Origin of the sequence: Enterococcus sp. FDAARGOS_375, assembly GCF_002393265.1 — a bacterium.
Lineage (GTDB): Bacteria > Bacillota > Bacilli > Lactobacillales > Enterococcaceae > Enterococcus_D > Enterococcus_D innesii.
In genome coordinates this window covers 1,714,528-1,945,213 of sequence record NZ_CP023515.1, presented here as the reverse complement: position 1 = coordinate 1,945,213, position 230,686 = coordinate 1,714,528, and the positions used below count along the sequence as shown (strand labels likewise).

Annotated in this window: 214 protein-coding genes, 1 riboswitch and 3 other annotated features (2 of these 218 running past the window's edge); of the genes, 40 read left to right on the top strand and 174 right to left on the bottom strand. The window is 44.1% G+C overall.

The window, feature by feature from the left end:
- The 8 genes from sufB to CO692_RS10395 form a co-directional block, all read right to left on the bottom strand.
- On the bottom strand, nt 1-216 hold the 5' end (the start) of the coding sequence (gene sufB, locus CO692_RS10430; protein WP_005232103.1) for a Fe-S cluster assembly protein SufB. Its footprint begins 1,176 nt before the window's first position; 216 of the gene's 1,392 nt are visible here — the first part of the coding sequence; its start codon is at nt 214-216; its stop codon lies off the left edge, out of view.
- A 29-nt stretch (nt 217-245) separates the two neighbouring features.
- On the bottom strand, nt 246-740 hold the full coding sequence (gene sufU / locus CO692_RS10425) for a Fe-S cluster assembly sulfur transfer protein SufU (RefSeq protein WP_096742203.1): 495 nt from the start codon (nt 738-740) through the stop codon (nt 246-248).
- Nucleotides 718-1,962, bottom strand: a complete 1,245-nt coding sequence (locus tag CO692_RS10420; protein WP_096742202.1) for a cysteine desulfurase — start codon at nt 1,960-1,962, stop codon at nt 718-720. Before CO692_RS10420 ends, sufU begins: the two co-directional genes overlap by 23 nt.
- The gene (gene sufD / locus CO692_RS10415; RefSeq protein WP_096742201.1) at nt 1,959-3,263 is read right to left on the bottom strand and encodes a Fe-S cluster assembly protein SufD; all 1,305 of its coding nucleotides are present in this window, start codon (nt 3,261-3,263) and stop codon (nt 1,959-1,961) included. Before sufD ends, CO692_RS10420 begins: the two co-directional genes overlap by 4 nt.
- 13 nt (nt 3,264-3,276) lie before the next feature.
- Entirely contained in the window at nt 3,277-4,050 is a 774-nt protein-coding gene (sufC, locus tag CO692_RS10410; protein WP_005227367.1) for a Fe-S cluster assembly ATPase SufC, read from the bottom strand.
- A 226-nt stretch (nt 4,051-4,276) separates the two neighbouring features.
- Nucleotides 4,277-4,819, bottom strand: a complete 543-nt coding sequence (locus CO692_RS10405) for a GNAT family N-acetyltransferase (RefSeq protein ID WP_010748768.1) — start codon at nt 4,817-4,819, stop codon at nt 4,277-4,279.
- A 109-nt stretch (nt 4,820-4,928) separates the two neighbouring features.
- Nucleotides 4,929-5,414, bottom strand: a complete 486-nt coding sequence (locus tag CO692_RS10400; RefSeq protein ID WP_096742200.1) for a hypothetical protein — start codon at nt 5,412-5,414, stop codon at nt 4,929-4,931.
- Nucleotides 5,415-5,505: 91 nt separating this feature from the next.
- On the bottom strand, nt 5,506-6,273 hold the full coding sequence (locus CO692_RS10395) for an AraC family transcriptional regulator (RefSeq protein ID WP_096742199.1): 768 nt from the start codon (nt 6,271-6,273) through the stop codon (nt 5,506-5,508).
- Nucleotides 6,274-6,374: 101 nt separating this feature from the next.
- Between CO692_RS10395 and CO692_RS10390 the strand changes: the two genes are divergently transcribed.
- Complete coding sequence (locus CO692_RS10390) at nt 6,375-7,907, top strand: alpha-N-arabinofuranosidase (RefSeq protein ID WP_096742198.1); 1,533 nt, start codon at nt 6,375-6,377, stop codon at nt 7,905-7,907.
- 241 nt (nt 7,908-8,148) lie between these two features.
- Here the strand turns inward: CO692_RS10390 and adhE are convergent, their stop codons facing one another.
- The 8 genes from adhE to CO692_RS10350 all read right to left on the bottom strand — a co-directional run bounded on the left by adhE (nt 8,149) and on the right by CO692_RS10350 (nt 17,451).
- On the bottom strand, nt 8,149-10,740 hold the full coding sequence (gene adhE / locus CO692_RS10385) for a bifunctional acetaldehyde-CoA/alcohol dehydrogenase (protein WP_086293927.1): 2,592 nt from the start codon (nt 10,738-10,740) through the stop codon (nt 8,149-8,151).
- A 382-nt stretch (nt 10,741-11,122) separates the two neighbouring features.
- Nucleotides 11,123-11,641, bottom strand: a complete 519-nt coding sequence (locus tag CO692_RS10380; protein ID WP_087664851.1) for a GrdB-related putative oxidoreductase — start codon at nt 11,639-11,641, stop codon at nt 11,123-11,125.
- Nucleotides 11,642-11,658: 17 nt separating this feature from the next.
- The gene (gene celB / locus CO692_RS10375; RefSeq protein ID WP_096742197.1) at nt 11,659-13,014 is read right to left on the bottom strand and encodes a PTS cellobiose transporter subunit IIC; all 1,356 of its coding nucleotides are present in this window, start codon (nt 13,012-13,014) and stop codon (nt 11,659-11,661) included.
- A gap of 68 nt (nt 13,015-13,082) precedes the next feature.
- The gene (locus CO692_RS10370; RefSeq protein WP_005227348.1) at nt 13,083-13,415 is read right to left on the bottom strand and encodes a PTS sugar transporter subunit IIB; all 333 of its coding nucleotides are present in this window, start codon (nt 13,413-13,415) and stop codon (nt 13,083-13,085) included.
- A 39-nt stretch (nt 13,416-13,454) separates the two neighbouring features.
- The gene (locus CO692_RS10365; RefSeq protein WP_086293924.1) at nt 13,455-14,402 is read right to left on the bottom strand and encodes a N(4)-(beta-N-acetylglucosaminyl)-L-asparaginase; all 948 of its coding nucleotides are present in this window, start codon (nt 14,400-14,402) and stop codon (nt 13,455-13,457) included.
- Between the two features lie 124 nt (nt 14,403-14,526).
- Nucleotides 14,527-15,828, bottom strand: coding sequence for a Sapep family Mn(2+)-dependent dipeptidase (locus tag CO692_RS10360; RefSeq protein ID WP_086293923.1), 1,302 nt, complete (start codon nt 15,826-15,828; stop codon nt 14,527-14,529).
- Nucleotides 15,829-15,853: 25 nt separating this feature from the next.
- Nucleotides 15,854-16,582, bottom strand: a complete 729-nt coding sequence (locus tag CO692_RS10355; RefSeq protein WP_086293922.1) for a GntR family transcriptional regulator, LSA1692 subfamily — start codon at nt 16,580-16,582, stop codon at nt 15,854-15,856.
- Nucleotides 16,583-16,608: 26 nt separating this feature from the next.
- On the bottom strand, nt 16,609-17,451 hold the full coding sequence (locus tag CO692_RS10350; RefSeq protein WP_005227341.1) for a YitT family protein: 843 nt from the start codon (nt 17,449-17,451) through the stop codon (nt 16,609-16,611).
- Nucleotides 17,452-17,698: 247 nt separating this feature from the next.
- On the opposite strand from CO692_RS10350, the gene CO692_RS10345 reads away from it, so the two are divergent.
- Nucleotides 17,699-18,130 carry an Hsp20/alpha crystallin family protein gene (locus tag CO692_RS10345; protein WP_060792622.1) on the top strand — a complete coding sequence of 144 codons (432 nt, stop codon included), beginning with the start codon at nt 17,699-17,701 and terminating at the stop codon, nt 18,128-18,130.
- Between the two features lie 131 nt (nt 18,131-18,261).
- Here the strand turns inward: CO692_RS10345 and yajC are convergent, their stop codons facing one another.
- Both yajC and tgt read right to left on the bottom strand, forming a co-directional pair.
- Nucleotides 18,262-18,603 carry a preprotein translocase subunit YajC gene (gene yajC, locus CO692_RS10335; protein ID WP_005232170.1) on the bottom strand — a complete coding sequence of 114 codons (342 nt, stop codon included), beginning with the start codon at nt 18,601-18,603 and terminating at the stop codon, nt 18,262-18,264.
- Between the two features lie 83 nt (nt 18,604-18,686).
- Nucleotides 18,687-19,832: a tRNA guanosine(34) transglycosylase Tgt gene (gene tgt / locus CO692_RS10330; protein ID WP_086293919.1), complete on the bottom strand. Its 1,146-nt coding sequence runs from the start codon at nt 19,830-19,832 to the stop codon at nt 18,687-18,689.
- A gap of 198 nt (nt 19,833-20,030) precedes the next feature.
- On the opposite strand from tgt, the gene CO692_RS10325 reads away from it, so the two are divergent.
- Nucleotides 20,031-20,741, top strand: a complete 711-nt coding sequence (locus CO692_RS10325; protein ID WP_086293918.1) for a DUF975 family protein — start codon at nt 20,031-20,033, stop codon at nt 20,739-20,741.
- A 449-nt stretch (nt 20,742-21,190) separates the two neighbouring features.
- Here the strand turns inward: CO692_RS10325 and queA are convergent, their stop codons facing one another.
- Nucleotides 21,191-22,222, bottom strand: coding sequence for a tRNA preQ1(34) S-adenosylmethionine ribosyltransferase-isomerase QueA (gene queA / locus CO692_RS10320; RefSeq protein ID WP_010748742.1), 1,032 nt, complete (start codon nt 22,220-22,222; stop codon nt 21,191-21,193).
- A gap of 352 nt (nt 22,223-22,574) precedes the next feature.
- On the opposite strand from queA, the gene CO692_RS10315 reads away from it, so the two are divergent.
- From CO692_RS10315 to CO692_RS10300, 4 genes are read left to right on the top strand one after another with little or no spacing between them, the layout of a single operon-like run.
- Nucleotides 22,575-23,750, top strand: coding sequence for a betaine/proline/choline family ABC transporter ATP-binding protein (locus CO692_RS10315; protein ID WP_005227327.1), 1,176 nt, complete (start codon nt 22,575-22,577; stop codon nt 23,748-23,750).
- A 3-nt stretch (nt 23,751-23,753) separates the two neighbouring features.
- Complete coding sequence (locus CO692_RS10310; protein ID WP_016609633.1) at nt 23,754-24,389, top strand: ABC transporter permease; 636 nt, start codon at nt 23,754-23,756, stop codon at nt 24,387-24,389.
- On the top strand, nt 24,389-25,309 hold the full coding sequence (locus CO692_RS10305) for an osmoprotectant ABC transporter substrate-binding protein (protein ID WP_086293917.1): 921 nt from the start codon (nt 24,389-24,391) through the stop codon (nt 25,307-25,309). Before CO692_RS10310 ends, CO692_RS10305 begins: the two co-directional genes overlap by 1 nt.
- Before the next feature lie 4 nt (nt 25,310-25,313).
- Nucleotides 25,314-25,976, top strand: a complete 663-nt coding sequence (locus CO692_RS10300; protein ID WP_005227316.1) for an ABC transporter permease — start codon at nt 25,314-25,316, stop codon at nt 25,974-25,976.
- 131 nt (nt 25,977-26,107) lie between these two features.
- Here CO692_RS10300 and CO692_RS10295 read toward each other — a convergent pair whose 3' ends face one another.
- The 5 genes from CO692_RS10295 to CO692_RS10275 form a co-directional block, all read right to left on the bottom strand.
- A complete protein-coding gene (locus CO692_RS10295) occupies nt 26,108-28,939 on the bottom strand; it encodes an endo-beta-N-acetylglucosaminidase (RefSeq protein ID WP_096742195.1) in 2,832 nt (943 codons plus the stop codon).
- 193 nt (nt 28,940-29,132) lie between these two features.
- Nucleotides 29,133-29,399 (bottom strand): Txe/YoeB family addiction module toxin, encoded by a 267-nt coding sequence (locus tag CO692_RS10290; protein ID WP_002294198.1) that lies wholly within the window; start codon nt 29,397-29,399, stop codon nt 29,133-29,135.
- Nucleotides 29,399-29,662 (bottom strand): type II toxin-antitoxin system Phd/YefM family antitoxin, encoded by a 264-nt coding sequence (locus CO692_RS10285; RefSeq protein ID WP_086293915.1) that lies wholly within the window; start codon nt 29,660-29,662, stop codon nt 29,399-29,401. The genes CO692_RS10290 and CO692_RS10285 overlap by 1 nt, the downstream gene beginning before the upstream one ends.
- Before the next feature lie 153 nt (nt 29,663-29,815).
- The gene (locus CO692_RS10280; RefSeq protein WP_096742194.1) at nt 29,816-31,756 is read right to left on the bottom strand and encodes a glycoside hydrolase family 127 protein; all 1,941 of its coding nucleotides are present in this window, start codon (nt 31,754-31,756) and stop codon (nt 29,816-29,818) included.
- Nucleotides 31,757-31,805: 49 nt separating this feature from the next.
- The gene (locus tag CO692_RS10275) at nt 31,806-32,705 is read right to left on the bottom strand and encodes a helix-turn-helix domain-containing protein (protein ID WP_096742193.1); all 900 of its coding nucleotides are present in this window, start codon (nt 32,703-32,705) and stop codon (nt 31,806-31,808) included.
- A 120-nt stretch (nt 32,706-32,825) separates the two neighbouring features.
- Here CO692_RS10275 and CO692_RS10270 point away from each other — a divergent pair, with 120 nt between their 5' ends.
- Nucleotides 32,826-34,088: a glycoside hydrolase family 27 protein gene (locus tag CO692_RS10270; RefSeq protein ID WP_096742192.1), complete on the top strand. Its 1,263-nt coding sequence runs from the start codon at nt 32,826-32,828 to the stop codon at nt 34,086-34,088.
- A 66-nt stretch (nt 34,089-34,154) separates the two neighbouring features.
- On the opposite strand, the gene CO692_RS10265 is transcribed toward CO692_RS10270, so the two are convergent.
- From CO692_RS10265 to CO692_RS10225, 9 genes are read right to left on the bottom strand one after another with little or no spacing between them, the layout of a single operon-like run.
- Nucleotides 34,155-35,345, bottom strand: a complete 1,191-nt coding sequence (locus tag CO692_RS10265; RefSeq protein WP_192940708.1) for an arabinan endo-1,5-alpha-L-arabinosidase — start codon at nt 35,343-35,345, stop codon at nt 34,155-34,157.
- A gap of 51 nt (nt 35,346-35,396) precedes the next feature.
- Nucleotides 35,397-35,660 carry a DUF6171 family protein gene (locus CO692_RS10260; RefSeq protein ID WP_096742190.1) on the bottom strand — a complete coding sequence of 88 codons (264 nt, stop codon included), beginning with the start codon at nt 35,658-35,660 and terminating at the stop codon, nt 35,397-35,399.
- Between the two features lie 4 nt (nt 35,661-35,664).
- Entirely contained in the window at nt 35,665-37,110 is a 1,446-nt protein-coding gene (locus CO692_RS10255; protein WP_096742189.1) for an alpha-N-arabinofuranosidase, read from the bottom strand.
- On the bottom strand, nt 37,111-38,094 hold the full coding sequence (locus CO692_RS10250) for a family 43 glycosylhydrolase (RefSeq protein WP_096742188.1): 984 nt from the start codon (nt 38,092-38,094) through the stop codon (nt 37,111-37,113).
- Nucleotides 38,095-38,097: 3 nt separating this feature from the next.
- Complete coding sequence (locus tag CO692_RS10245) at nt 38,098-39,525, bottom strand: glycoside hydrolase family 43 protein (RefSeq protein ID WP_096742187.1); 1,428 nt, start codon at nt 39,523-39,525, stop codon at nt 38,098-38,100.
- The gene (locus CO692_RS10240) at nt 39,522-40,130 is read right to left on the bottom strand and encodes a DUF624 domain-containing protein (protein ID WP_096742186.1); all 609 of its coding nucleotides are present in this window, start codon (nt 40,128-40,130) and stop codon (nt 39,522-39,524) included. Before CO692_RS10240 ends, CO692_RS10245 begins: the two co-directional genes overlap by 4 nt.
- Nucleotides 40,131-40,134: 4 nt before the next feature.
- Nucleotides 40,135-40,968 carry a carbohydrate ABC transporter permease gene (locus CO692_RS10235; protein ID WP_096742185.1) on the bottom strand — a complete coding sequence of 278 codons (834 nt, stop codon included), beginning with the start codon at nt 40,966-40,968 and terminating at the stop codon, nt 40,135-40,137.
- 11 nt (nt 40,969-40,979) lie between these two features.
- Nucleotides 40,980-41,894, bottom strand: a complete 915-nt coding sequence (locus CO692_RS10230; protein ID WP_034872060.1) for a carbohydrate ABC transporter permease — start codon at nt 41,892-41,894, stop codon at nt 40,980-40,982.
- Between the two features lie 56 nt (nt 41,895-41,950).
- On the bottom strand, nt 41,951-43,291 hold the full coding sequence (locus CO692_RS10225) for an ABC transporter substrate-binding protein (RefSeq protein WP_186366399.1): 1,341 nt from the start codon (nt 43,289-43,291) through the stop codon (nt 41,951-41,953).
- Nucleotides 43,292-43,666: 375 nt separating this feature from the next.
- Here CO692_RS10225 and CO692_RS10220 point away from each other — a divergent pair, with 375 nt between their 5' ends.
- Nucleotides 43,667-44,557, top strand: a complete 891-nt coding sequence (locus CO692_RS10220) for an ArsR/SmtB family transcription factor (RefSeq protein ID WP_086293906.1) — start codon at nt 43,667-43,669, stop codon at nt 44,555-44,557.
- Nucleotides 44,558-45,006: 449 nt separating this feature from the next.
- Here CO692_RS10220 and CO692_RS10215 read toward each other — a convergent pair whose 3' ends face one another.
- From CO692_RS10215 to CO692_RS10155, 12 genes are all read right to left on the bottom strand, one after another.
- Nucleotides 45,007-45,909, bottom strand: a complete 903-nt coding sequence (locus CO692_RS10215; RefSeq protein WP_192940707.1) for an alpha/beta hydrolase — start codon at nt 45,907-45,909, stop codon at nt 45,007-45,009.
- Nucleotides 45,910-46,188: 279 nt separating this feature from the next.
- Nucleotides 46,189-48,012, bottom strand: a complete 1,824-nt coding sequence (locus tag CO692_RS10210) for an APC family permease (RefSeq protein ID WP_096742182.1) — start codon at nt 48,010-48,012, stop codon at nt 46,189-46,191.
- A 217-nt stretch (nt 48,013-48,229) separates the two neighbouring features.
- On the bottom strand, nt 48,230-50,935 hold the full coding sequence (locus CO692_RS10205; protein WP_096742181.1) for a YhgE/Pip domain-containing protein: 2,706 nt from the start codon (nt 50,933-50,935) through the stop codon (nt 48,230-48,232).
- Nucleotides 50,936-50,950: 15 nt separating this feature from the next.
- A complete protein-coding gene (locus tag CO692_RS10200; RefSeq protein WP_223347157.1) occupies nt 50,951-51,175 on the bottom strand; it encodes a hypothetical protein in 225 nt (74 codons plus the stop codon).
- A gap of 47 nt (nt 51,176-51,222) precedes the next feature.
- Nucleotides 51,223-51,897, bottom strand: a complete 675-nt coding sequence (locus tag CO692_RS10195; protein WP_086293902.1) for an HAD family hydrolase — start codon at nt 51,895-51,897, stop codon at nt 51,223-51,225.
- 46 nt (nt 51,898-51,943) lie between these two features.
- Nucleotides 51,944-52,744: a pyrroline-5-carboxylate reductase gene (proC, locus tag CO692_RS10190; protein WP_086293901.1), complete on the bottom strand. Its 801-nt coding sequence runs from the start codon at nt 52,742-52,744 to the stop codon at nt 51,944-51,946.
- Between the two features lie 62 nt (nt 52,745-52,806).
- On the bottom strand, nt 52,807-53,508 hold the full coding sequence (locus CO692_RS10185) for a GntR family transcriptional regulator (protein WP_005232219.1): 702 nt from the start codon (nt 53,506-53,508) through the stop codon (nt 52,807-52,809).
- A 41-nt stretch (nt 53,509-53,549) separates the two neighbouring features.
- Nucleotides 53,550-55,988 (bottom strand): FtsK/SpoIIIE family DNA translocase, encoded by a 2,439-nt coding sequence (locus CO692_RS10180; protein WP_086293900.1) that lies wholly within the window; start codon nt 55,986-55,988, stop codon nt 53,550-53,552.
- Nucleotides 55,989-56,152: 164 nt separating this feature from the next.
- Nucleotides 56,153-56,956, bottom strand: a complete 804-nt coding sequence (locus tag CO692_RS10175) for an amino acid ABC transporter substrate-binding protein (protein ID WP_086293899.1) — start codon at nt 56,954-56,956, stop codon at nt 56,153-56,155.
- A gap of 13 nt (nt 56,957-56,969) precedes the next feature.
- Nucleotides 56,970-57,602, bottom strand: a complete 633-nt coding sequence (locus tag CO692_RS10170) for an amino acid ABC transporter ATP-binding protein (RefSeq protein WP_005227272.1) — start codon at nt 57,600-57,602, stop codon at nt 56,970-56,972.
- Nucleotides 57,603-57,614: 12 nt separating this feature from the next.
- Nucleotides 57,615-58,259, bottom strand: coding sequence for an amino acid ABC transporter permease (locus CO692_RS10165; RefSeq protein ID WP_010748717.1), 645 nt, complete (start codon nt 58,257-58,259; stop codon nt 57,615-57,617).
- 304 nt (nt 58,260-58,563) lie between these two features.
- Nucleotides 58,564-58,798 (bottom strand) — a binding site (T-box leader).
- 126 nt (nt 58,799-58,924) lie between these two features.
- Nucleotides 58,925-60,079, bottom strand: coding sequence for a cobalamin-independent methionine synthase II family protein (locus CO692_RS10155; RefSeq protein ID WP_185938602.1), 1,155 nt, complete (start codon nt 60,077-60,079; stop codon nt 58,925-58,927).
- A 126-nt stretch (nt 60,080-60,205) separates the two neighbouring features.
- On the opposite strand from CO692_RS10155, the gene CO692_RS10150 reads away from it, so the two are divergent.
- Nucleotides 60,206-61,126, top strand: coding sequence for a LysR family transcriptional regulator (locus CO692_RS10150; RefSeq protein ID WP_005227268.1), 921 nt, complete (start codon nt 60,206-60,208; stop codon nt 61,124-61,126).
- A gap of 120 nt (nt 61,127-61,246) precedes the next feature.
- On the opposite strand, the gene CO692_RS10145 is transcribed toward CO692_RS10150, so the two are convergent.
- From CO692_RS10145 to CO692_RS10125, 5 genes are all read right to left on the bottom strand, one after another.
- Nucleotides 61,247-63,613, bottom strand: coding sequence for a phosphoketolase (locus CO692_RS10145; protein ID WP_096742179.1), 2,367 nt, complete (start codon nt 63,611-63,613; stop codon nt 61,247-61,249).
- A 196-nt stretch (nt 63,614-63,809) separates the two neighbouring features.
- Nucleotides 63,810-65,234: an L-arabinose isomerase gene (gene araA / locus CO692_RS10140; RefSeq protein ID WP_096742178.1), complete on the bottom strand. Its 1,425-nt coding sequence runs from the start codon at nt 65,232-65,234 to the stop codon at nt 63,810-63,812.
- 19 nt (nt 65,235-65,253) lie between these two features.
- Nucleotides 65,254-65,949 (bottom strand): L-ribulose-5-phosphate 4-epimerase, encoded by a 696-nt coding sequence (locus tag CO692_RS10135; RefSeq protein ID WP_096742177.1) that lies wholly within the window; start codon nt 65,947-65,949, stop codon nt 65,254-65,256.
- Nucleotides 65,950-65,968: 19 nt separating this feature from the next.
- Nucleotides 65,969-67,564 (bottom strand): xylulokinase, encoded by a 1,596-nt coding sequence (locus CO692_RS10130; protein WP_086293897.1) that lies wholly within the window; start codon nt 67,562-67,564, stop codon nt 65,969-65,971.
- Nucleotides 67,565-67,568: 4 nt separating this feature from the next.
- Nucleotides 67,569-68,675, bottom strand: a complete 1,107-nt coding sequence (locus tag CO692_RS10125) for a GntR family transcriptional regulator (protein ID WP_086293896.1) — start codon at nt 68,673-68,675, stop codon at nt 67,569-67,571.
- A 148-nt stretch (nt 68,676-68,823) separates the two neighbouring features.
- Between CO692_RS10125 and CO692_RS10120 the strand changes: the two genes are divergently transcribed.
- From CO692_RS10120 to CO692_RS10110, 3 genes are all read left to right on the top strand, one after another.
- Nucleotides 68,824-69,678 (top strand): SHOCT domain-containing protein, encoded by an 855-nt coding sequence (locus CO692_RS10120; protein WP_096742176.1) that lies wholly within the window; start codon nt 68,824-68,826, stop codon nt 69,676-69,678.
- A gap of 331 nt (nt 69,679-70,009) precedes the next feature.
- Entirely contained in the window at nt 70,010-70,714 is a 705-nt protein-coding gene (locus CO692_RS10115) for a helix-turn-helix domain-containing protein (RefSeq protein WP_226818104.1), read from the top strand.
- 107 nt (nt 70,715-70,821) lie between these two features.
- Nucleotides 70,822-71,931, top strand: coding sequence for an ABC transporter ATP-binding protein (locus CO692_RS10110; protein ID WP_077453935.1), 1,110 nt, complete (start codon nt 70,822-70,824; stop codon nt 71,929-71,931).
- Between the two features lie 132 nt (nt 71,932-72,063).
- On the opposite strand, the gene CO692_RS10105 is transcribed toward CO692_RS10110, so the two are convergent.
- The 5 genes from CO692_RS10105 to chvE form a co-directional block, all read right to left on the bottom strand.
- Entirely contained in the window at nt 72,064-73,584 is a 1,521-nt protein-coding gene (locus CO692_RS10105; RefSeq protein ID WP_096742175.1) for an alpha-L-fucosidase, read from the bottom strand.
- Between the two features lie 219 nt (nt 73,585-73,803).
- Entirely contained in the window at nt 73,804-74,139 is a 336-nt protein-coding gene (locus CO692_RS10100; protein WP_096742174.1) for a PTS sugar transporter subunit IIB, read from the bottom strand.
- A 12-nt stretch (nt 74,140-74,151) separates the two neighbouring features.
- Entirely contained in the window at nt 74,152-75,348 is a 1,197-nt protein-coding gene (mmsB, locus tag CO692_RS10095) for a multiple monosaccharide ABC transporter permease (RefSeq protein WP_086293893.1), read from the bottom strand.
- 1 nt (nt 75,349) lies between these two features.
- Entirely contained in the window at nt 75,350-76,879 is a 1,530-nt protein-coding gene (gene mmsA, locus CO692_RS10090; RefSeq protein WP_005231476.1) for a multiple monosaccharide ABC transporter ATP-binding protein, read from the bottom strand.
- 146 nt (nt 76,880-77,025) lie between these two features.
- The gene (gene chvE / locus CO692_RS10085; protein ID WP_096742173.1) at nt 77,026-78,126 is read right to left on the bottom strand and encodes a multiple monosaccharide ABC transporter substrate-binding protein; all 1,101 of its coding nucleotides are present in this window, start codon (nt 78,124-78,126) and stop codon (nt 77,026-77,028) included.
- A 232-nt stretch (nt 78,127-78,358) separates the two neighbouring features.
- Between chvE and CO692_RS10080 the strand changes: the two genes are divergently transcribed.
- The 3 genes from CO692_RS10080 to CO692_RS10070 are packed head-to-tail and all read left to right on the top strand — an operon-like array spanning nt 78,359 to nt 82,353.
- The gene (locus tag CO692_RS10080; protein WP_096742172.1) at nt 78,359-79,363 is read left to right on the top strand and encodes an ABC transporter substrate-binding protein; all 1,005 of its coding nucleotides are present in this window, start codon (nt 78,359-78,361) and stop codon (nt 79,361-79,363) included.
- A gap of 10 nt (nt 79,364-79,373) precedes the next feature.
- Nucleotides 79,374-80,822, top strand: coding sequence for a sensor histidine kinase (locus tag CO692_RS10075; protein WP_096742171.1), 1,449 nt, complete (start codon nt 79,374-79,376; stop codon nt 80,820-80,822).
- Nucleotides 80,800-82,353, top strand: coding sequence for a response regulator (locus CO692_RS10070; RefSeq protein ID WP_081118297.1), 1,554 nt, complete (start codon nt 80,800-80,802; stop codon nt 82,351-82,353). The genes CO692_RS10075 and CO692_RS10070 overlap by 23 nt, the downstream gene beginning before the upstream one ends.
- Before the next feature lie 81 nt (nt 82,354-82,434).
- Here the strand turns inward: CO692_RS10070 and CO692_RS10065 are convergent, their stop codons facing one another.
- Both CO692_RS10065 and CO692_RS10060 read right to left on the bottom strand, forming a co-directional pair.
- Nucleotides 82,435-84,507 (bottom strand): DNA topoisomerase III, encoded by a 2,073-nt coding sequence (locus tag CO692_RS10065; RefSeq protein ID WP_096742170.1) that lies wholly within the window; start codon nt 84,505-84,507, stop codon nt 82,435-82,437.
- The gene (locus tag CO692_RS10060; RefSeq protein WP_005227251.1) at nt 84,440-84,817 is read right to left on the bottom strand and encodes a DUF1033 family protein; all 378 of its coding nucleotides are present in this window, start codon (nt 84,815-84,817) and stop codon (nt 84,440-84,442) included. The genes CO692_RS10065 and CO692_RS10060 overlap by 68 nt, the downstream gene beginning before the upstream one ends.
- Nucleotides 84,818-85,130: 313 nt before the next feature.
- Here CO692_RS10060 and CO692_RS10055 point away from each other — a divergent pair, with 313 nt between their 5' ends.
- Nucleotides 85,131-85,991, top strand: a complete 861-nt coding sequence (locus tag CO692_RS10055; protein WP_096742169.1) for an AAA family ATPase — start codon at nt 85,131-85,133, stop codon at nt 85,989-85,991.
- Between the two features lie 56 nt (nt 85,992-86,047).
- Here CO692_RS10055 and CO692_RS10050 read toward each other — a convergent pair whose 3' ends face one another.
- A complete protein-coding gene (locus tag CO692_RS10050) occupies nt 86,048-86,338 on the bottom strand; it encodes a hypothetical protein (RefSeq protein ID WP_226818102.1) in 291 nt (96 codons plus the stop codon).
- Nucleotides 86,339-86,535: 197 nt separating this feature from the next.
- On the bottom strand, nt 86,536-87,654 hold the full coding sequence (gene mnmA, locus CO692_RS10045; protein ID WP_086293887.1) for a tRNA 2-thiouridine(34) synthase MnmA: 1,119 nt from the start codon (nt 87,652-87,654) through the stop codon (nt 86,536-86,538).
- 368 nt (nt 87,655-88,022) lie between these two features.
- Between mnmA and CO692_RS10040 the strand changes: the two genes are divergently transcribed.
- Nucleotides 88,023-88,736, top strand: a complete 714-nt coding sequence (locus tag CO692_RS10040; protein ID WP_096742168.1) for a C39 family peptidase — start codon at nt 88,023-88,025, stop codon at nt 88,734-88,736.
- An 86-nt stretch (nt 88,737-88,822) separates the two neighbouring features.
- Here CO692_RS10040 and CO692_RS10035 read toward each other — a convergent pair whose 3' ends face one another.
- From CO692_RS10035 to CO692_RS09910, 25 genes are all read right to left on the bottom strand, one after another.
- Nucleotides 88,823-89,341 carry an Asp23/Gls24 family envelope stress response protein gene (locus CO692_RS10035; protein ID WP_096742167.1) on the bottom strand — a complete coding sequence of 173 codons (519 nt, stop codon included), beginning with the start codon at nt 89,339-89,341 and terminating at the stop codon, nt 88,823-88,825.
- 56 nt (nt 89,342-89,397) lie between these two features.
- Nucleotides 89,398-89,592, bottom strand: coding sequence for a DUF2273 domain-containing protein (locus CO692_RS10030; RefSeq protein ID WP_005232259.1), 195 nt, complete (start codon nt 89,590-89,592; stop codon nt 89,398-89,400).
- 11 nt (nt 89,593-89,603) lie between these two features.
- Nucleotides 89,604-90,167: an alkaline shock response membrane anchor protein AmaP gene (gene amaP, locus CO692_RS10025; RefSeq protein ID WP_005232260.1), complete on the bottom strand. Its 564-nt coding sequence runs from the start codon at nt 90,165-90,167 to the stop codon at nt 89,604-89,606.
- 205 nt (nt 90,168-90,372) lie between these two features.
- The gene (locus tag CO692_RS10015; RefSeq protein WP_096742166.1) at nt 90,373-90,978 is read right to left on the bottom strand and encodes a metallophosphoesterase; all 606 of its coding nucleotides are present in this window, start codon (nt 90,976-90,978) and stop codon (nt 90,373-90,375) included.
- 42 nt (nt 90,979-91,020) lie between these two features.
- Entirely contained in the window at nt 91,021-91,866 is an 846-nt protein-coding gene (locus tag CO692_RS10010; RefSeq protein ID WP_096742165.1) for an aldo/keto reductase, read from the bottom strand.
- A 177-nt stretch (nt 91,867-92,043) separates the two neighbouring features.
- Nucleotides 92,044-92,385, bottom strand: a complete 342-nt coding sequence (locus CO692_RS10005) for a DUF1831 domain-containing protein (protein WP_005232263.1) — start codon at nt 92,383-92,385, stop codon at nt 92,044-92,046.
- A gap of 68 nt (nt 92,386-92,453) precedes the next feature.
- On the bottom strand, nt 92,454-93,593 hold the full coding sequence (locus CO692_RS10000) for a cysteine desulfurase family protein (protein ID WP_096742164.1): 1,140 nt from the start codon (nt 93,591-93,593) through the stop codon (nt 92,454-92,456).
- Between the two features lie 199 nt (nt 93,594-93,792).
- Nucleotides 93,793-94,746 (bottom strand): mannose-6-phosphate isomerase, class I, encoded by a 954-nt coding sequence (manA, locus tag CO692_RS09995; protein WP_170920124.1) that lies wholly within the window; start codon nt 94,744-94,746, stop codon nt 93,793-93,795.
- A gap of 45 nt (nt 94,747-94,791) precedes the next feature.
- Nucleotides 94,792-95,808, bottom strand: coding sequence for a serine hydrolase domain-containing protein (locus CO692_RS09990; RefSeq protein WP_096742163.1), 1,017 nt, complete (start codon nt 95,806-95,808; stop codon nt 94,792-94,794).
- Nucleotides 95,809-95,927: 119 nt separating this feature from the next.
- On the bottom strand, nt 95,928-96,629 hold the full coding sequence (locus tag CO692_RS09985) for a YesL family protein (protein WP_096742162.1): 702 nt from the start codon (nt 96,627-96,629) through the stop codon (nt 95,928-95,930).
- A 37-nt stretch (nt 96,630-96,666) separates the two neighbouring features.
- Entirely contained in the window at nt 96,667-98,298 is a 1,632-nt protein-coding gene (locus CO692_RS09980; protein ID WP_096742161.1) for an extracellular solute-binding protein, read from the bottom strand.
- A 62-nt stretch (nt 98,299-98,360) separates the two neighbouring features.
- Nucleotides 98,361-99,254: a carbohydrate ABC transporter permease gene (locus tag CO692_RS09975; protein ID WP_096742160.1), complete on the bottom strand. Its 894-nt coding sequence runs from the start codon at nt 99,252-99,254 to the stop codon at nt 98,361-98,363.
- A gap of 22 nt (nt 99,255-99,276) precedes the next feature.
- Entirely contained in the window at nt 99,277-100,191 is a 915-nt protein-coding gene (locus CO692_RS09970; RefSeq protein WP_096742159.1) for an ABC transporter permease, read from the bottom strand.
- Nucleotides 100,192-100,601: 410 nt separating this feature from the next.
- Complete coding sequence (locus CO692_RS09965; RefSeq protein ID WP_096742158.1) at nt 100,602-101,423, bottom strand: VOC family protein; 822 nt, start codon at nt 101,421-101,423, stop codon at nt 100,602-100,604.
- 175 nt (nt 101,424-101,598) lie between these two features.
- Nucleotides 101,599-102,360: an acetylglutamate kinase gene (gene argB, locus CO692_RS09960; protein WP_081118280.1), complete on the bottom strand. Its 762-nt coding sequence runs from the start codon at nt 102,358-102,360 to the stop codon at nt 101,599-101,601.
- 35 nt (nt 102,361-102,395) lie between these two features.
- Nucleotides 102,396-103,586 carry a bifunctional glutamate N-acetyltransferase/amino-acid acetyltransferase ArgJ gene (argJ, locus tag CO692_RS09955; protein WP_096742157.1) on the bottom strand — a complete coding sequence of 397 codons (1,191 nt, stop codon included), beginning with the start codon at nt 103,584-103,586 and terminating at the stop codon, nt 102,396-102,398.
- A gap of 78 nt (nt 103,587-103,664) precedes the next feature.
- Nucleotides 103,665-104,687 carry an N-acetyl-gamma-glutamyl-phosphate reductase gene (gene argC / locus CO692_RS09950; RefSeq protein WP_096742156.1) on the bottom strand — a complete coding sequence of 341 codons (1,023 nt, stop codon included), beginning with the start codon at nt 104,685-104,687 and terminating at the stop codon, nt 103,665-103,667.
- 146 nt (nt 104,688-104,833) lie between these two features.
- Nucleotides 104,834-105,979, bottom strand: coding sequence for an acetylornithine transaminase (locus CO692_RS09945; protein WP_096742155.1), 1,146 nt, complete (start codon nt 105,977-105,979; stop codon nt 104,834-104,836).
- Nucleotides 105,980-106,182: 203 nt separating this feature from the next.
- Complete coding sequence (locus CO692_RS09940; protein WP_086293873.1) at nt 106,183-108,063, bottom strand: ABC transporter ATP-binding protein; 1,881 nt, start codon at nt 108,061-108,063, stop codon at nt 106,183-106,185.
- The gene (locus CO692_RS09935) at nt 108,060-109,787 is read right to left on the bottom strand and encodes an ABC transporter ATP-binding protein (RefSeq protein WP_096742154.1); all 1,728 of its coding nucleotides are present in this window, start codon (nt 109,785-109,787) and stop codon (nt 108,060-108,062) included. Before CO692_RS09935 ends, CO692_RS09940 begins: the two co-directional genes overlap by 4 nt.
- Nucleotides 109,780-110,448: a TetR/AcrR family transcriptional regulator gene (locus CO692_RS09930; protein WP_077453958.1), complete on the bottom strand. Its 669-nt coding sequence runs from the start codon at nt 110,446-110,448 to the stop codon at nt 109,780-109,782. Before CO692_RS09930 ends, CO692_RS09935 begins: the two co-directional genes overlap by 8 nt.
- A gap of 266 nt (nt 110,449-110,714) precedes the next feature.
- Nucleotides 110,715-111,746 (bottom strand): LPXTG cell wall anchor domain-containing protein, encoded by a 1,032-nt coding sequence (locus CO692_RS09925; RefSeq protein WP_096742153.1) that lies wholly within the window; start codon nt 111,744-111,746, stop codon nt 110,715-110,717.
- A gap of 128 nt (nt 111,747-111,874) precedes the next feature.
- Nucleotides 111,875-113,890: a glucose PTS transporter subunit IIA gene (locus tag CO692_RS09920; RefSeq protein WP_096742152.1), complete on the bottom strand. Its 2,016-nt coding sequence runs from the start codon at nt 113,888-113,890 to the stop codon at nt 111,875-111,877.
- Nucleotides 113,890-114,798, bottom strand: coding sequence for an N-acetylmuramic acid 6-phosphate etherase (gene murQ / locus CO692_RS09915; protein WP_096742151.1), 909 nt, complete (start codon nt 114,796-114,798; stop codon nt 113,890-113,892). The genes CO692_RS09920 and murQ overlap by 1 nt, the downstream gene beginning before the upstream one ends.
- Nucleotides 114,791-115,855, bottom strand: a complete 1,065-nt coding sequence (locus tag CO692_RS09910; RefSeq protein ID WP_192940706.1) for a DUF871 domain-containing protein — start codon at nt 115,853-115,855, stop codon at nt 114,791-114,793. Before CO692_RS09910 ends, murQ begins: the two co-directional genes overlap by 8 nt.
- Before the next feature lie 246 nt (nt 115,856-116,101).
- On the opposite strand from CO692_RS09910, the gene def reads away from it, so the two are divergent.
- Entirely contained in the window at nt 116,102-116,665 is a 564-nt protein-coding gene (gene def, locus CO692_RS09905; RefSeq protein ID WP_005227211.1) for a peptide deformylase, read from the top strand.
- A gap of 78 nt (nt 116,666-116,743) precedes the next feature.
- On the opposite strand, the gene CO692_RS09900 is transcribed toward def, so the two are convergent.
- From CO692_RS09900 to CO692_RS09865, 8 genes are all read right to left on the bottom strand, one after another.
- A complete protein-coding gene (locus CO692_RS09900) occupies nt 116,744-117,952 on the bottom strand; it encodes a M20 family metallopeptidase (RefSeq protein ID WP_081118270.1) in 1,209 nt (402 codons plus the stop codon).
- A gap of 59 nt (nt 117,953-118,011) precedes the next feature.
- Nucleotides 118,012-118,851 (bottom strand): MetQ/NlpA family ABC transporter substrate-binding protein, encoded by an 840-nt coding sequence (locus CO692_RS09895; protein WP_081118269.1) that lies wholly within the window; start codon nt 118,849-118,851, stop codon nt 118,012-118,014.
- Nucleotides 118,852-118,903: 52 nt separating this feature from the next.
- Nucleotides 118,904-119,584, bottom strand: a complete 681-nt coding sequence (locus CO692_RS09890; protein WP_010748680.1) for a methionine ABC transporter permease — start codon at nt 119,582-119,584, stop codon at nt 118,904-118,906.
- Nucleotides 119,585-120,661, bottom strand: a complete 1,077-nt coding sequence (locus CO692_RS09885; RefSeq protein ID WP_096742149.1) for a methionine ABC transporter ATP-binding protein — start codon at nt 120,659-120,661, stop codon at nt 119,585-119,587.
- 67 nt (nt 120,662-120,728) lie between these two features.
- Nucleotides 120,729-120,969, bottom strand: a binding site (T-box leader).
- Between the two features lie 50 nt (nt 120,970-121,019).
- Nucleotides 121,020-121,258: a binding site (T-box leader), on the bottom strand.
- Nucleotides 121,259-121,311: 53 nt separating this feature from the next.
- Nucleotides 121,312-121,830 (bottom strand): cysteine hydrolase family protein, encoded by a 519-nt coding sequence (locus tag CO692_RS09880; protein WP_086293862.1) that lies wholly within the window; start codon nt 121,828-121,830, stop codon nt 121,312-121,314.
- A gap of 11 nt (nt 121,831-121,841) precedes the next feature.
- Nucleotides 121,842-122,366, bottom strand: a complete 525-nt coding sequence (locus tag CO692_RS09875) for a transcription repressor NadR (protein ID WP_081118267.1) — start codon at nt 122,364-122,366, stop codon at nt 121,842-121,844.
- Nucleotides 122,363-123,211: a chorismate mutase gene (locus tag CO692_RS09870; RefSeq protein WP_086293858.1), complete on the bottom strand. Its 849-nt coding sequence runs from the start codon at nt 123,209-123,211 to the stop codon at nt 122,363-122,365. Before CO692_RS09870 ends, CO692_RS09875 begins: the two co-directional genes overlap by 4 nt.
- 13 nt (nt 123,212-123,224) lie before the next feature.
- The gene (locus tag CO692_RS09865) at nt 123,225-123,917 is read right to left on the bottom strand and encodes an NAD-dependent protein deacylase (protein ID WP_086293856.1); all 693 of its coding nucleotides are present in this window, start codon (nt 123,915-123,917) and stop codon (nt 123,225-123,227) included.
- 157 nt (nt 123,918-124,074) lie between these two features.
- Between CO692_RS09865 and CO692_RS09860 the strand changes: the two genes are divergently transcribed.
- Both CO692_RS09860 and CO692_RS09855 read left to right on the top strand, forming a co-directional pair.
- Nucleotides 124,075-124,743 (top strand): response regulator transcription factor, encoded by a 669-nt coding sequence (locus tag CO692_RS09860; protein WP_096742148.1) that lies wholly within the window; start codon nt 124,075-124,077, stop codon nt 124,741-124,743.
- 14 nt (nt 124,744-124,757) lie between these two features.
- Entirely contained in the window at nt 124,758-125,663 is a 906-nt protein-coding gene (locus tag CO692_RS09855) for a sensor histidine kinase (RefSeq protein ID WP_086293852.1), read from the top strand.
- A 73-nt stretch (nt 125,664-125,736) separates the two neighbouring features.
- Here the strand turns inward: CO692_RS09855 and CO692_RS09850 are convergent, their stop codons facing one another.
- On the bottom strand, nt 125,737-126,498 hold the full coding sequence (locus tag CO692_RS09850) for an ABC transporter permease (RefSeq protein ID WP_086293850.1): 762 nt from the start codon (nt 126,496-126,498) through the stop codon (nt 125,737-125,739).
- A 1-nt stretch (nt 126,499) separates the two neighbouring features.
- Nucleotides 126,500-127,417 carry an ABC transporter ATP-binding protein gene (locus CO692_RS09845; RefSeq protein WP_086293848.1) on the bottom strand — a complete coding sequence of 306 codons (918 nt, stop codon included), beginning with the start codon at nt 127,415-127,417 and terminating at the stop codon, nt 126,500-126,502.
- A 315-nt stretch (nt 127,418-127,732) separates the two neighbouring features.
- On the opposite strand from CO692_RS09845, the gene CO692_RS09840 reads away from it, so the two are divergent.
- From CO692_RS09840 to CO692_RS09810, 7 genes are all read left to right on the top strand, one after another.
- Nucleotides 127,733-128,035 (top strand): hypothetical protein, encoded by a 303-nt coding sequence (locus tag CO692_RS09840; protein ID WP_005227198.1) that lies wholly within the window; start codon nt 127,733-127,735, stop codon nt 128,033-128,035.
- A gap of 147 nt (nt 128,036-128,182) precedes the next feature.
- Nucleotides 128,183-128,356, top strand: a riboswitch (Lysine riboswitch).
- Nucleotides 128,357-128,471: 115 nt separating this feature from the next.
- Complete coding sequence (locus tag CO692_RS09830) at nt 128,472-130,061, top strand: ABC transporter permease subunit (RefSeq protein ID WP_096742147.1); 1,590 nt, start codon at nt 128,472-128,474, stop codon at nt 130,059-130,061.
- A gap of 11 nt (nt 130,062-130,072) precedes the next feature.
- Nucleotides 130,073-130,807, top strand: coding sequence for an amino acid ABC transporter ATP-binding protein (locus CO692_RS09825; protein WP_005227196.1), 735 nt, complete (start codon nt 130,073-130,075; stop codon nt 130,805-130,807).
- Between the two features lie 204 nt (nt 130,808-131,011).
- Nucleotides 131,012-132,364: a branched-chain amino acid transport system II carrier protein gene (gene brnQ, locus CO692_RS09820; RefSeq protein ID WP_096742146.1), complete on the top strand. Its 1,353-nt coding sequence runs from the start codon at nt 131,012-131,014 to the stop codon at nt 132,362-132,364.
- A gap of 118 nt (nt 132,365-132,482) precedes the next feature.
- A complete protein-coding gene (locus CO692_RS17930; protein WP_226818099.1) occupies nt 132,483-133,313 on the top strand; it encodes a helix-turn-helix domain-containing protein in 831 nt (276 codons plus the stop codon).
- Between the two features lie 92 nt (nt 133,314-133,405).
- Complete coding sequence (locus CO692_RS17925) at nt 133,406-133,987, top strand: hypothetical protein (RefSeq protein ID WP_226818097.1); 582 nt, start codon at nt 133,406-133,408, stop codon at nt 133,985-133,987.
- Between the two features lie 360 nt (nt 133,988-134,347).
- Nucleotides 134,348-134,707: an iron chaperone gene (locus CO692_RS09810; RefSeq protein ID WP_096742145.1), complete on the top strand. Its 360-nt coding sequence runs from the start codon at nt 134,348-134,350 to the stop codon at nt 134,705-134,707.
- 64 nt (nt 134,708-134,771) lie between these two features.
- On the opposite strand, the gene CO692_RS09805 is transcribed toward CO692_RS09810, so the two are convergent.
- From CO692_RS09805 to CO692_RS09740, 13 genes are all read right to left on the bottom strand, one after another.
- Complete coding sequence (locus CO692_RS09805; RefSeq protein WP_077453983.1) at nt 134,772-135,125, bottom strand: hypothetical protein; 354 nt, start codon at nt 135,123-135,125, stop codon at nt 134,772-134,774.
- 106 nt (nt 135,126-135,231) lie between these two features.
- Nucleotides 135,232-135,690 (bottom strand): low molecular weight protein-tyrosine-phosphatase, encoded by a 459-nt coding sequence (locus CO692_RS09800; protein ID WP_077453984.1) that lies wholly within the window; start codon nt 135,688-135,690, stop codon nt 135,232-135,234.
- 3 nt (nt 135,691-135,693) lie between these two features.
- The gene (locus tag CO692_RS09795) at nt 135,694-136,263 is read right to left on the bottom strand and encodes a TetR/AcrR family transcriptional regulator (protein WP_077453985.1); all 570 of its coding nucleotides are present in this window, start codon (nt 136,261-136,263) and stop codon (nt 135,694-135,696) included.
- 209 nt (nt 136,264-136,472) lie between these two features.
- Nucleotides 136,473-137,933, bottom strand: coding sequence for a helix-turn-helix domain-containing protein (locus CO692_RS09790; protein WP_096742144.1), 1,461 nt, complete (start codon nt 137,931-137,933; stop codon nt 136,473-136,475).
- The gene (locus CO692_RS09785) at nt 137,911-138,402 is read right to left on the bottom strand and encodes a hypothetical protein (protein ID WP_096742143.1); all 492 of its coding nucleotides are present in this window, start codon (nt 138,400-138,402) and stop codon (nt 137,911-137,913) included. The genes CO692_RS09790 and CO692_RS09785 overlap by 23 nt, the downstream gene beginning before the upstream one ends.
- A 43-nt stretch (nt 138,403-138,445) precedes the next feature.
- A complete protein-coding gene (locus CO692_RS09780) occupies nt 138,446-139,240 on the bottom strand; it encodes a class A sortase (protein ID WP_096742866.1) in 795 nt (264 codons plus the stop codon).
- A complete protein-coding gene (locus tag CO692_RS09775; protein WP_096742142.1) occupies nt 139,230-140,312 on the bottom strand; it encodes a DUF916 and DUF3324 domain-containing protein in 1,083 nt (360 codons plus the stop codon). The genes CO692_RS09780 and CO692_RS09775 overlap by 11 nt, the downstream gene beginning before the upstream one ends.
- A 67-nt stretch (nt 140,313-140,379) precedes the next feature.
- Nucleotides 140,380-141,120, bottom strand: a complete 741-nt coding sequence (locus CO692_RS09770) for a WxL domain-containing protein (RefSeq protein WP_096742141.1) — start codon at nt 141,118-141,120, stop codon at nt 140,380-140,382.
- An 11-nt stretch (nt 141,121-141,131) separates the two neighbouring features.
- Complete coding sequence (locus CO692_RS09765; protein ID WP_096742140.1) at nt 141,132-141,932, bottom strand: WxL domain-containing protein; 801 nt, start codon at nt 141,930-141,932, stop codon at nt 141,132-141,134.
- Between the two features lie 37 nt (nt 141,933-141,969).
- Nucleotides 141,970-142,692 carry a WxL domain-containing protein gene (locus tag CO692_RS09760; protein WP_223079608.1) on the bottom strand — a complete coding sequence of 241 codons (723 nt, stop codon included), beginning with the start codon at nt 142,690-142,692 and terminating at the stop codon, nt 141,970-141,972.
- Nucleotides 142,625-142,993, bottom strand: a complete 369-nt coding sequence (locus tag CO692_RS09755; RefSeq protein ID WP_096742139.1) for an LPXTG cell wall anchor domain-containing protein — start codon at nt 142,991-142,993, stop codon at nt 142,625-142,627. The genes CO692_RS09760 and CO692_RS09755 overlap by 68 nt, the downstream gene beginning before the upstream one ends.
- A gap of 14 nt (nt 142,994-143,007) precedes the next feature.
- Nucleotides 143,008-147,891, bottom strand: coding sequence for a hypothetical protein (locus CO692_RS09750; RefSeq protein ID WP_226818095.1), 4,884 nt, complete (start codon nt 147,889-147,891; stop codon nt 143,008-143,010).
- Nucleotides 147,892-148,916: 1,025 nt separating this feature from the next.
- Complete coding sequence (locus CO692_RS09740; RefSeq protein WP_096742137.1) at nt 148,917-149,306, bottom strand: hypothetical protein; 390 nt, start codon at nt 149,304-149,306, stop codon at nt 148,917-148,919.
- Nucleotides 149,307-149,771: 465 nt separating this feature from the next.
- On the opposite strand from CO692_RS09740, the gene CO692_RS09735 reads away from it, so the two are divergent.
- Nucleotides 149,772-150,665 carry a hypothetical protein gene (locus tag CO692_RS09735; RefSeq protein WP_096742136.1) on the top strand — a complete coding sequence of 298 codons (894 nt, stop codon included), beginning with the start codon at nt 149,772-149,774 and terminating at the stop codon, nt 150,663-150,665.
- Between the two features lie 24 nt (nt 150,666-150,689).
- Here the strand turns inward: CO692_RS09735 and CO692_RS09730 are convergent, their stop codons facing one another.
- From CO692_RS09730 to CO692_RS09615, 24 genes are all read right to left on the bottom strand, one after another.
- The gene (locus CO692_RS09730; RefSeq protein WP_008376271.1) at nt 150,690-150,947 is read right to left on the bottom strand and encodes a hypothetical protein; all 258 of its coding nucleotides are present in this window, start codon (nt 150,945-150,947) and stop codon (nt 150,690-150,692) included.
- A 258-nt stretch (nt 150,948-151,205) separates the two neighbouring features.
- Nucleotides 151,206-151,370, bottom strand: a complete 165-nt coding sequence (locus CO692_RS17920; RefSeq protein WP_221887451.1) for a hypothetical protein — start codon at nt 151,368-151,370, stop codon at nt 151,206-151,208.
- A gap of 34 nt (nt 151,371-151,404) precedes the next feature.
- Nucleotides 151,405-152,364: a LacI family DNA-binding transcriptional regulator gene (locus CO692_RS09720; RefSeq protein ID WP_096742134.1), complete on the bottom strand. Its 960-nt coding sequence runs from the start codon at nt 152,362-152,364 to the stop codon at nt 151,405-151,407.
- Nucleotides 152,365-152,377: 13 nt separating this feature from the next.
- A complete protein-coding gene (locus CO692_RS09715) occupies nt 152,378-155,668 on the bottom strand; it encodes a GH36-type glycosyl hydrolase domain-containing protein (RefSeq protein WP_096742133.1) in 3,291 nt (1,096 codons plus the stop codon).
- Between the two features lie 15 nt (nt 155,669-155,683).
- Nucleotides 155,684-157,834: a glycoside hydrolase family 3 N-terminal domain-containing protein gene (locus tag CO692_RS09710; protein ID WP_096742132.1), complete on the bottom strand. Its 2,151-nt coding sequence runs from the start codon at nt 157,832-157,834 to the stop codon at nt 155,684-155,686.
- A 6-nt stretch (nt 157,835-157,840) separates the two neighbouring features.
- Nucleotides 157,841-158,620, bottom strand: a complete 780-nt coding sequence (locus CO692_RS09705; protein ID WP_096742131.1) for an endonuclease/exonuclease/phosphatase family protein — start codon at nt 158,618-158,620, stop codon at nt 157,841-157,843.
- A complete protein-coding gene (locus CO692_RS09700; RefSeq protein WP_016609538.1) occupies nt 158,611-159,531 on the bottom strand; it encodes an acetylxylan esterase in 921 nt (306 codons plus the stop codon). The genes CO692_RS09705 and CO692_RS09700 overlap by 10 nt, the downstream gene beginning before the upstream one ends.
- Nucleotides 159,524-160,126, bottom strand: coding sequence for a DUF624 domain-containing protein (locus CO692_RS09695; RefSeq protein ID WP_096742130.1), 603 nt, complete (start codon nt 160,124-160,126; stop codon nt 159,524-159,526). The genes CO692_RS09700 and CO692_RS09695 overlap by 8 nt, the downstream gene beginning before the upstream one ends.
- Nucleotides 160,127-160,416: 290 nt before the next feature.
- Entirely contained in the window at nt 160,417-162,018 is a 1,602-nt protein-coding gene (locus CO692_RS09690) for a sugar ABC transporter substrate-binding protein (protein ID WP_005227174.1), read from the bottom strand.
- Between the two features lie 14 nt (nt 162,019-162,032).
- Nucleotides 162,033-162,914 (bottom strand): carbohydrate ABC transporter permease, encoded by an 882-nt coding sequence (locus tag CO692_RS09685; protein WP_005227173.1) that lies wholly within the window; start codon nt 162,912-162,914, stop codon nt 162,033-162,035.
- A gap of 11 nt (nt 162,915-162,925) precedes the next feature.
- Nucleotides 162,926-163,837, bottom strand: a complete 912-nt coding sequence (locus tag CO692_RS09680) for an ABC transporter permease (RefSeq protein ID WP_005232388.1) — start codon at nt 163,835-163,837, stop codon at nt 162,926-162,928.
- A gap of 352 nt (nt 163,838-164,189) precedes the next feature.
- Nucleotides 164,190-165,191: a Holliday junction branch migration DNA helicase RuvB gene (ruvB, locus tag CO692_RS09675; RefSeq protein ID WP_096742129.1), complete on the bottom strand. Its 1,002-nt coding sequence runs from the start codon at nt 165,189-165,191 to the stop codon at nt 164,190-164,192.
- Between the two features lie 14 nt (nt 165,192-165,205).
- Nucleotides 165,206-165,796, bottom strand: coding sequence for a Holliday junction branch migration protein RuvA (gene ruvA, locus CO692_RS09670; RefSeq protein ID WP_005232405.1), 591 nt, complete (start codon nt 165,794-165,796; stop codon nt 165,206-165,208).
- Nucleotides 165,797-165,977: 181 nt separating this feature from the next.
- The gene (msrB, locus tag CO692_RS09665; RefSeq protein ID WP_008376288.1) at nt 165,978-166,409 is read right to left on the bottom strand and encodes a peptide-methionine (R)-S-oxide reductase MsrB; all 432 of its coding nucleotides are present in this window, start codon (nt 166,407-166,409) and stop codon (nt 165,978-165,980) included.
- A gap of 88 nt (nt 166,410-166,497) precedes the next feature.
- Nucleotides 166,498-166,896, bottom strand: a complete 399-nt coding sequence (locus CO692_RS09660) for a GFA family protein (protein WP_096742128.1) — start codon at nt 166,894-166,896, stop codon at nt 166,498-166,500.
- A gap of 2 nt (nt 166,897-166,898) precedes the next feature.
- The gene (locus tag CO692_RS09655) at nt 166,899-167,459 is read right to left on the bottom strand and encodes a Maf family protein (RefSeq protein ID WP_077453872.1); all 561 of its coding nucleotides are present in this window, start codon (nt 167,457-167,459) and stop codon (nt 166,899-166,901) included.
- Nucleotides 167,456-169,564 (bottom strand): DNA mismatch repair endonuclease MutL, encoded by a 2,109-nt coding sequence (mutL, locus tag CO692_RS09650; RefSeq protein WP_096742127.1) that lies wholly within the window; start codon nt 169,562-169,564, stop codon nt 167,456-167,458. The genes CO692_RS09655 and mutL overlap by 4 nt, the downstream gene beginning before the upstream one ends.
- Before the next feature lie 15 nt (nt 169,565-169,579).
- Entirely contained in the window at nt 169,580-172,132 is a 2,553-nt protein-coding gene (mutS, locus tag CO692_RS09645; RefSeq protein WP_096742126.1) for a DNA mismatch repair protein MutS, read from the bottom strand.
- Nucleotides 172,116-172,505 (bottom strand): YlbF family regulator, encoded by a 390-nt coding sequence (locus CO692_RS09640; protein WP_005227164.1) that lies wholly within the window; start codon nt 172,503-172,505, stop codon nt 172,116-172,118. Before CO692_RS09640 ends, mutS begins: the two co-directional genes overlap by 17 nt.
- A gap of 7 nt (nt 172,506-172,512) precedes the next feature.
- Nucleotides 172,513-173,310, bottom strand: a complete 798-nt coding sequence (locus CO692_RS09635; RefSeq protein ID WP_005227163.1) for a TIGR00282 family metallophosphoesterase — start codon at nt 173,308-173,310, stop codon at nt 172,513-172,515.
- Between the two features lie 149 nt (nt 173,311-173,459).
- Nucleotides 173,460-174,695, bottom strand: a complete 1,236-nt coding sequence (gene pepT, locus CO692_RS09630; RefSeq protein WP_096742125.1) for a peptidase T — start codon at nt 174,693-174,695, stop codon at nt 173,460-173,462.
- A 37-nt stretch (nt 174,696-174,732) separates the two neighbouring features.
- A complete protein-coding gene (locus tag CO692_RS09625; protein WP_008376307.1) occupies nt 174,733-175,155 on the bottom strand; it encodes a methylglyoxal synthase in 423 nt (140 codons plus the stop codon).
- 118 nt (nt 175,156-175,273) lie between these two features.
- Nucleotides 175,274-176,050 (bottom strand): Cof-type HAD-IIB family hydrolase, encoded by a 777-nt coding sequence (locus CO692_RS09620; protein WP_005227160.1) that lies wholly within the window; start codon nt 176,048-176,050, stop codon nt 175,274-175,276.
- 217 nt (nt 176,051-176,267) lie between these two features.
- Complete coding sequence (locus CO692_RS09615) at nt 176,268-177,065, bottom strand: formate/nitrite transporter family protein (protein ID WP_077453877.1); 798 nt, start codon at nt 177,063-177,065, stop codon at nt 176,268-176,270.
- Between the two features lie 368 nt (nt 177,066-177,433).
- On the opposite strand from CO692_RS09615, the gene rpsD reads away from it, so the two are divergent.
- On the top strand, nt 177,434-178,045 hold the full coding sequence (rpsD, locus tag CO692_RS09610) for a 30S ribosomal protein S4 (RefSeq protein ID WP_005227158.1): 612 nt from the start codon (nt 177,434-177,436) through the stop codon (nt 178,043-178,045).
- A 149-nt stretch (nt 178,046-178,194) separates the two neighbouring features.
- Here rpsD and spx read toward each other — a convergent pair whose 3' ends face one another.
- The 4 genes from spx to CO692_RS09590 all read right to left on the bottom strand — a co-directional run bounded on the left by spx (nt 178,195) and on the right by CO692_RS09590 (nt 182,441).
- Complete coding sequence (gene spx, locus CO692_RS09605; protein ID WP_010748641.1) at nt 178,195-178,644, bottom strand: transcriptional regulator Spx; 450 nt, start codon at nt 178,642-178,644, stop codon at nt 178,195-178,197.
- A gap of 50 nt (nt 178,645-178,694) precedes the next feature.
- On the bottom strand, nt 178,695-179,096 hold the full coding sequence (locus CO692_RS09600; RefSeq protein ID WP_005227156.1) for an Asp23/Gls24 family envelope stress response protein: 402 nt from the start codon (nt 179,094-179,096) through the stop codon (nt 178,695-178,697).
- A 287-nt stretch (nt 179,097-179,383) separates the two neighbouring features.
- Nucleotides 179,384-180,826, bottom strand: a complete 1,443-nt coding sequence (locus CO692_RS09595; RefSeq protein WP_096742124.1) for a peptidoglycan DD-metalloendopeptidase family protein — start codon at nt 180,824-180,826, stop codon at nt 179,384-179,386.
- A gap of 253 nt (nt 180,827-181,079) precedes the next feature.
- The gene (locus CO692_RS09590; RefSeq protein WP_185938620.1) at nt 181,080-182,441 is read right to left on the bottom strand and encodes a citrate/2-methylcitrate synthase; all 1,362 of its coding nucleotides are present in this window, start codon (nt 182,439-182,441) and stop codon (nt 181,080-181,082) included.
- Between the two features lie 234 nt (nt 182,442-182,675).
- Between CO692_RS09590 and acnA the strand changes: the two genes are divergently transcribed.
- From acnA to CO692_RS09570, 4 genes are all read left to right on the top strand, one after another.
- Complete coding sequence (gene acnA / locus CO692_RS09585; RefSeq protein WP_096742123.1) at nt 182,676-185,372, top strand: aconitate hydratase AcnA; 2,697 nt, start codon at nt 182,676-182,678, stop codon at nt 185,370-185,372.
- The gene (gene icd, locus CO692_RS09580; RefSeq protein ID WP_096742122.1) at nt 185,365-186,615 is read left to right on the top strand and encodes an NADP-dependent isocitrate dehydrogenase; all 1,251 of its coding nucleotides are present in this window, start codon (nt 185,365-185,367) and stop codon (nt 186,613-186,615) included. Before acnA ends, icd begins: the two co-directional genes overlap by 8 nt.
- A 104-nt stretch (nt 186,616-186,719) precedes the next feature.
- On the top strand, nt 186,720-187,574 hold the full coding sequence (locus CO692_RS09575) for a helix-turn-helix domain-containing protein (RefSeq protein WP_096742121.1): 855 nt from the start codon (nt 186,720-186,722) through the stop codon (nt 187,572-187,574).
- Nucleotides 187,575-187,680: 106 nt separating this feature from the next.
- Entirely contained in the window at nt 187,681-188,220 is a 540-nt protein-coding gene (locus CO692_RS09570; protein ID WP_086293796.1) for a biotin transporter BioY, read from the top strand.
- Nucleotides 188,221-188,313: 93 nt separating this feature from the next.
- Here the strand turns inward: CO692_RS09570 and CO692_RS09565 are convergent, their stop codons facing one another.
- The 6 genes from CO692_RS09565 to CO692_RS09540 form a co-directional block, all read right to left on the bottom strand.
- Nucleotides 188,314-188,880: a nucleotidyltransferase family protein gene (locus tag CO692_RS09565; RefSeq protein ID WP_096742120.1), complete on the bottom strand. Its 567-nt coding sequence runs from the start codon at nt 188,878-188,880 to the stop codon at nt 188,314-188,316.
- A 30-nt stretch (nt 188,881-188,910) separates the two neighbouring features.
- Nucleotides 188,911-189,660: a 3-oxoacyl-ACP reductase gene (locus CO692_RS09560; RefSeq protein ID WP_096742119.1), complete on the bottom strand. Its 750-nt coding sequence runs from the start codon at nt 189,658-189,660 to the stop codon at nt 188,911-188,913.
- Nucleotides 189,657-189,878 (bottom strand): DUF2829 domain-containing protein, encoded by a 222-nt coding sequence (locus CO692_RS09555; RefSeq protein WP_005227147.1) that lies wholly within the window; start codon nt 189,876-189,878, stop codon nt 189,657-189,659. Before CO692_RS09555 ends, CO692_RS09560 begins: the two co-directional genes overlap by 4 nt.
- A gap of 84 nt (nt 189,879-189,962) precedes the next feature.
- On the bottom strand, nt 189,963-190,856 hold the full coding sequence (locus CO692_RS09550) for a metallophosphoesterase (protein ID WP_096742118.1): 894 nt from the start codon (nt 190,854-190,856) through the stop codon (nt 189,963-189,965).
- Nucleotide 190,857: 1 nt separating this feature from the next.
- On the bottom strand, nt 190,858-191,235 hold the full coding sequence (locus CO692_RS09545; RefSeq protein WP_096742117.1) for an iron-sulfur cluster biosynthesis family protein: 378 nt from the start codon (nt 191,233-191,235) through the stop codon (nt 190,858-190,860).
- A 15-nt stretch (nt 191,236-191,250) separates the two neighbouring features.
- The gene (locus CO692_RS09540) at nt 191,251-191,820 is read right to left on the bottom strand and encodes a GNAT family N-acetyltransferase (RefSeq protein ID WP_005227144.1); all 570 of its coding nucleotides are present in this window, start codon (nt 191,818-191,820) and stop codon (nt 191,251-191,253) included.
- 107 nt (nt 191,821-191,927) lie between these two features.
- On the opposite strand from CO692_RS09540, the gene CO692_RS09535 reads away from it, so the two are divergent.
- Nucleotides 191,928-192,380 (top strand): YueI family protein, encoded by a 453-nt coding sequence (locus CO692_RS09535; RefSeq protein ID WP_096742116.1) that lies wholly within the window; start codon nt 191,928-191,930, stop codon nt 192,378-192,380.
- Between the two features lie 14 nt (nt 192,381-192,394).
- A complete protein-coding gene (locus tag CO692_RS09530; RefSeq protein WP_005227142.1) occupies nt 192,395-192,814 on the top strand; it encodes a hypothetical protein in 420 nt (139 codons plus the stop codon).
- A gap of 70 nt (nt 192,815-192,884) precedes the next feature.
- Here the strand turns inward: CO692_RS09530 and gshAB are convergent, their stop codons facing one another.
- Nucleotides 192,885-195,149 carry a bifunctional glutamate--cysteine ligase GshA/glutathione synthetase GshB gene (gshAB, locus tag CO692_RS09525; protein WP_096742115.1) on the bottom strand — a complete coding sequence of 755 codons (2,265 nt, stop codon included), beginning with the start codon at nt 195,147-195,149 and terminating at the stop codon, nt 192,885-192,887.
- Nucleotides 195,150-195,395: 246 nt separating this feature from the next.
- Here gshAB and CO692_RS09515 point away from each other — a divergent pair, with 246 nt between their 5' ends.
- Nucleotides 195,396-195,764 carry a BlaI/MecI/CopY family transcriptional regulator gene (locus CO692_RS09515; RefSeq protein ID WP_077453891.1) on the top strand — a complete coding sequence of 123 codons (369 nt, stop codon included), beginning with the start codon at nt 195,396-195,398 and terminating at the stop codon, nt 195,762-195,764.
- Between the two features lie 282 nt (nt 195,765-196,046).
- On the opposite strand, the gene ftsY is transcribed toward CO692_RS09515, so the two are convergent.
- The 14 genes from ftsY to CO692_RS09440 all read right to left on the bottom strand — a co-directional run bounded on the left by ftsY (nt 196,047) and on the right by CO692_RS09440 (nt 214,289).
- Nucleotides 196,047-197,339 (bottom strand): signal recognition particle-docking protein FtsY, encoded by a 1,293-nt coding sequence (ftsY, locus tag CO692_RS09510; RefSeq protein ID WP_096742114.1) that lies wholly within the window; start codon nt 197,337-197,339, stop codon nt 196,047-196,049.
- Nucleotide 197,340: 1 nt separating this feature from the next.
- Nucleotides 197,341-198,159: a Cof-type HAD-IIB family hydrolase gene (locus CO692_RS09505; protein WP_005227138.1), complete on the bottom strand. Its 819-nt coding sequence runs from the start codon at nt 198,157-198,159 to the stop codon at nt 197,341-197,343.
- Nucleotides 198,160-198,171: 12 nt separating this feature from the next.
- On the bottom strand, nt 198,172-201,750 hold the full coding sequence (smc, locus tag CO692_RS09500) for a chromosome segregation protein SMC (RefSeq protein ID WP_096742113.1): 3,579 nt from the start codon (nt 201,748-201,750) through the stop codon (nt 198,172-198,174).
- 15 nt (nt 201,751-201,765) lie between these two features.
- The gene (gene rnc / locus CO692_RS09495) at nt 201,766-202,458 is read right to left on the bottom strand and encodes a ribonuclease III (protein ID WP_005227136.1); all 693 of its coding nucleotides are present in this window, start codon (nt 202,456-202,458) and stop codon (nt 201,766-201,768) included.
- Nucleotides 202,459-202,671: 213 nt separating this feature from the next.
- Nucleotides 202,672-204,456 (bottom strand): oligopeptide ABC transporter substrate-binding protein, encoded by a 1,785-nt coding sequence (locus CO692_RS09485; RefSeq protein ID WP_096742111.1) that lies wholly within the window; start codon nt 204,454-204,456, stop codon nt 202,672-202,674.
- Nucleotides 204,457-204,472: 16 nt separating this feature from the next.
- Nucleotides 204,473-205,342, bottom strand: coding sequence for an ABC transporter permease (locus CO692_RS09480; RefSeq protein ID WP_153883525.1), 870 nt, complete (start codon nt 205,340-205,342; stop codon nt 204,473-204,475).
- A 63-nt stretch (nt 205,343-205,405) separates the two neighbouring features.
- Nucleotides 205,406-206,362 carry an oligopeptide ABC transporter permease gene (gene opp4B / locus CO692_RS09475; protein WP_086293775.1) on the bottom strand — a complete coding sequence of 319 codons (957 nt, stop codon included), beginning with the start codon at nt 206,360-206,362 and terminating at the stop codon, nt 205,406-205,408.
- Nucleotides 206,362-207,306, bottom strand: a complete 945-nt coding sequence (locus CO692_RS09470) for an ABC transporter ATP-binding protein (protein ID WP_077453896.1) — start codon at nt 207,304-207,306, stop codon at nt 206,362-206,364. Before CO692_RS09470 ends, opp4B begins: the two co-directional genes overlap by 1 nt.
- On the bottom strand, nt 207,307-208,314 hold the full coding sequence (locus CO692_RS09465; RefSeq protein ID WP_086293773.1) for an ABC transporter ATP-binding protein: 1,008 nt from the start codon (nt 208,312-208,314) through the stop codon (nt 207,307-207,309).
- Nucleotides 208,315-208,637: 323 nt separating this feature from the next.
- Entirely contained in the window at nt 208,638-208,880 is a 243-nt protein-coding gene (gene acpP / locus CO692_RS09460; protein ID WP_005227129.1) for an acyl carrier protein, read from the bottom strand.
- A 110-nt stretch (nt 208,881-208,990) separates the two neighbouring features.
- The gene (gene plsX, locus CO692_RS09455) at nt 208,991-210,010 is read right to left on the bottom strand and encodes a phosphate acyltransferase PlsX (RefSeq protein ID WP_077453897.1); all 1,020 of its coding nucleotides are present in this window, start codon (nt 210,008-210,010) and stop codon (nt 208,991-208,993) included.
- A 45-nt stretch (nt 210,011-210,055) separates the two neighbouring features.
- Nucleotides 210,056-212,086, bottom strand: a complete 2,031-nt coding sequence (recG, locus tag CO692_RS09450; RefSeq protein ID WP_015508817.1) for an ATP-dependent DNA helicase RecG — start codon at nt 212,084-212,086, stop codon at nt 210,056-210,058.
- A gap of 111 nt (nt 212,087-212,197) precedes the next feature.
- On the bottom strand, nt 212,198-213,880 hold the full coding sequence (locus CO692_RS09445) for a DAK2 domain-containing protein (RefSeq protein WP_005227126.1): 1,683 nt from the start codon (nt 213,878-213,880) through the stop codon (nt 212,198-212,200).
- A gap of 46 nt (nt 213,881-213,926) precedes the next feature.
- Entirely contained in the window at nt 213,927-214,289 is a 363-nt protein-coding gene (locus CO692_RS09440; RefSeq protein WP_005227125.1) for an Asp23/Gls24 family envelope stress response protein, read from the bottom strand.
- A gap of 266 nt (nt 214,290-214,555) precedes the next feature.
- Here CO692_RS09440 and rpmB point away from each other — a divergent pair, with 266 nt between their 5' ends.
- A complete protein-coding gene (gene rpmB, locus CO692_RS09430) occupies nt 214,556-214,744 on the top strand; it encodes a 50S ribosomal protein L28 (RefSeq protein WP_003128045.1) in 189 nt (62 codons plus the stop codon).
- A 162-nt stretch (nt 214,745-214,906) separates the two neighbouring features.
- The gene (locus tag CO692_RS09420; protein WP_096742110.1) at nt 214,907-217,555 is read left to right on the top strand and encodes a YfhO family protein; all 2,649 of its coding nucleotides are present in this window, start codon (nt 214,907-214,909) and stop codon (nt 217,553-217,555) included.
- Between the two features lie 208 nt (nt 217,556-217,763).
- Here CO692_RS09420 and CO692_RS09415 read toward each other — a convergent pair whose 3' ends face one another.
- The gene (locus CO692_RS09415; RefSeq protein WP_096742109.1) at nt 217,764-218,750 is read right to left on the bottom strand and encodes an Rgg/GadR/MutR family transcriptional regulator; all 987 of its coding nucleotides are present in this window, start codon (nt 218,748-218,750) and stop codon (nt 217,764-217,766) included.
- A gap of 311 nt (nt 218,751-219,061) precedes the next feature.
- On the opposite strand from CO692_RS09415, the gene CO692_RS09410 reads away from it, so the two are divergent.
- Nucleotides 219,062-220,375: an MFS transporter gene (locus CO692_RS09410; protein ID WP_096742108.1), complete on the top strand. Its 1,314-nt coding sequence runs from the start codon at nt 219,062-219,064 to the stop codon at nt 220,373-220,375.
- A 57-nt stretch (nt 220,376-220,432) separates the two neighbouring features.
- On the opposite strand, the gene truA is transcribed toward CO692_RS09410, so the two are convergent.
- The 17 genes from truA to rplF all read right to left on the bottom strand — a co-directional run.
- Nucleotides 220,433-221,179, bottom strand: coding sequence for a tRNA pseudouridine(38-40) synthase TruA (truA, locus tag CO692_RS09405; protein ID WP_010748617.1), 747 nt, complete (start codon nt 221,177-221,179; stop codon nt 220,433-220,435).
- A 155-nt stretch (nt 221,180-221,334) separates the two neighbouring features.
- A complete protein-coding gene (locus CO692_RS09400; RefSeq protein WP_005227113.1) occupies nt 221,335-222,132 on the bottom strand; it encodes an energy-coupling factor transporter transmembrane component T family protein in 798 nt (265 codons plus the stop codon).
- Nucleotides 222,122-222,988, bottom strand: a complete 867-nt coding sequence (locus CO692_RS09395) for an energy-coupling factor ABC transporter ATP-binding protein (protein WP_096742107.1) — start codon at nt 222,986-222,988, stop codon at nt 222,122-222,124. The genes CO692_RS09400 and CO692_RS09395 overlap by 11 nt, the downstream gene beginning before the upstream one ends.
- Complete coding sequence (locus CO692_RS09390; RefSeq protein WP_096742106.1) at nt 222,964-223,800, bottom strand: energy-coupling factor ABC transporter ATP-binding protein; 837 nt, start codon at nt 223,798-223,800, stop codon at nt 222,964-222,966. Before CO692_RS09390 ends, CO692_RS09395 begins: the two co-directional genes overlap by 25 nt.
- Before the next feature lie 271 nt (nt 223,801-224,071).
- Nucleotides 224,072-224,452 (bottom strand): 50S ribosomal protein L17, encoded by a 381-nt coding sequence (gene rplQ, locus CO692_RS09385; RefSeq protein ID WP_003128038.1) that lies wholly within the window; start codon nt 224,450-224,452, stop codon nt 224,072-224,074.
- Nucleotides 224,453-224,522: 70 nt separating this feature from the next.
- The gene (locus CO692_RS09380) at nt 224,523-225,461 is read right to left on the bottom strand and encodes a DNA-directed RNA polymerase subunit alpha (RefSeq protein ID WP_008376367.1); all 939 of its coding nucleotides are present in this window, start codon (nt 225,459-225,461) and stop codon (nt 224,523-224,525) included.
- A gap of 79 nt (nt 225,462-225,540) precedes the next feature.
- Nucleotides 225,541-225,930 (bottom strand): 30S ribosomal protein S11, encoded by a 390-nt coding sequence (gene rpsK, locus CO692_RS09375; RefSeq protein ID WP_005227104.1) that lies wholly within the window; start codon nt 225,928-225,930, stop codon nt 225,541-225,543.
- A 27-nt stretch (nt 225,931-225,957) separates the two neighbouring features.
- A complete protein-coding gene (gene rpsM, locus CO692_RS09370; protein ID WP_005227102.1) occupies nt 225,958-226,323 on the bottom strand; it encodes a 30S ribosomal protein S13 in 366 nt (121 codons plus the stop codon).
- Between the two features lie 17 nt (nt 226,324-226,340).
- Complete coding sequence (gene rpmJ / locus CO692_RS09365; RefSeq protein ID WP_002288710.1) at nt 226,341-226,457, bottom strand: 50S ribosomal protein L36; 117 nt, start codon at nt 226,455-226,457, stop codon at nt 226,341-226,343.
- Nucleotides 226,458-226,489: 32 nt separating this feature from the next.
- Nucleotides 226,490-226,708: a translation initiation factor IF-1 gene (infA, locus tag CO692_RS09360; protein ID WP_002288695.1), complete on the bottom strand. Its 219-nt coding sequence runs from the start codon at nt 226,706-226,708 to the stop codon at nt 226,490-226,492.
- Nucleotides 226,709-226,896: 188 nt separating this feature from the next.
- Complete coding sequence (locus CO692_RS09355) at nt 226,897-227,541, bottom strand: adenylate kinase (protein ID WP_096742105.1); 645 nt, start codon at nt 227,539-227,541, stop codon at nt 226,897-226,899.
- A gap of 60 nt (nt 227,542-227,601) precedes the next feature.
- Entirely contained in the window at nt 227,602-228,897 is a 1,296-nt protein-coding gene (gene secY / locus CO692_RS09350) for a preprotein translocase subunit SecY (protein WP_005227099.1), read from the bottom strand.
- Nucleotides 228,897-229,337: a 50S ribosomal protein L15 gene (rplO, locus tag CO692_RS09345; protein WP_003128016.1), complete on the bottom strand. Its 441-nt coding sequence runs from the start codon at nt 229,335-229,337 to the stop codon at nt 228,897-228,899. Before rplO ends, secY begins: the two co-directional genes overlap by 1 nt.
- A gap of 40 nt (nt 229,338-229,377) precedes the next feature.
- On the bottom strand, nt 229,378-229,557 hold the full coding sequence (gene rpmD, locus CO692_RS09340; protein ID WP_003128015.1) for a 50S ribosomal protein L30: 180 nt from the start codon (nt 229,555-229,557) through the stop codon (nt 229,378-229,380).
- A 13-nt stretch (nt 229,558-229,570) separates the two neighbouring features.
- On the bottom strand, nt 229,571-230,071 hold the full coding sequence (gene rpsE / locus CO692_RS09335) for a 30S ribosomal protein S5 (RefSeq protein ID WP_003128014.1): 501 nt from the start codon (nt 230,069-230,071) through the stop codon (nt 229,571-229,573).
- A gap of 20 nt (nt 230,072-230,091) precedes the next feature.
- On the bottom strand, nt 230,092-230,448 hold the full coding sequence (gene rplR / locus CO692_RS09330; RefSeq protein ID WP_081118833.1) for a 50S ribosomal protein L18: 357 nt from the start codon (nt 230,446-230,448) through the stop codon (nt 230,092-230,094).
- A 57-nt stretch (nt 230,449-230,505) separates the two neighbouring features.
- A protein-coding gene (gene rplF / locus CO692_RS09325; protein WP_096742104.1) for a 50S ribosomal protein L6 crosses the window boundary here: on the bottom strand, nt 230,506-230,686 show its end. The gene runs 356 nt beyond the window's last position; only the last 181 of its 537 coding nucleotides appear in the window; its start codon lies off the right edge, out of view; the stop codon is at nt 230,506-230,508.

The following is a 230,686-nucleotide window of genomic DNA, read 5'->3' as shown; positions in this document are numbered from 1 at the left end:
ATCGATGTCAGACAGGTCTGGGCCCCAGTTTTGCATGGGCATCTTGTTGAAGGCTTCAAGAGACTTCAAGCGGAACTCAAGCATCCATTCTGGTTCTTGCTTGACCCGTGAGATTTCACGGACGATGTCTTCGGTCAATCCTTCGCCGGTACTAAAAACAGGCTGCACGTCATCGTGGAAGCCAAATTTATATTCTTCTAATTCGGGTACACCCATGGTTCTCACTCCTTTTGTAGTGCGGTTGTCTATTCGCTGGTTTCTTCAGTGTCAGATTCATTGGCGTGGCTGTGACTGACAGATGCTTGTGTACTGTCGGCAGCAATGGCTTTTTCTAATGCTTTCCAAGCTAAAGTCGCACACTTGATGCGTGCAGGAAACTTCGCCACCCCCCCAAGCATGGAAGCATCGCCTAAGCGATCGCTTTGAGGAATGTCATTTCCTTGGACGAGTTCAGAAAAAAAGCCTGATAGCTCACCAGCTTCTGCTAGTGTCTTACCGATAATCGCATCCCCCATCATGGATGCACTGGCGGTACTGATGGAACAGCCTTCGCCAGTAAACGCGATGTCTTTGATGGTGTCTCCTTCGACAGCGAGCTCCAAGTGGATCACGTCGCCACAGGTAGGGTTATTCAATTCGACTTTGTACGTTGAATCATCCAAGGTGCCCCGATGATGTGGGTGGCTGGAATGATCCAGAATGACTTGTCGATACAAATTATCTAATTTCGTTAGTGCCATGTTGGAAAAACTCCTTCGTCAGCTTGATGGCGTCAACCAGTCGATCGGCGTCCTCTCTTGTATTATACAGGTAAAAGCTGGCCCGTGCAGTCGCTGGGACTTGCAAATAGCTCAAGAGGGGTTGGGCACAATGATGACCTGCCCGTACGGCGATGCCTTCCATGTCTAAAGCGGTGGCAACATCATGAGGATGGATGCCTGCTAGATTAAAGGCGATCACTCCCGTGCGTTTTGCTGCTTCTTGGGGACCATAGATGGTCAAACCTTCAATGGCTTGCAGTTTGGGCAAAACGTAGGCAGCTAAATATGCTTCATGGGCGTGGATGTTTTCTAAGCCGATTTCTGTTAAGTAATCCACCGCTGCACCTAAGCCGATCGCGCCGGCAATATTTGGTGTGCCCGCTTCAAATTTCCACGGCAGTTCTTTCCACGTGCTTTCTTGCAGATGGACAAAATCGATCATTTCACCGCCAAATTCGACGGGCTCCATTTGATCCAGCCATTGCCGTTTGCCGTATAAGACACCGATGCCAGTTGGTCCGCACATTTTATGGCCAGAAAAGGCATAGAAATCACAATCCAGTGCTTGGACATCAACTGCCATATGTGGAACAGCCTGAGCACCATCCACCACCATGACGGCTTGGTGCTGATGCGCCAATTTGGTTAGCTCTGCAATCGGATTGATCACGCCTAAAACATTGGAAACGTGCGCGATCGAAACGATGGCGGTTTTGTCTGTGATCTGTTTCTTGGCATCTTCCATGTCCAAGGTGCCTTCTGGTGTCAACTGGATATATTTCAAGGTAGCTTTTTTCCGAGCAGCTAATTGTTGCCAAGGGATGATATTGGAGTGATGTTCCATATAAGAAATCACGATTTCATCGCCTTCATTGACAAAACGGTCGCCGTAGCTGCGGGAGACCCAATTTAAACCAGTGGTCGTCCCTCGAGTAAACAGCACTTCCGCCGTCTCACTCGCATGGATAAAACGGCGAACCTTTTCTCGTGCGCCTTCATAGGAATGGGTCGCCCGTTCTGCGAGGGTATGAACCCCACGATGAACGTTGGCATTGTCTTGATGGTAATAATCGGTGATTGCCTGCAGCACTGCCTCTGGTTTTTGCGTAGTGGCGGCATTGTCGAGGTAGATCAATGGTTCGTCATTTACGAGCTGATCCAAGATGGGAAACGCTTGTTTCACTTTTTGGGCATCGATCATGCGAGCAACTTCCCTTCGATAACGGCAACCAATTCTTGTTGCACTTCTTTGACTGGGATCGCGGTCAAAACGGATCCTAAGAAACCACGAATCACCAAACGTTCCGCTTCTTCTTTGCGCAACCCACGACTCATCAAGTAGTACATTTCTTCTGGATCGACCCGTCCCACACTGGCTGCGTGTCCGGCTGTTACTTCGTGCTCATCGATCAAAAGGATTGGGTTAGCATCGCCACGGGCTTGGTCTGAAAGCATTAGGACACGGCTTTCTTGTTGCGCGTCCGCTCCTTTGGCTCCTTTTAAAATGTGTCCGATACCGTTAAAGGTTAAGACGCCGCGTTCTCTGATAACGCCGTGTTGCAGGATATGACCAATGGAATGCGGTGCTTTATTGGTGACGCGGGTATCGATCCCTTGTGTTTGGCGTCCAGCACTGATTGCGACCGCTTTGACTTCCGAATGCGCGCCTTCGCCTACAAGATCAGAATCAAAGTCTGCCACGACGTCGCCGTCATTCATGACTCCGATCGCCCAATCTACCATCGCATCTCGTAATACGTAGCCGCGACGATTCATATACGTAGTAATGTTGACACCTAACTGATCAATCGCAGAGAATTTGACCTTCGCGCCTGCTTTGGCAATTACTTCCACTACGATATTGCATGACAGTTTTTTCGCTTGGTCGCCTTTGGTTTGGAAACGTTCCAAGTAGCTGAACTCACTGTGTTCATCGGCAACGATCAAAATGTGTTTGAAGAAATGCGCTTGGCTATTGCCATTGTGGTAGAAAATCGCTTCAAGGGGTTCTTCGATCACCACGTTTTTTGGTACATACAAGAACATGCCGCTATTCATAAACGCCGCATGTGCTGCGGTCATTTTGTCTTCGTCCATTGGCACTGCTTTGGTCATATAGTATTGATTAACCAACTCTGGTACTTCTTTCATTGCTGTAAACAAGTCCGTAAAGATCACGCCTTTGTCGATCAACTCTTGCGGTAATTGCTCAAAGATCGTGGTGTCATCGAACTGAACGAGGGTCGGATGGTTATCCATCGCGTCAAAGGCGGGAACTGCGCCTGCCACTTCTTCTTCTGACAAAGCGTACTCACCAGCAAGTGCTTGTTCGTCGATATTGAACAATGGCCAACGCTCGTAACGCACCCGCTCGATTTTTGGAAACGCAAGTTCATCCACTTTCGCAAGGGCTGCTTGGCGTAATTCCAACATCCATTCAGGCTCTTCTTTTAACGCTGAAAAAACGTTGACTTGTTCAAGATAATCCTGTAATTTTGCCATTTACCTTGCCTCCTTACGCTTCTTCTTCTTTGTAGTCGATCCCTAACTCTTTACTGATCCCAGCATAGCCTTCTGCTTCTAGGCGTTTGGCTAAGTCTGCCGAACCGGTCATCACGACACGGCCTTCCATCATGATATGAACCACGTCTGGTGTGATGTAGTTTAACAGACGTTGGTAATGGGTGATGATCAAAGCGCCAAAGCCTTCGCCGCGCATTTCATTGACGCCTTTTGCTACGACTTTCAAGGCATCGATATCTAGACCAGAGTCGATCTCATCCAAAATTGCAAAGGTTGGCTCTAGCATCAACAATTGTAAGATTTCATTTCGTTTCTTTTCTCCACCAGAGAAGCCTTCATTCAGATAGCGTTCCGCCATTTCTTCTGGCATATTCAATAAATCCATTTTTTCATCTAATTTTTTCAAGAAATCCATGACAGAGATTTTGTCGTCTTCGTCACGTTTGGCATTGATCGCTGCCCGCATGAATTCTGCATTGGTGATGCCTGGAATTTCACTTGGGTATTGCATCGCCAAGAACAGACCTAAACGAGCTCGCTCATCCACTTCCATTTCCAAGACGTTTTCGCCGTCGAACAAAATTTCCCCTTCTGTCACTTCATAATTCGGGTTGCCCATGATGGCAGCGGACAAGGTTGATTTCCCTGTACCGTTTGGTCCCATGATGGCATGGATCTCTCCAGTTTTTAACACTAAGTCAACGCCTTTTAAGATCTTTTTATCTTCGATTTGGACGTGTAGATTTTTGATTTCTAAAACTGACATTTCTTTCCCTCCAGTATCTTTTCTTTCTCACTATTTTAGACTAATTGAGAATGAACTTCAAACGCTATTCCCGACTTTTTTAAAATATTTCTAATCTGTATATTGGAATTATTATAAAGTATTACATAGAGATAGTACATGGTTATTGTCTGTAATGCTAGAAATTTTTTTGATTTGTTGTAAAAAAGAAAAAGGAATACGACATTGGCTGCCGCATCCCCTACCTTCACTTCTGCTGTGCCCATTCTTCTCGCAAGATGCCATACTTGATGGAATCATAATAGGTGCCTTCCCAGAAACGGACTTTGCGGATCTGGGCTTCTTTGGTCATCCCTAGCTTTTCTCCTAGTTTCATCATGCGGTGATTGCCCGACCACGTGGTATAACCCACACGCTGGATATGAGGCTGTGATTCAAACAACTCATTGATCCACTGGCGAATTGCTTGGCTGCCAATGCCTTGATTCCAAAGGGAAGCATCATAGATGGCTATCCCGAATTCCAACCACTGCTGCAAGGTATTGTCTTCCCAATAAGCGGTCGCGATCCCTACGATTCTTCCTTGATAGCTGATCGCTTTACGTAACGGGTTGTCGATACAGCTAGCGCCAAACCCCGTTCGAAATTCTTCCCACGTCAACACGGGGTCTTGGAAATACGGTCCGTCCCATTTTTTCCATTCTAAATCTGCCTTAGGCCCATAGCTGATCGACCAAAGTTCAGCAATCATTTCTTCCGTAATCGGTTGAAGTGTGACTGTTTCTGCCATCTTCAAGCCCCCCTTTCTCCTAGAAAAGTCGTCTCCTTAAACGGTTCTTCACGCATTGTGGAGAACCGTTTGAGATACAAGTACACGTATTGTGATCGACGATCAGTGCTTATTTCCCAAAAAGCTTTTGGAGAAACCCTTTTTTCTCAGAGACTTCCTTTGTTTCAGTCACCTGAAGCGGTCCGGTTTCCTTCACAACTTGCTGAAAGCCACGATTGTCTTGCAGCAACAGACCGTTTAGTTCCAGGATCCCAGACAGACTGCCAATCATCCGCCGCACTTCTCCCGCACTTTTACCGAAAAAGCACTGGTCGTCGTTTTCTTCGGCTTCTTCCAAAATGACCAGCAGCTGTTGGATGCTTTGATTTTGTTCACCTAAGACGTACGACAACTGGTCAACTTCCACTGTGGTAGTTGCCGCTGACGGTACTAAATCCGTTACGAGCTTTAAGCTATCTAAATAATCCTTTAAGTCAAAAATGAACGTTTGTGCTGCTTCATTATTCATTAATTGGCTTTGACTCAATTTGCTTTGTAGCGCTTCCAATTCGCTTGAACGCTTAGAAAGTTCGCTTACGATCGTTTCTGTATCCATACGCCACCTCCTAATGACATTGTCCCGTTTTCTCTTGCATCCGTCAAGAATTCGTCGGTCTTTTTTCTGCGTTTTTACCGATCAGACCTGCCTATTGCTCCTGTTGGTACTTTGTCGGTGCACAGCCATAGCGCTTCGCAAAGAGTCGATTAAAATGGTTGATATTTTGGAAACCAGATTGAAACGCCGCCTCTCGAATCGTCAGCGTTTCGTTGCTGCGTAAATAAAAAAACTTTTGAAACCGAGCTTGCAATAAATCTTCTTTGGGCGTGGTATGAAAAAACTGTTGATAGAGCTTATAGAATTGGCTTTTACCGATGGAAAGCTCGCGGCTAAACTGGTAAAAATCCCATTGCTGTTCGCAATTGACTAACATTTTCAACCGCATCGCTTGAAACAGTTGATAGTGTTCGTTTTGTGGTTGCGGGATGCTTTCTTCAAAATTGCGTTCAAGTAAGACCAATAGATTTGTCATATACGCCGCGATCAATTCTTCCGTGTGCCGTTGCGGCAACAAGGATTCATGATTGATCTTTTGGATCAATTTGTTGATTTGTTGAATATTTTTCGGCTGAAACAATTGATTGCAAGGGATCACATAGGTTTCTTCGATCACCTGGTCCGTTTGAAACTCAACAAAGCTATTAAAAAAATCTTCTTTGCCACGATAATCTTGATAGACGGTTGGAGGAAAAAGAATGCAGCTACCTTTTTCACTAGTTTCTTGATGACCATCTTCAAAAGTGAAAACCATTGGAGACAACGTCAACACGAAAAGATAATGCTTTAAGCCAGAGGGGCGATAAATATGATCGGAAACAGCATTGTGCATTTGAAATCCTGAATAGGTTACGTTCAACTTCTCACTCCTTCCTACTTGCCTTTAGTATAAAGAAAACGGACAAAACGTCAATAGAATAAGACAGAATGTAGTGTTTATTTTCATGGACTATCGCTACAATGAAAGAAAAGAAAGGGGTTGCAAAATTGAAGAAAACTACGATGTATTTAGACAAACACTTTATTTTGGCACCAGTCGACGAACGGATCTACGGCTCTTTTGTGGAGCACTTAGGGCGCTGTGTGTACGAAGGGATCTATCAACCAGAAAGTCCTTTTGCCGATGATCAAGGCTTTCGTCAAGATGTCGCTGCCTTGATCAAGCAGTTGAATGTGCCGATCGTCCGTTACCCAGGAGGCAATTTCGTCTCTGGGTATAAATGGGAAGATAGCGTCGGCCCTAAAGAGCAACGGCCAGCAAAAATCGATTTGGCCTGGCGGGTAATCGAAAGCAATCAGTTCGGCTTAAACGAATTTATGGATTGGACCAAGCAAGTCAATACGGCACCGATGATGGCGATCAATCTTGGGACACGAGGAATCGAAGCAGCGAAAAACTTGATCGAATACACCAATTTAAAAGGCGGCAGCTATTATAGTGACCTCCGTCGTGCCCATGGGGTGGCCGATCCTCATGACATCAAACTTTGGTGTCTAGGCAATGAAATGGACGGTCCTTGGCAAGAAGGACATAAGACAGCCGATGAATACGGCCGTCTCGCAGAAGAAGCTGGCAAAGCGATGCGTCTGGTGGACCCAACGATCGAAACCGTCGCTTGTGGTAGTTCTTCTCTCACGATGCCGACCTTTGGCATGTGGGAAGATACAGTATTAAGTCATTGTTACGATCAAGTCGACTACATTTCCATGCACCAATATTATGGCAACCGTAACGGCGATAGCCAAGATTATCTAGCAAGCAATGTCGCAATGGATCAGTTCATCAGTCAAGTCGCAGCAATCTGTGATGCAGTGAAAGCCAAACGCCGAAGCAAGAAGACGATCAATATTTCCTTCGACGAATGGAACGTCTGGTATCACTCAAATGAACAGGATCAAAAAATTGAACCTTGGAGTCAACACCCACCACAATTAGAAGACGTCTATCACTTTGAAGATGCGTTACTCGTCGCAAGCATGATGATCACGATGCTTCATCACGCAGATCGCGTTAAAATCGCCTGCATGGCACAGCTGGTCAACGTGATCGCACCGATCATGACTTCCGATACTGCCGCTTGGAAACAAACGATTTTTTATCCCTATGAAATGATCAGCAACTATGGTCGCGGTCACGTGTTGCATAGCATCCTTCGAGGAGCTGATTTCGATAGCAGCCACGGAAAAGCTTCTTATGTGGATGCCATTGCGATCGAAAACGAAGATGACTATTTAACCTTTTTCTTAGTAAATAAGGATTTGCAGGATGCCAATGAATTCACTTGCGACTTGCGTCAATATAATTCATTGCAAATCGCTACCCATCAAGTCTTGCACCACCCAGACTTGCATGCCGCCAATACCGAAGCAACCCCGAACAACGTTGTGCCCGTCAATGGAAAAACAGCGGAATTGAATGACGGCATTTTGCGTGTCGTCTTGGAAAAACAAAGCTTCCAGATGCTACGCTTGAAGAAAAACGTCAGCAAGTAACGAGCGTATCTGTTTGAGCAAAAAAAGCAGCAGCCTTGGTGACATCCTGAAAAAACGAGACTTTTACGGAGTGGAGAAATCCACTCCTTTTTTATGCCCCCCTGTTCAATTGCTATTTTTCGCATTCTTAACTGATCTGGGCAAAAAGGCGGCAACTGTCGGCTTACTTTTCCAAAAAAAGAGACGACAAAAGAACACCCTGCGGCAGCTAAGATACCGCAGGGTGTTCTTGATTCATTGTTTAGCCGTTATAGGCATCAACGATGATTTGTTTCAATTCAGAGATTAGTGGTTCTTTTGGATTTGCTGTTGTACATTGGTCTTCGTAAGCCAATTCAGCCATGCGATCAACTGTTGTATCTAGTGTTTGTTGAGTGACGCCTTGCGCTTTCAAGCTCATGTCGATACCAACAGATTGTCCTAATTCGTAAACAGCTGTTGCCAATGCTTCAACCAATTCAGCCGTTGTTTTGCCTTTAAGACCTAAGAATTTCGCAATGTCTGCGTAATCTGTATCGGCACGGAAGAAGTCATATTTAGGGAACATTGCATGTTTTTGTGGGTCTTTGGCATTGTAACGGATGATGTGCGGTAAAAGAATCGCATTTGTACGTCCGTGAGGAATACCATATTCACCACCGATTTTGTGAGCTACAGAGTGACAAATACCTAGGAATGCATTGGCGAAGGCCATACCTGCCATTGTTGAGGCATTATGCATTTTTTCGCGAGATTCCATATCAGGCGTTTTCACTGATTTTTCTAAGTAGTCAAAGACTAACTTGATTGCTTGTAAGCTCAATCCACGAGTGTAATCAGATGCCATTACTGACACATAAGATTCGATCGCATGAGTCAAAACGTCCATTCCAGTGTCTGCTGTAACAGAAGCAGGTACTGACATTACGAATTGAGGGTCAACGATTGCAACATCTGGTGTCAATGCGTAATCAGCTAATGGGTACTTCACGTGTGTTTCACTGTCAGTGATAACCGCAAATGGGGTTACTTCAGAACCAGTACCAGACGTTGTTGGGATACAAACGAATTGCGTTTTTTCTGGTTTGTCGATCTTGTATGTCCGTTTACGGATATCTAAGAATTTTTGTTTCGCGCCGAAGAATGAAGTATCTGGGTGCTCATAGAACATCCACATGCCTTTGGCAGCATCCATTGCTGATCCACCACCAAGGGCGATCACTGTATCTGGTTTGAAATCAACCATCATTTTTGTTCCAGCGTAAACGGTGTTTGTTGATGGGTTTGGTTCTACGTCAGAGAAGACTTCGATTTTCACGTCATTTTTACGACGAGCAAGTACTTCACGAACCGTATCGCAATAGCCGAATTGAACCATACCAGGGTCACAAACGATCATGACACGTTCAACGTTTTCCATTTTCTCCAAGTACATTAGAGAGTTCTTTTCAAAGAAGATTTTTGGTGGCAATTTAAACCATTGCATATTATTTCTCCGTTTCGCTACAGTTTTCACGTTGATCAAGTTCACAGCAGAAACATTTCGTGATACAGAGTTTTTCCCGTATGAACCACAACCAAGTGTCAATGATGGAATCATTTCGTTGTAGATATTTCCGATACCACCTTCTGCAGATGGTGTGTTAACTAAGATACGGCAAGCTTTCATGCGTAGGCCGAATGCTAATTGCAAGTCTTCGTTTTCAGTGTGGATCACCGCTGTATGGCCTAGTCCGCCTAAATCAAGCATTGCTTCACATTTTTCGAACGCGTCTTCTGTGTTGTTTGCTTTGATCATTGCTAAAACTGGAGAAAGTTTTTCTCTTGATAGTGGGTAATCAGCACCGACACCGTCAAGTTCAGCGATCAATAATTTTGTTCCTTCTGGTACGTTGATGCCTGCTAATTTCGCGATTTCCATTGCTGAATGTCCAACGATTGCTGGATTTACGGCATATTTTCCTTCGTTCATCACGGCATCTTCAAGTTTTTGTAATTCTTTTGCTTTTACAACATAGACTTGATGTGCTTCAAATTCTGCTTTCACAGAGGCATAGACTTCTTTATCAACGATCACTGCTTGTTCAGAGGCACAGATCATTCCGTTATCAAAAGTTTTTGATACGATCAAGTCATTGACTGCTCGTTTCACTTTCGCTGTTTTTTCGATATATGCAGGTACGTTCCCTGGTCCAACACCTAATGCAGGTTTACCAGTTGAGTATGCTGCTTTGACCATGCCAGCGCCACCAGTTGCTAATACGATCGCAATTCCTGGGTGGTTCATCAATAAGCCAGTCGCTTCGATTGATGGATGTTCGATCCATTGCACACAGTTTTCAGGTGCCCCAGCAGCGATGGCTGCATCACGAACGATACGTGCAGCTTCTGCTGAACATTTTTGTGCAGATGGGTGGAAAGCAAAAACGATCGGGTTACGTGTTTTCAAAGCGATCATTGCTTTAAAGATCGTTGTAGATGTTGGGTTAGTTGTTGGTGTTACCCCACAAACGACACCAACTGGTTCAGCGATTTCGATCAAGCCTTTTTGTTTGTCTTCATTGATCACGCCGACTGTTTTGTCATGTTTGATACTGTTCCAAATATATTCTGAAGCGTACATGTTTTTGATCGCTTTATCTTCATAGATACCACGACCAGTTTCTTCTACTGCCATTTTAGCTAAAGGCATATGTTTGTCTAATGCTGCCATTGCCATTTCATGAACAATGTGGTCCACTTTTTCTTGATCAAAGTTTTCCATTTCCTTTAACGCCACATTTGCCTTCGTTGCTAAATCGTCAATCATTGCTTGTACGTCGATCGTCACTTCTTTTTCCAATGTCTTAGCCATTGTTTGTCCTCCTAGTTTTTAAACAAGTTTTGTTTGTTAACTACTTCACATACAGATCATACAACATCTTTTTTCGTTTGTAAATAGTTTTTGTGATTTTTTTCACAGTTTTATTAAACTCCCTTTAAATTAAGCGTTTTCAAGAACTTTCAAGGAAAAGAAGTGGACAAAAGTTTCGGTTTTTATTAAGAAAAATGTCATGTGTTAAATTGAACAATAGATTAAAAAACTTTTTGTTCACTTTGGAAAAAAATCACTCTTCCTTCTACTATTTTATCTAAGATTGCCGTATACTCCCTCTAGTATTCTATCCCTCCCTCAATGGCTATTAGTGTCTATTGAGGACAAAAAAACGACCAGCCAACGCTGATCGTCTTTCTCTTTAAAACAAATCCTCTTGGTCTACTTCTGTTAGAGGCTTTCCGTGGGCAAGCTGGGAAACAACGTGCGCCATCTTTTTGTAGGAATCATTCAATCCAATCCCGCCTTTTTTCGGCATCTTCAAGATATAGATGTCTTTGGCATAGATTGCCACTGCTGGGTTTTCCTCTGACATCGCTGCAGCCCCTGGAATTCCTTGCGCATTGAATACTTTCGTCAATCCTGCTGCCATTTCGCCAAAATTAGGATAATGCATCGCAGGTCCGCAAAGAACGGCATCGGCATCAAATTTTTTAGCAAACCCCACAAATTTTTTGTTCACTTCTTCTTGATGCTCGTGATAATATTGGTCACCACAATAGAGTGTTGCAACGATTTGTGCGTCTTGCTCTTGAAAAAGTGGATTCAAGGTTCGACCTGGACCAAGGGCAGCTTTTTTGCCGCTTGGCGGCAACTGAGCATTTTCATCACTTCCCATCCCTGCAGTGACATGATTGAGAATCAAAATTATTTTTTTCATGAGCGGCGCCTCTTTTCTTATAGATCATCAAAATCGAAATCGTCAAAATTGATTTCCTCTTCTTCTTGTTCAACGGCATCCGCTTCTTCTTTTAGATATTGATTATCTAAGACTTTGATAAACGGATAATAAATAGCCATTCCTAAGAGGATTAACAAGACTTGTAAAACAGACGCTTGCCAACCACTGACTAAGAAACCAGAAATAATCGGTGGCGTGGTCCAGGGCAGTTGAATTCCATTGGTATAGTTGACTAATCCAAGATCCATACAGAAGTAAGAGATAATAATATTGATCGTTGGCACTAAAGCAAAAGGAATCAGCAGAACTGGATTCAAGACGATCGGTAACCCAAAGATGATTGGTTCATTGATCCCAAAGATACCTGGTATCAACGATAACTGTGATAGTTTTTTGACCCTTTGGCTTTTACAGACTAAGATCATGACTAAAATCAAAGACAATGTCGAACCGCCCCCGCCAAAGGTCGCGAACATGTCTTGAAATTGACCGGTGATAATGTTAGGAATTTCTGCGCCATTCTTGAAAGCATCTAAGTTTTCAATAGATAATGCCCGTAAGATAGGGTTGAAGACAGCGCCGACCACACTGGAACCATTGATCCCAAAGAACCAGAAAAAATGCAAAAATAGGTAGGCTATGATCATGGCACCTAAAGTATTTCCTAAACTTAACAACGGTGTCTGTAAGAACTTAAAGAGGATCTCTTGCAGATTGCCATAAGACGTTAAGTTGGCTAACCAGTTGGCGATCATAAAAACCGTCACGATCACAAAGCTGGGAATCAATGCCTCAAAGGATTTCACCACGGTTGGGGGAACACCGTCAGGCATTTTGATCGTCCACCCTTTGCGTAATAACGCAACGAACATTCTGGTGGAAATCAAGGCAACGACCATCCCTAAGAACAAACCGCTAGAACCCATCCATCGTAATGGCAGGCTGCCAACTTCATAAACGTCCGTAGAGCCTTCTGGTGTGAAAACGGTCGTAAATGGTGTCACGATAAAAAAAGAAACGAGTGAAATAATGGCTGCTTGCATGGCATCAACTTTAAACTGTTTTGCCAAACTATACCCGATCCCACCAACAGCTAAAATCGTCATAATGTCAAAGCTGGCTGTTGCTGGCATATTCAACATCGTTGCCCAGTTGTCTCCCAGCAAACTGCTCATCATCTCGTTCCAATTTGGAATCGGAAAATTGGTCAAGACTAAAAAGAGTGACCCCACGATCAACAACGGTGTGGATAATAAGAAACCATCACGAATTGCAATCAAGTATTTGTTTTCACCGATCGTCTTTGCCATCGGTGTTAACACTTTTTCTAACCAGTTTAAAAATTTCTGCATTTTTCTTCCTCCCATCTGCGTGCTAACTAGCAGATAACACGTAGTCCCCTGTTACTCCAACACTTTTATTACTTTGCTTTGGCTTTTTTGATCAAGCTTAAGGCATCTTTCAATGCTCGTTCGCCATCCATCATGCCGTATGCTTCTGTCGCGATCGTGCCGACTGGAATCCCCATTGGCTCGAAAGTTGCTTTCATTTTGCTATCTAAGTGTCGTACTTGTGGACCTAACAAAATAGCGACGGGTTTTTCTTGTTCGACTTTTTCTTCTGCGTGGATCGCAGGGAATGCTTCGATCGTCAAAGGCATGTTGTGCTTTTTGACGACTTCCATCATTTTATTGACCATGATACTCGTTGACATTCCAGCTTCACAAAACAAATAGATTTTTTTCGTTGCCATATCCATTCCTCCAATGTTTGTTTTTCTCAATCGCGGTTGTTAGACCGGCGCTTTGATTCGTTTTTCATAAGCCTCCAACCATTCTTGCGTGATGGGTTCGATCACGGTTGTCTGCTCAGGACCTGGCGTTGCCATAAAAATAGCAGGCTCTTGCTTGGTGGTTGCGACACTAAAGGTAAATTCTACATTGGTTGCCACGCCCCAGCGCCCCTGTTTATCTAAGGCGATCAGCGAGAAGGCGCCGGCTTTGCCGTAGCGCTTCTTCAATCGCGCTTCAAAGTCGTAAACGGCTTGATCACATGCTTCTTGCGGTGCTAGCCCTGCTCCCATCAAACGGACGATCTCGTAGGAAAGGCAGCCTTTCATCAAGTCTTCCCCTAACCCTGTGGCAGCGGCACCGCCGATTTCACTATCCACATAAAAACCAGATCCAGATAAAGGTGAATCGCCAACACGACCGCTTTTTTTCATAAATAAACCAGAACTAGAGGTTCCTGCTGCCATGCTTTGGTGTTCATCCAGCGCAACTACTCCCACTGTATCGTGGCCGTCATAGGGATTGAGGTTGTTGGCAGCGATCTCTGCTTTGCGCTTTTCCCAAATGGTTTTGGCTCGCGGTGTCAACATCTCTTTGGGCTGGAATCCTTCGGCAAGCGCATAAGCGACCGCTCCTTGGCCGATCCGAAAACTATTGAATTTTTCCTCACTTAGGCGGCGTGCCACGGAAATAGGATTTTCCACATCGACGATCCCAGCGACGGCACCAATTTTGAAGGTATCACCATCCATAAAGGCAGCGTCCATTTCCAACACGCCTTCTTCGTTGGGCAGTCCGCCATACCCCACCGATTTATAAAATGGATAATCTTCCACTGCTTTAATGGCTGTTTCTACTGCATCTTGGCAGGAGCCTTGTTGCTCTAATAGTGCTTTAGCAGCGAGCACGCCATCGTGTGCCATCCGCCATGTAGCAATCATTCCCCACATAAATATCCCTCCATTTTTCATAGCGCTTTCAAGTATATTCTATACGGTATATACTACTATGTCTATACTAAAAAAAGAGTTTCTCAAAAAAAATGGAAAAACTCTTCTTCGTTCGTGTCTTCGCTTATTTTGTCAGTGCTTGTAAGCTGCGCAGATAAATTTCAAGATTCATCCGTAGATCGGCAACCGCCATGTACTCATCTTGGTTATGAGCGATCCCTTTTTGCCCTGGAAAAGACGGACCAAAAGCAAGGATGTTTGGCATCTTGCGGGCATAGGTTGCTCCTGTAGTCGTCACGGGGGTTGGATCATTGCCCGTTACTTGGTGATAGATCGTCGATAGCGTTTGGATTTCGGGGGCATCTTTTGATCGGCAGAACCCCGGAATGCTGCGAAGGATCGTAAGACTTGCCCCTTTTGGCAATGCCTTTTGCACCCCAGCGAGTACTTGTTCCTCCGTTACCGATACCGGATAGCGAAAGGCCACTTCTAACGCTAGTCCACTGGCGGATTTTTGGAGAACCACAGGGGTCAAGATCAACTTTCCTGAATCAGCATCTTCTAGTACCAAATCAATGCCTTCGCCATAGTGCTGCTGGTGAAAACTTTGGGCGATCCACTGCAAAGCTGCTTGCAAGGATGGTGTCGCTGCTAGTTGCGGTGCTGCTTGCTGGGCAAGCTTTGTAATGGCATTGTCCCCTAGCTCAGGGGCATTGCTAGGGGAACGTTTGCCTAGTGCTTCAAAGGACTGACTGCCTACGGTTACCGATAGGTGGTCTGGTACATGATCGCGGAATTGATCGCCAGAAAACGCCGCTAACAGCTGCTGTTCTTGGGCGGGCAATGGAAAATCAAGTTGCACATTGACGACACCTCGTTCGCCGTAAACCACTGGATACTTGCAGTCTGGCGTAAAACCAAAACGCGGTGGCTGCTCAACCGCTAGAAAATGCGGGATATCCGACATGCCGCTTTCTTCATCTGTACCGAAAATGATCCGCAGCGGTAATTGCGGTTGATGACCAAGGTCTTTCAATAATTTCATGGCAAACAAACAGCTGATGATCGGGCCTTTGTTATCTAAGATCCCTCGGCCATAAAAGTTGCCGTCTTTTTCAGTTAGTGCAAAGGGTGGGTAGCTCCAGCCAGAACCTGCCGAGACGACATCCAAGTGTCCTAACACACCGATATAGTCGGTATCCGTTGGTCCCCAATGGGCATAGCCGATCGCATCATCAATGACCGTTGTTTGAAACCCGTATGCTGCGCTTTTTTCCATGACGTATGCTAACACTTCTCGTGGTCCTGTGCCATAAGGCGCATGAGGCGCCGGCTCACCTTTGACGCTTGCAATCTGCATCACCTCGCTCAAAAGTGTGAGAAATTCTGACCAATTGGCTTCAATACTTGCTGTGAGTGGATCCATTGTCTTCACCTCTAAAGGATTGATTTTATTTTTGACGCACTAATGTATTTTTGAAGGTATATTTGTCTGCTCGGTAATAGGATGTATCGTATAAGATCGGTTTGGCTGATGCGGAATAGGTCATCGAATGGACCAAAAGCATCGGTTCCTCTTGAGGCACCTGCAAAAGTTTCGCAATATCGGCAGGACTTTTCACAGCTTCCACCTCTTGATGGGAATAACCAATCTCGATGTTGGCTTCAATGACTTGATACAAAGACGACTCTAATTGAGCTTTCGTGAGTTCTGCGGTGTCTTCTTGCAAATAGCGTTTCAGTACGTAAAGATTTTCCACCGTCATCGGCTCATCATCAAAGTAACGCAAGCGCACCAAATAAACGATCGGTTCCTTGGCGTAATCGCCAAACAGCTGCCCAATCTCTATCGGGAGCTCTTTGACGGTTTCGATATGCAAAACTTCCGTACGGGTCTTTTTCCCTTGGATCTTTGCAGTTTCAGTAAAACTTTGGAGCCCGCCAGAGCCGCTTGGGATCTTGGGCTGTTTCATGACATAGGTTCCTTTGCCTTTTTCTTTCACTAACAAATTCTGGCCAATCAATAGATCGATGGCTTTGCGCACCGTTAAACGGCTGCACTGAAATTCCTCTGCTAAATCATAATCGGAAGGAAGCTTTTGGCTCGTCACGTACGTACCTTCATGAACCCGTTGCGCAATCTGCTGGGCAACTTCTTGAAATACTGCTTGTTTTTTCAACGTCTCTCCTACTTTCTTTCACTTTGCTACCATTCATAAAACGATCGATTGGCACTGACGCCAGAAGAAACACTGACAAACGCTTGTTCATCGATTCCTTGGATCATGCCTTCGACGGTCTTGAGTTCTCTATGGGAAATAACCAGTAATAATAGTTTTTTCTGTTGATGATCAAATCCACCTTCGACATCGTTGATGACCGTGATGCCTCGCTGCAAAGCACATTGCAACGTCGTAATGACGGGTTCTGCTTTTTCTGTAACGACCAGCAGCTGCACACGCCGCTGTTTCAGGTTGACGTAGTCGACCATCCGCCCACTGATGAAGAAGGAAATGGCACTATAAAAAGCATAAGGCCAGCCAAAGATCAGCCCAGCTGCTAGCTGCAAACTGACATTGAAGCCGATAAAGAAACTGCCGATACTTCTACCAGTGGCTTTTTTCACTAAAATTCCTAAAATATCAAGCCCACCCGTTGAAAAATCGTCGTTCAATGTCAAGCCCACCGACACCCCGTGCAGCAATCCGCCGAACACGGCACAGATCACCGGATCGGTCGTTAAAGCAATGACCGGTACCACCTTCATCATAACAGAAGACAGGACGACGGTACAAACCGTCATGATGGTAAATTCTCGATCGATTTTGACCCAAGCAACCGCTAACAATGGCGCATTAAAAAAAAGCACCAAAAGCGGGATCGAAAGCTGCAGGTTCAACTGCTCGTCTAAAAGCTGCGACAACAATTGCGACAAACCAGTGATCCCACTCGCATAAATATTTCCCGGCAGCCAAAAGAGATTTAAAGCAATCGACGACAACAATGCATAGATCAAAGCAACAAGCATTCGTTTTCTATAACGTGCCATGTTTTTCCTCCTCCACTTCGATTTTAGTATATATCATTAAGTATATACTGTCACGCAAAAAAAGCAGGCGAAATGAGGGGAAAAGCAGGAACGAAGCAATGTAAAAAAACGCCAAAATCAAGGAGTAAAACGTTGGTATCAAAGGTTTTTTAAGATTTTTTTAAAGCGAGTAAATCACTTGAAATTCGCTAAAAAATGAATAAAATAAAAAGTGTAAAAACAAAAGAATAAAGAAAGGATGATTCTTATGACACATGAGATTGTGCCACGCCGCTCAGATTCATACAGTATGACACCTTTTGATTTCTTTGAAGATTTTGGCCGCAGTTTTTTTGATGGGTTTAAATCGAACCTGATCAAAACCGATATTCACGAGAATGACAAGGAATTTCTCGTTGAAGCAGAACTGCCTGGCATCCCTAAAGAAAATATTCAAGTAACCTATGAAAATGGGGTTTTAACGATTACGGGACAACACCAGACGGATCATGCGACCGAAGATGAAAAAGGACGTCTGGTTCGCAGCGAGCGCAGCTTGACAAGCGTTCGGCGGCAATACCTGTTAGAAAACGTCAAAGAGGATGAAATCAAAGCCTCTTACGCTGAAGGAATTTTGAAATTGACGTTGCCAAAAGACCAAGGCAAACAAGCGTCAAAGAAACTGATTCCGATCGAGTAACGAAGGCAATCAAAGCACCGCAGCAAAACGAGCGATCTCTGTTTTGCTGCGGTGCTTGTTTTATTTTAGAACCTGTCCGACTACTAAAAAAACGCACCATCACTTCTGAGAAAGCGACGGTGCGTTTGTGCTTATTCTTTGGTTTCGTCTTGGATGCTCGTTGCGTCTTCGACATCAGCTGGTTCGATTTGTGTTTCAACGGATGCAACAGTTCCAGGTTTCACTGTGCGGATCGCTGAACGATCAAACTCTAAGAAAATTCCTTCACAGTCGATGATCACGGTGCTTTTTTCTGTGTTGACTTCAGAAAGAACGCCGTGGAGTCCGCCGATGGTTACGACTTCATCGCCAGCTTTCATATTTTCTAAAAGATTTTTACGCTCTTGCTGTTGTTTCTTTTGTGAACGACTCATAAAGAACCACATTGCCACTAAAGCAACCAGCATAAAGAGCATTGGTAAAGATTGTGCCATTTTTTTCACCTCGATTTATTTTCTTTCCTATAAGATACTTTATCAGAATTCCTCTATTATTCCCACCATTTTAGTAGAGAATGTTAGAAATTCCTCGCATTTTCCTTGTTGAACCCATACTCTTCAATAAAATGCTCACGGAACTCCAACAAGTTGTCATCCATGATGGCTTGACGGACATTTTTCATCAGATTTAATAAGAAGTAGACATTGTGGTAAGACGTCAAACGCATACCAAAGGTTTCATCACATTTGATCAAGTGACGGATGTACGCACGAGAATAGTTTTTACATGTATAGCAATCACACTTCTCGTCAATTGGTCGAAAGTCACGGGCATATTGCGCATTTTTCACGACTAAACGACCTTTTGAAGTCATACAGGTACCGTTTCTTGCGATCCGTGTTGGTAAAACGCAGTCGAACATATCGACACCGCGAATCACGCCATCGATCAAGGAGTCAGCTGCCCCAACGCCCATCAGGTAACGTGGTTTGTTTTCTGGAATGCAAGGAGTTGTAAATTCCAACACGCGATTCATTTCCGCTTTTGGTTCGCCAACTGACAGGCCGCCGATGGAATACCCTGGGAAGTCCATACTGATCAAGTCTTGGGCACTTTGCTTGCGCAAGTCTTCAAATCCTGCACCTTGAATGATCCCAAACAAGCCTTGCCGATCTGGATTGGCATGGGCTTTCAAGCCACGCTCCGCCCAGCGAGACGTCCGTTCCACCGATTTTTTGACGTAGTCATAGCTTTCATCAAATGGCGGACACTCATCAAAACTCATCATGATATCTGACCCTAATTTGTTTTGGATATCAATCGCTTTTTCAGGAGATAAAAACATTTTCGATCCATTCAAATGGTTTTTGAAATGGACACCTTCTTCGACGATGTTGCGCATTTCGGCTAATGAAAAGACTTGGAAGCCACCTGAATCTGTTAAGATCGGTTGATCCCAATTCATAAATTTATGTAAGCCGCCTGCTTCTGCAACAATGTCTTCTCCTGGACGTAACCACAAGTGATAGGTATTGCTTAAAATGACGCCTGCACCCATTTCTTTCAACTCTTCAGGGGCAAGGGTTTTGACCGTTGCTAATGTGCCGACTGGCATGAACATTGGCGTTGGAAAGGTTCCGTGAGGCGTGATCAGTTCGCCTAAACGGGCACCGGTATGCTTTTCTTTCTTTATCAGACGATAACGAATGGCTGGTTCCGTCATTCATTTCCCTACTTTCTCTCTATACTCGATTAACTATGCAACGCTATCTATGATAAGGGTTGCCCTTACATTTTGCAAGGAAGTTTAAAGAAACTAAGAGTATTTTCTCCTAGTCATGCGAAACATCTATTACTTTTTTTTGAAGATTTAGCGAAAGTTTGCTATCATGTTATTTATATTGAAGGGAGGTTTTTTGAAATGAAATCAAATAGAGAACTAAAAGCAGAAGCAAAAGCAATCCTGCGAGGACGCTGGAAAGACAGTGTTTTGATGTGTATTGTACCGACTTTGATCTCGATCGCTATCGCATTCGTCATTATCGTCCTTACTGTTATTCCATTGTATCAAAGCGGTATGTTCAATGATCTTGGTTCTACCGATGCAGTCAATTCCGCTAGCGGCAGTGGTGGCAGTGGCGGCGGCGGTTTGATCAGCGGTCTATTTTCTGCCTTATTCGGTGCTGGGATCTCTTGGACTTTCCTTGATCTTTTACGCGGTAAAAAACAGTCGATCCAACCCTTTTCTGATGTCTTTCGTGGCTTCAGTGGTGCTTTCGTGTTAGGGATCATCGTCATTTATATTTTGTCGACTATCTTCACGACGTTGTGGACATTCCTGTTTATCATTCCTGGGATCATTAAAGCTTATTCTTATTCTCAAGCATATTTTGTCTTTTATGATACCTATGAAGAAACGGGCATGCGGCCAGATTTTCTCAGCTGCATCACAGGTAGCCGTCATTTAATGAGAGGCTACAAAGGTCAACTGTTCATCCTTGATCTGAGCTTCATCGGCTGGCACATTTTGGCCATCATGACTGCAGGAATCGGCTACTTATGGCTGACACCTTACATCAGTGCAACCAAAGCAGCGTTTTATGACAATCTGCCTAAACGAGCACTTGCTTAAAAGATCGGTTCGCCGGTCTTTTTTTTGAGGAAAACGACCTTTTTCTTTTGCAAACGCTTTCGTTTCGTGTTATAGTATACGTGTAAGGAAGGTAGCAACTCTGTTGGTGGTTTTCGTAAATATCGCAAACTCAATCTACTAAAAGTTGTTGAACGTACAAGTTTCACCTAGTACCAAACGTGTAAAGTAACAAGAAGAAAAACGTAACAAGGATCGAACATTTCCATATCGAAAAATGATACGTCTCATTTTGTATCTGAATACACGAAACATGTGTAAGTTTGTAAATGAAAACAAATTTTCGAGAAACATTGCTTTGCATGGACCACAAAAAGCGACCACCACTTATACCTTCCTCTAGTAGTAAGCTGGGCGACAAAAAAGCAGTTCTAAAAGTTGAGAAATTGTTTCAACTTAAAGAGCCGCTTACGTCGCTCAGTTTTTTTTGTTTATTTTAAGAACATCGCATCGCCAAAGCTAAAGAAGCGATACCGCTCATCGATGGCATGTTGGTAGGCAGAAAGTGTTAGGTCGCGTCCTGCAAAGGCACTGACTAACATCACTAAGGTTGATTTTGGTAAATGGAAGTTGGTAGAAAAAGCTTCCACGATTTTAAACTGATAGCCTGGCGTGATAAAAATACTCGTCCACCCACTATCGGCTTTGATTTGCCCATCAAACTTGGTCCCAATGGTTTCTAGTGTACGGATCGAAGTCGTTCCGACTGCAACGATCTTGCCACCATTTGCCCGAACCTCGTTCAATTGCGCAGCAGCTTCTTCTGTCAAACGGTAAAATTCGCTGTGCATCTCATGATCAGCGATATTATCGACACTGACTGGACGAAACGTTCCTAAACCAACGTGCAAAGTCAGATAAACCAGCTTGACGCCTTTTGCGGCGATCTGCTCCAGCAATTCTGGGGTAAAATGCAAGCCGGCAGTTGGTGCGGCAGCTGAGCCGTTTTCTTTGGCATAAACCGTTTGATAGCGGTCTGGGTCTTCTAGCCGTTCTTTGATGTAAGGCGGTAACGGCATTTCGCCAAGTGATTCCAGAATCTCTAAAAAGATTCCTTTGTATTGAAAACGAATGATCCGGCCGCCGTGATCGAGCTCTTCTTCCACCACTGCCTCTAATCGTCCGTCGCCGAAGGTGATCTTCGTGCCGACTTTGGCTCTTTTGGCTGGCTTGATCAAGGTTTCCCACGTATCCCCTTCAATATTATTCAGTAAAAGGATTTCCAGATGGGCACCTGTTTCTTGTTTTTCGCCATAGATACGAGCTGGTAGCACCCGTGTATCATTCATCACCAAGGCATCGCCGGGTGCCAATTCATCAATGATGTTATAGAAGTGCTTGTCCTCAAATTTGCCAGTCTCACGGTCAACCACTAATAAACGGGAACTTGAGCGATCGCTTAATGGCGTTTGGGCGATCAGTTCTTCCGGTAATTCAAAATCAAAATCTTCAGTTGTAAGCATGTTGTTCCTCTCTTTCCCTAAATTCTTCTCTATTCTAGCATGTTTTTATAAAAATTGAAAAAACAGCTTTTAATTCTGCCCTTTCTTAGAAAAAATTAAAGAGACTGCTGCCAAGGCGTTCTACAAAAAAGCACCCCTTTTCCCAATGAAAAATAACGACATATTTTCGCCGTTTCTTTTCCCTATGCATCGCTCCTTAATTTGGACTTGCTTATGGCGCTATTTTCAGTTTTGTCTATACAATTATGAAAAAAATGGGCAGATTATTTGAATAACACGTGACTTTTCGGCATACTTATTACAGATTATAAGCCATTATTCAGATTGCTTAAATAAAAATAGAGGTGACATCATGATTGAGTTTCAGCAGGTATCCAAAATTTACAAAGGTGGTAAAGTCGCTGTTGAAGATGTGAATCTTTCCTTTGAAAAAGGCGAATTCATTTGCTTCATCGGGACAAGTGGTAGCGGAAAGACGACTTGTATGCGGATGATCAACCGTATGACGGATCCTTCTAAAGGAAAAATCTTGATCAATGGAAAAAGCGTTACAGAGATCAACCCAGTGGAATTACGCCGTCAAATCGGCTATGTGATCCAAAGCATCGGTTTAATGCCTCACATGACGATTCGGGAAAACATCACATTGGTTCAAAAATTGTTAAAAGTCAGCCAAGAAGAACGCAACAAAACTGCCGAGCGCATGATCGACTTAGTGGAATTGCCACGAGAAATGCTCGACCGTTACCCCAACGAATTGTCTGGAGGGCAACAGCAACGGATCGGTGTTGTCCGTGCCTTGGCAGCTGACCAAGATGTCATTTTAATGGATGAGCCTTTTGGCGCACTAGACCCAATCACTCGTGACTCCCTACAAGATTTGGTCAAAGACTTGCAAGAACGGCTTGGAAAAACTGTCGTCTTTGTTACCCATGATATGGACGAAGCATTGAAGCTTGCTAGCCGCATCGTGATCATGAGTGAAGGAAAAGTCATTCAATTTGATACACCAGAAAATATTCTGCAACACCCGGCAACACCGTTTGTGGAAGAATTGATCGGTGAAGACCGCTTGTTACAAGCAAAACCTGACACGACGCCAGTCAAAGACGTAATGTTAAATACCCCGATCGCTATCACACCAGAAAAATCCTTACAAGAAGCGATTCACTTGATGCGGGAAAAACGGGTCGATACCTTGCTGGTTACCGACAATAGCAACGTGCTAAAAGGCTACATCGATGTCGAATCCATCGACCGCAACCGTGGTAAAGTTACTAGTGTCGGCGATATTTTGAACAAAGATGTCTTTTTCGTTCGCGAAACCGCCTTGTTGCGGGATACCTTGCAACGTATCTTAAAACGCGGCTTAAAATATGTGCCGGTAGTAGATGCCGACAAACATTTAGTTGGGATTTTGACCCGTGCTTCCTTAGTTGATATCGTTTATGACGTGATTTGGGGCGATGAGCCATCGATCATGGAAGCCATTGAGTCGGCGAAACCTGAAGAAACTGAGGAGGTCTAGCGCATGCAAAGCTTCTTTAATGAATATGGCGGCCAATTGGTCACCAAAAGTCTTGAACATTTGTATATTTCCTTTGCGGCTTTGCTCTTAGGGATTCTTGTTGCCGTACCGATCGGTGTGATCTTGACCCGTTTCCCCAAAGCAGCAACGGTCGTGATCGGCATCACCAGTGCGCTGCAAACCGTGCCTTCTTTGGCACTATTGGCATTGATGATCCCGATTTTAGGTGTCGGAAAAGTCCCTGCTATCGTCGCTCTTTTCATTTATTCCTTGTTGCCGATTTTGCGAAATACCTACATTGGAATGAAAAAAGTCGATTGGAATTACCGCGATGTTGCCAAAGGGATGGGGATGACCAACTTACAGTCGATCATCAGCGTGGAATTACCCCTAGCGATCCCAACGATCATGGCAGGGATCCGCTTATCGGCCGTCTATGTTTTAGCCTGGGCTACCTTGGCTTCTTACATTGGTGCCGGTGGACTTGGTGATTTGATCTTTAGCGGACTAAACAATTACCAACCGCCTTTGATTTTTGCTGGGACGATTCCAGTGACGATCTTTGCTTTATTAGCTGACTGGTTACTGGGTTTGTTAGAAAACAAACTGACACCAGCTGCCTTAAGGGGGGATGCGTAATGAAAAAAACTTCAAAATTAGCGCTGTTGTTTTCCTTAGGTGTCGCTTTACTGTCCGGCTGTTCCTTTCCCGGTTTAGCCTCGACTTCTGATGAGAATACCGTGGCGATCACAGGTGGGATCACTTCCGAAGCCCAAATTCTTGGCGCGGTGGTTGCCGGTATGGTCGAACACTATACGGATAAAAACACAACCGTCATTAACAACTTAGCAACAACGACCATCAATCACCAAGCAATGATGAATGGCGATGCGTCGATCTCAGCTGCCCGCTACACAGGCACTGACTTGACCACGACGTTAGGGTTGGAGCCAGAATCTGATCCGCAAGCCGCCTTTGACAAAGTCAAATCAGAATTTGAGCAACGGTACCAACAGACTTGGTTCCCTTCTTATGGCTTTGATAACACGTATGTCTTTCTTGTCAGGAAAGACACTGCCGAAAAATACGGATTGGAAAAAGTCAGTGACTTGAAAGATGTCGCAGATCAATTGGTCGCAGGGGTCGATACCGCGTGGATCACACGGGTCGGCGATGGGTACGATGGCTTCCAGAAAGCCTATGGATTCTCTTTCCAAAATATCCTACCGATGCAGATCGGTCTTGTCTATGATGCTGTTGATAACGGAAAAATGGATATCGTTTTAGGGTACTCAACCGACGGCCGGATCGGTAGTTACGATCTCGTGATGCTAGAAGATGATCTAAACTTTTTCCCGCCTTATGATGCCGCACCGATCGTCGATGACAAATTATTGGAAGAAACACCTGAAATCGGCGATGCCCTGAACAAATTAGCAGGCAAAATCGATACCGAAAAAATGCAAGAATTGAATTATCAAGTGGATAATGACCTTCTAGAACCAACGGTAGTTGCCGAACGTTTCTTAGAAGAAAATAATTATTTCGAAGGAGAGTGACGAAATGGCAGACATGAATTTATTCCAACAATTTCTTTTCTATTTTCAAGAAAATGGCGGCTATGTTTTTGCCCAGTTCATTCGTCACTTCTTGATTTCAATCTACGGGGTACTTTTTGCCTCGATCGTCGGCATTCCAATCGGGATCTTGATTTCTAAAAAAATGCGTTTGGCAGATTGGGTGATTCGTTTCGCCAATATCATCCAGACGATTCCATCTTTAGCGATGATCTCGATTTTAATGATCGGCATGGGCTTAGGTGTGAATGTCGTGATTTTAACGATTTTCCTTTATTCTTTGTTACCGATCATCAAAAATACCTATACCGGCATGCGCCAAGTCGACCGCAATACGTTAGATGTCGGCAAAGGGATGGGGATGACTAGCTGGCAGCGATTGTATATGATCGAATTGCCATTGTCTGTTTCGGTGATCATGGCAGGGATTCGAAACGCCTTAGTCGTGGCGATCGGTATCACCGCCATTGGCGCTTTCGTTGGTGCTGGTGGACTGGGGGACATCATCATCCGCGGAACCAATGCGACAGATGGAGCATCGATCATCTTAGCCGGTGCTTTACCAACTGCCTTGATGGCAATCATTACGGATCTTGGGCTAAGCTTTATTGAACGCCGCTTAGATCCCGCCAGCCGTACGTCACGCTAAACTTATTGGGAAAAAGCAAAAGCCGTTGTGACCATTTATTGGTCGCAACGGCTTTTTTGGTTCGGTCATTTTTCAGAAAAGCATCGCTTCAGCCGCTTCCCTTTTTAGGGTTAACGCCCTGCTCTTTTTTGCTATTTATCCATTCCGTATACTTCGACTTCATAGATTCGGGCTGCTGAGTCTGCTCCTTGTGTTGGTTTATCAATACTGATTTTTACATATTGCACCTTCTTGACGGCAAACGTATTGGTGCTATTGCCTGCTTCATTTTTCAACGTTCGTGAAACTGGCTCATAGTCTTTGCCGTCTTCACTGACGAGCACCGTATACGCCCGCGTATTCATGTCTGGGCCTTCTCCACCAGCTTCCGCATGGGCGAGGCGTACTTCACTGACCGTTTGTGGTCGACCGAGATCGATCATCAACTCATGAGGCGCATTGCCTGTCGCACACCACTTCGTACTCAAATCACCATCGAGGGCAAAAGCTGGTGCTTCGGCATCATTGACAAACGATGAAGCAGTTGCTTCGGCATCTTTTGAAAGCAGCAGCAACTCTTTCGGCGCATCAGCAGAAATCGTGATCAATCCCGCCATTTCCAGAGGGGTCTCTCCTGCTTCGTTTTTGGCAACAAGCGTGACTTTGTAGGTACCTGGTTCCGAATAGGTCACTTGGGGATTTTCTTCTGTACTGCTGGTGATATCGCCGCCTTCAAACGTCCATTCAAATGCTTCGGCATTCGCAGATGAGGTATTCGTGAAGGTGATCGTTTCCCCCGGTGCCGCTAAGGTTTTAGAGGCTGTAAAGGCTGCTTTTGGCAGCTGATTGTTCGGCCAAGTGATCTCCACCGTATCGGATAGCTTGCCGCGATTGCCATAGCGATCCACTGCCACCACCGCGAACTTGGTTTTCGTCCCTTTTGGTCGTTCAACGGCATTCAAATAGTGGTTGGTTGCTGGCGTAGCTGCTAAGAAAGAGCGTGAGCCGTCATCGTTCAATTGGTAGACCTCATAAACCGCAGCTGTCTTGTCCTTGGCAGCTTCCCACGTTAAACGGACACCCGCATAGTTGCCCTCTTCTTCATCAAAGAGCACATCCTCAACCGTCAATGCTTCGGCAGCGAATTTCTCCGCTTTCTGATCTCCGATCGTTAATTGCCCTAGATTCAACTCATAGACATCACTGGTTTCTTTCGTGGTTATGTCATAACCGATCGCTGTCACTTCCCCTTTGATGTCTTTCAATGAGTAAGTGATCGTCGTCCAGTCTGTTGCGACCTCTTTGTCTCCTTTGATCGTTTGTGTTGAACCATCAGCTAAAGTCACGACCAAATCAAGAGCTGTCGGTACCGTTGCTTTGACAGTCGTCGTCAACTTCGTCTTTTTCGTCACAGGAAATGCTGTCTGATACAATTCCATGTGACTGGTACTGCCTTTTGTCATCTGTCCACGTAGTTTCAGTGCATTTCCGCCATTATAGGCATCCGCATAATTGATTGATACAGCCAAATCATTGTCTTTTCCATGGTCAAAGACCCAACGATAGGTCGGCAAAACAGCTTGCAAACTTCGGTTGTTCCAATTGCGGCTGGACACTTTTTCTCCCTCGATAAAATAGTTGTAGCCATTCCCAAAACTAAAATTCGTCACAAAAGGCAGCTCTGTGATAGCGGTCTGTTCCAGGGCATACGTGGAGATCCCAGGCCACTCTGTCGCTTCTGGCAGCTGGCTTTCCCGAGGATCGCCCGTGTTATTGACCCAAAAAGCATTCTCTTTGCTTTGGAAATCATCCGGCGTACTAGCAGAAGAATAGGTCCAGCTAGGCACATACAGGCCCAATGAGGTATAAGGAACGCCTTTTTCATCCGTAAACAGATCCCAGCGCACAGGCGTTGAATAGCCATTTTCTTGTACATCGATCCCAGCAAAAAGATCGTAAGGATCGACACCGATTTCACGGGCTTTTTCATTGGAGGCCTTCAACAGCTCTTTGTCCGCCAGTTTGTCAGTGGTCCACCAGAAATTCAAGAACATACTATCTGCCAATGGGTTCATCTCTGCATCCACCAAATAGGCTTTGTTCTTATCCGTCAAAGCGTTTTGCCAATCCATTTTCCCATCACTCGTCATGGAATCATACCACATGATCTCTAAATGCTCGTCGGCTTGTTCTTTGAATTGGGCGATCAATTCTTGCATTGCTTTGGCGTGGCTTTCATTTAGTCCTTTACCATCAGCCCCCGATTGTTCGACACCTTCCGCTGCATCATCAAAACTAGTGACCGCCGTATCGGTTTCTTGATTGATGAACCAGCCATCAAAGCCATACGTATTGGCAACTTCGATCATTTTTTCTACGATCGGAAAGTTGCCGTCCTCATCCTTAGCTAAAAACGTATCTAGCCATTCCAGCTTCCCACCATGGGCAGTTTGCGGAAAGAAGATCGTTCCTAAAACCGGCACGCCATTCCTATGAGCAGCATCCGTTACATCAGGACTTGGCGGTACGATGATCCCTTCGCCAGAAGAGCCGCCCCAATAAACCAATTGATCGATGTATTGCCAATAAGAAAAGACATTGGCATCAAAGGTATTGATCCCACGTGGTGCATTGCCGCTCGTACTGCTATTCATAATCGAAAGCGCCACGACTTTGGTTTCTGCCGTTTGCGTGTCATTCATCTTCGGCAACGTCTCTTTAGCTGCCCGCTGCGCTAATGGAACAACGCTGGTATTGTATTTCGCATCTGGATCTTTTTCAAAAGACCATGCCAACAAATCCTCTGGGAACCAATAAGACGACTCCGGTTGATTGTCCATCGCTTTTTCCAACGTACTTTTGGCTGTTTCTTGGTAAACGACTTTTCCAGTTGTCTTCGCCTCACTTTGGGTGCAGCCACCGATTGCCGTTGCCGCTGCCAATACCAACAAAGATGCGCCAACTTTACTGATTTTCCTTGTCACACTTCTTCCTCCTTGTTTTACATAAACCGGCCAACATTCCTACACTAAAACGATAACGCTTTCAAAGACCGGAATATAGGAACAAATTAAAGAAATCATGCAACAAATCCAAGAAGGTTGAGTTTAGAAAAAAAAAGAGCCTCCTTTTTGGGAAGCTCTTGGTCAACTAGCTAAAAAATCAGCTCTTCACACTTCATTCATAATGTGTCCATGCAGAATAAATTTCCACAACTTTATTTTCCTCATCAACTTTGTAAACCACTCGATGTTGCCTATTCAGCCTACGTGAATATCTGCCTTCATGTGTAGGTCTCAGCTTTTCAAAAGACTGCGTGGGCATATATGGATCTTCCTTCAAGGTCTGAATCACTTCTTCAAACTGTTTCTTTAAATTCGATTGTTTGATTTTCCTTAGATCCACTTTCGCAGAGTTTTTAATTGCGACTGTATAGTTACTCATCAAAGAGCTTCCCAATCAATATCATCAATATCCGTAAAGCCACTGTCGTCTTTTTCGCGGTCTCGTACTTTGTCTAGAGTACCTGTTTGCTCAAGAAAAAGGGTTTCTTGAATCGCTCTCCAGTCTTCTAGCCCAATCAACACAGCATTGTTTCCACTACGATCACTAATAATCTCAATTTCAGTATGGTTTTCATTTACATCTTTCAATAACTGATAAAAATTTTTGCGAGCAGTGCTAGGATTCATCGTTGTATTAGCCATTGCCTCTCCTCCTTTTCTTGATATAATTATAGCGTACCTGATTGAGTACGTCAAAAATACAATAATGCACTTATATACAGTGAACTTTTCCCGCTATTTTCACATAGAAAAAAGAGCCTCCTTTTAGGGAAGATCTTTGGCCCTGCTTACTTCTTACACCTTTCCAACGAGCGGCAGCCAAACGCGCATTTCGCCTATGCCCCGATTGCCCCATAAATGGTATGGGATCAGTTGCCACGTACGAGGTATGACCGTTTCCGCTCGTTCTTCGTAAAGGGTTGTTCCCGACCATTCTTCGCTTTGGTAGCCTTTGATCGCCAAACGTAAAGTAGTTGGCAACAACGTATCCTCTTTCGAAAAGGTCGCCTTCAGCGCCTGTGGGTCGATGCGGCAACGCCAGAGTGCTTGACCATTGTCGGCTTCTTCTATGCAATACACGAAGGGGCCACGTTGCAATGCGACTTGATTGATAGCTTGAATAACTTGAGGATTCGCACGCAGGATTTGCAATGGTTGTTCAAAACGGATATTGGCCGTCACGTTTTCGACTGCCTCAAAGATGATTGCCTCGTTCGTCTTCTGCCATTCGTGTTCACTCTCGATTTGAAACTTACTTAGTCCGTTAGGTTTGTGGATGATGAGCGTCTTTGAAATGCCTTGATAGCGAATCGTGAGGTCCTCTGTAAAAGGAAACCCGCCCGTTTGTTCAAACGTAAATTGGTCAGGTTCTTCTAAACGGCTTGCTACAAATAAATTCACGTAAAGCTTCTCTTGATCGTAAGTGTAAACCAAGCGCTGCAGCGAAGCGACCATCCGCGCAAAATTCGGCGGACAACACGCACAACCGAGCCAATCGGGTCGTTGAGCTTTGACGTGGCCTTTGCCAGGATTTTCCTGATCTCGTTGGGGATTGACCTCCAAAGGATTCACGTAGAAAAAGTGTTTGCCGTCAATTGCCGCACCAGAAAGAACGCTATTATACAACGCTCGTTCCATCGTCGCTAAATATTTCGGTTCATTGGTTAGTTTGAACAGCTCAAAAGAAAATTGGACCAATGCAATAGCTGCACAAGTTTCACAATACATCGTATCATTCGGCAAATCATAGGGACCGACAAAGGCTTCCCCGTGAACGGTTGAGCCGACGCCCCCGGTCACATACATTTTCTTATAGGCGATGTCTTCCCAAATCGCTTCGCAAGCATCGATTAATTCTTGATCTTGGGTATGCTGGGCGACTTTTGCCATCCCGCTTGCCATATACAGCATTCGTACCGCATGACCTTTGGCTTCATGCTGCTTTTTAGGTTGATCGTAGGCTTGTAAATAAGTGAGGTCTACCCTTGGCATTTCATCTGATAAGCCATCCGCTTGGTTTTTCAAGATTTCTTTTTCGTAAAAGGCAGGATCTTCCCCACGTACCTCAAGAAAGAAATCTGCTAATGTCAAATAGGTTTGTTTACCAGTGTATTCATACAAACGCACCAGCGCCAATTCGATCTCTTGATGGCCATCAGCACCTTGAATTTTTCCAGGCTCCCGCCCAAAATGCGTGCAAATATTGGCGATATTTTTCTCTGCCACGGTCAGTAATTTATCCTTGCCTGTCGCTTGATCATAAGCGATAGCCGCTTCGACTAAATACCCGGCACAATAAAGTTCATGACTGAAATACAACTGACGGTATTTTAACTTCGGTCGGGTCAATTGAAAGAAGGTATTTAAGTAGCCATCCGCTTCTTGTGCCGCAGCAACTAAGTCAATCACTTCATCTACTGTCTTTTCCAATTGCGGATCGCTAGTATTCAACAAGCTATACCCAGCCGACTCGATCCATTTGTAGACATCACTATCTTGGAAAAACCAGCCAAAATGTTCCCCTTCCATTTGCCCTGCAGCGATGCGAAAATTCGCCAAGGCATGGCTTTTCCCAGCTGGCAAATTGGGATCTTCCCGTTCTGCTTGAACATCTACATCGATTTCATCATTTAGGACTTGGTATTGGTAAGGAATCGTTTCTTTGCGAACAAGCTCTTGGTATCCTTGCCAAAACTCGTCCGTGAGCTGGATCTTGTTTAATGCGAATTCTTTCATTTCGTTCTCCTGTTCTTTTATTTTTTAAGTTTGATTATTCGTTTCATATTTACTTCATTAATAAAAAGGCCGGATCATCTCCTGTGATATGTTGCCCTGCCTCCTCTTTGATCGTTTGCTTATATAAGAGCTGGTAAGCTTTAGGACTCATGCCTTTTTTCTGTTTAAAGGTATTGGTAAAGTGCTGCCTACTGTTAAATCCTGCTTGAGCGGCAATTTCGACGATTGGCAGCTGACTATTGCTTAGTAAAAATGCTGCCTGCTTCAGACGCTCACTAGTGAGAAAATGGTTGACCGTCACTCCCAGTTGCTCATGAAAGAGTTTATGCAAGTAGGCTTTCGTAATCCCCACAGCCGCTGCGATTTGGGAGACTTGAATATCTTCATCAAAATGCTGTTGAATATAGTTGACCGCAGCGTTCACATAACAATTGCCCCGTTTGGTTTCTTTCGTACGTAATGAAAAGGCTAATTCCATCAGCATCCGCTTAAACAAGAGCTCGATCGTAAATTGCCGTTCAGCAGACGGTTGCTCTTGAGTATCATCGATCATTAGCAGCTGCAGCAATGACTTGATCGCTTGTCCAAATTGGCGGACATCGCGACTTTTCGCGTAAGGCTCATTCAATTGTACATTTCCTTTGATGTATGCAAAAACATCACGAACACAAAGGCCGGACGGTGTCTCACTCAGAAGAAATTCAATATTCAGTAAGGTGCAGGAATCTCCTTCAACGAGTAAGGCGTGTTCCACAAACGCGTTTATGAAAACGAAATCATTTCTTTCCAGAACAATTACTTGATTTTCAATCTTTATCTTACACTTCCCTTTGGTCACAAACATGATCTCACACGCTGGGTGTTGATGTGGATCCATGGAAAAACGCTCAAGGGCAACACTATAGTATGCTGTAATCTTCGCATAGTTTGTTTCTTGTGGAAACACCATTGATCAACTCCTTTTTCATTCGTTGACGATTTCTTTCTTTTTTATTTCTAGTTGACAAAACTTTCCCTCTCTTTTTTATTGCTTACTATACTATAAGAAAAACGTACTAGGAGGAAATCGATGTCTTTTTTACATTTTGCACAAACACCCCCAATGGGATGGAATTCTTGGGACTGCTATGGCGCTTCTGTAACCGAGGCAGAAGTGATCGCCCATGCTGATTTTATGGCAGAGCATTTGAAAGCTTACGGTTGGGAGTATGTCGTCGTAGATATTCAATGGAGCGAACCAGAAGCAAAGTCTACAAAGTACAATGATTTTTATCCATTGTGTATGGACGACTATTCTCGCTTGATTCCTGCTGAGAACCGTTTCCCTTCAGCAAAAGATGGCGCTGGTTTCAAAAAACTTGGTGACTATCTGCATCAAAAAGGGCTGAAGTTTGGTATCCATATCATGCGTGGCATTCCACGACAAGCAGTTCATCAAAATACGCCGATCAAAGGAACGGATAAACGGGCACGGGACATTGCTATGAATTCAATCTGCCCTTGGAATACCGATATGTATGGGGTCGATGTTTCATTGCCTGAAGGACAGCTTTATTATGATTCTTTGCTCGAATTATATGCTTCTTGGGGTGTTGACTTTATAAAGGTGGATGATATCGGCGATTCAAAAATTTACGGTGATGCCCATAAAGCAGAAATCAAAGCGATTCGCCGTGCGATCGATCGATCGGGTCGAGAGATCGTCCTTTCTTTGTCTCCCGGACCAGCTGCCCTCAAAAATGGTAGTTTCTTTCAAAATCATGCCAATATGTGGCGCTTGACGGATGACTTTTGGGATCATTGGGACGCCCTTTACGCCATGTTTGACCGAGCAGCAGAGTGGGCACCTTTCGTTCGTCCAGGTAACTGGCCTGACTGTGATATGCTGCCGTTGGGTCATATCGGCATTCGAGCAGTTGATGGAGGTGGTGGTGACAGCTGGACACGTTTTACGGAAGACGAGCAATACTTATTGATGAGTTTATGGACGATCTTCCAATCTCCATTGATGTTTGGTGGTACTTTACCAGACATCGATCCCTTTACCTTACGTTTATTGACGAATACTGAAGTCTTAGAAATGTATCGAAGAATCCATACGAAAAAAGAGTTCTATCGTGATCAAGAGTGGATCATTTGGGAGGCGTTGAGCGACACCGCAGTCTACTATGCCATTTTCAATGTTTCTGATCAAACACAAACCATCCCAAAATCGATCACTGATTTACTACCAATTAAAAGCGGCACTGAGTTATGGCAACAAAAAGAACAAACAATTGCCGATGCTGAGGTTCCTACTCATGGTGTCCGATTATTAAAAGGCAATATTTAGTAAAGCCGGCAGCAGTATACGTTTATAAGCAGCACAATGCAACCTACTCATTGTGCTGCTTGTTTTTTATTCTTCGTACACTTTTCGACCAAGAAATGCTACGCCTTGATCATTGATTCCAGAGAAAAACAACCTTTCTTTTTGGTCGATGTACTCATAATATGGGACAAATTCGTTTTCTCCCCACAAGTAACTTCGTCCTTCTTTTTTTAATGCTGTTATTTCTTGCAATTGAGAAGATATAACTTGAGATTCATGATCAAATTGGATGATTTCCCACTTTCCTAACAGAGTTTCCTGCTCTGGCATTCGTGAAACACTTCCTTGATAGATTGAAGCAGAGATTACTGGCCAGCCTGATTCCAGCCAATAGAGTTTACGTATCTGTAAATGGAATTGGTCACTGAATGGTTTTCTCCGTGCATGATGCACAACGAAGCTTTCTTTATTGGTTTGCGTAAAGATCGAATTATGACCAGGAGCGTATACAACTGGTTCTTCTGAGAACTGATAGCTGCCCAGCAGTTTAGTCCCTACTTCGGTGGGCGTCTTTTCTTGATCCGTCATGGCCGTACCATGCCAGTCCAGATATGGCCCTGTAATTTCTTTTGCTCGGGCGACACGGATATTATACGAATCGTTAAGGGAGTCGAAAGAAACAAACAAATAATAATAATCGGTTTCAGGATGATAATAGATAAATGGGCCTTCAATAGCAGTATCAACTGTTTTCGGACGAAAAGCAATCCGTTGACCATAGCTCTTTTCTTGAAGTTTTCCAGTTTCTTTGTTCAATGGAGCAATATAGATTCCGCCAAAAAAAGAACCATAGACAAACCACTGCTCACCTGAGCGGTCAAAAGCAATATTGGCATCGATCGCGTTATGCTGTGCAAGAGTAGCATTGGTTTTAACAACCTCTCCTTGATCTTCCCAAGGGCCCAAAGGATCTGATGCTGTAGCTAAGCCAATAAAAGAAGTGGTACTGCCGAATGTCGAAGCAGAATAATACATACGGAATTCGTCCTTATAGCGAATAACTTCCGGTGCCCATAGTCCTTGAGCCTTGCTCCATTTTACTGCTGGTTCAGGCATTTCTGACAATGCCTGTTTCTCAAATTGCCAATGGATCAAATCTTTTGAACGACGAATTGGTACACCAGCCGTTTTGGGCTGTTGTGTGTCCGTTGAATATAAATAAAAGGTGTCTTCATGTTCAATAATCGTAGGATCATGAACCCCATTGATCGCTGTCATGTCTTCCCTCATCTCCTAATTGATTTATGCTATTTTATAAAAACAGGACAGCTACTTGACGAGCTGTCCTGTTTGTTCCCACATTCCTGCAGGACAGTTTTTCTTAGCTAAGTTTGCGCGAAACCGATAAAAGCAACCGCATTTGGTACAGGTATGATTCAATCGCAGTGGACAGGTCTCACAAACAGCGATTCTCCTACTGACGATCTCCGGCGAAGCCAAGTCGCTTTCTAAAGAAAGTTGTTCTGCAATCAAGGATTCAATGTCTTCCTGTGCTGCTGCAGCATCTTTCACTTCGCATCCTTTACAAGTCATGGGATCAGACTGTCAATGAGATCGTTAGAACACTCATTGCTGGCACCCGCAAGCTGACTTTGTTCTCTTTGACATCGTAAGCGGTGAAGTCTTGGATCACCACATCTTCAGGATGATCAAAATCATTGTGTGCGTTCATTTTGTCCCCCACGATATAACGAGCTTCTTTCACTTCATTGATCGCTGTTTCCAGGGAGAAGGTTAATTCTTCCGTGCCTTGGGTAGCAAAATTACAAACCGATAGATGGATCGTATCTTCTTTTTTCGAAATCGTATACGTAATGGTATCGCTGCTGGTTCCATGGCTATCAATGGTTTCAGCATCTTGATGGACTTTGTACAAATCAAAGACATGATAGCTTGGGGTTTTCACCATTTGTTCGCCATCTGTCAAAATCATCGCTTGCAGGACATTGACGGTTTGTGCGATATTTGCCATATGCACTCGCTTGGCATGTTTATGGAAAATATTCAAGGTGATCGCTGCGACCATGGCATCACGGATCGTATTTTGTTGGTATAAGAAGCCTGGATTCGTCCCAGGTTCTGCTGAGAACCAAGTGCCCCATTCATCAACAATGATTCCCACACGCTGTTCTGGGTCATACTGGTCCATGATCGCGCTGTGGCGGGTCAATAATTCATCCATGTAGGCTGCTTTTTCACAGGTCACTTGCCACTCTGCCTCATCAAATTCCAAGGCGCTACCTTTTTCTTCCCAGCCTTGCGGATGAACGTAGTAGTGCAAGCTTAGGCCGTCCATCAACCAATGGGCGTTTTTCATCAGCGTTTCTGTCCAATGATAGTCTGCGACATTCGCTCCGCCAGCAACTTTGTAGATTTTTTTGTCACCGTATTGGCGGACATAGGTTTGATAGCGGCGATACAGATCCGCATAGTACTCTGGCCGCATATTGCCGCCGCAGCCCCAGTTTTCGTTTCCTACGCCAAAGAATTTCATTTCCCACGCTTCTTCATGGCCATTTTCTCTGCGAAGATCAGCCATCGGAGAAATGCCATCCATCGTGATGTATTCCACCCATTCCGACATTTCTTGCACCGTTCCGCTGCCGACATTGCCGTTGACATACGCGTCACATTCCAGCTGCTTGATCAATTCAAAAAATTCATGGGTCCCGAAATGATTGTTTTCAGTCACGCCGCCCCAGTGCGTGTTGACCATCGTTTTGCGGTTTTCTTTAGGACCAATCCCGTCTTTCCAATGGTATTCATCGGCGAAGCAGCCGCCTGGCCAACGCAGCACAGGGATTTGAATGTTTTTCAGTGCTTCAACCACATCGATCCGCATCCCATTTTTATTTGGGATCGGCGAATCTTCTCCAACGTATAATCCTTCATAGATACAACGGCCTAAATGCTCTGCAAAATGACCGTAGATATATTTGCTGATCGTTGTTCCTGATTTTGTGTTTTGAATGTTAATCGTCAATCAGTTCACCTTCATCTCTAATTTATTGTTTGCGACCGGCTCGCCAAAAACTGGGAATCCTTTTTCATCCCAAGTGAATGGTTGTGCAACTGCATGTCGATTCGGGTTTGCCAGAGGATCGCCTGCCTGATTTCTTTCTGGTCTTGCATGATAAACTAAAATGTCCTCACCATCTGCCCCTTTTGTAAAAGAGTTATGTCCCGGTCCATATTGAGAATTCCGTTCTGACGTTTGAAAGACTGGCTCTTGGGATTTGTGCCAAGAAAATCCATTCAATAAATCACTATTTTCGTCTGTCCACAATAATCCCATAGCGTAATTTTCATCTGTAGCACTGCCAGAATAAGTGATAAAAATCTTACCATTTCGCTTAAGCACGGCTGGTCCCTCATTCACCATGAAACCAATCTGTTCCCAAGGGTATTCAGGGATCGATAGTAAAAGCTGCTTTCCTTTTAGCGTCCATGGATTTTCCATTTCTGATAGATAAAGATTAGAGTTTCCTGGAATTCTTGGATCTTGTTGCGCCCAAACATAATAAAGTTTCTCCTGATGTTCAAACACAGTTGCATCCAAACTAAAGCTTTCAAATTGCGTGATGACCTGTCCTTTTTCTTCCCATTCCCCTTCAAAAGGGTCACTTGCATTATTTTCGATCACGAACATTCGATGATGATGATTTTCATTTCTGATCTCTTCATTATCACTCGCGGCAAAATAGATATACCACTTATCAGCGATAAAATGAATTTCTGGCGCCCAAATCAATTCACTCATTGGTCCCGACTCATGTGCCTGCCAAACCGTCTTTCTTTCCGCATCTTCCAGTTCATTGAGGCTTTTCGCTCGTCTAAGTTCAATCGACTGATACCCAGGAACTGAACCTGTAAAATAATAGTAACCATCGGAATGTAAATATACCCAAGGGTCTGCTCGTTCATACACGATTGGATTTTGTATTGTCTCTGCATTTGCTTTTGCCATACCTTACTCCTCATTCCTAACAATAAATAATGGTACTCCTGCTTCTGAGGTACCTGTAAATGTCATTACTTGCTTTTGCTGATTTTCATCCCAGCCGGAAAGAAACTTCCCTTTGTAAACAGTGTCATCGATAACCACACTTGAATCTTCTTGACTATTCTTTTCTGCTAGTTTCCATGTTCCAGTGCGATCACCTTCGATCGTGCCATTTTTTTCAACTGTAATTTCCTGTGGTTCTTTCAAATCATCCGTTAAAAACTTGTCAAAGGAAATCAGCGTATAGGCACCCGTAACTTGATTCTTTGTATAGTCAGCAATCGTTTCTTCGCTGTATCTCAATGGAGAAACAACCGGCCAGCCTGCTTCTGTGAAAAACATTTGATGGACTCTCACAGAATGGTATTCTCCGCTATTTGGAAAACGTGTATGGAAAATCAAGTAATATTGATTGGTTTCTTCATCATAATAGGTCGAGTTGTGACCTGGCGAAACATAGCCCACCCCTTCATTGCTCGTATTTTCGGTATATAGGAAGTTCCCCATAATTTTAGTTCCGAAGTCTTGAATACTTGCGTCATCAAAAACCGTTCCAAATTTCCCTTTGACCTCAGCCATTGGATTTCCTTGGCTGTCTTCATAAGGACCATCGGGATTCTTTGACCGCGCGACTCGAAGGTTATATCCACCGTCTGCATCTAGCCCACCAAATGAAGTGAACAAGTAATAGTAGCCATTTTCTTGATTATATTGAATGTATGGTGCTTCGATGCGACTGTGATTTCCGCCCATCAAATGTGTTCCGTAAGAATTGCGATCTTTAGGCAAACCCGTTTCATCATCCATTTCTAGGATAAAAATCCCACCTGAGTATGATCCATAGACCATCCATAATTTTCCTTCATTGTCATAAAAAACATGAGGATCGATCGCATTTGGATGAATCGCTGCATTGTACGCTTCACCAAACTGCGGAGAGGTTCCTGAATAAAGAAAAGATTCGACTTTTTTATAAGGACCTTCAATAGAGTCAGATACCGCCACTCCCATTACGGAGAGCGGTGAAGTTCCTTGACACAAACAATAGTACAAATAGTATTTTCCATTCTTAAACTGTTGGATATCACTAGCCCATAACGTATCTGTCTGTGCGTACTCAAACTCTTCTGCCAATTCTTCTCGAATATTCTCAAATAGTGTATCTTCAGATACTGAATTAGATATCTGCTCCCACTTCATCAAATCCTGAGACTTGGCAAATTGCATATGTGATCCAATAATATAAAATGTATCATCCGCTTTGATCACCGATGGGTCATGGACACTAACATCGGCAAACTCAGGAGGGGACAAGACTTCTTCAACTGCAGAAGCAGTACAGCCAGATAAAAGAACCATTAGAGGAACACACGAGAAAAGAAATTTTTTGATCATGATTTTAACAATCCTTTCTTGCTATAGCCTGACAACAAGCACTTGCTGGCACTGTATAAAAAGATTGAAATTGCGACAAAAAAGAACCAATGATACGCCATGCTAACAATTGAAAATGTGAGAACCATTAAAAGACAAAGAAACGATTCTTTTGGTAACAAGAATGGACTCGTCAATGAAAAAATAGCTTTTTTCCGCCACTTATCTTTACTCAATCGAGTGACTAAGGATAAATTGATCAATACTAAAATCACATAACTAAACAAAAACAAAAGTGGCCATTGGAAAAATGCTCTCATTAGATCACTTTGCTGCACAATCAGCAATTCCAAATAGAGAATGCCTAGAATAAGTGGAAATATAAAGACCCGCCATTTGTATAAGCGAATGGCTGACACATAGTTTTTCCAAAATAAAGTCAATACTTCTATATAAGAGTAATAGCCTGTAAATAGATCCTCTTTATTTAGAATCGTTAAGATAGCAACAGTACTGGGAACAAAGCCGACCACAAAAAAACCAGCTAAAATACCTAGAAGCCACAAAATATTTAGTTCTATCAGAAGTACGAATGCATTTAGCCAGTTCATTGCTTTTAGAAACATCTACTCACCCTTTCATTCCAGAAAGTGCAACTGATTCAATAATTTGCTTTTGGAAAATAATAAATACGATCAAAACCGGAAGTAATGAAACAACAGAAGCTGCCATAATCAACGGATAATCCGTTTGAATAGCATAGGCGGCATTTAGGTTTGCGATCACTACTTGCAATGTTTGTTTTTCTGGACTATTCAAGTAGATCAATGGTGCTAAGTAGTCATTCCAAGCGCCCATAAACCATAAAATAAATTGAGCAGCAACTGCTGGACGAATCAACGGGAAAATCAATTGGATAAAGGTTTGTAAATAGCCCGCCCCATCAATTTTTGCCGCCTCAACGATCGAATCAGGAATATTAGATAAATATTGTCGCAAAAAGAAAATCATCGTGATATTCCCAAACATTCCCGGAATGATCAATGGTAATAACGTATCAACCCAGCCAATTTGGGAGAACATCATAAATTGCGGGATCATCACCGCTGGATAGGGAATCATCAAAGCGGCTAAAAGGATTAGAAATAGCGCATCTTTATGCGGCATCCGTAATTTGGCAAATGAGAAGGCGGCTAAACTGGATGTCAGAGTACCTACAACAGTCACAGAAAGTGAAACGATCACTGTATTTTTAATCCCTGAGAACAAAGTGTCCAGCTCAGTTAAACGTTTGTACGCATCAAATTGTACTGGGTCTGGAATCCATTGAGGTGGCAGCTGGAAGACGCCAGCTCGGTCTTTTAGCGATGTTGAGATCATCCAAAGTAACGGCCCCACCATAATAACTGCTCCAAGGGAGAGAATTAAAATAATGAGTACGTTACTTATTTTCAGTTTTTTCATTCTTTTCCCTCCTAATCTAATTTATAGCTTGAACGATTGTTCATATAGAATTGGAATGCTGTTATCACAAAAACCAATACTGCTAGAATCAACGCCATACTGCTTGCATAACCCATTTGCCAATTTCTGAAAGCTTTTTGCCAGATATACCAAACGACCGTAGCACTGCTATATTGTGGTCCGCCAGTTGGTGTCATAATGTTTATTTCCGTAAAGATTTGTGAGCCGCCGATAATATTCGTAACGACTAAAAAGAAAGTGACTGGTCTAACCATCGGCCAAGTGATATTGCGAAACTTTTGAAAAGAAGAAGCACCATCTAATTCTGCTGCTTCATAAAAGGTTTTTGGTACACTTTGAATCGCTGCCAAGTACAAGAGCATCGAATAGCCCAAGCCCTTCCAAACAGACATAATAATAATTGCCGGTTTGACTGTTGATGGGTTTTGCAACCAGTTAGGGCCGCTGATACCGAAGATATCCAAGACCTGATTGACTAAACCAAAATCACCATTGTAAGCCCATTGCCACAAAATCGAAATGGCTGCTAATGATGAGATAACTGGAATATAATAGATTGTTCGAAAAATCGTCGTTCCTTTAATTCCTCTGCTCAGTGCTGATGCCAGCATAAATGACAAAATCAAACCGATTGGAATCCCTAACATCAAAAAGACAGTATTAAACATCGTCTTATAGAAGTACTCATCTCTAAAAAGCTTCTGAAAGTTCTCAAGACCGATAAAATTCATTTGCCCTAGACCGTTCCAATCTGTAAAGGCAGCATAAACCGAATAGCCCAAAGGTATCAATGAAAACAAAATAAATCCTAAAACTGGAAGTAGAACGAACAAGAAAGCAACTTTGTGCTCTTTTGCATAAAGACTATTTTTATTTTTTGTTTTTTTTATTTCCACTTGTTCCATTACGCGTCCCTCCATAAAAATCTTTGGGGTCACATAGATATGTGACCCCAGTGAGTCTATCTTGCTGTTTCTTGTTGGCGAATCGCTGAGTCTAGTTTTTCTTGCATCTTAGGTTGAACTTCTTTTAAATAATCCGCTGCCGTTTGATCTCCGTCTAACACAGGTTGGATATTGATAAAGAATTCATCGTACCATTCTGCATTGTAGGTTGTTGCCACTGGCAATGCGCGACCATAATCTTGGACGATGTCAATAAATTCTTGTTTATTATTAGGTACACTGTCCGTATCAGAAGCCCATTCTTCAGCCATATCAATCAGGTTAGGAATTTGAATCTGTGCATCTACTAATTGTTGTTGTCCTTCTTCAGATGCACTTAAATACTCAACTAATTTCACTGCTTCTTCTGGATGTTTGGTTTTGCTGGCAACACCAATTCCTAAAGAACCAATATACGTTGCAGATTCGCCTGTAGAGCCTGCTGGCCAAGGCATCAAGTCATACTCAAAATCTAATCCTGCATACGTACTCATATCCCAAGGTCCTACAGGGAAGAAAGCAATCTCCCCATTCATCCATCTTTGATACGTATCCAATGTTTGTGCATCAGAAATTGAAGGGGTGAGTTCATGCACATTTTGCAGATCCGCAAACCATTGCAATGCTTCCGCAAATTCTGGTGTATCGACTGTAACGGTATCTTTGGCTTCGTTGATCCAATCTGCTCCGTTACTCCAAACAAAAGCTTGTAAACTCCAGTTTACGTTAAATCCTGTTGCCCATTGGTCAAGATTTCCATCTCCATCAGAATCCTTCGTCAACTGTTTAGATACTTCAATGAATTCATCCCATGTATAAGGCGTATCTGTATCTGGAAAATCAATACCAGCTTCTTTAAACATGTCTTTGTTATATCCTAAAGCAAATGGTCCAACATCTTTTGGTAATCCATACAAAGCACCGCTACCAACTTTTTCACCATCATACCGATAACTGTTTACCCCATATTCCCAAATGTTTGAAAGATCAAAATCTGAATTCTCAATTTCATCCGTAATATCTAGCAAAACACCATTATCAACGTAAGCCATTAGATTGCTTTGTTCTACATAGAAAACATCGGGCATATTACCGCCTGAGATTGCCGCTTGCAGCTTTGTTGCATATTGATCAGCATCTGTGGCAATAATCTTAACGCTTACATCATTTTCTTCCTCAAATTGTTTAATTGCTGTTTCATAGGCTTTCTTCTCGTCCTCGCCGCCTCGAAACATAAACGTAATTTCTTTACTTCCACTATCATCACCTGAACTATTATTACTGTTTCCGCAGGCCCCTAATACCAAACTACTTAAACCTAGAACTGCTCCCGAAAAAATAACCTTTTTGATGTTCATCTTTTCCATCCTCTCAAGTTTTATAGATATTTGCAGGTACGTTATCACATTTGTTCATTGACATCTCTTAAAAAAGACCTTACTAACTGCTCATAATAATTCCTAACACCTAAGATGTTTCCTATAAAGAAGCCTATAAACAATTCACAAAAACAAAACATAGAAATTGATGTTTGCAAACACTTTCAATTTACAAATAAATCATAACTTGATTTGTAATCGCTGTCAACAATATTTTGATTAATTTACTCAAGATAATATCTATATTAATTAATAAATATATTAATAAATAACGAAATAAACAACGCTATTTACACAAATTAGCAAATATGTTAACATTCAAGTAAATCAAACAGTTTATGCGGAGGTGACACGATGCAATTAGAAATCAATCAAGAAGCATTGCCTGTCTATGAGGCACTTGCCAGTAATGTGCGAATCAAAATCATTCAATTGCTGGCTAAAAACAAGATGAATGTCAAAGAGTTGGCACAAGAGTTAGGCTTAAGTAGTGCCATCGTTACGATGCACATCAAAAAATTAGAGGAAGCCAAAATCATCAAAACAGAGCGTGTGGGGCAAAAAAAGATTTCCAGTTTGAGAGTGGATCATATCGATATCAACTTTCCTGAGAAAATCTTTAATGCCTTTGATACGAAAGAAACGGCGATACCGATCGGTCATTATACAAATTATTCGGTAGAACCAACGTGCGGGCTTGCTACTTCAGCTGATTTTGTGGGAATGGTGGATGAACCGAAATTTTTCATGGATCCCCGACGAATGGATGCCCGCATCTTGTGGTTTACGAAAGGATTTGTCGAATACCAATCGCCAAACTTCTTAGCAAAAGAAGAAAAACTCGAAATGATGGAGATTTCAATGGAGGTTTCGTCTGAATTTCCTTTTTCCAATAACAACTGGCCGTCAGATATCACCTTCAGCTTAAATGGTGTGGAGCTTGGTACATGGACTAGCCCAGGGGATTTTGCAGATATTCGCGGCAAGTATACACCGGATTGGTATCCAGACAATCTCAATCAGTACGGGTTATTGAAGACGATCCGCATCATGGATCACGGAACCTACATGGAAGGTGTTCCTCTTTCCGACATTACGATCAAGGATATACCTGCCTACGAAGATACGTGGCATTTAAAAGTGGAAGTCAAAGAAGATGCCGAGCATGTCGGCGGTTGTACCCTCTTTGGCAAGGGGTTTGGGAATTACGATCAAGATATCAAACTAAAAATGTTTTATAGCTAAAACAACTAATAAGGAATTGTCTATTAGAACGAAGCTGCATATAAAGTCGCTTTTATTTCGTATCCCAAAAATTAGTCTAAAAACTGATTTCCAGTAAGGCCTGTCCTACTGAATAAATAATTCAAGAATTTAAACTATTTAAATTTATTTATTACAGGGTTTTAAATGAAACCGTAACGCATCTATGCAAAGTTGATTTATTCTTGAAAAATAAGTTTTCAAGTTAAACCTTCACCTCAGCAGCTTTATCCATGATCTAAAAATTTCAATCCAGTGGTTAGACAAAGTGCGTTTCTTGAAAGAGTTAGACTCTTTTCAGTATTCAAGTAAACAAAAAAAAGAGTTGATCAGCATGTCTCCTTTTGAAGACACCGATCAAACTCAATCACTCATATTCAAATCTAGCATTGCTTAGATTATTACCTTGTGACTAGTAAACTATCGCTCATCTATTGCGTATATTTTTTTAAGAAAGACACGATGTTTTTTAGTACAGCCTCACAGAAGAAAAGACTGCCGCCGTGATCCGCATTATCTATAGCATAAAATTCAGCTGTTACTTCATACGATTGACAGTGAGCAAATAATTCGACACTTTGTTCAAATGGCACCACTGTATCAAGATTGCCATGCATGATTAGTAAGGGGGCTAATTGTTTATTTTTCTTCAGGTAATAAGGTACAGATGCTTTTTCAGCTTCTTCTTTATGATCTTTTGGTATTTTCCCACCCAGTAATTGACTCTCGGGACTTTCAATATGAGTATGGTCTACGGAAGAAGGGTAATCAGCAATCGTCGTTAAATCTGAAACTCCATATAAATCGATACATCCTCTAATTGGTGGTAAGGGAGTTGTCGAAGAGTCTAACAAAGGTTGATTCCAAGTTGCCCAACACAATAAAGCAGTGTGTCCCCCGCTGGAATCACCTGATAAAAACAAGTTCGTTGTATCTATAGAGTATTCTTCAGCTTTTGTCATTAAAAAACGAATTGCTTGCTTACAATCTTCCACTTGCTTTGGGAAAATCCCCTCAGGAATCGGAGTATACTCGATAATAGCCACAATATAGCCATTTGTTACCACTTCTTTTAAATCTAGCAAATGATTATTTAGATTTTGCTTCATCCATGCAGATCCTTGGATATGAAAAACAAGGGGATATTTCTTCTTTTTGTTTTGCTGTTCGGGAAACATCATGCGGATACGTCTTTTTTTACCATCTTGGGTTTGATAATAGCTGTCTTGTGCTTCGATTTTGCCTCGAATATTTTTAGGATCTCCAGGGATTATTACCATTCCGTCGTTCTTTGCTCGAGACTTATTCACCATACTGTTATTCTTGGAACTCATTTCTTCCTCCATCATTTCGACTTTAACTAATATTGTTTCAAAAATAGCGCTTTCTCGCGCTCTTGTCAATCTCTTTTATTTTCTAAACTCACAAATTTTTCCTTAAACAGATTGAAAAAATTGTTACTAGAAAGCCTACATACAGTTTCTATAACTTTCATATTTATTTCCCGCAATGAAAGAGCGACTTTCGCCCCTCCTCAATCGCTTCTTAGCTCTGCAGCATCAAGGAAAACGAAAAAAGCTGGTTGATCCTACAAAGGATCAATCAGCTTTTCGTTATTTCTTCAAATGGTAACTGTACGTACTTACAATGATGTTCTCACGCCAAGAGAGTCTGAAACGCAAGCGCAGGCTTGTTTGGTTGTGCAAAATATTTTGCCAGCGACGTCTTGGGACAAACTGTGGGATGATGACGGTCGTTGTGTAATTGTGTTTGGCTGCATTGCGGCTGACTAGATCCACATAACGCAAGATGGGGTTTTCAATCGAACGATACGAAGAATGAACGACGGAGAAACGCACGTCTGGGAATTTTTGCTTAAATTCTTGTTCGATCTCTTTTTCTTTCTTCACATCTTCATCCAACGAGACGTGCATCGCCACGACATAATCACCAATCGATTGGGCATAGTTCAATGCGCCGATATTTACTCGGGTAACATTTCCGACGAGAACGATCACGGTATTTCCTTCATAGACATGCAGTGCTTCTTGTTTTTCCAATCGCAGCTGTTCTGCGACTTTTTTATAATGATCATGGATCTTGTAAAAGATATACAAGAGGATCGGCATGATAATGAAGAATGGCCAAATATCGCCTAAGCGATACACGAACAAGATGGCAATGATCGCAAAAGAAATCAAAGCCCCAATGATGTTGGCGACCGATTTAAAGAACCAGCCTTTGCCTTCTTTTTTCCATTTGACGACCATTCCGCTTTGGGATAGTGCAAAAGGAATGAATACCCCGATAGAATACAACGGAATCAAACGCTCGGTCGATCCTTGGAAGATAAACAATAGGACGATGGAACCAGCAGCTAAGGTGATGATCCCGTTTGAGTAGCCGAGACGATCCCCACGGTCTTGATACATGTGTGGCATATATTTGTCTTTGGCTAAGTTATACGCCAACACGGGGAAGGCTGAAAATCCGGTATTTGCGGCAACTGCTAAAATCAGCGCTGTGGCAAATTGCAAAACGTAGTACATAAACCCATGACCAAAAACAGCAGAGCCGATTTGAGATAGGACGGTCACTTCTGCTTCTGGTACGATACCGTACCAATAGTTGATAAAAGTGATACCGACGAAGAAGAACCCTAAGATCGCAGCCATGATCGTCAAGGTCGCAGCTGCATTTTTCGCCCGTGGTTTTTTGAAAAACGGCACAGCGTTACTGATCGCTTCGACCCCTGTCAAAGAAGAGGAACCTGATGAGAAAGCCCGTAAAATCAAGGCCACGGATACCCCAGGTACAACCGCTCCCGGTAGTGCGGTTGCATTTAACGGTTGCGCACCAGTTACGATGTTGTACAAGCCGACCACGATCAAGACTGTGATCACTGCGATAAAGGTGTAGACAGGAATCATTAAGAAGCTAGCTGATTCTCGCAGCCCTCGCAGATTCATCATCATGATCAAGAGTACGATCACGACAGAAATGGCCACTTGATGGCCGAACAACGCTGGCACAGCAGAAGTGATGGCTTCCGCCCCTGCTGAGACGGATACTGCTACTGTCAGCATATAATCGATCAATAGAGAGCCGCCGGCAATCAGGCCCGCATTTTTCCCTAAATTTTCACTACTTACTACATATGCCCCACCGCCGTGAGGGTAAGCATGAATGATCTGGCGGTAAGACAAGGTCAATGAAATCAAAAGAATAATAACAAAAGCAGCGATCGGCAATGAATACCAGATAGCAGCAGCGGAAAGTGCCACTAATACGACAACGATCTGCTCTGTCCCATAAGCAATCGAAGACAAAGCATCAGAAGATAGCAACGCAAGGGCCGCCGTCCGGCTCAGTTTTTGTTCATCATTCTCTGCGGATTTCAATGGACGTCCGACCAACAAACGTTTCAAATACTCCACTTTTTCTACACTCCTTTTCATGAAAAAATCCTTCGTTAAACTTGTAACGATATCCTCACAAATATTGAATTATCAAGACTGTATGCTACTCTTGTAACCGCGAAAAGTCAATGAAAATCAGATGAAAAAACGACCCTTTTTCCCTCTTTTGATTATTAGAAATTTCACGTGATGGCACAAAAGCAGAAAGAACAAATGCTCTTTCTGCTTTAAGATTTTAGTGGAAGAAATGACTTTCTTTGGAAATGTCACTTAGTTTCTTCGTAGAGTTGACTAGATAAGGATACGCGTACGTACCGACGATCCCAAAGACTAGGAACAAAATCGTTAAAATGATCAACTGCGGGATAGCATTTGGCCAATAGATCCCACCGGCTGATTCTCTTAACAGATTGACCGCATGGGTAAATGGCAGTAGCGGATTAATGAATTGGAAGAACTTCCCAGAGACTTGGATTGGGTAGTTTCCTCCCCCACCTGAAATGGAGAGAACCAAAATAATGATGGCGATCCCTTTCCCGAGGTTGCCGAACAGTCCCGCCAGTACGTAGACGATCATCATAAAGGCGAGTCCGACGAGTAATGCGAAGAAGACACTGTACACAGGGTTGTGGACATCGACGCCTAATAAAAACATATTTCCTAGGGTCACGATCAAACTTTGGGCGACTGCCATCGTCAAGAACGTCAGCATTCGTGCCACAAAGGTTTCACGTTGGGTAAAGCGTTTTTTGTCTTTCTTCTCTAAATGATACTCCGTTGTAGCGACACTTGACAACAATAATGCCCCTACCCACAAACACAATGCGGTATAAAATGGTGTGCTAGCTGAACCATTGTTGGCGATTGGGTAGATTTCATTGCTTTTTAATTCCACTGGTTGTTTGAAGAAGTCGGCTTCATCCGTGGCATCAAGTTTCAATAATTTGATGACTTCCCCGAGATCGACTTCATTTTCGCCTGCTCGGATCGCATCAGCGGCTTTGTGGATGCCTGCTTTGATACTTGGCCAATCGTTATTGATTAAATCAACGGCCGCATCCAAGGCTTTTTCAACTTCTGGCAGTTTTTCATCCACCATCGCCATCGTAGAACTGATTTCTGATTTGATGGTTGGCCAATCGTTTTGCAAGAAGTCTACGGCCAACCCTAATTTTTCTTCTACAACTGGCAATTCGTTGTTGTAAAGGTCGGCTCCTTTGTTGATGGCATTGACGATCTCATCCATGTGACCATTCAGCATCGTATTGGCATCGTGCAATTCTTGCTTGATGGCAGGCAATTCTTTTTGGTATTTTTCCAAAATCGTCACGGCATTGCTGACCACTGATTTGGTGGAAGACAGCAACGAGTCAAAATCGATCTCTTGGGCTTTTTTCAAGACATCTTCGGCGGTGGTGATGGTTTTGATTAGTTCAGTTAGAATGTTGTTGATGGTTGCAGTGATTGAATCAACATTGATGCTGTTCATAAGATCAGCAATGTTTTGAGCAGCTGCGGTAACTTGATCGAGATACGCTGTAATTTCATCAACAGACCCATTTTGAACAAGGTTATTCAATTGCGATAAGCGGTCAGATAAAACTCCTAGCGATGTTTTAGCATTGCTTAGTTGCGTAATGATACCTTCTAAATCGGCGTTACTACCGGAATTCTGAATATTGGTTAAAAAGGCAATCAAGGAATCCAAGGCTGCTTGTTGTTGCTGGATGTTCTTTTGAAAGTCAGTGATCGTTGCACTGATCGCTTGACGCTCTTCATCCGTTAGTTCATTGTCAGCGAGTGCTTGACGAATCGTACTTGTCAGCCCAGCAGTGGTGGTTGCCACTTGACTGATCGACTGAATCGTCACCTTCACACTGCTAGAAATACTTGGCAGGGCATCTTGCAACTGTTGCGCCCCATCTTTGGTCGCTGTGGCGAAGCTGGCGGCTTGGTCGCCTAGTTGTTCGATCTGTGGTAACGCTGCTTGAACTTGTTCGATGACTTGCAGTCCTTGTTTGGCGGTATCGATGCCGTCCGTCATGGTGCTGGCAATGTCATCAAAATCATCATCGATCATCTTCAATTGTTTGCCGGCATTTTGGATCTCTGGGATCTTTTCTTGCAAGGTCAAAATGATGCTGGCTTCTTTCTTCAATGTCGGCAGCTTATCGTTTAGGCCAATCAGCTTTTCCCCCATGGCATCCACTTGCGGGATATAATCGGTAAATTCTTCGGCTTTTGCGATCTTTTCTTTGATTTCTGGAAACTTATCGTGCAAGGTGACGATCTCTTTCGTATAACCGTCGATCGTAGCCAAATTGTCATCGGTATCTAAGATCATGGATTTGACTTTGTTGATGCTGACTAAGTTGGAATCAATGTCATAGCCGATTTCATTGAAGACTTTTATTAACGTGGAACTGGCAGTCTCAATAAAGTTTTGTGAGATTTCTTCTTGAAGACTGCTGGCTCCTTTTTCGGTGATTTTTGGTGCGATGGCATTGATTTTTTGGTTACTGTAATACTCGATCGTCGGTTTTTCAATTGTCCCGCTGGTAAAGCTGATCAGATCATCTGAAAAATCAGCTGGCAGATAAATACCGGCGTAATATTTTCCTGATTTGACCCCTTCTACCAAGTCCTCTTTTGAATCCACGAAACGCCAGCCTAACTGTTTGTTATCATGGAGGGTGTCGATGACTTCATCACCGATATCGATATGCTTGCCTTGAAATTCTGCCCCTTTATCCGCACTATACACGGCGATTGGCAATTCACTGGTGTTGCCATATGGATCCCAAAGTGCTTTGATATTGAACCACGCATAAAGCGAGGGCAAGATCATTAAGGCAATGATCAAAAATGCAGAGATTGGATTGCTGAAAATTCGTTTCCAGTCCAGTTTATATAAATAGAAAACATTCTTTAGTTTATTCATTTTTTTCTTCCCCCACTAGTTCTTCGTCGAAGGATAATTTACCATGTTTTTCCCCCGCCGCCAACGGCTACGATCGACCAAGAAAAGTCCTTTTGACAAATGGACGTTTTTGTCAAAATGAAACCCCTTTACTTTTTGTTTTTTTTCGCTTATTGTTAAACTTTCTTTAACTTTACCATGATGGCGAAAAACAAACCACTCATATCCTTTGAACTGTTTTTTTACCGGTCTTTTCTTCACAAAAAAAGCTTCCTTTTTCTGCAACGAAAAGGAAGCTTTTTTAGGTGTTATTTCAGTTGATCCTTTGCCAATAAATCATACACATATTTCAGTGAGGTGGCTTCGCCATATAACTGAAGTCCGGCCTTCTCTTCTGGGGAGTAGACTTGATCAAAACTTTGATCGGGAATCAACACGACATCGATCTCCGCACGTGTCGCAGCTGTTGCTCCCACAAGAGAATCTTCCATGACTAATGCTTTTTCTGCTGCGACTTGCGCTTTTTCTAAAGTCAGCAAGTAAGGTGCTGGATCAGGTTTATGGGCGGAGACATCATCGCCAAAGGTCTGATAGTCAAAGGCCTGCAACAAATCGAAATGCGCCAACAATTCAGAGGCTCTTTTTTTCATCGTCGAGGTGGCTAGTGCCGTTTGGAAGCCTTTCTCCCGAGCCAATGCGATGGTTTCTTTCGCATAGGGTTTGGTTTTGAAGGTGCCATCGGTTATTTGCTGGGCAATATAGACTTCCCGTTCTGCTCGTAATTCCTGCACCCGCTGCTGACCACCTACGAGGTCGGCTAGTTTACTAGCCGTCTGTTGCCAACTTTGACCACGCCAACCAAAAATATCAGCGGCTGTAATCGGAAGCTGATACTTTTTAAATAGAGCCAACCACCCATCAAAATAGACTCTTTCAGTATCGACTAACAATCCATCAAAATCAAAAATCAAAAGTTCTTTCATAAACGCTCCTTCGTTTTGCTAAGATTTTTTCCTCACTCACTGGGGATCAAGACATCTCCCGACTTTTATCAGCAGCTACTTGCACTGCTTTGATGACAGCCGCACGAAAGCCATTTTCCTCTAATGTTTTGACTGCTTGGATCGTTGTGCCTCCAGGCGAGCTGACACGATCCTTTAAAACACCTGGGTGTTCCTTCGTCTCTAGTACCATCTTCGCTGCGCCTAATACCGCTTGAGCAGCAAATTCATACGCCATCGGTCGCGGCATTCCTTCTGCCACTGCTCCATCTGCCAAAGCTTCAATGAACAAATACGTGTAGGCTGGTGAAGAACCACTGACACCAATGACTGCATCGATCATGCTTTCTGGTACTTGCTCGGCTTTCCCAAGGCTTTCAAAAAGCTGTTTGACTTCGTTGGCTTCGGCTTCCGTTACTTGGCCGTTGGGGCTGATAGAAGACATGCCTTCGCCAACAAGTGCGGGGGTATTTGGCATGACCCGCACGATTTTGTGCGCACCGATGATTTCTTCCATTTGCGCGATCGTCACACCCGCGGCAATGGATACTAGTAAATGTTCCTCAGTCAATCCTGCTTTTAAATCAGCAAGCAAGCGGGGAAAGACAAAAGGTTTGACTGCTAAGACGAGGATCTCCCCTTTTTCGGTGACATCTGCTAGATTAGTTGTCCCAGTGATCCCAGTTTCTTTTTCTAATTGTGCCAAAGTCGGCTCGTAGCGATGGTTATAAACCAAGATCTCTGCTGGTTCATACAGCTTTGCTGCAATCAAGCCGTTGATGATGGCTTTTGCCATGTTACCGGCTCCTAAAAAGGCGATTTTTCTCATGTATTTTCACGCTCCACTTCTGATTTTGGTACCACTTTTTGCTAAAAAAGCCTAATCAATGACTAGGCTTCAAACTCGATCATATACGGATGCAAGGCGGTGTTATAGATCCCTTCTGTATATTCTACCACTTCTCCTTGTAGATCATACGAATAACGGGTTCGTTTCAAGGCAGCGACTTCCGGTGTGATCATAAACTTCTGCTGCTCTTCGGTCAATGTCGTCGCCACAAACGCATCTTGAAAGCGATCGATGATCATTCGATGTTCATCCAATAGGCGATACAATGATTTTTCTTCAAAGACCTCAATGGAGGTTCCCTTTAGTTGCTTTGGCAAATGGTACTCATAGTAAATAAAGGGTTGGTGGTCAAAATAGTACATGCGACGTAAACGCATGACTTCTTTGCCCATCAAAGAATACGCAGGGTGTTCCGGCGCAAGTTCGACTAATTCATAGCTGAGGTTTTTCTTTGTGTATTCCTTGCCGGTCTTTTCAAGCAATTGGCTAAACGTCGTGCCTTTTGACAGCTTGTTGTAGGGGCGATTGCTTAAAACCGTCGTCCCACGTCCGCTGCGTTTTTCCACATACTCATCTGCCGCTAACAATTCGATGGCTTTGCGGACAGTGATCTTGCTGACATTGAAGGTAGCTTCCAATTCTGTTTCCGTCGGTAAAAATGAACCAATCGGGTAGCGACCCGACATGATGTCTTCTTTGAGCTTATCGGCAACATCACGGTAAAGAATGTGTTTGCGTTTCATTGCTATCTCGCCTTTCTCTCATTGGATTGGTCTTGTTCTCCTTATTCATCAAAGGTAGGAATGTCTTCTGGTTGCGGCTCGATCAAGACTTTCCGCGGCTTGCTGCCTTCAGAAGGTCCTACGACGCCTTGATCTTCTAATTCATCCACTAACCGAGCTGCTCGGTTATAGCCGATACGAAAACGTCGCTGCAAGAGAGAAACGCTGGCGGTCTGCATTTCCACCACAAGAGCTTTGGCATCTTCGAATAGCTCATCTTGCGGTTGTCCGCTGCTGCCAGCACTCGTTTCTTCCTCAGTGACCATCATTTTTTCTTCATAATTGGCTTCTTGCTGATCTGTCACGAATTCAACCACTCGTTCGACTTCTTGGTCGGAAATAAAGGCCCCTTGGACCCGAATCGGTTTGTTCTCACCCATCGGCAAATACAGCATGTCGCCGCGTCCCAGCAGTTTTTCGGCTCCGTTCCCATCAATGATGGTCCGCGAATCGACACCGCTGGAAACAGCAAACGCCATCCGTGATGGAACATTGGCTTTGATGATCCCTGTAATGACATCCACACTTGGTCGTTGCGTTGCCAGGATCATATGGATACCCGCTGCCCGTGCCATTTGCGCCAAACGAATGATGGCATCTTCGACTTCGTTGCTGGCAACCATCATCAAGTCAGCTAACTCATCGACGATCACCACAATGAATGGCAAGATTGGACGATTTTCGCCATCTTCTAAATTCTTATTGATCACTAAATCGTTGTAGCCAGTAATATTTCGGACCCCAGTTGCCGCAAATTTTTCGTAGCGTTCTTCCATTTCCTTGACCACTTTTTGCAACGCTTGCGCCGCTTTGCGGGGATTGGTCACAACGGGTGTCAAGAGATGGGGAATCCCATTGTAAACATTTAATTCAACCATTTTCGGGTCGATCATCATCAATTTGACTTCATGGGGTTTTGCCCGCATCAAAATACTGGTGATGATGCCGTTGATGGCTACGGACTTCCCGCTCCCAGTCGATCCGGCAATCAAGAGATGGGGCATTTTCGTTAAGTCTGCCGTTTGGACACGACCAGAAATGTCGCGTCCTAAAGGGACTTCTAATAGTTTATCTGGATGATCTGGTTGGGCTTCGATCACTTCTCGGAATGAAACCATGCTGACTGCGCTGTTTGGAACTTCGATCCCAATCAATGATTTCCCTGGGATTGGCGCTTCCATCCGGACATCTTTGGCGGCCAAGGCTAAGGCGATATCATCGGTCAACCCGACGATTTTGCTGACTTTGACCCCTACTGCTGGTTGAACTTCGAATTTGGTTACTGCTGGTCCTAAGCTGGCTTTGACGACTTTTGCGTCAACACCGAAGCTTTGGAAGGTAGTTTCTAACACACCGATATTTTGTTCGATCTTTTTGTACTCGCTGCTTTGATCCGTTGAAGGGATCGAATCGAGTAATTGCGCTGAAGGCAATTCATAATCACGATTTTCAGCTTCTTCCGAAATCTCAAATTCCAATACTTCACCATCGTCATCGAGGATCTCCCCGTCTTCATTGACCTTTTTGCTTGGTCCCGGTTTGTTTCCCGCTGGATGTGGTGCTTGAGCGGCCTCTGGTCCCGCCGCTTGCGGCAATTCCTGGAAGTGATCGATGGGTACAAAGCTTAGCTGCTCTGGTTCAAAATCAGCTGGCGCTTGCATCTGCTGTTCTTTTGCTGATTTTTCGTCTTCTGTCATTGGTCGGACTTGATTTTTTTCTTTGATCTCCGCCATGACTGCTGCTCGCTCGGCTTCTTTTTTGGCTTCTTTCGCCGCTTGTTTCTCTGCTGCTCGTTCCGCTTTGCGGGCTTCTCGTTCGGCTTGCTTTTCTGGAGAGCCTTCTAACAACCGCTGCAGCTTGTCACCAGCTACTTGCAGGTGCTCCACTAACTCGTGGCTGCTCATTTGGCTGAACAAGAACGCCCCGATCAGCATGAGTAAAACAGCGATGATGTAGCTGCCGATCTGGGAAACAAGAAAATAGGTCGCCCCATAAAGCATGGCGCCAATCATTCCGCCCCCGACATTTTGGGTCACTTGGCTGCGCCGGATATCGCCTAACAGCGTCATCCATGTCGTTTGGAAGATATTGGCTTGTTCTCCCACCACATTACTAAAGATTTGCGCATGGAGGATGATCAGTAAACCAAAATACACCAATACACAGCCAATCACTCGCCGAATACTCTTAAATCGAGCATCGGTCGTTTTGATCGCTAACCAGACACCATAAGCGGCTAGGGCAACACTCAAAAATTGGTACGTGTTTCCGCCAACGATCCGAAACCCGTTGGCAATCAAGGTTCCTAAAAAACCTAAATGGAAAAAGCCAAATATCGAAAACAAGACAAAGAGCAGGCCGACGCCGACCAGCATTAATTTCTCTTGCTGTTTTTGTTGTTTTTTTGTTTTGCGTTTCTTTGCGCGTTTTTTTTGCGCCATTTCTATCCCTCTTTTCATCTTTCCCTATTATAACGAAAAAAGAAGGCGAACAAAAGTTTTCCTGTGAGAAATTTTGGTTAGGTGCTAGAATTTACGCGAAAATTTCTTAAATGATGAAAAAAACACCAGCTGCTAAGCAGCCAGTGCCTCTTGTTGACTTGTTTTTAGTTTGGTGTGACGTCTTCGCCAAACCACTTTTCAGAGATTTCAGCAAAGGTACCATTGTCTTGCAATTCTTTCAAACCATCATTGATTTTATCTGCCATGGCTTGATCGTCTTTCCGCACACCTACAGCAAAATCTTCTGCTTCAAAAGGGCTTTCGATTTCGTTGAAGTCAGCGGTTTTGCCTGTTTGAGTCAAATAATATTCTGCGTAGACGCGGTCGATCAAAAGACCGTCGATCCGACCGTTTTCTAGATCGATAAAGGCTTCATTAAAGCTGGCATACAAGGTTGCGTCATTGCCGTCTACGAGATCCTTCAAAACTTCCGGTTGGTTATTGAAGGTCTCATAACCAGAAGAACCTTCTTGGGCACCTAAGACTTTGCCCTCCATATCATCAAAGCTAGTAATGCCGCTTGATTTCGCTGTGACTAAGACTTGTTTGTTTTCCATATAAGTATCTGTAAACAATACTTTTTCTTCACGAGCTGCGGTCTTGGTATACCCGTTCCAGATCATATCGATGGTGCCATTGCTTAGTTCGGTTTCTTTCATGGACCAATCGATTGGTTGAAATTTGACTTTGGTTCCTGTTAGATCCAAAATAGCTGTGGCTAAATCCACATCAAACCCAACGATGTTGCCTTGGTCGTCTTTAAAGCCCATCGGTACGAAGGTATCGTCTAGGCCGACGATCACTTCTTCTTTGTCAGCGGCACTGGTTGTGGTGTCATTGCTGCTGCCGCACGCCCCTAATAAAAATACACTTGCTGCTGCGATTCCCGTCAATAGTAATTTTTTCATTTTGTTCTCCCCCTTATTCTCCTGCTACTTTTAATAATTGATCGCCGATATTTTCGGCAAAAACCAAATCATGGGTCACCACGATCTGGGTCACTCCTTCTTTTTTCAGATCCAAGATCAGCTGTTCGACTTGCTGTCTCAAGCCTGGATCTAAGGCGCTGGTAGGCTCGTCATAGGCCAACACTTTGGGATTCATCGCCATCGCTCGTGCGATAGCCACCCGTTGCCGCTGCCCCCCGGACAATTGGAAGGGGTATTGGGCTAGTAGGTCACTTAACCCTAGTTTTTCTGCCAACTGTTCGGCTTTTGCTGTATACGCGGCCTTGTCTTGTTTTAGCACCATTTTTGGTGCCAAAGTGATGTTTTCAAAAACCGATAAGTGGGGAAACAATTGGAAGTCTTGGAAGACGACACCGACGACTTGTTCTTGTTCCTTTGTGTCGGTGGGATCAAAGGCTTTGCCATCCAGTAAAAAGCTTCCAGAATCGATCGTTTCTAACCCTGCTAGTGTCCGAAGCAAGGTGGTTTTCCCGCCACCGGAAGGACCGACCACCGCTAAGATACTGCCGTCTTCGATCGTCAAGTCTAGCTGATCAATGACTTTTTTAGCGCCAAATGATTTTGATACTTGTTTTAGTTCTAACATACGTGGTTCCTCCTAACGGTAATAGTCCAGTTTGGTCTCGATTTGTTTTAACAATAACGTAAAGACGCCTGTCATCACCAAGTAGATCAAGCCGACCCCAACTAACGGAAGTAAGGTACTGTCTCGCTCCATGGCGATTTTCCCGATTCGCATCACGTCTGACAATCCTAAGATGTAAACGAGGGATGTGTCTTTGACAAGATTGATGACTTCATTGCCGACAGATGGCAGGGTGATCTTGACGACTTGTGGGATGATGATTTTTTGGATCGTTTGGATTGGGGACAAACGCAAGACTTTCGCGGCTTCGTACTGTCCGGCTGGAATCGATTGGATCCCCCCACGGAAAATCTCAGCAAAATAAGCAGCGTAATTGATAATAAAGGCGATCAAGGCTGCTTCAAAGCGGTCAAAGACGATCCCTAAGATCGGCAGACCGTAGAATACGAAGATCAACTGTAGCAATAAAGGCGTTCCTCGCATCAACCAAACGTAGACTTGCACGATCAATTTCAAAATACGCAGGCGACTGGCTAAAACAAAGGCCAACAAGATGCCTAAGGGAATGGACCCGATTAAGGTCAGTGCGAACAATTTAACGGTGATTCCAGTTCCTGAAATCAGTTGGGGCATAACATTGACTAAATACTCAAACATGGTGACTTCCTCCTTGATAGGTTTCAATTTCGATTAGCAGCGACACAGCTTAGCGACGGCTTCTCCGACGCTTATGTGGCGCTGCACGTTGGCTGGTGAGGGCAACTGGCAAATTTCATTTTTCTAAAAAAGAAAAACAAAAAAAGCGCACACTGGCATTTGCCAGAGGACGCTAGATACGTGGTTCCACCTCAATTTGCCTTTCCTTCACAGGAAAAGGCCTCGTGCAGTCTTTGTGATCCTTCCACTTTCGGTTTTCGGTGAGCCGCAAAAAAGAGAAAAAAACGTCCCCTAGCCATTACAGCTAAAGGACGTTATCAACGCGGTTCCACCTTTGTTTATCAGTGCTTCACAGCAACTGAACTCAGAAAGTCATCAATCAATGACTGCTGCTGTAACGGGCAAACCCGGTCTCTCCTACTTTTCTTTCGGAAAAACGACTCCAAGATGTGTTTCACAACCATGCGTTATCTCTTTGCACCAACCAGAGACTCTCTTCAAACAGCAAGCCTTGCTACTCTTCTTTTCGATGTCTATTTCATTAAGTTGTGTCTTACTTTACTCGCTCTTAAAGAAAATGTCAAACATTTTTTCTGAAATTTTCGAAACTTTGTCGCATGCACCGGTTTCGAGGGGAAGATTCAGGGAAAAGAAGACGCAGCTGCTTAACCGAAGTACGCTTCAGCTAAGGCTTGTCCTTGCTTGATTTTTGCCCACTGCTGTTCGGTCGAAAGCTCATTGCCGCAGTCACAAGAGGCAAAGCCGCATTGATGAGAAAGATAAAGCCGCTCCTTAGGAATGATTTGGCTGGCTTTGTCTAATAAAGCGATCACTCGCTCTTCATCGTCTAATGTGGCGGTTTTGCTGGATAATAAGCCTAAGACAACTTCCACTTCTGGACGATCTTTCAGCGCTTCTAAAGCCGAGATATCACCGGCACGGTCATCGTCCCACTCTAGGAAAAAGCGGTCATAATGCTGATCACGCAAGAATTTTTCGGCGATCGCTTTGTAAGTACCGCTGGCTGCCGCGCGGCTTTGGTAATTGCCGCGACAATTGTGGGTCCAGACTTTTAATCCTAATTCGTGGGCGTAATCAGCGACTTCGTTGTTGATCGCCACGAATTCATCTGCTAACGCTTCTAAGCCGTCATTGCCTTGGGTGAAGAAGCTCTTGTCATTGTCTTCGGCGAATAATTCCCATAAACAATCATCGAACTGAACGATCTCACCACCGGCTTCTCGGTATTCCTGCAAGAATTCCTTGTAGGCGTTAAGCAGCCCTTCCCGCAAGGCTTCTTTCGTTGGATACACCTGACCTTCACCAACGAGGTCGTTAAAGACAGTCAGCTCGGTAAAGGCGTGGGCAGCCCCCCAGACGGTGATCTTGACTGGCAGGTCGCCAGCTTGGCGTTTGGTTTCTTTAAACAATGTCAAGTAATGATGGTTTTTGCCAGATAATGGTTCTGTGATTCGGATGCCGATGTCTTTACGCGTTTCAAAATGTCCACCGTCTAAATCTTCAAAGGCATACCCATGATCGGAGATATAGCGCTCAACGCCTTTTAATCCCCAGAGAAAATCCAGGTGCCACATCGAGCGGCCATGTTCGCCATCTGTGATGACTGTAATGCCGTGTTCTTTTTGCGCTGCAATGATGTCAGCGATCGCTTTTGCTTCCGTTTCTTGGTAGCCAGGAAACGCATCATAAAACGGGTAGTGGATATCCTCCCGATGCTCGATTTGATTTTTGTAGTCCAATAAATCTTGTGGTCGTAACAATGACCCCACAAGCTGAAATTTGTCTGTTGCCATATCCATTCCTCCTATACAAAGTTTTCAAAATTGTTAGATTTATTCTAGCAAACATCTTATACTATAGATAATACTTATAAACTTATATATTCCATAGGCAATACCTATAACACAAAAAGGAGGTTGCTTCCCATGCGTATCCAGCAGCTTGAATATTTGGAAAAAATCGTAGAGACCGGCTCTTTCAATGAAGCCGCCAAACAGCTTTTCATCAGTCAGCCCTCCCTCTCTCAAGCCATGAAAGAGTTGGAAAAAGAATATGATCTGCAGCTGTTTTACCGCAGTAAATTAGGGGTGACCTTGACCGATGATGGCCGTTCCTTTCTCAACTATGCTCGAAATGTTTTAGACCAAGTCAATCTCTTGGACGAACGCTTTCGCAAAGACAGCCATCGCAAGCATGTTTTCAGTGTTTCCGCGCAGCACTATGCCTTCGTCGTCCACGCCTTCGTGGAGCTGGTCAAACAGTTAGGGGAAGATGAATTTCAATTCACCTTGCGGGAGACCCAGACACAAAATGTACTGGATGATATCCAGACGTTTAAGAGCGAATTGGGGGTCATTTATCTGAATGATTTCAACACGACGGTCCTCACCCGTTTGATCCACGAAAAAGACCTGCAATTCATTCCTTTATTTGAAGCCAAACCCCACGTCTTCATCGGCCGAGAAAATCCCCTGACTCAGAAAAAAAGCATCACATTAGCTGATTTGGAACCATATACCTATCTGTCGTACGAACAAGGGGAAACCAATTCCTTCTACTTTTCTGAAGAGATCTTAAGCACTTTACAGCGCAAAAAACACATCCGCATCAGCGATCGTGCCACGATTTTCAATTTGATGGTGGGTCTCAATGGCTATACCATCAGCTCTGGGATCATCAGCAGTGAGCTGAATGATGAAAAAATCGTTGCGATTCCTTTGGAAGTCGATGATGCGATGACCCTAGGTTACCTCAAACACAAGAAAATGGAACTGAGTGAGATGGCTTTGGACTATCTCGCCTTGTTGAAACAGCATATCAAAAATTACGGTTTCGATGTCTTTTAAAAAAAATGATCCGCAGACAGTCGGTCGGGCTTCCTTGGTAAGGCGTCCCGACCCTGTTGCGGATCGTTTTGTACTTATTTTGTTCTTAAACTGTCTTACGTTGGCGTTGTGGAGAATAAATCAACGCAATGGTTTCCATTCCCACTCTTCGACTTCAGCGATATCATAGCCGTTTTCTCGAATAAAGTCATGGTGATACGCAACGATGTCTGCCATTTTTTTGGCAAAGTCCGTTGCTTTTTCTCCATAGACCCATTCGGCGGCGTCTTTAGCTAAGTGGAAGCGATCCAATTCAGAAAGGATCCGCATATCAAACGGTGTCGTGATGTCGCCATTTTCTCGGTAGCCATGAATATGAAGCTGTTGGTTGCGACGGCCAAAGAAGATGTCGCGAATCAGTCCTTCATACCCGTGGAAGGCAAACACGATCGGTTTGTCTTTCGTAAAGTAGGCTTCGAATGCTTCATCGCTCAATCCACGAGGATCGACTTCTGGACGACGCAATTTCAATAGATCGACCACATTGATGAAGCGGACTTTCAACTCTGGGAAGGCTTCAATCAGCAAGGAAACAGCAGCTAAAGCTTCCAAATTTGGTTCCGTCCCGGCAGCTGCGATCACAATGTCCGGTTCTTGTCCTTCATCCGTCGATGCCCAGTCGATGATTTTCAAGCCATCTTTGACAAGCACTTTCGCTTCATCCGCCGAATAAAACTGCGGACGTGGGTGTTTCGAAGAGACCACTAGATTGATCTTTTCTTCAGAAGCGAGTGTTTCAGCCATGACAGCCATCAAGCTATTGGCATCGGCTGGCAAGTAGACCCGCACAAAGTCGGCTTTTTTCTCTGCAATATGGGTCATGATCCCTGGATCTTGGTGGGTGTACCCGTTATGGTCTTGTTGGAAGACTGTCGATGAAGCAATCAAATTCAATGAGGGGTATGGGTTGCGCCAGTCAAGATCATGGGCTTTTCGTAACCATTTGAAGTGTTGCGTGATCATAGAATCAACGACTCTTAAGAATGACTCGTAGCTGGCAAAGAAGCCATGACGCCCCGTCAGTACATAGCCTTCCAAGAAGCCTTCTGCTTGATGCTCTGATAATTGCGAATCAATCACACGGCCCACTGAAGACAGCCATTCATCATAATCAGGATGTTTTGGCTCCAACCATTGGCGGTCCGTGACTTCAAACACATGGTTCAACCGATTGGATTTGGCTTCATCTGGGCCAAAAATGCGGAAGTTGTCAGGATTTTCTTTGATGATGTCACGGGCAAATTTTCCGAAGACCATCATATCTTGGGCAGTCGTTTCCCCTGGTGTCTCGATCGCAATGGCATGTGCTTGCCAATCTGGCAAGTGTAGCGGTTGCGGATCGATCCCCCCGTTAGTGATTGGGTTGACAGCCATCCGCTGCTCCCCTTTTGGCGCCAATTCTTGAATCTCAGCTTTGATGCGGCCGTTTTCGTCAAAAAGCTCTTCTGGACGATAAGACTGCAGCCAATCCGTCAAAGCATCCACGTGTTCCATATGTTTCGCATTGACCGGGATCGGCACTTGGTGAGCACGGAAGCCCCCTTCAATCGGCTCGCCATCCCAGACTTTCGGTCCAGTCCAGCCTTTTGGTGTGCGAACGATCAAAACAGGCCAATGAGGCATAGCGGCTTCTTCCGCAGAACCTTTGCGGGCTTCTGCTTGGATCGCGTGGATCTGTTCGATGGCTTGATCCATCTTCTGTGCCAATTGCGGATGAACGGCTTCTGGATCGTCGCCTTCTACGAAATAAGGGGTCCAACCCATGCCTTCAAAATATTTCGTGAGATCTTGATCGCTTTTACGAGCCAAAATCGTTGGATTGGCAATTTTGGCGCCATTCAAATGCAAAATAGGCAAAATTGCGCCATCATTGACTGGGTTGATAAAGGTATTTGAAAACCAGCTGCCCGCTAATGGTCCAGTTTCGGCTTCGCCATCACCGACCACTACTGCTGCAATGACATCGGGATTGTCTAAAATAGCTCCGGTAGCGTGGGCGATGGAATAGCCTAGCTCGCCGCCTTCATGGATCGAACCTGGCGTTTCAGGTGCCGCATGAGAAGCGATCCCACCTGGGAAAGAGAAGGTTTTGAATAGATGTTTCATCCCTGCTTCGTCTTGGGTGGCTTTTGGATAGATCTCGCTGTAGCTGCCGTCTAAATAAGCATTCGCAACCATGACTTGTCCGCCATGGCCTGGTCCTTCGATATAAAACATGTTAAAGTCGTACTTATTGATAACGCGATTGAGATGGGTGTAAATAAAATTTTGTCCGGCGATCGTTCCCCAGTGACCAATTGGATTCACTTTCAAATCCTTTTCTTCGATGGGGCGGCGCAATAAGGGGTTGTCTTTCAAATAGATCTGACCAACGGAAAGGTAGTTGGCTGCTCGCCACCAAGCGTTCATTTTCTGATAATACTCTGGTGTATCGTAGGTTGTCTTCATTGTGCTCCTCCTTTTAGTCCATTGTTCCACTCTTACATAAAAGTCTATGCCCCCTATATTTAAAAGTCAATTTTGCTGATTGCTGGTGATTTCAGGGGTCTGCTTGTCCGCACTTTACAGCCAGAAGGCAAGAAAGCTTAAGAAAAACGCAAAGAAACCGCCGGCATCGCCAACGATTTCTTTTGTGATTAGGTACTTATTTGATCGTTACGTATTCTAATCCTACAAGCTTCGCCCATGTTTCGATCTGGTCAGAATTTAAGACAAGTGAGACAACGGTGTGATGGCCACCGCCTGTTTCGATCCATTGTTTGACGCCATCGTGGAAGTTTGGTTTTGGCGTCCACATTACTCGTGCAACCGGTAGTTTTGGTGCTTCTTCAGTTGGCTCAAAGGCATCGACTTCATTGATCAATAATTTGTAGTGGGTGCCAAAGTCGGCCATCGAAACCACGACACCTTCGCCGCCTTGGCCGTCAAAGACGAGGCGAGCTGGGTCTTCACGATCCCCCATCGACAATGGCGAAACCACGATTTTGGGTTTATTGGCTGCTAATACCGGATCGACTTCCATCATATGGGATTGCAAGATGGCTTCTTTTCCTGGGGTCAGCTCATAGGTGTAGTCTTCCATAAAGCCAGTCGCTTTATTGTGGGCCATGATTTTCATCAAGCGGTCAATAGCGGCTGTTTTCCAGTCCCCTTCACCGGCAAACCCATAGCCTTCTGCCATCAAGCGTTGTACAGCTAAACCAGGCAACTGCTGCATACCATACAGGTCTTCAAAGTTCGTGGTAAATGCCGTATAGCCGCCTGCTTCAAGGAAGCGGCGCAGACCGATTTCTTGTTTGGCTTGGGCTTTGACATGACGTGCCCACTCTTCTTTGTCGTAATCGCCATAATCGAAATCATATAGCTGGCTGTATTCTTCAAAGAGTGCATCGACTTCTTCGTCAGTCACCGCATCGACGACTTGTACCAAATCGCCGATCCCAAAATAATCAACGGTCCAACCAAATTGGATCTGTGCTTCGACTTTATCGCCTTCCGTCACCCCAACGTTACGCATGTTGTCGCCAAAACGAGCGACTTTGATTTGGAAGCTTTCATTGTAGCCGACTGCCACATCCATCCAAGCAGCGATTTCTTTTTGGATGGCTTCATTTTTCCAATAGCCGACAACGATTTTGTTTTGCTTTTTCAAACGGGCATTGATAAATCCATATTCTCGGTCACCATGAGCGGCTTGGTTCAAGTTCATAAAGTCCATATCGATGGTTTCCCATGGAATTTGTTCATTGTATTGAGTGGCAAGGTGTAGCAATGGTTTTTGTAATAATTTCGTGCCGCGAATCCACATTTTTGCTGGTGAGAAGGTGTGCATCCAGGTGATCACCCCAGCGACTTCATCCCGATAGTTGACTTCTTTCATGATTTTCGTAATCGTATCGGCAGTAACAGCGAGTTCTTGTAAAACGACTGGATAAGGCAGCTTTGAGCTGTCATTTAAGCTTTTGACCATTTCTTCTGCATGGCCCCGTACTTCTTGTAATGCTTCTTCTCCATATAAGTGCTGTGATCCTACGACGAACCAAAATTCTTTTTTCCCGATTTCTAACATTCTGCTTGCTCCTTTTTCGTTATTTTTGCCCGTAATAGGCATTTTCTCCATGTTTGCGTAAATAATGTTTGTCTAAGACCCGCTGCGGCAATTCGGGTGCGTAACTGTTCAGCTGGCGCGTGATAAAATTCATCTTGGCGACTTCTTCTAAGACCACTGCGTTCATCACCGCCGCATCCGCCGTTTTGCCCCAGGTAAACGGTCCATGACCGTGAAGCAAGACACCAGGAATTTCTTCTGGCGTGATGCCGCGTTCCTTAAAGGTTTCGACGATCACCTGTCCTGTTTGTGCTTCATAGCCTTCATCGATCTCGGCTTGCGTCAAAAAGCGGGCACAGGGGACTGCTCCATAAAACGTATCGGCATGGGTCGTGCCCATCGCTGGCAGATCGAGTCCTGCCTGAGCCCAGCTCGTCGCCCAAGTAGAATGGGTATGGACGATCCCACCAATTTCTGGAAATGCTTTGTATAAAACGGCATGCGTTGGCGTATCGGAGGAAGGATTTTTCGCTCCTTCCACTACGTTGCCCTCAAAATCACAAACCACCATATCACTGGATTGCATGGTTTCATAGTCAACACCGCTAGGTTTGATGACAAACAACTGCTGTTGGCGATCCACTGCTGACACATTGCCCCAGGTGTATTTGATCAATCCTTGCTTCGGCAATGCCAAATTGGCCTGAAAGACTTCTTCTTTTAATCCTTCTAACACAAAATTCCCTTCTTTCTTTTTAAATCAACGCATCGATTGCCGCTTGCTCGATCGGCAACCCTGCTTGGTAACGTTGGGTAAAGACGGTGAACCCCTGAATGTCGGCTTCTGTCGGGGCTAACGTCACGCCGTGGTCATTTTTAAACACTTGATCTGCTAAGAATGCTGCCAAGGATTGTTCTGGCGTGTGACGGCGAAGGTATGCTGCTAAAAGGGCGATCCCCCAGGCGCCGCCTTCACCAGCCGTTTCCATGACCGTGACTGGGGCTTCCATGACAGCTGCCAAGACACGTTGGGCAACTTCTGGCGTCTTGAAGATCCCACCGTGACCAACGATTCGATCAATGGCGACGTCTTCGGCTTCCAGAATCTTCATCCCGATCTTCATCGCACCAAAGGCACTAAACAGATGTAAGCGCATGAAATTTGCTAAAGTAAAAGAACTCTCTGGCGATCGGACGAAAAGCGGTCGTCCTTCAGGGATCTTAGTGATATTTTCACCAGAATAATAGCCATAAGAAAGCATCCCGCCACAGTCTGAATCCCCTTTCAATGCTTCGTTGAATAAGGTCGCAAACAATTCTTCCGTGGAAAGTTTCATTCCAGCTGCGTCGGCAAATTCGCGGAAAAGTTTGACCCAGGCATTGATCTCCGAGGTGCAGTTATTCGTATGGACCATCCCCACCAAATCACCAGAAGGCGTCGTGACCAAATCGATCTCTGGATACACTTTAGTTAAGGGTTCTTCTAAGACGATCATGGCAAAAGCCGACGTCCCGGCTGAAACATTCCCGCTTCGCTGTGCCACACTATTCGTGGCAACCATGCCAGTGCCCGCATCACCTTCTGGCGGACATAACGGGATGCCAGGTTGCAAGGTACCAGTTGGGTCGAGTTTTTTTGCCCCTTCTGCCGTCAATGTGCCGGCTGGTTCGCCTGCTGTCAACACTTGTGGCAAAAGGTCTTTGATCTGCCAAGGATACCCCTGACTGCTGATTTGTGCATCAAATTGCTGCAGCATATTCGCATCATAGTTTTTTGTCGTACTGTCGATTGGGAACATCCCAGATGCATCGCCGATTCCGATGACTTTTTCCCCTGTCAGCTGCCAATGGACATAGCCGGCTAAGGTAGTGAAAAAAGCGACCTCTGGGACGTGGGCTTCTTGATTCAAAATCGCTTGATACAAGTGCGCGATACTCCACCGCTGTGGGATGTTGTATTGGAACAATGCCGTCAAGGCTTTTTCTGCTTCTTCCGTGATCGCATTGCGCCACGTCCGAAAAGGGACCAACAGCGTGCCTTGCTGATCAAAGGCCATATAGCCGTGCATCATTGCAGAAAAACCGATACTGCCGATCGTCGTCAAAGGCACCTCGAATTGCTGCTGGATGTTGTGCGCTAACTCTTGATAGCTGGCTTGTAGTCCTTGCCAAATCGCCTCTAGTGAGTAGGTCCAAATCCCTTGTTCCAATTGATTTTCCCATTCAAAGCTGCCGGAAGCGATCGTCTGAAACTGCTCATCGATCAAGACAGCTTTGATCCGTGTCGAGCCTAGCTCGATCCCAAGAGACGTGCGCCCGTCAATAATTGCTTGCCTTACTTGTTGCGTCATCTTCTTACTCTCCTTTTTGGTTATTGACTGAACCGCGAACGATCAGCTCCGGTTCAAAATAAAAGCGTTGCGCTTCTGTTGCCTTACCTGTTGTAATCCATTGTGCTGCCAATTCCCCCATCGCTTCTTTCGGGTGAGTCAGTGTGGTGATCGTCGGTGTCGACAAGGTGCTAAGGGGCGAGTCATCGTTGCCCACGATCGAAAAATCAGTAGGAACGTTCTTCCCAACAGCCGTCAATGCTTGAATCAAGCGATGCGCGATCTCATCGTTGTAACAAACGATGCCTGTGACTTGATTATCGGCAGCCGTCAAGCGCTGGATCGCTTGTTCAATAACGGCTTCTTTCGTCTCCGTCGTATACGTCAAGACGTCTTCTGCTGCAAACGTCCGCTTGGCTTGGGTCAACGCTTTGACAAACCCTTTCATCCGATATTTCCCTTGTAAGTCATCGATTTTCGTGATCATCATCAACTGCTGATGCTGTTGCTCTAATAGATAATTGGTTGCTAAAAACCCAGAACGTGTATCGTTGACACAAATATGCGGCAAGTCTAGTTCTTCGTAATAGGCATTGATCATGACGAGAGGAATCCCAGCTTCTTGAAGGGCGACATAATAGGCAAGATTCGGGTTGTACTGGCTGCTCTTCGTTGGTTCAACGATCAACCCGTCTACCCCTTGATCCATCATTTGCTGCAAGCACGCTCTTTCTTGCTCATGATCGTTGTTGGTTGAGCCTAAAAGCAGTGAGTAGCCTTGCTCCCGCAATGTCTGCTCCACGCCGCGCATGATTGAGGGGAAGATATAATCAGACAAATAGGTCATGATGATCCCGATTGTTTTGCGATTTTTATGATTGACAGTCTCAGGTTTTGAAACGTAGGTGCCTGAGCCCCGTTCTTTTCTTAAATAGCCTTCATTGACCAAAACAGCGATCGCTTGGCGCACCGTGTGGCGGCTATAATGAAATTCTTCCTGTAAGGTTGCTTCTGAAGGGATCGCATCGCCTTCTTGATAGGTGCCTAAGCGGATCTTTTCTCTTAAGATATCCGCAAGTTGTTCGTACTTATTCGCCATTTTAATCCCATCTTTCAAAAGTTGTCCGTACATCTAAGATACCAAGAAACCGTTTCCGTGTCAATTGTTGCTATTGCATTTTTCTAAAAAAACCTAACGAAAAGAAGGCAAATGATAAATCCCCCTTATTTTCATCAGAATAAAACGAATCAAAATACTATTTGATGTATAATTGAATAAAATGTCGCTTATTACGTTTAAGGAGGCAAGTGTTTTGACGAGAACACCTAATGAAACCTACGAGGAACCCATTATTTTGTATTCAAAAAAATATCGAGAAAATCGCAGACATGATGCCAGCTGTCGTTGGCTCATTACGAAAAAAGGCGTCTGGATAAACAACACCCATCCAAAAATCCCAGATGAAAAGATTCCCATGGCAAAAATTGCCGATGTGGAATTACATATAGGCAAAGGTCTCTTAGTGGACTACCTCCGACTGTGGGTACCTGGTGATCCTCATCTGCTTTATTTCACCAATCGAATCGATGCCCAAAAAGCCTATGAATTTTTAACGGATCATTTGGCAGCACTTGGTGGGCAATCAGCGAAAAGTTACGTGGATGAAGAGGCTGGAAAAATCAAATTACTTTCCTATCATTATCGTGATGCTTGGATCATTGAAGAAGATACCCTCACGATCCTCGACTACAAAAAGAAAGAAAAGCAGGTTTTGCAGATTCCCCAGATCACCAGTGTCAATCTGAAAGAAGTTGCCGAATCTGGTCTTTGGAAAGGCAATGGCTTCTTGGAACTGTATATTGGCGGCGGAGCGATCAGAGAAACCCATTCTCGCAGAAGGACGGAACCAAACCACTCCCTTTGCTTTGCAAAAAAAGTCCTGCTGATTGCTCGGATCATACAGCGCTATCTCACTAACTTCCCCCGTGAACATGCGATACTGCCCCCGCAACCAACTGTAAACCCGACGGCACAGGTCATTGCTGAACTACGTGAACTAAAAGTATTGGTTGACGAAGGAATTCTGACTGAAGAAGAATTTGCCTTCAAGAAAAAACAACTGTTAGGATTATAGAAGCAATCACTTCGGAGAAAAAAGCCGCCCTCCTGCCATGAGAAGGCAGAGCTTTCGGTGAAGGGCTGTGCTTTTTTCCTGGGAAAATTTTGAACGTTTTTTTTAGAACATGCTATACTAAATGAAGAATACGTAGAGTATCTCAAAGGAGGTCTTTCTCATTTTTTCTTTTGATGACATCAAAGCGCGTTTCCCCCAGGCAACGCTGCATGACAAAGTATCCACAACGAAGGACATCGAATCCATCGCTTTCGGCAAAAAATATATTTGGCTGCCAACTGACCAATTAAGTGACAGTGAAAAACTGCTGATCCAACTGGGAAACGGCTCTTTGCAACCAGAAATCGATAACCGAAACCATCCATGGTATCCGATTTTATTTGAACATCAGCCCGTTCAAGAGCCAGAGTGGATTCGCCTGCTGCAAGTTCATTTCACCCGAACCATCGACTCCTTACAATCCGAATGGCTCACAGAGATCCAGCAAATGCTCCCTAGCGTGGTGGATCTTTTTTTCCTCACCGAAAACCATGCGGTGATCGTAGAAAAACAAGATGGTGCCAATTTGCCCATCGAAGATCTTGACGGCTTATTCGTGGCTTTGGATATGGATTTCGACTGCTATTCTCAGCTATTCGTCGGTCCCTTCCATCACCCACGCCACGACTTCACTACCTTATGGACGAGTGAATCTACCCTGTTCAAAAATGAGTTAAAAACGAAAACTACCAGTAAAAGTATGGATCTGCCCAAAGTGGTCTTCTCTCTTTTTCGCAATGGCTTTTCCGAGTATATTTCCTTGTTCCGTACCTTGTATCTAGATTGGTTTGAAGAAGAGACCGAAACGATCATTCAATCACTGTGGCGCAATCAAGGCAATGCGAGTTCTACTGCCAAAGAACTGTTTATGCATCGGAATTCTCTCCTATATAAGATCGATAAGTTTCAAACACTGACGCGCTTGAATTTAAAAAATATGGATGATCTTTTGCTTTGCTATTTACTGATCGACCAATTCACCCATCAGAGCAATTAAACAACCTGCACAAGAAAACGTTTTTTTCTTGTGCAGGTTTCCGTTGCGCATTCGAAGCGTTTTCATTTATGCTATTCATGTAAACTAAATGGAAAGAGGTAATCCCAATGGTAGAAATGGCCTTAAAAAATATCCACAAAAAATATGACAATAATGATGCATATTCGGTAACTGATTTTAATTTAGATATCGCTGATCGCGAATTCATCGTTTTCGTCGGACCTTCTGGTTGCGGAAAATCCACAACCCTTCGAATGATCGCTGGTTTAGAAGATATTTCTGAAGGCGAATTGAGCATCGGTGGAAAAGTAATGAACGATGTGGCACCAAAAGACCGCGACATCGCGATGGTTTTCCAGAACTACGCATTGTATCCCCATATGACTGTTTTCAACAACATGGCATTTGGTTTGAAATTGCGTAAATACGACAAAGAAGAAATCAAAAAACGGGTAGAAAATGCCGCTGAGATCTTAGGATTAACAGAATACTTAGATCGTAAACCAGCTGCCCTTTCTGGTGGTCAGCGTCAACGGGTTGCCCTAGGCCGTGCCATCGTTCGTGATGCCAAAGTCTTCTTGATGGATGAGCCGTTGTCAAACTTAGATGCGAAATTGCGGGTTGCCATGCGTGCGGAAATCGCAAAATTACACCAACGTTTAGAAACAACGACAATCTATGTAACCCATGACCAAACAGAAGCGATGACCATGGCTGACCGGATCGTTATCATGAAAGATGGCTTCATTCAACAAATCGGTTCACCAAAAGAAGTCTACAACACGCCGAAAAATATTTTCGTTGCCGGCTTTATCGGTTCACCAGCAATGAACTTCTTCAATGTTACGTTGAAAAACGGCATGATCTCTGATGGACAAAGCTTGAACTTACGTATTCCTGAAGGCAAGAACAAGGTTCTTGTGGAAAAAGGTTACGAAGGCAAACAATTAGTCTTTGGTATTCGTCCAGAAGATATCCACAGTGAACAAATCGCATTGGAAGCTTCTCCTGAAGCAACTGTACGTGCTGAAGTGGTCGTATCTGAACTATTAGGTGCAGAAACAATGCTTTATACACGTGTAGGTGCGACTGAATTTATCTCGAAAGTTGATGCCCGCGACTTCCACCGTCCAGGTGAAACAGTTGATTTAGCTTTCAACATCAACAAAGCACACTTCTTCGATAAAGATTCAGAAAATGTCATCACACTTCCTTAATTTGTAGTTACCATGCACTGTTCTCGGATTTGCCCCCTAGGCAGTCGCATTTAACTAATATCCACTTTTATTCCTTATTTGTATCCCCCAAAAACAGACAGTCAGCCGACTGTCTGTTTTTGGGTTGCTTTTTTATTCTTCCTGAGGCACATAACGAGCGGCCATGGTTTGAATGATCGGTGTTTGCCGAACTTGAGTAAAAACGATTTTGACAGCAGACACGCCGACCGCTTCAAAGCTGATGATTTTTTGATAGCCGATCGTCACTATTTCGGTCAGTAACTGTGGTCCTTCTGCCGTTTGCAGAAAAATTTTTGCTTTTTCTACCCGTTGCCCATATTGAATCGCTTCCTTCAGTACAAGTGTATTGATGACGACCGGTTCTGAAAAATGTAGGGTCAGCCATGGCCGTTTGTCTTCCAGGTCCGGTTTCCAATACTGGTCAAACGCTTGAGATAGTTGGAGCTTATCCATTCTGCTGGACACACTGGTTGAAGAGCTCGCAAACGTGCCGGTCCTTTCAGTCGTCACCTCTTTCAATTGTTTAATCGAGTGACCTAATTGCTGCAATGCCTTTTGATCCGTTGGATGGATCATACCATCCGGCATCGGCGGCACATTAAGTAGAAAAGAACTATTGCCCCCAACGCTCTGCTTGTAAAAGGACCAGAGCTCAGCGCCGCTTTTTACTTGCTGGTCTTCTGATGGATGATAAAACCAGCCGGGGCGAATTGATAAGTTGACCTCAGCAGGGTACCAAGCCAATTCAGCAGCTTCTTTAATGCCGTACTTTTTCAGCGCTTGTCGGCTTCCTAAATCCATTTCCATACTGGAGATCGATTGCCGAAACGCTGCGCTATCGACTTTTTGCGAATGACTCGCTGTTTTTTCAGCATCCTTTAATGCTGCTGGCACCACACTCCATTCTTGAAGTCTGGTTTGCCCCGCTTCGTTTCCTACCCAGCGGACATCCGGTCCGCAAATCGCAATCACCGCATTGGGTTGAAGCTCTCGAATCACTTGATAATACCGTTCCCAATCATAGTTTTGGCGTTTTCCATTGGGCCCTTCACCATTGGCGCCATCTAACCATATTTCGAATATATCACCATAATTGGTTAAAAGTTCTGTCAACTGCGCCGTATAAAAATCATCATAGGCTTGCCCCATTCCATAACAAGCTTCATGCTGATCCCAAGGCGATAAATAAATGCCGAATTTCAGGTCTGCTTGACGGCAAGCATCAGAAAGTTCTTTCACTAAATCACCTTGACCATTGCGCCAGGCCGTTGAAGCGACTGTGAAAGCAGTATGCTGGCTTGGCCATAAGCAAAAGCCGTCATGATGTTTGCAGGTCAAAATGATTCCCTGCATACCGCTTTGCTTCATTGTGGAAACCCATTGATGACAGTCTAGCTTTTGCGGGTCAAATACCGTTGGCGACTCATTGCCGAGCCCCCATTCACGATTGGTCATCGTATTGAGACCAAAGTGGATAAAGCCATAAAATTCCAACTGCTGCCACTGTAGTTGTCGTTTACTGGGGCGAATCTGGGTAAGTTCTGCTGGTTCGATAATCTGTTCCTCCATTCTATGAGTTGTTTGCTGCTTTAAGGAAACAGATACAAGATCGATTCTTGACTGTTTCCTCATTGGAAAAGATCCGCCGCCTTTACTGTACTTTCGCCACCTGTCCACTCACTGGCAAACAAAGCTCAAGAACTGACCGAAGCAGCATTCAATCGACGGTTCTTCCCTATCAGGTGATCAAACTACTTTACGATAAAAAGAGTAGTGCTTGCTTGGGGGATTCGCAAGGCACTACTCTAAACAACATATTCAAACGCTAAAAGACATAGCTCTTTTTTGAGCCTAGCGATCGTTTTGTAAGAGGGTCAGGCTGTCTGTAAGGACAGCTTCGCCATCTAACAGCTCGTAATCGTTTTCTTTGATTAATTTATATGGCACCGCTTTGACCATGAGAAAGTCTTTTAATCGATTGACTTCGTACTTCGACTGCGGACCGATCAACAAAGCATCGACTGTTTGTTGCTGCAGGATCTGTTCAGCAATGATGGCTGGTGCCGAATAGATATGCACAGCTAGCCCTTTTTCATCTGCGGCCCGCTGCATATTTTTTACTAAGAGTCCCGTAGTGATGCCGGCGGTACAAATCAATAAAATCGTCTTTTGTGCTTGGTCCTCCATAAACAGGCCCTCCTACGAAATTTTCTTTTTCTTATTGTAGATATCCAACACGACGGCCAGCAGCAAAATCAACCCTTTGATGGCTTGCTGCCAATCGACACCGACTCCTAAGATCGACATCCCATTGTTTAAGACACCCATCACGAGACCACCGACGATCGCCCCCATCACGGTACCAATACCGCCTGAGGTGGAAGCACCGCCGAAATACACTGCGGCCATTGCATCTAATTCCATTGACGTTCCCGCTTGCGGTGTGGCTGCATTCAACCGAGCGGCTAAAACCAAGCCCGCCAAAGCTGCCATCATCCCCATGTTCACGAAGACCCAGAAGGTGATTTTCTTCGTCTTGATCCCAGAAAGTTCGGCTGCTTTTTTGTTGCCGCCGGTTGCATAGATTTGACGACCAGCAACGGTTTTGTTAGTCAAAAAGCCATAAGCAGCCACGATCACCCCTAAGACAATCAAAATGATCGGATACCCTTGATAAGAGGCAAAGATATAGGTAGCGCCGAGAAATACGACCGCAGTAAAGACGGCTTTAAAGGCAAAGGCTGCCATTGATTCCACTTCAAAAAGATTTTTTTTGCGACGCTCACGGGTCCGCCATTGGCCTAAAATCAGGATGCCCGTGATCACTACACCTAAAATCATGGAAAGTAAATGGATCTGACCGCCTGCAATATCTGGCAAATACCCAGTAGAAATTTGTTGGAATGCCTTGGGAAACGGCGCCAAGGATTGACCGCCTAAGACGACTTGGGTCAGTCCTCGAAACATCAGTAAACCAGACAAGGTCACAATAAATGCTGGGATACCGACATACGCGATCCAGAAGCCTTGCCAGGCACCGATCACTGCCCCCATCAGTAAGCAAAGAGGCACTGCCAGCCAAGGACTGATGCCGTTATTGACCATTAAAACGCCTGCAATCGCACCGACAAACGCCATCACAGACCCTACGGATAGATCGACGTGTCCTAACAAGACGACCAAAAGCATACCAGCTGCCAAAACGAGAATATGACTGTTTTGCAACACGAGGTTGGTGATATTCAGCGGCCGCCAGAAAATCCCATCGGTCATGAGCTGAAAGGCCACCAATAATACTGCTAAGATAATGATCATACTGTATTTACTAAAGATTTCCAGTGCCTTTTCTTTCAGCGAATGGCTGCGTTCTTTTTTTAATTTATTGGTTGTTTCCATCTCAAACCCCACTCTCTTCTAATGTCATTAGATTCATCAATCGTTCTTGATCCGCCTCTTCCCGCAGGACCTCGCCAGTGAAGCGTCCTTCGTTCATCGTATAGATTCGGTCACACATGCCTAATAGTTCTGGCAGCTCCGAGGAGATGATGCAAATGGCTTTGCCAGCTGCTGCCATCTCTTCGATGATCGTATAGATTTCGTATTTCGCCCCGACATCGATCCCACGGGTCGGTTCATCTAAAAATAAGATGTCTGGTGTGGTCATCAGCCATTTTGCCAAAACGACTTTTTGCTGATTCCCGCCGCTCAAGCTGCCGACGTTTTGATAGATCGAATTGGTTTTCGTCCGCATTTTTTTGCGGAATTCTTCGGCCATCGTGACTTCTTTTTCTTTATCGATGACCCCTTGGCGGCTGATTTTGGCAAGACTAGCGATGGTGGTATTCTCGCGAATATCCATCAGCAGATTCAAGCCCAGCGCTTTTCGATCTTCCGACACATAGGCTAACCCATTTTTGATGGCGGTTGGCACGTCTTTGACAGAAATCGGTTGGCCGTCTTTATAGACTTCCCCCGAAATCGAACTGCCGTAGGAATGACCGAAGACACTCATGGCAAACTCTGTCCGTCCCGCACCCATCAAACCGGCGATGCCGATGATCTCTCCTTTGCGGATCATCAAGTTCAAATTCTCATTCACCACACGGGTATGGTCGATTGGATGATGGACCGTCCAATTTTTGACTTCAAAAAACGGTTCACCAATAGTGGGGTTCCGCTCTGGGTAGCGATTGGTCAAATCTCGCCCAACCATGCCACGAATGATGCGCTCTTCAGAGATTTCGGCACCACTCAGCGTCTCGATCGTTTGCCCGTCTCGTAAAATCGTGATGCGATCCGCCACATTGACGATTTCGTTCAACTTGTGGGAGATGATGATCGAGGTGATCCCTTGGTTGCGAAACTCTTTGATCAGCTCTAACAGATTGGCACTTTCTTCTTCATTCAACGCCGCGGTTGGTTCATCTAAAATCAACAATCGGACGGATTTTGAAAATGCTTTGGCAATTTCCACCAGCTGTTGATGCCCGACACCGATTTGTGAAACCAGCGTATTCGGGTCTAATTTCAAGCCAACGATCTTTAAGAGGTTGTCTGTTTTCTTTTCGGTTAGATCCCAATCAATGATGCCGTGTTTGGCTTGTTCATTTCCTAGAAAGATATTTTCTTTGATCGACAGGTAAGGACTTAAGGCTAACTCTTGATGAATAATAACGATTCCTTTGTCCTCACTGTCCCGCAAATCTTTGAACTTGCATAACTCCCCTTCATAATAGATCTCTCCGTCATAGCTGCCGTAAGGATAGAGTCCGCTTAAGACATTCATCAGCGTGGACTTGCCGGCGCCATTTTCTCCACACAGTGCGTGGATCTCTCCTCGCTCGATCGAGAGGTTGACGTTATCAAGGGCGCGAACCCCTGAAAACTCTTTGACGATGCCTTTCATCATCAAAATATTATCTGCCATGTTCTTTCACCCTTTTCCTTTTTATGTAAAAGTGAACCGATCCGTTTGTAAGAAAAGCGGAAAGAACGAATACTGGGGATGATTCGTTCTTCCCTACTGCTTTCGGGGAAACTAGCATCTTTTCTCGCTGGATCTGTACTTCTTGCTTAAATGCCTAGCTCTTCTTCTGTATAGTAATCGGTATCGATTAGTTCTTCTTTGTAGTTGTCGCTATCCACAGAAACGGGATTTGACAAATAGGTTGGTACGACTTTGACGCCATTGTCATAGGTTTCCGTATCGTTGACCGGGACTTCCTCGCCATTGGTGATGGCTTCGATCATTTCGATCGTGTTTTTCGCTAACACCCGTGTATCTTTGAAAATCGTTTGGGTTTGTTCACCCGCGATGATTGATTTCACTCCTGCCACCGTCGCATCTTGACCAGTAATCACAGGTAGTGGTTTATCGGAAGAACCATAGCCAACACCTTTAAGCGATGAAATGATTCCTAGGCTGATTGGATCATAAGGTGAAAGAACAGCATCCAATGTTTGATCCGTATAGTTGGCACTCAACAAGTTGTCCATCCGAGCTTGTGCAGTTGAACCATCCCAACGCAAGGTAGCGATTTGGTTGAAGTTGGTTTGACCAGAAGGAACGACTAGCTGTCCGCTGTCAAAGTATTGTTGGAAGACCGAAAGGACCCCATTATAATTGATCAGTGCATTGTTATCATCTGGAGATCCGCCGAATAATTCAATATTAAATGGTCCTTCACCGTCTTTGAGGCCTAATTTGTCTTCAATATAAGACGCTTGCAGCACGCCGACCCCAAAATTATCAAAGGTGGCATAATAATCGACGTATTCCGAGTTCATCAGTAAACGGTCATAGGCGATGACTGTGATGTCTTCGTTATGGGCTTTTTCCAACACGTCCGTCAGTGCCGACCCATCGATCGAGGCGATCACTAAAGTATCAACGCCTTTGGTGATCATGTTCTCAATTTGTGCCACTTGGTTTTCTACTTTGTCTTCTCCATATTGCAGGTCAGTTTTATAGCCAAGCTTCTCTAATTCTTCTACCATATTGTCGCCATCTGCGATCCATCGTTCTGCCGATTTGGTCGGCATCGCAATCCCAACAAATCCTTTGTTTCCGTCACCGTTTGCCCCGCTATCTGATCCATTCCCACAAGCTGCTAACAATCCACCAACCAATAAGGTGGATGCTAGGACGACCAATTTACCAAAAGTACCTTTCATTGTGATCCCTCCATGTCTTTTTCTTACATATTCAGTATAGCCAGTTAAGGAATCGCTTACATTTAGATTTTTTCGAGGTTTCTTGGATTTCTTGAGAAAAAACGGCCCAGTTGCCCCCTTTTCTCTTTGGAATCTTGGATTTTTTAAGATTCCCTTGGTTTTTATTTGATTTGATATTTTGTGTAAAGCGCTTCCGTATTTTTTAGTAGAATAGACTATAGAGGTGAAAAAAATGAGGAATATAAAAATTGGGTTGTTCGTCTGTTTGTTTCTAGCTTGCTTGTCTGGTTGCCAAGCAAACAAAGAAACAACCACTGAAACAGCGGAAGAAAGTATCGTGATCGGTTTTTCTCAATCGGGAACAGAAAGCAGCTGGCGCAAGCGCCACACCGAATCGATTCGCACTGAATTAGAGAAGGAAGGCTATGAAGTGCTCTATCGTAACGGCTATATGAATCAAGAACGTCAGATTCAAGATATCCGCAGTTTTATCGTGTATCAAGTCGATGCCATCGTCTTTACCCCGATTCAGGAAAACAATTGGGAACCGATTTTGGAAGAAGCTGCGCAAGCGGGGATTCCCGTTTTCGTGGTGGATCGTCATGTCAATGTCAGTGACCCCTCCTTGTTTCTGACTCATATCGGGCCAAGCTTCAAAGCCGAGGGCAATCGTGCGGGTCTCTACGTCAGCAATTATTATAAAGAACATCAAAATGAAACGATCAATGTTTTAGAATTGACGGGACTGGATGCTACGTCTCCGACGTATTTGCGCTCAGAAGGGTTCCGAGAAACCATCAAGCGTGATTATGCCCACAACAATGTAACGATCCAAGTCAAAGATGAGCTAAATGGTGACTTCATTCGCCGCAAAGGCAAAGAAGTCATTGAACAATACATCGCAGAAGGCAAAATGGAGCAGATCGATGTCTTGTTCAGTCACAATGACGAGATGACTCTCGGTGCTCTTGAAGCCCTCGAAAAAACCGATATTGAGCCAGGGAAGGATTTAGTGATCGTATCGATCGATGCCCAAAAAGAAATGATCGATAAATTGAAGCAAGGAGTGGTCAATTGTGTCGTTGAGTGCAACCCAGATGCTGGTGTGTTCGTCAAAAATGCCATCTCGCGCTACTTGGCTCGCGGCGCTGATGCCATTCCTCGTGAAATCTATGTCCATGAAACGGTTTTTTCCAGTGACATGGATTTCGATCAGATTCCGCCGAGAAATTATTGAGGGGATGAAGATGAAAACAAAAAGTATCAAGGGCATCTTTCAACAGACGAATAAACTGATGATCCTCGTCGCCTTTATCCCCCTCGTAGTAAGCAGTGTCTTTTACTCGCGGCAGATTTTCATTTACCAAAATACCATCAACAATATTGAAGAAGCCAATCAACTATCGGAAAAAGTCGATGCCATTGTCTTGGAAGAAATGTGGGATTTAGTCTTTGGTCAAAAAACCGTCGCACAAGTCCAAAAAACCAATGTGATCGATGAACTAAGGAGCGATCTGCAACACATCCAAGAAAATACCAGCACTGCCAAAGAGCTCAATATTTTAGCAGTCGCCTTTCGGACGCTCGATTCTTTAGAAACCTATCAGCAACAGTTGATCGATAATATTCTCAAGGATGAGCCGGTGGAAAAAAACCAATACGTCATGATCCAAGTGGATTCGGTGATCGATTTGCTATCCGATATTTTGCAGCAATTCGTCGGGGTAGAGATCAGCTTAGCCAGCCAAACCAATCACGAACTAGTCCAATCCGTGTTGCTGCTGATCCTTTTTCAAGTCGTGTTGCTTTTGATCATCTTTGCGATCATCAATAAAAACCGGCGCTTTGTTCGAGATAATTTGCAATACCCGCTGGATCGGTTGTTAGACCTTTCCAATGAACTATCCCAAGGACATTTGAGCTACCGAGCAGAACTGCCCGAGACCCCAGAGCTGCGGACTCTGACGAGTAGCTTGAATCGAATGGCAGATGACTTGACTCGGCTCTTGGAAGAAAATGCCTTGAAGCAGTATCACTTAGCCCAAAGTGAGGTGCGGGTCTTACAAGCCCAGATCACTCCACATTTCATCTATAATAGTTTAGATGCGATCGTTTCTTTGATCGAAGCTGCCCGTTATGAGCAAGCAACGGAAATGACCTATGCGCTGTCAGATTTTTTCCGCATCTCACTAAGCAAAGGGCAAGACTGGATCCCTTTGGAAAAAGAATTGCGGCATGTGGATGATTACTTGAAGATTTTACAGATCCGTTATGGCAGGATGCTGTCTTACACCATTGAAGATCAAACCGTCAGTCCAGAACTACAGGTCCTGAAAATGGTCCTGCAGCCCCTTGTTGAAAACGCCGTATATCATGGCACCAAGTTTGTCCGCCGTGTCGGTATGATTCGAATCACAGTGTCAGAACTGCCCCACCAGATTCAAATGACCATCAGTGACAACGGCGTTGGGATCGACCCTGACCGTTTGCAGGAGATTCGTCGTAACCTTAAGGAAACCACCGACCCCGACTCTGAGAGCGGCTATGGCCTATATAACGTCTATCGCCGTCTCCAGCTGAACTACGGCAGCGAAGCGCAACTGACGATCCACAGTCAATACCAAGAAGGCACCACGATTACCGTCACAGTACCAAAAAGGGAGGAACCCAACCATGTACAAAGTGTTCATAGTTGAAGATGAACATCTGATTCGCGATAGTTTGCGTCACCAAATCATGACTCTTGCCAAACAATACCCGATCGTTTATAGCGATGAAGCCGCCGATGGCGAATTGGCGCTGGCTTCGATCCTTGATCTGCGTCCGGATATTATTATCAGCGATATCAAAATGCCGTTTATGGATGGTTTGGTCTTTGCGAAAGAAGCCAAAAAATTATTGCCGCAAGTTCGCATTATTTTTGTTAGCGGCTTTGATGATTTTGACTATGCAAAAACGGCACTGCAGCTGCAAGCAGACGATTACTTACTCAAGCCCATCAAAAACGAAGAATTAGAACAAGCCATCAAAACCGTCGTTCAACACTTAGATGAACAACAAACCACTCATCAGCAATTATCCAAAGAAGACGATTTATTCGAAATGGAAATCAAAAAAAATCACTTTCTGAATCACCTCTTTAAACAAAAGATCACGATCTCAGAAGCCTTTTTGCAAGCAGAAGAACTGGGACGGCGCTTTTCAGGCAAACAGTTTTGTGTGCTGTTAGCAAAAACCCCCTTCAATCAAAGTTTTTCTGACTACACTCGCTTTAGCCAGCAGCTGACCAAAGCCTATGAGCAAGATGATGCCGTCTTGTTCTCCAGTGTGTCCAGCCGCTTCATCAAGTTTTTACTTTTTGACCACGACCGAGAACAAGTTTTAGAAAAAGCCTATCAGATCGCTCAAAGCCTCGTTCATGGTTCTGGGGAAGAAGTAGCAGTGGCGATTGGACCGGTAGCAGATCGCTTCTCGGGTATCTCTCTTTCTTATCAGAAAGCTCGTGATATGCTAAAAACCTATGGCAGCATCCGCAAGGAAAAAATCATCAGTTATGAAGACGACATTCGCGAAGGGGAACTATCCCCCACCAATCCCTTCAAAACCGACCTTGCTTCACGGCTGGCAAATGCTGGGAAACAGACGATCCCTGAGCTGATCGCTGAATTGATGGCGCCTCAAGGAACCGTTGAGCGAACGCAAATGTACCGTTTGTTCGTCTTAGTCGAACTGCTAGCATTGTTGAAGAAAAAAGACAGTCATTCACTGCCCCAGATCGTTCAGCACGCCCATGACTTAGATTATCTAGCGGCATTGACCCATGAGCCAGAGAACTATCAAACGACTCTGGCAGAACTGTTGCCATTATTGACTAAACAACCCATCAATCCTGCAATGGCGAAATATCAAAGCGTCATCAATCAAGCCAAAGCCTTTATCAGTGAGCACTTTTCTGATCCCAATATTTCCTTAAATGTAGTTGCTGAAAAAGTTCATTTGAGTCCAGCACATTTTAGCACCATCTTCTCGCAAGCCACTGATTCTACGTTTATCGAATACTTGACCGAGCAACGGTTGACCTTAGCTAAGGAACTGCTGTTAACGACCAATCTGCGGCTATCTGAGATCGCCTTTGATGTTGGCTACAATGACCCAAATTATTTTTCCTTTTTGTTCAAAAAGAAAGAAAAAATCTCACCGAAAGAATACCGTCAAAAAAATGCCTAGATGAGTGAATGGATGGATGCAAAAAAAGAGTGAAGGACAGCAAAATCGTCCTCACTCTTTTTCATTTTCTACCTCATGCAGTTATTTCTTCTCCATAGCAGCTTTTAAAGCAGCTGCTAATGGGCTTTCTTGCGGTTCTTCTTGATTGATTTTGTTCATCAAGCGGCGTTCTTCGTGTTTCGACAGCTTTTTGCTGCGTTCCTTTTTATCCGCCATTTTTTCGGTGGTCCCATCGAATTTACAGCGGAAATAGGCGCCGTTTTTGCCTTCGATGATCTCCATCTTTCGGTGGCATTGCGGGCAGCGTCGGTTTGAAACTTTCGGGTCTTTCCGACGACGGTACTTGCAGGTGCCACTGGAGCAAACATAAATCTTGCCATCACGGGTATTCTTCTCCCGCAAAGGTTCGCCGCATTCGGGACACCGTTTTTGGGTCAATGAGAAATCTTGATACTTGCTTTCGCTTTGCTTGATTTCTTTGACCAGTTGTTTTGTGTCTGCTTCGATTTGTGCGAGGAAGGTTTGGGCAGAATAGGTGCCTTTCGCGATGGCTTCCAGTTCCTTCTCCCATTTTTCCGTCAATTCTGGTGTCACCAAGGATGGATTGACTAAGACTAACAGCTGCTTGCCTTTTGGCGATACTTGCAAGCCGCTTGGGGTCCGCTCCATCAGCTCAGATTTGATCAGCTTTTCAATGATCTCCGCACGGGTTGCCGGCGTACCAAGACTGTGTTTTTCCATTTTGCCTAAAAGAGTTCCTTCATTCAACGGTTTCGGTGGTGTAGTCAACTCTTTCTGGATGGTAAAATCAGGCTTGACGGTGCTGCCTTTTTGCCAAGCTATATCACTGGTTTCTTCTTCGGAAGTCGTTTTCCATCCCACTTCTAACACGGTATTGCGGTTGAACACAAAGGTCTCAGAACCAAAGGTCACGGTCACTTTCTGTTGCTGTTTTTTATGAGGTTTCGCAAAGAGCATTAAGAAACGACTAACGATCATTTGATAGATCCGTTGTTCATCGGTAGTTAATTTTTCATACCGTGCCCGCTGTTCCGTTGGCAATAAGGCATGGTGATCGGTGACTTTTTTATCATTGAAGACAGCTTGCTGCACCACTTGTCCACAATTTTTCAAGTATCCTTTGACTTCTGGGGCAAAATCCGCAACTGCCTGCAGGCGTTCCTTCATGGTTGCCTTCATATCATTGGTCAAATACTTGGAATCCGTCCTTGGATAAGTGACGATCTTGTGGGTTTCATACAAGCTTTGAACAAGCGACAAGGTCTTCTTGGCAGAAAAACCATAACGCTGATTGGCTTCTCGTTGGATCTCGGTCAAATCGTAGGGCAGTGGTGCACTTTCTGTTTTGACCTTTTCTTCGATCGCTGTCACGCGACCATTCTGTTGACTCATCTGTTTGACCAATGCTTCAGCATCGCTGCGTTCTTTTAATTGATAAGGATTTTTTTGCTGCAGGCGAGCCTTGGCATCACCTACGTTTAGGGTAATCACATGATAGGTTTGCGGACGGAAACTCTCGATCTGCATTTCCTGACTGCGCACCAAAGCTAAGGTAGGGGTTTGGACCCGACCCGCACTAAGATTGTCTTGATATTTGACCGTCAATGCCCGCGTGACATTCAACCCTACCAGCCAGTCGGCTTTTGCCCGCGCAAGGGCGGAGTAGTAAAGATTGTCGTAGTGCTTGGCTGACTGCAATTTTGCAAAGCCTTCTTTGATGGCTTTAGGGGTTTGCGAAGAAATCCACAAACGTTTGACTGGTTTGTCAAAACGAACCCACTCCAAAATCCAGCGAGCAACTAGCTCCCCTTCTCTTCCCGCATCAGTAGCGATCACAACTTCCCCGACATCTTTTCTTTGAGCCAATTGTTTGATGGCTTTTAGTTGATGACCGGTTTTTGGCAACGGCTTGATCCCAATGGACTTAGGGATCATCGGTAATGTTTCCATCTGCCATGATGCCCAGTCTTTATTTAGATCTTCAGGCATTTTCAAGCCCAATAAATGACCAAGGGCCCAAGTAACGATCGCCTTGGGTCCTTCGTAATAATTTTTATGTTTTTGCTCACAGCCCAAAACTTTGCTGAGGTCTTTGGCAACGCTTGGCTTTTCCGCTAGAATTAGTTGTTTCATAAAAATCTTTCCTGCTTTCATCGACGACTTGCTGATATTCTTTAAGCAATGCCAGTCCAATATATTGTTGGAGGTAATCGTCGCATTCTTCGCACCAGCGTTCGTCTTCTTCATTCCAAAAAGCCGTCATAAAGTTTGATTTTGCATTTATGTACGAATACTCTTCTCTGATTTCTTGCCATTTTTGTTCATAAAATGACTGCGCCTCGCTGAAAGTTGCAAATGTGAACGCCTCTTGAATATCTGACTGCCATCCCTCAAAAAACCACCACGGTTCATTGTCCCCATACATGACTACTACTTGATACATTCCATTGCTCCTTTCACGATTCCTTCCTCATATTAGTCACTTTTACTTAAACTTGCAAGGAATAAGTTTCAGCATTTAAACATCGCTTAAAGAATTCATTAAACCTTCGTTTTTTTTGTACGTTTTATCAGTTGCTTAAGATTACATCATTTCTATGCCCCTATAGTCTAGCACAGAAGTTTCCTGTTGTGAATATAACAGTAAAAGATTAAAAAAATAGCAAACAAGATTTATTTTAACCTCGCAAAAAAATTTTTATCTGTGATGGATATGCTACAATAATGGCAACCACGAACCTGCTAGGAGGTGCCTCATGTATCTCGAACAAATCACTTTTCCCGATCAAGAAACCGAGTTTGATTTTTTCCTTTCCATCAAACGAACCGTTTATGATTCTTACTACCCTTTTCAGATTCTCAGTGCCCGCCGTTTTCAGCAGATCGATTTTGAACCAATCACGATTTTATATGGCGGCAATGGTTCTGGCAAAACCACTGCATTGAACGTGATTGCCGAAAAGATCCACGCGCAGCGCGTTGCTGCGTATAATCGGTCGAATTTTTTCGAGGACTATCTATCCTACTGTTCTGCTCGTAGCAACGACGAACCGCAAGAAAAAGTGCTATTGACCAGCGATGACGTCTTTGATTACATGCTGGCTATTCGAAATTTGAATCAAGGGATCGATCATCGCCGAGAAGAAGTGTTTCAAGAATACTACCAAGCAAAGTATGCGGACTTTCGTTTCACAGGTTTTGACGACTACCATGAATTGAAGAAAATCAATCTTGCACGATCCAACACACAGTCCAAATTCACCCGCAAGCACTTGATCGACAATGTCCGAGAATATTCCAATGGCGAAAGTGCCTTTCGCTTCTTTCAAGAAAAGATTCGTCCCAACAGCCTTTACTTATTAGATGAACCAGAAAATTCTCTTTCTGCTGAGCGTCAGCTGGAACTGGTGCAGTTACTGGAAGATTTTGTTCGCTATGAACAGTGTCAGTTCATTATTGCTACCCATAGTCCTTTCGTTTTGTCTTTAAAGGAAGCCAAAATCTATGATTTGGATCAAACGCCCGTCGATGTTCGGAAGTGGACGCAGTTAGCTAGTGTCCAGCAGTATTACCATTTTTTTCAAGCACATCAAGCCGAATTTGATGATCAATCATGACCAAAGTAAACCATTTTCCGCCAAAGATTTCTTTTGGTGGCTTTTTTCCGTCGCACTCACACAAAGACCAAAATCAAATTGATCAGCGCAATACAGAAGGCGACCACTCCCGCAATTTTGCCCCACTTGACTTCTGCTTGATTATACTGATCGGAATGCCCCGCAATTTGAGAGGACAAAAAGTAGAACTTTTTAAAAACAAGCAAATCCCCGGCTAAACCCAATAGTACGGCTAAGGCAAGATGGTTGATTTGGCTTGAAATGACCTGAGTCTGATGAAGCATCACCACCCCTACGACACTAACGACAAACCCCCATTTCATGAGATTGGCTTTGGTACGATTCATGCTCCTCCTCCTTTCTTTTAAAAATGCCAATACATCAAAAACATTCATTTTCTGACTAAATTATAGCATATTTTGACTAAATTTTTGAAATAGAAAGCGTTCGCTCCAATCGGATTTTCGAATTGATTTATAAAAAGCCCTAGCTAAGTGCAACTGATTGGTTCAGTGTTCTTAGCTAGGGCTGATTGTGTTAGTGGTTAAACATATTGTAATTCTTTGGCTTCTTTGTAGGCTGCATCGATCAAACCGCCGCCCAAGCATTCCATGCCGTCATAAAAAACGACTGCTTGTCCAGGAGTGATGGCGCGTACTGGTTCGTCAAAAATCACTTCTGCCCGATCTCCCTCTAATAGACGCACGGTTACCGGTACATCTTGTTGACGGTAGCGGAATTTTGCTGTGCATGAAAATTCCGTGCCGCGGTCTTGTTCTGTAGTAAAGTGGATTTGGCTTGCTTCCAAGCGATCTGCATACAATGCGGGGTGATGGAATCCTTGCCCCACATACAAAGTGTTGGTTGCTAAGTCTTTTCCAACTACAAACCATGGTTCTTGAGTGGCACCGCCGCCGCCAATGCCTAAGCCTTGACGTTGTCCGATGGTGTAGTACATCAAGCCATCGTGTTGTCCTTTGACTTCGCCATCTAATGTAACCATATTGCCTTTTTTCGCTGGCAAGTAATTACTCAAAAATTGTTTGAAATTCTTTTCTCCGATAAAACAAACACCAGTGGAATCTTTTTTCTTGGCTGTTGCTAGACCGGCCCGTTCAGCGATCGCTCGTACTTCTGATTTTTCCATGCCGCCTAGTGGGAACATGGTTTTGCTCAATTGTTCTTGTGACAATTGGCTTAAGAAATACGTTTGATCTTTGTTGTTATCCACGCCTCGCAACATATGGGTCACGCCGTTCTCATCAACGGTCACTTGTGCATAATGGCCGGTTGCTACATAATCGGCACCAAGATCCATCGCATAATCCAAAAAGGCTTTGAACTTGATTTCCTTGTTACACATGACATCTGGATTAGGTGTCCGTCCGGCACGGTATTCTGCAAGGAAATATTCAAATACACGGTCCCAATATTCTTTTTCGAAATTCACTGAATAATAAGGAATCCCGATTTGCGCAGCCACTTTGGCTACGTCTTTGTAGTCTTCTGTTGCGGTACAAACACCGTTTTCATCGGTATCATCCCAATTTTTCATAAAGATCCCGACAACATCATACCCTTGTTCTTTCAGCAAAAGTGCTGTTACTGACGAGTCTACCCCGCCACTCATTCCAACCACCACCCGGGTGTTTTCGTTAGACATGATCGTTTCACCATCATTTCAATTATAGATTCTGAAATCATCTACGATTTGAAGGTCGCAACTTTTCAGTAATTTGCATTATACAACAAAACACAAAAAACTTCACTGTTTGCTGTCTTTTCTTAAAAATTCCTTTTTTAGAAAAGACATCTGGAGAGAAGTTACTGTTTGTTATTCCACCTACTCAGCCAAATAGAGGAAGCGCTGCTTTTGTGTCTGTCATCGACAGCTGTCCAAACAGCAACAACTTACTTTTCAAATGATGGTTGTCATAAAATCGTATGAAATTCTTCAGGAAATGCAGAAATGCTGTTATTAGAAAAAGACTATACTTCTCTTAGATACTACTTTACGAGGAGGGGCATTTCATGCGATCGCACACAAGGACATCAAAAACTAGGAGACACGATGGGAAGAAAAAGAAGAGCCTTGCACTGCTGCTTTTTCTCATCGGTGGTGTGTTTGTCATTCATTACGTGATTGATCAGGTCAGGGATGCTGCGTTTGATCAGACAGCGCTTGTCTCAAAACAGTTCACTCGCCAAGCCAATCAAGCGATTCAACAAGCGATGACAGACACGCAGCAAGTGCCGTTGATTGTACAAACCGATCAACGTTGGGGCAATAACCCGTATGGATATGGAGAAGAGCAAAACACCTTTGCGGCAAACGGGTGCGCTATTGCTTCTTTAGCCATGATCGATGCTTTTTGGACGGATCATCCGCCGAATCCTGACAAACTATTAAAGTGGGCTGGCGATCAATATTATCTTCCCAAACAAGGAACCAGTTGGCAAATCTTTCCTCAGTTTGCCGAAGCTTTTGGTTACCAATTTGCCGATTTAGGGGATTCATTTGAGGCTGCCTATGAGAAAATGACACAAGGCATCCCCGTTGTGGTCTCGGTTCAAGCAGGAACCTTTACGACATCCGGACATATCATGGTATTGGCTTTGAACAAAGAAGGAAATATCCAAGTATTCGATCCTAATGATTCCCCCGAAAAAGCCCATTATGAGAAAAGCTATCCTAACGATGTCTTTCAAGCAGAAGGAATCCATTATTGGAGCTTTTGGCTTTGATGTTCTGATCGGCTGAAGCTGCAAAAATACACCTTTTGTGGGACAAAAAAAGACTAGCCGAAGCTAGTCTTTTGCTTATCTTACTATTATTGAACGCGTGGTTCGTTGTTTTCTTGAATACGCGTCGTTGTCCGGTTGAAGGCACCTTTGGCTTTACGTGTTTGTTTTGACGCAAAGTCGCCAGTTGTTTCTGCCGCACTGCTTACTTTGTCTTGAACTGTTTCAGAGTCTTTTTCGAATTGTTCACGTGTTTTGACATCTGCTACATTCACGTTTACTTCGATGACTTCTAAATTCGTCATTTTGTTGACTTGTGTTGAAACAACATCTTTGATTTGGTCGTAGATCGTGGTCATGTCGCTGCCATATTCTGCAACGATATCAAGATCGACTGCCACTTGTTTTTTCCCAACTTCAACGTTGATCCCTGAAGTCACATCATCGGTGTTGACTAATTTACCTGCAATATTTGAGAAGAAACCGCCATCGACTGTTAAGAGTCCGTCTACAGATTCTAATGCAATGCCTACGATTTTTTGAATCACTTTATCTTCGTAAGTTAATTCTCCTTTAACACCTGTTGTTGGTTTTGTTTGGTTTTCCATCGTACATTCCTCCTACTATAATCTTGATATAAATTAAACTAATAATGTTACCAAAGTTAACGGCGCGGTCTTTGAAATTGTTCAAAGAATCCGACTTCTTTGAGATAAAATCCCAGATACGTACCTAGTGCCGTAAACAGCACCAGCAGTATGGTTTTCAAAAAGCCGATCGTTAGAAACAGGATCGCTAGGATCAAACCGAAACCTGCAAAGATAAGCGGGATCTTATAGTGGTAGAACCATTCACTCATACCTGTTCCTCCTAAACTACACGCGGTTGGTCATGGGCTGCTGGCGTTTCTTGCGTATCTTTTAAAACAACTTCCGTTTGGATATTGCTTTCGATACCGAAAAGCTGCTGCAGACTGCTGCTGATCTCACCAACCAAAGCTTCTTGTTTTTGCGGGATGGCTGCTGTTTGTTTCATTTCTCCATCGATTTTTACCGCTACTTTATTCTTGACGATTTTGATTTTTACCGATGGCTGATGGATGAAATCTGCTTGTTTCACCCGCTCGAGCACAAAATGCTCTAAGGCCTTCTTCTGAATCACTAAATCGCCTGTCTTATGGGGAATGATCAAGCGGTCTGAGCGTTTTGGATAAAACAAAACGACAAAGAGTGCGATCACTGTAAAAATAGCAAAGCCAACAGATAACCAAAAGAGCAGCATACTCATGGAAGATCCGACCCAAGGATATTCATCCAAAGGAATCAAGTAAACAGGCAATGAAGCCGCTTGCTGATTGGCGATGATCCCAAAATAAAAGACAAGTAAGAGTAAAAGTAATCCGATGATAAAAATCACTTTAGAAATCTTACGCATTGGCAACCTCCTTTACTGCTTTCTACTTAAAGCATACACATTTCTTAAATATCCATCAAATAATAACTCTTGGAATCGATTATTTTTTACATATAAAGTTTATTTTTATCAAAAAAATTTCCTTAATCAAAGCTTGCTGTCAAAGTCATCACAAAAAAAGCAAGCCACCCGAATCTGTTTGGATGCTTGCTTTTCTTGTTATCTGTTAACGAGCTAGCTTGGCAAGTTCTTGTTGTTTTGCATGATACAGCACCGCCAGTTCATTTTCGGAAACTGGTCGACCGAAGGGACGCGGCTGCGACAGAAACGCCAATTCCGGCGCATCGACTCCTACGTTGAGATTCTCAGCAATTGGAACACTGTGATGATGGATATGCCCATGCAGATTGCGGCTGTTTTTGGTGATCCCCAGCAGCATAGGATAATGGGTCAGTATAAATTGCTGATGAGCAAACTTCAGCAAGACACCGACATCTTCAAACGCATACTTTTCGGCTCCCAAACAACTAGGATCATGCTTGCGCAAGTACGCAAAGAAAGCTCGGGTATCATGATTGCCTTTGATAAAAACGATTTTGCCCTGCAGCTGTGCTAACAGCGCAGCAATTTCTGGAAAGCCCGCTTCGTAATCAGGGTGCATCGCGACATCCCCTAAATGATAGACGACATCTTTATCCGCAACGACCTCATTCCAGCTGGCGATCATCGTTTCATGCATTTGCGTCACTGTCTCAAAGGGGCGTGGGGCAAAGTCATTGACCCCGAGCAAGGCTGCATGAAAATAGTGGGTATCAGACGTAAAAAATTTCATAGTCGCTCCTTACTTTACTGATTTTTTCTGTGATTAGGGTCTTCAAATCATCGCTAACGGCTGCTTTTTCGTTGGCTCCGGAAAGCGTGCATCGATTGTCGCCAATTCGCTTTGGGAAAAAACGATTTTGGTAGCTTCAATGTTCTGCAGCATATGCAGCGAGTCACTGGTTTGGGGGATCGCTAAGACGTGGGGTTGTCGAAGGGTCCATGCCAAAAGCAGCTGAAAAATCGTGCAGCCTTTGGCTTCTGCCAGCTCTTTCAACACTTCATCATTTTTGAAGTGGTGCCCTAGCCGATCGCCTTGAGCAATGGGTGAGTAGGCAATCACCGGAATCTCAGCCTCTGCCTGCCAAGCCAAAAGATCGTATTCGATCCCCCGGGCACCTAAATTATAGAGTACTTGGTTGGCGGCACATTGATCGCCGTTTTCTAACCGCAACAGCTCCTCCATATCTGCCACGTCAAAATTAGAGACGCCCCATGCACGAATCTTTCCAGAGGCTTTGGCAGCTTCTAGTGCGTCAACTGTTTCTGCTAACGGCACATCTCCTCGCCAGTGGAGCAGATACAGATCAAGATAGTCGGTGCCTAAACGCGCTAAACTGCGGTCTAAAGCTTTCGGCAATTCATCTGCGGAGGCATTCCAGGGATAAACTTTTGAAATCAAATAAAGATCCCCTCGTGTAAAGGGCTGGATCGCTTTGCCAACTAGCGTTTCTGCGTTTCCCTCGCCGTACATTTCTGCGGTATCGATGACAGCCGCTCCGGCTTTGATGCCCGCTTGCAGCGCATCGATCTCGGCTTTTTCCTTGGCTGGGTCATCCCCCATATGCCAAGTCCCCATTCCAACGGCTAACACTGATTGCTTGTTTAAGGTTCGTTTCATCTGGATTCCTTCTTTCTCGTCTCAACGTATCCACTTTCTGAGAACGGCTTAGGTTTGTTTTCTTTAGTATAAAAAGAAACCGGCAAAGATACAAAAGAAGTGTATCAATCCCTTGCCTGTTTGGCGGAGTGACACACTTCTTGCCCTTTGAACGGTATAGCTGCTTTTGACAAAAGCTTACGCTTTGACAAACAACCCGCGGCTGATAAAACCATCCATTAAAAAGTAAAATTTTTCTTGCAGCATTTTGTGCTGTTCATCTTTGAAAATATTGACTGCTTTTAATCCATTGGCTGTCGTGATCGACATCTTGAAGGTTTGCAGATCTTTTGCAACAGTGATTTTTAATTTAAAGCCTTCTTTGCTTTGGGGTGTTGCTTCAAGGCCACGAATCAATTGGAAGTTGCCGCCGTTCGTTTCTGTAAAGCCATTGTCCCGCAACGTATATTTTTTTGCTTCAGGAGCAATGCGGTATTGGGTTGCTGCGCCTAAAACGGTTGCTGTTGTTTCAAATGCCATGTTCTTCACCTCTTTAACATCATTTCTTTCATTATAAATAGTTTTCAGCGAGATTGCTAGCTGTTCTCCTACTTTTTCGTTGCTAAGACAGTTTCTGCTAATAGCTGAGCAAATGCTTCGATTTCCGCCAATGTGTTGCCATAGCCAAAGCTGACTCTGACCGATTCCCGGATAGCTGGATGCTCTTTGCCCACCATCGCTTCTAGCACATGGGAGGGTTCCACATTGCCCGCCGTACAAGCGCTGCCTGTGGAGATGGCGGCCCCTTTTAAGTCCAATTTCATCAGCAGCAAGTCACTGCTGACACCTGGGAAACGCAGATTCAAAATATGCGGCAATTTGTGTGCTGGATCACCATTCAACTGAACATCGACGCCTTGTGCTGCTAAGGTATCCATCAGTACATCGGCAAACGTTTGATATTGTTCTGCCGCTGCTTGCTGCGCTTCGGGGGTATGCAAAGAAGCTGCTTTGGCCATTCCCATGATGGCTGCCAAGTTTTCCGTCCCTGCTCGCCGTTTTTCTTCTTGTTCGCCACCATGGAGTAGCGAAGGTAGCGACAAGCCATCTCGTTTATACAAAAAGCCGATCCCTTTTGGTCCGTTGATTTTGTGAGCCGAAATGCTTAGGAGATCAATGCTGTTTTCATTGATTTCAAGCGGGATCTTGCCATAAGCTTGCACGGCATCGGTATGAAAAACGGCGGGATGCTCCCGTAAAAGGACGCCAATTTCTGCAATCGGCAACAAATTGCCCGTTTCATTGTTTGCCGTCATTATGGATACTAAAATCGTATCGGGACGTAAGGCAGCCTCAACTTCACTGACGGCCAATTGCCCCTTTTGATCTACGGGCAAATAGGTCACCTCAAAGCCTAAGCCTTCTAAATAGCGCATACTCTCAATGACCGCCGGATGTTCGATCTGGGTCGTAATGATATGTTTGCCTTGTGCTTGTTTGCTAAGGGCTGTACCGATGATCGCTGTATTGTCGCTTTCGGTACCTCCACTGTTAAAAATGATCTCATGTTCCTTGACCCCTAGCTGCTGAGCGATCGCTTGACGAGCCAATTCTAATTGAGTGTGGGCATCTCGACCATAATGATGAATGCTTGATGGATTGCCAAAAAATGTCTGCATCGTCTCACTCATCACTTTGATTACTTCTGGGTGCAGCGGTGTCGTTGCTGCATGATCTAAGTAAACCATTCTTTTCACCTATCCTTCATTACTGCCATTATAACAAATCTTCCTCAGACGTCTATCGTGAGTGTCCATACGAAAAAACCTGTCAGTCAAAAGCGGAAAAATCGCCAATGATGACAGGCAGCTGAACGCGTTCAGCCTTACGAAAAATCAGGAACGTGTGCTGTTTTGCTTGTGCGAATCACGTCACTTACTGATCGTTTTATTTTTTTCCAGGTTCAGAGGCAATGACAGTCAATTCACCAACCAATTCCCATTTCTTGATCGGGTTTGGCAAAATGCAGCTCGTGCCCATTTTTAGTTCATAGGAATGACCGTCGATCATCAAATGCCCATACCCATCAATCACGGTCATCAAGGTATAATCGGCCTTTTGTGCTAACGATAATTTCCCACGTACTTCCCATTCATACACATTGAAAAATGGCGTTTCAAGATAGGTAACGACTGCTGATTGTCCTTGTTTGACTTCACGGATCGATAATTCTGGCGTCCGTGCAGGAATCGTCGTCACATCGATTGATTGTTGGATATGCAGCTCCCGTGTTTGTCCTTGATCATCAGTACGATCATAGTCGTACACCCGATAAGTCGTATCCGAGCTTTGTTGGGTTTCTAAGATCATGATCCCTTTCCCAATGGCATGGATCGTTCCACTTGGCACGTAGAAGAAATCGCCTTTTTTCACAGGGACTTTTGTTAACAAATCATCCCAACGACCCGCTTCGATCATTTCCGCAAGTTCTTCTTTGGTTTGTGCGTGGTGGCCATAAATGATTTCCGCACCTGGTTCGGCATCAATAATGTACCAGCATTCCGTTTTCCCTAATTCCCCTTCATGGGCTAGCCCATACGTGTCATCAGGATGGACCTGAACGGATAGATCATCTTCCGCATCTAGAATTTTAATTAATAATGGAAAGACTGGTTCGTCTGAATGTCCAAACAGTTCTTGATGGTCTTGCCAAAGATCCGCCAATGTTTTGCCTTTAAACGGACCATTTTCAATGACGCTCACCCCATGAGGATGCGCACTGATCGCCCAATCTTCACCGATTTTGTCACTCGGTAAATCAAAACCAAAAACAGAATGCAGGCGACTGCCGCCCCAAATTTTTTCTTGAAAAACAGGTTTCATAAACAATGGTTCCATAATTGTTCCCCTCTCTAGTTGTTCGTGCATATTATAGCATGAATCCGCTTATTCGGCAGATTCTTTTAAGTAACATTGCAGGATTTCGTCACGATGACCCAAGTAGCTTTCTCGATGATCCACTGGATGGACCCGATTCGATAAGAAAATAAACGCTTTTTTGTTAGGGATATCTACTGCGAGAAACGTGCCTGTATAGCCTGTATGAAATAATTGGTATGGTGCACCCAATAAGTCCCAGCCATAGGTGCGGGGCTTTGTGCTTTCAGGCGTCTGCCTCTGAGCCAGCGCCTGCATCACTTTTTCTGAGAAAAACGACGCCCCTTGCTGCTGACCATTTGCCAGTAACAGTTGAACGAACAGCGTCAAATCATCCACGGTAGAAAACAACCCGGCGTTGCCGGCATGGTTTCCCAGCACTCGTGCTTTTGGGTCATGGGTGATTCCTCTAAGGATACTGCCGTCTGGCTGCTGCTGGGTAGGCACGATCAATGGCAGCTGTGAAGGAGGAAAAGGCGGAAAGCCGCTGTTCTTCATGCCTAAAGGCGTCAAGACTTCTTCTTGAAAAATCTCGGTCACTGGTTTTTGATACAGCTCCTCCAATAAAAAGCCCAGCAAAATCGTACCAGTATCCGTGTAGTTGACCGTTTGACCGATCGTATCACTGCTTTCAAGCTGCAAATACGCCTTACGCAAGGCAGCAGCACCCAACTGGTCTCGATGAGGAATCCACGTGTTGATGGCTGCCGTATGCGTCAGCAAGTGCTTGATCGTTACCCGATCGTCTTTAAACGCTGGCAACCAACGAGTAATCGGCGCCTCCATCTCGATTTTCCCTTGATCCCAAAGTCTTAGCAGGACGGTGGTTGTACAAATGACTTTCGTCAATGAGGCTAAATCAAACAAATGATCTTTCGTCATAGGTTCGGTTTTAGGAAGAAGTGCTGCCTGTCCGAATACATGGGTCTCTTGGGTTTCCCCGGCGATAAAACGCAGCACCGCTCCTGGGAAAACGGTCGGCATTTTTTCTTGTATGAGCTGTACTGTTTCTGGGTACATTGTCATCGTTCCATACTCGCTCCTTTCAGGCTTGTCTTGCTTCTAACTTTAGCACTTTTCGCCAATGAAAAAAACTACCCATTAAGGATAGTTTTCAGATTTTTTTCTAATCAGTATTACATAGATTACTCATCGGCTGGTGCAGCTTTTGCTTGCGCCTTTTGAATAATTCTCAAATAACTATAACAAGCACATTGGCTGCCTAGTCCTCCTACGATCAATCCAGCGAGTAAGGGATGGATCAAGACAATCAGTAAAGCGAGTCCACTCAACATTCCTAGCAACATCAGCGTCTGTAACGGTGCCCAAAAGATGATGAAAAAGCTTTTGATCAACGCAGTCCGCAAGGGTGCCGCCAAATGCACACTGTCGCAGATAAAATACAGTAACCACAGGAGCAAGATGATACTTAAAAACAAATAGCCGACAGCCAATAAGGGGAGCTGAAAGGAATCGATTTGCCGAAAAGAACCTAACAGCAGCAAAGCGAGACTACCGAAAAAGAGGCCTGCGGCAACACTGCGCCGATAATTTTCCCGATAGAGCCGCCAAAAGGTCCCTCCGATGGCCTGTCGTGGTTCTTGATAGTACAACCAGCGCCGAATGACGCCAAATAAAGCAAAGGTCGCTGGCAAAAGAATGCTAGGAAAACTAATGATCAAACCAATCAAAGAGAAAAGAAACTGACGAGGAGAGCTGGGGAAAATCAGCCCCAAAGCTAGCAATAGAACGGGCAGATTGAACAGTAACCAGTAGCCATTCACAAGCAACATACTAGCTATCGCTTGACTGGCACCATACCAACGATACCATCGTTCATTTCCCATCAGTCCGGCTCCTTTCTCTACTCAGCTGATTTATCCTCTAGCGGGCTAAGTTTTGTAGATTTTGCTGCCATTTCGCAGTTTGATAATCCAGCAACTCTTGGTAGCCGGCTGCTTGTGCTTGTTCTTCTGCCTCAGCAAAGATCGCTCGCACTTCTTCATCGCTATCAGCAAAGATCGCTGAAGCATTGGCTTCTTCAAAAATATCATTGATCCGTTGCTGAATAATTCCTTCTGGTGAGTCTGGCATCGGGTTGATCGCCGCAAATTCTGTGTCATCTTTTTGCGTGTCCCAAGTAATGGCATGCTGCCATTTCGTTGCCCAGTTCATTTGATCTTCGGGAAGATTTAATTCAAATTTTGTTTTAGTATTGTCTAAAAAGGCAGAGTTGCCGTTCCATTGGAAACTTGATGTTGCTTGCTCGATTTCTGAAACACCGGCAGCATCTTCTGCGTAGGCATCTGTGAACTTTGTATAACCTTCTTCATCGAAGCCATCCCAATATTGCCCTTCTGGTCCAAACATCAGGATCGACTGACCCAATGGCCCTGTTAACCAATCTAAGAAGGCAAAGACTTTTTCTGGGTCTTCTGCATTTCTAGTAATGACACTGACATTCCACCCTAGCATTTCATAGGAACCTGGGAAGATATTGTCAGGATCCAGTCCTGGTTTAGCAATTGGTTCGATATAGAAATACCCCGCATCTGGGTTTTGCTCTTGCAAGATGTAGTGGGCATCGCGGGCATGATTCGATGGACTGGCAGCAGCATAAACTGCTACACGACCGCTGGTTACTTTTTCTGCCACCATATCTGCATCTTGCGTTAAGGTATCTTGGGTCATTAAGCGCTCACGGTACAATCTTGACGCATATTCAATCGATTCTACGTAGTTTTCATTGGCAAAGATCGAGGTCAAAGCATCGCCTTGAGGAACAGCCCGAATGCGGATATCTGCTGGTGAACGCCCTTCCGCAAAGGCGGAGTACAAGACATTGATCCCTTGTCCGCTGACATCTGTTTCAAATGGAATGACATCAGGAAACTCTGTTTGAACTTCTTTCAAATACTCATAAAGATCATCGGTTGTTTTCAATTCTGGCGCTCCTAAAGCATCATGAATCTCTTTATTGACGACATAACCCGCATTGCCAAAAGGCTCAGAGCTATACCAGTTTGGAAATTGATAAAGCTTACCATCTTCTGAACGCAACATGTTGAGGATTTCTTCGCCTGCCCATTCTTTCAAGTTCGGGTATTTATCCAAGTAATCATCAAACGGTACTAAGGCCCCCGCTTCTCGCAACCGTTCCACATCTGACCCACGATCAAGCCAGATAAAATCAGGCAGATCATCACCGGCGATCATTGTACTTAGCCGCTGTGCCGCATTCCCGCCGCCGTCGATCGCCCGGATATCTACATTGGTCAGTTCTTTGATGGCAGCAGTTGCTGGATCATCTCCCCAACGATCCATCGTATACCAATCATAATTACCAAACATCGTGATTTCCAGCGGTTCACTACCAAGCTCAAATACTTCCGAGCTGTCACGTTCGCTCGGTGCCGCTGCATCACTTTCTCTTGTTCCGGACTCGTTGCCGCAAGCTGCCAGCAAAAGACTCATTGCAGTCACTGACAGTACTCCTTTTAATAGCCTTGCTTTCATTCTTTTATCCCCTTTCAACTCTTACTGCTCTCCCCTTCTATCAAAAGGGGCCACCTGCTATGCTAATCTTTCAATGAACCAATCAAAACACCTTTTACAAAATACTTTTGAACAAACGGATAAACCATTACGATTGGCAAGGTCGCCACCATCATAATTGCCATTGATAAGGATTTTCCGGTAACACCAGTCATATCTGCCAAACGAGCAGCTGAGCCAGAATCGATTTGACTCATTTGCGAACTCACCGTGTTCGAATTCAAGACTCGCTGCAAAAACGTCTGCAAGGGAATCAGATGATCCGAAGTGATGTAGATACTTGGCATAAACCAATCATTCCAGTGTCCAACTGCGGTAAACAGCGAGAGTGTGGCAATAACTGGACCTGATAGTGGCAAAATGATCCGGAAAAACGTCCCCCAATACCCGCAACCATCAATTTTCGCTGAATCTTCCAACCCTTTCGGTAATTGCTGGAAAAACGTTCGGAAGATGATCATATTCCAAACACTGATCAATCCAGGAATGATCATTACCCAAAAAGAATCCATTAATCCTAGTGAACGTACCACTAAGAAGGTTGGGATCAAGCCGCCACTGAAGAACATCGTGAGGATGAAGAAGATCGTAATGTATTTCCGTCCAATCAATTCTCTTTTTGACATCCCATAAGCCGCCATCGCTGTCAGCATGATCGATGAAAATGTCCCGATTACGGTCCGCAAGACACTGACGAAAAAGGCATTCATCAAGCGTTGGTCTTGAAAGACGATTTGATAGTTCTCCAACGTAAATTCTCTTGGCCAAAAAGTGATGCCACCAGTTACCGTATCACGACCAGAATTAAAGGAAATCACTAGCGAATTCCAGAAAGGATAAAACGTTAGAAATGCAAGCGTTATCAAAAATACGTAGATGAACACCATCATCGCTTGGTCGCCCCAATTTTTCCTCATTGCTCATTTCCTCCTCTGCTACTCACCATAGACTGTGACCGACTTTGCGTGCGAAAAAGTTTGCTCCGCTCAAAAGCGTGACACTAATGACTGCTTTGAACAAACCAACAGCTGTTGCATATGAATATTGAGAATTGCTGATCCCTACCCGATACACATAGGTATCAATGACATCCGCCACATTCCTAAGAGCTGGATTGCTCCCCAGTAAAAGCAAATCTTCAAAGCCCGCATTCAACAAGTTGCCGATTTCTAAGATCAAGAAGATCGTAATGATTGGAATGATCGAAGGCAACGTAATCAAAAAAACTTGCTGAAATTTTGTCGCACCATCTAAGGATGCTGCTTCATACAACTGCGGATCGATCCCAGCAATGGCTGCCATATAGACGATCGAGCCAAAGCCAATCGATTTCCAAAGATTTGTCGTAACGATGATCGTCCAGAAATAACGGGGAATCGATAAAAAGTTGATTGGTTCATCGATCAGGTTTAAACTCTCCAAAGCAATATTTAAGCTACCGTTATCCATCGATAAAATCGACATCGTAAACCCTGCCACGATCACCCATGATAAAAAGTGTGGGAGATAAGTAATCGTCTGCACCACACGCTTGAAGGCAACATTCTTGACCTCGTTAAGCATCAATGCCAGCAAAATCGGTGCCGGGAAACAAATGACGATCTTTAACACACTGATCATAATGGTATTGCGTAAGATTTCCCAAAAGCGTGGTTCACTAAAAAAGCGACGAAAATTGTCAAAACCGATCCAAGGGCTTCCTGCCATTCCCTCAAAAATATTGTACTGTTGAAACGCCATCAAAATCCCGTGCATTGGGATATAACTAAAGATGCCTACCAGTAAGATCGCCGGCAGCACCATAAGCTGAAGATCCCATTGAGCAAAATACCGCTGTATCCCCTTTTTTTTCATCACATCTACTCCTTGTCTTCCCGTTACTGCTCACCACCAAAAGAAACCGCATACATTAAAACAACAAACAACCTCTGCGTCCAGAGTCCATCGAATCTCGATTCTTTTTTATTATAAATTAAGAATAACCACAATTCAATATAATGTTTTCTTTTTTTGAATCATAATGGCTATTATATTAAGTTTTAAAACAAGCGCCTAAACTATTAAATAACAAAACAAGAAAATTCAAATAGATTGGACCTGCTCTGCTAATACAGATAAACTACCGTTTTTTCAATGATTGGTCTTCAAATCGATGTAACAGGTTTTTGCACTCTTTCGTGCGAAATAAAAACAAAAGTTTCTTTTTTTGACAAAAAAAAGAAAAAGCAGAGAATCGCCCTCTCTGCTTTTTCTTTCATAACCTATTATTTTTTAACGATAAACCACCATTCGATACCGATCGCATCGTAGGTCGTCAACAATTTCCGTTTTTTGTCGATGAAAAACTCTTGATTCTTCTCAGACAAGTGTTTTTCCAATGTATCGATATCTTCTTGACTGATAGAGATTTTCAAGAAGTCTAAGCCAAGCACCTCATGGCTCGGTAAGTCGATCGTACCACCTTGTGCTTCAGTCAAGCCAACTTGGAAGTCACCATCATTGAGGATAAATTCCTTTGTTTCGGCTTCTTTTGTTTTCAAGCCTAAGCTTTCTTCTAAGAAAAGCTGCTCTTTGGCTAGATCACTGACGTTTAAATACAGCTTGCCAAAATGAGCCTCTTTTGATAAGCCAGCCGCTTTTTCAGGTGCCGCTTTGATCAATTCTGCTTCGTCTTTTGGCAACGCAGTTCCTGCGGGTGCTGTAAATAAGACTTCAATTTTGTTCCCTTCTGGATCAGCTATCAGGAAGCCCAATTGATTCGCTTCATAACGAGCTTCTTCGAAAGCAATCGCTTTTTGTTGGGCATTGCTCGCGATAGTTGCCGCTTCTTCTAGCGAGGATACAGCTAAGACGATGCGCTGCATCTTTTTGATCTCACCGAAATGATCGTTGGCACGTGGGCTTTCTTCCAACCATAAAACTTCTCTATCTAATCCTTTTAGACCAAAAATGGCCAACTCATTTTCTTCTCTTTTCAGCTCAAAGCCAAGTACATCTCGATAAAAGGCAATCGCTTGATCGCGGTCTTTTACCCGAATTGCAACAGTCAGCAACTTCGTACTGCTCCCCAATAAGAAATCTGTCATTGTTTCTCCCCCTACTTACATATGTACTCATTGTACTGATAAAACGAAATTCTAGCAAATGAAATCCCTACCTCTTTTATTCTTTTTTTGGAGAAAACAAGAAGAAAAGCGCAGAAAAGTCAGAATTTTGCAATCTTACGAGGGGAAGACAGGCGTTGGATTGCCGCTAAAGGCTTTAACCGCAAACAGCTGCTGCTGGAGTTGCAGCTAAGATCTGAGTGCCCAAACGGTCGACACGATCCGTGATACAAACAGAGGCGACCCCTGCTTTCAACGCTTTTTCGGCGCTTTTTAGTTTGGGCAACATGCCGCCTGTGACTACTTCTTCGGCGATCAAGCGGGGGATCTCTTCAAAAGAAACAGCGGATAACCACTTGCATTCTTGTTTGATGCCAGGAACATCCGTCAACAAATACAGTTTTTCGGCTTGCAAGCTGGCAGCAACCTGACACGCTACTTCATCGGCATTGATGTTCAGCCATTGACCCTCTGGGGTAATTCCTAGCGGTGCCAAAATCGGAACATGTTTTTTCTCTGTCAAGAGCTGTAGGAAAGCAGCGTTGATTTGTTGAACTTTCCCTACTTGCCCTAATTTCTCCTCATCGATAACTTCTCCTTGAATCAGTTGATCACAGCCAGCATTCAGTCCTACGGCATGGAAGCCGGCTTGCTGGAAAGCAGTCGTAATCAGCGGTTGAACTTGTCCCAGAAGGACCATTCTAGTTACTTCAAGCGTCTGGGGATCGGTCACCCGCAGGCCGTCTTTGATCGTGACTGTCAACGCCATTTTCTCCATCATTTCTGAGATGTAGTGACCGCCGCCATGGACGATGACCACTTTTTTGCCCGCAGCTTGCCAATCTGCTATAGTCTCAAAGAATGACGGGGTTAAATTGTCTGAGGCGACACCGCCGATTTTTACTACGATCGTTTCCATCTACTCGCTCCTTTTTGTCTAGTACCTGATTTGTATTAGGTATGATATAGTGCGTTGATTTTCACATAGTCATACGTCAGATCACAGCCCCAAGCGGTGCCAACACCTGCCCCTTCTTTCAGCTCAACAGCGACTTTGACTTCATTTTCCGCCAACTGTTCTTGCATGATGGTTTCGTCAAAAGCTACCGGTGTCCCTTGGACAAAGACGGGAATGTCGGCTAATGCGATCGATACCGTTGCTGGATCGATGGGTTGCCCACTATAACCCACTGCACATAAGATACGCCCCCAGTTCGGGTCTTTGCCAAAGAGGGCTGTTTTGACCAGCGGCGAACCGACGATGGTTTTGCTGATCATTCGGGCTGCTTCATCCGTCACCGCTCCACTCGTGTGAGCTTCGATCAATTTGCTGGCGCCTTCTCCATCCTTCGCAATTGCTTTGGCTAGTGCGGTCAGAACTGCTTTGAGCATCCCTTTAAACTCCTGATAAGCTGGCGTATCGGCTTCGATCGTTGGATTTTTGGCTAACCCGTTGGCTAAAACTAACACCATATCATTGGTTGATGTATCGCCATCGACCGTGATTTGATTGAAGGTAACGTCGGTCAATTCTTTCAGCAGTGCTTGCAAGAGTGCTGGAGCGATCGCCGCATCCGTCGTAACAAATGCCAGCATCGTGGCCATATTGGGATGGATCATACCAGACCCTTTGGCACAGCCCGCAACAGTCACCGTTTTGTCAGCGATCGTTGATTGGATGACACTGCTTTTTTCAGTCAGATCCGTCGTCAAAATCGCTCTTTGAAATCGGTGGGCATCCCCTTGTCTGTTTAGTTGCTGAATCCCTGCAGTGATTTTTTCCATCGGTAAGCTCTTGCCAATGATCCCGGTGGAGGCTACCGCAAAGGCTTCGGGACTCGTATGTAGCTGGGCTGCTGCCAATTCTGCCATCTCTTGTGCATCTTTTAAACCTTGCTCCCCGGTACAAGCATTGGCATTGCCCGCATTGACGATCACGCCTTGCAAGGTGCCTGCTTGCATTTTTTCCTTTGTAACGAGAATGGGTGCCGCTTGTACTTGATTGGTGGTAAAGACTGCCGCAGCACTGGCTGGCACTTCAGAGACGATCCAACCAAGATCGACTTTCTCTTTCTTCAGACCGCAATGCAGACCGTCGGCAAAAAAACCTTTTGGGGTTGCGATCGTTCCTTCGATTTCTTTCATTTTCTTTCCTCCTACTGCCACCTTTTTGCGGATTGTCCACTGGCTGACACGAGTATCCTCACGTGTCTGTTGGCTATTTTATGGATATAACGGTGCTTGCATAAGACCAGTCGTTTCTGGTATCTTTGCCCATCGATTGAAGTTTTGGATCGCTTGGCCAGCAGCCCCTTTGCCTAAATTATCGATCACTGCGACAACGGTCAACACTTGGGTCAGCGGATTGAAACATATGCCAATGTCACAAAAATTCGTTCCCGTCACTTGCCGCAGCTCGGGCAGCTTTCCTAACGGTTGCACTCGGACAAATGGATGGTCTTGATACGTTTTTACGTACTGCTCACAGATGTCCTCTTGCGAAATCGCGTCTTTGATAGGCGCATAAAGCGTCATAAAGATCCCTCTTTTGACAGGCAGTAAGCTGGTAGAAAATTGGATCGGCGGCATTGCCTGATCCCATTGCTGAAACTGCTGCATGATCTCAGGAATATGCTGATGCTGATTTGGCTTATACATCGTCATGTTATCCGCAGCAGTTGCAAAGTGACTGCTGTCGGTCAATTTCTTACCAGCACCCGACAAGCCCGACTTGCCATCAAAAATCAACGTACCGCTGAATAGTTTTTGCTGAACCAACGGCGCAGCCGCTAAAATGGCAGCAGTCGCATAACAGCCTGGATTGGCGATCAAATTGCCAGGAGTCGTTGCAAACTCAGGCAACGAATAGGTCGCTTGTGCCAACAACTCGGTAGGTGCAGCTTCTTGGTGATACCATTTTTGATAGCTATCCCGATCCTTCAATCGCAGATCACCAGAAAGGTCAATCACTGGAAAGTCATTTGCGACAAAAGTCGCTGCGAGTTCTTTGCTGATTCCAGCAGGAGTCGCAAAAAACACGAGTTGATTTTCCTTTTGGATTTTTTCTGCATCAAAAGGTTCGATCAGCTGCTCTGTCAGTCCAATTAAATGAGGATACAAAACTGATGAATTTTCATGCATAGAATGACTATGCAAGGTGCCCACCTCCAATTGGGGATGCTGCTGGATCAAACGAATCAATTCAATTCCGGTATACCCTGTTACACCAACGATTGCTGCCTTCAAACACGTCACTCCTCAAAAGAATTTACTTAAGATTATAAGAAACTCCCATCGCTCTGTCAATGATTATTTATAAAACTATTCAAAATAAATTCGCTGTTATTCGGTTTTTATAAGAAAAAAAGCCCGAAAAATCTATTTTTATACAATTATGCTAAGATCGCTTGTAAAATCGCCAATGCTGCTTTCGTTTCCTCTTGCGAGATCGTTAAGGGTGGCAGCAAGCGCAAAACCTTGGTACCCGCCTTTAATGCGAGGAGGCCTTGGTTCCGCAGTTGGGTCAACACGGATTGCAAGCTTTCCGAATCGGCTAATTCGATACCGATCATCAGTCCTTTCCCACGTATCGCCTGCACCTTAGATAGTCCTTGCAATCCGTCGAAAAACTGCTGCTGACGCAATTGAACATTGACTTGAATGTCCTCTTCTTGCAACACACTACAAACGGCACTAGCAGCGGCCATCGCTAATTTATTGCCACCAAAGGTCGAACCGTGACTACCGGGTCCAAAAGCCGTTTGCAAGTGGCTTTTGCCTAGCATCGCTCCGACAGGGATCCCGTTACCAAGCCCTTTTGCTACGGTAAAAAGATCAGGTTCAATGCCATATCCTTCAAAAGCAAACAGTGTTCCTGTCCGTCCCATCCCGGTTTGGATCTCATCCACCACTAGCAGTGCTCCCTGCTCCTGACAAAGGGCTGCCACCGCTTGGACCCATGCCACCTCAGCAGGGATCACGCCGCCTTCGCCTTGGATCAATTCTAAAAACACGGCTGCCGTCTGTTCATCTAAAACGGCTTGCAATGCCTCAAGATCATTAAAGGGTACATACACCATCTCTGGTACTAACGGTCCAAACCCATCATGGATACTGCTTTGCCCAGTCAAAGACATCGCGCCAAAAGTCCGACCATGGAAAGATTGTTCAAAACTAATAACCTTACTACGTCCCGTCGCTTTGCGAGCCAGCTTTAAAGCAGCTTCGTTCGCCTCAGCGCCGCTATTACAAAAATAAGCCAGATACGGCTCGTCTGATGCGTTCTTTTGATTTTGGGTCAGCTTTTGGGCAACTTCTTCTTGCAGCTGGCTATCATACAAATTCGGCACATGCCAAATCTGCTCTGCTTGTGCCATCAAAGCAGTTTGCACTTTGGGATGTCCATAACCGAGATTGACGACCCCGATGCCGCTTGTTAAATCTAAATATTGTTTACCTTGAGAATCTACCACATAGCTGCCGCTGCCTTGCTGGATATCGATGGGCAAACGGCTGTAATTAGGAAAAAGATGACTCATTGGTTTCACTCCTTGTCTTGGTTCATTCGAAATTATGTATTAATATACATTCTAATCCAGTTAATTGCAATAAATATTTAAAATAAAGCGGGAAAAATTCATAAAAAAAGAAAACAGTGACAATCACTGCTTTCTTTCAGTCAACCTTTGGCGGTCTGTTTATTATCATTTGGGGAAGAATTTCTTTCATTACAAACAGTGGATCACGCCACTTCTTCTGAAAATTGACTGTTATACAGGTCTGCATAGAAACCGTTTTGTGCCATCAATTCTTCATGGTTTCCAGTCTCAACAATAGACCCGTGATTCATCACGATAATATTGTCAGCATCACGAATCGTAGATAGACGGTGAGCAACCACAAAGCTGGTCCGATTTTCTAACAAACGACCCATTGCTTTTTGGATCAAAATCTCTGTCCGCGTATCGACACTAGAAGTTGCTTCATCCAAAATCAAAACGTCGGGATCCGCTAAGAAGGCGCGGGCGATCGTGATCAGCTGACGTTGACCTTGGGAGATGTTGCTGGCTTCTTCATTCAAGACCGTATCATAGCCTTCTGGCAATTTGCGAACAAAATCATCCACATGGGCAGCTTTCGCCGCAGCGATCACTTGCTCTTTGGTTGCTTTTTCATTTCCATAATGAATGTTGTCATAGATGGAACCAGTAAACAACCACGTATCTTGCAGCACCATCGAGATATTACTACGCAACTCATCACGAGTCAAGTCTCGGGTATCTTTGCCATCGTAACGAATGCTACCGCCAGAAACATCATAAAAACGTTCCAAGAGATTGATCAGCGTGGTTTTCCCAGCGCCGGTAGGTCCTACGATAGCCACCATCTCACCAGCTTTAACATCCAGATTAAAATCGGTCATCAATAATTTGTCTGGGGCATAACCAAATTGAACATGATCGAAACGAACTTTGTATTCACTGTCTTCCACTGGCAATCCAGAAGGCTCATCATTCATTTCTTCTTCATCCAAGACTTCAAAGACCCGTTCGGCAGATGCAACGGTTGATTGGATGGTGTTTAGTAAGCTAGCGATTTGAGTGATTGGTTGAGAGAATTGATTGGTGTATTGCAAGAATGCTTGCACATCCCCTAGCGTCATGTTCCCATTCGCCACTTTGATCCCACCAAGGACAGCCACGAAGACATAGCCTAAGTTTTTAATGAAGTTCATCAAGGGCATAATGATCGCTGAAATAAATTGGGCTTTCCAACCAGCGGAATACAGACGGTCATTTTCTTCTTCAAAAACGACTTGATCGGCGGCTTCATGGTTGAAGGTTTTGACAACGGTATGACCGCCATAAGTTTCTTCGACTTGGTCATTGAGCAATCCTAAACTTTTTTGTTGTGCCGCAAAGAATTTTTGCGATTTTGGTGCGACGATCATCACGACGATCAAGCTTAAAGGAACCGTTGCTAAAGCAACCAAAGTCAGTTGCCAACTGATCGTCAACATCATCCACAAAACCCCGATAAAGGTCACGACACTCGTAATAAATTGGGTCAAGTTTTGTTGCAGGGTACTTGCGATATTATCCATATCATTGATCGCCCGTGACATGATATCCCCATTTGAGTGAGTATCATAGTAAGAGATCGGCAAGCGGTTCATTTTTTCATCTAAGTCACGACGCAGCTCATAAACCGTTCGTTGCGAGACACGAGTCATAATAAACTGTTGTAGAAAGTTGAAGACGGCTGAAATCACATACATGCCGATCGCAATCAAAATGATTTGACCAACTTTCTCAAAATCGATAGGAAATTCTGTCACCTGTTGGCCGGCTTGCATCTGTTGTGCACCGATCATGACACCTTTAAAAATTTCAGTGGTCGCTTCCCCTAAAATTTTCGGTGTTTGGATTTGGAAGATCACGGCTGCGATCGCTAAAACGAAGACGGCAATGATAGCGATAGAGCGTTTCGACATGTACCCGAAAAGCCGTTTGACCGTTCCCCAAAAGTTTTTGGCTTTTGGTCCTTTGGCACCGATGTTACGGCCTGGACCGCCGCCCATTGGTCCGCCACGGTGTTGTGTTGTTGTTTTCTTTTCACTCATGCAAGATCCTCCTCTCTCAATTGTGAAGAAACGATTTCTTGGTAGGTTTCATTGTCTGCCATTAATGATTCATGGGTCCCTTTTCCTACGAGTTTTCCTTCATCCAATACTAAGATCGTATCGGCATCCATGACGGTGCTGACCCGTTGGGCAACCACGACCATAATGCTGTCTTGCATGTCGCGTTTCAGCGCTGCTCGTAAGTTAGCATCGGTTTTGAAGTCCAGTGCGGAGAAGGAATCATCAAAGACATAGACATCTGCTTGTTTCACTAACGCACGAGCGATCGCTAAACGTTGACGTTGTCCACCAGAGAAGTTGCCGCCGCCTTGTTCTACACGGCTATCTAAGCCATCTGCCAGTTCGGAGACAAAATCTTTGGCTTGGGCGATCTCTAAGGCTTGCCAGATTTCTTCATCTGATGCATCGGGTTTTCCGTATTTCATATTTTCACGAATGGTACCGGAAAACAGTACCGCTTTTTGTGGAACAAAGCCCACGACTTCTCGTAGATTGTGCTGGGTGACTTCTGCAATATTAACCCCATTGATTTTGATTGCACCAGATTCCACATCGTACAAACGAGGCAAGAGATTGACTAAGGTCGTTTTCCCTGAGCCCGTCCCACCGATGATGGCAACAAAATCACCAGATTTTGCTTGGAAGTCGATATCTTCCAACGCCAATTTCTCAGCGCCTTGGTATCGATACGCCACATGGTCAAAGGTCAAGGTTGCTTGATCCCCTTGTAAGCTCAATGTCGCTGGTGTTTTTGGATCGAGAATTTCATCTTCTTCATTTAAGACTTCGTTGATCCGGTCAGCCGAAGCTTGGGCTCTTGGCACCATCACGAAGATCATGGACAGCATCATAAAGCTGATCAAAATTTGCATTGCATAGGTCATAAACGCAATCAAGTTCCCGACTTCTAAGGTCATTTCGGCAATATAATGACCGCCAAACCACGTGATGGCAATGTTCGTCCCACTCATGATCAACGTCATCAAAGGCATCATCAAGGCCACGATGGTATTTACTTTAATCGCGGTGTGGGTGTAATCTTTGTTGGCTTCATCAAAGCGATTCGCTTCATAATCCGTCTTATCAAATGCTCGAATAACGCGGACCCCCGTCAAGCCTTCACGAAAGACTAAGTTCAAACGGTCGGTTTTCTTTTGCATACTTTTGAATAAAGGAACGGCAAAATACATAATACCGCCGACCAATACCAGCATGATAGGAATAACGACTAAAAAGATTCGTGTTAATTGGGCATCTTTTTGATAGGCCAAGAAACTCGCCCCAATCAGTGTGATCGGTGCATTGATCATCATACGTAAAAACATTTGCGTCACCATTTGAATTTGGTTGACGTCGTTGGTGGTCCGTGTGATCAATGATGCGGTCCCGAATTTATCGAAAGAACGAGAAGAAAAATTCTCAACTTTTTGGTAAATGTCCGAACGTAGTTTTTGTCCTAATTTTTGTGATTCTCTTGTTGCGAAATACGTATTTCCTAAAGCGGCGATGATACTGATTAATGAAAAGCCGATCATGTAAAAGCCGGTTTTCCAAATGTAATCAATGTCGCCTGTCGCCACCCCATTGTTGATAATATTGGAAGTCAATGTCGGTAGATACAAATCAGAAACGACTTGGATCACCATAAACACCACTGCCATGATGATGGAAATGACGGATACGCGTTTTATCAGCTTAATCATAGGTTTCCCCTCTTTCTTTTTTTGCGCCCTCTCTTAACCAGCGGACTTTACTGTTGAAATCAGCAATCGCTTCGGCAGGATCATAGTCTGGATCAAACGCTGATTGGCGATAGGCTTCGGCAATCGTCGAAAAGACGGTATGCATCAGCAGCTGGATCAGCATTTTCAACTCATGGTCGTCTTTGACTTTCAATAAATCTTTGTCGATCTCTGACAAAAAGATGGCTTGCTGCTTCTGCCGATCGGCTTTGTGTTCTTGATGCATCTTGTGCTGCATCTCGGGCACGACTTTATGGAAGGAACGATAATCCATACTCATAAATAAATTGCGGTAAAAGTTTGCATTTTTGCCTTTAAAAACTTCGGCGATCATCCGTGAAAAGTACCATTCGAACCCCGCAAATAGATCCCCATTTTCATGTTGGATCGATTTCAGCAGGTCTCGCTGACTATTTTTTTTCAACGTATGGAAATAATAGTAGTAAAGATCTTCTTTGTTTTCGAAGTATTGGTAAAAACTCCCCCGAGGAATTTCGGCATCTTTGATGATGTTGGCGATCGAGGCGTCTTTCAAAGGCAGCCTGGAAAATTCTTTTTTCGCCGCATTTAAAATGCGCTTTTGTTTTTCCGGCGGCAAGTGAAAAAATGTATCTGTCGGCATCACAAGCATCTCCTTTCTAATTTAAAATAAATCACAGCTCTCAATATGACACGATGTCATATGACACTGTGTCATTATACACCCTTCGCCAGAGAATGCAAGAATTTAAATTTGACTTTTTTATGAAGGAATCGATTCTGGTCTTTTTATAAAAGGCGTTATTTGAAAAGAAATCATAAATGAAATTTCTGAAAACAAAAAACCTTCGTTTCCCTGATGGAAAACGAAGGTTGCTATTTTTTCATTCTGCCTATTATAAATAACGTTCATTTTTTCTTTCGGCGCCATAAAATCAAGAAAACGATCAGCAGCAGGATGATCCCTGCGATCAATAAGGTATAGCTTGGCGCTTCATTGGTTTTAGGTAATGTTTTTTCGCCATCGGCAGTTGCGGCTGCCTCTTTCGAAGAAGTCGTTGTAGCTGTTTCTTGAGCGGTCGTCGATGTTGCGGTCGCTTCTTCAGTTGTACTCGTTTGCGTGCCTGTAGGCAGATACATAGAATCATTTGCCGCTTGAATGATATAAGAGATCCGTCCTGGAACAAAGGCACCTGGATCGACTTGCATCTCTTGTTCCATCTGATTCAAGTTGGTTAAAATCGAAATCATCCAGTCGTTGGAAACGGCTTGATTCAAATGTAAAAAGACTCCGTCTGCTGGATAGACGACCCGTAAATATTCCTGCAACTGATCCACGACAGGAATCAAGTCAGCAAAACTGGCGTAGCTATTCGCATCAAAAGCCAGTTGTGGCTCAATGGCTTCCCAGGATAACGTCTGATCAACAAACAAGGCACCGATGATTTTTGCCAAGTAAGCAATATCAAAGCCCATCGCATCACTAGAATAACGTAGTGCTAGGCGATTGCCATTGGTCAATTCTTCATCTGTCAACTGGTCCAACTGTTCTTGGGTAAATGCGGTCACACTGCCTTCAGTGATCCCTTGAGTTAAGGCACTACGTAGCGAACTAGGTTCATCAGCTAACGTGTTGATCTCATTGACGTTTTGCGTCCCTGTCTCTGCTTGGATCGAGGCAATAACGGCTTCGGAATCGACTGGCTCTTGATTCTCGTCAGCTGTAGTTTCTGAAGTAGCGGATTGATCCGTTTCTTGGTCTTCCGCTGTACTTTCTTGGGCAGAATTTTGGATCTGCTCACTATCTGTTTGCCCTTCTGATGAAAGCGTCTCGCTAACGGCAACCGGATTGTCACTTCCACTCGTAGCCGTTTCATCTGCATGAACCATCAATGGTGAAAATGCCAGCGTCATTAGTCCGAACCAAATTATTTTTTTCATCGTCATTGCCTCCTCGAATGGGATTTCTCCCTTTGTAACGAAACTGTAACATAAAGGAAAATTTTTCGCAATCTATTTAGTAACTTCTTAAAAAAAACCTCTATCTTTATCCGATAGAGGTTTTAACATTATTTTATCGTTGCCACATGCATGACGGCTTGACCTGCTTTTGTTTCCGCGATCGGTAACAGTTCAACGTTGGCTGCTTGGTCCATATTGGTGATAATCACGAGCATCTCAGTAGCTTTGCCTTTGGCTGTCAACTGCGCCAAATCGACTTGGGCAACTTGGGTGGCTGGTGTCACGGCTTGGCCTTCCTCCACCAGGATCTCAAAAGGTGCTCCTTGCAATTCGACGGTGTCGACCCCCATGTGCAGCAGAATCTCTAGCCCGCTGGCAGTCTTGATCCCCAATGCATGTTTCGTTGGAAAAATCGTCGTGATGGTCCCTGCTGCTGGTGCAAAGATCGCCCCATTGTCTGGCAAGACAAAATACCCGTCGCCCATCATTTTTTGCGAAAATACCGGATCACTTGATGCACTGATCGATTTTGTCGTACCTGTTGCTACCGCGTATAAGGGGGTATCGATCGTTGTTGCTGATGAATTTGCTGCCGTTTCCTTTGCCGCCGTTTCACTCGTTTCTTTTGGTTGCGATTGCACGGAAGTGACGGTTGCAGCTGATTTTGCCTCCTCTGCCTCGCTTTCTTTGACTGCTTCTAAGCGATCTTTCGGAATCCCAAAGAAGTAGGTGGCAACGAAGCCGCCAGCATAGCCTGCTAACAAGCCGAAAATATAGCCCATCCAACGGCCGTTGGCAATCAATGGAATCAAAGCTAACCCTGATGGTCCAATCGCCGTTGCGCCGATATTTGTCAAAGCGCCAATGACCGCACCACCGATCCCACCACCAATACAAGCAGTGATAAATGGTCGACCTAATGGCAATGTCACTCCGTAGATCAATGGTTCGCCGATGCCTAAAATCCCAACTGGCAATGCACCTTTGATCATTTCAGAAAGCTCTTTGTCTTTACGTAGTCGTACCCATAAGGCTAAAGCTGCTCCGACTTGACCGGCACCAGCCATGGCTAAAATCGGTAATAATTGCGTGCTGCCTGTTGCCTCGATCATTTGGATGTGGATCGGGGTCAAAATTTGATGCAAACCAAACATGACCATTGGTAGGAAGGCCGCCCCTAAGACAAACCCAGAAAAAGCCCCGCCCACATTCAAGACCCAAGTGATCGAACCGACTAAGCTGTCAGAGATCAGGCCGGCCAATGGCATGATCAAAAAAATCTCCGTCAAACCGATGATCAACAAACACAACGTCGGGGTCACGATAATATCGATCGCTTCAGGAATCACTCGATGCAGCACTGCCTCTAATTTCGCCAAAAGCCATACAGCGAAGATCACACCGATGATCCCCCCTTGGTTGGCAGCTAACGCTTCGCCAGTGAACAAGTTTTGGATCGGGGCTTCTGGGTTCATACCTGTCAGCAAGATGATCGAACCGATCACTCCACCAAGGGTTGGATTGGCTTTAAAGACCTGCGCAGCATTGACCCCAGTAAAGATCGCTAAATAGGTGAACATCCCATTTCTGAGGACGTTTAAAATCATGACATAATAATTCCAAGTGTCTCCATCTAATCGCCCAGCCGTGATCATGTTGGTCAGAACGGAGGCGATCCCTGCAACGAGTCCTGCACCAACGAAGGCTGGAATCATTGGAACAAAGATATTTGAAATGTCTTTCAGCAGCGACTTCAATGGCGATGATTTTTGTTTGGCTTTTTGGGCTGCTTTCATCTCTGCCGTTTTTTCTGATAACGCCTCTTTGCCTGATTTTTGCTGCGGGATCTCTTGCCCTAAATCAACACCGGCTTTTGCCACCATTGCGTTAGCTACTTTGTTGACTTTCCCTGGTCCGATAATGACTTGCAGCTGCTCGTCATTGACGACCCCCATCACACCAGGAAGCTCTTTTAACCCTTGTTGATCGACCTTGTCGTGATCGCGGACGGTCATTCGTACGCGAGTCATACAGTGATTGACTGTTTCTACGTTGTCCATTCCGCCGGCTTCTTGAAAAATCTTCTCCGCTAACTCTTCTACCGTCAGTGTTTCTTTTGCCATTACTTTTCTCCTCCTAACGCCGTTTTGACAAACCCTTGTGCCGTGGCAAGTTTTGCTTGTGCTTCGTCTTTCGTGCTATCCGTCAACAGCATCACGATCGCCAATTTGACATTCTGATCTGCTTCTTCAAATGCCACGGCGGCTGTTTCATAATCAGCTTCAGTTGCCTGCATGATGATCCGTTTTGAGCGTTCTACCAATTTTTCGTTGGTCGCTTTCACGTCGACCATCAAATTATTGTAGACTTTGCCGATCCCTACCATCGATAACGTCGAGATCATATTCAAAATCAATTTTTGGGCCGTCCCAGATTTTAAACGAGTCGAACCCGTCAGAAACTCTGGGCCACAATCGACTTCAATTGGAAAGCTGGCATGTTGAGAGATCTCCGCATCTTTGTTACAGGCGATCGTAGCCGTTGTGGCACCAAGCTCATTGGCGTAATCAAGAGCCCCAATCACGTAAGGAGTTCTACCACTGGCAGCGATCCCGATCACCATGTCATTTGGGTTCAACTTCAGATCGACAAGGTCTTGTTTCCCTAGCGTTAAGGAGTCTTCTGCTCCTTCGACAGCGACCGTCATCGCTTCTTCGCCACCGGCGATCAGACCAACCACCATCTCAGGTGATACCCCAAAGGTTGGGACACATTCGGCCGCATCCAAGACGCCTAATCGACCACTCGTACCAGCGCCAAGATAAATCAAGCGTCCGCCTTTTTTAAAAGCAGCGATAGTTTGTTCAATGACTTTTTCAATACTAGGAATTTCTTTTTCCACTGCATAGGCAACTTTTTGATCTTCTTGGTTCATTTTTTGGCACGCTTCTAAAATCGTCATTTCATCTAAATTGCTCGTTTCGCTATTGCGTCGTTCAGTCGTTAATTTGTCTAAATTGATTTTATTCATTGGAATCATCTCTTTCTAATTTAAATCGCATCCCTGCTTTGATTTGTTGGATCAAAGGCAGATCGGCTGGTATCACCTGAGCGGCGAGGTTGACTTTTGGGTCTGCTGGCAAAGGACGTTTGCACACCTGGATCTCTCCCATATAGCGCAAGTAATCTTGGTTATCGATCGTCACAGCACCCACTGGCCGCTCTTGACTAAGTTCAGGATTGACTTCTGGAATGGCATTGAAACGGGCATCGGCGCTACGCAAGACATCTCGAGCTTCATCGTAACGATTTTGGTGATTCCCTAGTACGTGTTCAAAGTAAGTCGAACCAAGATCTTTGACCCGCAAAACGATCCTCGCTTCTTGCAGATACGTCGCAAACTGCTGCGCACTTTTTGCAGAAACCATCCCATCACCGATGTAAACAGCATCGACTGAGCCAGTTGCCAATAAGTCGATCGCTGCGGCAAAAGGCGACCAGTTGCGGTGTCTTTCCAGTGTGGGTAATCCTTGAAATAACGGTCCACGTTTCTTGGCATCCCCTGGAACAAAGGCTTGGACGAAAAAGCCTTGTGCTTTCAACCAGCGGTTCTTCTCCTGAAACCAGCCAACATCCAGTCCCGTTTCAGGTCGGGGGTAATAATTGTGCCAAGCTTCCAAACGAGTAAAATCGGCTCCATACGCCTGCAGCTCTCGAATGTCTTTTTCCGTCAATGTACTGGCATTCAAACTGATGGTCATTTCTTTTGAAAAAGCTGCGATTTGCTGATTGTCGATCGCATAATCCATTCGTAAACCAGTGACACCGATCTCCCTTAGTTCCGCCAGATTGTCGATGGAAAAGCCCGCTTCTGCTAATGCGTTTCCAGAAATATCTACCATTAAAGACAGCTGATGGTCTTTTGCGAAACCTCCCAAGTCCGTCAAACGCTGCCGATAAGTACTGCGATCATCTTCTGGTATGTGCATGGAGGTGAAAATCCCTTTAAAGCCTGATGCCATCGCAGTCATCTGCTCAAGTTCTGCTGCCGTCAAGTCTTCGTTCATAAATACAGAAAAGCCGAACATCTCTTTGCCTCCTTGATGGGTCACTTTCGTGATACCGTTTTCTATAAAAGCATTATAACTGATTCTTTTCCCATTCGCAACTATATTTCATAATTAAATAATTAATATAGAAATATCGTTTCATTTAATAAGAAAGCTTTACCGTTTAAACTTTCTTATGCCCTTCTTTCTACACTTATGGTACACTTTATTAGGAACGAAACTTGCTTTCGTCATTTTTACATAGTAGGAGGAATCACATCATCAATGATTACAATGGATGATATTATTCGCGAAGGCAATCCAACCTTGCGTGAAGTAGCAAAAGAAGTACCTTTTCCTTTGAGCGAAGAAGATATCGCACTAGGAAAAGAAATGATGACCTTTTTAGAAAACAGCCAAGACCCAGTCAAGGCAGAAGAACTTGAATTAAGAGGCGGCGTTGGTCTAGCAGCTCCTCAATTAGATATTTCAAAACGAATCACAGCGGTCCTCGTCCCTAGCAGCGACCCAGAAAAAACTGAACCTGATTTTAAAGATGTTCTATACAATCCCAAAATTCTAAGTCATTCCGTGCAAGAAGCTTGTTTGGGTGAAGGCGAAGGCTGTCTGTCCGTGGACCGTGAAGTCCCTGGCTACGTGGTGCGCCATGCCCGGATTACGATCAGCTATTACGACATCAACGGCAAAAAGAAAAAAGTTCGTTTGAAAAACTATCCTGCGATCGTCGTTCAGCATGAGATCGATCATTTGAACGGGGTCATGTTCTACGATCATATCAATCAACAAAATCCTTTTTCATTGAAAGAAGGCATTTTAGTCATCGACTAACTAAAAAGTCTCTACCGACATTTTGCGGCAGAGACTTTTTTTCTATACTATTGACTATCTTCCTTCACGGTTTTGGCATTAATTGCCTTTCGCTAGGCTTTCTTGATGATCGGCTTTGATTTTTTCTAATAACGCTGGCTGCTCAAAAAGGTCTAATGCCGTCAGCGCTAAAAGTTCCGCCGCGATGGCGATCGATTGCAAGCCTTTTTCACTCTTGGCAGCGGCTTTGAATTCTTCCGAATGCCCCGCAATGTAGTCATCTGAAATCGAAACGGTGGGTTGGATCGTCGGGATCACTTGACTGACATTGCCGACATCAGAAGAACCAAGACTTGCTTTTGCTTCCGTATCGATCTCATCGGCAGGTACGCCCGCTTCTTGGGCATGGGCGAAGAAAATCTCATCAAAACTTGGTGTCACGATCACATCATCGACGGAGTTTTGGAACAAGCCGAATTCATAGGTCGCTCCCGTAGCTAAAGCGGCTCCTTTGACGATGTTTTCGACTTTCTCATAGACATCATTCAAGGTTGCTCGATTGGCTGCTCGTAAATAAAAGCGACCGGCTGCATATTCTGGCACGACATTGGCTGCTACGCCGCCATCGGTGATCACACCATGAATATTGACGTCTTTTGGTAAGTGCAGGCGCAACCCATTGATCCCGTTAAAGACTTGCAACAATGCTTCTAACGCGTTGATGCCTTTTTCTGGTGCAGCTGCCGCATGGGAAGCTCGACCATAGAACTTGATATCCACTGGATCATTGGCTAATGACGCTGTCGTTTTGCCATAGCGATGGGCTGGATGGACACAAAGAGCGGCATCGACATCATTGAAGAACCCTTCACGGACAAAACTGCCTTTAGCGGAACCATTTTCCCCACCTTCTTCTCCTGGCGTCCCATAGACTCGAATCTCCCCGCCTAGCTCATCGATGAAAGGTTGCAGGGCACTGGCTGCTAAGACGGAATAAGTCCCGAAGAGATTGTGCCCACAAGCATGACCGATCCCTGGTAACGCATCGTACTCAGCTAAAAAGGCAATCGTTGGGCCCGGTTTTCCACTGACATAGCGGGCATCAAAGCCGGTGCGATGTCCTGCGACATCCTTTTTAACAGCAAAGCCTTCTTTTTCTAATTGGGCGATCAGGGCATCGGCTGAGTAAAACTCATAGTTGCTGACTTCTGGGTGATTATGGATATCTAATGCCAAGGCTTGATAAGCGGCTAAACGCTCTTGGATAAATGGTTTAATCGTTGCTTTTGTAATAGTTGCTGTTGTCATAATCAAATCTCTCCTTTTTTATACATGTTTTTTCAATTTTATATCAAATTACGTGGTACTTATTTTGCCCCAAAGGTTTCCCAAGCAGGAACACTTGATCCTTTTGACGTTTCCTCGATGACTTTTTTCGTATCCTCTGTTTGGTAAGCAGCGACCACTTTTTGGTAAACTTCATTGTCTTCATCTTCTTTACGGGCGGCAATGATGTTGACATAAGGACGGGCCGTTTCATCAACAGGCTCTAAAAAGATCGCATCTTCGGTTGGTACAAATCCTGCATCTACCGCCATGCCGCTATTGATGACCGAAACATCGACATCGGAAAGTGCCCGAGCAGTTTGCGCTGCATCAAGTTCTGAAATTTCTAAGTTCAAACGGTTTTCTGTAATATCCGCGACCGTTGGTGTTTGTCCGGCTGCTTCATCCACTTTGATCAATCCAGCTGATTGTAACAAAAGCAATGCCCGACCACCATTGGTCACATCATTAGGGATCGCAACTTTAGCTCCTTCAGCCAAGTCGTTGACATCCGTCACTTTGTCGGAATAAATACCTAATGGTGCATTGACTGTATTGCCGATCGATACGAGATCAGTACCAAATTCTTCATTATAGTTGTCCAAGAAAAATTGGTGTTGGAATGAATTGAGGTCGATGGAACCATCAGCCAAGGCTGCGTTGGGTTGGTTGTAATCAGAAAATTGGACATATTCTAAATTGATGCCTTCGTCTTTCAAACGATCTTTGACATCATCCCAGACATCGGTGTCTGCACCAATCACCCCTAATTTCACCGTGACTTCTTCTTGATCATTGGCTGCGGCACTGCCATTGTTTCCGCATCCTGTAATAAATAATAATGCTGCCCCTAAGACGATTGATTGTACGAATTTTTTCATTTTTTCTTCCTCCATAGACTTGCTTGTTTTTTTATTTGTACGTAAGTGGTGGTCAGTGTGATACTCGTTTAATGAGTAGGTTGCTGACAAATTGACTGATAAAAACGAATACTAAGATGATCAAGGTCGCCATGATCGTAACATCGGTCTGGAATCGGTTGTACCCGCGGGTGATGGCTAAGTTTCCTAAACCGCCAGCGCCGACTGCTCCTGCCATGGCGGTCAATCCGATCACATTGATCACGGTCAATGCAGAGACCCGAATAATTCCCGCCACGCCTTCTGGCAAATAGACCCGAAAAATGATACCGAAAGGACTGGTGCCCATCGCTTCAGCTGCCTCCACGACACCGGGGTCAACTTCTAGCAAGGCAATCTCGATCTGCCGAGCAAAGAAAGGAATGATCCCAGCAATCAGAGGAACCAATGCTGCTGTTTCGCCGATGGTCGTTCCGACAAGGAATCTGGTAAAGGTTCCTAGTAACGTCAATAAGATAATGAAAGGGATCGAGCGCACTACATTGATGACTTTATCAAGAAATTCAAAGAGCGGTCGATTTTCTAAAATCCCATTCGGTCGAGTCACTACCAAAACGATCCCTAACAAGATGCCTAAGATGCCCGCAATCAAAGAGGTCCAAAAAACCATATACAAGGTTTGGATCGTTGCTGTCACAAATTCATCTTGGATCGCAACAACATTGGGAAAATATCTTTCTAATAAGGCAGCCATCTAAAATCCTCCTTTAATTACATTGTTTAATGGTTCTGCATGATTTTCTTTTAAAATATTGGTGTAAACCCCTTGAGACTTCAAATATTCTAAGGCATGTTTACGCTGTTGGTATTCGCCGGATAAGCTAACGACTAAGCTGCCGATCGGCACTTCTTGCAAGATCTCCACGTTGCCGTAAAGAATATTGGTGGTCACTTTGTAGCGGCTGTACAATTGGGCAATCAGTGGTTCATTGGTTTGATCCCCCACATAGGACAGCTCCACCAGCCATTCGTTCGGTGCCAAGGAAGAAAATTTCGAACTGCCAAGGATCGTTTCTAAGGCTTGGTCGATGTGTGTCGCCGTTCGGATGAAATCTTTGGTCAATGGTTTTTCTGGTTGACTGAAAATCTGAACGCTTGAGCCTTGCTCGATGACTTCGCCGTCTTCCATCACTGCCACTTTGTTGCAGATTTCTTTGACGACCTGCATTTCATGGGTAATGATCACGATAGTCAAACCGAGAGTCCGATTTAATTTTTTCAACAAAGCCAATATCTGTAAGGTCGTTTTCGGATCAAGGGCGCTAGTTGCCTCATCACACAACAAAATCTCTGGATCATTTGCCAAAGCTCTGGCGATGGCGACCCGCTGTTTTTGTCCTCCAGATAGTTGGCTAGGAAACGCTTGGGCTTTTTCTTCCAATCCAACAAGCGCTAGCAGCTCGGTAACTTTTTGATGACGTTCCTGTTTGGACCGTCCCCCATATTTCAAGGAAAAATCCACGTTATCAAAAACATTGCGACTGTCCATCAAGTTGAAGTGCTGAAAGATCATTCCGATCGTTTTCCGTTTTTCTCGCAGAGCTTTCGCCGAAAGCGTGGTCAGCTCCGTGCCATTGACGACGACGCTGCCGCTGCTTGGTCGCTGCAATAAGTTGATTACACGGACGAGTGTACTTTTCCCGGCGCCTGAGTAACCCACGATGCCGTACACGTCCCCTTTGTCGATCTCGATCGATACGTTTTTGACCGCTTGGATCACGGGTTTCTTTGGTTGATTGAATGTTACTGATATGTCTTTTAATGAAATCATCGTCTTCCCCCTAGTTCTTGTCTTTTTCAATAAAAAAGGCATCCTCAAACAAGTCACCTGTGACTTGTTTGAGGACGCCTTTTTGCGTGTTACCACCTCAGTTTAAGCTGCACTCGCATACAGCTCCTTTTCGAGTACGATCATACTCTAGCCAGATAACGGTCGCTACCGTCGTCGCCTTGCAAACTACTGCTCGGAACGAATCACTCCTTGGCCATTTTCTAAAAGTCGTTTGATGCTTCTTTTCAGCTACCGAAGCTCTCTGTTGAAAAAACGTGCTTTTGTACTTACCAATTCTTCGTGTGTGGTGCTATTTGATTTTTGGTATAAAAAAAGTCCTTTTACCAGCATTTGCTAGTAAAAGGACGAATACTCGTGTTACCACCTTTTGTTTAGAAGGTTTCCCTTCCCTCAACCCAACGTCTAGCCGTGCTAGAGATTGGTGCACTTTGTAACGGTAGTGCGCATCCGTGATTGCCTACTTATCGACAATCAATCTTCCAAGGCCATTTTTCATCGCTTCTGACTTGACTCTTTCCACCAACCAGAGTCTCTCTTTAAAGTATCCGCGGTTACTTTCCTTCTCAACAGATTCATTATTCTTGTTGAGTTGTACTTTACTGGAAAATGAACGTCTTGTCAACAAAAAATCACAATTTTTTCATCTGAGGATTTGCCAAGACTTCCGCAAAGCGTCCTTGCCAGATCATTTCATACCAATCAATGATTTCAGCTGCTGATCGTCCTCGGCTTGGATACGTCGTTGTGGCTTGGGCATACACGACGTTTTGATAACCCAGACCATGCGCGAATTTGATCGTGCCATCAAGGCAATATTCCGTCTGAGCACCAGCAAATTCGATACTACGCACTTGGTTTGTCTGTAAGACCGCTTGTAGATCTGTTTGAAAAAAACTATTGGCGTGTTTTTTTCGAATCAAACGATCCGTTGGTTCATAGGCCAATGCTGGGTGCAGTTGCCATGCTTTGCTACCGTAGGGCAACGTCTCCTCTTCATGCTGAACAAAAATAACTGGTTTTTCTTCTTTACGATATCGTTGGATTCGTTGGTTGACGAACAGCAATAATTCCGACAAATGGTCAATTGTTTGGTCATTTGTTTGACAGACCCCATTTTGCAAGTCAATGATCAATAAGACATCTTGCATCACTTCACTCCTCAATTTTGGTAGAGCATGCCTTTTTCTGCTAACTGTTGTTTGGCTTTTTCCAGAGCCGCAGGATCGGTGTAGCGCAACGTATGCAAGTGTACCCCATTGGTTAAATCTGAGAGCAAGCGGGCTTCTGCATGTTTGGTTTTGTTGATGAAATCAGTCACGTCTTGGTCTGTTTGGATCTGCAAATTGCCAGTGATCTCTCCATAGATCTCATGCTCAACGATGACATCGACCACTTCCACACCACAAGCGACAAAGATGCGCAATTCTTCTTCCGTTTGTTCAGGTCGATGCTGCACCGCTAGCTTACTTACATGCCCTGCCTCATCCAACAGCGCTTGCAGACGATAGCCGCGAGCCGTAGCCACAATCGCTTCACCAGCTGCTCGCAATAAGGCAATGTCCCCAACGATGATTTGACGGCTGACTCCGAGGGATTCTGCCAGTTTGCTGGCACTGATCGCTTTGTCCGCTTGCTTCAATGCCGCTAAAATGTTTTCTCGACGTGTTGCTCCATCCATACTCATTCCTCCAATTGATTCTCTTGATAGGTTTTTGAGTGGTTCATAATTGATTGAAACATAGCCAAAATCGTTTCTTCGTAGGCTTGATTAGAAATTGCCTGCCGAATGTTTTCCAGCACTTTCTCTTCACGATTTTCATCTAATACCGGCAGTCGACTGCTTTTCTTCAATTGCACGATTTCGTTGACCGTGCTCATACGTTTTTCCAAAAGATGCGTGAGTTGCCAATCAATGTCATCGATCGCTGCCCGCTGAACAGCCAAAGGATCTTGCTGATTGTTTTCTTCTTCCAAGTCAATCGTCTTGATGACCCGTGCCGGATTTCCCGCCAGCACAACATTGTCTGGGAATGATTTTGTAACGACACTGCCAGCCCCCACCACGACATTGTTGCCTAAGCGGACCCCTGGCAAAATCGTGGCCGCACCACCGATCCATGCGTTATCGCCAATCACGATCGGGGCCCCTAATTCTAAGCCGCTGTTTCGTTTGACCGGATGTAATGGATGCGTCGCCGTAAACAACCGAACATTGGGTGCCAGCATACAGTTGTCGCCAAAGGTAATGGGACAAACATCTAATAGCACACAGTCGTAGTTAGCATAGAAGTTTTTGCCCACAGAAATATTGTAGCCATAATCAAAACGGACATTCGGTTCGATATAGATTCGACCAGTCACAGAGCCGAAAGTTTCTTTTAGTAACTGCTCTTTGATTTTTGTATCAGTTTCTTGGTTGATCAGGTTCATTTGTTCACGGGCATACTTTCGATCTGCCACCAATTCTGGATCTGGGGAAAAGTACAATTCGCCAGCAATCATTTTCTCTTTTTCGGTACGTTGTGTCATATCATAAACTCCTTCATTCAATTTTCTGGAAAAACGTTTCGGCTGCTGCGGTCAACATGCCATATTCATTCGGGATCGCCAATGGTTCCTTATTGATGACCAACACCTGCTGGCTGTAATCGACTAGCCCTGCAAAAGGATAGACTTGCAGCGAAGTCCCCACGACCACCGTCAGGTCGGCTTGAGCAACGGCTTGAATGGCTCCTTCAATGGTTTCATCCGTAAATCCTTCCCCATAAAGCACGATCGCTGGCCGGACCTGACCGCCACATCCTGCATGGTGCCAATCCTGCAAATACGCTTGCCAAGGTACCGGATTGCCGCATTTTCGGCAATAACAGTTGTACAAGGAGCCGTGAAAATCGATTCTTTGGTGACTGCCTGCTTTTTCATGCAAGCCATCGATGTTTTGCGAAACGACCCAGACGGTTTTCTTCGCTTGCAGCTCAGCCATTTTTTGATGAATGATATTAGGCTGTGCTTGGGGATGGTAGAGGTGCTTGACGAACTGATAAAATGTTTCCGGTTCGTTTTCTAAACAGTCATGGCTTAACAAATACTCGGGCTGGGCCACTCCTTGATAGACCCCTTTTAAGGAACGGTAATCAGGAATGCCCGATGGGGTCGAAACACCGGCACCCGTCAAAAAGGTCACCGATGATGCGGCGGTGACCGCTGCGATTGCTTGCTCAATAGATACCTTCATCGTTCTAACTTCCTTTATGGCTTTTCTCTTATTCTAACCGAAAAAGAACCGTTTTTGCGAAAAATCAGCCATTTTCTTTTTTTAAAGCAACTAATGCTTTTTCGTGCGGAATTGCTTATAATAAATGCAATAAATGCAAGGAGACTGGGAAAACCAAATGAAAATTTTGATTATCGAAGACAACAATGAGATCAGCGAAATGTTGGCTACTATTTTAGCAGCTGACTATACCGTCCAGCAAGCCTATTCAGGCACGGAAGGTCTGCTGCTTTTTCAGCAAGATGCTTTCGACTTGATTTTGCTAGATCGAATGCTCCCCGGTAAAGATGGGACACAAGTCTTGCAAGAAATTCGCCAAACCTCCACGGTCCCCGTCATTATCTTGACTGCCTTAGATGAACCAGCCGATGTTTCCACCCTTTTGCTGGCGGGTGCCAATGATTACTTGACCAAACCCTTCAATGTCGAAGAATTAAAAGCCCGCATCATTGTTCAGTTGCGAACAAATAAACAAACCCCTCCAGTTGCCAGCAGCCACTCGTATAAAAACATTCAACTGTTGCCTGACTCGTTTCAGCTGCAACGAGGAGAAGCAACGGTTCAGTTAAAGAAAAAGGAGTTTGAGATTTTTTCCCTGCTCTTAGCCAACCCCAAAAAAGTGTATACGAAAGAAATGCTCTATGAAGCGGTTTGGCAGGAACCTTATTACGGTGAAGAAAACACAATCAATGTCCATATCAGCCATTTACGCAGCAAAATCAAAACACTCGATCCAGATGAAGCGTATATCGATACTGTCTGGGGCATCGGCATCAAGCTAGCTTAAAAAGGAGGAACCCCATGCATCTACTTCAGTTTTTCGCTGCCTTGATCGTTGTTTTATTGATCGGTTACTGGCTATTCTTACTGTATGATCTGAAAAAGTACCACCAGCAATTAGCAAGAATCAGCGAAATCGAAACAAATCAAGAGATCCATTTGCAGACCCGCGTCCCCGCTTTAAAAGCGATCGCTTTGTTAAACAATCAGATACTTAGAAAAAATAAGCAGCAGCACTATCAAATGCTGCAAGAAAACCAGCAGTTGGAACAAGCCATTCAAAATATCTCTCACGACTTGCGCACACCTTTGACGGTCGCCAGCGGCTACACACAACTGCTGCAAGCCGATACGACCCTCACCCCGCAACAACTACAGCTGCTGGATAAAGTCAGCAGCAACCTAGAAAAAGTCGAAAATCATCTGGAACAGTTGTTGACCTATCAACGCCTCAAAGACAACCAACTGGCTTTGACCTTAGAAGAATTCGATCTTTCTCGTTTGTTGGAGGAGGAACTGCTCCAGTTCTATCCTTCTTTTGAGGAAAACCATTTATCACTGACAGTTGCGATCCAACCCAACATCATGATCATTTCGGATAAAAAAAGCTGGCAACGAATTTTCCAAAATGTCCTTGGCAATTTACTGGAACATGGCAGTGAGACCGGAGCGATCCGCTTGAATCAGCAAGGAGAGCGCATCGTTTTCCAACAGGAAAATCAGCTGAGATCACCGATCCAGCACCCAGAAAAATTGACCCACCGCTTTTATACGGAAGACCTTTCACGGCATAAACAGCAAGCTGGACTTGGTCTGTATATCATCGCGGCATTGACTAATGCATTAGACGGCAAGGTCCAATTGGATACAACCGAAGAGACGTTTCGTTTGACTTTGTTTTGGCAGCAGTCCGTTGAATCCTACTAACTAATGGCTATACACAAAAAACACCCAATCGCTCGACCTTCACTAGTCGATACGGTTGGGCGTTTTTCTGCTCTTACAATTCTTGTCTCTTAAACACCAGATGCGCAGCCAAAAGACAAAGCAGCAAACTGATCAGACTCCCAATAAAAATTGGTTGGACTGTTTCCCATGTTTGGAAAGTAGTCATGGTCACCATCTCTAACCCACCTTGAAAGTCCAAGTATTCTAAAAACTTCCAGTTGGGTAAGGAGATTCGGGCAATCGCAAAGGCCATCGGAATAAAAATCGTCGCCAATACGCTGACTGCTGTATTTTTGGTTAAATACAGAACTAGCACTGCAAAAGAGGACGTCGCTAATAAAATCAGTACAAAACTAACGAAATAATACAACAAGTTTTCTATCTGTGAAAGGTCATTATAACCAATCCCCCCAATAACCGTTCCCGCTACAAAGCTCACCACACAAATCGCGACGATCTGTAAGACCAGTACCAACGCATATACCAAGAATTTCCCAAAAAGATAAGCGGGTTTAGAAACACCGACGGTAATGATATTCTTCATGGTCCCTTTCGTGTACTCACTGCCTAAGACCTGCATCACCAATGGCAAGGAGTAATACAGCAACATGGAAGACAGACTGGTCTGGATCGCCAGAAAGCCAGTCATTTCTGTAAGGCCGCCTGATGTTTGGGTACTATCCCCAAGAGTGACCCCCACACTACCATTAGAAACAACGGATAAAATCACCAACAATAAAATAATTCCTTCTGTGATCCAAAAACTTTTACTTCTTGATAAACGATACAAATCGGCTCGAATAAAATTCAACATCTTACTTTCCCCCTTCACTTGTTACTAACTCTTTGAAATACGACTCTAGATTTTCCCCTTCAAAAGAAATCCGATCAATAGCGATCCCTTCATAAACCATCTGACGGACCAGGTCCCGAATCAACACATTCTCTTGATAAATATGAATTTTGTGGTCACTGACAACTTTATATTCGGAAATCAGCTGACTCTCTAGCAAGCGGCTAGCTGTGGCTACATCATCCACTTCTAATTGAATAAACCGTTTCGCCATCAGCTCGAATTCGTGTTTGGTCATCTCTTTGATCAGACGCCCCTCACTAATGACCCCAAAACGTGTAGCCACTAAGTACAACTCTTCTAAAATATGGCTGGAGATCAAAATCGTCATGCCGCGTTCCTGATTCAATCGTAAAAGCAGCTCCCGAAACTCAACGATTGCTACAGGATCCAAGCCATTGATCGGCTCATCTAATATCAGAAAATCCGGTTGGTTCAATAAAGCGATGGCTAAGCCGAGCTTTTGTTTCATTCCTAAAGAAAAATCACGGTATTTCTTGTTGCCGACATTGGTCAAACCAACAAACGACAGTGCCTTACTAACGGCATCAGGTTCCACCACCCCGCTGATTTTGCAATAATAGTTTAGATTTTGTTTAGCGGTCAATTGGTCGTAAGCGACTGGAGTCTCAATCACGTTGCCGACGCGTTTCAGCATCTGGGTGTACGCTTTGCCGCCTTCGACACCAAACAACTGCAGACTGCCACCAGTGGGTTGGATCAACTGAACGATTGCTTTTAATAAGGTCGTCTTCCCAGCACCATTTCTCCCCACCAATCCATAAATGTCTCCTTTCGCGATCGTTAGATCGACATCATGCAGCGCCTGCTGTTTGCCGTAACGTTTGTTTAATCCTTTGATTGTTAGAACATTTTCCATTTTTACTTCCTCCTTGCTTGCTTCTGTGATCATTCTAGCAAGCAGATCTAAATCAGCTATTAACTAATTATTAATTGATTCTTAACTCGTAGTTTTCTGCAAAAAACAGTTTATTTCTATTATACACAGCTGAAAATGAACCGATCCAGAAAAATCGTCTCTTTTCAGCAAACCCACCAATAGCAAATGTAGCAGACGATCTTTTCATTACTGCTTTTGCGCTTTGTTTTTTACCTCACAAAGAAAGAGATTCCTTCATGACAAGGAACAAAAAACGTGGTAAACTAGTCACGAATCAAAGTGAGGTGAAATACATTGGTAGCAGCTATTATTTATTGGGCAATGATCATTATCAGTTTCGGTTGGTTGGCAGTCAGCTTATATTTCTCTATCTTCTATTTAGCACGTAAAGAAAATGGCAATCTATGGGCATTTGGCTTTTTAAATGTCATCACAGCAATCATTCAAGCCATCGTCCTTGTGGTATACCGTACCTTAGGACAAGATTGGGGCGTTACACAATACTCAAGCCTCATCTATCTAGCACTTGGCTTATTGCTTGGTTTGACAGTCATCCAAGCTGTTTTAGGCCGTGAACCAAAAGCGAAAGTCGCTTAAGGGTTCCAATAGACACTCGTAAAAACGATCCGCTTTCTCTTTGATAAAAATAGGGAAATGGTCGTTTTTTTGTTAAAAAGAATTGACATTTGGGTGCTTTTCTTCTAAACTCTGAGAAGAATCAAATTAAATACGAGTACCCTTTAACATTTAGGTAGAGGTCGCGAGGTTCATTAATCCTGCTGAGTGAAGCAACACGTTTACAGCAGAGCTAGGGAACATCGCCGAAACAAGATCGGTTTTGCTTGCATCGATTTTGTTGGGCCGCAAATGAATAATTTGCGGACTGTCTTAGCTTGTCTAAGTTGCGCTATGTTTTGTGAAAGGTTTGTCGACGATGACTTGTCAACAGCCGTTTTCCAATCATGGAGTACGGCTGTTTTTTTGCTTTTTCATCCTTACCTGCTTGTCCAACTCGTGAAAGGAAAGAGAAAAAATGAAAAAAAATAATTGGATCTGGGCGGTCTTCGCCCTCTGTCTAACCCTCATTCAGCTGCCCTTAACTGTGCAAGCGGATGACCAAATACCAGCAGAACAATTCCGTGTCGGCATGGAGGCGGGTTATGCGCCATTTAACTGGACGCAAACCACTGACGCCAATGGTGCCGTGCCAATTTCTGGGGAAGAAGGATCGGCATTTGCCGGCGGTTACGATGTCCAGATCGCCAAACGAATCGCTGAAGGCTTAGGCAAGGAATTAGTGATCGTTAAAACCCAATGGGACGGCCTGCCGCCAGCTTTACAAGCGGGGACTATCGATGCCGTGATAGCCGGAATGTCACCAACTGCCGAACGTCGCGAGCAAATCGATTTTACCGATCCTTACTATGAATCAGATTTGGTGGTAGTGGTTCGTAAAGATGGCGAGTACGCAGATGCCAAAAGTCTCGCTGATCTTGCTGGAGCGAAAATCACTGCTCAACTGAATACTTTCCATTATACCGTCATTGATCAAATCCCTGAGGTCCAAAAAGAACAAGCCATGCGAGACTTCTCCTCCATGCGCGTTGCTTTAGCTTCCGGAATCATTGATGGCTACGTCAGTGAACGACCAGAAGGCGTCACTGCCGTCGGTGCAAATCCTGATTTGAAGATGGTCGAGTTCGATGAAGGGGCCGGTTTTGAAACCAATCCAGAAGACGTCCAAGTAGCAGTTGGGATGCGCAAAGGCGATCCGGATGTTGAAAAAGTCAATGAGATCCTTGCAGGAATCTCTGAAGAAGAACGGGTTTCTCTGATGGATCAAGCAGTCTTGGATCAGCCTGCAGATGCCAGCGGAGAAACGGCGGATCAAGGTCTGATCGCTGATTTCAAAAAAATCATTGATGATTACGGCATGCTCTTTTTGCGAGGTGCTGGCTTGACCTTATTCATCGCGATCCTTTCAACGATCATCGGATTGATCATTGGTCTCTTAGTCGGTATCTTCCGGACATTGCCGCTTTCAGAAAATCCAGTAGGACGTTTCCTCCAACGGATCGTTAATGGCTTACTAACCATCTATATCGAAGTTTTCCGCGGGACCCCAATGATGGTTCAAGCAATGGTTATTTTCTACGGAACCGCTTTGGCTTTTGGCGTCTCAATGAATCGCACGCTGGCAGCCGTGCTGATCGTTTCTATCAATACCGGTGCCTACATGTCTGAGATCGTTCGTGGTGGGATCTTTGCTGTAGATGATGGTCAATTTGAAGCAGCTCAAGCCATCGGTATGACCCATTGGCAAACCATGATCAAAGTCGTGTTGCCGCAAGCGATGCGCAACATTTTACCTGCTACCGGGAATGAGATCATTATCAATATCAAAGATACTGCCGTCTTAAGTGTTATCAGTGTTGCGGACCTCTTTTTCCAAGGTACATCAGCCGCTGGAACGAACTTCCAATACTTCCAAACATTTGCGATCATCGGTGTGATCTACTTAGTCTTGACCATCAGTGCTACCCAGATCTTGCGCTTTGTTGAACGCAAAATGGATGGTCCCAGTGCGTATGTCAAATTAGAAGACATCAACCCGAACGAATAAGGAGGAAGAACATGTCAGCAATCATTGAAATTGACCATTTAAAAAAGAGTTTTGGCGACAACGAAGTTTTAAAAGACATCAGTTTGTCTGTTAATAAAGGAGAAGTTGTCACGATCATCGGTTCTTCTGGTTCAGGAAAATCCACACTTCTTCGCTGCATCAACTTATTAGAAAAACCAACCAGTGGACAAATCATCTACTTAGGTGAAAATGTGCTAGAAAAAGGCTATGACTTGCCGAAATACCGGACACATCTAGGGATGGTTTTCCAATCCTTTAACTTGTTCAACAATATGAATGTATTAGAAAACTGCGTGACTGGACAAGTCACTGTTTTAAAACGCGATCGCAAAGAAGCGGAAGCGACTGCCAAAGAAAATCTGGAGCAAGTCGGTATGGCTCAATATGCCAATGCCAAGCCTTCCCAGCTTTCAGGTGGACAAAAACAACGGGTAGCCATTGCCCGTGCCTTATCGATGAATCCAGATGTCATGTTGTTTGATGAGCCGACTTCTGCATTGGATCCAGAAATGGTCGGTGAAGTGTTGAAGACCATGAATACCTTAGCTCATACTGGCTTGACGATGGTGATTGTTACCCACGAAATGGGCTTTGCCAAAGAAGTATCTGATCGGGTCATCTTTATGGATCAAGGCGTCATTGCCGAGCAAGGAACACCAGAAGATATCTTTATTCATCCAAAAGAGCAGCGCACCAAAGAATTCCTTTCCCGTGTGTTGAATTAATTCTCTGTCTTGAAGCACTTAGTGTTCTTCTTCCGAGCTTTTTATCCTTTTTTCAGTAAGCTTGGAAGAATTCAATGCTAAGTGTTTTTTTATTACGGAAAACAGAATCGTCAGAATTTACCAAAAAATAACAAAAAAACATTGCTATTTGTCGGAAAATTTGTTATTTTTTTAAAAACTAAGGAATTATAGGAGCTTTCACTTATGGAAAAAAAGTTACAGTTTAAGGATTATATGTATGTTGGATCAATGCTTTTCGGTCTGTTCTTTGGTGCCGGAAATCTAATCTTCCCCGTCCACATGGGACAAGAAGCTGGTGCGAATGTCGGCTTAGCCAATCTTGGCTTTTTAGTGACCGGAATCGGCTTGCCATTTTTAGGAGTAATCGCCATTGGGGTATCCCAAAGTAGCGGAGTTTTTGAATTAGCTTCTCGGATCAATCGACGCTATGCAATGATATTTACGATTTTGCTTTACTTAGTGATTGGGCCTTTCTTTGCTCTGCCCCGTTTGGCCACTACTTCTTATGAGATCGGGATCGCTCCCCACGTTTCATCAGATATGCAAACTTGGTTATTGGCCTTGTTTTCTGCCCTATTTTTTGGTGCTGCTTGGTGGTTTTCACGTAAACCAAGCAAAATTCTTGATTATGTCGGGAAGTTTTTAAATCCCTTGTTTCTGGTCTTACTAGGTGTTCTGCTATTTTTCGCCTTTTGGCAACCCCTAGGAACGATCAGCGATGCGCCGATCTATCCTAGCTATCAAAACGATGCCTTCTTCACTGGTTTCACCAATGGTTACAATACCCTTGATGCATTGGCATCCTTAGCATTTGGGATCATCATCGTCTCAACGATTCGCAATATGGGGGTTGAGAAACCTACGACAGTCGCAAAAGACACGATTCTTTCCGGCTCTGTCAGTATCGTGTTGATGGGGATCATCTATACCTTACTTTCTTATATGGGAACCAAAAGTTTAGGCCAGTTTCCCATCAGCGAAAACGGTGGGATCGCTTTGGCACAAATCGCCCACCACTACCTTGGCACCATCGGCAGTCTGTTATTGGCATTGATCGTCATCTCTGCCTGCTTAAAAACCGCCATCGGTTTGATCACGGCCTTTTCTGAGACCTTTGCTGGGTTGTTTCCAAAACAAAGCTACGGTTTCTTTATCGCATTGACAAGTATCTTACCAGCGATCTTCGCCAACGTTGGCTTGACCAATATCATTGAATTCTCCATTCCAGTCTTGATGTTTATCTATCCACTGGCGATCACCTTGATTTTGTTGGCGATCATCAGTCCATTATTTAACCATCGCGCCAGTGTCTATCGAATGACGACGTATTTCACGTTGATCGCTGCAATCATCGACGGCTTAAATGCAAGTCCCGCACTGATTACCAACAACGCTTTCGTGCAAGGAATCTTGTCTTTTGCGTCAGATTATCTGCCCTTCTTCCAAATCGGGATGGGGTGGGTCGTACCAGCGGCGATCGGATTTTTGATCGGTTTGCTATGGTCATGGTTCAAAAAAGATCCTGTTTCGGCCTAAATTAGTTAAAAAGACGAAAATAACCTACCTTTTTTTAAAAGGTAGGCTATTTTTTTGATTAAAAAGACTGACAGTTTCGTAAAAAAAAGATACAATAGAGCCACAAAGGAGGATACCTATGTTTTATGAAGAACTTATGATGGACCCGCAAACATTAATTAAATTTAAAATATTCCGGCGTATGCTAACTCTGCAAAATCCTAGCCACCCAATCGCACAATTGGCAAAGGAAATGGAGTTGAGCTACCAACAAGCTTTTATCGAGTTGACTGAGATCGACCAAGATCTAGCTGAGTTGACTCCGGATCATATGTCGATACTCGGTCGTGGCGGTAAATTACAGCCTCAGAATATCGCGGTAACGATCGATGAATACCGCTTCTATTTATTGAATAAAAGCGTTCCGTTCTTATATGTTCTTTACATGCTGAATGAAGACAATCCAACGATCACGGATTTTTGTGCAAAATACGATGTCAGTCGTTCAACGGTGTCTCGCAAATTTGAACATCTAAAAAAACATTTGAAACAATTCCAGCTTCGCTTTACTTACACTGAATCAAACTTAGTAGGCGATGAGCGTCTTGTGCGGCTCTCCTTATTCAACATTATTTGGTTAGGTACCCGTGGCATTGAATGGCCTTTTGCGATCGCGGAAAGCGAAGCAGAAAAAGTAGTGGATCGTTTCACGGAATACTTCCCAATGACTCACTCTTATCTTGGTCGACTAGAGTTGAAGTATTTTGCTGCCCTGATCCTTTTACGAATCAAAAAAGAAAATTTTGCCAAATACGACAAACGGTACAATTTCTTGATGAAAAATAATCCATACTTCGATTTTGAGCGTTTGACGCAAGTCGTTGATCCTGAAGTTTCAATGACGGACAAACAACTGAAAGGTGAATCTGGCTTTATTTATTTGATGGCTTCTTCTTCCCATTCTATTTAAGTCCGGAAGAAGAAGCCTTACAACAAACGATCCATTTCTTCTCAAACAAACAAAATCCGGTCTATCCGCTTGTGGCAGACCTTTTAGCAGAAATGAAAGCAACATTTTTTGCTTCACAACCTGGCCTGTTAGACGAGCCATTAGTTGTGGGGAATTTGATTAATGTGACCTTCGGCAACTATGTTTTTCGTCAGCCATTTCCTAACATCTATCGCTTGCTGACACCATCGATCAATCGCGGATCTGCTGAAGAACAGTTACAACAAAAAATCGACGATTTCTTGACCAGCTACCGTGAAGAATCAGCAGTAGATTATATCAATGATGAAAATCAAGAGCAGATGGCAACGATGTATACTCATGCCCTCTTGCCATTTTATGATCAAATCCGTTACTCGAATCGTCTACGGGTTGGGGTTGCCTTAGAAGATAATTTCTTAGTTGTTCAAGGTTTAAATCAATTCTTGCATGACTTGACCTTCGTGGCAGCAGAGCCTTATGATCTGAATCAGCAAGAAAATTATGATGTTATCGTTAGTTCCAACCAATTGATGAAAAAGCTTAAACCAGAAAAAATGAGTTATATTTGGGATTATGCGGCAGATGATCGGCAATACATTGATTTGTACCGTACCTTAAAAAATCGTTTTGATGAAAAGAATCTTTCCTTGTAATCAAACCGTTACGGTTTCTTAAGAACTTCCGAAAAGATTTGTCACAGAATATTCATATTTATCTCGTATACTCTATGTATACCAACAAACAACCCTAACTAACACTTTTTCATTTTTAACTCCTTCCCGTCGGCCACCCACCGACGGGTCTTTTTTGGGGTATTTTCTTAGGTAGTAAACTTAAACACTTTCCAATCTTTTCTCCACAAAAAATTCATATTTGGGCAGTATAGTATACATAACCCAACAAACAACCCTAACTAACACTTTTCATTTTTACTCCTTGCCTGTCAGCCACCCACTGACAGGCTCCTTTTTTTCTTACGGAGTTTACCGTATACTAAAGGCAGGAGGTGTCCTATGACAAAAGACATTACGACAGTTGACCAATACATTGCAGCAGCTCCAGCAGAACGACAAGTGATTTTAAAAACTGTCCGCCAAACGATTAAAGCTGTCTTGCCAGAAACGGTTGAAAAAATCAGTTACCAAATGCCCACCTATCATCAGGGAGAAACTATCGTGCATTTTGCCTGCGCCAAACAGCATCTCGGCTTTTATCCTACGCCTTCTGCGATCACGGCCTTCCAAGAGGCTCTACAACCCTACAAGACTAGTAAAGGTGCGGTCCAGTTTCCTTTTGCGCAACCGATCCCTTATGAACTGATCGCTATGATGACTGCTTGGCGACTCGCTGAAGTCAAAAACAAGCACGCATAATTAGCAATTAAAAAAACCGCTATGTCTAATGACCCAGCGGTTTTTTTGCTATGCATAGGCTTGATTACAAGCCGGGTTTTGTATTCAAGGTGCTGACTTTCAGCACATGATTCAGGGGAATAATTCGCAGCTGCTGACGGTCACTTTGTAATTTCAAGACAACTTGTTCTTTTGCTACCGTTTTACCGACGATCCACCCGGTAACGGTTTCAAAACCACCCAATTTCTCTGTCTTTACTTGCAACACCACCAGATGCTTCGCAGCAGCTGCTTCTTGCAGCGTTCGCTGGATCTCTTTCACTTTTTCAGACTGATTCTTCTTGTCAGCATCATCACTGAAAAAGGTATCTAGCAAGGTTGTGGATGTCATCACAATGAGTTTACCCAACTGTTTAATGGGCGATGGTTTCTTTTCCATTGGACATTCCTTTCTGCGCGTTACAGCAGTTTATAAAACCACACATACGTTCGCATTTCATAATCCTATTTTAGCAAATTTTTGATAAAATACAAGCGAACACGTCTTATTTCTCCGAAGAAATACTCTCTAGCCAATAAGGAATTCCTTCTTGTAGCAGTTGGTAGGTCTCTTCAAAATCCCCTGTATAATAAGGATCTGGCACTTCCTCAGTCTCCTTGCCGGGAACGACACTCATATACGAACGGATCTTGGCTGTCGTATTGGCCGGTGCCAGCCCATGCAGGTTTTCAACATTGCTCTCATCCATGCCAATGATCCAATCAAATTTTGTAAAATCTGCCTCTGTGATCTGGCGGGAGATAAGACCTTCGCTTGATAAACCTACTTGACGGAGCTTTTTCTGAGTTCCTGGATGAGCTGAGTGTCCGACTTCCCAAGAGCTAGTCGCTGCCGAATCGATCTGCCAATCCAATTTGCGTTTTGCTATTTCTGCTCTATAAATGGCTTCTGCCATGGGGGAACGGCAGATATTACCTAAACAAACAAATAAAACTTTCGTCATCGCTCACTGCTCCTCTTTTTCATAGATTTGGTGGCCAAAAAATTCTACATCCTTCGCCAAACGAAACAATTGCGTTGCAATCTCTAATGGCGTCTCTGGAAAGTCGTTGTGAATCCAATTTTCCAAAATGCCTCCGCAGCCGTAGGAAAAGAACCGGCTATAAAATAGAATGTCTTGTTTCGTCAATTGCTGCTCTTGATCGACCTCCAAGAACAAGCGCTGAAAAAGCGGTTCTGTGATCTGTAAAAAACCGTTCATTAAGATCTCGCGGTCATAAGCCAGTGATTTGCGGTAAAAGGCCGGCGCTTGTTTCATTGCTTTCAGCATGCGTAAGGCGGCCTCTTCCCAATTATCAAGGGCGACATCTTCAGTCGTCAAAAAAATCAGCGCATCTTGCCGATAGATCCATTGGATCAAGGCTTTCTTATCAGGAAAATGATAGTAAAACGTCTGCCGATTGACCTGCGCTTTTTCGGCGATCTCCTGCACGCTGATCTTATTCACTTCTTTGGTCTCACAAAGGGTGATCAATGTCTGGCCAATCACAGCCTTCGTTTGTTTCCCATCCATCATAGGGCACCTCTTTTTCTTCTCTTTCTATCATACCAAATTTTCTAGCAAAAAAAAATCCTATCAAATGTTCCTTTTTCACAACCAATAAGTGATACATTACAAAGATGACCGATTCATGATTGTTCTTTTGGCAATGTGATTCTCTGCAAAAAAAACGCCTGCCTCCTTGAGAGGACAGACGACGCTTTATTATTAAAACGGCGAGATGCTCATTGTGCCGTTTTGTTTTGAAACTGTTCCCTGCGGATCGCGCTGACTTTTTCTGTGAAATTGGCCCAATCAATAGGTCTAGGAGGGGCCAACCATAAGATATGGTCGATTCCTAAGGCACCATAAAAGGGGAGGTTTGAAAGAATCAAATGCGTATGATCATCTGGGTAACTCTGGAATTGCACATTCAAATCGAGAATTTTTTCGATATTCTTTTGGATCATCTGATTATAAGAATCACCAAAAGAAAAATCAACGCAGACATACAAGGGAACCAAAATCTCTTTTAAAGGAATCGTAGAAACTAATAAAATCAGATATCTGAAAAACAAAAATTCCTTGTTGTTCCATAAGATTGGGCGATTGCGGTTTTCTTCTAAATAATTGCGACAAAAGGCTGCATATTCGGGGTACGTCTCAAGAAAATACGTTACATCCATATATTGGTATTCATAGCGAGAACTAAAGGAAAACGATAAGAGCTGGTAATGGATCGTGGTCGTCTCGGTCTGAAGGAGTGTCAATGTCTCAGCCGTTAATGAGAACTGCTGTTGGACCGATTGAATAAAATCCGTGTTTAATTGCTGAATATAGATTTGTTCTTGATCAATGTAACTGTTATTGTCGATCAACCACCCTTCAACGATCAAAAAGCGTAAAATATCCCGTGCCTCACATTCTAGCACTTCTTGATCTGTGATGGCTAAAATCTCTTGTAACCAGCTTTTCAACTCATCAATAATCACCAAGTGCTTCGGCATGATCAGATCATTTTCTAGCGTATTTTGCATGTAATGCCCTTTATCCATGCGGGACAAAATAATGCCTAAATAGTGTTTCTTGCGAATTCGCATGCGAGCAGACTGTTCGTGATTAAGCCAATTACTCTCATTGAATCGCGCAAAAGACTTTTCTTTTTCGAGGATCTCTTTTGGAAAGGGAGAATGATCCAAATAATATTCCTTCATAAAAAAGAGAAAAATAAATTCTCTGATTTCACTTTCCTCCCCCACCAGCTGAAACTCTTTCGTCACATCAATGTCGTATTCCTTCAAAATCAGTTTAAACTGTTTAAATTCTTTATAGACAGGATTGTGACTCAAATAATGATTGGTGGCAAATTCATATAGCGAAGACAATTGTTCAAAAAAACATTCTTTCAACATAGAAAATTTTAACGCTTGATCCAAATAATAAGTCAATAGCGTATCGGAAGTTGCCAGCCCGGACGCATTGAGTTTAATGACCGTCCCATCGGTCACGATCTCAAATTCCTCATTCAACCCTAGTTCATAAAAATCAAGATTCAATTCTTGAACGGTTTTGTTGATTAGAAATTCCGACATGGTCAATTGATCCATCAAGGTTTCTTTCGTTTCAGAAAGAGCGATGGCGTTTTCCAAATATTGTAACAGGACCAATTTTCGTTTGTCCGCTTTATTCAAAAATGTCACAAACATGCGTTTTCAAGCCTCCATTATTTTTTTGGCCATAAAGAACGTTTCCTGAAAATAAATAGCAGAGACTGGCAAGATACGAAGGTTTATCATCCCCATCGCCATCCGTATTATTTCCTGGGAGTGCTACATCCACTTTTAAACTATCCGATACGAAAACATCTTCTAGCATGACTCGTTGTCCAAAGTGTTTCTGTTTGTCCAAAAAATTACTTTCTGGAGATATGGATTGCTCCTGCTCTTTCTTCGGAACCGTTTCCGGTTCAGGAGCTGGTTGCTCTTCTGGTTCTTTTCTTTCAGCAGGTGGTTCATTCACTTTTTCTGGTACTTCTTCCGGAGGATCTGTCGGAACGATTTCTTCTGAGGGGTCCAGCGGATTATAGATGGTGGCAAAAACGACTTGTTCTGTAACAAGATCGATCAATCCAATAAACATGCAGGCACCAATGACAAAGCCAAATCTGCGTTTCATTTCTTCACCTTCCTTATCATCCGCGCACTTTCTGATGATCTTTCTATGACGCTGAACGTTCCAACAGTTTGTGAACGCTTAGCAGGCATCCACTAATTATAAATAAAATAACAAATAAAAGAAACCAATTTTTTTTAGATTGTTGTTTCCATTGCTTTTCTTGTTTTTCAATCATCTCATCCGATGATTGTGGCGTACTGCTCGACGATTTTTGCGACTGCTGGGCAGTTGTCTGCTCAACAGGAATCGCTGTCAGCACTAAGCGTTCGTCCGTTCGCGTTGGTGTTGGACAAGTGATCAAGGTCAGCCTTGGCCCTTGGTCATCCGCTAAAACCGACAAGTCTGTTTCCTCCACGATTTTTTTATCGATGATGATATACTGTTGATTTTCCTCGAGATAGCTCACTGACACTTCCATCCCCACCTGTGCTTCTAGCAATTGACCAAATAACAAACTTTGTCTACCGAGATGATGCCCTAAAACGACAAAATTGCTATTTTTTAACAAACGCTGAGGAAACATCACGACACCGCCTTTCAGTAGCTGCTGATTGGTTATCCCCACCAATAGCGGCTGCTGGAACTCGACCGCTTCAATTGCAACAAAGCCGTACCCGGTGATCGTTGCTGGCTGTGGCGCTAAGACGTCCTCCAGAGTCGGTATCTGAATGGTTTCTTCTTCTGGAATCGTTGTCGGCAGCTGGGTCGCTATCGTCAATTCGCTTGTGCGTAATTGCCAACTGACGATGCTTTCTTTTAAAAAAGGAAGTGCCAACAAGAGGATACCTGCGATGATCAAGCCATCGATCAAGTATTTCTCAAGGTGCTCACGCTTCATCCGTTTCATTTTTTTTCTTTCGTCGGTACCATAAAAGCAGCAAGAAGGCGAGTAATAACAACAGACCGCCGATCAAGAAGTAAAGCCACGTGTAATCTGTTTCGATCGTCACATCTTTCTGGTTCAGATCACGTGCAACATCGCCAGTCACTGTGAATTCTTTCTCAAAGGTCCACTTATAAAGATAGCTTTCTTCTTCGCCTTCTTCATTTTCAACTTTGTATTGTCCTTCTTCACTTTTCCCACCATAGGCAACGGAAGTCAACACGTAGGTCCCGGCTTCTAAACGTTGCCCTTCTAATGAGATTGGGTACGAGAAGTTGGAATTAGGTGCCATTTGCATCCGGGAAGTATCCGAAGAATACAAAACATCACTATCGCCTTTTTTCTTCACTTCATTAATCAGGCGTAATGAATTCAAGTACGCTGCTTCAGGATTTTGAAGGGTGACATTGATGGTGTTACGAGAATTGACTTGTCCCGGTCCAACATCTAGTAGTTTCAGATCCGGCGCAACTTCTGCTGTATTTTGACGCAATAAAATCGCAACGACATAGGCATACTCGTTCTTGATGGCTAAGCCTTGGTCTTCTTCACTGTCAGCCGTAGCATTTTCCTCTGTCGTTTCTTTTAAGGTCAAGCCACCTGCGATGACTCCTTCAAAGGATTCCGAAGGCATAGTGATCTTTAAAGACAAGGTGATCTGGGATTGTTTCGGGATCGTGATTTCTTTCTCCACTTCAATCAAGTCAGCCATATCATAAGGCAATGTTTCATCTGCTTCGATGTCGTTTTCGCCATATTCCACGACTCCATTTAGGTTTGTGGTAGCTGAAGCGATCACTGGTGCGATGACTACCTCTTGATCGGTATCATTACGCAATTGGACTTCCACAGTTTGGACCGTCCCCGGCGCCATTTTCAAGTCAAAATAAGTCTTTTCTTTATCGATTTGGTTCTCTGGAATCACTGGATTGACGGCAAAGTTAAATTCAGAAGCGGTTCCTATAGTTGGTACGAAAAAGAAAATACTCGCGAATAGGAGCGCCAAAAGCTGGTTGATTTTTTTCATGATGGATGTCCCTTCTTTCTATGTATTCTCCTTGAACCTCGAAAGGGTTCAAGGAGAAAGCTGGTACTTATGGGTTGGTTGGTGTGTCTGTTAGTAACCAAGTAAACGTGGTGTTGTATTGGCTGGCATATTTCGTCGTTGAGCCTGGAACTTCCAACTCAATACTATCCATGGCTGCGGCTAAACTATCGCCCCAACTCATTAGATAGGTTCCTGCTCCTTCACCATCTTGGGCACTCATCACTAAGGATTGGGCACCGTTTGGATTCAATGTGATCGTTGTGCTCACATTTGATGGTTTTGGTGACAATGACGGTGTTACCACAGTTCCCTTTGTCAAACGAATTTGCGCAGCAGTCAATTCTTGGTCTTCCGCTGTTTTGAACTGGCCATTTTGGCGAACATTCAATGTCCAACCGCTCTCTGTTCCCCGATTGTCTGTTACTTGGACGAAGTTGGGGCCTTCTTGATTTTCATTTGCTGAATCCACGTATTTTTGGGTTTCCGCATGATAGACCTCTGTTTTCGAGGTGATTTTTTGTGTGCCAAAGTAAAGGCTTGAAGCAAAATCAATCGATAGCGGTCCGTTGGTTCCCGGATTTGGTCCATCTGGGTCTGTTGGATCAACTGGTTTGATTGGATTTTCTGGATCTGGATCCGTTGGGCTGATTGGATTGGTTGGATCCGTATTTGGTTCAAAGGTGATTTGTCCATTTGAGTTGTATTCTGCACTGTCTGCTGCTTGTGCCAGCACTGGTGCTGCTAGGCATAAGCCTAATACTGAGAGAAATGCTAGTGTCTTTTTCATATCTATACTCCTTATCCTTCCGTTCCTGGTGTATCTGATAATACCCAAGTTAGTGTAGTCGTGTAGCTAACGGCATCTTTTGGTGTGCTGCCGGGTACAGAAAGTGCGACCGCTTTGGTAACATCTGCTTGTACTTCTTGGCCATCTTTATCTATTTCAGTGACCGTTTCAACGCTTCCCCAAGCATTGACCCATGTTCCAGCCCCCGTTTGATTTGCTGCAGTCATCACCACTGATTCAGCACCTGCTGCATCCAATGTGATCGTTGCTTCCGCCACAGGAGCTGTGACACCCACCGCATTGGATCTAACTGTCGGACTTGTTAGGGTGATGACAGAACCTGTCAATTCTTGATTCAACGTTGACTCATTTTTGAACTGCCCATTTTGTTTCACAGACAACCGCCAACCGGCATTACTACCGCGATTATCTGTAACTTGGACATAATTGGCAGTTTTTAATGTAGAAGCTGTGTCATCGTCATTCAAGTATCCTTGTGCTCGTGCATAATAGACTTCGTTTTTATTTGAGATTTTATTGACACCAAAATCTAAGCTAGAGGCATAATCGATCGATAATGGACCATTCGTTCCAGGGTTTGGTCCATCGGGATCGGTTGGATCCACAGGATTGACCGGATTTTCTGGATCTGGATTTTCTGGATTGACTGGGTTCGTCGGATCAGTATTCGGAATAAAATCAACCGCCCCATTTGATGTGTAAGAAGCAGCTTCAGCTGCTGAAACCTCGGTTGCTGCACTCGCTGCTGCCAATACGGCAAGACTTACAAAGACCCACGCTGTTTTTTTCATTAATATATAACACTCCTTTTATTTTAAAGATCGTTTCTTAATTACTACCGATATTATCTGGGACATTTTTTAAATTCCAAGTCAATGTCGTCCGATACTCTTTGGCCAATTTTACAGAACTACCTGGCACGTTTAATTTTACTGCCGTTGATCCTTCGGTGGCATCGTTCCCAAACTTGTAGATCCAAGTCCCCATTCCTTTTCCAACAGGTGCGTTGACCAATGTGACTTCACTATCTGGTACAAAGGTATGACTTGCCGTAACCGTTGGTGCGTATTGCATATCGGTGACCGAAGTTGTAGCGCCAGAGGCGATCGATAATGAAGCGCCTACCAGTTCTTCGTCATCAGCCGTTTTGAATTGTCCATTTTGCACAACGCTCAATGACCAACCTTCTTGTGTTCCTCGTTTATCAGTTACTTGCACATAGTTTGGTCCAGCAGCGCCAGCTGTGAACTCTTGTAGCTGTGCGTAATAATCTTTTGTTTCAGAAGTGATCAGTTGGTTGCCAAATTGAAAACTTGAAGCAAAATCAATCGATAGTGGTCCAGCTGTTCCAGGGTTTGGTCCATCGGGATCGGTTGGATCGACAGGATCAACTGGTTTTTCTGGATCGGTCGGGTCGACTGGATTCGTTGGATTCGGGTCTGCTTCAAAAGTAATTGCCCCATTTGATGTGTATTCAGCGGCATTAACGGCTGTTGGTAACAGTGCAGTGCTCATCAATAGAATGCCTGCCGTCAAGAAAAGTTTTTTCATTTTTTGTTCTCCTTTTGATTAAAATGATTCCTACTGCCAACAAAACGACAAGACCACTGCTTTGATAGCGATTAAAGTGATCTGACCCTGTTGCTGGCAAAATATTGTTGCCTTTTTGATTAACTTGTTTATTCCCTGGTTGTTCTTTTATGGGCTCTTCTGGCTCCTCAACGGGTTCTTCATAGACGCCGAAAAAGGAAGTGACACCATTGCTGTCATAGGCACCTGCTTCGGCTGCTGAAACGAGTTGAGGGAACAATAATAGATAGCCAGTAATAACACCGATCATGATTTTTTTCATTTGTTTTCCTGCCTTTATGGGTTGCCAGGTGCCGAAACCAGCTGCCAGCTCAAGGTTCCTTGATAGTCCCCAACTTTTTGCTGTTCGACTGGAACGGTAAGTTTGATGCCTTCATTTTCACTTTCGCCCCAGTGCTGATTCACGACGTAAGTGCCATTTTCTGTCAATTCCGTTTCCTCGATGATCATTTCCCCACTAGTTATCATCTGTTCTTGACCGTTTTTCACAGAGCGGAAGACATTGGTTAATTGATCTGTTCCATCCGTTAATGGCTGTTGCTCTTTGACCGTCAAGCGCCATGGACTTCGTTCGGATCCTCTCGTATCTTTCACCGCTAGTTCTCCTGTGATCGTTGGCCAATAATCTTGTGTTTCTGTGGCAACTTTCTGTTGTCCAAAATCAAAGGCTGTCGGCACACTGCTTAAAACAAGCTCGCCGGCAACTGCGACATTGACGACTTTTTCTGCCCGTTGACTCCCTGCTTCATAATGGTAAGCCGTTGACACATTTTTCAACAACTCATCTTCCGTTGCTTGTTGGATCGCGGTAAAAGCTTGCGGATCGACAGTCGGTGGTACATTTTCGCGATTATCTGCAAAAATCGTAGTTGCTTGGGTATAGTCTGCCAGAGCTGCTTCATCGGCCAGCGCCGTTGCTTCCGGTAAGGTCAAACGGACATCTTTTGCATAGACGGCAAATTGCCGGTCATCAGAAATGACACTTTCATTTTTGACCACCACCAAATTAACGGTGGTTTCTGCCTGATTCTGATCGTTTTCACCTACCGAGAAAGTGATCGCTTGTTTGCGATAGACCGCTGTTTCTAACGGTTCTTGAATTGCAGCTAAGACCTCTTCTGTCAGCGTGTCCTTAAAGAAAGGACGCCCGCTGGCTTCGAGATATGTCACGGCTTGTTCTTTGGTCAGCGATTGTGCCTCTTGTTCTGTAAGGATCACATTGCGGGCTTGAACTTCCGCCTTATTTGAGTAGCGGACACTGATATCGTAACTATACTCCCCATCAGGACTCGTCCAATCAACTGGTTCTGAATCTGGTTGTTCCGTCAACTGCTGATCCGTGCTATCTAGCTTGCTGGATTTGATTTGACCGGCATATAACCATGAACCGGACGTTTGGGTTTCTGGTGTAAACGTCAATGTTGGCAATTCCGTTACCGTATAAGGAATCAACAAACGCCCTTTTTGCACTTGTGTCCCTGCTTGCTCCGTCCCCCAGGCTTGCAAGGTGAGCGGTGTATTGTTCTCTTTGACTGCCGTTACATTGTGACTAATAGCCCCGATCCCGTTCGCGACTCCCGGTGTTTCAACTTCGTAGTTAATGATCGAACCTGGTATCGCAATACCGTACCCGTTGCCTGCATTGGTGACATCGTTGTCCCCAATGAAGGTTTTCCCAGTCGCTTTTTCGATCCCACTGAAATTGATTGGGGTGATCGCTGCCGCATTAGCAGCAGTTGGATTTATGGTCAACACTTGGTAAGCACTAACCACACCAAACCACGTTCCTTGACTATTAACTCGAGAACCTGCATCATTGGTCGTCGTTTTCAGCCATGTTAAATGATCTTTATCCGTATCTGGTGTTGCGAAATCTGAGAGATTGATTCGCCCCGTTCCCGGCGGCGATTCGATCGTCCCTTCGTCTTCCACCGTTAACTTCGCTCCTGAAATCAAATTCGTTGCGGAAGAAATACCGATACCGGCATTTTTAGAAAGATGGATATCGCCGAACTGATGATAGGTCGTTGCGTGATTGGCAGCAGTGGCTGAACGACCATTTTTGATGTCTCCCCCATTGGCCATTAGCTTGATGCCGTTTGTCACGTTCAATTCGGTAAAGTTGACGATCCCCAGACCCGTCACAGCGATCGGATCAGTTTGGTAAGAAGCTGTCCCATCGACATTTTCACCAAAGCTCATCTTCACTTGATTACTGCTGTTGGCTACGATCGTATTAGTAAAGTTATCTGACGCGTTTCCGCCTGAGATCCCATTGATACTTTTGGCTCCTTGAACCCGCATCTCGACATCTCTCAAAATTCGATTTGAAGAAATGTTTGAATAATTTGTTGTATACAAGTTACCGATACTTGATCCTTCTGCTTGTATATTAATATTGATTTTACCGCTTCTTGTGTTGGCGGCCGTTGAACCACCATCACCATAGATCGTTGCCCCATTCAGCGCATCTGATCCCGGTTTTGTATATATGTTCAATGTAATCGTATTGGAGCTATCGGTCCCAACGATATTCGTACTGTTAAACGGATTACCGCCTGAGATGTTCGTTCCAGAAGGAAGCTTAAATTCCCCTTCATAGTCCCTTAGGTCGATTGTTAATTGGGCATCCCCTAGCAGCGAACCTGCATTCGTGATTCCTCCAGAAAAAGCACTTGGACCTGTCCGAGGTGTTCCAGAAAAATCTCCGCCGTAAATTCGATTATCAGAATTTCCATTGATCGTGTGTCCTGAAAAATATCCATACGAGGCCCCCATTGAGGCATTGATGATACCATCATGAACAGTCACTGAAACGTTCCCAGTAATTTTGGCATCCCCCCAACCGCCGCCACTGAGAAACCAGTCGACTTGGCCGTAATTTACTTCAGCATGTGAATCACCGAATACACGTTTACCGGTATATCCTGCACCTTCCAACGTATCAACGATCCCGCCATTCAAGATGTTTGCTGTGTTTCCCTCGATGATTCCTGAAAAACCACCACCATAGGTCCAACGAGCGACTACATTGTTTAGGACTGTTTTGGTATCCCCATAAATATAAAGGTTGGTTGCTTGCACACCATTGGTACCGCCTCCGCCTACGATATCAAACGTTCCGACACCATTTGCTCGTGAATTCAAGCTATTTGAATAGGCAATACCATCTTTATAAGATCGTCCCCCATAACTGTAGACGAATCCAGGACCACCGACCGTGCGAGAATCATTTAATACGCCGACCTCGACAGTTGTGCTACCGTCAATAAATCCACCATACCCAGCTGCCCGCGTATAGGATAAGTTGTCTCCTCCATAACTGACACAGCCTTCTAGGATTTTCGTCGTAATATCGCCGTATACTTTAAAGCGAGCAGTGGTTTCAGCATAAGCTCGGCGATCTGCCGGTGTCATCGCGTCATACACACTATCGGATCCAGTTTGCAGACTTGTAACACTCACGTCCATTCCTGCTCCGCCATCGACACGATTGAATGACCCTTGATTGTAGTCACCTGCTTTAATCGTATTTTCAATACTCCCAGTAATCGTTCCATTGGTTCGATTGGCACCAATAAAATAGGCTGCTCCTGTAGAATAGGCACTAGTGTCTACGTGGTTCGTAATCGCTGTTTGCTCTCGTGTCTGTCCAATATTTCCTTCTCTGGAACCACCATAATAATTCAATCCTGTGCCGGTCCAACCACCAACTCCTGTGACAGTATTGTTGACTGTTCCACCAATGTTCCCGTATTGAACACCGCCATAATAGGTTCCTAAACGGAAATTGGTGTTCGTTGTTTGAAAGACTGTTGCGACATTACCGGTAACATTAGCTGTATTTGAAGTACTGGTTCCGAGACCGCCCCCATAATAATTAGTCAGGGTGCCATTTAGTCGATTGATGGTAACGTTGGTATTCCCATCAATCGTACCGATATTGGCACCTCCTGCAATCGTACTGATGCCACCCACCGTATTATTTACGACAATCTCTGTATTCCCGGTCAACGTACCACCGCTTTGATTCCCACCATAGATGTTCCAAGTTCCTGAACCTGTCGCATTTAGCGTGATCGTCGGGTTTCCAGTAAGGTCGCCATTGTTGCTTCCCCCATAAATAGCAAGGCCATTGCCGGTGGAACCACCGTTCAAGGAAAGACTATGCCCATTCATGTACATTCTCGTACCCGTATAGTTGAGGTTTCGAATCACTACATCAGAACCGAAGTAGATGTCCGTACCAAAAGGAACGGTTCGACTACCCGAAGTCAACGTTGTTGCATCTGTGATGGGATCATCACTATGTCCTGTGATGATCAAGCGACTGATTTTTCCTTGTAGTGCATAAAAAGTCATGTTTGTATTATCGACTGTGTCTGGAATCGTCTTTGAAGTCAGATTTGTTGGCAAAGTCGTTAAAGCTGAGCCAGAGCCGACATACAAAGCAAATTCTTGGCCATTGCCGTTTTGATACATATCAAACAACGCTTGACGAATCCCTTCAGCACTATTGGTATATTCCGCATATGCTAAACCATCTCCAGCTGGACTTGGTACAGCGATCACTTTCGTTTTATCGGCTTCTGCAATGATCTCTTTGATCGATTGTTCTGCTAACGAGATGTTCGCTGCTCTTGCCTTAACAGTCGGTTTAAAAACAGCAGTTAAGGTTTGATTCTCCGTGAAAATCAATTCAGTCAACGCTTGGCTCGTGTAAACTGTCCCGTCTAACGCCCATCCTTCAAAATCAGTATCATCCTCAAAAACTGGTAGTTCACTTTTTTCTATTGCTTCCCCTATGTTTTTGCTGACCTGAATGCTGGTTTCCCCAGTAGCAAATACATGCTCAGTATCTGTCAAAAAAGTCAATTGTACTTCTTCTACGGCTTCAGATGACTCTTCGGTCTCTGACGAAGATGTCTTCGCAGTTGCTTCTGTAGAATCTGTCGAAGCAGGTTCGCTAGATGCTTGCATTTCCGTTCCGTTCGTCTCTTCCAGACTGTCGATCGATGAAATGACAAAGTCAGCAGAAGACGTACTTTGTTCTTCACTTGTTTTTGTAACACTTTCGGCTTGTGCCACTACCATTGCATATGAAAAACACGGACCTGATGTTAGTAGAAAAACAAGTAAAGATGTTAAAAACCGTTTCACTTTATCCCTCCTATCTTAAAAAATTAACGTATCGCGCAGTGCACGCCATGTGTTACAACTCTTAGTTTAGCGATTTGAAGGAAGAGAATTGTAATTCTTTTTTTCTCCCGTTCAAAATTATGATTATAATTGTTTTTTCATAATTCCAATTTTAGTAACTTCCACATCTTACAGCTATCTGTTACTCATCGATTGAAAAAATCGCAAATTATCAGGATGAATCATCGATTCTTTTCGAAAAACTGCTTTTCTCCTTCATAAATAATACAAAAAACGAGGGATAAATCAACACCAACAATTAAATTAAGATGAGAAAAATAAATAAAAAGATAAAATATTTGACAAAATCCCGTGAAGAAAAAAGCTTTTCTATCTCCCAAAAATGATAAGTTAAAAGAACGCTTCCCATCTTCTCTCTGTAGATAATGATAATGTTATAATCAAAAAATGAATAAAAAACGTTATTTAAAAAAATCAGTACATATAAAATAACAAAATAAAAAATATTATTTTTTTTATAAATCACTGATTTCGATAAAATAATTAAAGTTATTTTTGAAATAACGCAAAAAAGAGACTGTGACAAAAGCCCATAAAAGAAAGCCGCAAGAAAGGCTCTATAATTTATGGGACTGATGAATCAGAATTGATTCTTCAGCCCCATTTTCGTTTTAGATATTAAAAAACATATCGTTCTCTAATATGATTAAATCAGGACAAAATAAACAAACTAAGAGGACGATAAGTGGTATGAATGATTCTATCAAATATGAATACAAAACAAGGAAAGTAATATTCAAAAAAATCTGAGCTAGAATGAGTTTCATCCTGCTCAGATTTATCTTTTTGCATATTAGCCTCTATTGAAAATAGCTATTATTCTCCAATGACTTGTGCGTATACATCGTTGCAAGATGTTGCCTCTCCATTAGCAAATGATACTGAATAGATGATGCCTCGGCTTCATTTGTTGCAGTAAAGTTTGTTGCTCTTATTGTAATTCCATCAAGTTCCTTTTCCATAATCTAATCTGGTGGAATTGACGTATAATTCGCAATAAATAAATCAATTTTTTCACTTAGATCTGATACTTTTGGAGAATCAATTGATGATGTCGTTTCTGATGAATGAGTTTCATTAAGCAAAGAACTGTAAGAAGTTTCTGTTTCACTTGCTATTAGACTTTGTGAGGTTGACTCTTCGGTTTTGTTATACGAATCTTCAAAGGATGTTTTATGTAGTTTTACATTATTCAAAAAACCATCTATAGCCACAAAGTACTCAATTGATTCTTCATCATCATTCAGGAAAAATGTCATATTGTTTTTATACTTAAAGTTTATTAATTCGGGAAAAATAATTTTTAGCTCATCATCAGACACTTCAATATAAAATCCATTTTCAGACTTTTTCACTGTGTAAGGAAAACCAGGTGAATTATAATCATCATTTCCATAATCGATTATTTTTTTCTTTATCTATTCTAAAAGAAAACTCTCATTCCCCTCGTTAGCAGCACCATACCAATCACCATAGAAGTCTTTAGCTGGATCTACAGATAGAAAATAGCCCCCTACAAATCCAATTATAACCAACAAGATAAACCCTAATATTTTTATACTTTTTTCATAAATACCCTATTATGTTCCTTTTTTAATAATACAGAATAACGAATATTATGCATTGAAAATCAAGTTTGTGCCGCAAAGAACGAAGATTTACTTGCATATTATTGTATTCAATTTTGTTCAATTTTACATCCTTTCCTACATATTACAAAATTGTCAAGATATAAATATAACTTAAAAATGTTTTTATATATTATAGTATGGTATATTAAATTTGTTAGTAAAATAATAATTAAAAAGGAGATTAAAACAATGAAGAAGTTTTTAATTAGTGTAGTGTTTAGTATATCAGTTTTAAGTTTTGGTCAAATAAATGGTTATGCAGATGAGAATGGTTTTGAGATAAATGAAACTAATCAATCATTAATTAATGAGGCAATATCCAATGAAGAGTCCAATAGAGATTATATTGATGGTGTAATTAGAATGTTTGAAGATTCTGATAGTGCTGAAGAGTTCAACGCATCTTTAAATGAGAGTTTAACAGTTTTAAATTCCTATGATGCCGAACAAGATGCATTGTTGGAAGAGTATAAAGCGGACGTTGCCGAATCAGTTGATCCTTTTTATGTTGAACCAAAGTCTAAGATAGGTGCTAGATCATCGGTAACTCCTGCAAATCCAGTTTATGCGGCTGCAATTGCTGCATATAATAAAGGTATATCAATGGTTAAGAAAAAAGGTCACAATCAGACTGCTGCTTATATGAAGCACGCCATTATTTCTGCTGAGAATTACTATTGGAATCCAACATGGAAACCTTCGACATATGTTAATAAAAACGATAGCTGGGCAAAGACTGTAGACGGCGAGGAGTTAATGACCGCTTATTATTCTAGACTTAAAAAAGAAGCATTTTCTACAGGTAAAAAATCTGGTTCTTTCTCAGGAAGTTATACATTTCTAAGCGGCCAACTTCACACAGCATTACGTGGAGTTAGTTACACAGTAACTTATAAGAAACAAGCCAATGGAAATTATTGGACTCAAGTAAAGGTTACGGATATATTTGATTTCAAATGGGAGCTAAATGGTTATGATGGCAACTTCGAGGTGGGATTTGGAAACAATTATTGTTACGCAATGCAAAGAGCAGGATTTATCATTCCTTATAAAATCGAAGTGATCCACGAAGTTTCTAGATAGTATAAAAAGAGATGAGCTTTACGCTTATCTCTTTTTGTTTAAGATATATATAATGGATTTTACTAGTGCACCCAAGAAAAGTATCAGGGCTAATACCTTAAAAACTACACCAAGTTCCCAGTTGATTGATCCTTCTCTTAAAAGCTCCTGTTTTTGGGATTTGCTTAGTCCTTCAACGCTTACAGGAATCCAATTTACACTTAAATAGACACCTATAAGTAGCGAAATCATTGAATATATATATAGGATTCTTATTTTTAAACCTTTTAAAAAGTTAATCATCTTAGCACTCCTTTACAAACTATTATATCAGAAAGCTAGCTTTAAATAATTATCGCTAATATAATTTAATAATTTGTGAGTACTTTTTATAAGAGGTTACTTTTGTCCGACCACTTGGTTATGTTAGCTATTTTAATATTCCTAATTTTATCATAGCCAACCTTATTACCACCAACAAATATTTCTAGTTCATCATGCCCCCTAAATATGGCCAACTATATCAGGAAAGTAATTCCCATCTCGATCATGCGCTTCAATTTAGATAGCTACTGATTTGTTCTTGAGTGTTGCCTGATTTAAAGTTTCGGCGATCTCATTAACATCCATCTGGAACTTTTGAATTGGTTTACTTCTTTCAATAGTTCTTTCTCTATCAATTGCTTTGGTATGTTCTGTAAGATAAAATCCTCCCCATTTCACCATTCCTTTTTCAACTATTTTTCCTTTATTGGATCGATTAAATAAATGATCCACCATCCACAAAAGTGGTATAAATATGCTCATCCGCCACTGGTTCCCCTTGGATCGATTGTACGATTTTCTCAGCTGCCACCATGCCCCATCGATGTTTCGAATAGGAGATCGTCGCTAAGCGCGGCTGCACAAAAGCGCCTAGCTCCGTGTTATCAAACCCGATAATGCGAATTTCTTTCCCGATGCGAAAGTCGGTCTCGCGGACATATTTGTAGACCCCGATCGCCATTTCATCATTGAAGGCAAAGATATCAATGGGAAACTGGGGATCATTTGCTAAGAGCTGTTTTGCTGCGCGATAGCCAGAAGGTTCCGTGAAGTCACCAGGAATCACTTCATAAGGAATACCAAAGCGCGTCAATTCTTTCGTACTAGCGTCTAGCCGCTCCCGACTGTCGTAGCCTTTTTCTGGCCCTGCTAAGAGGAAGACTTTTTGGCTTTGTCCAGCGATCAAGCGATCGATCGCCAGCGCCGCCCCTCCTTTATTGTCTAACAAGACTTGATGGATATTTTCATGAGACAAGACACGGTCTAACACGACGATTTGATGTCCTCGTTGGGCGTATTGCTCGATTTCCTTTGCTGGAAACGTCCAATCCAAAATGATGGCACCGTCCACCATCCGCTCAGGAATAAACAAGTGTGATTTCTTGCCGCTGCAGACGATCATTTCATAGCCGAAAAGTTCCAACCCTTTCTTGATGCCATCTAGCAATTCCCCATAAAAACTTCCGGCATAATCGGCGAGATAAACACCGATGATGTTGGTTTGTCTGCGTTTCAGTGTGCGAGCAGCCATGTTCGGAACATAGTTCAATTCGTTTGCGATCGCTTGAATCCGCGCGCGGGTTTCCTCGGTCACTTTTGGACTGCCATTCAATGCATACGAAACGGTGGATATGGAGACACCCGCTTTTTGGGCAATATCTTTGATTCCTACCATGGCTTCTCCTTTCTTAACGATAAATATCGATCGTATTGGTGTGGTTTTCGTTTAGTTTGGCGCAAAGTGCTGCTTTCTTCAGGACAAACGCACCTTGACGGTAGCGATTTTCCGCAAACTCAGTGGATATTTCTTCCCCGTTGATCAATACTTTCGGCGTACTTGCCGAATGATAGACGATTTCGACTGGCCGATCAAAGAGTCGATATGTCAGAGTCAATCCTGCTAACTCCGCTGGCAAGACAGGATCAAGTTCAACATGATCAACAAAGGTACGAATGCCTAGCACATTGCTGATCAACTGATTCATATAGATCCCTGGACCACTAGAATAGATGCGCCAGCCGCCTTTGACGCCGACTGCTGCCTCCTTAAGTTTACCAAAATTTTCTTGGGCTTCAACCCTTGTTTTGAAATCGCCATCAGAACTGCTGAAATACGCATTTGCTTGACGGATCTCCGCGTTTTCGACCCGTTGAGCGATCTGGATTGGATTGATGACCCCAAGCGCTTGCCAAGTCTCTTCTTCGCGACCTAATTTCGCCATCGCTTCGGTAAAGCGGATGTGGGCGTGAACGTACTGCAAACCGATTTCTCGTCCAAAGTTGGCTGCTTGTTCTGCTCGCTTGAAATTGGTGCTGACACCACCCGCATAAGTCGCTGGACGATTCATCAAACGCACCCCATCTGGAAATTGCAAATGCTCCTTGATGATCGCCACATGATGATCGGCTTGTTCGGGAGATAACAGCTCACCGATCATGCTTTGCTGCATCGGCAGCAAGCGGTATTGGATACCGGTTTTCTTGTCAGTCGGATGGACCATCAGTTCCACGTGCTCGCTATCTTCCATATAGACAAATCCTGGCAAAGTGCCATCAGCTAACATGTATTTTTCAAAGTCGTGTTTGATGCCCGCAGACAGTTCTGTTAAATGTTTGGCATACTCTGGGTCAACCGACTGCAACTGGCTGGCTAATTTTTTTAATACTTCGTAGGTCAAGGCAACGGTCCAGCTGCTGGCCATTTGTTTCTTCAACTTACTGTTATTTGGCTGCAAGGTGTCATCCCAATCGCCATCACCATAACAAGACAGGTACGTTCCTTCCAAGAAGTTCGCTTCGATATACGCCACTTCTTTTTTCAAATGATCAAACAAAGAAGCTTTGGTCTTGGTTTTCAAGAAGGTTGCGCGATCCGTATAAGGCAGTTCTTTTTCCAAAATCGCGAAATCTTTAGTTTTTTCGAGATAGTCACTAACGACTTTCATTGGCCAGACGATCACATCTCCGTGGCTCTCATCGGCTTTTTGTTTCTCATAGCGATCAAACATAAACCATTGTGGCCAGTTGCCGTCATCTGCAAATTGATTTTCAAACAAATGCTCGATGATGGACGCCACCATCTCAGGACGATTAAGTGCTAAGAAATACTCAGTCGGTCCTTGGGAAACGTCTCGAGTCCCCCAAGCAGCACCACCGTACTGTTCAAGACCATGAGGAGACAAGTAATGAACAAGCATATTGTGGGTGTACCAACGTGCCAAGTGATTGAAGGATGTAACGTCCGCCTGCGAATGTTTCAATTCAAACTGATTCAACAAATCATCGACAAAGGCCTTATAGGCAGTGTCTTCTTGCTGGCGATCTAATGTTTCGGAAACAAATGGTTCACCAGTCAGTGTGCCTTGGATCACGAAGGAAACCGTCGCCTGTTCTGCAAAGGTCAATACGGTCGTGCTATCGTCGGCTGCCACATTGAAAATCGTTTCATCGGTCAGTTCGAAAAGTTGAGCCGCATGGAGATAATATGTCAATTCTGGATAAGTTTCCGCAATCGGTGAATCCGCTGTTCCTTTGATGGTGAGCAATTGTTGATCTTGCGAAATGGTAGCAGTCGGTGCAGCTTCATCGATCCCCATCACAAATTGATTAGTGATGGCCCAGGTGTAGGCACGACCTTGTTCACTAGTGATGGTCGTTGCAATCGTGCGTCCATTTGCTTTCGTGAAGGTCGTTACTTGAATGACATCATCCGCTGTTTTGTAGTACCACGTTGCCGAATTCAAGCCCATTTCAAAGGCAGATGGCATCGTTAAAATCCGCCATTGATCGCCGTCTTTCAAACAGATCCGCTGACCGGAACGTTTGAAAAGATTCAATGAGTTGCGGCTATTGCTCAACAATTTGTTCATGTTCGTATTGCCTAATACGATTTGGGAGTTAAACATCCCCGTCATGTAAACGGTCGTGCTCAAAATGGGTTGATCGACGATCAGATCTTGTCCGCTCATCAAAATATGTCCATGGGAGCGTTCCATCTGTCCTTCCTTTTCCTTCAACACGACATGGTGATAGTCAGGGGTAAAAAAGGAATACAGCTGCTTATCAACGCTTTCCACTGCTTCTTGCTGAGGAAATCGCTCGTTGATTTCTTCTGTGGTAAATGTCAGCCCTGTGAGCGGTTGACCAAAGTTTTTTCGTGGCTGCGCCGTTGCTTGCAACGAGTCGAAGGACAAGGCTTGATACGTTTCTTTCAACGTTTCAAGTGCAAACTGCGGTTCATTGACTGCCGTCGCTTGATTGGCTTTGACCGCTGCGTAAAAAACGATTTCCGTAGGCGTCTCACTTACCGTCAACCATTGCGTTTGTAGTGCCGTATAGGCAAATTCGTATTGATACACTTCATTGGCTAACGTTTCTTGGCTAAGTGCAGCTGGTTGATTTGTTTCTTTGTAGCTGCGACCGAAAAATTGATAGCCATCCGTCGAGAAGCCTTTTAAGGCTTGGAAGCTGCCCTGTTCCACCAATGGAAATTGACCATTTTGTGGTTGATTTTGACGCGAAGAAAGCACGATGCGATCCTTATCATGGCTAACATGATGGTCGATATATTGCGAAACATAGGCTTCATTGGATTGAACAGCCCCTTTGGCGGCATTACCAAGATCTTGTCCGTAAACCAGTTCCGCTTCCCCAGAACCACTCAATTGAACCCGCCAGAACCAGCAATCTTGTGCCAATTGGAAATCAACTTGGTAATTGATTGACTGATACGTCCCGGTCCAGGTCAGCTGTTTGTCTGAGTAGACAAAGGCACTGTCGGCATTTGAACCGATCAAGGGAATAAAGGACAATTCCCCCGCCTCACGCAGTCGTAGATAGATTTGATTCAAACTGCCATCTAGCGCATTTCCGTTCAACTGATTGATCATCACACCGTGACTTTGGATCTCATATAAATCACCGTTTGGTAAAAACGTCACGGTCGTATTTGCGTTATTCATCACTATTTTTTTCGTCATAGAAACCTTCCTATCTTACCTAACTAATTGCAGGGTTGTTTGTTGGGTGTCTCGGCTGTTCCCACCAATCATGATGTGGAATTCCCCTGGATCACTGCTTGCTTGTTGGTTGCTGTGAACATAGCGCAGCAGTTCTTCCGTGATCTCAAATTGAACGGTTGCTGATTCGCCAGCCTCTAGCCAAATTTTCTTAAAGCCTTTCAGTTCTTTCACTGGGCGAACCACTTCACCGACTAAATCGCGAATGTAGCATTGGACCGTTTCCCAGACCGCTGCTGTTCCTTGGTTCGTAACCGTGATGGAAGCTGTGACCGTTTGATCTTTGGTCATAGTCGGCTGATCCAACGTCACCGCAGAATATACAACTGGGCTATAACTCAAGCCAAACCCAAATGGATATTTGGCATAATTGGAGACATCCAAATATTTTGAGACATATTTTTCATCCGGTGCACTTTCATAAGGACGACCGGTATTGTCAACGTTGTAATACACAGGAACTTGTCCAACGGTTTCTGGGAATGACATACTCAAGCGACCGCTTGGATTGTATTCTCCCCACAGGATCTGAGCAAGTGCGTTTCCGCCTTCGGTTCCAGGGAACCAAGCCTCGACGATCGCTTTGGCTGCATCCACACCTTGCAAATCAAGAGGACGACCGTTATAGAGAGTTACGATCAATTGCTCGTTGTATTCTTTCAAGGTTTCAACCAAGGACAATTGGGCTTGCGGCAAGCGAATGTCGCTGCGGCTGGCAGCTTCGCCGCTCATCCATTCCTGCTCTCCTAGTGCTAGGACCACTTTATCGGCTGCCTTCACTAATTCGATCGCTTCTTGGATCGCCGCTTCAGACGGTGCAAAATAATCAAAGGGCTCTTGACCAATCAACAGATCCGCACCCAAGGCTTGAGCACCCTCCACTAAGGTCACTACTTCTTCTTGTTTCCCTTGCCAAGACCAAGCCCCTAATAGATCACGGGAGTGAGCACCTGGGCCCACAATCGCCACTTTTTCGGTTTTCTGCAACGGCAGGACACCTTCATTTTTCAACAACACCATTGATTTCTTTGCGATATCACTGGCGATCTCTCGGTGTTCTTGAGACAAAACAGTGGCTGCTTCAGCGGCTTCATCAGCGCCGCGGTATGGATTTTCAAATAGCCCCAGCTCATTTTTTAAGGTCAAGATTCTTAGCACCGCTTCATCGACTAAGGCTTCCTCAACGGTGCCTTCTGCGATCAACTCTTTCAAGTTATCGGTGTAGCAAGTCGTCATCATCTCGATATCGACCCCAGCTTTGATGGCTAGTTCAGCGGCATGTTTTTCATCCTCCGCTGCGCCATGAGCGATCACTTCTTTGATTGCTGCCCAGTCAGAGATCACAACGCCTTCAAACCCGAATTCTTCTCGCAAAACATCGCGGAAAAGCCAGCGATTGGCCGTTGCTGGAATGCCGTCTACCGTATTGAAGGAAGTCATCACCAGTTTGGCACCAGCATCAAGGGCTGCTTTATAGCCTGGCAAATAACTTTCTCGCAGTTGACGTTCTGACATATTGACCGTGTTGTAATCGCGACCACCGATAGCCGCACCGTAAGCCGCAAAATGTTTGACGCACGCAGCCACGCGGTTGAAATCCGTTCGCAGATCATCCCCTTGATAGCCTTTGACAAAGGCTTCAGCGAAGCGACTGTTCAAGTAAGGATCTTCCCCTGTCGATTCCATGACACGGCCCCAACGTGGGTCTCTTACTAAGTCCACCATCGGCGAAAAGGTCACATGCAAGCCAGAAACAGCTGCTTCTTTGGCAGATACTTCCGCCATCTTCTCCGCTGCTGCCAAATCCCACGAACTACCTAATCCTAATGGAATCGGGAAAATCGTCCGAAAGCCGTGAATGATGTCCGCCATCAATATCGTCGGGATATTCAAGCGGTTATTGGCGATATACTCTTTTTGGACGCGGATCGCTTCTTTTGCACCAGAAACACCTAGCGTTGTTCCCGCATTGTTGATGTTTTCTTGTGTCAGTCCTAAGTCGCCCATCGGACCTGTTTTCTCTTCTGCTTTATCTGAATAAAAAGCCGCTGCCAGTTGCAGCAACTGATCGATTTTTTCATCTAAGGTCATTTCTGAAAGTAGTTCGGTTAATTTCTGCTGTTCCATTTTTATTCATCCTTTGCTTTCTTCAAATTGGACTTCTGCTTCTAAAGGGAAATGATCGGAGGGAAAACGACGATCACAAGAATCCGTTAGACAGGCGGTTTTGACCACCGTGAAGCCTTTCGTATAGATATAATCAATTTCTTCTAATTCTTGCCATGGTAACGTATAAATAAAATTTTGATAGGAGCCTTTGGGTCCGTGATGCGGCTTTTGCCCATGTTCTTTGGCATTTTGAAAATGCCGCTCTAAGTACCGATGCACCCGCTCCGTTGGCTCCGCATTCAAGTCGCCCATCAGCAATACAGGATAGCGTTCGATCTGATCTGCCAGCTGCTCAAGGATCACTTTCATCCCTTCAAAACGAGCCATTTCTGAAATATTATCTAAATGAGTCGTGATAGCAAGAAACGGCGGATTCTTTTTTTCCTGCAAGACTGCCCAAACACATAAGCGTGAATACGCAGCTTCTGGATGAATACTTGGTTCAGTCGGTGTCAATGACAACCAAAACGAACCTGAATCTAATAACTCGAAAGCCTCTTTTTGATAATACAGCCCGATGCCTTCGCCTAAGCCATCCCCGTCACGTTCAGCCGTGACGGAAGCATACTGCGCTAACTTTGCTAAATCTGCAAATTGGCTGGGACGAGCTTCTTGGATCGCCAGAACATCCCAGTCGTAGTAATCGATCAAGGAGCAGACCGCCTCCGATCGATAGTGCCATTGCCATTCTTGGTCATAGTCGGTATCGACTCGTAGATTGTAGGTTGCTGCTTTCATCTGCATTCATTTCCTTTGAGTAATTTTGTGATTTGCTGCATCTCACGTCGGATTTGTTTCGCTTCGCCGCCGCCATGCCCTTTATTTAAGTAAATACGCAATTCTTTCGGTCCAGGAATCTTTTTATAGGAAACGAAGAAATCTTCCATGGGACAGATGGGATCAGCACTGCCGACCGATGTATAAACAGGACCAGTTATCTGATGAGCAAAATACTTCAAATCAAAATAACTCATGACTTGATAGATCGTTTCCCGCGTTTCTGGAAATTGTTCGATATACTCTTGAATCACCTGGTAACTTCCTGTTTTTTGTTCGATCCGATGGACAAGATTGGAGTGGCTTGGCACATCGGCAAACGTCGCAAAAATCGGGACGTTCGTTAATGCGTTGACCAATAAGGCGATGCCGCCTCCTTGTGAGCCGCCTCTTAAAATAATGCGCTGTGGATCGATTTCCGGTATCTGTTGAAGGACTTCTAGTGTGCGCAAACTATCTGCGACCAATCGCTTCATATAAAAATCTTCTTTTTTCAAGATGCCACGTCCAAAAGGTGCTTCATGCTGCGTGGTTTCATAGGGAACCTGATCTTGCGTGCGTCCCCCTTGCCCGCGATTGTCGATGACAAGACAGCCGCAGCCGATCAATAACCAATGAGCAAATTGGAACGGTTCTTGCACATGATTCATATAGCCTAAAAAATCAATCACGATTGGACAATCTGCCGCTTGTTCTGGCAGCAGCAGATGCCCATAGATCGTTTCATTACCAAGACTTTGAAAAGAAATCGTAAAACAATCGATCCCTTTCAGCAAAGGCGCTTGTTTGGTTCTTTCAAAGGCTAGCGGAAGGGTGTCAAGTTCTTGTTGGACCGAAGCCCAAAAATAGGATCGATCCGTCGCTGTGGATTCAGTCATTTGTCTCTTCCCCCTTCGCTAATACTTTATTGAAAAACAACACTTGGACAAAGGCTGAGCCTGAGATCCCTAAACAAACAAATAAGAATAGGTTCACTTTGCTGCACAATACAAAGACAAGAATGGGGATCACCAATAAAATGATCGCATTCGCCGTACTGCTAAGAACCGCATACGCCGTTTCTTTTGCTGTTTCTTGCAATGATTGGGCAAACAAGCTGTACAAGAGAACGAACACGACGAGATACAGCGCAGCCAAGCTAACGAGGATCACGGCTAAAACGCCAAAGTAAGGTGTAATCATCATCAAGGAATAGATCAACCCAGCAAAGACTGCGACATACGCAATACCAAGACCTTCTAAGAAGAGCCCACGTTTGAGGTTGCTTAAGAATGCTTGCTTGTATCGCTGCCAAATCGGGACATCCCGTTCCTTGTACAATTGATCGATCGTCTGATACAGCGCGATCAATGCTGGTCCTGCGAGAATCAGCGTCATTGCTGGAATCATAAAGAGAAAACTAACAATGATCATATCTGCTAAAAAAGCAAAGACCCGATAGTACCATCCTTCATAAGAAAATAGTCGATTCATTATGATCCTCCAATCAAAACTTGCTGATTTGTGCTGCGGGTGCTACGTAAACTTGTTTCTTGCCTTCTTGTGATATTGGGTCGTTTCTCAACGTACAGTTTTCTGGGTTGCAGGTTGCACGTCTCACTACGTGAGCCAATCGCAGTGATTCTTTGTACGGTCACTACGCTCCCTGCGGTCGCCTAGTACTTTGAAACATCAGATTTTACGCAAAGTGCGCGCAAATCCTGTGTTTCAAAGCAAAGGAGAGGAAAGGTCTTTTTTTGGCTTCCTTTCCTCTCCTATGGGGGTTATTTTAGTCGTTCGCGGTTTTCGGCCATTTTTTCAGTTTTAATGTCTTTGATTGCATCCCAGTTGTTTGAATCTAAGAAGCTTTCAAAGTCGGTTAGTGTGCTGTCAAATGTTCCTTCATCTTTTGAACGAATCAATGAGATGATCGTGCTGTTGATTTTGGTTTTGATGGCTGTGTTTGAACGTGCTTCAGCAGTTCCAGCATCTGGATCCGTATTTTCGATCACAAAGTGTGGATACAATTTGCCTTCGCCCCACTCTTGCATTTGAGTCAACGCATTTTCGGTTTTGACTTTCAGTGCATTGACACGGTCATTGTTAAAGTAGTTGAAACGGCTGATACCATATTTTTTGTTGTAGCCTTCGTTGTCGGTTTGTTCCATTTCTTTGATTTCTGGCAAGTAATCGATTTTGCCTTCATCGTTGTATTCATACGTCACGCCTTCAACGCCGAATTTTGTCAAAATTTGTCCTGGTTCATCGATCAAGTACGTGAAGAGTTGGGTTACCTTTGCTGGATCCGCCGCATCTTTTGTGATGTAGTTGATCAACCAGCCAGAAATTCCTGTTTGGTTCAAGGTTGCTTCACGACCAGACGTGCTGGCAGGGCCATCGATTGCGATGTAGCGTGTGTCAGAGTTTTTCATGAATTCAGTGAAGTTCCCACCTTGTCCGCTCGTTCCTGCGACTAAGATCGTTGCATAGTCCCCTTGTTTTACTTTTTCATCATAGGTTGGACCGTCATCGGTAAAGCTGTCATCACTGATGTTGCCGTCACGATACACTTGATTGAAGGTTTTCAACCATGAGATATATTCTTCATCTAAATTACGGTCGTAGAACGCACCATCTTCATCTTCTAATGGAACACCTAAGAAATCTTGCAATTTATCTAAGAATGGTCCTGCTGTTTCGCCGATCGTTGTGAAGCCCATTGGTGTCAAATCAGGGAATTTCTCGCTGATTTCTTTCATGACTTTCACATAGTTTTCTGGCGTCGAAACATCTGGTTTGCCTAATGCTTCATAGACATCTTCACGGATCACAAAGTTGTCGTTGACGGGAATATTGCCGCTTTCGTAGTCTGCTGCTGTGTTGGAATAGTTTGGATAGCCATAAGTTTTGCCATCATCTAAAGCAAACCATTTGAAGGTATCTTCGGTCACGACATTCATCAAATACGGATCGTATTGTTCCGCTAAATCGTTCAATGAGTATGCCCAGCTATCAGCTTTTGTGGCTGCTTGGCTGGTTTTATCCATCAACGTCACGATATCAGGCATATCACCACTTGAAATCAAAGCGTTTAATTTCGAATCATCCCCTGAAATAAATTCAATATCAATGTTCAAATCTTTTTTGATTTGGGCTGTCGTCACATCTTCACCAAATGGCAAAGCTGTCCAGTCTGAATTGATGTACCATGTGATCTTGGTTGGTTCTTCTTTGGTATCGAGTTTCCATGCTGGTGTCTTTTCATCTAACTCATACCGATCTTTGATAGAAAAATCCGAACTGCTGGCATTGTCTGAGCTGCCGCCACATGCTGCTAAGCTGAGTAATGCTGATGCTGCCAATAAACCGCCTACTACTTTTTTCATGTCTATCCCTCTTTCTATTCTTTTACTGCACCGGCCATCATACCGCCGATAAAGTGTTTTTGAAGCAATGGATATATAATTAAAATTGGCACTGTCGTGATGACGATCGTAGCCAACTGAACCCCACGGGTCGTTGCTTGGACGATAAAGTCGGTACTACCGCTTTCAGTCATCGTACTCAAGTTGGATTGGACGATGATTTCATAAATCTTCATTTGCAGCGGATAGAGATACTCTTTTGTGATATACAGTTTTGTCGTCATAAAATCATTCCATTGGCCAACCCCGTTGAACAAGATGATGGTTGCCAAGGCCGGTTTCGTTAATGGTAAGAAGATTTTATAGAAGATTTGGAATTCACTTGCACCGTCGATCTTCGCCGATTCTTCGAGTGAAGGCGGAATCTCACGGAAAAAGTTCATTAAAATCACGACATCATAATAGCTGAACAAAGCTGGAATAATGTAGACCCAGAAAGAATCCAGTAATCCTAGCGAGCGAATCAGCAAGTACGTTGGAATCATCCCACCACTGAAGTACATGGTGATGACCCCCATCGTTGTATAAATGTTGCGGCCAACCAAGCGTGATTTACTCAATCCGTAAGCCACGATCGCACAAAACAAGGTATGGGTCGCAGCCCCAAGAACCGTTTTTAACACTGAGATCAAGAAGGCACGAGGGATACTTGCGTCGGAAAAAACTTTCCGATAGTTTTCCCAAGTAAAGCCTTTGGGCCATAACACGAGGCCGTTGCCCGCTAATCCAGAACTAGAAGACACGGAGGAAACCAAGATATTCCAAATCGGTACAATGATCATTAACGAGAATAAAATCAAGATCACGGTATTGAAGAAATAAAACCACGTGTTTTCTTTTGCTTTTCTTTTGATCATGTTTTTTCCTCCTATAAGATAACTGAATTGCCGTTGTTCAACTTGCGGGTCACTCGATCCGTGATCACCAATAAGATAACGGAAATGACCGCGATCCCCAAGCCGACAGCAGTTGCATAAGAGAAATCACCTTGCGTCAACCCCATTTTATAAACAAAGGAGTTGATGACTTCTGAACGGTTTTGGTTCTGTGAATTCATCAAAACTAATGTTTGATCTAGGTTTGACCCTAAGATACCGCTCACATTCAGAATCAAGTTTAAGGAGATGATCGGTGTCAGTAAAGGCAATGTGATCGAACGAATTTGTCTTAGCTTGCTGGCACCATCGATTCGTGCGGCTTCATAAAACGTTGGATCGATCCGCGACATCCCTGCCAAGTAAAGAATCGTTCCCCAGCCGACTTCTTTCCATAGATCAGAAAGGACCGCGATCCACCAATATTTGCTTGGATCCAATAGATGATTGACCCCTTTGTCCATCAATCCTACAGACATCAGCACTTGGTTGATAAAGCCGTTCGTTGACAGCCAAGAAATCATCATCCCACCTAGCACGATCCATGAGAAAAAATGGGGAATGTATGAAACCGTTTGAATAAATTTCTTCAAGCGGCCATCTTGCATTTCAAAAATCATAATGGCTAACACAATCGGGATCGCAAAACCTAATCCTAATTTCAATAAGCTGATGGCTAACGTATTTCTAACCGCTTCCCAGAAAAAACTGTCATTCATAATGATACGGAAATTCTCTAACCCGACCCATGGTGCTGATGAAATCGTGTCAATCACCGTATAGTTTTTGAAAGCGATTATAATTCCGTAGATCGGAATATAATTAAATACGATCATAAAGGCCACGCCGGGAAAAACCATCCAGTGAAGCTGCCGTTGACTATAAAACTTTTGCAGTTTACTCATACACAAAATCTCCTTCTTTCTATCCTCGCAACACTACGTATATCTCCACACTTCGGTGAAACGTTTCTACAAAAAGATTATATCCGCTGCCATTCGAAAATGCAAGCCTTTCCAATTATTTTTTTCAACTTTTCTTTTTTCACAAATATTGTTGGGTTCCTCACAAATATAAAAGCTTTTATATCAATGTTTTAAGATGAAATTATTTTCCTAGGAACTTCTAATTAATCAAATTTCACAAATATCACATTTTTCCAACATCGATTACTCCTCAGAAATTATTAAAAATTAAAAAGAAACGTTTCACCAAAAGCACAAAAAAGCAGCAATCAGCAATGATTGCTGCTTCCTTCTATTCGCTTCTTTGCGGATAGCCAAAATGGTCATACGCTAACGGTGTTGCGATCCGCCCACGTGAGGTCCGTTTCAAAAATCCTTTTTGGATCAAAAACGGTTCGTACATATCTTCCACTGTTTCGGTTTCTTCCCCGATATTGACAGCAATCGTACTTAATCCCACCGGGCCGCCGTGATACAATTCGATCATCGTCCGAATCAATTTCTGATCGATATAATCCAAGCCAGCATGATCGACTGCCAAAAGCGCCAATGCCTGATCGGCAACGGTGCGATCGATCAAGCCATCTGCTTGCACTTGCGCATAATCGCGAACTCGTTTAAGCAAACGGTTGGCGATCCGCGGGGTGCCTCGGGACCGACGGGCGATTTCGATCGCTCCTTCTTCCACGATATCCGTTTCAAAGATGGACGCAGTCCGCTGCACGATCTCTTTTAAATCATGGTCTTCATAATATTGCATATGCGAAATGATCCCGAAGCGATCCCGTAGTGGTGCCGAGAGCATCCCCGCCCGCGTCGTTGCGCCGACTAAGGTAAATGGCGGAAGCGGAAAATGAACTGGGTGAGCCGTTGTCCCTTGCCCCACCATGATATCCACATAAAAATCTTCCATTGCCGAGTAAAGCATTTCTTCGGCGACACGAGGCAAGCGATGGATCTCATCGATAAACAGAACATCCCCTGGCTGTAGCTCATTCAAGATCGCAATCAAATCCCCTGGTTTTTCGATCGCAGGACCGCTGGTCGTCTTGATTTGCACCTGCATCTCGTTGGCGATCACCATTGCCATCGTCGTTTTCCCTAAGCCTGGTGGACCATATAAGAGGACATGATCCAACGCTTCTTCTCGATTTTTCGCCGCTTGGATATAAATCGAAAGCTCCTGCTTGACTTTGTCTTGTCCGATATATTGGGCAAGGGTTTGCGGACGCAAGGATTTTTCGATGATCTCTTCTTGTTCAGTGCTTTCTGGCGAAACAATTCGTTCATCCATCGTCTACTTGCTCCTTACTTTTTCATCATCAATCGGAGAGCTTCCCGCAAGTACTCATCCGTTGATTTTGTCGTATTCGCCGCTAATTGTTTTTCGGCTTTCTTGACTTCTTTTTCGCTATAACCCAATGCTTTCAAGGCTTCCATTGCTTCATCTAAAGCAGTCGTTGCCACGCTTAGAGGAACGATCGCTTCTTCTCCCACCAATTCAGCCACTTTGCCTTTCAAGTCTAGGATCATTTGCTGCGCCGTCTTTTTACCGACACCTGGGAACTTAGTCAAATAGTTGACATCCCCATTTTCGACTGCCGTGATCAACCCTGTATGGTCTTCATTGGCCATGATTGCTAACGCACTCTTTGGTCCAATACCTGAGACACTGATCAATTTTAAAAACAACTGCTTGCCTTCGATCGTGGCAAAGCCGTAGAGACTATGAGCATCTTCACGAATCACTTGGTGCAGATAGATTTTTACTTCTTGGTTCAACTTGCCGCTAAATGAATACGGATTGCCAAAAGCGATCTGATAGCCGATGCCATGGGTCTCAACGACGATATACGCCGGAAAGATATCCGTTACTTTTCCTATGATATATTCGTACATGTGCTTTCCTTTCTGTACATATGTTCCCTTTATTGTAGCACAGACGAGAGGGCAAAAAAAGGACTGTGAACGAAGGAAAAGGCTTAGCAGGAAACAAACGGCGGAAAAACCGTTGTTTCAGTCGCATTTTTTCAAACGAGACATGCTGCTGCGTCTTTTTTTCGCACACAGTTCCTAATACTTACTCAACGAGTGATTTGAATTCGCCATAGCCTTTTTCATCCATTTCTGCTAAAGGGATGAACTTCAATGCTGCCGAGTTGATACAATAGCGCAAACCGCCTTTGTCCTGAGGACCGTCTGAAAAAACATGTCCTAAATGAGAGTCAGCTTCTTTGCTGCGGACTTCTACTCGATGCATGCCGTGAGAAAAATCGGCTTTTTCTTGAATATCTTGGCGACTGATCGGCTTCGAAAAGGAGGGCCAGCCACAACCAGCGTCATATTTATCAGTAGAAGCAAACAATGGTTCTCCGTTGACGATATCAACATAGATCCCTTTTTCATAAAAATCATCATACTCGCCAGTAAAGGGGCGTTCGGTTGCATTTTCTTGGGTCACCGCATATTCGATCGGCGACAATTTTTCTTTTAATTCTTTTTTATCTGTCATTTTTTCACCTGCTTTTCCTCTAGACTCATCCTGTATGCTCTATCATGCCTTTTTTCTTAGCGAATGTAAAATGACTTGCTCAAATTATTTAAGGGTTTTGCAGCTTTTCCCAACGAGTCGTTGGTTCCGCAAAATGGTAAAACTGCGGTTGGTCTTTTGTATAGATTTCTTCGGTTAAGACAGCTTCTGGCAAGTTGTCAAATAACCCAGCCGCAAAAAAATAGGTGTGTGTTTCTTTGAGGTAAAAGAACAGACTCGAGCCGCATTGACTGCAAAATCCTCGCTGTGCCCACTCAGAAGAATCGTAACGTCGCAGCCACTTCGCTCCTTGAAGAGTCATCTGGTCCTCAGCGCATGGCGCAAGAGCAACCATCGGTCCGCCGTGAAATTTCTGGCAGAGACTACAATGACAAATCGTGATTTCTTTCGCAACTCCCGTCAAGTTGATCGTGACTTTGCCGCAAAGACAACTACCAGAAACATCCATCCTTATTCCTCCTCCGTAAACTCTTGCAACAACTGATAGACCGTAGCGACAGGAAACCCTACGATTGTATAAAAATCGCCGGTTATCGATGAGACAAATACTTTGGCCGCCCCTTGGATCCCATAGGCGCCCGCTTTGTCTTGGTACTCATCTAAGACAAGATACTTGTCGATCTCTTGATCCGTCAAAGGACGAAACACAACTTCCGTCGAAACCACTGCTTGGCGTTGCTGTTTACCTTTTTGCAAAACGACGGCGGTATGCACCCAATGGGTCCGTCCGCTCATTTTTCGCAACATCGACCGAGCATCTTTACGGTCTACTGGCTTTCCTAAGATTTCTTCATCCACCACGACCGTCGTATCGCTCGCGATCACCAGATCTTCAGGATATGCTTGCGTAATAGCCGCCGCTTTTTCTGCTGCCATCCGTTGGACATAAGGGATCGCCGCTTCGTTCGGTCGGACTGACTCGTCGATATCCGCTGGTATGACCGCAAATTCCGGGACTAACTCCGCTAATAATTCTTTGCGCCGCGGCGACTGTGACGCCAAAATAATCATTCCATGCCACTCCTTGCTCGATGAGGATCTTGAATTCGTTTGAACATCCGCTCCATGTCGCTGTTGGTGAAATGGATCAGCACCGGGCGACCATGGGGACAGTTGAAGGGATTCTCGCATTTCGCTAAGTCTTGCAACAAGATTCGCGCTTGTGCTTCATTCAAATAGTGATTGGCTTTGATGGATCGTTTGCAGCTCATCATGATCGCTGTTGCTTCACGAAACTTTTTGACACTGACACTTCCTGTGGTCAATAACATATCGATCATTTCGCGGATGATGGCTTCTTCTTCACCGCTAGGATACCACGTCGGGTGCGCCCGGACGATGAAACTATTGGTCCCAAAAGATTCCAGATGGATCCCGACTTCTGCCAGCTTGTCACTTTGTTCCTGCAATTGCAGTGCATCGCTGTTGGGATAATCCAAAACGATCGGCACTAACAATTCTTGCAGATCATTGGTCACTTCGCCGATTTTTTCGCGGTAATACTCATATTTGATTCGTTCTTGTGCCGCATGCTGGTCGACGATATATAGACCTGCCTCGCTTTGGGCAAACAAATAGGTCCCATGCATCTGCCCAAAATAATCCAGTTGGGGAAAACGCTCCTTCGCTGGTTCTTCTTCCAGCAACCGTTCGACCGTTTTCAGGTAGTTGCGGTCATCCCCATGCATTTCAGGATGCAGAGTCGCTTGACTTTGCAGATCTTGCGCCGTAAGCTCTGGCGTCTCATCTGGAAGAAAGGCAGGCGCTTCTGGCAGCGGCGCTTTTGTTTCCGTCTGTTCTTCCACAAATGGTTTTCGGACAGGCTTATTTGGCAACGTCTCTTCCAAACTGCGAAAGGTTTCCTCAGTTTCTTCCAACAAGTTTTCGCTAGATTCCTGTGGCATTTCTGGAAGTTTTCCACCTTCCTCCACAGGCTTTTCCACAGAGTTATCCACAGTCTGTTGATAAGTACTGCCCTGCACCTCAAATTTCCCAGTTTCGCGATTATAAGACAACCCAGAAGTCGAATTTCCTGCTGACTCCAGTTCCAAGCCAAGCTGCTGGGCTTTTGGCTGATCGGCAACTTTTTTCTTAAAACGCAGATTGTCAGCCGCGTTAGGAATCAAATTGATTTCCCGCAGCGCCTCATTGATGGCTTTACTGATTAGTTTGGTCAGTTCTTCTTCTTTTGACAAGCGAACTTCTTGCTTAGTCGGATGAACGTTGACATCGACTAATAAGGGGTCCATTTTGATTTCAAGGACAGCTAATGGAAAACGACCGACCATCAATTTTGACCCGTAACCAGCAACGATCGCTTTATTCAAAGCAAAGTTGCGAATATAACGACCATTGATGATCGTGGATAAATAGTTGCGGCTAGCTCGGGTGACTTCTGGCAGTGACACAAAGCCAGTGACTTTAAAGTCGAGGTCCTCAGTATCGATCGCGATCATTTTTTTGGCGGTTTCCACCCCGTAGATCCCGGCGATGGTTTGTTTTAACTGCCCACTTCCAGTGGTGCTCAACATCTTGTTGCCTTCATGAACGAGACGAAAAGCCACTTCTGGATGGCTCAGGGCGATCCGATTGACGATATCGCCGATATTTGCTAGTTCCGTTTGCAGCGTCTTGACATATTTCAAGCGTGCCGGTGTATTGTAAAAGAGGTTTTCCACAGTGATCTTGGTTCCTTGCCGCAAGTTGGCAGGCAAATGCTCTTCAACAGCGCCGCCTTTTAAGCGCACAAAGGAGCCTTGTTGGGCGCCTTTGACTGCCGTTTCAATCGAGAGGATCGAAACCGAAGCGATACTAGGCAAAGCTTCCCCGCGAAACCCGAGGGTACGTATTCGAAACAAGTCATCTCGATTGTGGATTTTACTGGTGGCGTGGCGTTTAAAGGCAGTCAAGACATCCTCTTCTGCAATTCCTTCGCCATTATCGATGACCTGGATTTTACGCAAGCCTGCTTCTTCAATAAAAATATCGATTTGGGTACTGCCGGCATCCACGGCGTTTTCAACTAATTCTTTGACGACAGAAGCTGGTCGCTCAACGACTTCTCCTGCCGCGATTTGGTTCGCCAGACGTTCGGATAACTCTTGGATCTTTCCCATCTGCTGACCTTCTTTCTAAATTCGTTTTTGCAGCTCGTACAATGTATTCAGAGCATCCATCGGGGTCATTTCCAACAGATTCAATTTCTTCAACTGATCGATAACGCCGATTTCTTCCGTAGATACTTCGCTAAACAACGACAACTGCTGACTTTCTTCGACGACTGGTTTTGGCTGTACCGTCGGTTCATGTTCTTCCAGCGCTTTTAAGATCGTGGCTGCGCGCTGTAAGAGTGCACTTGGCAGTCCAGCGATTTTGGCTACATGGATCCCATAGCTTTTATCTGCGGGCCCTTCCATCATCTTATGCAAGAAGACGACTTCTCCTTCTTTTTCAACGGCACCAACATGGACATTGCGCAAGTGTGCCAATTCCTCATCTAAAACCGTCAGCTCATGATAATGGGTGGAGAAAAGCGTTTTGGCATGAACTTCTTTGTGGATATATTCAATGATTGCTTGTGCCAATGCCATCCCATCATAGGTCGCAGTCCCACGCCCTAACTCATCAAACAAAATCAAGCTGTTAGGCGTTGCATGACGCAGCGCTTGGTTGGCTTCCATCATCTCCACCATAAACGTACTTTGACCGGCGATCAGGTCATCGCTGGCACCGATGCGAGTAAAGATCCGATCAAAAATCGGCATCTCTGCAGATTGTGCCGGTACGAAGCAGCCGATCTGCGCCATAATGACTAGCAAGGCAAACTGCCGCATGTACGTACTCTTCCCAGACATATTTGGTCCTGTGATCAACAGGATCTCTGTTTCTTCATCCATCACGATACTATTCGGAATGTACTCTTGGTGACCAAGGACTTTTTCCACTACAGGATGACGGCCGTCGATGATCGATACCGCTCGTTTTTTCGCTACTGTCGGCCGCACGTATTGGTAACGTTCCGAAACCGTGGCGAAACTTTGTAAGACATCGACCGCACTGACGGCTTTGGCTAACTTTTGTAGACGGGTGATACTCTTTTTCACTTCTTCACGAACGTCAAGAAACAGGCGGTATTCCAAATCCACCGATTTCTCTTCGGCTTCTAAAATCAAAGTCTCCAGTTTTTTCAACTCGGGTGAAATAAACCGTTCCGCATTGGCTAACGTTTGCTTGCGCTCGTAGCGAGAGGTATCTAAATTCACTAGATTGGCTTTCGTGATCTCAATGTAATAGCCAAAGACGCGGTTGAACCCAACTTTCAGGTTTTTGACCCCCGTCGCTTGGCGTTCGTTGGCTTCTAATTCCGCCAGCCATTGCTTGCCGTTACGCATCGCCGTACGGTATTCATCTAATTGTTGATGGAACCCGTCTTTGATGATGTTGCCTTCTGTGATCTGCAACGGGGCATCTTCATCGATCGCCGCTTCGATCAGTGCAACCAAATCATCTAAGGGCGTTAATTCCAGCAGCAAGTCATTCCACTCGCCACGGTTGATCCCTTGCAGCAATTGCGCGATCAAAGGCACTTGCTCCAAAGAAGATTTCAACTGCAGCAAATCGCGGCCATTGACATTTCCGAAGGCGACCCGTCCGACTAAGCGTTCCATGTCATAGACTTTCGTCAACGCTTCTTGCAGATCTGCTCGTTCAAAGAAACTGTCCAGTAACGATTGGACCATTTCTTGGCGGGCAGTGATTTTCTTTGGCTGGATCAAGGGACGATCCAACCATTGCTTTAACAAACGGCCACCCATTGCGGTTTTTGTCTCGTCCAACAACCACAAAAGAGTCCCTTGTTTTTTGCCGGTTCGAATCGACTGCGTCAATTCTAAGTTGAATTTGGAATAATGATCCATTTTCAAGGCATGATCCGGCTGATATTCAACGGCTTGCTGAATATGGGCTAAACTGCGTTTTTGGGTGATCGCCAAATAACTTAGCAACTTCCCTGTGACTACTTTTTCTAACTCTTGGGAGAGAGGTTCTGTTAAAAATTGAAATTCAGCATTTTCTTCCAACGTTTCTTGCTTAGAAAACACGACATTCAAGCGATTGGTCAGTGTTGTTCGCAATGATTCAGGGATCTCGCTGCACAAAACGACTTCTTTCGTTTGCAGAGCGGCTGCCTCATTTACGACGGCTTCTTCATCTTCCAATTGCGCTGCTTTTAATTCACCGGTACTTAGATCGACATAGGCAAAGCCAAAACGCTCCCCCTGCTGCAAAACAGCTGTCAAAAAGTTGTTTTCTTTGGCGGATAGGCCTTTACTGTCCATCACCGTTCCCGGCGTGATCAGTTGAACGACTTCGCGTTTGACCATTCCTTTGGTGGTTTTTGGATCTTCCACTTGCTCACAAATCGCTACTTTGTAGCCTTGCTCGATCAAAGTGTCGATGTAATTGCTGGCAGCGTGGTAAGGCACCCCACACATAGGGATCGGTTCCTCCGCATTTTTGTTGCGGCTGGTTAACGTCAGTTCTAAAATTTGTGCTGCCTTGACAGCATCCTCATTAAATAATTCATAGAAATCCCCTAAACGATAGAATAAAAAAGCATCTTGGTACTGAGCCTTGATGCTTAAATACTGTTCCATCATCGGGGTATTTTTAGTTTTTTGAGGCATTGGTTTCATCCTCCTCGATGGCTTTATTCATTTTCTTTTGGATCTCCGTCGTGACATATTGCAGCAATTCATCTGCTTGCAGTAACGCTTGGCGATAAGCAACCACTAAAGGATGCTGCTCGTATTCGTTTGTCAATGACGCATAACGCTGCTCGGCAGCTTTTTTTGCTTCGGGTTTCTCATAATGCTCAAATTGAACGATCTCTTTTTGCGCTTGCTTCAGCGCTTCTTCCAGCTCCAATAGCCCTTGGTTTTGCAAGGCTCGTGCTTGGATTTCTTGAAATTCTTGAACGATCGGATGATCAGACAAGAGCTTTTGCAAAGCAGCCAGCTCTTGGGCAACGTGTGGTTCTTTGACTAATTGCTCTTCCATGCTTCTCCTATTCTGTAAACGGGCGATCTTCACTGATTTGGATCGGACGGATCGATTTTGCTTTACCAGTGGCTTCATCAATCTCAAGCAAGCAAGCCGACAAAATACTGCGGCCTTTTTCAATCACTTCAAATCGTTGCGGCAGTGCCGTCAAAAATTTCTCAATGACTGGTTCGCGTTTCATTCCCAAAATCCCATCATAAGGACCGGTCATACCGACATCTGACAAATAAGCCGTTCCTTGGGGCAAAATCCGCGCATCATTGGTCTGGACATGGGTATGCGTGCCGACGACTGCCGAAACACGGCCATCCAAATACCAGCCCATCGCTTGTTTTTCGCTGGTGGTTTCCCCATGAAAATCCACAAAGATAAACGGTGTACGTTTGCGGGCAATCGCAACCAGTTCATCCATTTTGCGAAACGGATCATCAAGGTCTACCATGAACGAGCGAGCTTGCATATTGATCACCGCCAATTCAATGGTGTTGACTTTCACAAACACCATGCCGACGCCCGGTGTTCCTTCTGGAAAATTGGCTGGACGAATCATTTTCTTCGCATCGCCAATAAATTCAAAAATGTCACGGTTGTCCCATGTATGATTGCCTAATGTCACGACATCGACACCATCTTGCAAAAATTTCTTATAGATTTTACCAGTGATCCCACGACCCGCCGCTGCGTTCTCACCGTTCGCGATCGTCACCTGTGGTCGATACACCTTCTTTAATTTTGGAAGGTACTCCGTGATCGTTTCTCTTCCTAATGAACCAACTACATCTCCAATGAATAATACCCGCACACATTTTTCCTCTTCTCTTTTAGCTTCTTTTCTATTATAAGGGTTTTGGTCCAGAAAAAAAAGGTTCTTTCACTTGCGGTTCTTCCCTGCAGCAAAACAAAAAAACACGCTAGACTCTTTCGCATCAGTCTAGCGTGTTGCCGCGTTCTCTAGGAAACGGTAGTGTCTTCTTTCCCGACATGTTCCACGATCGCCACGATCAAATCACGGGCTTTTTCCATCGCTTCCACGGTAATAAATTCATACTGGCCATGGAAGTTTTCACCGCCGACAAATAAGTTCGGTGTTGGAATGCCTTTATAGGTGATTTTCGAGCCATCGGTCCCGCCACGAAACGGTGCTTCGATCGGCGTCACGCCAATCGCTTGCATCCCTGCTCGGGCAGCTTCGATACTGCGGGGATCTTTCTTGATCAAATCCCCCATATTGTAATATTGATCATACAGCGTATAGGTGATACGTTCTTGCCCATAGGCTGTGTTCAGTTCATCAATGATCCCTACGATGTTGGCTTTTCGCTGTTCAAAAAGCGTATGATCGTGATCACGAATGATATAAGAAACTTCTGCTCGACCAATATGTCCCGTCAAATTGTGCAGCAGGTAGAAGCCTTCATACCCGCGGGTGCGTTCAGGAACTTCCTCTGCTGGTAATGCATCATCGATTTGATGCGCGATTTTCAAGGCGTTGACCAAACGACCATAGGCAGTCCCAGGATGCACACTCGTACCATCGATCGTTATATCGATACGAGCAGCATTAAAGGTTTCATACTCCATATGGCCCACGCGACCACTGTCCATCGTGTAAGCAAATGCTACTGGAAAATCCGCCGCATCAAAGCGATCAGCGCCAGTCCCGATCTCTTCGTCAGGACCAAAAGCGACCCAGACATCGCCACGCTTATGCGCATCCATCGTTTGTAAGATCCGCAGCGCATCAATGATCTCTGCGATACCAGCTTTATCATCTGCCCCCAGCAGGGTCGTTCCATCCGTTGTGATCAACGTTTCGCCGACATAGTCTTTGAGATTCGGAAATTCAGCAGTTGTCATATAAATGGCTTTTTCTTTATTTAAACAAACATCCTTGCCATCGTAATTTTCATGGATCTGCGGCTGAATATTTTCAGCTTCGAAATCTGCCGTATCTACATGGGCAATAAAGCCAATCGCCGTTTTTTCAGGATTACCAGGTAGACGTCCGATCACAAAACTATTCTTTTCGTAGTAAGCAACATCCGCTACCCCCATCTCGATCAACTGATCTTTCAATAAAAGAGCCAACTCAACTTGTCCCGGCGTCGTTGGGATGCTCTGACTCGTCGCGTCCGAGCGAGTATTCATTTTTGCATAGGTCAAAAAATCCTTTAAGATTGCTTTCAATTCTGCACGTCCTTTTTCTTCAATTATTTTGTTCTCCCTATAACGACAAGGGTCGATTGTCCGTTTCGTGGATCACTTGTCGAAAATCAGCAAATCCAGCTGCTAACCCGCGCAGCAAGATTTCTGCCGTTCCCATATTGGTGGCTAAAGGAATCTCGTATACATCCGACAAGCGAATCAATGCCGTTACATCTGGTTCATGGGGTTGTGCGGCTAAAGGATCGCGCAAAAAAATCACCATGTCCAAGTCATCTTGCGAAATCATGGCGCCAATTTGCTGATCTCCTCCCAGCGGTCCTGATTTGTAGCGGTGGACAGGCAACTGGGTTGCTTCTTCAATTCTCTTTCCCGTAGTTCCTGTTGCAAAAAGTTCGTGCTGCGCTAAAATTTCTCGATAGGCAGTCACTAATTTTACCATTACATCCTTTTTTCGATCATGAGCAATCAATGCGATTTTCATTTGCTGCATTCCCCCTTTTTTTCTATTGTACCAATTTATTTTCTTTGCGACCGAGAAAAAACAAAAAAACATAGCACAGATGCCGCAAACCGGCTGTGCTATGTCTAAAGGATTCCTTTTAAATCAGTTGTAATTCTTTTAAGGCTAACCAGATGCCATCTTCATCATTGCTAGCGGTCACCATATCTGCGACTTGTTGGATCTCAGGGACCGCATTGCCCATGGCCACACCGACACCTGCGGCGGTCAGCATCTCACGATCGTTTTGGCCATCACCAAAACAGATCACATCTTCTTGCGCTATCCCTAATTGTTCCGCGACACACAGGATCGTTGCTGCTTTGGAGCCTTCTTTTGGAACGACATCCACACTGTTTTCATGCCAACGCACAAAACGCAGTTTGCTGTATTTCTCGTCAAAGAAATGCTCATACTCTTTTCCGTAAAAAGCCAATGCTTGATAGACTTCTTTTTCTTCGGGAAAATCCATGTCCAACTCAGGAAGTTGGGCACCAAAGGAATGCATCGCTGCTTCCATTTTAGCAATATCCAACGAAGACGCTCGTTTCGCTGTATCCATCCCGACAAATGCCGTGTCAATCCCAAGCTCTTGGGCTTCTGCCACGAAAGCAGCCAATTGCGTTTCATCGAGTAAGTTTTTATATACCTGCTGATGCGAAAGAAAAGCAGCTGCCCCATTACATAAAATGTAATTATCAAAGGACAACGAACGAATAATATCTTGGGCGTGGAAACGACTGCGCCCAGTGGCAACGGTCACGAAATGGCCGGCATCTCGCAGAAGATCAAGGGCTTTTAGCGTACTGTCTAGTGGCTGTTTGTTCGAGTCAAGCAAGGTTCCATCAATATCAAAGGCAAAGAATTTCCGATTCATAAAAGGTTAAGGCTCGCTTTCTATTAAGAAGTAACTAAGATTTTGGTCTTGGTTGCGGTCATTTTTACAAAAAACAGCAAGAAAAACCGTACATACTTATTCTTAACACAAATAGGCGCTGATTTCAACGCTCCGTTAAGGGATGATAGCTTCTTCCTGGAGAAATGTTAGAGAAAAGAAAAAAAGAAGCATCGCTGCTTCTTTTTATAGGTTCTGATTAGTCGACATAGGTCGATTTTGAGTTGTTCAACCATGCGTAACCCAGCCCCATGACCAAGCCACCGCCGATATAGTTGCCGATAAAGGCAAAGACTAAATTATGGATCACACTGCCGACAGTCATACCTGCCAAGTGTCCGCCTGAAGCCCAGAAAGCTAAAGTAAATGCTGGGAAGTTAGCAATAACGTGTTCAAAGCCTAAGAAAGCAAAGATAAAGATGATGAAAATGATGGCCGCTATTTTTCCGGCGTCATCTTTCATCCGCATACTTACTAACACGGCTGTGTTTACTACGATATTGGCAAACATCGCTTCTACTAAAATTTGGATAGTGGATTTTTCTAATTTCGCAGTGATCGAGGTCAGCATAAAGTTATCTGCTGTCAGTCCTTGGAACGGACCTGTCAGCGCAACGATCGAGCCAAAGATCACGCCGCCGATCAAGTTGAATAAGACGCACGTAAACAAAATTTTCAATGCCAAAGGAATACTTAGACGTTTCCGGTAAACCCCAACAGTCATATATAACATATTCGATGTTCCTAATTCTGCGTTCATATAAAGAATCATGACTAAAGACCAGCTAAACATAAATGCATACAAAATTTTTCCTAACCCGTGAACCATCGATTCACCTTTCATAGCGATCGCAAAAGCAATAGCTGTTCCGAGGGTCAAGAATAAACAAGCCATCATCGCACGTACAGCGTAACGCAAATAACTACTCTTGATCAGATCGATTTTCTTTTCTATGGAAGAATCGATCTTCTCAAATAATGGGGATACTGGATTCATTTTTTCTACTCCTTTTATGAATAATTTCACTTCGTTATCATTTGCACAATACTTTCATATTCTAATGACGAAAAGCTGTTTTGTAAAGAGATATTTGAAAATATAAGTAATTAATGAAAAATTTCAAGATTTGTTTTCATCAAATCCAAAGTCAGCTCCATCTTGACTTTTGCCCCTAATTTGTCGTATACTATTCCTTGTGTAAAATAATGCAGCAGGAAAATAACAGCTCGTCACCAGTTCGTTGCCCCTCGGGTGCAATTGCGTAACCGCGGCTGCAAAGGTGAAGATTGAAGAACGAACTGCACGAATGTGAGTTTTTCAACGGATTATTTTACTCCAAACTATTTTATTGGAGGAACTAAATTATGTCTCGTTATACAGGACCATCATGGAAAATTTCTCGTCGTTTAGGAATTTCTTTATCAGAAACTGGAAAAGAATTGGCACGTCGCCCTTACGCTCCAGGTCAACACGGACCAAACAGCCGTGGCAAAAAATCAGAATACGGCATGCAATTAACTGAGAAACAAAAATTGCGTCATATGTATGGTATGAACGAACGTCAATTCCGTACATTGTTTATCAAAGCAAGCAAAATCAAAGAAGGTAAACACGGTGTTAACTTCATGATCTTGTTAGAACAACGCTTAGATAACGTTGTTTACCGTCTAGGTTTAGCAACTACTCGTCGTCAAGCACGTCAATTAGTAAACCACGGTCACGTTTTAGTTGATGGCAAACGCGTTGATATCCCTTCATACCACGTTGAAGTTGGACAAGTCATCAGCGTTCGTGAAAAATCACAAAACATCTCAACAATCAAAGAAGCAGTTGAAGCAACAGCTGGCCGCGCGTCATTTGTAAGCTTTGATAGCGAAAAATTAGAAGGTTCATTAACTCGTTTACCTGAGCGTGATGAATTGTCTGCAGAAGTTGACGAAGCACTAGTCGTTGAATTCTACAACCAAAAACTTTAAGATTTCAACCGACACGATTCCTTTTGGGAATCGTGTTTTTTTGTGGACTCAACGGATTTACGGATCCTCTTAAGAAGACCCTTGAAAAAATACTAAAAAAACCGACAATGATACATCGCTGTATTCATTTGCCGGTTTTGTTCCTATTATTAGATAAAGTTCGCAACAGATTCGCCTTCTTCTTGCTTTTGGCGATAATTAAACATGAGCAGCTCTGTTTGGCGTCGTTTGAAAATGATCTTTCGTAAGTTTCGTGGCACGAATTTACGAATATCTTCTTCATTGTACCCCACTTGGAGCTTGTTCTCATCTAAGATAATTGGTCGTTTCAATAAGTTCGGGTATTTTTCGATCAATGAAAGTAGCTCTTCTAGCTTCAACTCTTCTAAATCAATGTCTAACTTTTGGTACACTTTCGAACGAGTAGATATAATGTCTTCCGTTCCATTTTTCGTTAAAGAAAGAATCTCCATTAGTTCATCACTATTTAATGGATCGCTAAAAATGTTTCTCTCTTTAAATGGTAGTTCATTTTCGGTCAACCATGCACGGGCTTTACGACATGACGTACAGCTGGGTGTTGTATATAGTGATATCATTTGTTCATTCTTCCTTTCTCTTTGATGTACTTCGATTTTTTGTCTGGTGCTCAACCTTCGATTTGATCGATCGTTTCCTGTTTGACGATATCGGCGATTCGAATATTGATCTCTTTGACTTTCAAAGAAGTCAAGCGGCTAATTTCTTCTAAGACCACTTCTTGGACTTGTGCAAAGAGTTTGGGGATATCTTTGCCGTAAGCCACGATTACTTCCAAATCAACTGCAACCTCTTCTTTGCCAACTTCCACATCAATACCAGAAGCGACTTGCGGCTGTTCTTCAAGGTTTTCGGTCATATCTGAAAGAAATCTGCCATTTACACTAATCAAGCCATCAATTGACTGCAAAGCGACACCAACAATTGTTTCAATGACTTTCTCTTCAAAGGACAGTGGACTTGCTTGCGCTGCTTCATTAGACACATTCGTTGTTTGCTGATCGTCAGTCATTTTTCACACTCCTTGGTTAAATAAGAAAGGATACTAGAGACATCGCAAAGTCGCATACACGACCTTGTCTAAAGTGGACATTCCTCTTGGGAATTTTTTTCCCTACCTTTCTAGCATAAATTCTTTTTGTTTTTTTTACAAAGAAAAACACTTGTTTTCGGAATAAATTTATCATGCGAAATAAAATGAATGCGCTAAAAAAATCTCAAAGCATAATTTTCTTGAAATGATTCGTTTTTCTTGACAAAAAAAAAGAAAGCAGCTACACTGCTCTCCTTTTTTCTTTGTTATTTTGACAAGGCATCTAATGGATCAATCAGTTGATGCCGGGCTAAACTAGGTGAAAGACTAACTTCAAAATGCAAGTGAGGACCTGTACTGTTCCCCGTACTTCCCATGGAAGCAATCACTTCGCCTTGTTCCACCGTCTGCCCAACCTCTACTAAATTGCGGTGATTGTGAGCATACAGTGTCGTCAAGCCATTTTGATGTTCGATCGCTACATAATTCCCCCAGGAAGCATGATATTCTGAGCGAATCACCGTTCCTGAAAGACTAGCCATGATCGGGGTTCCTTGAGGTGCTGCAAAGTCGACCCCACGATGGAACCCGCTACCCCGTGGACCAAACATTGATGAGATGACCGGATCACTAACCGGATAAATCATTTTTTCATTACCCGTTGGCAACTCTGCTTTCTCTTTGTCATAACTCGTCAACGCATAAGCTTCGATCAAAGCGTTCATTTTTTCATTGTATTGCGTATCTGATGCATACCGTCCCGTCAAATATTCCGTGGCATCTTCATAGGTTTCGGTTTCTGACTTCCAAGCGCCTTTATAAAAATTCGGATTGTGAGCCAATCCTTCTTTCAACAATTTCGCATAATCTTTTAAAGAAGATTCGATGCTGTCATACTGACGGAAGGTCGAACGGATGGTGTACAAATTGCCGTTTCCATCGTCTTCTTGTGTTGGGAAAGAAACCCCATTTCCTTCATATAGTCCTTTGATCCCAAAAAGATTATAGAACGGCTCCTGACTCAACTGACTTTGCCCACTACCGGATTCTAAGATTGCTTGGGCAATCATCACAGATGCGTAAAGATCTTCTTCTAAGCCGACTTTACGGGCATCCTCACCAATCTCCATAATAAAGTCCCATGTTTCTTTGACTGGGGTGACTTCAAATTTTGACGTGCCACCAGTCTGAGGTGTTGTGATTGTCAATTCAGGTACATTGGGCACTTCCTTGATCTCAGGCGTTGGCTGGCTCGGGTTCGTTTCTGGTTTTGTCGGCTGACTTGGTTCTCCCTCTGGATCTTGTTCCTCCGGTGCCGGTTCCGGAATTGGCGTAGGCTCGGGTTCTGGTGTCGGTTCCGGAGCAGGCTCAGTTGGTTCTGACGGTTCTGGACTTGGCTCTGGTTCCGGTGTTGGTTCCGGACTCGGCTCCGGTTCTGGTGTTGGCTCCGGGCTGGGCTCTGGTTCCGGCGCCGGTGCTGGTTGTGCCGGAACAGCTTCATCATTTTCAGCTGGCGTTCTTGGCACGTCAGACTCTCCGGTCGATGCTTCTGTAGTTGCTCCTCCGTCTTCACTTGACACAGACATCAATGCACTCGTTTGATCAACATTTGATTCACGACTCACAGCAGAAGCCGCAGCAGAAACCGGCAATAGGGTCAACAATTGACTGGAAATGACAGAGATTGCCATCCATTTTTTCATTTTCATTAAATAAGTCATCCTCCTTTGTCACACCTTCTATCATACCTAAAAAGCAACTAATTTTATAATCATTTTTTGCATCTCTGTGTGAAAAAAAGGAAAACACTGATATAGTGACGTTTATAACAATTCTCTTCACCAAATCTAGCATTTTATTCTCTTTTCTTCTATAAAAAATACGCCAAAAACCTGCTTTATTTATGTAAAATGTGCTTTTCCTATGAAAAACAGCAGCGAGCGTCCTCCCTGCTGTTTTGCTCTACCTTGATTCAATATCAATATACTCCCGATCATTTGACACTTCTTTATAGGCGGGGCGCATGATTTTTTGTGCGTTGACCAGCTCTTCGATCCGATGGGCGGACCAACCGACGATCCGTGCAATAGCAAACATTGGTGTATACAGTTCTTCTGGTAGATCCAACATGTTATAAACAAACCCGCTGAAAAAGTCGATATTGGCACTGACGCCTTTGTAGATTTTGCGCTTTTCATTGATGACTTGAGGAGCAATACGTTCCACCATCGTATACAATTGATATTCTTGCCAAGCTTCTGATCCTTTTTCTTGCGCCAGTTTTGCCACATAATTTTTAAAAATCGCTGCACGGGGGTCGTTGTCGCTATATACCGCGTGGCCCATGCCATAAATCAAGCCTTTACGGTCAAACGCCTCTTTATCTAAGACTGCTTCCAAATAGCTGCGGATTGCCTGTTCATCGGTAAGGTCAGCAACGTTGCGCTTCAAATCCCCCATCATTTCCGTCACTTTGATATTGGCGCCACCGTGTTTAGGTCCTTTCAAAGAACCTAGCGCTGCAGCAATCGTTGAATAGGTATCCGTCCCACTGGAGGTAACGACTCGTGTCGTAAAGGTTGAATTATTCCCGCCGCCATGTTCCATATGCAAAACAAGTGCCATATCCAATGTTTGGGCTTCTTGGAAGCTATATTCTTTCGTTGGGCGCAGCATAGTCAAAATCGTTTCAGCTGTACTCAACTCTTCGGTCGGGCGGTGGATATACATACTCTCCCCTTGATTATAATGATTGTAGGCATGATAGCCGTAGATTGCCAAGAGCGGAAAGACACTGATCAGCATCAGACTTTGTTCCAATACATTTTCAATGCTGATGTCATCTGCTTGTGGATCATAACTTGCCAGTGTCAAGATACTGCGAGATAAACTATTCATGATATCAGAAGAAGGTGCTTTCATAATGACGTCACGAACAAAATTGGTCGGCAAAGTACGTTTTTCTGCTAATAGGCAGTGAAACGCCGCAAGATCTGTTTTATTTGGCAGTTCACCAAAAAGTAATAAATATGCAACCTCTTCAAAGCCAAAGCGTTTTTCATTGACGAACCCTGCAACTAACTCATTGATGTCAATTCCGCGATAACGCAGTTCGCCACAAGCCTCGATCGGTTTTCCGGCAATGATTTTTTCTGGATAAATAGTCGAGATTGTCGTTAATCCAGCTAATACACCAGTTCCATTCAAATCCCTCAGTCCACGCTTAACGTCATATTCTGAATAAAGATTCACATCGATCAAATTGTATTTCTCACATCGCGATGCCAGATATGCCATTTTCTCTTTCTTTTCTAATCTTTCCACGGTGATGTTACCTCCAATCTTTCTCCGAACCAGCTACTTTAATGTTATTTAACCGTATACAAACATCGTTAAAATAACCATCCAAAAGAATCGCTGCTTTTTAACAAACTTTCACACATTATAGCATGATGTCGAGAAAATGAAATATTTTTCATAAATTTAATTGATTTTTTAAATTATCAACGTATAATTATTCCTAATAAGTACGATTATCTTCGTAAAAGGAGGATTCTTATGAAGTGGCAAACTCAATTAACCGTCAATGACACGCAATACACGTATATTGACTTAGCGAAAATCACCCAAGACTTAGGGGCTGATTTATCTCGCTTGCCCTACTCCATTCGAGTTTTATTGGAAAGTGTTGCTCGTCATCAAGACGAGGAAATTACAGAGGATTATTTACCATTTTTAGCGAATTGGCAGGCAGAAAGCCCTACTGGCGTCGTGCCATTCAAACCAGAGCGGGTCGTCTTGCAAGACTTTACTGGGGTGCCGGCAGTCGTTGATTTGGCTGCCATGCGGGATGCGATGGTCGCTTTAGGCGGTGCCGCAGAAGACATCAATCCTGAGATCCCCGTCACACTCGTCGTCGACCACTCTGTGCAAGTCGATCAAGCTGGTACGCCTGGGGCGATCGCTTTTAATACGGAGCGGGAATTTGAACGCAACGCAGAACGCTATCAATTCTTGAAATGGGCACAAGGTTCTTTCGATAATTTTGAAGTCGTTCCGCCTGAAACAGGGATCATTCATCAAGTCAACATCGAATCATTGTCTGATGTGATCTTGCAAAAAACACACGAAGACCAACGTCTGCTGTTTCCTGATACATTGCAAGGAACCGATTCTCACACCACGATGATCAATGGTCTGGGGGTTCTCGGTTGGGGGGTTGGCGGTATTGAAGCGGAAGCTGCGATTCTTGGCGAACCTTCTTTCTTTCCAACACCTGAAGTCATCGGGGTGAAATTTATCAACGAGATGCCTGCAGGTACCACCGCTACCGACTTGGCCCTGAAGGTAACCGAAGTGCTGCGGATCGAAAAAGTGGTTGGAAAATTTGTCGAATATTTTGGTCCTGGCTATCGTCATTTAAGTTTAGCTGATCGAGCAACGCTAGCAAACATGGCTCCTGAATATGGTGCGACTTGCGGCTTTTGTCCGATCGATCAAGAGACCTTGAACTACTTAGCAACGACCGGTCGCTCCAGCGAGCTGATCGAACTCGTTGCCACTTACGCCAAAGCCAACCATTTCTTTTATGATGAAACGACCGTGCCGACCTATACTAAGACGATCACCATTGATCTAGCAGAAGTTCAACCGGCATTAGCGGGCCCCAAACGCCCGCAAGATCGGATTTTACTTCCGGCGGTCCGGCAGGATTTTGAGCAATCTGTCACGGCAGCCGTCGGACCCAAGGGCTTTGGACTTTCGGAGGACGAATGGCAAAAAGAAGCCACCGTTGCTTGGCCAGATGCTGCAGCAGACAAATTAGCGACCGGCGATATCGTTTTGGCGGCAATCACTAGCTGTACGAATACTAGCAATCCTTTCGTCATGCTCTCTGCAGGCTTATTGGCCAAAAAGGCCGTTGAAAAAGGTCTGACCGTCCCGCGTACGGTCAAAACCTCCCTTGCACCTGGCTCCCAGATCGTGACCACCTATTTGCAAAACAGTGGTTTATTGCCGTATTTAGAGCAACTCGGCTTTTATTTAGTGGGCTACGGTTGTACTACCTGTATCGGAAATTCCGGTCCTTTAGAAGCGCCGGTTGCTGAAGCAATTGAGGCGGAAAATCTACTGGTGGCGTCGGTTCTGTCAGGCAATCGGAATTTTGAAGGAAGAATCCATCCACAGATCAAAGCCAACTATTTGGCTTCGCCGCCGTTAGTTGTTGCCTATGCGATCGCTGGCAGCATTCGCAAAGATCTGACAAAAGAACCATTAGCTATCGTCAATGACGAGCCGGTGTATTTGTCTGATATTTGGCCAAGCAATGAAGAAGTAAATGCCTATGTTCAAGAATACGTCGGACCAGAAGCGTTTCGTGCTGCCTACGAGCATCTTTTTGATGCCAATGAACGCTGGAATGCGATCGAAACCACCACGAGCGCATGTTATGAATGGGAGGAACAATCCACTTACATCGCTCATCCGCCCTACTTTGAAACATTGACCAAAGAGCTGCCTAAACCAGATGTCTTAGCTGATTTAAAAGTTCTAGCAAAATTGGGTGATTCGGTCACCACTGACCATATTTCTCCTGCTGGCAGCATCAGTATGGATTCTGCAGCTGGAAAATTTTTACAAGAAAAAGAGGTTCCGTATCGTGAATTCAACTCCTTTGGCTCGCGGCGCGGCAATCATCAGATTATGATGCGGGGAACTTTCGGCAACATCCGTCTGCAAAACCAGCTGGTTCCTGGCAGTACTGGCAGTGTCACGCATTATTTTCCAACTGGGGAAACCTTGTCGATATTTGACGCCGCTATGAATTACCAAAAAGCCGGCCAAAGCTGTATCATTTTAGCCGGTAAAGATTATGGCATGGGTTCTTCTCGCGACTGGGCCGCCAAAGGAACACAATTGTTAGGCGTTAAAGTCGTTTTAGCAGAAAGCTTCGAACGGATCCATCGCAGCAATTTGGTCATGATGGGGATCATTCCTCTTGAATATCTGGCTGGTGAAAGTGCCGCCTCGTTTGATTTGGACGGCAGCGAAGCATTCTCGATCGCTTTGCCAGAAGAGCCAGTGGTCAAGCAGCTGATCGAAGTCACTGCGCAACGGACCGACGGAAAGACTGTTTCCTTTATGACCCGCCTGCGCTTTGATGCCCCTGCAGATATTCGCTATTGGAAGCATCAAGGAATTTTGCCAATGGTCATTCGAAAAAAAGCGGAATTAGGAGGAGCTGCCCATGCCTAACCAAACAACCCATCAAGCAACGACGATCACCATTCCTTACATTGCAGGAGACGGCATTGGTGCCGAGATTTGGCAGGCTGCGCAACCTGTGATTGATGCCGCTGTGAATAAAGCCTATGACAATCAGCGCCACATCGAATGGATAGAAGTTTTAGCTGGAGAAGCCGCCTTTGAACAGACGGGGGAATGGCTGCCGCAAGCAACCATCGATACGATCAAGGCCCAGCAATACGCCTTAAAAGGACCGTTGACTACCCCAATTGGCGAGGGCTTTCGCTCCTTGAATGTCACCTTGCGGCAAACGCTAGATCTTTATGCCTGTGTCAGACCTGTTCGCTATTTTGCAGGAGTCCCTTCGCCTTTAAAACAGCCAGAAAAAACCGACATGGTGATCTTTCGAGAAAATACTGAAGATGTTTATGCTGGCATCGAATTTGCCAAAGACGACGACGCAACACAGCGTTTGATCCAGACACTGCAAGCAGACTTTGCCGTCAAGGCGATTCGTTTTCCTAAAACTGCCGCTATTGGCATCAAGCCGATCTCTTTAGAAGGCAGTCAGCGCTTGATCGCTGCTGCCATTGAGTATGCGATCGCTCAAAAGCGGCCCACGGTGACACTGGTGCATAAAGGCAATATCATGAAATTTACAGAAGGCGGATTTAAAAACTGGGGCTATCAGCTTGCAGAGACCACGTATGCCGCCCAGTGTTTTACAATGAATCAATACAACAAAATCAAAGCAGAAAACGGCTCAAAGGCAGCCGAAGCCGCCCTTACCTCGGCAAAAGCGGCTGGGAAAATCGTTGTTAACGACGTGATCGCCGACAACTTTTTACAACAGATCCTTTTGTATCCAGAAAAATTCGACGTCATTGCCACTTGTAATTTGAACGGCGACTACATCTCTGATGCACTGGCTGCACAAGTCGGCGGCATCGGGATTGCCCCCGGCGCCAATATCAACTACGCTACTGGGGCAGCCATCTTTGAAGCTACCCACGGAACAGCACCGGATATCGCAGGACTTGGCAAAGCCAATCCTTGTTCCCTGTTGCTATCGGCGTGCATGCTATTAGAACATTTGAACTGGCCGGAAGCTGCTGCGATACTGACGCAAGCCATTGAACAAGCCTTGCAAAGTCAGCACGTCACTGCCGACTTCGCACAGTTGATGCCCGAAGCAGTCTGTTTAACGACACAAGCGTTTGGTGAACACCTCCTTCAGCTCATCCATTCGTAAACTCAAGCTGTGATTGAGTCGGCATTCGCCTGCTCAATCACAGCTTGATTGCGTTTCCACCTTCTGAGAAACTATACTTAGAGCATGAAAGGGGGAATTCATTTATGAGTGAATTCAACATGAGAAAAATTGGTCAGCAGATCGCTACCAAACGCAAAGAAAAAAATCTGACCCAAAGCAACTTGGCAGACCAGTTACTCGTCAGCTATCAGGCGGTCAGTAATTGGGAGCGGGGCAACTCACTGCCGGACATTGAAAAATTGCCGCAGCTAGCAGCGATTTTAGACTTATCCATCGATGAGCTGTTAGGGAAGCCAGCAGCTGCGGTTCAACATTATCAAGCAGGAACCGCACAGCCAGAAGAAATCGCCGAACTAGCTCCGCTGATCAAACCGCAAGAATTGTCGGCATTGATTCAAGAAGAGCCGTTTCAAGAAACTTCTTTAGACCTAGACTTATTGCCTAGACTAGCACCTCATTTGACCAGCGCCGACTTACAACACCTGTTAAATGGCGCCGAGAATATCCCAGAAGATGTCATGGAAGAACTCTTGCCGTTTTTGAAAAAGCCCCAAATAGAAGAGCTCCTTACAGGCAACCACTATTCCATGGCTTTTTGGGAAGAGGCGGCGCCCTTTTTAACCCCCAACTTTTTGGCGGGAGAAATCAAAGGCTGGCTTGAAACCCCTGACTTTCGCTTTTCTGAGATTGAAGAACTGCTGCCCTTTTTACCTGCACCGTATCTGGATGAGCTCCTGCTGACCGCCCTGGAACAGCCAAACGTTGTCGCTTCAGAGCGCTTATCTTATGATGAAATCGAAGAACTGCTGCCGTTTCTGACAGAAGCAACGATCTGCCGGCTTGTTCAAGCACTGCCCTTCTCAACAGATGAGTTGGAAGAAATCGCCCCTTTCCTCTCCTCAAAGAACTTACTTGTCCTATTAAAAAAAGGACACTAAAAAAACAAGATTCTTCTTTACTTTTGGTAAACCACCGTTTATAATTTCGTTAACCAAATAAATCGTTTTTCAGGTTAACGAAATTATTATGAGAGAGAAGGATTCGATGAAATTATCATTACGTGAACAAATCCATGCCGCTTTATTTGCGATCATTATTGCTGGTCTTTCCCAACTGACGATTCCATTAGGTTTGATCCCATTGACAGGACAAACCTTTGCGATCGGCCTGGCGGTGACTTTCCTTGGCACGCGAACAGGGACAATGGCGATCATCATTTACTTGCTGTTAGGATTGATCGGTTTGCCCGTTTTCGCTGGTTTTTCCAGCGGTATCGGTGTTTTGTTAGGACCAACTGGCGGCTATTTAGTCGGCTTCCTCTTTAACGGATTGCTTACTGGATTGGTCGTAGAAAAAACGGCGTTTCGCTACACAGGAGCAGTGATCGGCAATATTGTCGGTGCGCTGGCAACTTTGTTGTTTGGTACATTATGGCTGAAATGGAGCACGGGCATGGCATGGCCGGCTGCTTTTAACGGTGGTTTTGTTTTGTTTATTATCCCCGGGATCATCAAAGCCGTTGCCGCAGCTTATCTAGGTATCTTTTTAAGAAACCGCTTGGCGCAACCATTGGCTTTGCGTTAATAAAAAAAACACTCGCGTCATATGCAGCGATTCCCATCAGTTAGCTTTTTCGTCTAACTTTTGGAAATCGCCGCATCACGCGAGTGTTCTTTTTTAGTTGTCGATCTCTTCAATCGACAACTGCGGCCAAATTTTCTGCCACTGCTTGATCGCTTGGCGTTGTCGGTAAACCGCAAGGTACTGTTCATTTTGGGCGAAATGCGGTGTTGGCCGCACCCGAAAACTGCAAACATCCTGCCAACCAAAAGGCGCCATCAATTCAAGCTTGCCTTGATTCATTCGTGCCGCCACCGCTGTACAACGCTCTGGAAATTTCGTTAAAGCATCGAAGGTACTTGTATAAGGCGGCTCCTCGGCAAAATTGTGCTGGTGCATCACCGCTTGATTTCGAACCTCCCAAGGAAATTCAGGAAACGAACGGCGCAGTTGCGCTTCGATCGCTGCTGTTTCTTCTAGGCTTACAGTCGGATCATAAAACACGACATCAATATCCGTTAGCGGCACCTCCGCTATTTTTCCACTGAGAAAACCCCATAAATAATTCCGCAGGTACCCAGCACAGAGCCAGCAATCCGGCAGCTGCAGCGCTTCAATGATCGTAAGCAGTTGTCGACATTCACGATTTTTTGCAAGCAAGTGCTGGATCGCTTGTTCCTTCATTGGCGTCCTCCTCTAATGGGTTCAGGCTAGTTATTTCAAGGTCCAACCACCGTCGATGGACACGATCGCCCCCTGCAAGTAACTAGCTTGCGGACTGGCAAGAAAAAGGGTCAGTGCTGCAACTTCTTCTGGTTGCGCCCAACGCTTGACTGGCGTCTCTTCTGCCACCCATTGCGCCATTTTCCCGTCACCCGCAAAATCAGCCGCATTCATCGGCGTTTGAATCGCACCGGGCGCGATGCCCTTCACCGAGATCCCTTGATCTGCAACATCCAATGCCAACTGTTTGGTAAACCCGACGATCGCGTGTTTTGCGGTTGTATAGGCGATCCCGCCCCCACCTGCGACCATTCCAGCGATCGATGCCATATTGATGATCGTTCCGCCGCCATTGGCTTGCATCAGCGGCAAAATTTCTTTCGTTAAATAAAACATGCTGGAGACATTGGTTTGAAATATCTCCTCCCACTCCATTGAGGTCGTCTCAGCGATCGTATGATAGTCGTCAAGCTTTCCTGCTGTATTTAACAAGACCGTGATACCGCCAAAGTGCGTCACACAAGCTTGGACCGCTGCAAGACAATTTTCTTTCACCGCTAAGTCACAACATGTGCCGAAAAAGCGGGGCTGGGCTAAAAGCGAATCAGGAAACGATTGGCAGTCAACCCCAAATACTTGAGCGCCTTCTGCAAGAAACGCCTCTGCTTGCGCTTTGCCGATACCTGAAGCAGCGCCTGTGACAAACACAATCGTTTTGTCATCGATCCACGGTGCTGTCATTCCACGATTTTCCAATCTTCCGCAAGAATGTCGCAAACAGTCGGTGCGAAACTCGAGAATCCCTCATCTGCTGTTTTGATCAAAAAGTAAGGGGTGACTGGTGCATTGTCGTACACTTCGCCTTCAACGAATGTCACATAAAGTTCAAAGCCACCCCAACCTTCGCGAATGATTTTTTTGCCGGCTTTTAATTCTGGTAAGATTTCTTCAAATGTCATGATTTTTCTCCTTTGTGTGTTTCTTTTGTGTTTTAAATTGCGTGGGAATTCAATTACGAAAACAAGCAGGACTCGTTTGCTGCGCTAATACGGCAGCAGTGTGATCGCTTGCGCCAATTCCTCTACAAGATGCGCCGTTTTATAGTCCTCAAATGCCTCATGATGGTTTCGCAGCAGCGTCCGAACTTTCGTTGGCGAATATGCTTCTGCTAAGTGATTTTCCAAAACGAAGCGTTGGGTCAACTGCCATTCATAATAGTAGCCGAAGGGGCGGCAATAGTAGCTGGTTCCCGCAAGTTCTTTTTTCTCAAAGCGTCGATGGGTATGCCCAAAGACGACTGCCCGCACATTGGCGTACTGGTCGATCACTGCGCCAAAATCAGGCGACCCCAAAAACGCATTTAGGTGGTTCCAGCGGGCGTACTTGCCGGTCTGCCGCACAATAAACGCTTCTTGAGGCACAAAATGGGTAGAAAGAAGAATTTCTTGGTCTTGCGGCAAATGGGCCAATGTTTCCGCTAAACGCTCATTGATGGCTTGGCTGATTTCCTTATCCGATCCCTTTCGTTGAATCATGCGGTCATACCAAAACAAATTTTTCAGCCGCAAGATCTCAGCTTCACTGGTCAAATCAGAATATTGGTAGTCATACCAGCCATTGATTCCCAACAGCAGTGTTTTTTCTGATAAGCGATACGTCTGAAAATTAAGAAAGGCGGGATCATCGAAAGCCTCGATCTCTTGTTCCGTCAAGTCCACCATTTCATGATTGCCCCAGTGAAAGGTCGTTGGCACCTGTCGACTTTGAAAAAATGCGACCACGTCTAATAGCCGTTGCTTTTTATTCGCCACATCTCCTGCCAGATGCAGATGGGTCACCTGATTTTGCTGCAAATAATCAGCGATCAGCTGCAGATGGGGATCAAATAATTGGTTGATATCGACGTGCAAGTCGCTAATAACCGCCAGCGTGCCCATCTCAGCGGCCCGCCGTCTGCTTTTCGATCCGTAACAATTGGACATCGTTAGCTAAGATCCCGCTATTTCCCACCAATTGCAACCGTTGATAGGTCGATTCCACCTGCATCCGAGTCTGTTCTTCTAAATACACCTGAGCCCCTTGCTTCAACCAAATCGTGCCTAAGGGTGTCGTTAAAGGGGTGTCGTAGATCGCCAATCCTTCTTCTGGATAGCTTTGCGGCACGATGATCAGGCGAAAATGGATGTCCAAACGGCAGGTGATCTCCGTTGCAGGAAACGGACCAACGCCGTCTTCAAAATCCAAGTAGAGACGATCATCTGGCTGCACATAAGGGGTTATTTTTTCAATTGCTGCTGGCTCAATGTTCAGTTCCATGACGAGAGCCCTCCTTTACATGATACGTTTTTTCCATTCCTCAAGGGTGATGCCACGCGTGACTTCATCGATGATTTCTTCACCCGATTTGCGGGCAGCTGGGATCGTTGCTTCCAATTTCATCCCAATTTTCTCCATGACCCGTCCAGACTTGGGATTTCGGGCATCATGTCGAGCAAAAATTCGAATCAATTCGAGTGTTTCAAAACCGAAATGCAGCAGTGCCATTGCCGCTTCTGGCATAATCCCTTGCCCCCAATAATCGCGACTCAATGTATAACCGAGCTCAGCGATCTCTTTTTCTGATTCTACCCGCAAATCGATGGTCCCGATCATTTTTCCTGAGTCTTTTTCTTCGATCGCAAATTTTCCTAAGGGTGCAGCAACAAAATACTCGGCGATGCGCAGTTTTGTTTCTTCAACCGACCCATGTCTAGCAAAGACGAAGGTCGTCGTTTCTTCATCATTTGCATAGGCAAACATGTCCGCTGCATCCGCCAAGGAAACAGGACGCAAGAGCAGCCTCGGTGTCTCCAACCGCTGATTTTCTGCTAACAATAGCAAATGTCGTTCTTTTGTTGTCATAGGATCCCTACTTTCTGTCAATACTCTCTCACGATCGCACCCCTCTTTTGCTATTTACTGGATATGCTATAATAAGCATAAGTAAACGCTTTGAGGAGGATACTTCAATGTCAGACGAATTAGAAAAACGCCTTGATACAGGAATGTATGGGACGCCTCGCGTCAACCCAGATGAACAGCGCAAGTATTTAGGCACGTTTCGTGAACGGTGTTATCTTAGTATGACAGTAACAGAAATGAAGAAGAAGGACAACCAGAAAACGCTCTTGAACGCCTTACCAGATTATCGAGGAGCGCTCGTGCTGCTTAATGGAAAATTGCCAGAATCGATCCAGACCGATTACATCACTTTACTGACCAAGCAACAGATGGAATTTCGGATCGTCTCCGATGCCCAAGATGCCGGTCCAGACAGTATCGGCTTGCTGATTGCTGGGAAAGAAGCCGTCAATGAAGACGTCATCGATATCGAAAAAAAATTCCCTGCAGCTGCCGCTCCATCGGATAAAGAGCAGGAACAACCAGAGAAAACGTCATTTTGGAAACGTCTTTTCCATTAAAAGGAGGAACTATCATGGAACAATCAACACCGCCCTACCTTTCATTAAAGAAAGAACTGCTTGATGCTTTGGATCTGCATATCGATTTGTTAAAAACGGCACCCACGATCGAATCCAGCCATCTAGATGGCGTATTGTTCATGATGCGCAGCTTGGGTTTTATGCTGGATCGCGCTCCGAAAGTACTCCTGCTGGAGGATAAGAATGAAATGAACTTTATGATGTTTCAATATTATAGCCTCCTGTCGGAACTGAAGTACAATCTGGTTTTAAACTTTCCCTACGCCTCGATTCAAGGCGTACCGTTATTAACCTTGATCCAACGTTTTCCTACCACGTATGAAAAAGAAATGAAACAATGGTGGGAAGCCCGAACGGGTCTCAAGGTGGAAGAAACAAAACAAACGATTGAGATCGCTGCTTTTGAATCCTAATAAAAAAACTGCACACTTTGAAAGGAACTCTCCTTCCAAAGTGTGCAGTTCTTTGCTTTTTGTACTTCCATCAGCTCTCGAAGACTTCAGGGAACAACAGGCGTAAAACAGACATAGTTAAGCGTCGGCCTTTCCCGCTGTATGGATAAACGTGCATATGCATCGCTGGGTTGAAATTGGCTTCAATGATTCCATAAGCCCCCGGTTCATTGGCTGGCTTGGTTTTATCTGGAATAATCAGATCGATTCCGCTGATAGATGCTTGTAATGCGGCTACCGCATCGACTGCTACTTGTTTGTAATCATCGTTGAAGTCATCCGTCACATCGATAGAATCACCGCCAGTACTGATATTCGAGTTTTCTCGCAAATAAACGATCTGCCCCTCTTCGGGTACTGAATCCACTTGATACCCTTGCTCTTTTAACATCAGTTGTTCCAGTTCCCCTAATTGGATCAGTTCTAATGGGGTCCGATGATGGGTGCCGCGCAATGGATCAAGATTTTTCTCTGCGACGAGTTCCGTGATCGTGCGCTTGCCGTCACCCACGACATTGGCAGGGATACGTAGTAAAATCGCATCGACTCGCCCATCGATCACGAAGAACCGATATTCCGTCCCTGACAAAAAAGTCTCAACGAGGATCGAATCATCTTCCGCAAAGGCAATGGCGATCGCCGCTTGATAATCCGCTAAAGAGGCACCTTCTTTGAAAATCGAGATACCGATCCCATAGTTGGTGGTTTTCGGTTTTACCACAAACCCGCTGTGGGCAATCTGAGGATAAAACGCGATCGCTTCTTCTGCCGAAGCGAACTCAGCGCCACTTGGTACATGAAAGCCATTTTCGGCTAAGATTTTTTTAGTGACCGTTTTATTCGCCATGATCAATGGGACGATGTACTGATCCTTACTGGTCATATTGGCATTTTTAACATATTCGATGTGGTCTTTCACGGCTAATTTCAAGAATTGATCCGTTTCATCCAGTACCGTCACTTCGATTCCTTTTTGGATCGCATCGAACAAGAGAATCTGGGTCGACAATTCCATTGCTCGAAAGCCAGCTAATTGATACGGTTTTTCCCAAGCAGCTTGATGATACTTTTGTCCCAGCAATGTTGCTGTCTGCGCTTGACTGGTTGCTTGACTTGCTGAGAAAAGACGTCCCGCGAAGGTTCTTTCTGGTTCAGCCAGTATTTCTGAGAGCTGATCCAAAAATGGTGGATGCGGCAGCTCAAGGGCTTGGGCAAAGTCCATCATTTCAGTAATCAGCGCTTGCGCTTCTTGCTGATAAGTCAAAGGTGCAAGCGGATGTTCTAATGCGACCTGATCATTTCTCTGATTGCCCTCTTCGATCCACGCATCCGCATCGCTGCCTTCTTCTTTTGTACTTAAAAACAATAAGAAGAAATGCAAGAATGCGACTTGCCCTTTGGAAATCCCATAGCGGGCAAAGGGATCGATGTCAATATTTCTTAACTCAATATAACGGATACCCGCTGAGGCTAAATCTGCGACCCGTTTTCCCCCACGTAGACGCACTGGCGCATAAAATTCTTTTTCTTCTGAAAGCTTTCCCGTCTCCACTAATTTGGCAATATCTGCAAGATAGGTCTCTAACGAAGCGTAAGATACCTTGACGTCTTCGTGATTCGTGTACCCATAGCGGCTATTGCGAATACTACGGACTGGTTCTTGCGGTCCGTTTTCTGTCGTAAAATAATTGGCTTCTGAAGCAGGAGTCGCCCCAAAGAAATACGTCAAAAACCAGCGATAGTGCAAATAATTGCGAGTTACTTTCAAATAAAGTGCCGTTTTAAACGTCTGGAAGCTTTCCTTCGTTTCAGACAAAGCATACAGCTGCTGCAAAAAGTCTTCCGCAAATTCGAAATTGAAATGAATCCCACTGACCATTTGCTTGCGGCGACCATATGTTTTGGCTAAATAGCGGCGGTAGAGCACATCTTCAAATTGGTCTAATTTAGCAATGACGATGTCTTCTTCTTTTTCTGGTAAAGCCGGTGGCATACTCAATGGCCAGAGCATTTCTTCTGCTGACATCGAACGATACGCTACATCATGAATAGCCCCTAAAAAACGGAACAATTCATCCACGGAATCAGCGACGGGCGTAATCAGTTCCAGTTGGTTTTCGGAAAAATCCGTTTGGATATACGGATGGAAGCGCCGATTGCCTAATGTTTTAGGATGATCGGTACCTGCAAACGTCCCATCGAGCCGCACCCGCTGCGCTTCACGCTCAATCCCGTAGCGTCCTTTCAATAAATAGGGAAAAAGCTCTTTATGTGATAATAATGTTTTTATTTTCATTCGACTGCCCTCTATGTTCTTCTACTAAATTTTTTCTCAAATGCTATTTCTTTCCATCTATTATAGTGAAAACTGGTGAAAAATGCAGAAATTTGCTCCTCACTTGTAATATCTCTTACTAAAATTACCAAGAATTTATAAAATACTTGAATAAATTTGATATTTACCTTCAAAATAAAGTATACTGCTTATAGAACAGTAAATTATTATGTCCATATTACTCTTTTTTGAAAGGAAGAATAGTGAATGAAGCCACTTAATCTTACCAAACGCGAACGTCAAATCATGAATATCTTTTGGAATTCAGACAAACCTCTTTCTGCAAATGACATTGCTGTCCAACAGCAAGATCTAAGCAAGAATACCATTCAAGCAGTCGTACGTAAACTAAAAAACCACGACTTATTGAAAGTAGCAGATATCGGCTACAGCGGTACTGTTTTGACTCGGTTGTATTCTCCGAATGTGACCCAAGAAGACTTCTTAGCAGCAGAGTTGTCTGATCAATCGTTATTGAATTTGATTACGAACTTTATCGAAACCAATAAAGATATCGATACGTTGAACAACTTAGAAAAAATGATCATCGAGCGCCAAGGGGAGCTAAAAAAATAATTTTTTGTAGCTGAGCTTTTCATTTTATTCTATCTGATACTTCCCAGACTTTAGAAGAACGAAAAATGTTAGCCACTCAAAAAAAATCGTTTTATGCTTTAAGGCAAATTCGTACATCGCTGTATCCGTATTTGACCTAGCTAAACATTGTAACCTTTCCGCCCCAGATTGATCGGCAATAGCTGAACGGCAACTCGTTTGTTATTGCCTTCATTTGAAATAAAAGCAACAATAAAGGAGAGCCATGTGCAGGTATTTTACCTGACACAGGGCTCTTCTTTTTTATTCCTTGATCAAGCCTTTGAATAAGCCGACAACAAATTCATTTGGATCAAATGGCTCTAAATCATTGATGCCTTCTCCAAGTCCCACTAATTTGACTGGCAGCCGTAGCTCGTTACGGATCGCCAAGACGATCCCCCCTTTGGCTGTTCCATCAAGTTTCGTTAAGACGAGACCAGAAACATCCGTCGTTTCCTTAAATTGTTTTGCTTGATTCATGGCGTTTTGACCCGTTGTTGCATCCAACACAAGCAGGACTTCATGAGGGGCCGTTGGGTCCACTCGCTGAATGATCCGTTTGATTTTTTCTAATTCGTTCATCAAATTGACTTTGTTTTGCAAACGACCAGCTGTATCTACTAATAAAACGTCAGCATTTTCTCGTTTTGCGCGCTCCATCGCATCAAACACGACCGCTGCTGGATCGCCTCCGGCATTGCCACGAACGACTTCAACACCAGCCCGTTCACCCCAGACCACTAATTGATCGATGGCACCGGCACGGAAAGTATCCGCTGCAGCCAATAAGACTTTCTTGCCTTCGGCTTTGAATTGGTGGGCTAATTTCCCGATACTGGTGGTTTTTCCAACACCGTTCACGCCAACAAATAAAATGACGGTCAACCACGGCTGCATATTCAATTCGTTGACTTCACCGACACCCGCTTCCCCATACAGGTCAACTAATTTCTCGATGATGACATTTTGGACATCCGCTGTTTTCTTTACATTACGTAGTTTGACTTCTTGTCTCAATGCATCCGCGATCTTCATCGCCGCATCAAAGCCAACATCTGCACCGATCAACGTTTCTTCCACTTCTTCGAAGAAGTCTTCGTCCACCGTACGGAAATTGGCGAACAATTCGTTCATCCGTTGCCCAAAGGTTTTTCGTGATTTCGTCAATCCTTTGGTGTATTTGTCCTGCACACTTTCCGTCTCTGGCGCTGGTTGAAGGATTGGTTCAGAAGCTGGTGCATCCTCTGATGGTGTGTTCTCGGTCACTTCTACTGGAACACTTGGTGCTTCTTCTCCTTTATTCGCTACCGTTGCTTCTTGCTGTGGGGACGCTTCGGCAGTTTCTTGCTCTGCCTTCAAATCACTGGCGTCGGCGGCATCTGTAGGTGCCACTGCTTCGGAAGCTTCTTGTTCAGCAGGTGTTTGTGCTGGCTGGCTTTCTTCTGAAGGCTGATTCTCTGGTGAATCAGCATCAACGACTGGTTTGTCGGCTTCTTGCTCTACTTCTTTGGTTTCTCCAATCAGCGCTTTTTTGATTTTGTCAAAAAATCCCATCTTACGCACCTCCTTTTAAGACATATTCTTCAATCACTGCTGCCACACCGTCTTCTTGGTTTGAAACGGTGACAACGTCAGCCGCTTCTTTAATGATTGGCACGGCATTGGCCATCGCTACGCCAATCCCTGCATAGCGAATCATTGGCAAGTCATTTTCTTCATCACCGATCGCCATCACTTCTTCTTGCTTGATCCCTAAATCTTGCGCCAATAGGCTGATGCCATAGGCTTTGGTGATTCCTTTAGGCATAAATTCCAACAGGTTATTCCGGCTTTTGATGATTTCATATTTCTCGCGGATCTCTGAGGAAATCTCAGGGATCTTAGGATCCAAGACTTCCTGATGGTAGGCGATCACCGCTTTATTATAGAGCATCGATTCATCCAGATCAGCTACGGCAAAAGGACGACAATCCAATAAAGGGTTCAACGAGCCATAAATCGATGGATGCGCTGCTGAAGTCGGTAAACTCAAGACGATCTCTTCTGATACCACGTCTAGTGGCAAATTCAAGTCTTCCGCCACTGAAACCAATTCATGGATATCTGCCAGCTGCATCGCTGCTTTTTCAATGATCTCGCCAGTCTCATTTTTTTGAACCAAACCGCCGTTAAAGGTGATGCTATAGTCGCCGGGTTCTTTCAGCGATAATTCTTCTAAATAGGGACGGATCGCCCGCAATGGACGTCCTGTACAAATGACGATTTTTACGCCTTGTGCTTTGGCACGAGCAAGTACCTCTTTGTTGCGAGGAGTCACTTCTTTTTTGTCATTCAATAACGTTCCGTCTAAATCGATCGCAATCAGTTTAATCATATCATTCCTCCTCTATGCTTGATCTGCTGCAAAACTACCGCCTTCACGCACTTCTTCTAAGCGTACGGACACGGTCTTCGACACTCCAGATTCTTGCATGGTCACACCATACAACACATCTGCTGCCTCCATCGTTCCTTTGCGGTGAGTTACGACGATAAACTGCGTATCATTTTGGAAAGCACTCAAGTAATGACCGAAACGAGAGACATTGGCTTCATCCAATGCTGCTTCCACTTCGTCAAGCACACAAAACGGTACTGGACGAACTTGAATAATGGAAAACAATAACGCAATCGCAGTCAGCGCCCGCTCGCCCCCTGATAGCAAGCTGAGGTTTTGCAATTTCTTGCCCGGCGGTTGGGCTTCGATCTCGATCCCAGTGTTCAATAAATCTTTCGGATCTGTTAAAACTAATTCCGCATGACCGCCGCCAAACATATTAGGAAATACTTGTTTGAATTGCAGACGGATCGCATCGAAGACTTCGCCAAAACGGGTTTTGACTTCTTCATCCATTTCAGACATCGTATCAAACAGCTGTGCTTTAGCCGACAGCAGATCATCTCGCTGACTCGTTAAGAACAAATGCCGTTGATTGACTTGTTCATATTGTTCGATCGCATTTAAATTGACTGGACCAATTTGCTCGATCGCATGTTTTAGTTCCTGAATGTCGACTTTGGCTTGTTCTGCATCCTCGATTTCAGGGAAATCTTGCGCTGCCTTTTCAAAGGTGAGATTGTATTCTTCTTGTAAATACAACAAACGATTATCCATCACCAATTCTGCGCGATTTTTTTCGATCTCAACTTCGGTTTTTTCTGACAGCTTTTCTTTTTGCGTTAAGTTTTCAGCACTCAGGGCTTCGTCTAATGCGCCGATTTCTTGTTGAACGACTTGACGTTGTTCCCGAATCACCGTCAATTCCGCTATTACCTGCTGCTTGGTGGTTGTGAAGGCCTCAATTCGCTGAAGAATGCTTTCTTCTGAAAACTCATGATCGCTGACGTTGCTTGTCAAGGCAGCTAACTGCCGTTCTAAGGATTGTTGACGCGCTTCGTTTTCTTCCAATGCTTGATTCGTAGCGGCAATTTTTTGCTGCAAATGCGCCACTTGTTCTTTTTGAACGGCGAAAGCTGCCTGCAAGCGTGCACTTTCTTGTGCTAAGGTTTGGCGTTTTTCCTCGATCAAGTCTTCTTCAGCATTCATTTGATGAATATCTTGATCGATTTTCGCCAATTGCGCCGCAATATTCTTTTGCTGTTCTTCCAAACTCGTCTTCTTCTCATCGTATTCCTCAAAGAAGGCTTGCACTTCGCGATGTTCAAAATCAAACACTTGCTGCTCTTGCTTCAAGCGGCTCAGGTCATTCTCAAGATTTTGTAAGCGGCTTTGCAGCTCATGCTCCGTCATGCGAGCCTGTTCGCCTTGCGTCCGCAATTCTTCTAGTGCTGCTTGTGCTTCTTTAGTCGCTGCTTCAAAGTGCTGGACTTGCTTTTCTGTTTTTAAAAGCCGCTCATCCAATTGCGCCGCTTGTGCCGTCAATTGTTGTAGCTCATTGTTTTGACTAAACAAACTACCGGCATTTTTCTTCGTTGCGCCACCCGTCATGGAACCACCAGCATTCATGACATCCCCTTCTAAAGAAACGACCCGATAGCTATAGTTCAATGCTCGTGCTAACGCATTAGCACTTTGCAAGTCTTCGGCAATCAAGATACTGCCTAACAAGTTATCCGTAATGGTTTGGACGTGTTCCGGCGACTGGACCAATTCGCTGGCAACGCCGATAAAGCCGGACACTTGCTTGGCTTGATTGCGGGCATAATCTGGCAAATGACGGGCTTTGATAGTCGTCAGCGGTAAGAAAGTGGCACGACCGCCGCGATTTTCTTTCAGATACGTGATGGCTGCCCGTGCATCCCGTTCATTTTCAACGACGACATGCTGTGCAGCGGCGCCTAATGCGGTCTCGATCGCCACGGTATAGTCTTGTGGCACATCGATCAACTCCGCTACTGCGCCAACGATGCCGCTGATCTGCTGTTTGTTTTTCAAAATCAAGCGAACGCCTTGATAAAAGCCGCTATAATTTTCTTGAATGTCTTGCAGACTGCGCTGTTTCGCTCGTACCTGCTGCACTTGACTCATTAACTGATACATTTTCTTTTGTTCTTCATCAAAGCGTTTTTTGTTGGTCTGAGCTTTTTCTTGAAGATGGATGTATTGCTTGCGTTGTTCTTCTAAAATCGCCTTAGCCTGCGTCAGTTGTTCTTCCACGATTTGCGCTTCCGTCGTCTTTTCTTTCAACGACGTATTCATTTGCGTCTGCTTGCTTAACGCTGTTTGATTTTTCGCGGCTTCTTGTTGGTATTGACGCTCCAAGTATTTCAATTCGTTTCCGATCGTTGCCTGCTCCTGCATGGCTTCGACATATTGGCTACGCAACTCTTCAATGATTTCTTTTGCTGAACGTTGGTACTTTTCCTGCTCTTGCTGACACGCCAGCATCGCTGCTTCAACTTCCTGCACACTACGATTCTTTTGTGAAAGCAAGCCGATCAGTTCCGTTTTTTCTTCATTTAAAAGTGTGACCCGTTCTGTGACTTCCTCTAAGGTTTCTTGGTATTCCGCAGAACTTTTTTGCGTATGTTTTGATCGCTCATCCAAGACTTCTTTTTGTCCTTCAGCTTGCTTCAGTCCTTCGGTGACCTCTAAAAGCTGCTGATTCAAACGCTCCAACGTTTCATCAAAAGCAGTACGTTGTTGCCGCAAAGAATGTAGCGACAGTTCCCCTTGATTGATCTTTTCGGAAATCTGCGCCAGTTCTTGGTTAAAGGTACTTAGTTGAGCTTTGGCTGTCTCCCACGCTTCTTTTGCTTTCGTGATCTCTAAGACTGCATAGGCCACATCAACCGTCGTCAATTTTTCTTTTAACGCTAAAAAACGGTTGGCTGCTTCACTTTGGGCTGCCAAAGGCACCAACTGATCTTCTAGTTCATAAATGATATCTTGTAGACGGCTTAAATTGTCTTCCGTTTCAAACAACTTTTGCTCAGCTTTCTTTTTCCGCTGTTTGTATTTCAATACCCCCGCCGCTTCTTCAAAAATCCCACGACGGTCTTCTGGTTTGCTGCTGAAAATTGCTTCTACCTTGCCTTGGGAAATGATCGAAAATGATTCTTTCCCCAACCCAGAGTCCATAAACAACTCTTGGATATCCTTTAAGCGGCAAGCTTGTTTATTTAAGAAAAAGTCGCTTTCGCCGGTTCTTCTCAAGCGGCGAGTCACGCTGATCTCACTGTAATCCATCGGCAAGTAATGATCGCTATTGTCTAAAACGATCGTCACTTCCGCTATATTTAGCGCTCTGCGGGTGTCAGAACCTGCAAAAATAACATCAGGCATTTTGCCACCACGTAGATTTTTGGCAGATTGTTCTCCTAAAACCCAACGAATCGCTTCGGTAATATTGCTCTTGCCGCTGCCATTTGGTCCGACGACTGCAGTCACACGATGTTCGAAATCAATGACTGTGCGGTCGGCAAAGGATTTAAAGCCGGCAATCTCTATTCGTTTTAAATACACTCCGCCAGTCCTCTCTTACTGTTCAAGATCTGCCAAGGCATTCGCCGCGGCGTCCTGTTCTGATAATTTCTTCGATTTTCCTTGTCCTTTTCCGATCAAGGTATCATCGCAATAGACTTCCGTCCAAAAAATCCGTTCATGGGCGGGGCCTGCTTCTTTGATCAAACGATAATTGATGGAAACATCGCCGCCACGCTGCAAGACTTCTTGCAAGCGGGTCTTGTGATCCATCTCATGGGAAAAAGCACCTGCTTTTACTTTTGGAAAAACAACTTTCGTTAAAAAGCCGCTGACACTTTCCAGTCCTTGATCCAAGTATAACGCACCTAAAAAGGCTTCAAATAGATCACAAAGCAAAGAAGGTCGTTTACGACCGCCAGAGTTTTCTTCCCCTTTGCCTAGACGAATGTATTCATCGAATCGGCAATCTTTGGCAAACATGGATAAACTGTCTTCGCGAACGATTGCCGCCCGTAGCTTCGTCAGCTTACCTTCGGGCAGATCTGGCAATTCACGATACAAATACCGTGAAACGATCAACTCTAAGACAGCATCGCCCAAAAACTCTAAACGTTCGTTATCTGACAAGTGCAAGTTGCGGTGCTCATTCACATAAGATGAATGCGTAAACGCTTGTTCAAGCAGATCTACATCATGGAACACAATATCAAACTTTTCTTTTAGTTCTTTCGTTAATTGTGTATTCATTTGTCACATTCCTTCATTAGTTTATCGACACTTCCCTATTATACTGGTTTTTGCCGAATTATGAAATGTTTCCTCCAAATTCTTGGAAAGACTGTAATAAAAATTTATCTACTTAATCTTCTCCTGTATAAAAAAGCCTGTTTTCCTCAGATACCCGCAAAAAAACAGAAAAAAAAGACGTCCCAGAAAGGACGTCTTTTCAACGATCATTGATTAACGAGATTCCGCTGTAACTGAAACTGTTGCCCATGTATTATGGTCTGCATCATATGCCCATGTAAAGTCTTTCACGCGGTTTGAAATTGGTAAAACTTCATTCCGATAAAGTGTTGGGATTACGAATGCTTCATCTGCAGCGTATTCTTGCCATGCATCAAATGCTTCTTTACGTTTTGTTTCGTCAAATGAATCTTTTGAATCGATTGCTTCTAATAGCTTCGTGTTTTCTTCAGATTCAAAACGAGTGTAGTTGAATGCTGAGTTTGGTCCATAAAGGCCAGTTGGAGAAGGATCTGATCCAGTTCCCCATGCACCTTGGTAAACATCAACTTCAGGATCATCATTTTTCAACTTGTCATAGAATGCTTGGAAGTCGATCAAACGACCTGTGGTGTATTGTACATCAAGTCCGATTTCATTCCATTGTTGGATGTAGTAATCTGCTAATGGTTGTGCTGTTTCGCCACCTGACATTGAAGCAAAGTTGATGGTCAATTTCTCACCATTTTTGTCTTCACGCATGCCATCACCATCAACATCTTTGTAGCCAGCATCATCAAGTAATTGATTTGCTTTGTCGATGTTTAAAGTGTAGCCTTCTACTTCGGTGTTGTGCAATGTGCCGAATACTGGTGGGATCAATGTCGTTGCATTTGTACGCAAGCCATTGTAGAAACGACTTCCGACAGCATCATTATCTAATGCATAGCCCATTGCTTGACGCAATGATTTATCCGCCATTTTTGAATCAGGATCGTAATTAACTTTTCCTTCTTCATCATTCCAAGTTCCCAATTTAAAGCCGATATAAGTATAGGCTTGTTCAGGACGACCTAAGATTTGGTAGCCATCTGTATCTTTGTATGTTGGGTACGTATCTGTTGGCATTGACAATGCAATATCATATTGTTTTGCATTCAAAGCTTCTACGATTGAAGAAGTTGGAACAGCTTTAAATGATAATTTATCCATTTTAGGAGCGCCGCCGTAGTAGTACTCATTTGGTACATACTCAACAGATTCTCCCGCAACGATATTTGACATCACGTAAGGACCAAAGACGATTGGATTTTTACGAACAGGATCGCTTGATTCCATATCTTTGACTTCAATTCCTTCAAAGGCGTGTTTTGGTAATGCTGAAGACCAAATACCGCCACCGGCTTGCATCATACCAGGGTGAACTTCTTTGTATTGAATTTTAACGACTTTGTCACTTTCTTTGGTGATACCAGAAATTGTATCAGCTTTGCCATCATGATAATCTTCCATACCAACAATGTTAGTAAAGTTATTATCGTAACGGATACCTGTATAATCTTTATGACCGATTACTTCATAAGAAAAGATCACGTCATCTGCCGTTACATCTTCACCGTCAGACCATTTCAAGTTATCACGCAATGTGATCGTTGCTGTGTTGTTTTCTTCGTCTAATTCAAGATTAGCCGCACCACCATCAACGATTCGGAAATCAGCGTCTGTTAAGAATAAACTTTCATTACTTGGTTGCATAAATTGTGCATCATAGTTATCTTGATAAAATTCTGTTTGGAACAACCCTTGGAATTGCGTATCCATCACTACTGCAACATCCAATGTTCCGCCTTCAATTGCATCCTCGTCATTCTTGACTTCTGTTGGCATTGAGCTGATATCTTCTGTTTCTGTCGCTGAATTACCGCCACCAGAAGAATCGGTTCCGCCGCCGTTGCTGCCACACGCTGCCAATGCTAACACTGACAAAAGAGTGACCATACCAAAAATATTTTTCTTCATCCTGTATCCTCCTTGTTTATCCTAGTCGTTGGCGCGCATCCGCTGAACGCTTAAATGCTTGACCAACGTAATTGATACTCAACATCAAGACTAAAATTAGAATTGATGCGGGTAACCAGATCCACTGTCTGTTGACCAGCACATCACCGCTGCTGGCATACCCGATCAGTGTCCCCAAACTTGGAACATTGGTCGGCAGACCAAAACCTAAGAATGTTAGTGTCGTTTCAATACCGATATTCGCTGCAAAGTTCATTGTTAAGTTGGTGATGATCAATGAGCTAAGGTTCGGCATGATTTCGCGGAACATGATGACAAAGTCATTGGTTCCGAGAGTTTTCGATGCACTAACATAGTCGCGACGGCCTTCTGAAAGGGTCTTACTTCGGAAGAGCCTTGCTTTTCCGACCCAGTAAAAGGCACTCATGACCCATATAAAGGTCCAAACGTTATAACGAGGTACGATCGATACGATAACGATAATGATCAGCATGATCGGTAAAATCATAACGAAGTCAACGATACGCATCAAAATATTATCAATGATACCGCCATAATAACCTGAGATGATCCCTAGTCCGACCCCAACGATCGACGTAATGATCGTGATTGAAAAACCAATCAAGATTGAGTTACGCGCACCGATGATCAATTGTCCCCAAACATCACGGCCACCTTCATCCGCCCCTAAAAGGTAGGTGCCGCCGTTTGGCGAAATCGCGCCAGGTACAGCGTATTTATCAAGGATGCTGACACGCATCACTTGTGATTGATCGATAACTGCCGAGCCGATAAACACGAATAATAAAACTGCGACTAACAAAACTAATGAAAAGATCGCCATTTTATCTTTTAAGAATTCGCGAAAAATCATTTTCAATCCCATAGGCGGGATGCTCTCTTGTTTTAGTACTTTTTCTTTCTTTTCAGACACATTTATCCCCTCCTATTACTGGATTCTGATTCTTGGATCGACAATACTCATGATGATATCTGACAGTAGCGTACCGATCAAGGTCGCTAGTCCTAAGATCAATGTTAGTGAAGTGATCACGGCATAGTCCCGTTGGACGATACTATCGATAAACAGTTTTCCGACACCTGGGTAGGCGAAGATTTTCTCAATGACCACAGAACCTGCGATCAATGACGTGATCTCGTAGCCCATTTGTGATGCGATCGGCAACGATGCATTCCGGAAAACGTGACGTGAGAAGACTTTATTCGTTGGTACCCCTTTTGAACGAGCGGTACGAACGAAATCCAATGATTTCGAATCAATGACTTCACTTCGCAAGTATTGGATCGTCACTGCTGTTCCTAATAATGCAGAAGTGATTGCCGGTAATAGTAGGTGATACAAACGACTCCAAAACTCAGCCATGCCGCTGACCCCCGGTGCAACGGAACCACCCGTTGGGAACCAAGCCAATCGGTAACCGAAGATGAACAATGCGATCAACGCAAAGATAAACAACGGTACGGCGAAACTGAAGAAGTTGTAAACAACGACGACTTTATCAAGCAATGAATTTTGGTAACGTCCTGCCCACATCCCTAAAGGAATGGCAATCACGTAAGTCAAAATGACCGTCAATAAAGATAACCACAATGTATTGCTGATACGTCCTGCTAATAATGTTGAAACAGGCAATTTATAGATAAAGCTTTGTCCAAAGTCCCCTTTTAAGGCATTTCCGATCCAACGGAAATACTGGGTATACCATGGGTCATTCAAACCAGCGGCTTCACGCATCCGCTCAATAACAGCTGGATCTTGGTTTGGATTGATCAAACCAGTAAATGGATCCCCAGGCATTGCTTGTGCGATCAAGAAAATCAAGATACTCAAAATAATGACTTGCGGGATCATCAACAACAAACGACGTAGAATTGTTTTCCACATTATTCAGCACCCCCGTTTTTCAATGCGACTTGGTGCGACTCGGTGATTTTACGCAAGTCATACACTCTGCCAGATTCGTCGTAGTAATCTTTTTGATGGGTCACATATTCCAACTCGACCTTGCGACGGTTTTCTTTGTGAGCATCGCGATTTTTTACGTCGATTTGAGGAATCGCTGATAATAAACGTTTTGTATAGATGTGACGCGGGTCTTGGTAGATGTCTTCCCGTGTCCCGATCTCAACGAAGCGGCCTTTGTACATGATGGCGATATTGTCGCACATGTGTTTTACGACCCCTAAGTCATGAGAGATAAATAAGAAACTTAAGCCAAATTCTTGCTGGATCCGTTTCATAAAGTTCAGTACCTGCGCTTGAACGGATAAGTCAAGGGCTGAAACCGGCTCATCGGCAACGATCAGTTTTGGATTGGATGCTACCGCGCGGGCAACCCCTAACCGCTGACGTTGTCCACCAGAGAACTCGTGAGGATATTTGTATAGGGCATCTTCTGGCATCCCAACGATATCCAACAAACTTTTCACACGTGTTTTCTCTTCTTGATCGCTTAAGCGTTCAAAGTTGCGCAATGGTTCTGCGATAATGTCTACCACGCGTTTTTTAGGATTCAAGCTAGACATTGAATCTTGGAAAATCATTTGGACATCTTTGTTGTAGTTCATTTTTTTGCGGACGGAACGTTTGGTCACGTCTTGCCCATCATAAATGATTTCGCCACTGGTGATTTTTTCTAACCCAACGATGGCTTTACCCGTCGTGGATTTACCAGAACCAGACTCACCAACCAATCCGTAGGTTTTTCCTTTTTCTATGATGAAGTCCACACCGTCAACGGCATACACATGGTCCGTGACACGGTTGAAGAATCCGCTGCGAATAGGATAGTGGACTTTCAGATCTTTGATTGTAATTAATTCTGTCATCTACACTTCTCCTTCTTCGTCTCTAAAATGAAAATGCTTGTAGCATGTGCAACGGACCAAATGATCAGGTGCTACTTCATGCAAGACTGGGTTTGCTTCGTGGTCGCTTTCAGCGATCCAAGGAATCCGTGCGGCAAACCGACAACCGGTCCGAGGCATATTTTTCAAGGAAGGAACCACGCCCTCGATCACATGCAGTTCACTGTCTTGTGAGTTTTCTTGAGGGATCGAGTTAAGCAGTGAGCGGGTGTATGGATGTTTCGGATTGGCAAACAACTCTTCGGCTGTTGCGACTTCCACAAACTGTCCCCCGTACATTACGGCTACTCGGTCGGCCATCTCTGCTACGACACCTAAATCGTGGGTGATCAAAATGATCCCCGTTTGCGTTTCTTCTTGCAAATCTTTTAGTAGATCAAGGATCTGTGCTTGGATCGTCACGTCCAACGCGGTCGTTGGTTCATCGGCAATAATGATTGGTGGTTTACAAGCAATCGCGATCGCAATGATGACCCGCTGACGCATCCCACCTGACAATTCATGAGGGTATTGACGTCCTACTCGCGGTGGATTCGGGATCCCAACTTGTTCTAATAATTCTAATGCCCGTGCTTGGCGCTGTTCGGCATTCATATCTGTATGATAAGACAAGCCTTCTTTGATTTGGTCTTCGATCCGCATCAACGGATTCAGTGCAGACAACGGATCTTGGAAAATCATCCCAATATCATTTCCGCGAATTTTGTTGTATAACGTTTCGTTTAAGTTTGACAAGTTTAAATCTTTATATAAGATTTCTCCAGTGATTTTCGTGTTGTTTGGATCATGTAGCCCCATGATCGTTGTAGCTAACGTACTTTTTCCGCAACCAGATTCTCCTACGATTGCTAAGATCTCATTACGATCCAGTGTAAAAGAAATACCATCTACTGCGTCATAGTAATCGTCTTTGATACGAAAACCTGTGTGAAGGTTTTGAACATCTAGTAATTGATTATCTCTGGACAATCGAATACCCCTCTCTACTTTCTAAGATGTCTTGCGTTTTAATGTAAAAAAAGAAGGAACATGCATTTCATTTCCAAAAGCTTTCTTAACATTGTATAATATATTCTTAATAATTATATAGAAATGCTAACAATAATGCAAGTCCCAGAAAACTTAAAACACTGAATTTTCAGAAAATTTACATTACGCTTCCAACGCCGCTATGTCAGGTTTAACCATCGTTTTTTAGATTGCATTTTTGAAGAAAAGCCGCCCAAATCACGGCGGATCAATTATGAGAAAGAAAGAGCTAAGTCATCTAGGACTTAGCTCTTATGTCTGTCTTAAGCAAGATGGCTTGAAATATAATCAACCGCTCCACCGACTGTTTCGATCTGCTCGGCATCTTCATCAGAAATCTCTGTACCAAATTCATCTTCTAGTTCAAGGACGAATTCCATCACACTGATCGAATCAGCGTTCAAGTCGTCTTTAATGCTCATCGTATCCGTTACGTTCTCTGCGTCAATTTCAAAATGATTGGCGATCACGACCGCAACTTTCTTGAATACTTCATCTCGTGTCAACTGGCTTCACCTCCACGCGTTTGCACAAAACATAGAATGGCTAACAAACATTGTACTGCTTTCTATGCTTTTTGTCTAGATATTTTTGCAATTTCATTACAATGATTGCATTATGATTGCGTTTCGTCTTTTGCAGTCGGCATTTCTTCAAAGTGGGCGACTAATTGGGCCACAACATCTGTTGCTAGCATCGTATGGATCTGCTTGATGGTGTACGCTACCGCTTCTGGTCCTGTCGCCCCATGGGTTTTGATGACTGGTGCTTTCAAACCAAATAATACGGCCCCGCCATGTTTCGCATAATCCATCTCATTTTTTACTTTTCGCAACGCATCCTTCAGTAACAACGCCCCTAATTTCCCTTTGGTACCTGAATCAAGAATCGATTGCTTCAACAACGCCATTAAGTTCAAGGCAGTTCCTTCGATCGATTTCAAAACAGCATTTCCAGTAAAGCCATCTGTCACGACGACGTCAGCTGCACCATCCAATAATTCCCGAGCCTCGACATTACCGATAAAATGGATCGTAGGGTCTTGCGAAAGCAGTTCAAAGGCTTTTTTCGTCAATTCGCTGCCTTTGGTTTCTTCCGTTCCGTTATTTAACAAGCCGACCCTTGGTCGATTGATCCCGCGAACTTTTTGGGCATAAAAGGACCCTAAGACGGCATAGTTTGCCAAATGTTCTGGTTTATTGTCGGCATTAGCGCCTAGATCCAGCATGTCAAAGCCAGCATCTTTGCCGATCACTGGCATTGTGGACATCAATCCGGGACGGTCGATCCCTTTGATCCGACCAACGATGAACAACCCGGCCGCTAATAAAGCACCGGTATTTCCGGCTGAAAAAATCGCATCTGCTTCGCCATTTTTCACTGCTTGTGCCGCTAAGACCATTGAGGCCGTTTTTTTTCGTCTGATTGCTTTAACAGGTTCATCATCACTATTGATTTTTTCATCTGTGTGGATAATAGTGACATTTTTATCATCCGTCATGTATTTTTTGATTTCATTTTCTTTTCCGTAAAGGAGGAATTCAATCTCTGGAAAATCTTTTTTCGCCAGCATAACCCCTTCTACGATCGCTTTTGGGGCGTTGTCTCCGCCCATTGCATCAACAGCAATCCGCATCTCGCTGCCACTCCCTTCATTTTCCCAATCAGTATAGCATATTCTTTAATCAAAAAATTGTTTGTCTGCTTTTTTTGCTGCTAAATAGTTCGCCAATGCCGAAAATTCTGGCAACAGCTGCCAGCCATTTTTTTGCCAAAGCTGGGCAGCTTCGACTTGTGCCACTTCTAGAATATGGGCATCTGCGACCAAATCGGCAGCCGCAAACTCTGGCAAGCCCGATTGTCGATTGCCGAAGACTTCTCCTGGTCCTCGCAACTGCAAATCTTTTTCGCTGACTACAAAGCCGTTGGTGGTTTCTGTCATGATCTTCATTCGCTCGACCCCTGTCTCATTCTTCGGGTTTGCGATCAATATACAGTAAGAAGCATCGGCACCGCGCCCTACCCGTCCACGCAATTGATGAAGCTGGGCTAACCCGAAGCGATCGGCGTCAATGATCAGCATCACTGTCGCATTGGGGACATTGACCCCTACTTCGATGACCGTCGTGGAAACCAAGATCTGCAGTTGATTTTCTTTGAAAGCTTCCATGATGCTGTCTTTTTCTTGATTCTTCATTTTCCCATGCAGCATTCCCACTTGATAAGTAGGAGAAAAGTAACTTTGCAGCTGCTCATAAATCTCCGTGGCATTCTTGACATCCAGCATTTCGGATTCTTCGATCAAAGGACAGATGACATACATCTGATGCCCTTGTGCCAATTCTTTTTGCGCCCACTCTAAGATCGATTCAAACTGCGGTGGCCGGACCCAGCGAGTCTCTACAGGAATCCGTCCTGCCGGCATCTCATCGATCACCGAAACATCCATTTCGCCATAAGCCGTGATCGCTAGCGTACGAGGGATCGGCGTGGCGGTCATAAAGAGTACATCAGGCAGATAGCCTTTTTCCCTTAAGACTTTTCGCTGATTGACCCCGAAACGGTGTTGTTCATCGGTGATGACTAAGCCAAGATGTGCAAAGTCTACCCCTTCTTGGATCAGCGCATGGGTCCCAACGATGATGTCGATCTCCCCAGCTGCTAATTGTTCTAAGATGACCCGCCGTTCTTTTGGTTTGGTCGAGCCTGTTAAAAGAGCGGTGGTCACTTCTAAGGGGTCAAAGAGTTGATTCAAGCTCTCTAGATGCTGTTGGGCCAAAATCTCAGTCGGCACCATCAGCGCGCCTTGAAAGCCAGCCGTCATCGTGGCATAAAGGGCGATCGCCGCCACGACTGTTTTTCCGCTTCCTACATCTCCTTGCAAGAGTCGCTGCATGTGCTGCGGACTTTTCAGGTCATGGCAGATTTCATTGGTCACGCGCTTTTGCGCATTCGTCAATTCAAAGGGCAGTTTACGAGTAAACTCTTTCAAGCGTTGCACATCATAATCGATCGCCAAGCCGTTTTTCTCGGCTTTTTCGCTTTTCTTCAGTCCTTGGATCTGCATTTGGAACAAAAAGAACTCTTCAAAAATCACCCGACGCTTCGCTTGATGACTCTCTTGGGGATCTTTAGGAAAGTGCATCGCAAACATCGCGGATTTCCGATCCAACAAGCGATATTTTTCAATCAATGACAAAGGCAAGATCTCTGTGATCTGATCACCAAAATCAAGGAATGCCTGTTTGATCAGTTCGATCAACACACTTTGACGCACGGCTTTATTGACATGATAAATGGGGGCAAAGTCTTCTGCGCTCTTGCTGCCGAGAATTTTCATCCCCGTCAATCCTTTGCGTTTGGCGTCCCATTTGCCATAGACGGCGATCTCTTCTGAAACCTCTACTTTATCCTTCAAATAAGGCTGATTGAAAAAGGAGACATTAAAGACATCGTGGTCTTGCATCATGCGAAATTGCAACCGACTTTTCTTATAGCCAAAGCGATTGACGACCGGCGGGGAAACGACGATCCCCTTGATCGTTACTTTTTCTTGGTCTTGAATCTCCGCTAATTGCCGTTCTTGAATGTCTTCATAACGAAACGGATAATACTTCAGCAGGTCTTCAATGGTTTCGATCCCTAAACTCGCCAAGTCTTGGGCGCGTTTTTCTCCGACACCCTTTAATACCGTAAGTGGCTGATTCAGCATAGGTACCCTCCTTTTCCAAAGTGATTTTATTTATTGCAGAGATTCCTGCATTCATAGAAAAAGACGGAGCCAAAAATCATCTACGATTTTTGCCCCCGCCGCCTAATTTGTTTATTCTGCTGAGAAAAGATACGGATAAACTGGCTGATCGCCTTGATGGATCTCTACTTCGATCTCAGGATGCAGTTCAACGATCGCTTCTTCGATTTTCGCTGCTTCTTTGGCTTTGCCTTCTTCACCGATAATGATGGTGACGATCTCAGTATCTTCTGTGATCATTTTTTCTAAGGTAGTCATGGAAGCAGAGAAACGATCAGGAACAGAAACAACGATTTTGCCGTCGACCATTCCTAAGAAGTCGCCTTCTGTGATTTCGATGCCATCAATTGATGTATTACGGATCGCATGAGTCACTGATCCGCTGACAACACTTGCTAAAACATCGGTCATAGCTTGCTGATTTTCAGCTAGTGTGGATTGCTCGTGGAATGCCAGCATCGCTGTCATCCCTTGTGAGATCGTCCGTGTTTCAACAACCGCTACTGGAATCTCGGAAACTTCCGCTGCTTGCTGCGCAGCCATAAAGATGTTTTTGTTATTTGGTAGAACGATCACTTGGTCGGCATTAACTTCATTGATCGCCAACAAAATGTCTTCCGTACTTGGGTTCATCGTTTGGCCGCCACTGATGACATATGAAGCACCCAGGCTAGTGAACAATTCTTTCAAGCCTTCGCCAGCCGCGATCGCGATGATCGCAAATGGTGTCCGTGGACGTTTCACTGGTGCAGGTTTTGCACCTTGCTGGTCGTGTTCCAAAATCGTTTCATGCTGAAGACGCATGTTGTCAACTTTGATTTTCACCAATGAGCCGAATTTTTGACCATAATTCATGACTTCGCCAGGATGTTCCGTATGGACATGGACTTTGATGATCTCATCGTCGTTGACCACTAATAAGGAATCCCCTAATTCATTTAAGTAATTACGGAATGTTTCATAATCAAATTCACTATCTACAGTCGGACCTTCACCGATCTTCACCATGATTTCTGTACAGTAACCAAAGGTGATATCTTCTGTCGCTAAGTGTCCTTGAACGCTGCGATGATGTTCGGCATTGACCATTTCATCCATAGCCGCTGGGGAAGGTTCGAAGATTTCATCGGCTGGGTATTCACCCGTCAACGCATTTAAGAAGCCTTCATAAATGAACAACAATCCTTGACCGCCGCTATCCACCACGCCGACTTCTTTTAAGACGGGCAATAGATCTGGGGTTTTCGCCAATGAACGTTTTGCACCGTGAACCACGGCTTTCATCACTTCGATACAATCATCGGTAGTTTGTGCTTTTTTCTCGCCATATTCAGCTGCGATGCGTGCCACAGTCAAGATGGTTCCTTCCACAGGTTTCATGACTGCTTTATAGGCGGTTTCTACTCCATGAGTAAAGGCTTGAGCCAATTCTGGTGCAGTGAGTGTTTCTGCGGTTGGGATAGCTTTAGAAAAACCGCGGAATAATTGAGATAAAATGACGCCAGAATTCCCACGTGCGCCCATCAATAGTCCTTTTGAAAGTGTAGCGGCAAGATCGCCGACGTTTTCTGAAGTCGCATCTGCGACCGCTTTTGCTCCACTGGTCATGGATAGATTCATGTTTGTCCCAGTGTCTCCATCTGGAACAGGAAACACATTCAATGAGTTGACAAACTCTGCATTAACTTGTAGACGAGCCGCGCCTGCCTGCACCATTTCTTGAAACTGACTTGCGCTGATATTCGTTACCTTCACTTAGATAGTCCTCCTTAAAATCATCCGCCATGAACGGATCCCTTGCCTAATCTGGCAGTACACGTACGCCTTGAACAAATACATTTACCGAGTTCGCAGATACACCTAGCATCGTTTCTAAGTTGTATTTCACTTTTTCCTGCACGTTGCGGGAAACTTCGGAAATCTTTGTTCCATAGCTGACGATCGTGTATACATCCACTGCAATGCCGTTTTCTTCTTGGCGGACAACGACACCGCGAGAATAATTTTCTTTTCGTAAAATTTCATTGATGTTATCTTTGATTTGTTTCTTGCTAGCCATACCAACAATGCCGAACACATCTGTTGCTGCGCCTCCGACCACTGTTGCAATGACTTCATTGCTGATTTCAATAATACCTGATGAGGTTTGAATTTTTACAGCCATTTTATAGCCTCCTTCAATGGGCATGACCCATCTTTCTTCTTACATATTTTATCATAGCTGTACCGCAAATAAAAGGATGAGACATATGAAAAGGGGCTTTCTGACCAAACGTCTTGCATTTCGACCTTGTTTAATTTACAATGTTTACCGGGAAAAGTCAATGTTTCTTGAAAATTACTCTTGCTTTTTTCACCTTTCTGTGATAAATTCAGATGGTATGAGCTGAAATAGCGCTCCAACATCAAGGCAAAGGAGGAAATAACCACATGGCTAAAGTTTGTTACTTTACTGGACGTAAAACTACAAGTGGAAACAATCGTTCTCACGCAATGAATGCGACAAAACGTACTGTGAAACCTAACTTGCAAAAAGTTCGCGTTATGATTGACGGAAAACCTAAAAAAGTTTGGGTGTCAACTCGTGCTTTGAAATCTGGAAAAGTTGAGCGCGTATAATTAGACCTTTTCGGCCGTTCGTTTTGAACGGCTTTTTTTGTACCCTTTTTTCTTTGGTGCGCTTTCACTTAGGTTTTCATTAAAGAAAACAGGTCTTTGTTTTTTTAATCGATTCACCTGTGGTAAACTAAGAAAAAATTGATAAAGAACAGGTGACTTCTTGTGACGAAAATAAAAACATTTGCCAAACAACATTGGCCTTATATGCTTGCTAGTTTCTTCTTGCCGTTTCTTATCATGGCAGTGATCTATTTGACCATCGGCATCTACCCTGGCAGCAGCCGCAGTGTCTTAGCCAGTGATGCCTTTTCGCAATTCTCAAACTTTCATGCCAGCTTTCGCAATATGCTCTTAGGCAAGCAAAGTATCTTTTATACATGGAACGCCTCTTTAGGCTTGAATTATCTGGCACTGATCTCCTATTACTTAGGTGGGATCTTCACTCCTCTGGTCTTGTTTTTCCCAAATCAGCTGATGCCAGATGCGTTGTACTTCTTGACCTTGATCAAGATCGGCAGTGCGGGTTTGGCGTTTTGGTTTTATGCCAGCCAAACCTTTAAGATCCAACGTTGGCAGCATGTGACCTTAGCCGTCTGTTATGCCTTGATGTCCTTCATCACCGCCCATTCGGAACTGATCATGTGGCTTGATGCCATGATCTATCTACCGCTAGTGATTTTAGGTATTGACCGGTTAGTGAAAAAGAAAAAACCAGTCGTGTTATTTATCAGTTATCTGCTGTTATTTTTATCCAGTTTTTACATGGGCTTCATGATCGGTCTCTTTTCCGTGATGTATTTCTTGGTTCAGTTGGGGCGCAACTGGAAGCAAGCTCGGGGGGCGATCATCCCTTACGGCATCACCTCCTTGTTAGCTGGCGGCGCCTCAATGGTGATCATCTTACCTGCCTTATTGGATTTGCGCTCAAACGGGGAAGAATTAACAACGATTTCTTCCTTTAAAACCGAAGCCACCGATGTCTTTGACCTCGTGATGAAAAACATGATCGGTGTTTACGATACGACAAAATACGGCTCCATTCCCTTCATCTATATCGGCTTGTTGCCGCTGCTGTTGTGTATTTTATATTTTGTTTCGAAGAAAATCCGCTTGAAGGATAAATTCTTATACGCTGGCATGTTTGCTGTTTTGATCGCCAGTTTTTATATCGTGCCGATGAATCTTTTTTGGCACGGGATGCATGCCCCAAATATGTTCCTTTTCCGTTATGCCTATTTGTTCTCCTTCTTAGTGATCATGCTGGCCGGATACGGGTGGGAGCAGCTGCAGCAAAAAGATCGCGGCTTGTTTCTCATTATTGGTCTTTCTACGATCGTGGTGTTTGCCCTCTCCTACGCATTGAAAGGACCTGGAACCTATGAATATGTTTCCGCTACTTCTTTTGCGCTAACGATCGTATTCTTTGTTCTTTACTTGTTATGTATTGGGTTCGGGCAACTAGGTCTTTTAACACAAAAACGAGTGACGATCTTGCTGCTGATCTTCGTCTGCGGAGAAATGGCCGTCAATACGAGCGGCATGGTTCGCGGAATTTTGAATGATTGGAACTATGCTTCTCGCAGTTTGTATACAGAACCTTATCCGGACATCAAAAAACTAGTCACTCAAGCCAACGAAGACAATGATACCTTTTTCCGATTAGAAAACCTTGATCCTGTTTCTTCCAACGACAGTATCAATTATGGCTACAGCGGTGTCAGCATGTTTTCTTCGATCCGTAACCGCAATTCCTCAAGCTACCTGGATAAGCTGGGCTTTCGGTCCCGCGGCACCAATTTAAATATCCGCTATCCGAATAATACCTTGCTGATGGATACTTTTACAGGGATCAAATACAATATCTCCAAGCCAAATCTCACCAAATACGGCTTTCAACGTGTGGGGGAATCTGGTGAATACAAGCTTTATGAGAATCAAAATGCGTTACCGCTAGGTTTCTTGGCTGAACCAACCATTGAATCGATTGAACAGCCGCAAAACGACAACTTGACGAGCCAGAAAAACCTTTTCAATGGCTTGGCGGATTTAAATTTAGAGTATTTTGCCTTTCAGCCGATCACGGTGATCCATAGTAAAAATACAGATATCACCAATGACGGCATGTATATGAAATTTACCGAGCAAGAAAGCAATGTCGCAAAAGAAGTGACTTGGCAAGTGGAGGTTCCAGCGAACTCGCAAGCATACTTGAGTCTTTTCCCTGCCAACTTTGGGGAATTGGAAAGCTCATCTGCCACCGTGACAGTCAACGGTCAGCAGCGAGAAACGCAAATCAGTATCAACGGTCAATACTACGACTTAGGGCACTATGAGACCGATACGACGGTTCAATTCACCGTCAGCTTCTACGGAACGCCTGAAATCTCCTTCCAAAACCCGCAAGTCGTGACCTTGGATACCAACGCTTACCAACAAGCCATTGATGCGATCCAAGATCGAGGGGTCGCTATGACGGTCGGCAAACGCAGTGCCAAAGCCGATATCACGACTGAAAAAGAGCAGCAGCTTGTAACGACCATCCCTTATGACAAGGGCTGGACTGCTACGCTTGACGGCAAAGAAGTTCCAATCACCGCCTTTCAAGACGGCTTTATCAGTGTGACGATCCCAAGTGGCACCCATCACTTGGAACTGTCCTTCTTGCCGCAAGGCTTTGTTATCGGTGTTTGCTTGTTCTTCGGCTGCATCGCATTGTTTATCCTGTTTGCTTGGTTTTACCAGAAACAAGTAGCCAAAAAGCAAGTTTTAGACGACCAACGCCAACTCGTGGATCAACCACCAGAAACCTAATCGAAAAAGAACCAACTCGTCTTTTTGAGGCGCTCCCCATAAGTTAGAGCAAACGCTGACTTATGGGTGTCGCTCAATGATCGGTGAGTTTGGTTCTTTTTTTGTGCTGGCGTTCCGCAGTTGTTCGCTCTAGTGGCCTTAGCCTCCACTACCGACTAGGTCCCCTTCGATGCGGGGGCAATGCCTAGCCCGTTAGCCCTTAGAGCGTTTAGCGAAACATAAGATAACTGTTAGGTTCTTCCGCATTTTTCTTGATGGAGTGCAACGATCGCTCCCATAATTTAACCATTTTGGTTTGTTTCAAGACGCGAAAGATTGAAAGCCCTTGGTCGATTTTCAACAGTCCTTTTTCTTGATCGCCATAAATATACCAGTACCACCCTTGATAGCAAAGAAGATGCGTGCTGTTTAGCATATCTCCGCGATCTGCCAATAATTCCTCTGCAATGGTCAACACCTCTTTTGCCCACTCCAGGCGGCGAAAATTGACAAACGTCGTAAAACAACTAAAAATCAAATCCATTTGAATTTCTCGCATCAAGGACAAGCCTTGTTCTTTTTTTGTGCGGGAAATAGCGATCTGCAGTAAGTGATAGGAGGTTTCGACAGGAAACAAGAATTGAAAATACCGAAACAGTAAAATCTCATAAACGCCCCAGTTGTCTACTTTCGTAAGGTAGGAAATGACGGGGCGAGTTTTGGTGCGTAGCTTTTCCATATAGTCACCAGAAGAGTGATTGGGTTTAGAACCTGAGAGATTGATTTCATGTATCTCCTTTGTGATCTCAAGGTACAGAAAAACAAAAGAATGCTGTTTGGAAGCGGCGATCAGTTCGCTGCGCATTTCCTCCAGCCCTTCTTTGCTTCGCTGGGCGTGGGCGTTACTCAAGAAAGCTTCTTTGTTGATCCCTAAAATTCGATCCAGTAAATCCATAAATTCGCTCGTCATATAGCTGGGGAAGCTCATCAGGTTGTCGTGACTTTTTATGCCTTTTTGCTGCGCACGTAAATAATAAAACTCCTCCACCGTAACATGGATATTTTCTAATAAGCGTTCCAAGCGATGAATACTGATACTTGAAGCACCTTGCTCAAATTTACTGATAAACGAGCGACTGTTTTGTTCATCCGCCACTTGAGCGATCGTATAGCCACGCTCTTTGCGCAATTGTCGGTACAGTTTTCCTTCTTCCATAACCATCCTCCTAGCGATCAGTCTGCAAACGCCAAACCAAATTTGCTTTACGAATGAAGCTCTGCCATTAAATGCTACTATTTTAGATTCAAATCTAGATTCAAATTTAGATTCAACCTTATAAAATGTTGAGGAACAAAATCTACGATCCCCTATTTACATACCACTCTTTTAGCTGTTAGCCACTCGTGACAGTAACCTCTGGTACGCTCCTGGTACATTTAAATTCCACTATAGTGGATTATTTTCTCTTCTTAGTATAAAGCATCCTATACTGATTTTACAACGTAGAACGTGAAAGGATGATTTCGATGAAAGAATATCAACAAAACAAAGGCTATCGTGCCTTAGTCAACGCCGCCTTACTCAGCGGCATCGGCATGAGTTTATTTAATATCGTCTTTGTAGTTTATGCCAGTACATTACCCTTTAATGCCCTTGCTGTTTCCTTAGCCTCCATGGCACTGTTAGTCCCTGATCTCTTACGGATCCTGACTGGCTATCTAGCCGATCGTACCAAAAACAAAGTGCAATGGATGATCAGCAGTCGACTATTACAAGGGGTCCTTTTTGTGGCACTCGCTTTTTTGATCCAACTGCCGCCTAGTTTATGGTCTTTCTTCCTTTTGCTAGGCATCAACATTGTATCTGATTGTTTGGGCGCTTATTGTTCTGGGTTGCAGCTGCCCTATGTTCGCCGTCTTGTGCCTGCTGACGCCTTAGACAGTGCCATGGGCTTTCAAATGGCGTGTCAAACCACCGTTCAAATCGTCTTTCAAGGGATCGGTGCTTGGGGGATCATTTTACTGAATAATAATTTTGCCGCTTTTGGTTTGATCAATGCCGTGACGTTTTTCTTAGCCGCCATCGTGATCTTCTGGAACCGCTCGCTCTTTTATGCGGTGCTAGGGAAAATCAATCAAGCACCAACACCACTCTTTCAGAATTTCTCGGAAACCTTTAAATTATTGACTGGTACGGCTTTTCTTAAAAAGATGATCCTCTTTGCCTTACTGATCAATACCTTAGCCGCTAGCACGAGCGGTCTGCTAAATCTCCAACTGTTGGATGACCTTGCGCTTTGGTTTGCCACTTATGGCAACACCGTTGCGATGGCAGGCATCGCCACTTCCATCGGCATGGTCGCTGGCGCCTTGTTTGCTGCCGACTGGTTCAAGAATACTGGTCTGGTTCGCTTGATTGCCTATACCTCCTTCGTTTTATGTCTATTGACCTTGAATTTTCTCTTCCTGCATAATCGTTGGCTCATGATTGTGCTGCTCTTTGCTGAAGGCTATCTGATTGGAAAAATCAATCCTCGCTTTTCGGCACATCTGATTCGTGAGATCGATGAAGAACATCTCGCCATCAGCAGCGGGATCTTTTCCACCATTGTGATGCTAGGGGGACCCGTCGGTCAAATGGTCTTTTTAGGCATCGGCAATCGCTACCACGTTGCTTGGAGCTGGCTGCTTTACTTGCTTTTTGCATTTTTGGTAGCCATCGCCGCCTTAGTCGCTGCCAGTACCTTAGAAAAAACACCCCCCACTGCTGCGCCTAAAACCGCTGCGGAAAGGACTGAAGATTGGCAAGAAACCACCCCTGTTTTGCCTGAGAAAAAATAAAAACACAAGCTTTCGCTTTCTCTTGTTGGACAAGAGCAGCGAAGCTTGTGTTTTTTCTTATTCATAGGCAACGTGAACCAAATACAATCCTTCTGGATGAGCTGTGGGTCCTGCCGCATTTCGGTCTTTTTGCGCAATGATCGCAGGAATACTGTCAGGTGCGAGTCGTCCATTGCCGATTTTCAACAATGTGCCCACCATGATTCGGATCATCTTGTACAAAAATCCATCGCCGCGAAAGGTGAAAATCAACTCATCTCCAGCGTCATTGACCGCCATGGACGCCTCATGGATCGTCCGTGTTTTGTCATCGACGGAACTGCCCGTCGCGCAAAAACTGGTAAAGTCATGGGTGCCTAAAAAATCTGGCAACGCTCGTTGGATTTTTTCCAAATCTAGCGGATACGGATAATAGCTGGCATAATGACGGCGGAAAGGACTGCGAGGTTTCCCAATGTCCACTCGAAACTGGTAGGTTTTTTCAACGACTAAGTAGCGGGCATGGAAGGTATCGTCAACGATCTCCACCGATTTTACCGCAACATCTTCTGGCGTTTGGGTATCTAAACCAAAGCGCATTTTTTCCAGTGGGCGCTTTTGAGGGAAATCGAAGTGGATCACTTGCCCTTGCGCATGGACCCCCGCATCGGTGCGGCCAGAGCCATGAATCTGAATCGGCTGCCCATTGTTCATCTTCGTTAATGTCTTTTCAATCTCTTCTTGAACCGTTCGTCCATTGGGTTGACGCTGAAATCCTTGAAAATTCGTGCCATCATAAGCGATCGTCGCTTTATAGCGGACCATTGAATCACCTGTTTCTTTCTATTTTTTCACAAAAAAGCCTATGAGAAAAGTCTGATCGATCGACAGGCCTTTTCGAACCAGCCGCTGGGATCGCCAGCAGCCTCGTTGCTTCGTTAAGAACCTTTCGTGGGTTGACTTCAATCATAGGTCTTCGATTATCCTCTTAAGAACACTAACGCGACTGTAAAGAGCGCAAAAACGATGACAACCAATGTGTCCCGTTGATGCCAGTGCAAAATACGATACTTCGTACGCCCTTCGCCGCCTTGATAGCCTCTGGCTTCCATAGCGGTAGCTAGATCTTCCGCACGGTTAAAGCTGCTGACAAATAAAGGAATCAATAAAGGAACGATCGCCTTCATCTTCTGCAACAGTCCCCCTTCGCCGAAATCGACCCCGCGGGCACGCTGAGCATTCATAATTTTTTCTGTTTCATCCATCAAGGTTGGCACAAAGCGCAACGCGATCGACAGCATCAGTGAGATTTCATGGACAGGGAAACGGATCGCTTTTAAAGGACGCAAAATGTATTCGATCGCATCTGAAAGCTCTAATGGAGGCGTCGTTAACGTCAACAAGGTCGACATGAAAATGATCAAAACAAAACGGCAAAAAATAAAAATCCCGTTTTGGACACCAAATTCTGTGATGTTAAAGATCCACCAAGACCAGTAGACGTCCCCGCCGGTAGTAAATAAAATCTGTAACGCCACAGTAAATAAAATCAGCCAAATCAAAGGTCGCACGCCTCGAATAAAGAAGCCAAAATCGATTTTTGAAAAGGAGATACAAAAGAGCGTAAAAGCACCCGCTAATAAATAACTTTGCCAATTATTCGCCAAAAAGATAATCGCAATAAAATAAAAACTAGCAATCAATTTGACTCGTGGATCTAAACGGTGAATCAAGGAGTCTCCGGGAATAAAACGACCGAAAATCAGTTTATTCATCATGGGCAGTCGCCCCCTTTGCTACTAAAACATCCGCCAGCTCATCAGCCGTTAGCGGCAACTGCTCAAATGCCAATCCTCTGGCTTGTAGTTGCTCCGCAAATGCGGTTGCTGTCGGTACCCCCAACTGCTTTTCTTGCAGCCAGGCAGTGTCTTGAAACACAACAGACGGCGTGCCTGCTTTGACGAGACGGCCTTTTTCTAGCACATAGACATAATCAGCATAGTTTGCAACATCATCCATCAAGTGGGTCACTAAAATGATCGTCATGTTCTTTTCCCGATGCAGGCGATCAAACATTTCCATCATCTCTTTGCGTCCTTGTGGATCTAAGCCAGCTGTCGGCTCGTCTAAGACCAAAACTTCTGGTTCCATAGCCAAGACCCCAGCAATCGCTACACGGCGCATTTGGCCCCCTGAAAGGTCAAATGGTGAACGTTCCAGAAAACTTTCATCTAAACCTACCAATTGAATGTATTCTTGGGCTAAACCTTTGGCTGCTTCTTCGGAGACCCCAAAGTTTTTCGGTCCAAAAGCGATATCTCTCGCAACGGTTTCTTCAAATAATTGGGATTCAGGAAATTGAAAAACGATCCCGACTTTTTTACGTAACGTTTTTAGATTTTTGTTATCTGTCTCGGGTTTGATGACTCGCTCACCGATCGTGACCGTGCCAGTCGTTGGTTTTAATAATGCATTCAAGTGCTGCAGCAACGTAGATTTTCCGCTCCCTGTATGACCGACTAAGGCGGTATAAGAGCCTTCTTTGATCTCTAAATCGATATCGAACAAAACCCGCTGTTCAAACGGAGAATGCGGTTGGTAGGTGAATCCTACTTGTTCAAAACGGATGTCCATAGCCAATCCACCATCCCTTCTTCAGTTAAGTACGCTTGCGGTACCGTGACGCCCCGCTGTTTTAGTGCCGCCTTTAATTTTTCAGGAAATGGCAGATCTAAGCCTAGCTCAATCAGTTCTGGACCTGCAGAAAAAATCTCTGCGGGTGTCCCTTCGCGGACGAGCTCTCCTTGACGCATCACCAGCACCCGATTGGCATTGGCTGCTTCATCGATATCATGGGTGATCGATAACACGGTCAAATTGTTTTTCTCTTTGATTTTTTTGATCGTTGCGATCACTTCTTCACGGCCTTCTGGATCTAGCATACTAGTGGCTTCATCAAGAATGATGATATCTGGGCGCAATGCAACGACGCCAGCAATGGCTACCCGCTGTTTTTGACCACCAGAAAGACGTGCGGGTTCCCGGGTCGCAAACTCGCTCATCCGTACTTGTTCCAGAGCGTCTTTGACACGAACCAGCATTTCTTCACGTGGGATTCCTTGATTTTCCAAACCGAAAGCCACATCATCTTCCACCGTCGAACCAACGAATTGATTGTCAGGGTTTTGAAAGACCATACCGACCATTTTTCGAATATTCCAGATATTTTCTTCATTCAAAGGCAATTCGCCGACAGAAACACTGCCTTCTTGCGGCAAGATCAAGCCATTGATGGTCTTTGCTAAAGTTGATTTACCAGAGCCGTTATGGCCGATCAACGCCACCCATTCCCCTTTGTTGATGGAAAAGGATACGTTATTTAACGCGGGACGCTCTTCTTCGCTATAACGCACAGTAATAGCATTCAATTCAATGATTGGCTTCATGATAGACTCCTTCATTTGCGATTAATTCTTTCTAACACTACCAAAAAAGCGCACGTTTTTCAATGATTCACGCACGATTTGTCTCCAGATCTTTTTTTCACTTGCCATTACCTGTCTTGACAGGTAATCGAAAGTAAAAAAAAAGCACTTTATGATGAGTGCGTACACCTCGAAATACATCGAGGTGTAGGCGCTGAGCTAGACTCGGAAAGTTTCTTCCAACATCATAACACTCTTAGTAAACATCTATAAAGTGATGATAAGTGTGATTTTAAACAAGTTCTAGGATAACCATTGGTGCAGCATCTCCGCGTCTTGGTTCTGTTTTCAAGATACGAGTATATCCACCTTGGCGATCTGTGTAACGAGGAGCGATATCATTGAATAATTTTTGTAATGCTGATTCAATAACTACTTCTTCGTTTTCTTCACGTACACTTGCAACTTCATTACGAACGAATGCTGCTGCTTGACGACGTGCATGCAAATCACCACGTTTACCTAAAGTGATCATTTTTTCTGCAGTTGAACGAACTTCTTTCGCACGAGCTTCAGTCGTAACGATACGTTCGTTAATGAATAAATCAGTTGTCAAATCACGCAACATCGCTTTACGTTGGCTAGATGTGCGTCCTAGTTTACGATAACTCACGTGGTTTCCCTCCTTCACTTTCGAATGTTGTATCGGTCAGACGAACCGAACTAACGTAATCGAAAACGGTTTAATCGTCTTTACGTAGTCCTAAACCTAAATCATGTAATTTCACTTTGACCTCTTCAAGAGATTTACGGCCTAAGTTTCTTACTTTGATCATTTCTGGTTCAGATTTGTTTGTCAATTCTTGTACAGTATTGATTCCTGCACGTTTTAGACAGTTGTATGAACGAACAGATAAGTCTAATTCTTCGATCGTCATTTCCAACATTTTTTCTTTTTGTGTTTCTTCTTTTTCAACCATGATTTCAGCGTTTTTCGCTTCATCCGTTAGGTTAACAAAGATGTCTAAATGTTCAGTCATGATCTTCGCAGACAAACTCATTGCTTCCAATGGTTCGATTGAGCCATCAGTCCATATTTCCATCGTTAATTTGTCGAAATCATCCCGACGACCGACACGTGTGTTTTCTACTTGGTAGTTGACACGACGTACTGGTGTATAGATTGAATCGACCGGAAGAACGCCGATCGGCATGTCTTCTTTTTTGTTTTCGTCCGCTTGAACGTAGCCGCGGCCAGGTTTCACTGTTAAGCGAGCATGGAACGTAGCACCTTCAGAAACGGTACAGATATACATATCTTTGTTAAGGATTTCTACATCACTATCAACGATGATATCGCCAGCAGTTACTGTAGCGGGTCCTGAAATATCAATTTCAAGGGTCTTTTCTTCATCCCCGTACATTTTCAATGCAAGACCTTTAATATTCAAGATGATTTGAGCAACGTCTTCCCGAACACCCTTAACAGTTGAGAATTCGTGTAAAACTCCATCGATTTGAATATTGGTGATTGCCGCACCAGGTAAAGAAGATAATAAAATACGACGTAGGGAATTTCCTAGTGTAGTTCCGTAGCCTCTTTCAAGAGGTTCCACGATGAACTTGCCATAATCTTTGTCTTCATCAATCTTTGCGATTCTTGGTTTTTCGAATTCAATCATTCTTATCTATTACCCCTTTCAAAACGAAAAGTGTCTTGTTCAATGACGTATTTGTTACACTCAAAATGAGCAGCACTCATTAAACACGACGGCGTTTTGGAGGGCGGCATCCATTATGAGGGACTGGAGTCACGTCACGGATCGCACTCACTTCCAAACCTGCTGCTTGTAATGAACGAATTGCTGCTTCACGTCCAGAACCAGGTCCTTTAACTGTTACTTCAACAGTTCTTAATCCGTGTTCCATTGCTGCTTTGGTAGCTGTTTCTGCTGCCATTTGAGCGGCAAAAGGAGTAGATTTTTTGCTTCCTTTGAAACCTAATGAACCAGCTGATGACCATGCTAATGCATTACCATGAGTATCAGTGATCATTACGATTGTATTATTGAATGTTGAGTGAATATGTGCAATACCCGCTTCAATATTCTTTTTCACACGGCGTTTACGACTCACTTTTTTTGCTGCCATGAAGTTTTAACCTCCTTCACTTAGGAATTATTTTTTCTTGCCTGCGACTGTTTTAGACGGGCCTTTACGAGTACGTGCATTGTTTTTCGTGTTTTGTCCACGAACTGGCAATCCACGGCGATGACGGATTCCACGGTAAGAACCGATTTCCATCAATCGTTTGATGTTTAAGTTCACTTCACGACGAAGGTCACCTTCAACTTTTAATTTATCAACTTCCGCACGGATAGCATCTGTTTGTTCATTCGTTAAATCACGAACGCGAACTTCTTCAGACACGCCAGCGTCAGCTAAAATTTGTTTTGCAGTCGTGTTACCAATACCATAGATATAAGTAAGTGAAACGACCACACGTTTATCACGAGGAATATCTACTCCTGCAATACGAGCCATATTTGTTACACCTCCGATTATCCTTGACGTTGTTTATGTTTTGGATTTGCTGGGCAAATCACCATAACGCGTCCTTTACGACGAATTACTTTACAATGTTCGCACATTGGTTTTACTGATGGTCTTACTTTCATGATAATACCTCCTGTGGTTTTACGGAGTACAATTATTTAAAGCGATAAGTAATGCGGCCACGGTTCAGATCATACGGGGATAATTCCACCGTCACTTTGTCTCCAGGTAAAATACGAATGTAGTGCATCCGGATCTTACCAGAAACGGTCGCTAGAACTTGGTGTCCGTTTTCCAATTCTACTTTAAACATTGCATTCGGCAAAGTTTCGACGACTGTACCTTCGACTTCAATCATATCTTCTTTTGCCACGCACAGTACCTCCTTGTACTTGTGATTTTCACACGATAAAATGGCGGAAACTCGGTTCCCACCTGATATTCTCAAACTATGCTCCTACTTAATAAAAAGTAGAAGTCGGACTGACATATTCTATCATATCCTGTCAAAGATTTCAAGAGAAAGTTTTAAGCTGCAAGTTGGACTCGGGCAATCTATGATTAGTCAATGATCTTTTGAACATCTTCGAATACAGCGTCGATGTCGCGATCCCCATCAATCGATTGCAATAACCCTTTGTCTTTGTAATAAGTCAAAATTGGTTCACTGCTTTTGATATTGACAGCTAGACGATTTTTGACCGTCTCAGGCTTATCATCTTCACGTTGGTAGAAGTCATGACTTCCACAACGATCACATGTTCCTTCCTCTTTGGGAGGATTGAACAATTTATGATAAGTTGCCCCACAATTGCGGCACATGAAGCGGCCGGCTAAACGTTCTACAAGAACTTCTTCAGGAACATGAATATCAATAACGGCATCAATTTTTTTGTTAAGGTCAGCTAGCATCTCATCTAACGCTTTTGCTTGATCCAATGTACGAGGAAAACCATCTAATAAGAAACCTTTCTCGGTATCAGGTTCAGCTAAACGTTCTTTAACGATCCCATTGGTAACCTCATCAGGAACTAATGCGCCTTGATCCATGTATGATTTTGCTTTAAGGCCTAGTTCTGTTTCGTTCGCCATCGCAGCCCGAAACATATCGCCTGTTGAAATATGAGGAAGACCGTATTCAGCAACGATACGTTCTGCCTGAGTACCTTTTCCAGCACCAGGTAATCCCATTAAAATGAAGTTCATTCTAATTCCTCCTGTAAGTTTTTGAATAGTGTTGAGGAAATCCTCAACACTTCAATAACTTTAATTGATGAAACCAGTATATTTCCGTTTCAGCATAAGCCCTTCTAACTGCTTGGCAGTATCAAGTGCCACACCGATAATGATCAATAGACTCGTTCCACCTAGACCGATCGATTGCGGTAGATTCCAAGCCATCTGAGCGATGATTGGAAGTAAAGCAACCAATCCTAAAAAGATCGATCCAACCGTGCTTAATCGCATCAACAAACGTGATACATATTCTTCGGTTCCTTTACCAGGACGCACACTCGGAATGTAACTTCCTTGTTTTTGCAAGTTTTCCGCTAATTTCTCAGGGTTTACTTGAACAAATGCGTAGAAGAAAGTAAACGCAACGATCAAGACAGTATAGATGATCGCACCCGGTACAGTGTTGTAACTAAAGATCGTTTGCACCACTTCGTACCAAGTTTCTCCTCTATATGAACTACCTAATGCTTGAATGATCGCATTTGGTGTTGTAATAAAAGAACTGGCAAAGATAACTGGGATAACCCCGGCAGCATTTACTTTCAAAGGAAGGTAACTGCTGGTAGGCGCTCCTGCTACCCGTTTTGTATATTGGATCGGAATCTTGCGTTCTGCTTGTTGAACATAGGTTACTAATGTAATGACGATCAACACAGCGATCACAAGCAGCGCCATAAAGATAGCATTTAGCCAGATATCCGATTGATCCACGTTAATGAAGTAATCTTCAATCAATTCTTTGATGCTTGCTGGTAAGCGTGAAATGATCCCTGCAAAGATGATCATTGACACACCGTTTCCGATACCACGCTCGGTGATCTGCTCTCCTAACCAAGTGACTAACATCGTTCCGGCTGTTAAAATCAGACCGATCACGATATAGGTTGCCATATTAGGATTGTTTACAAACCCGAGTTGAGTGTAATAGTTAAATCCAGCCGTTAATGTCATGGATTGGACAAAGCCCAATACCAACGTCAAGTAACGTGTTGCCTGATTTAGTTTCTTACGACCCACTTCACCTTGTTTCGACCATTCAACAAATTTAGGGACGATATCCATCTGCAACAACTGAATAACAATTGAGGCAGTGATGTAAGGCGAAACCCCCATCGAGAAAATCGAAAATTGTTGCATGGCGCCACCACTTACCAAGTTTAACATGTTTAAAAATGGTAGATCTGCGATGGTATTTAGGCGACTTGCGTCTACGCCTGGCACAGTAATATGTGTTCCCAGACGAAAGACAAACAAGATTAAGACGGTGAACAATATTCTGGATCTAATATCCTTAACCTTAAAGGCATCCTTCAATAGTCTGATCATTAGATCACCTCGATTGATCCACCAGCAGCAACGATTGCTTCTTCAGCTGCTTTTGAGAATTTAGCTGCTTTCACAGTCAATTTCTTCGTTAATTCTCCGTTAGCTAATACTTTGATTCCAGCTTTTTCATCTTTGACGATTCCAGCTTCGTGTAAAGCAACAGGTGTTACTTCAGCACCGTCTTCAAAGCGGTTCAAGACATCAAGATTGATGACTGCATATTCTTTGCGGTTCACATTTGTAAAGCCACGTTTTGGTAAACGACGGAACAATGGTGTTTGTCCACCTTCGAATCCTAGACGTACTCCGCCGCCTGAACGAGCTTTTTGACCTTTTTGTCCACGTCCAGCTGTTTTACCGTTACCAGATGAAGTTCCTCGACCGACACGGTTACGTACTTGGCGTGAGCCTTCTGATGGTTTTAATTCATGAAGTTTCATAGGTTTGGCACCTCCTTAATCAAACTAGATCTGCTGATCCTTAGACCTCTTCAACGTCCACTAAGTGAGAAACAGTGTTAACCATGCCTTTGATTGCATCATTAGCAGGTTTTACAACTGTTGAATTCAACTTTGTAAGACCTAACGCTTTTACAGTATCACGTTGGTTTTGGGGACGTCCGATAATACTGCGTTTTAAAGTAATTTTCAATTCAGCCATTATAGTGTCCTCCTTAACCGATTAATTCTTCTACTGATTTGCCGCGAAGTGCTGCCACTTCTTCAGCGCGTTTTAATTGTTTTAAACCTTCAACTGTTGCGCGAACAACGTTGATTGGTGTGTTAGAACCTAAAGATTTAGATGTGATATCAGCTACCCCAGCTAATTCCAATACGGCACGAACTGGTCCACCAGCAGCTACCCCAGAACCTTCTACAGCAGGTTTCATAAGGATGCGTCCGCCGCCGAATACACCGATAACTTCGTGAGGGATTGTAGAACCAACCATTGGTACTTCCACCAAGTTTTTCTTCGCGTCTTCGATTGCTTTACGGATTGCTTCTGGTACTTCTTGTGCTTTACCAGTACCGAAACCTACGTGTCCGTTTTTGTCACCGACAACAACTAATGCAGCAAAACGTAGACGACGTCCACCTTTAACAACTTTAGTTACACGGTTGATCGCAACAACGCGGTCTTCTAATTCCAAATGTTTTGGATCAATATAAACCATGAATGGTGTTCCTCCTTCTCTTAAAATTCCAGTCCATTTTCGCGAGCTGCTTCAGCTAAAGCTGCTACACGGCCATGGTAAAGGTATCCACCACGGTCAAAGACTACTTCTTTAATACCTTTTGCTGCTGCACGTTCTGCGACTAATTTACCGACAGCTTGTGCTTGTTCAGTTTTTGTTGCACCTGAAACTTCTTTGTCTAAGGCAGAGGCACTTGCTAGCGTCACACCCGCTACGTCATCAATTACTTGTGCGTAGATGTTTTTGTTCGAACGGAACACGTTTAAGCGTGGGCACTCAGCAGTACCAGAGATTTTGTTACGTACACGACGATGTCTTTTCTGACGTGTCTTGTTTTTATCTGGTTTTGTAATCACAATTTGTCACCTCTTTTAATTTTGCTAGCCTAAGCTGCTAGTCGTAAAGAATTACGACTATTTACCAGTTTTACCTTCTTTACGGCGTACAAATTCGCCAACATAACGAATTCCTTTGCCTTTATAAGGTTCTGGAGGACGAACGCCACGGATATTGGCAGCCAATTCGCCAACGACTTCTTTATCTGATCCTTTAACGATCACAGAAGTGTTTGAAGGAACTTCGATTTCGATTCCA

Coding starts and splice junctions, on each gene's coding strand:
- sufU (WP_096742203.1), bottom strand. CDS start 740: ATGGCACTAACGAAATTAGATAATTTGTATCGACAAGTCATTCTGGAT.
- CO692_RS10420 (WP_096742202.1), bottom strand. CDS start 1,962: ATGATCGATGCCCAAAAAGTGAAACAAGCGTTTCCCATCTTGGATCAG.
- sufD (WP_096742201.1), bottom strand. CDS start 3,263: ATGGCAAAATTACAGGATTATCTTGAACAAGTCAACGTTTTTTCAGCG.
- sufC (WP_005227367.1), bottom strand. CDS start 4,050: ATGTCAGTTTTAGAAATCAAAAATCTACACGTCCAAATCGAAGATAAA.
- CO692_RS10405 (WP_010748768.1), bottom strand. CDS start 4,819: ATGGCAGAAACAGTCACACTTCAACCGATTACGGAAGAAATGATTGCT.
- CO692_RS10400 (WP_096742200.1), bottom strand. CDS start 5,414: ATGGATACAGAAACGATCGTAAGCGAACTTTCTAAGCGTTCAAGCGAA.
- CO692_RS10390 (WP_096742198.1), top strand. CDS start 6,375: ATGAAAGAAAAGAAAGGGGTTGCAAAATTGAAGAAAACTACGATGTAT.
- adhE (WP_086293927.1), bottom strand. CDS start 10,740: ATGGCTAAGACATTGGAAAAAGAAGTGACGATCGACGTACAAGCAATG.
- CO692_RS10380 (WP_087664851.1), bottom strand. CDS start 11,641: ATGAAAAAAATAATTTTGATTCTCAATCATGTCACTGCAGGGATGGGA.
- celB (WP_096742197.1), bottom strand. CDS start 13,014: ATGCAGAAATTTTTAAACTGGTTAGAAAAAGTGTTAACACCGATGGCA.
- CO692_RS10370 (WP_005227348.1), bottom strand. CDS start 13,415: ATGGCAACGAAAAAAATCTATTTGTTTTGTGAAGCTGGAATGTCAACG.
- CO692_RS10365 (WP_086293924.1), bottom strand. CDS start 14,402: ATGTGGGGAATGATTGCTACATGGCGGATGGCACACGATGGCGTGCTC.
- CO692_RS10360 (WP_086293923.1), bottom strand. CDS start 15,828: ATGGATCCACTCACAGCAAGTATTGAAGCCAATTGGTCAGAATTTCTC.
- CO692_RS10350 (WP_005227341.1), bottom strand. CDS start 17,451: ATGGCACGTTATAGAAAACGAATGCTTGTTGCTTTGATCTATGCATTG.
- CO692_RS10345 (WP_060792622.1), top strand. CDS start 17,699: ATGACACATGAGATTGTGCCACGCCGCTCAGATTCATACAGTATGACA.
- yajC (WP_005232170.1), bottom strand. CDS start 18,603: ATGGCACAATCTTTACCAATGCTCTTTATGCTGGTTGCTTTAGTGGCA.
- tgt (WP_086293919.1), bottom strand. CDS start 19,832: ATGACGGAACCAGCCATTCGTTATCGTCTGATAAAGAAAGAAAAGCAT.
- CO692_RS10325 (WP_086293918.1), top strand. CDS start 20,031: ATGAAATCAAATAGAGAACTAAAAGCAGAAGCAAAAGCAATCCTGCGA.
- queA (WP_010748742.1), bottom strand. CDS start 22,222: ATGCTTACAACTGAAGATTTTGATTTTGAATTACCGGAAGAACTGATC.
- CO692_RS10315 (WP_005227327.1), top strand. CDS start 22,575: ATGATTGAGTTTCAGCAGGTATCCAAAATTTACAAAGGTGGTAAAGTC.
- CO692_RS10310 (WP_016609633.1), top strand. CDS start 23,754: ATGCAAAGCTTCTTTAATGAATATGGCGGCCAATTGGTCACCAAAAGT.
- CO692_RS10305 (WP_086293917.1), top strand. CDS start 24,389: ATGAAAAAAACTTCAAAATTAGCGCTGTTGTTTTCCTTAGGTGTCGCT.
- CO692_RS10300 (WP_005227316.1), top strand. CDS start 25,314: ATGGCAGACATGAATTTATTCCAACAATTTCTTTTCTATTTTCAAGAA.
- CO692_RS10290 (WP_002294198.1), bottom strand. CDS start 29,399: ATGAGTAACTATACAGTCGCAATTAAAAACTCTGCGAAAGTGGATCTA.
- CO692_RS10285 (WP_086293915.1), bottom strand. CDS start 29,662: ATGGCTAATACAACGATGAATCCTAGCACTGCTCGCAAAAATTTTTAT.
- CO692_RS10280 (WP_096742194.1), bottom strand. CDS start 31,756: ATGAAAGAATTCGCATTAAACAAGATCCAGCTCACGGACGAGTTTTGG.
- CO692_RS10275 (WP_096742193.1), bottom strand. CDS start 32,705: ATGGTGTTTCCACAAGAAACAAACTATGCGAAGATTACAGCATACTAT.
- CO692_RS10270 (WP_096742192.1), top strand. CDS start 32,826: ATGTCTTTTTTACATTTTGCACAAACACCCCCAATGGGATGGAATTCT.
- CO692_RS10265 (WP_192940708.1), bottom strand. CDS start 35,345: ATGACAGCGATCAATGGGGTTCATGATCCTACGATTATTGAACATGAA.
- CO692_RS10260 (WP_096742190.1), bottom strand. CDS start 35,660: ATGACTTGTAAAGGATGCGAAGTGAAAGATGCTGCAGCAGCACAGGAA.
- CO692_RS10250 (WP_096742188.1), bottom strand. CDS start 38,094: ATGGCAAAAGCAAATGCAGAGACAATACAAAATCCAATCGTGTATGAA.
- CO692_RS10245 (WP_096742187.1), bottom strand. CDS start 39,525: ATGATCAAAAAATTTCTTTTCTCGTGTGTTCCTCTAATGGTTCTTTTA.
- CO692_RS10240 (WP_096742186.1), bottom strand. CDS start 40,130: ATGTTTCTAAAAGCAATGAACTGGCTAAATGCATTCGTACTTCTGATA.
- CO692_RS10235 (WP_096742185.1), bottom strand. CDS start 40,968: ATGAAAAAACTGAAAATAAGTAACGTACTCATTATTTTAATTCTCTCC.
- CO692_RS10230 (WP_034872060.1), bottom strand. CDS start 41,894: ATGGAACAAGTGGAAATAAAAAAAACAAAAAATAAAAATAGTCTTTAT.
- CO692_RS10225 (WP_186366399.1), bottom strand. CDS start 43,291: ATGAACATCAAAAAGGTTATTTTTTCGGGAGCAGTTCTAGGTTTAAGT.
- CO692_RS10220 (WP_086293906.1), top strand. CDS start 43,667: ATGCAATTAGAAATCAATCAAGAAGCATTGCCTGTCTATGAGGCACTT.
- CO692_RS10215 (WP_192940707.1), bottom strand. CDS start 45,909: ATGAGTTCCAAGAATAACAGTATGGTGAATAAGTCTCGAGCAAAGAAC.
- CO692_RS10205 (WP_096742181.1), bottom strand. CDS start 50,935: ATGAATAAACTAAAGAATGTTTTCTATTTATATAAACTGGACTGGAAA.
- CO692_RS10195 (WP_086293902.1), bottom strand. CDS start 51,897: ATGAAAGAACTTTTGATTTTTGATTTTGATGGATTGTTAGTCGATACT.
- proC (WP_086293901.1), bottom strand. CDS start 52,744: ATGAGAAAAATCGCCTTTTTAGGAGCCGGTAACATGGCAAAAGCCATC.
- CO692_RS10185 (WP_005232219.1), bottom strand. CDS start 53,508: ATGAAACGCAAACACATTCTTTACCGTGATGTTGCCGATAAGCTCAAA.
- CO692_RS10180 (WP_086293900.1), bottom strand. CDS start 55,988: ATGGCGCAAAAAAAACGCGCAAAGAAACGCAAAACAAAAAAACAACAA.
- CO692_RS10175 (WP_086293899.1), bottom strand. CDS start 56,956: ATGAAAAAATTACTATTGACGGGAATCGCAGCAGCAAGTGTATTTTTA.
- CO692_RS10170 (WP_005227272.1), bottom strand. CDS start 57,602: ATGTTAGAACTAAAACAAGTATCAAAATCATTTGGCGCTAAAAAAGTC.
- CO692_RS10165 (WP_010748717.1), bottom strand. CDS start 58,259: ATGTTTGAGTATTTAGTCAATGTTATGCCCCAACTGATTTCAGGAACT.
- CO692_RS10155 (WP_185938602.1), bottom strand. CDS start 60,079: ATGGATATGGCAACAGACAAATTTCAGCTTGTGGGGTCATTGTTACGA.
- CO692_RS10150 (WP_005227268.1), top strand. CDS start 60,206: ATGCGTATCCAGCAGCTTGAATATTTGGAAAAAATCGTAGAGACCGGC.
- CO692_RS10145 (WP_096742179.1), bottom strand. CDS start 63,613: ATGAAGACAACCTACGATACACCAGAGTATTATCAGAAAATGAACGCT.
- araA (WP_096742178.1), bottom strand. CDS start 65,234: ATGTTAGAAATCGGGAAAAAAGAATTTTGGTTCGTCGTAGGATCACAG.
- CO692_RS10130 (WP_086293897.1), bottom strand. CDS start 67,564: ATGACGCAACAAGTAAGGCAAGCAATTATTGACGGGCGCACGTCTCTT.
- CO692_RS10125 (WP_086293896.1), bottom strand. CDS start 68,675: ATGTACGGACAACTTTTGAAAGATGGGATTAAAATGGCGAATAAGTAC.
- CO692_RS10120 (WP_096742176.1), top strand. CDS start 68,824: ATGTCGCTTATTACGTTTAAGGAGGCAAGTGTTTTGACGAGAACACCT.
- CO692_RS10110 (WP_077453935.1), top strand. CDS start 70,822: ATGGTAGAAATGGCCTTAAAAAATATCCACAAAAAATATGACAATAAT.
- CO692_RS10105 (WP_096742175.1), bottom strand. CDS start 73,584: ATGAGGAAACAGTCAAGAATCGATCTTGTATCTGTTTCCTTAAAGCAG.
- CO692_RS10100 (WP_096742174.1), bottom strand. CDS start 74,139: ATGGAGGACCAAGCACAAAAGACGATTTTATTGATTTGTACCGCCGGC.
- mmsB (WP_086293893.1), bottom strand. CDS start 75,348: ATGGAAACAACCAATAAATTAAAAAAAGAACGCAGCCATTCGCTGAAA.
- mmsA (WP_005231476.1), bottom strand. CDS start 76,879: ATGGCAGATAATATTTTGATGATGAAAGGCATCGTCAAAGAGTTTTCA.
- chvE (WP_096742173.1), bottom strand. CDS start 78,126: ATGAAAGGTACTTTTGGTAAATTGGTCGTCCTAGCATCCACCTTATTG.
- CO692_RS10080 (WP_096742172.1), top strand. CDS start 78,359: ATGAGGAATATAAAAATTGGGTTGTTCGTCTGTTTGTTTCTAGCTTGC.
- CO692_RS10075 (WP_096742171.1), top strand. CDS start 79,374: ATGAAAACAAAAAGTATCAAGGGCATCTTTCAACAGACGAATAAACTG.
- CO692_RS10070 (WP_081118297.1), top strand. CDS start 80,800: ATGTACAAAGTGTTCATAGTTGAAGATGAACATCTGATTCGCGATAGT.
- CO692_RS10065 (WP_096742170.1), bottom strand. CDS start 84,507: ATGAAACAACTAATTCTAGCGGAAAAGCCAAGCGTTGCCAAAGACCTC.
- CO692_RS10060 (WP_005227251.1), bottom strand. CDS start 84,817: ATGTATCAAGTAGTAGTCATGTATGGGGACAATGAACCGTGGTGGTTT.
- CO692_RS10055 (WP_096742169.1), top strand. CDS start 85,131: ATGTATCTCGAACAAATCACTTTTCCCGATCAAGAAACCGAGTTTGAT.
- CO692_RS10050 (WP_226818102.1), bottom strand. CDS start 86,338: ATGAATCGTACCAAAGCCAATCTCATGAAATGGGGGTTTGTCGTTAGT.
- mnmA (WP_086293887.1), bottom strand. CDS start 87,654: ATGTCTAACGAAAACACCCGGGTGGTGGTTGGAATGAGTGGCGGGGTA.
- CO692_RS10040 (WP_096742168.1), top strand. CDS start 88,023: ATGCGATCGCACACAAGGACATCAAAAACTAGGAGACACGATGGGAAG.
- CO692_RS10035 (WP_096742167.1), bottom strand. CDS start 89,341: ATGGAAAACCAAACAAAACCAACAACAGGTGTTAAAGGAGAATTAACT.
- CO692_RS10030 (WP_005232259.1), bottom strand. CDS start 89,592: ATGAGTGAATGGTTCTACCACTATAAGATCCCGCTTATCTTTGCAGGT.
- amaP (WP_005232260.1), bottom strand. CDS start 90,167: ATGCGTAAGATTTCTAAAGTGATTTTTATCATCGGATTACTTTTACTC.
- CO692_RS10015 (WP_096742166.1), bottom strand. CDS start 90,978: ATGAAATTTTTTACGTCTGATACCCACTATTTTCATGCAGCCTTGCTC.
- CO692_RS10010 (WP_096742165.1), bottom strand. CDS start 91,866: ATGAAACGAACCTTAAACAAGCAATCAGTGTTAGCCGTTGGAATGGGG.
- CO692_RS10005 (WP_005232263.1), bottom strand. CDS start 92,385: ATGGCATTTGAAACAACAGCAACCGTTTTAGGCGCAGCAACCCAATAC.
- CO692_RS10000 (WP_096742164.1), bottom strand. CDS start 93,593: ATGGTTTACTTAGATCATGCAGCAACGACACCGCTGCACCCAGAAGTA.
- CO692_RS09990 (WP_096742163.1), bottom strand. CDS start 95,808: ATGACAATGTACCCAGAAACAGTACAGCTCATACAAGAAAAAATGCCG.
- CO692_RS09985 (WP_096742162.1), bottom strand. CDS start 96,629: ATGGGAAATGAACGATGGTATCGTTGGTATGGTGCCAGTCAAGCGATA.
- CO692_RS09980 (WP_096742161.1), bottom strand. CDS start 98,298: ATGAAAGCAAGGCTATTAAAAGGAGTACTGTCAGTGACTGCAATGAGT.
- CO692_RS09975 (WP_096742160.1), bottom strand. CDS start 99,254: ATGAGGAAAAATTGGGGCGACCAAGCGATGATGGTGTTCATCTACGTA.
- CO692_RS09970 (WP_096742159.1), bottom strand. CDS start 100,191: ATGAAAAAAAAGGGGATACAGCGGTATTTTGCTCAATGGGATCTTCAG.
- CO692_RS09965 (WP_096742158.1), bottom strand. CDS start 101,423: ATGACAGATTTCTTATTGGGGAGCAGTACGAAGTTGCTGACTGTTGCA.
- argB (WP_081118280.1), bottom strand. CDS start 102,360: ATGGAAACGATCGTAGTAAAAATCGGCGGTGTCGCCTCAGACAATTTA.
- argJ (WP_096742157.1), bottom strand. CDS start 103,586: ATGAAAGAAATCGAAGGAACGATCGCAACCCCAAAAGGTTTTTTTGCC.
- CO692_RS09945 (WP_096742155.1), bottom strand. CDS start 105,979: ATGAGTCATCTTTTTCCTAATTACAGCCGTTTGCCCATCGATATCCAG.
- CO692_RS09940 (WP_086293873.1), bottom strand. CDS start 108,063: ATGAGTGAAAAGAAAACAACAACACAACACCGTGGCGGACCAATGGGC.
- CO692_RS09935 (WP_096742154.1), bottom strand. CDS start 109,787: ATGATTAAGCTGATAAAACGCGTATCCGTCATTTCCATCATCATGGCA.
- CO692_RS09930 (WP_077453958.1), bottom strand. CDS start 110,448: ATGCCGACAGATACATTTTTTCACTTGCCGCCGGAAAAACAAAAGCGC.
- CO692_RS09925 (WP_096742153.1), bottom strand. CDS start 111,746: ATGAAAAAAATAATTTGGTTCGGACTAATGACGCTGGCATTTTCACCA.
- CO692_RS09920 (WP_096742152.1), bottom strand. CDS start 113,890: ATGGCAAAAGAAACACTGACGGTAGAAGAGTTAGCGGAGAAGATTTTT.
- murQ (WP_096742151.1), bottom strand. CDS start 114,798: ATGAATAAAATCAATTTAGACAAATTAACGACTGAACGACGCAATAGC.
- CO692_RS09910 (WP_192940706.1), bottom strand. CDS start 115,855: ATGTTCGGCTTTTCTGTATTTATGAACGAAGACTTGACGGCAGCAGAA.
- def (WP_005227211.1), top strand. CDS start 116,102: ATGATTACAATGGATGATATTATTCGCGAAGGCAATCCAACCTTGCGT.
- CO692_RS09900 (WP_081118270.1), bottom strand. CDS start 117,952: ATGACAACAGCAACTATTACAAAAGCAACGATTAAACCATTTATCCAA.
- CO692_RS09895 (WP_081118269.1), bottom strand. CDS start 118,851: ATGAAAAAATTCGTACAATCAATCGTCTTAGGGGCAGCATTATTATTT.
- CO692_RS09890 (WP_010748680.1), bottom strand. CDS start 119,584: ATGGCTGCCTTATTAGAAAGATATTTTCCCAATGTTGTTGCGATCCAA.
- CO692_RS09885 (WP_096742149.1), bottom strand. CDS start 120,661: ATGATTTCATTAAAAGACATATCAGTAACATTCAATCAACCAAAGAAA.
- CO692_RS09880 (WP_086293862.1), bottom strand. CDS start 121,830: ATGCAAGATGTCTTATTGATCATTGACTTGCAAAATGGGGTCTGTCAA.
- CO692_RS09875 (WP_081118267.1), bottom strand. CDS start 122,366: ATGAGTATGGATGGAGCAACACGTCGAGAAAACATTTTAGCGGCATTG.
- CO692_RS09870 (WP_086293858.1), bottom strand. CDS start 123,211: ATGACACAACGTACCGAAAAAGAGAAAATGATTGCTGGCGAATTGTAC.
- CO692_RS09865 (WP_086293856.1), bottom strand. CDS start 123,917: ATGAAGGTATCTATTGAGCAAGCAATCGCAGCGGTCACCGCCGCATCA.
- CO692_RS09860 (WP_096742148.1), top strand. CDS start 124,075: ATGAAAATTTTGATTATCGAAGACAACAATGAGATCAGCGAAATGTTG.
- CO692_RS09855 (WP_086293852.1), top strand. CDS start 124,758: ATGCATCTACTTCAGTTTTTCGCTGCCTTGATCGTTGTTTTATTGATC.
- CO692_RS09850 (WP_086293850.1), bottom strand. CDS start 126,498: ATGTTGAATTTTATTCGAGCCGATTTGTATCGTTTATCAAGAAGTAAA.
- CO692_RS09845 (WP_086293848.1), bottom strand. CDS start 127,417: ATGGAAAATGTTCTAACAATCAAAGGATTAAACAAACGTTACGGCAAA.
- CO692_RS09830 (WP_096742147.1), top strand. CDS start 128,472: ATGAAAAAAAATAATTGGATCTGGGCGGTCTTCGCCCTCTGTCTAACC.
- CO692_RS09825 (WP_005227196.1), top strand. CDS start 130,073: ATGTCAGCAATCATTGAAATTGACCATTTAAAAAAGAGTTTTGGCGAC.
- brnQ (WP_096742146.1), top strand. CDS start 131,012: ATGGAAAAAAAGTTACAGTTTAAGGATTATATGTATGTTGGATCAATG.
- CO692_RS17930 (WP_226818099.1), top strand. CDS start 132,483: ATGTTTTATGAAGAACTTATGATGGACCCGCAAACATTAATTAAATTT.
- CO692_RS17925 (WP_226818097.1), top strand. CDS start 133,406: ATGAAAGCAACATTTTTTGCTTCACAACCTGGCCTGTTAGACGAGCCA.
- CO692_RS09810 (WP_096742145.1), top strand. CDS start 134,348: ATGACAAAAGACATTACGACAGTTGACCAATACATTGCAGCAGCTCCA.
- CO692_RS09805 (WP_077453983.1), bottom strand. CDS start 135,125: ATGGAAAAGAAACCATCGCCCATTAAACAGTTGGGTAAACTCATTGTG.
- CO692_RS09800 (WP_077453984.1), bottom strand. CDS start 135,690: ATGACGAAAGTTTTATTTGTTTGTTTAGGTAATATCTGCCGTTCCCCC.
- CO692_RS09795 (WP_077453985.1), bottom strand. CDS start 136,263: ATGATGGATGGGAAACAAACGAAGGCTGTGATTGGCCAGACATTGATC.
- CO692_RS09790 (WP_096742144.1), bottom strand. CDS start 137,933: ATGTTTGTGACATTTTTGAATAAAGCGGACAAACGAAAATTGGTCCTG.
- CO692_RS09785 (WP_096742143.1), bottom strand. CDS start 138,402: ATGAAACGCAGATTTGGCTTTGTCATTGGTGCCTGCATGTTTATTGGA.
- CO692_RS09780 (WP_096742866.1), bottom strand. CDS start 139,240: ATGAAGCGTGAGCACCTTGAGAAATACTTGATCGATGGCTTGATCATC.
- CO692_RS09775 (WP_096742142.1), bottom strand. CDS start 140,312: ATGAAAAAAATCAACCAGCTTTTGGCGCTCCTATTCGCGAGTATTTTC.
- CO692_RS09770 (WP_096742141.1), bottom strand. CDS start 141,120: ATGAAAAAGACACTAGCATTTCTCTCAGTATTAGGCTTATGCCTAGCA.
- CO692_RS09765 (WP_096742140.1), bottom strand. CDS start 141,932: ATGAAAAAAACAGCGTGGGTCTTTGTAAGTCTTGCCGTATTGGCAGCA.
- CO692_RS09760 (WP_223079608.1), bottom strand. CDS start 142,692: ATGAAAAAACTTTTCTTGACGGCAGGCATTCTATTGATGAGCACTGCA.
- CO692_RS09755 (WP_096742139.1), bottom strand. CDS start 142,993: ATGAAAAAAATCATGATCGGTGTTATTACTGGCTATCTATTATTGTTC.
- CO692_RS09735 (WP_096742136.1), top strand. CDS start 149,772: ATGAAGAAGTTTTTAATTAGTGTAGTGTTTAGTATATCAGTTTTAAGT.
- CO692_RS09730 (WP_008376271.1), bottom strand. CDS start 150,947: ATGATTAACTTTTTAAAAGGTTTAAAAATAAGAATCCTATATATATAT.
- CO692_RS17920 (WP_221887451.1), bottom strand. CDS start 151,370: ATGGTGAAATGGGGAGGATTTTATCTTACAGAACATACCAAAGCAATT.
- CO692_RS09720 (WP_096742134.1), bottom strand. CDS start 152,364: ATGGTAGGAATCAAAGATATTGCCCAAAAAGCGGGTGTCTCCATATCC.
- CO692_RS09715 (WP_096742133.1), bottom strand. CDS start 155,668: ATGACGAAAAAAATAGTGATGAATAACGCAAATACGACCGTGACGTTT.
- CO692_RS09710 (WP_096742132.1), bottom strand. CDS start 157,834: ATGGAACAGCAGAAATTAACCGAACTACTTTCAGAAATGACCTTAGAT.
- CO692_RS09705 (WP_096742131.1), bottom strand. CDS start 158,620: ATGCAGATGAAAGCAGCAACCTACAATCTACGAGTCGATACCGACTAT.
- CO692_RS09700 (WP_016609538.1), bottom strand. CDS start 159,531: ATGACTGAATCCACAGCGACGGATCGATCCTATTTTTGGGCTTCGGTC.
- CO692_RS09695 (WP_096742130.1), bottom strand. CDS start 160,126: ATGAATCGACTATTTTCTTATGAAGGATGGTACTATCGGGTCTTTGCT.
- CO692_RS09690 (WP_005227174.1), bottom strand. CDS start 162,018: ATGAAAAAAGTAGTAGGCGGTTTATTGGCAGCATCAGCATTACTCAGC.
- CO692_RS09685 (WP_005227173.1), bottom strand. CDS start 162,914: ATGATCAAAAGAAAAGCAAAAGAAAACACGTGGTTTTATTTCTTCAAT.
- CO692_RS09680 (WP_005232388.1), bottom strand. CDS start 163,837: ATGAGTAAACTGCAAAAGTTTTATAGTCAACGGCAGCTTCACTGGATG.
- ruvB (WP_096742129.1), bottom strand. CDS start 165,191: ATGGATGAACGAATTGTTTCGCCAGAAAGCACTGAACAAGAAGAGATC.
- ruvA (WP_005232405.1), bottom strand. CDS start 165,796: ATGTACGAATATATCATAGGAAAAGTAACGGATATCTTTCCGGCGTAT.
- msrB (WP_008376288.1), bottom strand. CDS start 166,409: ATGACAGATAAAAAAGAATTAAAAGAAAAATTGTCGCCGATCGAATAT.
- CO692_RS09660 (WP_096742128.1), bottom strand. CDS start 166,896: ATGGATGTTTCTGGTAGTTGTCTTTGCGGCAAAGTCACGATCAACTTG.
- CO692_RS09655 (WP_077453872.1), bottom strand. CDS start 167,459: ATGATTATTTTGGCGTCACAGTCGCCGCGGCGCAAAGAATTATTAGCG.
- mutL (WP_096742127.1), bottom strand. CDS start 169,564: ATGGGAAAGATCCAAGAGTTATCCGAACGTCTGGCGAACCAAATCGCG.
- mutS (WP_096742126.1), bottom strand. CDS start 172,132: ATGCCTCAAAAAACTAAAAATACCCCGATGATGGAACAGTATTTAAGC.
- CO692_RS09640 (WP_005227164.1), bottom strand. CDS start 172,505: ATGGAAGAGCAATTAGTCAAAGAACCACACGTTGCCCAAGAGCTGGCT.
- CO692_RS09625 (WP_008376307.1), bottom strand. CDS start 175,155: ATGAAAATCGCATTGATTGCTCATGATCGAAAAAAGGATGTAATGGTA.
- CO692_RS09620 (WP_005227160.1), bottom strand. CDS start 176,050: ATGAATCGGAAATTCTTTGCCTTTGATATTGATGGAACCTTGCTTGAC.
- CO692_RS09615 (WP_077453877.1), bottom strand. CDS start 177,065: ATGAATCCAGTATCCCCATTATTTGAGAAGATCGATTCTTCCATAGAA.
- rpsD (WP_005227158.1), top strand. CDS start 177,434: ATGTCTCGTTATACAGGACCATCATGGAAAATTTCTCGTCGTTTAGGA.
- spx (WP_010748641.1), bottom strand. CDS start 178,644: ATGATATCACTATATACAACACCCAGCTGTACGTCATGTCGTAAAGCC.
- CO692_RS09600 (WP_005227156.1), bottom strand. CDS start 179,096: ATGACTGACGATCAGCAAACAACGAATGTGTCTAATGAAGCAGCGCAA.
- CO692_RS09595 (WP_096742124.1), bottom strand. CDS start 180,826: ATGAAAATGAAAAAATGGATGGCAATCTCTGTCATTTCCAGTCAATTG.
- acnA (WP_096742123.1), top strand. CDS start 182,676: ATGAAGTGGCAAACTCAATTAACCGTCAATGACACGCAATACACGTAT.
- icd (WP_096742122.1), top strand. CDS start 185,365: ATGCCTAACCAAACAACCCATCAAGCAACGACGATCACCATTCCTTAC.
- CO692_RS09575 (WP_096742121.1), top strand. CDS start 186,720: ATGAGTGAATTCAACATGAGAAAAATTGGTCAGCAGATCGCTACCAAA.
- CO692_RS09570 (WP_086293796.1), top strand. CDS start 187,681: ATGAAATTATCATTACGTGAACAAATCCATGCCGCTTTATTTGCGATC.
- CO692_RS09565 (WP_096742120.1), bottom strand. CDS start 188,880: ATGAAGGAACAAGCGATCCAGCACTTGCTTGCAAAAAATCGTGAATGT.
- CO692_RS09560 (WP_096742119.1), bottom strand. CDS start 189,660: ATGACAGCACCGTGGATCGATGACAAAACGATTGTGTTTGTCACAGGC.
- CO692_RS09555 (WP_005227147.1), bottom strand. CDS start 189,878: ATGACATTTGAAGAAATCTTACCAGAATTAAAAGCCGGCAAAAAAATC.
- CO692_RS09550 (WP_096742118.1), bottom strand. CDS start 190,856: ATGGGCACGCTGGCGGTTATTAGCGACTTGCACGTCGATATCAACCAA.
- CO692_RS09545 (WP_096742117.1), bottom strand. CDS start 191,235: ATGGAACTGAACATTGAGCCAGCAGCAATTGAAAAAATAACCCCTTAT.
- CO692_RS09540 (WP_005227144.1), bottom strand. CDS start 191,820: ATGACAACAAAAGAACGACATTTGCTATTGTTAGCAGAAAATCAGCGG.
- CO692_RS09535 (WP_096742116.1), top strand. CDS start 191,928: ATGTCAGACGAATTAGAAAAACGCCTTGATACAGGAATGTATGGGACG.
- CO692_RS09530 (WP_005227142.1), top strand. CDS start 192,395: ATGGAACAATCAACACCGCCCTACCTTTCATTAAAGAAAGAACTGCTT.
- gshAB (WP_096742115.1), bottom strand. CDS start 195,149: ATGAAAATAAAAACATTATTATCACATAAAGAGCTTTTTCCCTATTTA.
- CO692_RS09515 (WP_077453891.1), top strand. CDS start 195,396: ATGAAGCCACTTAATCTTACCAAACGCGAACGTCAAATCATGAATATC.
- ftsY (WP_096742114.1), bottom strand. CDS start 197,339: ATGGGATTTTTTGACAAAATCAAAAAAGCGCTGATTGGAGAAACCAAA.
- CO692_RS09505 (WP_005227138.1), bottom strand. CDS start 198,159: ATGATTAAACTGATTGCGATCGATTTAGACGGAACGTTATTGAATGAC.
- rnc (WP_005227136.1), bottom strand. CDS start 202,458: ATGAATACACAATTAACGAAAGAACTAAAAGAAAAGTTTGATATTGTG.
- CO692_RS09485 (WP_096742111.1), bottom strand. CDS start 204,456: ATGAAGAAAAATATTTTTGGTATGGTCACTCTTTTGTCAGTGTTAGCA.
- CO692_RS09480 (WP_153883525.1), bottom strand. CDS start 205,342: ATGGGATTGAAAATGATTTTTCGCGAATTCTTAAAAGATAAAATGGCG.
- opp4B (WP_086293775.1), bottom strand. CDS start 206,362: ATGTGGAAAACAATTCTACGTCGTTTGTTGTTGATGATCCCGCAAGTC.
- CO692_RS09470 (WP_077453896.1), bottom strand. CDS start 207,306: ATGACAGAATTAATTACAATCAAAGATCTGAAAGTCCACTATCCTATT.
- plsX (WP_077453897.1), bottom strand. CDS start 210,010: ATGCGGATTGCTGTTGATGCAATGGGCGGAGACAACGCCCCAAAAGCG.
- recG (WP_015508817.1), bottom strand. CDS start 212,086: ATGCTGAATCAGCCACTTACGGTATTAAAGGGTGTCGGAGAAAAACGC.
- CO692_RS09440 (WP_005227125.1), bottom strand. CDS start 214,289: ATGGCTGTAAAAATTCAAACCTCATCAGGTATTATTGAAATCAGCAAT.
- rpmB (WP_003128045.1), top strand. CDS start 214,556: ATGGCTAAAGTTTGTTACTTTACTGGACGTAAAACTACAAGTGGAAAC.
- CO692_RS09415 (WP_096742109.1), bottom strand. CDS start 218,750: ATGGAAGAAGGAAAACTGTACCGACAATTGCGCAAAGAGCGTGGCTAT.
- CO692_RS09410 (WP_096742108.1), top strand. CDS start 219,062: ATGAAAGAATATCAACAAAACAAAGGCTATCGTGCCTTAGTCAACGCC.
- truA (WP_010748617.1), bottom strand. CDS start 221,179: ATGGTCCGCTATAAAGCGACGATCGCTTATGATGGCACGAATTTTCAA.
- CO692_RS09400 (WP_005227113.1), bottom strand. CDS start 222,132: ATGATGAATAAACTGATTTTCGGTCGTTTTATTCCCGGAGACTCCTTG.
- CO692_RS09395 (WP_096742107.1), bottom strand. CDS start 222,988: ATGGACATCCGTTTTGAACAAGTAGGATTCACCTACCAACCGCATTCT.
- CO692_RS09390 (WP_096742106.1), bottom strand. CDS start 223,800: ATGAAGCCAATCATTGAATTGAATGCTATTACTGTGCGTTATAGCGAA.
- CO692_RS09380 (WP_008376367.1), bottom strand. CDS start 225,461: ATGATTGAATTCGAAAAACCAAGAATCGCAAAGATTGATGAAGACAAA.
- rpsK (WP_005227104.1), bottom strand. CDS start 225,930: ATGGCAGCAAAAAAAGTGAGTCGTAAACGCCGTGTGAAAAAGAATATT.
- rpsM (WP_005227102.1), bottom strand. CDS start 226,323: ATGGCTCGTATTGCAGGAGTAGATATTCCTCGTGATAAACGTGTGGTC.
- rpmJ (WP_002288710.1), bottom strand. CDS start 226,457: ATGAAAGTAAGACCATCAGTAAAACCAATGTGCGAACATTGTAAAGTA.
- CO692_RS09355 (WP_096742105.1), bottom strand. CDS start 227,541: ATGAACTTCATTTTAATGGGATTACCTGGTGCTGGAAAAGGTACTCAG.
- secY (WP_005227099.1), bottom strand. CDS start 228,897: ATGATCAGACTATTGAAGGATGCCTTTAAGGTTAAGGATATTAGATCC.
- rplO (WP_003128016.1), bottom strand. CDS start 229,337: ATGAAACTTCATGAATTAAAACCATCAGAAGGCTCACGCCAAGTACGT.
- rpmD (WP_003128015.1), bottom strand. CDS start 229,557: ATGGCTGAATTGAAAATTACTTTAAAACGCAGTATTATCGGACGTCCC.
- rpsE (WP_003128014.1), bottom strand. CDS start 230,071: ATGGTTTATATTGATCCAAAACATTTGGAATTAGAAGACCGCGTTGTT.